This is a genomic window from Robertkochia solimangrovi, assembly GCF_007279655.1.
Taxonomy (GTDB): Bacteria; Bacteroidota; Bacteroidia; order Flavobacteriales; family Flavobacteriaceae; genus Robertkochia; species Robertkochia solimangrovi.
Window position 1 is genome coordinate 1 of sequence record NZ_QKWN01000007.1, and the last position, 230,686, is coordinate 230,686.

Here is a 230,686-nt window from a genome sequence, read left to right on the forward strand (position 1 = left end):
AACCTCTTCAGAACTTCGCCGCCGCCGTAACTTTCGTTTCAGTAGCGGGGTGCAAAACTACAACCATTTTTTGATCTCGCAAGAACTTTTTGAAAAAAATTTTCAATCCCTTCTCAACCTCTCTGCACCACTCTGTAAATGAACGTCTTTCCTCGTAAATACCGCTCTTGACAAGCGACCTTCAACCCGAAAGCGGGTGCAAATATAGAACTATTTTTTCCATACTTCCAACCCTTTTATCCATCTTTTTTTAAAATAATTCCTAAGCCCTTTATTCCATGCGATTTACCTTTTGAGAAAAATTCAAAACAGGAAACGGAATACAGAAAACAGTGAACGGAAAACGGAAAATGGAATACAGAAAACGGAAAACGGAATACAGTTTACTATATATATTACTGTGATACTGTATTACCGTGTTACTACTATCACTAAACACCTCTTCCTCGTTTTACCCCGACCCTAAAGGGAGACGAGGAATAGCAGAGTGATTACTCAATAGATAGTAGCACCCCATACATTATAGCTCAATTTTCAATTCTCAATTCTCAATGAGATCAACGCCAGAAGTTAGAATACAGTGAACGGAATACAGTTTACTGCATTACTGTGTTACTACTATCACTAAAACCCCTTCCTCGTTTTACCCCGACCCTAAAGGGAGACGAGGAATAGCAGTATGATTACTTAATATATAGTAGAAACCCATACATTATAGCTCAATTTTCAATTCTCAATTCTCAATTCTCAATTAGATCAATGCCAGAAGTTAGAATACAGTGAACGGAATACAGTTTACTGCATTACTGCATTACTGCTTTACTATATTACCGCGTTACTACTATCACTAAACACCCCTTCCTCGTTTTACCCCGACCCTAAAGGGAGACGAGGATTAGCAGAGTGATTACTTAATATATAGCAGCACCCCATACATTAAAACTCAATTCTCAATTCTCAATTCTCAATTCTCAATTAGATCAACGCCAGAAGTTAGAATACAGTGAACAGAATACAGTTTACTGCATTACTGCATTACTGCTTTACTATATTACCGCGTTACTACTATCACTAAACACCCCTTCCTCGTATTACCCTGACCCTAAAGGGAGACGAGGAATAGCAGTATGATTACTCAATATATAGTAGCACCCCATACATTAAAACTCAATTTTCAATTCTCAATTCTCAATTAGATCAACGCCAGAAGTTAGAATACAGAAAACGGAAAACGGAAAACAGAAAATGGAAAACAGTTTACTATATTACTGTGATACTGTATTACCGTGTTACTACTATCACTAAACACCTCTTCCTCGTTTTACCCCGACCCTAAAGGGAGACGAGGGATAGCAGTATGATTACTCAATAGATAGTAGTACCCCATACATTATAGCTCAATTTTCAATTCTCAATTCTCAATGAGATCAACGCCAGAAGTTAGAATACAGAAAACGGAAAACGGAATACAGAAAACGGAAAACAGTTTACTATATTACTGTGTTACCGTGTTACTACTATCACTAAACACCCCTTCCTCGTTTTACCCCGACCCTAAAGGGAGACGAGGAATAGCAGTATGATTACTCAATATATAGTAGCACCCCATACATTAAAACTCAATTTTCAATTCTCAATTCTCAATTCTCAATTAGATCAACGCCAGAAGTTAGAAAACGGAAAACAGAAAATGGAAAACAGTTTACTATATATATTACTGTGATACTGTATTACCGTGTTACTACTATCACTAAACACCTCTTCCTCGTTTTACCCCGACCCTAAAGGGAGACGAGGAATAGCAGTGTGATTACTCAATATATAGTAGAAACCCATACATTATAGCTCAATTTTCAATTCTCAATTCTCAATGAGATCAACGCCAGAAGTTAGAATACAGTGAACGGAAACAGAAAACGGAATACAGTTTACTGCGTTACTGTTATCCCTTTCTTATGAAAAGAAATTCCATACCACTCCGAACCTAATGATAAAATCACGATAGGGATATTCAGGAGCCGAATAAAAATTATAACCGGTGAAGGAAGAATTAAAATGTTCCGCTTTGAAGAAGATCCTGGTACGGCGAACCTTGGCATTAATAAAGAAATCCATCAAAGGAAAACCACCGATCTTCTCATAGTCCTGTACAAAGAATTCACTCATCACAGGATTATAACCATTCGCATAATACTCTGTAAAATACTTAAAAGTAATTCCTGTCTGAATGAACAATGCTTTTTTAAATAAATGATCTGTAAAATAGAGTGTATTTCTGGTGACAAACTGAGGAACATTCAATATGTTTTCAGACTGTCCGACCTCCTGATACATCAGGGTATTATGTAAAGCAAACTTCCCAAAACGAAATTCATTTTCAAATTTCACCTTTAAATAGTTGATGGAACCCGAATATTGAAACGGCTGAATGATCTGGTCTTCCGGTGCAGTAGTAACTTCGGCATCACCATCCTCACTTGTAGTATCTGCATATCCGAAATACGCCTTTTTATCCATTAGGCTATAGCTCGCCTCAAGTTGACCCCATTTCTTACTACTAAGCACTCCTCCAACTGTATTGACAGTCTCCTTATCAAATACATCGGAATTCTGCCAATTGTAGCTTTCATAATCACTTTGATAAAGCAAATAATTAAAGTTTGGCATTCTCGAAGACAGGTAATACCTTCCTTCGAGACTTATATCCTTCGTGAGGTTGATTCCGGCGGAACCATCGAATAGAGTCCCTCCCATATCGCCGACCAGATTCTGAACGAATCGGGCATTGATAAAGAATCTCCCCACCTTCTTTTTCCAACTTCCTCCTAAAGACACCTCCGTATCTTTAAGCTGATTTTGTACAATACCATCTTCAGTCACTACAACACTATTGAAATAATAATTGTAATTATAAAGATTGGCCTCCCCGGCTATCTCCCCTAAAAGATCACTTTCATATTTCAGATTGAATTGGTTCTTCAAGGTTCTGAACTTTGCTTTATCATTGATATTACTTAACTGAAATGCATCTCCAAAATAATCGGTCGATGAACTCTGTCTGTATTCATAGGTTTTCGCTTCGTAATCCAGCGCATGACCAATAGATATACGATAGTTTCTAAGCGAGTCATTTGCCTTGAACAACGCATAACTATGATCAAAATATAGTCGGTTCCCCAACAAAAAGGTTTCTGCATTTTCAAACTTCACGTCGATCCTGGAACGATCCACAAATTCAACTTCACCGGATTCGAACTGTTCCCGAACGGCTATCCCTCCATTTTCTTCATTCAGAAGATCCTGTGATGTGAAATGTCCGCGAAGCCGGTAACGATCATTCTTGGTCTTATAATCGAAGCCCATTCTGAAATTTCCGTTGCTAACCAGGATATGCTGATATTTTCCAAGGGAGCGCATCCCTCTGTATCCAACAAAAAGATTCATTCTTTCCGAAGTATTCAAGGTGAGCACAGCATCCAGGATCTGTCCCTGTTCCATCACCGAACGGAATAAAACATCAGTTGTTGGCGTAGGTACACGGTAATAACTGATATCCTCTGTTTTAAGATAATTATAATGCTTTGCTTCGGCACCGAGCTCCGGATAGAAAGAAGACTGCTTAACAGGCACCGCTAAACGATTGTAGGTTTGCCCTGCATTGGAGAAAGGTAATAGCTCGAACTCATCCTTTCTCATATAATTGAACTTATACTCCTTCCTGATCGTCTGGGTAGTATCGAAATGGGTAGTATCCCTGTCGTAAGAAATGATCTTGTAATCCTCTATGGCAAATGTGATCTCCTTCTTCGGTTTCTGAGCCATTCTTTCCCTTAATGAAAGGGTAGTATCCTGAACCACTCTTCCCTCTGGAATTTCCTGAGAATATCCGGACATATAAATCGCAAAGAACACGATGAACAGGTAATGAATTCGCTTCATTCAGTTAAAAATTTGAGAGCAAAGGTATATTATTTGCTGCAAAGATATTTGTTAATTCCGGAAACAAAAGGGATTTATCCACACTAACACAATTCAGCAATACCTGCTTACAAATTCATTTGAACATCCATTATTTCCGATTGCAATTTAAATAAAAAAGCCACCTGATAGAATCAGATGGCTTTTTATTATAGTTGGAAAGTTAATTCTTAGTTTCCGTACCCTGGGTTTTGCTCCATATTAGAATTTACATCCATTTCAGTACGTGGAATCGGATAAGCAAGTCTGCTATCTCCGTAAGGAATGGTTTGAAGAATGTTCTGCTGTAATGAAGTCTTAACAAGATCCTGACCGGTTCTCATCAAATCATCAAAACGGAATCCTTCGAACATTAACTCTTTTCTACGCTCGTTAAGAATGTTATCCTTGTTAGCAACGGTATAAGCGGTTGCACCACGGTTGCTGGTAATAAGGTTTAACTGAGTAAGTGCTCCTGAAGCATCTCCGGTTTCAAGTAAAGCCTCTGCATAGTTAAGTACTACTTCTTCGTAACGAATGATCGGCACGTTATCATACCCTTGGTTGTTTGGATATTTTCCGATATTTCTAAGCATATCATCTTCATATCCTAAGATATCCTTTCTTACATCTGTATCCTCATAAAGATCGATAACTTCATCAAGTACCTGTACATCTCCGTAGCTACCGTTTGGTCCTAATCTGTAGATGTAAGCAAGTCCGTTGATCCCCTGGTTGTCAGTTGCACTGAACGCTAATTCAAAGATAGAGTTCTGAGCAGACTCACCAACCCATGAACTTACGAAATTAGAAGCTGCTACAATTGAGAAATCACCAGAATCAATAACCGCTTTAGCAGCAGTTGCAGCAACACTCCATTGTCCGAAATAGATAGCTACTCTTGATTTGATAGCCATCGCAGTGAACTTAGAGATAAACTGTTTTGAACCATCATCATAAGAATCATCCATTAAAGAGAATCCCATATCAAGGTCAGCCATGATAGAAGTTACGTTATCACTTACAGATTCTCTGGCAGGGAAAAGGTCTTCACCTTTGAATTCAGTTACATAAGGAACACCAAGAGTTCCACCTACGTGCTGCTGCCCGTAAGTTCTAAGCAGATCGTAATGCGCTAAAGCTCTCATTACGTAAGCTTGCCCCTGATAGTGCTCAGCCTCACCCATATCTCCGGTTAATGTCGTAGCATCAGTTCCGATAATTACGTTAGCGGAAGCGATAACATCATAACAGTTATCCCAGATATAAGTAGAGTTCGGGTTATAGCTCAAAGACGCCTCAGTTGTAAAACGCCCGGAGTTACCGTTAGAAAAACAGTTGTCTGTTCCTCTTACCTCCCCGTTGATAATGATATCTCTACCATAATATCCACTGGAAGTCATCATTGAGTATGCACCTTTAAGAACTCCGTAAAGGTTACTTACCGAAATAATCCCACCTTCGATTGGTTTATTCTGCTCTGTTGATGGCTCCAGATCTTCTGTTGTACATGCACTTGAACCAGCAAGTAACGTCATGCACAATGCAATTTTATATATTAAATTACTTCTCTTCATGATTTTTTAAAATTTAAGGTTAACACCGAAAACTACAGATTTTACAGGAGGAGTTGCCAATTTAAGGTAACCTGTTGCATCTGTTTCTGGGTCATACTTCATTCTGTCATCCTTCACCCAAGTGAACATGTTAGTTCCTCTTACGAATACTCTGGCTGCACTGAATCCGATAGTATCAAGGAAATCCTGATTGAAATCATAACCAAAAGTTACGTTTCTTAGACGGAAAAAGTCACCATCATAAAGGAACTTGTTATCTCGTTGCCATGGGAAAGTGGTAAATTCCATTTTACCAAAACGAGTTCCGGTATCCCCTGGTTGTTGCCATCTGTCTAAGATAGCATCTACACCATTATAATACAAGAGGGTAAACAGGTCACGACCGTTTGTATAACGTGCCCAATCCTCATAAACTTTGTGTCCTCCAGCGTAGTAACCTTGAGCATCAAGGAAGAATCCTTTAACATCGATATGGAAGTTCATACCCGCAGTAAATGTTGGAAGTGCACTTGATCCCTGATAAACTGAATTAGCCTGAGAGAAAGTTGTAGTAGTTTCACTTCCTTCTCCATCGGTATACCAAAGGTCAACTCCAGTATCAGGATCTACACCTGCATAAGAAGGCATATACCACTCATATACTGTATGTCCTGTTTCAACACGCTTGATTCCGTTGGTGATATTGATTTCTTCACCGAATGCATCTTTAGCAAGTTCAAGAACTTCGTTGTTGTTTGAAGCAAAGTTACCACCGATAGACAAGTTAAAGTCATTTGAACGGATGATCTCAAAGTTAGCTTCAACCTCGATACCTTTGTTCTCCATTCTACCGATGTTTCTTGTCTGACTGGTAAATCCAGTAGTTAAAGAAAGTGGCACATCCAGTAACAGGTCTTTAGATTCACGGTTGTAGTAACCTACGTTAGCAGTGATTCTGTTTCTGAAGAATCCCATTTCGATACCGATATCATAGGTATGAGAAGTTTCCCAGCTAAGGTCATTGTTACCAAAAGTACCAGGATAAGAAGCTCCTTCTCCAGCATAATCTGAATCATAGTTAAGAAGCGCCTGATATTGGTTAAGATCGATGTTCGCATTACCGGTCACACCATAAGAAGCTCTAAGTTTCAAGTTACTGAAAAGATTACTTCCTTCAAGGAAAGATTCTCTGTGGATGTTCCACGCACCTCCGACAGACCAGAAGTTACCCCATCTGTTATCGCTGGCAAATCTTGAGTTCCCTTCACGTCTGTAAGTAGCATCGAATACATAACGTCCGTTGAACGCGCTGTAGTGCATAAGTCCCATATAAGATGCAACTGCCCAGTCAGTGTACCAAGAGTTTGCAGTAGTTGGGTTACCTGCAGAGTTAAGGTTAGTCAGACCGTCATCACCGAATGAATCTCCGTCCGCTTCCAGATAGTATAATCTGTTCTTTTGGTATTCCTGAAGAACTTTGAAATCAAATGAATGATCGTCAGATACATTCCAGGTATAATCAACAGAGTTCTGGAATACGTAGTTAGCACGGTTTCTGTTTGCCTGCCAACCATATCCGTTGGTAGATGAACCGTCACCATCGATACGGTTTCTGTATCGCTTATAGTTATATACCTGATAGTCGATGTTTACACGAGTTGTAAATGAAAGATTTTCAACTGGAGTATCCCAGGTAAGCGAGTTGTTGGTAATGATCCTTGTGAATTTAGAATCATCGATATCTTCTTGCGCGATCCAAAGCGGGTTTGGAAGCGTAGTATTAAGGTTGATCGAACCATCTTCATTATATGGCATCTCGATCGGCGGCTGGAAAAACTTGATAGTACGTGGTGAAGAGAAATACGCACTAGTTTCCAATAAACCATCCTGATAAGAATGAGAAGCCGAGTTAGTAGTTGAAAAACGGAACGCAGGAGATAATTGCTTGCTGAAATTCAGCTGCCCTGTAATTCTGTCGAAATCTGAACCGATAACGGTAGCTTCCTGCTTGTAGTAACCAAGAGAAGCAAAGAAGTTTGATGTTTCATCTCCACCACTGGCAGAAAGGTTATACTCCTGAATTGGAGCATCACGATTGGTAACCACATCAGCCCAGTGAGCTTCAGGTCTACCAGCAGCATTCCAAACTACATAATCATTTCCAAAAGATCCGGTGTTCGCTTCGTAGAAAGCCTGAGCTCCGTCGATATCAAAATCGTAAGCTGCACCGTAAGTATTGTAAAGCGCTTCATAAAAAAGCATCTCTCTCTGAGCTCCGGTAAGTACTGTAGGACCATCGGTAGCATCGTTAGAGAAACCATAAGAAGTACTAAGGTTAAATACAGTTTTACCTGATTTACCTGTTTTCGTAGTAATAACGATTACCCCGTTAGCTCCACGAGCACCATAAGCAGCGGTAGCAGACGCATCCTTAAGAACGGTCATACTCTCGATGTTGTTTGGGTTGATACTCGCAAGTGGAGAAAGCGAAGAACCTGAAGAAGTTGCAGAAACGTTATTGTTAACAACAGGAACCCCGTCGATTACATATAACGGCTCATTACCAGCGGTGATCGAAGAAATACCACGAATTCTGATATCCGTAGTAGAACCAGGAGTACCAGAAGAGTTAGTAATTACAAGACCAGCAACTTTACCCTGAAGAACCTGATCAACAGAAGCTACAGGAGCTTGTTCGATCGCCTCAGCGTTCAATTGCACAGTAGAACCGGTTAATTCCGCCTTGTTGGTGGTAGCATAACCTAAAACAACCACCTCTTCAAGTGCTTGTGAATCTGCCATCAATTGAACATTGATTGTTGATGAAGTACCAACAGTGCGTTCTTCTGATTTTTGTCCGATATAACTAAACGTTAACACCTCTCCTACACTGGCAGATAATGAATAGTTACCATCAAAGTCTGTCTGAGTACCTCTTGCGGTACCCTTCACAGACACGTTTGCACCAGGCAACGGCAGACCATCCTGGTCAGTAACCGTACCCGAAATCGTCTTCTCCTGAGCAAAGGAGAACTGTAATCCGAACGCTAGGAATAGCGTCAAAATCCAAGTAAACTTTGATTTCATATTTTTAATTAATTTGATTTAGCGTGCGACAAACATCTTAATAATTTCTTAATAAACCAAATATTTGCCAACAGGCATTATGTTAATTTTAAGAAATCGCAAGAGTTTGCTAAGAAATAATGATAATTATATTTTTTTTCCCGATTTTTACGAATTTCTCAAACCTAACCCCATGAAAAACAGGTATAGTACTTACAAACTGGAAGCTGGAACCGATGAAGCGGGGCGTGGATGCCTTGCAGGGCCGGTTACAGCTGCTGCAGTAATTTTACCGGACAGATTTAGGAACGATTTAATCAGGGATTCAAAAAAACTGACGGAGAGAAAAAGAATGATCCTTCGCCCACAGATCGAGGAAAAAGCACTTTGTTATGCCGTGACTCATATTCATCCCGTGGAGATCGACAAGATCAATATTCTAAATGCATCTATTCTTGGAATGCACCGATCGCTGGAGAAATTACATCAGATTCCGGAATACATTGCGGTTGACGGAAACAGATTTAAACCTTTTCTCGAAATTCCACATTCCTGTATTATTAAAGGGGACGATAAATTTCTCAATATAGCAGCAGCATCCATATTGGCAAAAACCTACAGAGATGAATACATGGAACGTATTCATGAAGAATACCCGATGTACAACTGGAAACAAAATAAAGGCTACCCCACCACAGAACATCGTGAGGCTATTAAGGAATACGGTCCAAGCCCATATCACCGTAAATCCTTTCGATTATTGCCTGAACAGTTGACCTTTGAGTTTTAAATTTTATTTTTGTGCCAAAGCGCCAACCCGATGAATAGACTTTTAGTAGTGGCACTAGCAGCTGCCCTTGCCCTGATCTCCTGCAAAAATGACCAACCGGCTATAGACAATATCATCCATCTTGCTCCCGGAAATGCTGCAGTGATCGTTAAGATCAATGATCTTGATCGCTTTAAAAGTGAATTGATCAATAATGAATTCCTCCAGGTATTCAAAGACAATGATAATTTCAAAAAATCGGAATCCCTTCTCAATTCCTTACAATATATAAGTCCGAAAGGCGAATCGCTGCTTTGCTTAAACGAGATTGGAAAATCGAATTTTGAATACACTTTCATCACCAGAAATCATAATGACCTGTTCGCAATTGATTCTACTATCGCAAGAAATATTCAGGAGATCGATTACGAAAGCAGATCCATTAAACAGCTGACGATCGGTGACGACGAGATCTTCAGTATTACCCTGGGCGAGTATTTCATTGGATCCTCCTCCAGATTACTGATCGAAAACACAATCAGAAATATTGAAAAACCTTTTTCAAATCCGGAACTCAATAAATTATTCCTGGTTGCACAAAAAAATCATGCTTCAACCCTGTTCATCGATAACAAAAGAGTCCCCCAGCTACTCGAAGGCATTTTCAACACCGAATTCAGTGACAGTTTTCAAAAAATCAGCGACTGGACCTCTCTCGATCTTGAAATTTCCGCGGATGCAATTCTCGGAAATGGTATCGCCCTCGCTTCCGATTCGATACACAACCTGCTCAATGATTTAAAACATAAAGACGGTGATGTCACCGGTGTCCAGCAGATCATTCCTGCCACGATGGAATACTACATCGACCTGGGAAACAGCGAACACCTTTTAGCTACCCCTGTCAAAGAAAACGACAGCCTATTCAAATATGTTACAGAAGCCACCTTCATTCAATTGAACGATGGCACTGCCTATGCTTTCAATTCAGAAGAGCCTTTGCAATTTGAAGAACGACTAAAACCCTACATAACGAATACCGATTCCTATCGTAATGAGACTATCTGGCAATTGTCCGAAAATGACCTGATCGCTACGCATTTCAAAAAATTCTTTCCTAAGGCCAGTGTCGGATTTGCAAGCTACATTAATGAATATTTCATTTTTACGGAGAATGAGGAAACCTTAAAAAGCATCATATCCAATATTCAAAATCATTCGGTTCTCGCCAGACTTACTGCTTATGATGACCTTAAAAAAGGGATGGCCGGGGTTTCGAATATAGAGATCGTAGGGAATCTTGAAAGCATGAAGGAGAACCATCATATATTTTCTGATGAGTTCAGTGATTATATCCGAAAAAAAGACCTGAGTTCACAGAATTTTATCGGTATCCAATACACCACAGAAGACGATTTTTCTCATTTAAATCTATACACCCGTAAAAATAATACATCGCGAAGCAGTTCCGGACTTATCACTCAGGTTTTTAATACGACACTGGATGCTGAAATTACCGGACGACCACAATTCGTGATCAATCACCGCACCAAACAAAAAGAAGTGGTGGTACAGGATATTAAAAATGACCTTTACCTCATTTCCACCCACGGAAAGGTACTCTGGAAAAAACGACTGGATGGCCAGATCAATGGAAAGATCGAACAAGTCGATCTCTACAGAAATGGAAGACTCCAACTCGCATTTGTCACCACTGGAAAACTATACATCATCGACAGAAACGGTAATGATGTAAGTCCGTTCCCCATTAATTTTGAAAAACCGATCACACAACCGCTTGCCTTATTTGATTATGACAAGAATAAAGATTATCGATTCTTAATTGTGAGCGGAGCTGATGTCACCATGCTGGACAGGGATGGCAAAAAGGTCAGTGGTTTCAACTTTACCAAGGCCGGAAGTAAAATCATCAACACCCCACAGCATATTCGGGTAGGCTCCAAAGACTATATCGTTATGCAGGAAGAAAATGGCAAACTGGATATTTTGCACCGAACCGGTGACAGCCGGATCACGGTAAAGGACAATATCGATTTTTCGGGTAATCAGGTCTATTGGTATCAGGATAAATTCGCGACCACCAATAATAACGGAGATCTGGTAATGGTCGATGAGGCGGGCCGTGTTACCCCCTTACCCATGAACTTAAAACCCGAACATCAGATCGATGCTACCGTAAACACCCTGGCATCGATCTCAGAAAACACGCTTTCAATCAAAGACAATACGGTTGAAATGGATTTCGGAATCTATACCAAACCCAGAATATTCTACTATTATGATAAAATATATGTCGGATTGACGGATCTGCAAGCGAAACAAACCTATTTGTTCGATTCATCAGGAAATTCAATTCAGAACTTTCCGGTTTTTGGAAACGGAGACATCGATCTCGACGATATCGATAACGACCGTAAAATGGAATTGGTCACCAAAGGAGAATCCAACAATATCCTGGTTTATAAAATTAATTGAGAACAGCTAAAAAGTCATAGATAAACAGGAAGGCTGTGAGATTTTAAGCTGTAGGCTGTAGGCTGTAGGCTGTAGGCAAAAGAAATTATCACATATGAATTCTCAATTTTCAATTTGATTTAGTTACGCTGTTACATGTTACCTTGTGAAGCAGTGAAGCAGTAAACTTTTTCCAAATTCTTAATTCAATTCTCAATTTTCAATTAAATCTAACTCATAACTCTACACTCTTAATTCTTAACTCATGATAATCAATCCCCCTGAGAGATCATGACTGCCTCGAATTTTTTCGCGAAGTTTTTTAGCAACTTTTGTTTCACCTCAGCCTCGTCTACTTTGGCAACACCTAGCTCTACATTGAGGGAGGTTACCGCTTTATCTCGAATTCCACAGGGAATTATGTTGTCAAAATACCCAAGGTCAGCATTGACGTTAAAGGCAAAACCGTGCATGGTTATCCACCGGGAAGCACGAACACCCATCGCACAGATCTTTCGGGCGAAGGGAGTTCCCACATCCAGCCAAACGCCGGTTTCCCCATCAGAGCGCATGCCTTTCAGTCCGTATTCATCCATAGTCATAATAATCGTCTCTTCGAGAAAACGAAGATACTTATGAATATCGGTAAAGAAATTTTCAAGATCAAGAATAGGATACCCCACTACTTGTCCGGGTCCGTGATAGGTAATATCTCCTCCCCGATTTATCTTATAGAAGGTGGCTCCTTTCGATGCAAGCTGAGATTCATTTAGAAGTAGATTAGACACATCTCCGCTTTTACCCAGGGTGTACACATGGGGATGTTCCACATAAAGAAAATAATTAGGAGTTTTATCCTCTCTGTTCTGACGTCGGTTCGACACTTTAATATCAAAAACACTTTTAAAAAGTTCTTCCTGATAATCCCAGGTAACCTTATAATCCTTTAGTCCGAGATCCTTGTAAAATACTTCCTTATTCATACTGCAAAGATACGGTTTGTTAGTGACACTATGGAAATAAGTGACACTGGAGACACTGGCGACACTAGGGACACTAGGGACACTAGGGACAATGGTGACAATGGTGACAATGGTGACACTAGTGACAATGGTGACACTAGTGATTTGGGTGACACTGGTAGCATTATATCAGTTACCTATCCTGTTATCGTTTCGGATTATTGACAATGATAAGGGCGGCGATAACGCCGGGAACCCAGCCACAGAGCCATAATATGAACACAATAATTATGGAACCACACCCTTTGTCCAGTACCGCGAGAGGCGGACAGATTATTGAAAGAAAAACTCTCCAGATACTCATTTGATCGATTTGATTTTTTGATTGATGAACTACTTGTATGACGCAAATCAACACCAAATGTTACAATTTCCGAATACAAATCTGCTTGTGACGACCCAATACAACTTTTTGAATTATCCGGGATTATTCAATTAAGAATCTTATAAGATTGATTGATTGTTAAATACTCCCTATCTTTGCACGCTTTAAATAAGAAGAAACTATGCAAATTTCAGAACAGGAACTGATCCGCAGAGAAAAGCTCAGTAAGTTAAGAGCATTAGGCGTAAACCCATATCCGGCAGATTTATATCCGGTAGACCACACCTCATCAAAGGTCAAACAGGAATTCGAAGATGGCAAGAAGGTGGTTCTGGCAGGAAGATTAATGTCTCGTCGTATCCAGGGAAAAGCCTCTTTTGCGGAATTACAGGATAGTGAAGGTCGCATTCAGATATACTTTAACCGTGACGAGATCTGTCCCGGTGATGATAAGGAAAAATACAATGAGGTTTATAAAAAACTTCTCGATATCGGTGATATTATCGGGATTGAAGGAGAACTTTTCAAGACCAATGTTGGAGAAATGACTGTAATGGTTAAGGACTTTACATTGCTCAACAAATCCTTACGTCCATTACCACTGCCTAAGGTTGATAGTGAAGGTAAAGTCTTTGATGAATTCAATGACCCAGAGCAGCGCTATCGTATGCGTTATGTAGACTTGATTGTTAATCCTCATGTTAAGGACACTTTCATCAAAAGAACGAAAATCACCAGCAGTATGCGTGATTTCTTCAACCAAAGAGGATATCTTGAAGTGGAGACTCCCATCCTGCAATCAATACCCGGCGGTGCAACAGCCAGACCTTTTGTAACCCATCATAATGCACTAAATATCCCGCTATACCTAAGAATCGCTAATGAACTTTACCTAAAAAGACTGATCGTAGGCGGATTCGACGGAGTATATGAGTTTGCCAAGGACTTCAGAAATGAAGGAATGGATCGAACCCACAATCCGGAATTTACAGTTATGGAACTTTATGTAGCATATAAAGACTACAACTGGATGATGGACATGACAGAAAAGCTATTGGAAAAAGTAGCTACCGATGCTACCGGCGGTACTGAAGTGGAGGTTGGAGAAAACAAGATCAGTTTTAAAGCTCCCTTCCCAAGAGTCCCTATCCTCCAGGCCATCAAAGACCATACAGGATACGATGTGGCAGGTATGTCTGAAGAGGAGTTACGCAAGGTCTGTCATGAACTGGAAATTCCAGTTGATGAAACCATGGGTATCGGCAAACTCATCGACGAGATCTTCGGAGAAAAATGCGAGCATAATTATGTGCAACCGACCTTCATCATCGATTATCCAAAAGAGATGAGTCCGCTGACCAAAGAACACAGAACCGATAAGGCACTAACCGAACGTTTTGAACTTATGGTGAATGGTAAAGAACTTGCGAATGCTTATTCCGAGTTGAATGACCCTATCGATCAGCGCGAACGCTTTGAAGAGCAGCTCCGACTTTCAGAGAAAGGAGATGATGAAGCGATGTTCATCGATCAGGATTTCCTCAGAGCCTTGGAATATGGTATGCCTCCAACATCTGGAATCGGTATCGGAATAGACCGACTTGTTATGTTACTTACCAACAATGCTTCTATTCAGGAAGTATTGTTCTTCCCTCAAATGCGTCCTGAAAAAAAGGCTCCGACCCTCAGTGAAGACGCTGCTGCAGTATTCAACACCCTGAAATCTGCAAATCCGATCCTTTTGAACGATCTGAAAGAAGCCTCGCAATTGAGTAATAAAAAATGGGATAAAGCGATCAAAGAACTCACCAAGAACGGGGTCGCTAAAGTTGAAAAAGAAGGTGAAGATGGTGGTCTTTGGGTAAAACTTCAGGCGTAATCGCACTTCATAAACAGGTTTTAGTTATCACGTTATAAGATTCTGTTGAACAGGATTTTTATGGATTAAGAGTTAGAATTAAAAGTTAAGAGTTCTCAATTCTCAATTCCTCATTCGTCTGTGACATGTTACAAGGTCACAAGTAACAACGTAACAGGTAACATCTTTATTCAACTACACTTAAAATAAAAAAAGGAGTTTGCTATCAACAAACTCCTTTTTCAACTGAAACTGAAAACCTTAGTTCATTTTAGAATAAACCGTATAATATCGTAATTGCTAATGCTAAACTGGCTAGGGTAAATCCGGTACCAAGTACAATGGCCGGAATAGGATTAAAGTAGCTATCCTTTTTCTTCATGGTTTTTAGGTTTTGATTGGGACTTTAAAAGTAGGAAATTTATTATACCGTTTGCAAGACTTCGACTAAACGACACTTTTTCACGATAAAAAGCACAAAGAAGCGGTAAAAAAACAAATGATTTCAAACATAGTTCCACTTCATATTTGTTTTCTTACCGCTTGCTATTAACTAACAGAATTACAACATTCCCTGCTGGGAAAAGATTACCGAAACTCAATGCACGTAGGCTAGTTCCAGTAAAGATTGTTCTTCGAGATCGATATACATGATGCTGTTCAGGTCACCAACATGCGGATCGAAATTCTCTGGCAAATATTGTTCAAGATCCGTATCGAATTCAACTTCGATCTCATCGAGATCTATATATTCAATATCATTAAGGTTTCCGATATACGGATCAAAGCCTTCTGGCAAATATTGCGCTGTATCGAAACCTAGTTCTACGGGTTGTTCTTCTTCGATGTAAACCATATTATCCAAAACAACATGCATGGCATCATTATTTACTGTTGAAGTTATTTCCGGCTGATTAGTTCCGTTAAACCGGTTTGCTTCACCGGGATGGGTCTGGTCGATTGTCTGGGTAGTAACGCTCATTGAGAAAAGTAGACTACCTGCTAAAATTAAACTGTTCATTTTTTGATGATTTATATTACTGTTCGTTGTTTGATTTATAATTAAGACTGCCTAAAACTCAAAATGTTACGCCTATTATGAAATCTTTAACATCTCTTAAAGGTTCATACCTGATTTTTAACTTTTCACCCTAAACATTTGTTAACATTCAGGTCTGTTTTAAACCTTTTATTCCCTGAAATGTCAAAGCATCACAATCGTAAAACAAACAGTATCATGAAAAAAGTATTTTTAGCAACGCTGTTACTCGTATTTGTAACAGGTTTATCGGCTCAGAATCATCCACAAAAAAGAAGAGGTGATCGCGGAATGAAAAATGATTTCACTGCTGAACAAATGGCTATTCTTAAAACCAAGAAACTGACCCTTGCCCTTGACCTTACAGACAAGCAGCAGCAACAAATGCTTGACTTTGAAAAAGCAAAGATCAGTGATCGCAAAGCGATGATGGCAAATTTCAAAAACAGAGATTCAGTGAAGACACTCTCTTCTGACGAAAAATTCAAGATGATGAATGCGCGATTAGACAAGCAGATCGCAGAACAAAAACAATTAAAAGGTATACTTGACGAAGAACAATTCAAAAAGTATGTGAATATGGAAAAGAAAGTACGCACCCATGTGGTAAAACGACATATGGAGCGTCGGGGAAGATAACTATGTAAGTTACTCGTTACATTGAGAAGGCTGTCACCGGGGAAACCCAATAGTGACAGCCTTTATTTTTACTTCATCTTAGCCAACGTTGTTTTCGCTGCTTTAATGGTATTGTCGAGATCCTCATAGCTTAACGCATCATTGAGAAACCAACTTTCAAATGCACTAGGAGGAAGATAGATTCCTTCAGCGAGCATCCCATGGAAAAAATCTTTGAACTTATCGTTATTCCCTTTAGCAGCTGTAGCAAAATCAAATACTTCATTTGTGAAATGCACAGAGATCATCGAACCTTTCTGATTGATACAATATTCAAAACCTGAAGCCGCAAAGACCTTTTCGAGACCGTCTCTCAGGTATTCCGTTTTCTTTTGAAGACTATCATAGATCTCCGGCTTGTCTGCTAATTCCTGAAGCATCGTTAATCCGGCTGCCATCGCAAGCGGATTACCGCTAAGCGTTCCTGCCTGATATACGGGTCCTTCCGGAGCAAGGTGATTCATGATCTCATTACGGGCCGCAAAAGCACCTACCGGCAGTCCGCCACCGATCACCTTTCCAAAAGTGACAATATCTGCTTTTACACCCAACGTCTCCTGGGCTCCTCCTTTCGAAAGGCGGAATCCTGTCATTACCTCATCGAAGATCAGCAAGATCCCTTCTTGATCACAAACCTCACGGAGACCTTCCACAAACCCTTCTATCGGCAAAATGCAACCCATATTACCCGCTACAGGTTCCAAAATAATAGCTGCTACTTCACCTTTATTCGCTTCAATCAGTTCCTTTACCTGGGCCAGATCGTTATAGGCAGCAAGCAGGGTATCTTTGGCTGTTCCCTGAGTAACACCTGGGCTATTCGGACTACCGAAGGTAACCGCACCACTCCCCGCCTGAATCAGGAAGGAGTCGGAATGCCCATGGTAACAGCCTGCAAATTTTATGATTTTATCTTTGCCTGTGTATCCACGAGCCAGACGTACTGCACTCATACAAGCTTCAGTTCCACTGTTCACAAAACGAACTTTATCGATATTTGGCACCATCGCCACCACTTGTTCCGCAATCTCCGTTTCCAGCGCAGTTGGCATTCCAAAGGAAGTACCTTTTTCTGCTCTTTCCTTAACCGCATTAACTACGGGTTCATGGGCATGACCCAAAATCATTGGCCCCCAGGAAGCGATATAGTCGATCAGTTTATTTCCATCTTCATCATAGAGGTAAGCCCCCTTCGCATGAGTTACGAATATCGGGTCTCCACCTACCGCCTTAAAAGCTCTTACCGGAGAATTAACGCCGCCCGGAATGACCTTAGCGGCCTCTCTGAAAAGCTCACTGCTTCTTTTATACAGCATAGTATTTATTTAATTGAAATAGAGCTCTTGCCCTATCGCGATGTTATTATCTTTTAATTTATTAATCCGCTTGATCTCATCCACCGAAACATTATAGCGTTTCGAAAGCGAATACAGCGTATCGCCTTTTTGCACTATATGATAGAGTCCGTCACGACTCTCGGTCACTTCCACAAATCGATCCCCCAGAACTTCAGCGTCAAATCGGTAGAGTTTATACTTTTCGATGATACTGATCAGCTTTTGAGGATATTTAGGATCGGTTGCATATCCGGCAGCTCTAAGCCCTTTGGCCCAACCTTTATAATCGTTCTTTTTAAGTTCGAAAAGTGACGCATACCGTTTCCGACCGGTTAAGAATAAGGAGTGGTCCATATAGGATTGCTCCGGATGTTCATACTTCCTGAAACATTCATCATCCTCATCATCATCATGATAAACTTTTTCACCTTCCCATCCCTGATGGCATTTTATTCCAAAATGATTATTTGCCCTTTTTACGAGATTACCACGGCCAGCTCCACTTTCCAAAATACCCTGAGCAAGTATGATACTGGAAGGAATTCCATAATCACGCATATTCCTCATTGCGATATCATCGAAGTCCGCAATATACTGTTCAACCACATCCGTATATACGGTTGTTTTAGAGGTAGATTCGAAAGTATCGGTATTTTTATCTTGAGTATCCTGCTTTACAGTTTCCTTTTTCACCGGTGGTCTTCGGTAGGTTCGGGATTTTTTAGATTTCCTGTGTGAGCCACATCCCACCAAAGTGAGCAGTACCACGATCAGTATTAGTCGGTTCAGTTTCATTGTATAAGAGGTAATTGCTTTCGTTTCAAAATCTGGTTCATTCCGGGTATCCCTTGTAAGCCTCCGGTATGTATTGCCAGAATAGACGAACCCCGGGAAAAATAGCCCTTTTCGGCAAGGTCGAGTATTCCGTAGATCATCTTCCCGGTATAAACGGGATCCAATGGTATTGCGGTCTGTTCTTTAAAGACATTGATAAAATTCACCAGTGATGCCGATATTTTAGCATACCCTCCAAAATGATAATCTTCGATCAGCTCCCAATTCTTGCCGGAAACAAAATTACATATTTCATTTTTTAAAAAAGAACCTTTAAGTGCCGGGAAGCCTAAAACCTTTTGATGCACTGTAGAAGCATTGATCAGCCCTGATATCGTTCCACCCGTGCCCACCGCACAACAGATATAATCGAATGCGGAATCCTTTTCAACGAGGATTTCCTCACATCCTTTTACAGCCAGGGCATTGGTTCCACCTTCCGGGAGCAGATAAAAGTCTCCGAACCTTCTATATAATGATTCGAGGAACATCGGCTGAGTCTTAGTACGGTATATTTCTCTGGAAACGAAATGCAACTCCATTCCCTGCTTACGCGCAAAATTCAGGGTAGGATTCTCTCCCGCTTTGGCCTTTAGTTCTTCACCCCGGATCACGCCAATCGCTTTGACTCCTTGTTCCTTCGCTGCATAGGCGGTGGCAGCGATATGATTGGAATAAGCGCCTCCAAAGGTGAGTAACTTAGCGTAACCTTTTTCCTGTAATTCGACCAGGTTGTATTTTAATTTTCGGTATTTATTCCCGGAGACGAACGGATGAATCAGATCTTCCCGTTTAATCACAAGTCTGATGCCATAGCGCTCTAGCTTTTCCAAATGTATTTCCTGATGCTGCAAATGCAGGGATTTTAGATTCATGACCTGTAATACTTCAGAAAGGTCCAAAAATTTCGTTTTTCGAGGTATTCCAGATCATACTCATTGGCATAGGCCTCCTTTTCAAAACTGATATTGCGATATGCGAGTATACTGCTACGGTATTTCAGAAGACCAAAGATGTATTCCATAAAATAGATCAGATAAAAGGGTATAATGAGCAATTCAACTTGCTGACGTAAATGAATACGCTCGTGATTGATCAACACTTTGTCATCCCTTAATGAGGCCTCCCTGAGAATGATCAATGGCCAGATGGTGAGTCCGACATAGTGATAAGGGAAAATATATCTGAAAATCAAAATCATGTACTGTGATAGTGCCTGAGATAACAATTCTTATATATTTGCAAAAATATCGATTCCAAATTTTACGGAACGACACAAATAATGGGATTTTTCAATAAAGTATTGAAATTACCTCAAAGTTTAAATGTACTAAAAGTTCATGAAGAAAATAGTACCTCCTGAAGCGGGGGATTATTACCTGAGTCCGGAAGGATACCGTGTCTTTACTGCCCAGTACCACCTAAAACGTGGATATTGCTGTGAGAGTGGATGTCGTCATTGTCCGTACGGATTCAACAAAAAAACCAATTAAAACATTCTAATGGATATCGCAACGATGAAATACAAGAAAAGTATTGCTCTGACACATCACAGAGCCGATATCCGTTATCCCTAGACTTTTTTATTTGCCATTGAACCTGATTTCCCGGAGCTGACCTCTTTAAAATGGTCATGTTCCTGGCATGTATTTATCCAATTCGTTTAAATAAACAACAATGACTTTTAAAGAAGAAATTTTACTGGGAATTCCTAAAGAACTTCCGCAACCTAAACCTTTCGATAACACGATAAACCACGCACCAAAGCGTAAAGACATACTTACCAAAGAAGAGAAGAAACTGGCATTGAAGAATGCGCTTCGCTATTTTGAAAAAGAGCATCATGCTACACTGCTTCCGGAATTCACAAAAGAACTGGAAACCTATGGAAGGATCTACATGTATCGCTTCAGACCGGAATACCGAATGTATGCAAGACCTGTAGCGGAATATCCGGGCAATTCACATCAGGCGAGATGTATTCAACTGATGATCCAGAACAATCTGGATTACGCAGTTGCTCAGCATCCGCATGAACTCATCACCTATGGAGGAAATGGAGCGGTTTTCCAAAATTGGGCTCAGTACTTACTGGTCATGAAATATCTGGCCGAAATGACCGACGAACAAACCCTGGTCATGTACAGCGGGCATCCGCTGGGACTCTTCCCATCCCATAAGAAAGCTCCCCGGGTTGTCGTTACGAATGGTATGATGATTCCTAATTATTCCAAACCTGATGATTGGGAACGATTCAATGCACTCGGTGTAACCCAGTACGGGCAGATGACAGCAGGAAGTTATATGTACATCGGACCTCAGGGAATCGTTCATGGTACAACCATAACCGTGCTCAACGGCTTTAGAAAGATCGGAAAAGAGCCTAAAGGAAACATTTTTGTAACCTCTGGACTCGGTGGAATGAGCGGAGCCCAGCCTAAAGCCGGTAACATTGCCGGATGTATCACCGTGTGTGCTGAGGTTAATCCTAAAGCTGCGGAAACCAGACATTCTCAGGGATGGGTAGATGAAAAAACCGATGACCTGGAGCAACTTGTTTCCAGAGTAAAGGAAGCCCAAAACAATAAGGAAACGGTTTCGATCGCATATTTAGGTAATGTAGTCGATGTATGGGAAAAATTCCTGGATGCAAATATCCATATCGATTTGGGATCCGACCAGACCTCTCTCCATAACCCATGGGCCGGAGGGTATTATCCAGCAGGAATTAGTTTCGAAGACGCAAATAAGATGATGGCCGAAGATCCGGAACAATTCAAATTACATGTTCAGGAATCGTTACGCAGACAGGTCAAAGCGATCAATAGCCATTCGGAAAGAGGAACGTACTTCTTTGATTACGGAAATGCATTTCTATTGGAATCATCACGGGCAGGAGCCGATATTTTCGCCAAAGATGACCAGACAAGATTCAGATACCCTAGCTATGTACAGGATATTATGGGACCAATGTGCTTTGACTACGGTTTTGGTCCATTCCGATGGGTCTGCGCAAGTGGTAACCCGGAGGATCTCAGAAAAACTGATGAGATCGCCTGCAACATACTCGAAGAAATGAAAAAGGAGGCTCCAGCAGAGATCCAGCAGCAAATGGCGGATAACATCCAATGGATCAAGGGAGCCCAGGAGAATAAACTGGTAGTCGGATCTCAGGCAAGAATCCTGTATGCCGATGCTGAAGGAAGAATGAAAATTGCCGAAGCTTTTAATAAAGCAATTGCGAAAAATGAAATCGGTTTTGTAATTTTAGGTCGGGATCACCACGATGTAAGTGGAACAGATTCACCTTTCAGGGAAACTTCGAATATTTACGACGGCTCGAGCTTTACGGCAGATATGGCTGTTCAGAACGTGATCGGAGACAGTTTTAGAGGAGCTACCTGGGTAAGTATTCACAACGGCGGCGGAGTCGGTTGGGGTGAGGTTATGAACGGTGGATTTGGCATGGTACTTGATGGTACTATAGAAGCCGATGCTAACCTTAAATCCATGCTTTTCTGGGATGTAAATAACGGAATCGCAAGACGTAGCTGGGCCAGAAATGATGAAGCAATTTTCGCCATCAAACGCGCGATGGATATCGAACCAAGATTAAAGGTCACGCTACCAAATATGGTAGATGAAGCGTTGCTGGAGAAACTGTAGACCCGGAATAGTACGAACAGATCAAATAAGAGACTATTCCGCAATAACAACATAAAAATCAACAATTATGAAAAGTACACGGATTATTCTCTCTTTGGTGGTATTAGCCGCCCTGGTTGTTTCCTGTTCCTCCGTGAGAGTTGCAGCAGACTACGACCGTACTGCCGATTTCACCCAGTATAAGACCTTTGCCTTTTACAAACCGGGCATCGACAAGGCTGAAATCTCTGATCTTGATAAAAAACGCATACTCAGATCCATTCAAAACGAATTGGTATCTAAAGGTTATCAGAAATCGGAAAACCCCGATCTTCTGGTCAGTATCTTCACCAGTGAAAAGGAACGCATCAGCGTGTACAATAACTATGGTTGGGGATGGGGACCTTATTGGGGACCTTACTGGGGTGGAGGTTACAATAACGTATCTTCATCTACTGAGGGATCGCTTTACATCGATCTGATCGATGCAAAGAAGAAAGAACTCGTATGGCAAGGTAAGGGTACCGGTAATTTGATCACCAATGGAGACCTGACTAAAAAGGAGTCCCGAATCCATGAATTCGTACAGGAAATTCTGTCCAAATTCCCACCGGAAAACGGTGTCATGGCAACAACGGTCACTTCTACAAATTAAGGCGTTACAGCCACTTCGCGGTTGTTAAAGGAGTCAGCTTATTGCAGGTAAAATAATCAGACCTGGAGAACTTACCTGTTGTTTAAAAATCTGAGGATTATTCCTTCTTTAACAACCGCTTTTTGTAGCTCAAAATTCCGCTGAATTATTCCGGTAAATTCGCAAGAATATCTTTTACGGAAGCCCTGTTTCTGTAATCAGGATCGAATTGACGATAAACCACTACCCCATTCTTATCAATGATAAAAGTTGCCGGAACCGGTAATACAGCCTCCTCAAAAGCGCTGGTTTCTGCAATCGAAGTATTCAACCCTTTCAATATCTTTTGCTGATAATCCTCGGTCACCTTGAAGTCTACATCAAATGCTTTCATAATACTACCATCCTTATCCGAGACAATCGTAAACCCAACACCGGTTTTTTCAGCGGTCATCGCTGCATTCTCATAAGTTTGGGGTGTTACGGCCACGATTTTGGCACCTTTTGCTTCGATCTTTTCTGCATCCTTTGCGAAGTCGGCAAGATATCTGTTACAAACAGGACACCAGTATCCGCGATAGAATAATACCACAACCGGCTGCTTTTTATATAATTCCGCAAGCGAAACATCAGTTCCGTCATCCAAAGTCATCATTATTTCCGGAGCCTTATCGCCTTTTTGTAGTCCAACCGGAACATCAGCGGCTTCCATCCCGTATTTACTGTAATCCAGCGATTGGGCCTGAGAGCAGGCAACTACAAATAACAGCATTACAAGTACTACCGGACTCAAATTCGATTTCTTCATTTTTAAATTTTTATGGTTACCTGACTTCAGTCGGTGATAACAATACGAACATTACAAATATCAAGGCAGATATCTTAGAATTTAGTAACTTACCACCTATGGAAACAGCATATAAAAGCAACCCTTTACTGGATAAACTGCCAAAGCACCTGAAACAGTTCATCAAACCTCAGGATTACGACGAATATACGCCCGTAAACCAGGCCGTATGGCGTTACGTGATGCGCAAAAATGTGGATTATTTAAGTAAGGTTGCCCATGAATCCTATCTGGAAGGACTAAAAAAAACCGGTATCAGTATCGATGAAATACCCAGCATGTATGGCATGAACCGTATCCTAAAAGATATAGGATGGGCGGCAGTAGCAGTTGATGGTTTCATACCGCCAAATGCATTTATGGAATTCCAGGCCTATAATGTGCTGGTGATCGCCAGTGACATCCGGCAACTGGAAAACATCGAATACACACCCGCTCCGGATATCATACATGAAGGTGCCGGTCATGCTCCTATTATCGCCAATCCGGAGTATGCCGAATATCTCCGAAGATTCGGAGAAATAGGCTGTAAAGCTATTTCCAGTGCCAGAGATCATGAGATTTATGAAGCAGTGAGGCACCTTTCCATTATTAAGGAAGCGGAAGGCACTCCAGCCTCTGAAATAGAAGCTGCTGAAAAAAGGGTTGCTGAACTCCAGCAACAGGAAGGAGATAACAGCGAAATGGCACTGATTCGAAATCTTCACTGGTGGACGGTGGAATACGGCCTTATTGGTACTCCGGAAAATCCGAGGATATACGGTGCCGGATTGTTGTCATCGATCGGGGAAAGCACCTGGTGTATGACCGATAAGGTCAGGAAACTTCCTTATACCCTGGAAGCGGCCTATCAGGAATTCGATATCACCAAGCCACAACCCCAGCTTTTCGTTACTCCCGATTTTGCACACCTGAGTCAGGTACTCGAAGAATTCGCCAATACGATGGCACTCCGAAAGGGCGGACTGAACGGAATAGAGAAACTCATCCATTCAAAAGCACTGGGAACCGTCGAGCTCTCTACCGGAATTCAGATCTCAGGAATCTTCAATAAAGTGATCGCCCATGAGGGCCAGCCGGTCTATATACAAACACAGGGCGAAACCGCTCTCGCTTATCGCGATAAGGAATTAGTCGGTCATGGTATCGAAAAACACCGAGATGGCTTTGGCACCCCTGTGGGTAAATTGAAAGGCATCAACCTCGCGATTGAAGATATGAGTCCGAGAGACCTGAAAGCTTATAATATCTATGAAGGAGAACAGGTAGCGCTTGAATTTGAAGGCGCCATTTCGGTTTCAGGAACCATTGTGACCGGAACCAGGAACCTTCAGGGCAAGATCATCATGATATCACTCCGCAACTGTAAGGTTGCTCATGAAGATATCACGATCTTTGAATCCAAAGAAGAGATCTACAATCTTGCGGTTGGTAAATCAGTTGCCTCTGCATATAGTGGACCAGCAGATGTCAACAGCTTCGATCTGATCACGCACGTGCCTTCTGAAAAAACCATAAAATCTAAAATTTCCCCACAAAGGCGACATCTGGAAGACCTTTATCGTCAGGTTCGGGAATTCCGTTCCGGTAAAAATCGCACCATTTCACGACATAAGGTCTTCGAGGAAATAAAATTTCATCATCCGGAAGACTGGCTTTTATCTGTCGAGCTATACGAATTAGCCCGCCTGAACGGAGACAGCGATTTTGCCGGAGAAATCCTGCAGCATCTCCATGAAGTAAAGCTAGAACGCCCCAAGGTGGGCCACCTTATCGACGATGGTATCGAACTAGTTGACAATGCCCTGATCCACCACTAGAATCCCCTAACCCCAGCTTGAATAACAACATCGATGAATAACAGATATTCCGTTATCGCTATCATACTTTTCGTCTTCACTATCTTTTCCTGTAAAGACGACCAAAAAAAAACTGAAGAAGAGCTCGCCCGCAAGCGAGACAGCCTGCAAAATACTCAGATAACCAAGAAGATTCTTTCTGACCCGGAACTCGTTCAACAAACCATTCGTAACGCGAACAAAAAATTAAAGTCCGGAGATTCCATCTATTTTCAGGGAAGCATTATTCGTTCTTCTGATTCGCTGATGCTCGCGGTCAACCTTGAAGGTAAAGCAGCACTTCAAGGCAAAGTATCAACCTTTGACAAAACCCTTTTCCGGTATGATGATCATTCTCTGGGAGCACTGATCGACGGAAAGGCCTTTAGGATAGATGAAAAAAGCGGGAAAAATTATTTCGCCTATACCATCGATGAAAAAACCCATAACATCAATTCTTATGTCATCGATGCAGCGGAAAATCCGGTCTCAATTTCACCAACCGACAAAGCCGGAAATTACTTTTACGATCTTCTTACCGAAAGAAAGTTCTACGATAATATCACCGATAAGGATCGCTTCTTCAAAATCCGAAAAAGTCGGCGTATACTGAATGACAGCACACTTATCATAACAAATCCGGGAGCCAATATCTATACGGCAGACAAACCATTTTTGACAATGGATACCAATCTATCAGCGACGCCGTATTACTTCGTCACCGACAGCACCTGGTACAAAAAGCTGATCATAAAAGGAAAAGACAGTTTGTTTGGACAAATGATCCTATCGGGCAGAAAGAAATTACCCAAAGGTTTCACTTCTTATTCAAGTGAATTCAAAAACGATAGTATCTTCGTTCAACATGTACTTACAGAAAAACTTACTACAGATAACAAGCACCTTGTTGAATATACCGTTGATTCGGTCGTGAACACCTTTCTATATGACCGTCAGTTCCAATTCATCAGTAAATCATCGGTACCGCATCGATTCAAACGATCTTACCCTCAATATTACAGGGAGCTAAAAGACACCGTATTTCAAATGAAAACGGACAGTTTTGCTGTTAATGGCAGAAAAGCCTACTGGAAATTCGATGTCCAGTATTCGAGAACTTCACGCCCTTCAGATTTTGAAGTCAATGTACTGGTACGGCAGAAATTACTGATGGACGCCTCTAATGACCGGGTGATCTTCCGTGTTCCAAGGTCAGGGCAAAGTCAGTCACCGGTACCTATCAGCACGATCAGCGACAGTATCGCTAATGAGAGTTTTGCTGACCTGAATTTTGACGGTTTACAGGATCTTTCCTTCAAAAGTGGAACCGACAATAATGGCAATTCACGATTTACACCTTATTTGTATAATCCGGCAAATGGTCTTTTTACACGTAACGCGGGACTTGAAGGCACCTCCCTTTTTAAAAACCTCATCCCAATAGAAAAGGCCAGAGCGATTCTGTACAGCAGCAAAACAGGAGATCAGAGTTTCAGCGCTATCGTTCTAAATCTCAATACCACCGGAGAGATCGCTTCAAAACAGATCTTCTGGACCTCGGGCAAAGAAGAGAATATTCAGATACATTACCAACGGATGAAAGATAATATGGTATTGGTCAAAAAGGATGATCTACTACCTGAAAAGGAATGGTATATTCCGAATTTCAAAAATGATTTCTACGAATGGGTGATTCAATATATTACAGAAACCACCCCTAATTCTTAAAAACCGGCAACGATTTTAGTGTCGTATCACTCAGAACGCGATCCTGATATTCTAAAGTCCAGCCTAAGGAATTAGTAAGTACATAGATACCTGATAACTCGCTCAACAGACGATTCTCTGCATTACTGACAAGATTTGACCGTTCTATCTTTTTTCTAAGCGATGCATTGACCTTATTTTTGATCGCATTGTAATCATCGGCATCGAAAGGATTCAGGTAATCACCCTGAACATCGTAATATTCAAGATCCGGACTAATTCTGATCTCAGGGTCAGGGAGTGTGGTAATTCGCAATACTTTATTCAGACTATCGAGCTGAAAACCAAGCTGACTCAGATCATAACTAACCGCAACTTCGGCATTCACAACCACCAGCGCCTTCTTTTCTGTGGTGATTAGATTTCCAAAAAGGTTTTCCGATTCCCGATAATTGAATACTTCAGCAAAATGCCCTTCTGTAACGACCAGCTTACTTACATTCTCGATCTCATTTCTGATCAACATAGAACTTTCTGAAAGTATTCTTTTGCCATCTAACTGATCTTCACAGCTACGGATCATAAACACGACCATCAATGTAATAACTACTCCGATCAAAATCTTACGCATAGACACTGAAATTTAATTTCACCTCTCTAAAATACACAAAATGTGCCAACTGCGATCAGGATACTACATCGTCTTCCCAATTCTCAAAGAATTAAATTACCTTGTATACATCTGTAAAGAAAACTTATGTTCAAAAATGTGTTACTCGTATTACTGATCGCCACCTGTTTTAGTGGTCTGCGATCACAAAGATCAGGCAAACCCAATATCATTATCATCCTTACCGATGATCAGGGATATCAGGATCTGGGATGCTATGGCTCTCCCGACATTCTAACCCCTAATATCGACACCATGGCAGCAGAGGGTGTGCGATTAACCGATTACTATGTGGCTCAACCGGTTTGTTCAGCGTCCCGAGCCGCGATTCTCACTGGTTGCTACCCAAACCGGATAGGCATCCATAATGCACTAATGCCAAATGCTCCGATCGGGCTTAATCCGGAAGAGACCACCCTTGCTGAAATGCTGAAAAACGAGGGATATCGCACCGCTATCTTTGGAAAATGGCATCTGGGAGATGCAGCTCAATTTATGCCCAACCAACAGGGATTCGATGAATATTTCGGAATTCCTTACTCCAACGACATGTGGCCAAACCATCCACAACAAGGAACTGTATTTAATTTCGGGCCACTTCCATTGTATAGAAATGAAAAAATAATCGACACCCTGGAAGACCAAAGTGAGCTCACCCGTCAGATCACCGAAATGGCTACCGATTTTATCAGGAGAAACAAAGAGGACCCCTTTTTTCTTTATGTTCCACATCCCCAACCTCATGTGCCCTTATTTGCATCAAAAGCCTTCAGAGGTAAATCTAAACGCGGTCTCTATGGTGATGTGATGATGGAGATCGATTGGTCTGTAGGTGAAATTATAAAAGCATTAAACGAGCATGGCCTAAGCGATAATACCCTGGTGATCTATACTTCCGATAACGGACCCTGGCTTGCCTATGGAGATCATGCCGGAAGCGCGTTTCCTTTTCGGGAAGGCAAAGGAACCACCTGGGAAGGGGGGCAACGGGTACCCTTTATCGCGAAGTTCCCGGGATATCTACCGCAGGGTAAAACAATAACAACCCCGGTAATGGGTATCGATATTCTGCCAACGATCGCATCGATCACCGGTGCTTCGTTACCGGAAAAGAAAATTGACGGTCATGATATTACGCCTATACTGAAAGGAATTAGCCACACCCCTTCTCATGAAGCATACTTTAATTATTACCGTACAAATGAGCTTCAAAGCGTTCGGTATGGGAAATGGAAACTTGTATTTCCTCATGCCTTTAATTCGATGAAGGGACAATCACCCGGAAAGGATGGGAATCCCGGTAAATACAAAGTAATACATGTACAAAAGGTTGAACTTTATGACCTGGAAACTGATAAGGAAGAGACGATAGACGTAGCGGCTAACTATCCGGAAATCGTAACCAAAATCAAAGAGATTGCAGCTGCACAACGCGCTTTATTAGGTGATAGCCTCATGGGTGTAAAAGGAATTGAAAATCGGGATCCCGGAAAAACTACCCAATAAGCGTTCAGTCTTCGGAAACATAAGAAAAATCCATAAACGGATATTTCAGGGTCAGTGCTGAAATCTTTTGCGCCAATCGTTCTCTGAATAATATTGCCGATTCAGAATCCGGATCGAAATGACGATGCGCAAGTCCCTTTCGGATCGCATCCACCTCCTTCATAACGGAAAGAGAATCGTTGGAAATCCATGTATCTCTGAATCGTTCCCAGATATACTGAACAGCGATCGTGTTCGGATGCACCATATCTTCCGCATAGAAACGATAATCCCGTAATTCATCCATCATGATCTCATAGGAAGGAAAATAATTCCACTGTTTTTTTCTGGCCAACGAAATAATGCAGTGCGGTGATCAGGTGTGATTTGCTTTGCTGATTCTCGACAAACCCATCCTTGAGATGACGCACTGGAGATATCGTAGCGATTACCCTCATCGAAGGATTTAACCTTCTGATAACCGCTTCAATTCTTTCCAGTGCATAGATGATCTTTTTAGTGCTCAAAAGCTCTTTCTCAAAAGCCGTCTGTGCGATCTTGTGACAGTTAGCCACATAATTTCCGGATTCCAGATACGTATACACCCAGGCTGTCCCCAAGGTCAGTATCAATGTATCAGCATTAACCAGCCATTCTTTGAAGCTTTTCATCGCCATTTCCACCTTTATCTCGAGAGATTCCTGTGAAGCAGCACTTAGTCTGGAATGAGCCTGAAGGCAATGCCATCTGCCTTGTTCGGGCACATAATCAAAGGAATTCCGATCAATAAGCGATTCAAAGAGCACCGCCAGCGACTCTGGATTGAAGATGATTCCGAAGGGATTGACCTCGGTCTGAAAATTATGGTACTGGAGTAACGTTCCGATATTCTCTACAAAACAGGATCCCATTAATAAGACCCTGTTCTTATAGGTGATCGGAAGTTCAGCTTCCTTGATTTTTATAATGGTCTGAAGTTTCATCTAAACATTCGAATAGACCTGAGATCCCATGAGCAATGCTTATTGAACAAGCTCTTTCGCTTTTTCAATAGCAGCAGGAATCCCTGCCGGATTCTTTCCGCCAGCCGTAGCAAAGAATGGTTGTCCTCCACCACCTCCCTGGATCAGTTTCCCAAGTTCACGAACAACCTGTCCCGCATTTAGTGCTTTCTGCTGAGCGAGATCTTTGGAAATATAACAGGTCAGCATCGCTTTCCCATCCTGTTCCGTTGCGAATAAAAGGAACAAATCATCAAGTTCATTCCCCATCTCAAAGGCGAGATCTTTGATGGCCCCCTGGTCAAGATCGATCGCACGTGCCAGGAAATTAACTCCATTGATATGCTCGACAGCAGCTTTAAGATCAGATTTCAGGTTTTTGGCTTTGTCCTTAAGCAACGATTCTATTTGCTTCTTCAACGCAGCATTCTCTTCCTGAAGCCCCTGAACTGACTTAGCCGGATCCTTTGGGTTCTTCAATAATGCCTTCACTTCATTCAAAGCCTCGGTCTGTTGCGTGAAGTACCCTACAGCCGCATCGCCGGTGATCGCTTCTATTCTGCGTATTCCTGCAGCCACTGCGCTTTCGGAAGTGATGATAAAATGCCAGATAGCCCCGGTATTGGATACATGCGTACCTCCACAAAGCTCCATACTTTCTCCAAAACGGATGGTTCTTACCGCATCGCCGTATTTTTCACCGAACAATGCAATTGCCCCCTCTTCGATCGCCTGCTGATAAGGTATTGCACGGTTTTCCTGTAAGGGTAATTGCTCACGGATACGCGCATTTACGAAATCTTCAACCTGACTGATCTCCTCGTCAGACAAGCGGCTGAAATGTGAAAAGTCAAAGCGCAGGTTCTTACTATGCACCATACTTCCTTTTTGCTCCACATGTTCTCCAAGCACACTGCGCAATGCCTGATGAAGGAGGTGTGTTGCAGTATGATTCGATGCGGTACGAAGACGTTGACTGGCATCAACTACCGCTTTATAAGAAGCCTCCACTTCCTGCGGTAGTGTTTTGGCAAAGTGAATTATCTGGTTATTTTCTCTTTTGGTATCCAGTATGTAGGTAACATCTCCATTGTCTGCCTCAAGATATCCCTTATCACCTACTTGTCCTCCACCTTCCGGGTAGAAAGGAGTCAGATTGAACACCAATTGGTACATCTCCCCGTCTTTCTTGGTTTCAACTTTTCGATATTTAGTGATCTTAACACGAGCTTCAAGGGTATCATACCCGACGAATTCTTCTGTCATATCGGCATAGACTTCCACCCAGTCTCCGGTTTCGATCTTGGTCGCAGCTCTGGAACGTTCTTTTTGTTTCTGAAGTTCTTTTTCGAACCCTTTTATATCAAGGTCAAACCCTCTTTCACTTAGAATCAGTGCAGTCAGGTCGATCGGGAACCCATAAGTATCATAGAGTTCAAAAGCACTGCTTCCGCTTACGGTTTTACCTGTGGTATTTCCGATGATATTCTCTAAAAGCACCAATCCCTGCTCAAGGGTTTTCAGAAAGCTGTGTTCTTCTTCCTTCACCACATTGACCACGAGATTCTTCTGTGTTCCGATTTCCGGAAAATTCGCCTTCAGCTGTTCGCTTAGCGTATCAACCAGTTTATAAATAAAAGGCTCGTTCTGATTTAAGAAAGTAAATCCGTAGCGAATCGCTCTTCTGAGAATTCTTCGGATCACATAACCGGCTCCGGTATTCGAAGGCAATTGTCCGTCTGCAATTGCGAAGGCAACGGCACGAATGTGATCTGCTATAACCCGGATCGCAATGTCGCTTTCCTCTTTGATCCCGTATTTTGAATTGGTGATCGTTTCGATCTCCCGGATCAATGGTGTAAAGACGTCGGTATCATAGTTGCTCTTTACATTTTGTAACACCATACAAAGTCGTTCAAAGCCCATTCCGGTATCTACGTGTTGCTGCGGAAGTTTTTCAAGAGAACCGTCAGCCTTACGGTTGAATTCCATAAATACCAGATTCCATATCTCGACCACCAGGGGATGATCCATATTCACCAGTGCAGCACCAGGTACAACAGCTTTCTCTTCTTCAGACCGAAGATCGACATGGATCTCAGAGCAAGGTCCGCATGGCCCCTGATCTCCCATCTCCCAGAAATTATCTTTCTTATTTCCCATTAAAATACGGGATTCAGGAACGATTCCTTTCCAAAGATCGTAAGCTTCCTGATCGAGCTCCAGTCCGTCAGACTCGGCACCTTCAAATACAGTTACGTAAAGTATATCCTTATCGATCTTATAAACTTCCGTCAAAAGTTCCCATGCCCAGGAGATCGCTTCTTTTTTAAAGTAATCCCCGAAACTCCAGTTCCCCAGCATTTCAAACATGGTATGGTGATATGTATCCTTACCCACCTCTTCGAGATCGTTATGTTTTCCGCTAACCCTCAAACACTTCTGAGTATCACAAACCCTGGTATTTGCTGCCGTTTTATTCCCCAGAAAATACTCCTTGAACTGGTTCATTCCCGCATTGGTAAACATAAGTGTGGGGTCGTCTTTTATCACCATCGGGGCAGAGGGTACGATGGTATGTCCCTTGCCTTCAAAAAACTTCAAAAACTGCTCCCTGATCTCTTTTGACTTCATCATAAAATCTTAACTTTTTCAAAAAATTGCCACGTCTGTAAAACAATTTTTATATTTGTTTGTTAGCCTATATTCCTATAGGCGCTACCAATGGCAAAAATAGAACATTTAAACTAATGGCGAAGGTAAAATATTATTACGATTCCGATACGCTTTCCTACCGTAGGATCGAACCCAAGAAAGGCAAAAAGATCTTTAATATCGCCCTTTTTCTGTTAGCAGCATTCCTATTCGGAACCCTGGGACTTATACTCTTACTGAATACTAGTTTATTAAACACTCCTAAAGAACTTTCACAAGCGAGAGAGCTGCGAAATAACGAATTGCAGATCGATCTTTTCAAGAAACAGATTTTACAGATGGAAGGAGTGCTTGCCAATATCGAGGATCGTGACAACAATATTTACAGACTCTATTTCGAAGCAGACCCGATACCTTACGAACAGCGAAATGCAGGATTCGGAGGGATCAACCGATATAAGAACCTGGAAGGCTTCAATAATTCAGATATCATCATCGATGTGACCAAACGTTTGGAAAAACTTGAAAAGCGTATGGTTATTCAGTCCAAATCTTTGGATGAGATCGCAGAACTCGCTAAAGAAAAAGAAAAATTACTGGCTTCCATCCCTGCTATTCAGCCCGTGAGCAATCAGGACCTGACTCGAATGGCTTCCGGTTACGGCTGGCGTTCGGATCCTTTTACCAAGGTTCGTAAAATGCACTATGGAATGGATTTTACGTCACCAAGAGGAACCCCTGTTTATGCGACCGGAGACGGAACCGTACTCAGAGCAGATAACAGAGCTTCCGGTTTCGGGGAACACATCAGAATCGATCATGGATTTGGATATATCACCATCTACGCACACCTCAGCAAGTATAAGGTACGCAAGGGACAAAAGGTTAAACGCGGCGACATCATAGGATATGTCGGTAGTACCGGAAGGTCTCAGGGGCCTCACCTTCACTATGAGGTGTGGAAAGACAAAGACAGGATCAACCCGCTTAATTTCTACTACGGAAGTTTGTCAGCAGAAGAATTTTCAGCATTGTTGAAAGCAGCTAATCAGGAAAATCAATCACTTGATTAATATGCAAGTAAACCTGCCTGATAAACGCTATTACAGCATCGGTGAAGTGGCAAAGGCATTTAATGTCAACACCTCACTAATTCGCTTTTGGGACAAGGAGTTCGAAGAGATCCAACCCAAAAAGAACGCGAAAGGAGATCGTCGTTTCAGTCAGGAAGATGTAAAGAACCTTGAATTCATCTACCACCTTGTAAAAGAACGGGGTTTTACGCTTGAGGGTGCTAAAACACATTTACGGGAAGCACGCCATAAATCCCTTTCCAATTACGAGATTATTCGTAAATTGGAGCATATAAAAGCAGAGCTTTTAAAAATCAAGGAACAACTTTAGAATATCAATCAACTTAAAATCAATCGCAATGAAAAAGTGGCTAATTCCGGTGATCATCATCGTAATAATTGTATTTGCCCTGTATCGTTGGGCCGTAGGTATCAATAATACTGCCGTTAACCTTCAGGAAGATGCAAAGACATCATGGTCTAATGTAGAGAGCGCCTACCAAAGAAGAAATGATCTGATCGGCAACCTGGTGAAAACCGTTCAGGGAGCAGCAGATTTTGAAAGAGGAACATTAACCGACGTGATCGAAGCGCGCGCAAAGGCTACTCAGGTAACGGTTGACCCAACGAACATCACTCCGGAACAGTTAGCACAGTTCCAGCAGGCTCAAGGAGAAGTATCTTCTGCCCTGTCGAGATTACTGGTTTCCGTTGAACGTTATCCGGAACTCAAGGCCAACCAAAATTTTCTGGAGTTGCAATCACAACTGGAGGGAACGGAAAACAGGATCAATGTTGCCAGAGACCGGTATAATGAAAGTGTCAATGTTTACAATAAGCATATCAAAATATTCCCGAACAGTCTATTGGCCGGCATCTTCGGTTTTGATGAAATGACTCGCTATGAAGCAGATCCGGGATCCGAGAAAGCTCCGGATGTGAACTTTGATTTTAAATAATCATGTCCAACGTTGAAGATTTCCTTACTGCAGAAGATGAGGAAGCTATCATCGCTGCGATCCGAAAGGCAGAACTGACCACCTCAGGAGAAATCCGGGTACATATTGAACGGACCACGACCGAGGATCCCTACACACATGCACTTGAGATCTTTCACTTTCTGAAGATGGATAATACCATCGACCGTAACGGTGTACTGATCTATATTGCAGTTGATCTTAAGAAATTTGTGATCTGCGGAGACAAAGGGATCGATGCGGTCGTACCTGACAATTTCTGGGATGTGACCCGAGACAAGATGCAGGAACAATTCAGGCATGGAAAATTCCGCGATGGCATCATCGCAGGAATTCTGAGTGCCGGAGATCAGCTCCAGCACTATTTCCCATGGGATAAAAACGATATCAATGAACTCCCCGATGACATTTCAAAAGGATGAGTAAACAACTTTCGAATACCATAACAAAACTGCCATTATTACTGCTGTTCTTCCTGACCGGAATTTTCACCCTTCAGGCCCAATTCGATATTCCGGCAAAACCGGAATTTCAAACCAGTGTCTATGATTATATCAACCTGCTTAGCGCTTCGCAGAAAAGCAGCCTGGAACAAAAACTGATACGGTATTCAGACACCACATCCACACAGATCGTCGTAGCCATCATCAGCTCTACCAACGGTGACAACATCAATTATGTGGGTGCACAATGGGGAGAAGAATGGGGTATCGGACAGGCCGACAAAGACAATGGAATCCTCATCCTACTCGCGAAGGATGATCGCAAGATCGCTATTAATACCGGCTACGGAACCGAACACCTGCTTACCGATGCCATGTCCAAACGGATCATTGAGAACGGGATCATTCCCTATTTCAGAAATGATGATTATTACGGCGGACTCAACCGCGGGGCCGACCTTATTTTTCAAGTAATGCAGGGTGAATATGAAGGCACAAGACCCCCTGATAATTCCAATTCCCCGGGAGGTAGCTTTATCGTCATGATCATCATCTTCATCATCATCATGATCATTCTCAGCAGAAGTCGCAGAGGTGGCGGCGGAAACCGAGGCAATCGAAGCGGCGGACTCGATCTCTGGGATATCATCGTACTGAGTAACCTCGGCCGTGGTGGATACCGCGGTGGCGGTGGCGGTTTCGGTGGCGGCGGAGGCTTTGGCGGCGGCTTTGGCGGCGGTGGTTTTGGTGGCGGCTTTGGCGGAGGAGGCTTTGGCGGCGGAGGAGCATCCGGAGGCTGGTAACAACAGATAGCTGCTATGACCCATTCCGATGTATCACTGCAACAGCATTATGACGAAATGTATGCTAATGCCCTAAAGCATTTTCAGGGCCAGGGAGTTCAAACCGACCCACTCATCGATGACCCATCTGACAGGCGTACCGGACTGACCTTATTGATACGTCCTCCTGAAGCGGTTTGTCATAAGATTTCCGGGATCATCGAAGATTTCAGAGCACTGCTTCCCGATCAGTATTTCTACCCGGAATCAGATATGCATATCACCATAATGAGCATCATCTCCTGTTACCCGGAATTCAATACTCAGGATTTTCAGGCTGACCCCTATATTGAACTTACGAAGGAATGCCTTGAAGGAATACCACCCATAAAAATCAATCTTAAAGGGATTACTGCATCTCCCGCCGGACTGGTTATCCAGGGATTTCCGATGGATCGCCATTTAAACAAGCTCAGAGATGTGCTTAGACAACGTTTCAGAGCTAGTGAACTGGAAGAGTCGATTGATAGAAGATATACGATCAGAACTGCCCATTTAACTTTTATGAGGTTCCGAAAGCCCCTAAGAGAAACGGATACGTTCATCCAACTTCTGAACAATCACCGAAATACTTCCATAGGTGAGTTCACGGTGGACAATATGCAGCTAACGATCAACGACTGGTATCAAAAGGAAGCAAAAACCACCCTAATACACCGATTTAAACAAGGTCGCTAAAGTACAAGTGACAATAGCGGTAAGAGTGACACAAATACCACCAGTGTCACCAGTGTCACTAAAAAAAAGCCCTCCGGTCAGGAAGGGCAATTTTTTTTAAAATCTTCTCATACGGAAGCCTCGTCGCATTCCTCCCTGGGGGGCGCCTTTACCTCCGAACTGATCGAACTTATAGGTAAGAGTCACCATGAAGTATTGTTGCAGTACCGTACCCTGAGTATCCTGAATATAATCAACTCCGGTTGAACGAGTAGTATTAATATTCTGATCGAGCAGGTCATAGGCGATCACCTTAAGACTTACCTTCTGCTTAAAGAGCTCCGCTCCGAGACTCATATTCCAGAATAACGCATCTTTATCAAATCCTTCTCCGACATTACCGTTGTAGGTATAATTGATATCATTACCCCAGATTATGTTTTTCGGCCAATAGGTCGTCGTCTTTAATCCGGCAGTGTGCGATATGAAACTTACATTATCAAAGGCTTCAAGATTATACTTCGTCTCATTGAAACTGATATTATACTGAGGCTCCACTTCCACCATCTCTCTGAAATTCAAGGTTGTTGATAAACGCACTCCCGGCGCAAAAGTCTTAGCTTCCAGTAGGGAGGCATTATTATAACTCAGAGATTTCGAATAGGTAAGATTCGGATCCAAACGCACACTCATGTTTAATGTACTGTCCTGTTTGATTTGCTTGGAATATCCAACACCCACATTATAACTGTAACTACCGTCAATATTGGTATACTCTGTAGTTCGCAGGAAGTCCTCATCAGTAGTGGTAACCGCCACCACCTGGTCTTGCTGATAACTGTAGTTTACATACATGAACAACCCTGTACCTTTTCTCCAATCAAAGTTATTGATGTTCATACTCAGATTATGGTTCACTGTCGGATTCAGATCCGGATTACCGACCACGATATTCAATGGATTACTGACATCTGGCACCGGCTGTAATTGTGAGATCGACGGCACATCTACGGAAGCGTTATATCGTGTAAACAAGTTGAAGTTCTTTCCGAACTGGAAACGCCCTCTCAGTCTGAAAAGCATATTTTCATAATCCTTTGAAAAGGAAGTTTGCTGAAGGAAGTCCTCATTACGAATATCGTTCATCTGGTAGATCCCCGACAAGCTGAACCAAACCTTTTCAGACCGGTAGTTCAATCCGAGACTTGGACTCTGGCGGATATTTCGGAAGTCGAAATCTGAACTCAAGGTCTGATTAAAACTATCATAATCTCCGGTAGCCACATTAAAATCGTAAACGGAACGCTCATTTTTTTGTTCAGAATAATCGTATTCGTATTGCGCTTCGATATTCAATTTACTGGTAATAGGATGCTCATAGGAGATTCCAAAAGTATAGGAATCCGAATTATTCTTAACCTCTGTCAATTGATCCAGAGATTCAGAAGTAGCATTATCCCCGTAAATATTTCTTTCGGTTAAAAGGTTTGAAGTATTCAGGGATTCACTATTATCATTGGCAAAGGAAACACGGATCACCTTACCTATTGTATCCAGTCTTTTAAAGATCTCCACCTGGTTACTGAAGTTTCGCACTTCCCCATCACTGATCGTACTGGTTTCATTCGAGTTGATCAGACTTCCGTCTGCATCCCTTGAAATGGTGCTGTTCGTACTGGTTGTATTGGTATTACTCACACTCATGTTCGGGTTGACATTGATGCGCAAGGTCTTATCGATATCGAATTCCAGATTGGCACCCCCCCGGTGTGAATTTGAAAGTCCTTCAGAACGTCCTTCAGAATCGGTGAAGTAACTACCATCCGGGAGTATATTTTCACGGGAAGTCCTTTGTTCATTGAAAGAATCCCCATTCGAATAGAAATAATTGGTGCTTATTTCATATTTATCTTTTTCGGAAACTGCAAAATCACCTCCTAAACTTGAGGAAGTCGTTATACCTTGTCCGCCACCGAACGAAATTCCATTGATTGAGAAACCACTTCCGCCTCTTACAATATTCACTCCACCACGGCCGCGACCACCACCAACAGCCCCAAAGACTTCATCCATAGAGAATCCCGGTGAATTAATATTATTCGAACTTCCCAAAATACTGATACGTTTGGTATCCTTAAAATAGTTGAGGAGTCCGTTTGCCTGATAACGGTCATCAGTACCGTATCCGGCCATAAAGCGTCCGAACATTCCTTTATTCTTATCCTTACGGATGGTCAGGTTGATCGTCTTGGTTTCCCCGTCTCCTTGCTGACCTTTGAATTCCTGTTCTTTAGTCTTAGTATCGGTGATCTGTATTTTTTCGATGATATCCTTCGGAAGATTCTTTGTCGCAACTTTAGGATCACTGTCAAAGAAAACCTGTCCGTTCACCAGTACCCGGTTCACTTCTTTTCCATTCACTTTGATATTACCATCAAGATCCACTTCCACCCCCGGAAGTTTCTTCAAAACATCCTCGACGTTGGCATCCGGCCTGGTCTTAAAGGAATTCGCATTGAACTCAAGCGTATCTTTTTTGATCACGATAGGTACGCGTTCGGCTACCACATCGACACCTTCCAGTTGTTCAGCCTGAATCGAAAGCGGAATATCACCCATATCGAACTTTTGTTGATCGAGGGTGATTGTTTTTTTTACAGATTCATACCCGTTGTAGGTAACGAATAGGTTTATGCTTTTTAATCTTGTTCGGAATTCCAGCTCGAAGATCCCTTCTTTTCCCGTAATGGTATAAGAGACCATAACGGAGTCTTGTATACTTTCCACATAAACAGTGGAGGCTTCAAGAGCTTCTTTGGTATCCGCATCGGAAACCCGGCCGGTTATCATATAATCCTGTGCATAGGAGACACCGGATAGAAAAACGGCAAGTAGTAGTAAGTAAAGTTTTTTCATTGATGAACATTTAATTGTGGTTGGACGGATTCATTTTGCAAAGGTTTAACGGACAAACGTTAAGATAATCTTAAATAGAAATGTTAAATCCTATGCAAAAAACACAAACCCTTTCTTTTTCGATATCAATTCGATAACGACAAAAAAAGGGCTATCCCGCAAACTAAAATGTTAACTTTGTGAGAAACTTTCTTATTTTTTTCTAAAATACACCTGAACAGGGACACCTGTAAAGTCGAAATTCTGCCGAAGCTTATTTTCTACATACCTGCGATACGGATCTCTCACATATTGAGGCAGGTTGGCAAAGAATGCGAATTGAGGAGTTGGAGTCGGTAATTGTGTACAGAATTTTATCTTTACATACTTACCCTTGTGCGCCGGTGGCGGATTCTTTTCAATAAGCGGAAGCATCACCTCATTTAACTTCGAAGTACTGATACGCTTGGTTTTATTTTTATAAACCTCAACCGCGGTCTCGATCGCCTTATAGATACGCTGTTTGGTAAGTGCAGAAATAAACACGATCGGCACATCGGTAAATGGCTCGATCTGTTTTCTGATATAGGTTTCAAACTTTTTGACAGAATCCGTATCCTTTTCAACCAGATCCCACTTATTAACAAGGATCACAATTCCTTTCTTATTTCTTTCTGCCAACCAGAAGATATTGAGATCCTGCCCTTCAAAACCGCGATTGGCATCGATCACAAGAAGACAAACATCACAATATTCGATAGCGCGTACAGAACGCATAACCGTATAGAACTCCAGATCTTCCTTCACCTTTCTCTTCCTGCGAATTCCTGCTGTATCCACAAGATTGAATTCGAATCCGAAACGATTATAACGCGTATCCACACTATCACGAGTGGTTCCGGCGATATCGGTTACGATATAGCGATCTTCTCCAAGTAATGCATTTATAAAAGAAGATTTTCCTGCATTAGGACGTCCTACCACTGCAAATCTCGGTAGTTCCTCTTCCTCTTCTTCAACGTTCTCCGGTAATACATCAACGATGGCGTCGAGTAGTTCACCCGTTCCACTACCATTGATCCCAGATATATTGTAATATTCACCTAAACCAAGCGAATAGAATTCAACGGCATCAGCCTGACGTACGGCACTATCAACTTTATTGACTGCGAGGAATACAGGTTTATTGACCTGGCGAAGTAATTGAGCTACTTCCACATCCATACCGGTTACCCCGGTAGACACATCAACCACAAAAACAATCACATCGGCTTCTTCGATCGCAAGTTCCACCTGCTTATCGATTTCCTGCTCGAAGATATCATCGCTTCCCACGACATATCCTCCGGTATCGATCAGGGAAAACTCCTTTCCGTTCCAGTCAGATTTACCGTAATGACGATCCCGTGTAACACCACTGATCTCATCTACAATGGCTTCTCTTCTCTTGATCAACCGGTTAAAAAGGGTTGATTTACCTACATTAGGCCTCCCGACAATGGCTACAATACCGCTCATGATAAAAATTTATGGCGCAAAGGTAATGTTTACTGGCTTAATTTTAAATGTTTAATTTCGAATGTTTTCTATGTTGCAAAAACAAGCATCTTCAGTTGCAATTCCATGTCATTACTGTTTGAAGAAAAACTCAAAACACTAAATTCCATTCATAAACATTTGTATTAATATCCCTTCATTTTTATTTGGACTAAAAGCCCCTTCCACTATCTCATAAATCCTGAGCCCGCTCCCGATTTCTCGGGACACTTCCTCCACAGGTCACTTTAGCATTAATACTAACGGCCCTAAATAGCGACGACCCGCAACGCCGCCACTCGTCACTTTCCAGTGCAACAGCAGACAAAAAGATTTTAACCACCCTATCTTAACAAGAGCGTAAATAACTTAATATTAACACATTAAGAGAATTAATTTATCGAACTTTATCAGGTATAACAAACTTAAAATTTCATTATTATGAACAAGTTCAAATTCCTGGGATCGATGTTAGTCGTGCTTTTTCTGTGTCTCCCGTTATATGCGCAGAGTGATAAGGACAAAGAAATCATGAATGACGCAAAAAGCGCCAAGGAAGCCCTGATCAAAGATGATCCGGGACTGAAGAAATTCTTTGAAAAGGCTGCAGGGTATGTAATTTTCCCTAATGTCGGAAAAGGCGCCTTCATCGTAGGTGGTGCGTCGGGTAATGGTGTACTTTACGAAAAGGGTACCGCTACGGGTATGGCTTCACTTACCAAGGTAAGTGTTGGATTGCAAGCGGGCGGTGAGGCACTTATCGAAGTGATTTTTTTTGAAACCCAGAATGAAGTAGATGAATTTAAAAAGAACAAGTTCAAATTTGACGCAGGAGCCACCGCCACTGCGGTTAAATCAGGCGAATCGGTGAATGCCAAATATTCAGAAGGAGTTGCAGTGTTTACTCATACCAAAGGAGGATTGATGGCAGAAGCTTCCGTCGGAGGTCAGAAATTCAAATATAAAGCCTTTAAATAAAGGGATTTGTTAGGCTTCAGGCTATATGCTTTAGGCTTTATGATTAAACATAGCGTCTAAAGCATATGGCAGTTAGCTGATCTCTATTTTTGATTATAGCCGAATCTTTTCAATTGCTTTTCATTGGAACGCCAGTTCTTATTGACCTTTACATAGAGTTCCAGGTGTACTTGCTTTCCAAAAAATTTCTCAAGATCCTCACGGGATTGAATTCCCACTCTCTTAAGTGCATTCCCTTTGTGACCGATAATGATTCCTTTTTGTGTATCTCTTTCCACCATGATAACAGAGCGGATTCGGATGATATTATCACTTTCTACGAATTCTTCGGTTTCTACTTCCACAGCATATGGAATTTCCTTTTTGTAATTAAAAAGAATCTTCTCACGAATCGTCTCATTTACAAAGAAACGTTCCGGCTTATCGGTAAGCTGATCTTTCGGATAAAAAGGTTCCGATTCTGGAAGCAATTCCAGAATTCGGTTAAAAACCACATCAACATTGAAGTTCTCGAGTGCGGAAATCGGATAGATTTCGGCATTCGGCACCAATTCTTTCCAGTAATCTACCTGCGATTCCAACATCTCCTGATCAGAGGTATCGATCTTATTGAGCAGTAAAAGCACAGGTACTTTAGTCCCGGTAATCTTTTTAAAGAAATCCTCATCCTTCAGCGCCTTCTCACCGATCTCAACCATGTAAACCAACACATCCGCATCTTCAAAAGCTGATTTCACGAAATCCATCATGGATTTCTGAAGTTCATAGGCAGGCTTTATAATCCCAGGCGTATCCGACAGGATCACCTGAAAATCATCCCCGTTCACGATTCCGAAGATACGATGACGGGTGGTCTGTGCCTTTGAAGTAATGATGGAGAGCTTCTCTCCTACTAAGGCATTCATCAATGTGGATTTTCCAACATTGGGATTACCGATAATATTTACGAAACCTGCTTTATGCTTTTCCATGATTTATTTTTGAGAAATAGGCCTTCATATTGGCATTGATCTGGGGTGACAGGTAAAGTATGGCGATCATATTCGGAATACACATTACCGCGAAGGACAGGTCGATCAAATTGATCACCAGATCCAGTTCAGATATCGCTGCAAAAATAATACTTATAATGTAAATATAGTTATAGAAACGTCCAGTCTTTTGATTGGTTAGGAATCCAAGGCACTTCGTTCCATAGTAGGAATAGGTAAAAAGTGTTGATATGGCAAAGATGATTACGAGTAGCATCAGGAATTCTGCTCCAAATCCAAACAGGGAACGTTCAAAGGCTAAAAGGGTTAGCTGGATTCCATTGTTCTCTGATTCCAGATATACACCACTAACGATAATAATCAATGCAGTAATGGTACAAACGATGATCGTATCGATAAAGGGTCCGAGCATCGCCACAAGTCCTTCCTGAGTCGGCTCACTGGTTCTCGACTGGCCATGAAACATCGGTGCATTTCCCACACCTGATTCATTTGAGAAGATCGCTCTTCTCACCCCTAATAATACCAATCCCCAAAAACCGCCCTGTACCGCGGTATTAAAATTGAACGCTTCTGTAAATATCAGTTTGAAAGATGGCAGGATTTGATCATAGTTCAGCACAAAGATCACAACTGCCGCAAGCATATAGAGTGCTACCATCCAGGGCACAAGCGAAGCAGAAGCCTTCGCGATGTTTTTAAGTCCGCCAAAGATCACCAGAGAAGTCACTACGACCAGTATGATTCCGATGATCGCTCTCCAGGTGAATTCACCAAGTTGAAAAAGGCTTTCATCCGGTTTTACGACGGCGATGAGCGTTTCAGTAAGCTGATTGGTTGTAAAGATCGGAAGCACTCCGATAAGGCCGGCAATACTAAAGAGAATCGCCATGGGTTTTCCAAAGGTACGGATACCGTTTACCATATAATACATGGGACCTCCGAGCAATTCACCCGCTGCATCTTTCGATCGGAACATCACGGCCAGGGAGCAAGAATAGAATTTGATACACATGCCGATAACAGCGGTCAGCCACATCCAGAAAACCACACCGGGCCCTCCGTTATGGATAGCAATAGCCACACCTGAAATATTCCCAAGACCAACGGTAGCGGCAACGGCAGATGCCAGTGCCTGATAATGGCTCACATCACCGGAATCACCTTCCTTATCGAATTTCCCCATGGTGACCTGAATAGCATGCTTAAAATGCAGATATGGTTTGAACTTTGAATAAAAAACAAGAAAGAGTCCGCCACCGATAACGAAGAAAAGCATAAACCACTCAGCAACACCGATCATTTTAGAGGTTAGTTCGATAAGAAAATCCATAGGGTAATTGATTTTAATATTTGATTAGTTAGTTCGGAAAGGGTAAATATAATGTTTAATGGTAAATGACCAATTTTAGTTGTGAGTTGAGAGTTAAGAGTTGTAAGTTATAGACATTGTAACTTTGTAACAACGTGACATGTCAACCTCGGAAAACAGAGTAGCGTACTATTTCACCCCTTCACAAGGTAACATGTAACAGCGTATCTAAATCGAATTGAGAATTGAGAATTGAAAAATCAGGGGTCTGTTTTAAAAAAGAATTAACCATCCATAATCCTTAATTCATAAGTCACATTTAAATCAACACCAGAAGTTAGAAAACGGAAAACAGTGGTTTCCTGCTTCACTGCTTTCTGCATTACTGCTTCACCTTGTAGTAAGCAACTGAAGTTAAATTAAGAATTATGAATTAAGAATTATGAGTTAAGAGTTATGAGTGATAGGCTCTACTGTAAAAATGTAACAGGTCACCCAACAGGAAACAGAAAACAGGTAACAGCATACAGCCTAAAGCTCTTCTGCTTCACCTTTTAGTAAGCAACTGAAGTTAAATTATGAATTATGAGTTAAGAATTATGAGTAATAGGCTCTGTAACTGTAACGATATAACAATGTAACGATGTAACAGAGGTCACCAAACAGGGAATAGAAGACAGACAACAGCTTACAGCCTACTGCTTCACTACATTACTGTTTACTGTGTACTGCATTACTACAAACTATCACCAAATTTAAAATCTAACATTTATAATTTACAATCTTCACCTCCTCAGCAGCTGTCAATGAACCCATTGCGTAAAACATGGATGATTATAATAATATTTTTGCCCAATAACATTTGGATAACATAAAAATGGTTGTATATTTGCACTCGCAAGATCGCGGGATAGAGCAGCAGGTAGCTCGTCGGGCTCATAACCCGAAGGTCACTGGTTCGAGTCCAGTTCCCGCTACTAGAAAAAAGGCTTTCGATTTCTCGAAAGCCTTTTTTAATACCTTGAATTCTACTCCCGCTCTACATTTTTTCGAAACCATCTCAAAAGTTATCAAAAGAATTACCTAAGCACTGTCATTTGTCTGGAAATCAGTATTCAAAACAAATTGAACAAAAAGAGATATAGACCTTTGTCCATTATGAATTACATTAGTATGTTTTTCAAAGTCAAAAAATTCTAACATTTACGCACTTCATCGTTGATCGATATATGTTTTACCCCACTGTTCCAAGGCTATAAAAATTCCTTCGAGTGAGTTCCCCAATGTAGTTAACCCATACTCCACTTTAGGCGGGATTACCGGATAAACCTCTCTTGTCAACAAATTATCTTCTTCCATTTCGCGAAGTTGAGCGGTTAAACTTTTATCTGAAATAGGCTCTAATAAGGTTTTTATTTCAGTAAATCTTAATGGCTTTCCGGATCTTAATGCTTTATATATTTTTAATTTCCATTTTCCTCCCAGTATGGACAATGAAGCTTCAATGGCACAGTCCGATTCCGGGTTGTTTTCGCAATTGATGGTGGTTCTTCTACTATAACTCATTTTTTTTAATTTTTTTTCCTTGGCAAGTGTTTGTTTTTCAGTAAATCAAACCTTAATCTCAGCAACTTACCATAAGGTAAGTTATTGTTATTCAGTAAAATAGATTTTAGATTTGCTTAAAATTTATAATACATGAAACATAAAATTCTTATTACCGGAGGATCATCCGGAATCGGCTTTGGAATAGCACAATACTTTTATAAAAAAGGGTGGGATGTCCTAATTACCGGCAGGAACAAAGATAAGTTAAATGCAGCAAAAAATGCAATGCCGAACATTAATGCTCTGGAATACAGCAGCTTAAATGAAGAACATCTTGACAGGGTCATTGATTTTATAGGAGAGATTTGGAATGGCAGACTGGATATTCTAGTCAATAGTGCCGGACATGTTGAACTTGGGAGCCTTAAAGACATTACAGGTTCTTCCATGTCAGAGATGTACCAAGTTCATTTGATAGGCCCTTCACTATTGGCTTCAAAGTGTCTGGACTTTTTGGCTGTTACCAAAGGACATATTCTAAACATTACAAGTAGTCATGGTATTAAGGCATATCCAGGTATTAGTGCATACGGTTCGGCAAAGGCTGGCCTTAATATGTTAACTAAAGTCTGGGCTCTGGAACTTGCTCCCATGGGAATTAACGTTAATGCAATAGCACCCGGCCCTACGAATACCGACATACTAAAATCTGCCGGTTTTGATGATGAAACTATTTCCGCCATTAAGGAAAGTGAAAAAAAACAAATACCACTCCAAAAAAGAGGGAGTGTAGCTGATATCGTTTCAGCCGCTGTCTTTTTATTAGACTCAGGGTCAGAATGGACTACCGGAGTTGTCCTTCCCGTGGACGGGGGCATATCAATATCTTAAAAAACCTGCATCCATTTAAGTTAGTGATTCAATAATGAGGATCAAATAGGACTGTATATTATATTACAGCGCTAGAAGTGGCCTGTCCCTATAATGTGATACCTGTAAAACGTTAAAAAATATTTAACTAACAACTTATTGTTGTAGCTCCTAAATAGATCCTTTAGGTTTGAAAGGGAAATAAACACATTACATTTATTCGATCACTAATAGCTATTACTATAAGTAAATGAAAAATTTTTTTATCCTAACCAGCATAAGCCTTTTGATATCCCTCCAATTAGCTGCTCAAAATAGGACGACCAATAACATTGTTGGAACGAACCATTTTATCCATTCAAAAATTTTGGGGGAACAGCGGCAAATACAAATCTATCTTCCCTCCGGCTATACCGAAACAGAAGAAAAGTACCCGGTCCTGTATGTGTTGGACGGGCAACTTTTCTTTAACCATGCCATAAGCCTGAGCAATAAGTTCAGGCAATCCAAACTCGCCCCAGAATTTATTATAGTGGGTATCAACACCGGTTATCCCCAGCGCTTCGTTCATTTCAGTGATGGAAAGGAGAAATTCATCGAATTTATGAAGGCAGAACTGATCCCGTACCTTGAGGGCAACTTCCGCACCGATGATGAGAAGCTCCTTTTTGGCTGGGAATATGCAGGGAGCCTTGGGTTTCATATCATGGTTAACAACAGAATAGCATTTGATGGCTACCTATTAGCGAGCCCATTTCCCATATGGGATCAAATAGATGCTTTAGACAATATATCGACCATTAATACCATGCTTTATTTTACATCCATTGGACCTGATGAATATTCAGTATACCATGGTACGGATAAACTTGACTCCTGGCTTTCCGGTAAAAAAATCGACGGGTTAGACTGGTTGTACACAGAACTGTTAAACGAGGAACATCACTCTACCGGATTTGCCACGCTCTATCATGGCCTAAGGAACTATTTTAAATACTATCCGGAGTTTCAATAAGATGTGCTTAAAAAATTCATCAAGGCCGGTGGCCTGGATCATGCATATGCATATGCCAAAGAGCGATCCCGCCAATATGGATTTCCCCCCTTATTATCATCATGGTCCAAGTATACTATCATCCGCAGTGCAATCAGGGCCAATGACTATGGGCATTTTGAAATTTTTGTCAATGAGTTCATAACGGATGAATTTATAAGTGATTTAAAATACAGGGCTTTTGATATTGCGGGCTTCTACAAGAAAAACGAAAATTATAAAAAGGCCATAGAAATCTACAAAATGTTGCTCGTATCACTTCCTGAATCAGGAGATTTATTAAATGAAATCGGAAATGCCTATATGTCCCTGGACAATAGAACTGAGGCGGAAAAATACTTTCAACGGGCAACAGAAGTTTCAACAAAATAATAATATCAGCGTTGAAAGCCGTATGGATCGATAGGCCTATCCTATCCTGGACAGCATATGCCTTTTCAATCCAATATGAACTGAGTTAACAAACATGGACCTATGAAAATTATGTAACAAACGATTTTCCCATTCGTCTTCCTTTTAAACAAACAGATAAGTGTGGAAAATTGATGCTGGTCTTAATACCGGGTACAAACACAACGATCAAAGCACATAACTGAAGTGTTGGATAACAGGACTTAAACTTCAATATTAAATCAGATACCCGTGCTGAGAAAATAAAAACAAACACCCATGAACGAACAAAAACTTAAAAGAAGGATAAATTTTTTAACCTATTATTTGGTGGTGAGCAGTGTTGCATTCATCACCGCAATTGTATGGATCTATAAAAATTCGGAACCACAGGAAAACTTTGACGTATTAAACGTTAAGCGTTTAAACATTGTCGATGAAACTGGAACGAATTTACGAATGGTCATCAGTAATGAATCCAGACAGCATTCCGGAATAATTAATGGAGATAAATTGCCTGAGAGGGAAAGACCTTCAGGGATTATATTTTTCAATTCTTTTGGAGATGAATGTGGAGGACTGGTATACGATGGCAATGAAAAGGATGCCGGAATGGTCCTTTCTGTGGATAAATTCAGGGACGACCAAATTATGCAACTCCAGTATATGGAAAACACTAAAAATCACAACAGGAAATACGGGTTGCAACTGTGGGATTATCCTAAAGAAAATACTTTTGAGGAACGAAATAATCGCTTTAATGGTATGGAAAATCTAGAAACCGATCTAGAAAAAAAACAGGCCTATCAAAAGATGAAAACAGATAGTTTGCTAATGGAAGATAGATTATTTATCGGAAAAGGTTTCAATAAAGATGTAGGTCTATTTATAAACGATAAGGAAGGTAACCCGAGAATAAAAATATATGTAGATAGTGAAGACAATCCAAGAATAGAAATTTTGGACAAAGAAGGGGAAATTATCCGATGAAAACCAGGTGCCCAGACACAATCTAAAGGCAATTTTTAAATTATTTAAAGGTGTAGCCTGAATAGACACCAAATACTTTTTTGAAAAAACCAGAGCTAAAGAACTGGATGAGCTATTTGATGCCAGTTGGGTCTACACAAGGAAACGACATCCGGACTATAAATTTTGTCCGGAAAACTACTTACAAAAACTAGAGTTAAAAAAATATGCAAACAATACTGTTAAAACCTATGTTTCCTGTTTCGAATATTTTATAAACTATTATAACGAGTAAAATATTAATCACTTTGATGAAAATGACATTAGAAATTATTTAGAATTTCTAGTCAAAACCAATCGGTCCGACAGCTACATAAATCTAGCTGTTAACAGTATTAAATTTTATTACGAAACTGTCTTAGGCTTTCCAAACAGATTTTATAGTATAGAACGTCCCAGAAAATCAACAAAACTACCTACAGTATTTTCAAAAGATGACGTTTTTTCGATCATTTCTTGTGCCAATAACCTAAAACATAAATGCATCTTAGCCCTACTCTATTCTGCCGGACTAAGACGTTCTGAACTCCTCAACTTAAAACTTACCGATATTGAAAGTAACCGATTGCTAATTAAAGTCAGAGATGCTAAAGGCAATAAGGACAGGTATACCATCTTATCTGAAAAAATGTTAAAGGACTTAAGAGAATATTACAGACAATATAGACCTAAAAATAATTTATTTGAAGGCCAAACCAAAGAGCAATACAGCGCAAATAGCATAGGTAAAGTTGTAACAAATACTGCCAAAAAAGCAGGTATAAAAATTCCAGTTTCATCACACACGCTTCGACATAGTTTTGCAACTCATCTTTTAGAAGCTGGTTCTGATATTAGATATATACAACTTTTACTTGGACATAACTCCACTAAAACCACAGAGCTATATACTCATGTAGCCAAAAACAGTTTCAGCACGATAAAAAACCCGATAGACATGTAGGTATTTGCTTATATTTGAGTGGATATATAATAGAAATAAACACACTGGTGTGTTTATACACATGTTGGCATTAATTTGAAAAATGAACTTAACGAAAGAAATCACAAGTCGAAAATTGAATTTCGAACCGCAAGTTGAAATTTCAAATGAATCGATCAAAATAAAAGATATCGGAATTTCGATTGACCTAATCGAAAACTTTGTACTTGCCGACAAAGACACTTTCAATAAATTTAAAGCTGAATATCAATTTCCTAAAAATTCGGAACTGAATAAAAAAGACAGAGAAAGTTTTGCGGACGCAATTTTCGAACCGGTTTTTATTTTGGAAAATAGCGAAAAAAAAAGACCGATTATCGCTTGTTACCTTTTCGATGTTCGAGCATTAAAAGGAAAAAACAATCTGAATATTAGAAGTATAAATAAGTTTGAATTAATGTGGACTTCTTATTTAGCCGAACCCAAAAATGACCGAAGACTTAATGCAAAACGAATTGTAACGAACGAACTGAATGGAGCAATTTCGGAAACTTATCGATTTGAATACAAAACAAAAAATGATTCGAAAAACAAACTTTCGAATTTAAAAATATTGACTATTGAAATTAAAGATTACGTTCTGACTTTTTACATTGTGGACGATGAAAAAAATTCATTGAATCAAGCGGAATTAGAAAAATTTATAAACGGAATAAAAAACTAATGCCAACACCGGCTATAGTTCATTGCTGCGGTAATCCTCACCCTTTATTTGAGCAACTTTACTATATTTAGGTCTTGCGGAAAAGTCCTGCGGACGTTTTCCGCAACGAAACCATAGCCAAGACCGTTGTAAGCCATTTGAGAAAAAACAGAATGAGAAACTTTTTAGCAATAATATTTTTAATACTTCTATCTGATTTTGGATTAAAAGCACAGACAGTTCATAATAATTTTGTTATAACTGATAAATATATATGCAGTCTAAATGATAATGGAAAACTTAATTTTTTTGACTTAGAAAATGGAAGTTCGATTGAAAAAGAAATAAATAGCAATCAAGACATTTCAATTTTGACAACTGACGTTGAAAAAAACATAGTTGTATTAGATAAACAGAATCAGATTAAGAGATATAATTATTTAAAGAACACTTGGACTATTTTATCCAAAAGCAAAAACGTTGTTACCGGAATTGTTTTTAATAGTAAAAACAAATGCTACCTTATAACCAATAAAGGAATTGAAGATGCAGAAAATCAAAAGATTTGCTTTTCGAAAAAGTCCCTTAATCATCAAATAAATTATCAAACTGAATGGGGAAAACCTTATTGCTATTACATTGACAAAGACGACAGAATTTGGTTGGGTTTTGGCTATGGAGAATGGGGTGGTAATTTATTTATATTTAATACGATAAGTAAGAATTTTGAAGTTCCAGATTTAGGAAATTTTAGGATTGAGCTTTGGCCGATTAAATCATTTTTTGAAGATGAATCGTCAGTATATTTATCTTCAGGTCTACAACATATGATGAATAGTGGAATTATTATTCGATTTGATAACTTAAAGGCTTATTCTGTACTTGAAAGTGATTCTCATTGGAGTAAACCTACCGAAAAAGACCGTACAAAAACTTGGGTAAGTGCTGAATATATTGGACCTGCAACTTACAGCAAACATAATAACTCAATATATTTTTATTCGCAAAATGGAATATTTAAAGGCGATAAAAGTACAGACTTATCAAAAATTGAGAATTGGAAAATAATCCTGCAACCAAAATTAAATTGGAAATATGGACAACCAGATGCCGTTGGCTCGCCAATGAATGTATTAAAATTAGAAGTCTTGAATGAAAACAAAATTATTTTTCTATCTCAAAATGATGGTATTGGATTTTATGACAATAAAGAATTAAAAATGATTAAATAAAAACGGCTTACAACAATGGCTATAAGTAATTGCTTGTTCTCGCCTACTTCTGAAAATCCTCACGGATTTTCAGTTTGGTGTGTACTTGCAAAGTTAAGTGCTAAACCACGCAACTACTCATAGCCGAGACCGTTGTGCGTCATTTAAGAAAAACCCGTGAAATACATTAAACTGATTTTAATTTTACTTTTTTTCAGTTCGTGCTCAACGAATAAATCCGTAATTGGTTTATATGGAAAATGCGGAAAAAGTTACCTTACTTGCACTCAAATTGAACTGAAATCGGACAAAACATTTGAGTATTTTATTTTTATGGATGTTGGTGGCGGAACTGTAGTCAAAGGAAATTGGGAACAAATATCTACTGACAGTATAAAACTGAACACATTTGAACAACCAAAAAATCCAAGTACGACTTATAGCGGAAAAATAAATCCTGACCGAATTGATAATATCAAAATTACAATCCGAGATTTGGAATTACCTCTTGCAGCTGCGTTCATTATAGTAAATGACCAAAACGCTGGAAAAGCAGCAGACGTGAATGGAATTGCGGAATTGGAGACTCAAGAATTAAAAACAATTACATATCATTATTTAGGACAAAAAGAAACTATAAAAATCGACAATCCGAATTTTAACGAAATAGAAATTATTGTAAAGGATTTGGACTTAAATGCTGTTCCAAGATTTTTGACTGATAAAATAATGATTTTAGATAATGGAAAATTGTTTTTTAACGATGGATATTCATTAAAGAAAACCAACTTGAAAAACAGACAATGGAAATAAAAAACGAACGCACAACAATGGCTATAAGTAATTGCTTGTTCTCGCCTACTTTTTCCCGCACGTGCGGGACTCGCGGATTTTCAGTTTGGTGTGTACTTGCTAAGTTAAGTGCTAAACCACGCAACTACTCATAGCCGAGCCGTTACCTGCAATTAGAATGAAAAGAATAATAACCATATTGACCTTGATATTTATATCTACGATTGGATTTGCACAGACCGATTCAATTCGTGGAAATCAATTTGAACTAAAAGGAAAAATAATCAATGAGATTTCATTAACTCCTCATTGCGGTACAATTGCGTGGGGAACAGTTATTGAATTTGAAATAATTGAATTTTCGGATTCAAATTACAAACTTGACTCGATAGGTGTGATTTTTACTTGTCCAGAATTCTATGAAGATGGATTCTTTGAAGTTGGAAAGACTTATACCATCACTGTTGCTGATGAAAACCAAGCGGATTTCGGTTGGACTATTCCAAATGAATCTATCCTAACCAAATACAAATTGGACAAAAAACTGTGGGTAATTAAAACAGATAAAAAAGAATAAAAAAAACAGGTAACAAGGTGTATAGTGCATACCCTCTGGGATACGCACCATACACAAAACGTTACCTGCAAGCTGAAAAATGAAAACTGAAAGAAAAATAAAGATAGCTGAAGCATTCTCAAATAAATATGCCGAGACTGAATTGGATATTGACTTATCTCAAAAAGAGTTTGAGCTTTTAAACAGAGGAATTTTTGCAGGAAGTATGGATGAAAAATGGAATATCTTCATTCATAAAGATTCATTATTCTTTGCTAGAAGTTGGACTGACAACTGTATTTATAAAGCTGATTTAGAAACCAAAAGAAGTCGAATAAAACTCTGTAACTTAAAAGTTACGAGAAATACAGATGAATACAAGGGTACGGATTTGAAATCGGATACTGAACTATTTAAAGAATTGCTTCAAATGTATTTAGACAGGGAAGATTTATATATTGACAACAGAGTTAATCTTCCTTTAATTAAAGCAACAATAGAAAAATATAGCAACAAGAATAAATTAAGGAAAATTATTGGTTCACAAAGTATTGAATTGAACCTACTGATTTACAACTCTTTAATAGAATCAAGTTCTGACTATATAATTGTAAACGGACTTGAGGAATTGACAAATAACACAAAAAAATATGACTTGAAATACGAACTGTTAAGTTTGCATATTTCGAATAAGGAAAACCCAAAGGATTCAACAACTTTCTTTTTCAACCAAGATGGAACTGAATTACTTGGACAGATAACAATATATAAAAAAGCCAGCAGGTAACAATGACTATAAGTAATTGCTTCTACTCGCCTACTTCTGAAAATCCTCATGGCTTTTCAGTTTGGTGCGTACTTGCAATTAATCGCTAAACCACGCAACTACTCATAGCCGAGCCGTTGTAGGGCATTAGTAAAAGCCAGTAAATCAAATTGAGCACATTCTTTTTCATAGCTATATTAATAATTGTATTCATTGGAATACCAATTGGCACTGGTTGGTTTATTCATTGGGCAATAAAATCAAGTGGACATCCCAAAGCAGCAAAATCCATAACGCTCATTTATGGCCTAATAGTTATAATATCAGGAGTTTTTATCTATTTTGAGGATGAGTTTTTCACCAAGGAAGATGCTAGATTTTTTGTAGAAGAACAAGGGATAGAATTAATGGATGAATTTAAAGTTGTGCATAATGAATCTAGTTCAGCCATAGGAGACTACTATCATACTTTCACGATAGAAATATCAGGGAGTGACAAAAGGAAAGCTATAAACGAAATCAAAAAATCAGATGATTTTCAATCAGAAAAAAGTTCGGTTGACACTTTACTTTATTTATCAGACAACAGATATTTTGGCCCAAAGGTGACTCAAAACTATGAAACTGAAAATGCTTTTATTCGAGAGTTTTTCGAACCTAGCGGACAAAAAGGATATGCCCCTACATTCAGAAGAATTGAAATAAGTAAATCAAGAAATGAACTGACATTTGAAGAAATTGACGAGTAATATAACGCCCTACAACATTGGCTATATCTCATGGCTAGTTTCTTACTTCAAAAAAATATAAATTCATGAACTCAACCAGGCCTACCATCGCTGTCGGAACCAGCATTAAAACCGCCCGCCACGAGCCATAGCCTGACCGTTGTAGGTAATTTGGAAAGTTAATATGACAAAGGAAATAACACTTAGAGTGATTAGAATTGTGCTGGCAACCATTTTTGCCCTAATCTTATTTCCATATTTGAAAAATTATTTCAAAGAATACTCTGACCAAATCACATTGTTTTTTTTATTCTCTTCCTTTATTGTTGGGATTTTTTCAATTATAATATCTCTCCTCATAGAAAAAGTAAAAAATATTCTTTTAAAAAATGAGCAAGACAGTAAAAACCTTTTATTAGAAAACGTTCATTACACCTTAAGACTAATATTATTTACGGCATTTGCCATTTCTGGACTGACAATTATGAGTATTTATTGGGTTATTATACTTTTAACGTTAGCAGAAATTTTCGGTATATTTTTTAATGAAGAATTTGAAAGAAACAAAAAAATGGATTAAAAAAGATAAAACTACCTACAACAACGGCTCCTATGAAAAGCATTAGTCGCTTTCTCCAAAGTTAATATTTTAATTTTCAACTACTTCATTATTTTGTTTTTAAGCGTGTTGATCTATGGATGAAGCTCTGATTCATCTTTAAATCAATACTATATAACTTGCTCAGCATTCTATATGTGATTCCATTAGGTAAACCGCTCTTTGCCTTTGCGATGAATATCTGCCGGATTTACCACCAGGGAATTCCATCCGAATGAGATAAAACTTCGGTGTACTGAATAACCACAACATCCGGCTTCATAGGCGGTACTCACTTCATGATCAGGAAAATGTTTTTTGACAAAAGTTCGTAATTTCAACGGATCCGGAGACATGCTAAAAGATTTACCGGCAAACAGATCTGTACTGCAATGAACTTTCCAACTTCGTTTGTGTATGTCAATTCCAATGAATAACTTGGCACTAGCAGTTTGTTGTGTTTCCATCTCTATAAGTTTTAGTGAACTTTAAAGATACTCGACAAGCTGTTTTTACATAGATGCTATAGCTCATTGCGGCTAAATTCCTAAATTGGAATTCATTGCAATTTGCTATCTTTCGGTTACGGCGGAAAAATCTTGTCGACTTTCCCGCAACGAGCCATACACAAACCCGTTGGCGTGCATTTAAAGAAACCGAATGAAAAGTATTTATATAATAATCATAGTTTGTTTGCTAGGCTCTTGTAATTCACAGACGAACACAAAGACAAAAAACACTGAAAGTACTGACCTGACACAAAAAGTTGATTCGACTGAAAAACTAACCGAAAAATCGACTCAGACAGATTATCAACTAGAAAAAATTGATATTCCTGTAATTGGGACATTTGAACTATCCGAAATGAAAATGGACAGTTTGAATGAGTATGGTGCAGGTGACTGTTGGGGAACCATAAGAAGATATTCATTACCAAATTTCGGACTTGCAATTGATTCAATAACTTGTGGAGAGTATGGATTCACATACACCTATTATCTTTTGAGTGACAAGGACTTTATTCAAGTTGTTTACACGAAAAAGTCTGAGTCAATTCTAGACCCTGAAACAAACTCATTCTTCTATGTTCAAGAAGAACAAGTAATTGACTTCAACTCAGACCCAGCAACTTCAATGAACAAAATTGATACTCTTACCGATTACAAACTAAGAGAGAAACCAATTGACAAGGAATTTTCAACAGAAATATTGAAAGACAAACAAACATCCTATGACCACCTTGAAATGAATTACCAAGGAACATGGGAAATGGAAATTGACCATTAAGAAAGAAAAAAACGACACGCCAACAATGGGTATGATTCAGCGTGGTGTTGGTGTGTGAACCAAAGTAAAAGCATATATTTAATTTGATTTCTTACGCGGATAAATCCTGGCGGATCCATCCACGCCGAAATCATACCCGAACCGTTGTAACCCATTATGACCAAACAACAACATATCATTATTTTTTTAGTCCTTTTTCTAAATCTTACAGGATATTCACAATCTAAAATAGGTGTCATAAGAGATGAAGATGGATATACTAACATCAGATCTGATAAAAGCAATAAAAGTGAAATAATTGGAAAAATATTTGACAAAGAATATTTTACATTTTTCGAAAATGACGATTCTAATTGGTGGCTTATAGAAACCAAAAAGGGACAGATTGGGTATCTACATAAAAGTCGAGTTTCATTTATCCAGAATGGATATGTTCAAAATGGCAAATTGACAAATAAAACTGTAAGCCTGACTGTCAAAGAAGAACACATCAAAGAATTAAATATTAAAATAGTTCAGTTAAGCCCTTCTGAAAATAATTACGACTTTTACTGTAAAGGATTAATCCGAACGATTAAGGGTAATAAGTTAATTGACGAAATTAACTATGGAAACATAGACCCTGTGGGTAGTAGTTTTGGTCTAACCTACTCCCTAAACCAGAATAAAAATCACCCATTTATAGTTTCAAAATTTGGAGATTACAGTGGGGAAATAATAATTATTCAGGAAAATGGAAAAATTCAAAGATTTGCAGGAGGCCAATATTTTTTGACCGAAAATGGAAAATATCTTGTATCTGATTGGTCATCTGACATAAGCGGTCTAACAATTTATGATTTAGAGAAAAAGGAAGTTCGTTTGAACAAAGAATTAAATTTCTATCTTGGGAAATGGTGTATATCTAATGGAGTTTATTTTGCCCCTATATTGGATGGTGGAAAAAAAAGTGATCAAACCTATGAAATAGACTTTAATGATTTTCAACTTAAGAAAAGTAAATTGAAAACTAAAGAAGCTAGTGAAATCGAAATGATTAATAAAGACTGTTATTGTAAATAACGGGTTACAACATTAGCTATAGCTCATGTCTAGTTTCTTACTGCAAAAAATAATAATTTCATGTACCTAACCAGGCTTTCCATCGCTGTCGGAAAAAGCATTAAAACCGCCCGCCACGAGCTATAGCCAAACCGTTGGCAAACATTTGAACCTACTTAATGGCAATACAAGATAAAATCACACAAATTTGGGTAAAAACAACTGGAAAAAGAATAAAACCAGATGAATTTGAGTGGTTAATCGGACCTATTGGAAATACTGACATAATTAAAGACAAGTTCATTCTTGAATTAGCGGAAAAAGAGAATTTGGAAATTCAAAAAAACTTACCGAATTCTGGACTTCTAGAAAAAATGGAACAGATTGGAATCTCCGACCAAAACCAATATCGTCTGAATAAAAAAGTTGCAGACTTCTACGAAAATACTTCTGACTATGATTTTGAAGTTTGGAGTGAATGGAAAGGTGTTTTCAAACTATTTGGTAAACTTCTTTATTTAATTTTCAGCAAACGACTTCAACAACTGAATTTACCGCTGAATTCAATAGACACAGCAAAAGGACTAAAAAGTGAAATAATCAAATTAAAAAGTAAGGAGACAATGGAAACCAAATGGACAATTTGGTATCGGATAATTAAGAGCACAAAAGATGTAATATATTCCGGAATTTACACAACGTGTAAAAATCCAAATTATGAAAAACCATTGCTTAAAGTTGTTTTTCCATTACCAAATGGAAACGCATCTGTTGTTATGAGTAAAATAGTTGGGAAAGATGGCTCACTTCTACTCTGTTCTGATGGGAAAAAATTTGGAGATAATGGATTTTACTTTACGCTGACAAATGGCAAGGGCAAATATTGGGCAAGATTTGTAAAATCAATGCACGAATGGATTAGAGTTTACGAAGACGAAGAAAATGTATTAAGAGCCGACCATATTCTGAATTTTTATGGAATGAGATTCTTGAATTTACATTATAAAATGAATAAAAAAACATTTGCCAACAGCGTATCCAATGAAAAATAGCGGCTGATGATTAGACGAATTGATTCTCCTGCAAATTAATTATATTACAAATCGGAATAATACGAAGTAGCAAAACCGCTACTTTTCATATACGCTAACCGTTGCAATAATTATGACCAAATGAGACACATTCTGATATTATTAATGCTTCTTACTTTCAACAAACTGATTTCACAAGAAAAGATCGGAATGAAGGAAACCTACAATGACAATAATTTGGTTTATAAAGTTTCAAATGACCAACTCTTTACAGGAATTGCTCAAAGTCATCGAAACAATGGACATTTAGTTTACGAAGAAGAATATAAAAATGGAATCATTCTCTCAAGTAACTTATATTATAACGGAAAAGAAATAAGAGTTTCTAACAAAACGATTTACAATCCGAATAACCCATTTATTGTCTCAAAAGAAATAAAATATCATCTGGATGGTGAAATTTTTGAAACCACAACTTATAACGAAGATGGAATAAAAATCCTCGTAGAGCAATTCAAAAATGGAAAACTGATCTACAGTTGTCAATATTCGGGAAAAAAGAAACACGGACTTGAATTGGGTTACGCAGAAGACGGAAAAAAATTGAAATACCGTTGTGAATTTATAAATGGAAAGAAAAATGGAACAGAATATTGTCTCAAAGACGATGGAACTGAAACAAAAAAAGAATATCAAAACGGAAAAAAAATTAAATAACTATTGCCAACAGCGGCTATAGTTCATTGCGGCGGTAATCCACACAGTTTATTTGGGCAACTTTACTATCTTTAGGTTTGGCGGAAAAGTCCTGCAGACATTTTCCGCAACGAAACCATAGCCAAGATCTTTGGCTGTAACCCTACCAAAGCGACCGCCACAACAAAACGAAACAAAGAAATGGGAATTTTTAAAAATCTTTTTTCAGAATGGACAAAATTTGAAAACCTTTTCCAGCGACAAGAAATTCCTGCTAAAACTATTTTATTAAACGAAGACGAAAAATCTAAAAAAGCATTTTTTATAGAAAAAGGTTGCTTACGACTTTGCTTCAATAACAACGGAAAAGACATTACCTTTCAATTCTTTTTTGAAGACGAATTTGTTTCTTCTATCGAGAGTTTTATCGGGAATCAACCGAGTATGTTTACCATCGAAAGTATAGAACCTTCAATTATTCATTCCATTACTCAAAAAGATTTTCAGTTCATTTTAGAAAATTCCGAAACTATAAAATCGCAAGTAGAAGAATTTACTTTTCAAAGAATGCTTTTGTACCAAAAATTGTTTTTATCCCGCATCAAAGACAATCCCGAAAAGCGTTACGCTGAACTGATGAAAACCAATCCCGAAATAATTTTAAGAATTCCACAACATTATATTGCTTCATTTTTGGGAATAACTTCTGTTTCGCTCAGCCGAATAAGAAACCGATACTAAAAAGTATTTATTTACAATTGTTATCGTCTGCCGATTTTCAACTGCCCAATTTTGTACCATAATTTTAAGTGATACAAAATGAAAGTAGCAATCGTTTTTAACCATCCTTATCAAGGAAGTTTTTGCAACGCAATCCTTAATTCCGTAATCAACGGACTGAAAAGAGCAAATCACGAAATTGATTTAATTCACTTGGACAACGACAATTTTAATCCTGTAATGACGGCAGGAGATTTAAAAGGTTTTCGGGACAAAAAACCAATCGACCCGAAAGTCTTAGAATACAGCGAACGAATTAAAAATGCTGACCATTTGGTTTTCATTTTCCCGATTTGGTGGGAATTGATGCCTGCATTAACCAAAGGTTTTGTGGACAAAGTCATTTTTCCGGGAGTTGCTTACGATTACACAAATGCAGAAAATACGAGAATGAAACCGCTTTGGAAAAACCTCAAAGGCGAAACAATGATTACTACCATGAACACACCCAATTATTTGTATTGGTTGTTTTTCGGAAACGCTATCAAGAAAACAATGATAATGGGAACTTTTTGGAAAATCGGTTTCAAAAACAGAAAATGGATAAGTTTCAACCAAGTGAAACAGGTTACGAAAGAAAAGCGTGAAAAATGGCTTGTTAGACTAGAACAGAAATTTGAACAACTGAAATAAAAAAGCTACAGCTAACAAAGTGTATAATTAATGGCTAGTTCGAGCTTGCTTACGAAAATCCTAACGGATTTTCTATTCGGTTTTCATTTGCTAAATTAGTGGCTTAAAGACGCCACTAATCATACATAAACCGTTGTTGTACTTCATTATGACCAACCAATAACCAATGATAAAATTCTTTAGAAAAATTAGACAAAACCTGTTAATGGAAAACAAAACTGGAAAGTATTTAAAATATGCTATTGGAGAAATTGTACTTGTTGTGATTGGAATCCTTATCGCCTTATATATAAACAACTTGAACCAAGCAAACCAATTAAAAACTAAAGAACAAACTCTTTTGCTGGAAATAGAAAATGATTTGATCAACACACAAATTGAACTAGAGAGTGACATTTCCGATTTAAATTCATTATTAAAAGTATCTGATTCAATTATTCAATATTTAGACACAATAAATTACAGTCAGTATAATAAGTCATTGTTTGGTATAAAAATGGGATGGGCTTTTAAAACTGTAAAATTGTATCCAAGAACAATTGCCTATGAGAATCTAAAATCTATCGGTGCTGAGTTAATATCTAATGATTCAATAAGGTTTTATCTAGTTGATATTTTTGACCGCAAACTACCCAGGGTAGCTCTCTGGGAAGATCTAGCAACCAAAGTATCAAAAGATTCTTATGATGAGCTAGCGCCAATTTTTAAATCTATTCGGGCTAAAGAACAACATTCTTACTATGTTTTAGTCCCAGAAGAATTTGATGATGATAGCCAGAAATTATATATTAACAGACTAGCTCTGTTGCAAAATGACCGATTACTTTTAAACTCCTTGTACAAAACTCTTTTGGACCAAATTGAAAAATTGTTAGTGCTAATAGAAAATGAAAAATAGTTAAACCGCTATGATAAAAATAACGAAAGCACAACAATGGCCACATGTAATTGCTTGTTCTCGACTACTTCTTCCCGCACGTGCGGGACTCGCGGATTTTCAGTTTGGTGTGTACCTGTCTGCCGACAAGCAGGCTTGCAAAGTTAACCGCTAAATCACGCAACTACTCATAGTAGAGACTGTTATCAACAATTTAAGCCAACTATCAACTTATGAAATATTTCATAACATTAATATTACTAATTATCATCTTGACTTACGGACAAGTAATGGAAACTGAATTTCCTCTTGCTCTGATTATTGCGTTGGTAGTTTCAATTTTAATGACAACTATTTTATGGGAATATTCTGTTCTGAATAGAAACTATGAATCTGACTTTAAAATGCGAAGTCAGCGAAATGTATTCGGAATATTTGAGTTTATTAATGCTATTGCTTGGACTTTTTTGTTATGGTTTGGAAATGATCATTATAGAAATATTTTTTTTCTAATTTTTATATTTTGGACATTTCCGATAACCGATTTAATTATGTGGTTTATTTATAAAAAGAAAAAACCATTTACGCTTTTTATAAAAGACAATGACTTGATTTTAAACAAACGTTGGACCCAAAAAAGAAATCTGACTGAACTCACTCAAATCCGATTTGACCGATTTAGTAAAAATTTAAAACTTGATTTCAAATCAAAATCTGAAATCTCAATAAAAACAACGGAATATAAAACTGACGAAATCCAAACTTTATTAGGAATTCTAATTGAGAAATCGGAAAATAAAGTTTTTATCCCGAATAATTATGAACCGAAAATAAAAAACAGCTGCTAACACCGTGTAAAAATAATTGCTTGGTTCTAGCCTACTCGGAAAATCCTGCGGATTTTCCTCTGGTTAGTCCATTTTTAGTAAGTTAGGTGCTTGCATACGCAACTGTCCTTACACAAACCGTTGTGGTGCATACGAGAAAATGAAAAGTCTATTTAAAATATCATTTTTAATCTTAATGTTTTTGACTCTTTTAAATTGTCAAAATGCAGAAAAAAAATCTATCCGAATAGTTGAAAAAGATTTTGGACTTTTAGGACAAGAAAATGACAGTATTGCAATAGAATTAAACCTATTGAAATTCAATGATTGGAAAAAAATACTCGAACGGACTGAACAAATTGTTTGTAATGACAGCCTTCCAAAAGTTACCTTAAAAAACGACAGCGTTATTAAAAGAATTTATTTGAGAAATCCTTGTTGGGAAGGTTTAGCTTGCATATTGGTTAAGCAAAAGAATGTTATTGAAATTCATAACGACACCATTAACAAAGCAGACCAGAAATTTTATCCTTTAGACAGTTTGCCACAAATTTTAAAAAGAGATTTGGAAAATAATGGTAAAAACCCAAAGTTGAGTGATAATCCTGAAAAGCTATTGATTTACATATCATACGACAAAAACGGAATTGAAAAATTACCGAACACGTTAAACAAATTAACAACTTCATTTGAGCAAGTAACAAATAGAAAAGATTTGAAAATATGGCTAAATGAAAAAATTGATAATCCGCCACCACCTCCACCACCAAAGGAATCAGTGGAAATTGAATTAATTGAAGATGAAAAATAAGCACGACACCACAACAATGTATAACCGCAATTACGTCGTCCCGAAGCTTCGGGAGACTTCGTCCGAATCCACTCGGAATTGCTAACGTTAGTGCCAAACCAAAAATAAACGCATATTAACCCGTAACTGACGGTTATACGAGACCGTTGTACTGTATTAAAAAGAATACCCAATAAATGAATCGAGCATACTACAAAAATTCGATTACAAACTTTATTACGGAGGACAAAAACTCGATTCTCGGAAAACTGAGCATTAATCACACAAATAGACAACTTGAAGACCTTCAAAAGAATGCTTGGCTTAAACAAATTGATATTTTAAAAGATCAATTGCAAGGGTTACCCGGACAAATCTATTTTGAATTTGCAATTCCTAGAATGGGTAAAAGAGTTGATAATGTTGTAATTCTAGAAGACAAAATTTTCCTTTTAGAATTTAAGGTAGGAGATAAAAATTATGGCCTTCATGACCAGGAGCAAGTACTCGATTATACTCTCGATTTGAAAAACTTTCATGAAGGAAGCCATAATGAAATTTTGATTCCAGTATTAATTTCTACTAATGCAGAAAAGGTTGATAATCCAAAGAACGACATACTTGATCACAACCAAGTGGCTAAAACAAACAAGGAAAATTTGCGAGAAACTCTCTTGGGTTTTTTAGATCAAAAAGTAAATTCATTTGAATATTATTGTTGGGAAAACTCTATTTACAAACCTACTCCAACCATTGTTGAAGCAGCAAAAGCTCTATATAAAGGGCACAATGTAGAAGAAATTTCCAGATCAGATTCCGGAGCAATAAACCTATCCAAAACGGCAAATTGCTTAAACTCAATAATTGAAAATGCTAAAATCAACAGGAGAAAAGCAATCTGTTTCGTTACAGGTGTTCCTGGAGCAGGGAAAACTCTTGCAGGACTAAATATTGCAAATGAAAGAATGAAAGCGGATGAAGACGAACATGCCGTTTTTCTTTCCGGTAATGGCCCTTTAGTCGATGTACTAAGAGAAGCGCTTGCAAGAGACTTGGTATTAACTTCAAAGGAAGATGGAAACACAATCTCAAAAAAGTCAGCTCAAAGAAAAACCAATGCTTTCATTCAAAATATTCACCACTTCAGGGACGAGTATTTGAAACATAAAATTAAACCAACCGAAAAAGTAGTTGTCTTCGATGAAGCACAGAGAGCTTGGAATGAAAGTCAAGTAAGCTCATTCATGAAGCGTAAAAAAGGAATAGAAAACTTCAACATGTCAGAACCAGAGTTTTTGATAGATGTAATGGACAGACATGATGATTGGTGTACAATTGTTTGTTTAATTGGCGGTGGTCAGGAAATAAACACAGGTGAAGCAGGTCTCGAAGAATGGATTAGCTCGCTCAAGAAAAGTTATTCAAATTGGGACATTCATTTTTCTAGCTTAATTACCAGCAATAACAATTATGTAAAAAGTCATGAAACTCAAAATTGGTTAAATCATAATGCAAACTCTGAAACAGAATTACACCTTTCCGTTTCTGTTAGGTCATTTAGATCTGAAAAGCTTGCTGAGTTTATTCATAACCTTCTTGAATTGAATATCGAACAAGCCTTCGAGCTATTCCACCAAATAAATTCAGTTTACCCAATAGTTTTAACCAGAAATCTTGAATCAGCCAAACAATGGCTGAATTCAAAAGCAAAAGGGAGTGAAAGAACAGGAATTATTGCTTCATCGGGTGCAAGACGATTAAGGGCTTTAGGAATTGATGTTAAAAACGAAATTTCAGCGCCCAATTGGTTTTTAAATGATAAAAATGACATAAGATCATCATATTTCCTAGAAGAAATTGCCACAGAGTTTGATATTCAAGGTCTTGAAATTGATTGGACATGTTTAGCTTGGGGTGCCAATTTCTATTTGAAAAATAACGAATGGAATTATCAAAATTTCAAAGGGACTAAATGGCAAAACATAAATCAAGAAGTTTCTAAGGAATATTTAAAGAACACTTATCGAGTTTTACTTACAAGAGCAAGACAAGGCATGGTGATTTATCTTCCCGAAGGATCAAAAAAAGATTTAACCAGAAAGCCAAAGTTTTATGATGAAACATATGCTTTTTTAAAAAGGATTGGATTAAAAGAAATAAAATAACGCAGTACAACAACAACTATACGCAATGCCCTGCGGGACACTGCGCTTAGCCAAACCGCTGGCAACAAGTTAAAAAATGAGATTACCAATAACATTATTCGTTCTGATTTTATGCTTTTCGTCCTGCAAGGAAAAAGTAGAAAAGAAATCTAAACCCAAAACAGAAGAAACGGAATCACAAGTTCAACCGACCGAAAAAGTGGATTTAACAAAAGTTCCTGATTCTTTGGAATTAATAGCCGACAAAAATCTGATTGGAGACTTTAACGGAGACAATAAAGCGGATTTCACTTCTCTTGTTAAAAACAAAAACAATGACAAAATCGGAGTTTTGATTCTCAACAACTCTCCAAACCAAGAAAGTTTCATTTTTGGAGCTGGAAATGAAGTTGACCAAATGACCGACTTAAATTGGATTGAGGTATTCAAAACTCTACCGAAAGGAGAAATTGTTTCACCGACTTTGGTTGACGAAAAAACTGGAGACATAATCGGACAAGATGAGAGTAAAAATTTCAAACTAATTGGAAACGGAATTTATATGAGCGTAGAGGAATCTCACGGTGGCGGAATTATTTTCTGGAACGGAAAAGAATATAAATGGTATCACATAGAATAAAAAGCCAGTTGCCAACAATGTATGACCGCAATTACGGCGTCCCGAAGCTTCGGGAGACTACGTCCGAATCCACGCGGAATTGCTAACGCCAGTGCTAAACCGAAAAACAAAGTAAACCAAACCGATAACTGACGGTTATACCAACCGTTGTGGGCTATGTAAAATGACAGACGAACATCACATATTAAGACTTATTCAAAGCCATAAGGAATTTGATCATTTCGACTATTCTAAAGCGGTTGACTGGGCTATTGACTTAATCCGACAAGGAAATGAGACTGACAATGTGTTAATGCTTGCTTCATTTTCTAAACCGATTGACAGATTTGAAATTAGTCCTTATGTAACAAACGTTCTTAACGATTTAGGACTTGAAGAACTAGACTATAAAAGTGCTGTGATTGCACAAACGCATTACCACTTGAACGAAATTCTAAACGAACGTGAGATAAGAAAGAATTTGAAATCACTCTACCAACTATGCGAGGAAAACGACTTTGAATCGGGTCTTATGACCTTCTATATGATTTATCACGGATGGGACGAACTAGAAGAATTAGGAGTGAACTATTACTTTGAAGGTGCGGACTTGAACAACATTGAAGAAGAACTAAAAAAGGAAGCGAGAAAGTGGATTGACAAATATGTTCACGGAAATGAAGACGAGTCTGGCGAACAACAACGAACGGAAGAAAAAGAAAAAACACTACCCACAACAACGGCTATAAGCAAGCGGGCGGACAGTGCTAAACGAAACAATAATACTTTTAAAAAACTATGGTTACGGCTGATAGGAAAGTAGGTTTTAAAGCCCGCCTACTCATAGCAAAACCGTTGTACCCCATAATATGAAAAACCTAGTTATAATTCTTACGATTTTTATCAGCATTAATTCCTTTGGACAAATCAAAGATGTTAAAACCATTTTTAATGAAGGAAACGATGCATTCCAGAAAAACAACTTCAAAAAAGCAAAAGAAAAGTATTTAGAAGTAATATCCTTCGATAAGAAACATAAGGACGCTCACTTCAATTTAGCATTAACGGAACTTAAACTAAACAATAAAGAAACGGCCTGCGAATACTTAAATAAGTCTTATCGATTAGGAGTTACTGAGTCTTATGATTTGATTACTCAATTATGTGGTAGACTGGAATATTCAGAAAGAATGTGGCGGTACGATGTAGATGAGTTGCCTAAGTTCAAAAGAAATGCTAAATTTCTCCTTTTATTTTTGGAAACAAAATTCACAAATAACCGAATGACCAGTATTAGAATTAATCCTGAGTTCATCCAATTTCTCCTCCCTACAATAAAGAAAAACAAAGAATTAAAAAGTATAAAAGGGCAGGTTAATATAGTTTTTCATTTTGATATAAATGGTCAATTTAAAATCTATGCTATCAATGGAAATATAAAAGAATCACAAAAATCTCAATTAGCATTTGTACTGAAAAACACAACGGAATTGATTCCTGCTAAATATGACAATAAAAATGTGGCATTATATGCAAGGATGAATTTGCCTTTAAAATTTTAATACGGGGTACAACATTTGACCAAACAATGGAAATCCGAGTTTTAACGATATTATTTTTAGTTTTTTTAGGTTGCAAAAATGCGACTGAAAAGAAAACTGAACAAGTCCAAATTGTTGTCGATTCAACTGAATTAAAAATAGAAAGAGCTGAAAAGCCGACTGAAAATCCAAAACTGATTTCTTTTCTAGAAAATCCTATTGATTTACAAACTTTCAAAAACTTAAAAAACCCAAATTACGTCACAACAAGCGTAACAAATGGAACTGACTACTATTTTAATCCAAAAATTAAGGATTCTATTTTCTATGATTATTATTACCCAAGAGAGGATTTTACTGACCCAAGAAAAATTGATCGTATAGTGGTTTTTAAATTCGGAAAGAACAAACACAGATATGAAGATGAAACTGAAATTCTGATTGAATTCAGGGTTTTTAATGAAGATTCGGATTTAGGAAAAGCTAATCTCATCGGACTTTCAAAAACGGAATTGGAATCAAAATTCGGGAATGATTTCCTGACTTTCGATAATAGAATTGCTTACTCGAATAAAAATAAAGTATTGATTTTGGAACTTGATAGCTCTAAAGTCAAATCCTATCGATATATAAAATTAAACACCGAGAAAATCAACTCTGATTTAATCGGACAAATAATAAAATAAAAAAACGTTGTACAACAAGATGTATGTGCCATTGCCGGTTCCTCTCCCCTATTTAAATATTTTCTTACATTAGGCCGTGAATACAAATCGAGCCAAAAGTTAGTACAGTTCACGATCTGCTATGGCAACGGCTCATAAACCGGAGCGTTGTAACACATTTAAAACCAATCATAATTGAACAAAAATCATATATTGGAAACTCTGACAACCGAAAAAATAAAGCGGAATTTTATGCTGATAGATTCATCATATTTTCAGAGATTATTTATGATGAAAATCGCAGATTTTTTGACTTGTATTTAAATGTTGGAACAAATGGAGTTTTAGAAAATCAAACAAAAACGTATAATGAACTAATTGATAACCTGAATGAATATTTGACTAAAATTAGTGAATATATAAAATCGACTTACTCAAACTCTGAAAAGAAAAAAACGGCTGAACTGGATAATAAGAAACTAAATATTGAAGTCGTTCAGATTACTCAAAATAATAAAAACTTTGACGCTGTTATTGTTTGCGGAAAGGAATACAAAAATTTCGGAGTTTTTAAAAAAAATATTGGAATTAGAACTGAAATTAAAGATGGTCGAATAATAACAATGGAAAGGAAAACGAATACTTTAAAAGAAAATCTGAAATAAAAACGTGTTACAACACCGTATAGTGCATCCCCTTCGGGATACACACCATACAAACAAAGTTAACGCCAAGTTTAAAAAAAGAGAACATGAAAGCATTTTTAATCATAATTTTTGGTTTAATCTCGCTTATTGGAAATTGTCAAATACCAGAGATGAATAACCCGAAGGAATTTCCATATCAAGTCAATGAATGGTTAGTTGATTCAATTAATAATAAGCCAATCAACTTTTACTTAAATAATCCTGCCATTGACAAGTACTCAAAACTATTTTATCAAGGAAAATTTGCAGTGTCGGACGATGAATTAACATTTGCATTTCTTGACAGTGTTTTAACAACAAATCAGGAAACTAAAGATTTCTATTTGTATGTTTTTAACTGCGTTCTAAGAATCACGGACGGAGCATTATCTGAATACATTGGACAAGATTGTAAAGCGTATCTGGAAAAATATCCATGCGATTTTATAAAACTTAAAAATAACAAGTTGTACTCTGACAATTATGAGAAATGGATTGACTTTGCAGCATACGAATTTTACTTTGACGAAAATCCGATTGAAAAGACAAACGAAAAATTTAAGATGATTAATCACATTGTGAAAAAGAATTGTGTACAACAAAGTTCTGAACTTGAAAATATACGATTGAAAATAATAGTGTTTATAAAAGAAAATGAATAAAAACCAGGCGTTAACACGGTACATATTGCAGGGCGGGGTTTAGTGGTACGCCAACTGCGGATTTTCGCATTGCAGTTCCGTGTCCTTTGGACAGGAACGCTCTCCGAGATCCGCCCCGATAACATGTACCAAACCATTGTGTAGCATTTGAAAAATGAAGAATATAGGTATAATATTTTTAACATTTCTTATTTTGAGCTGTAATAGCCATACAGATAAAAAACCAACCGAAAAAGTGGACATTGAATACATCAGCTCAAACTATAAAAACGAAACGGATGATAAAATTGAATTTAGTCGAATTGTAAAAGACAGCTCTACTCTGAATCTGATAGAAGGAGAAATTCGTTTTGATGATAATTACAACACTCTTCAGACAATAAAAAATAAAAGAACAATATCGAGATCTGAAATTGATTCAATAAATTCTAATCTTAAGGAAAAAGGCTACAGAGACAATTTTGATAATATTGGAAAAATCATTTTTGTTCAAATGCAACCCAAAAACGAAAACGACTTTCAAGTTTTGGACTTAAGACATAAAATGGAGGAAAAGATTCACGAAAAACTGAAAAGTAACGGACTAGGCGAATGGGTTGCAGGAGACTTAGGACCAGGTGGAGCAAATATGTTATTTGAAGTTACCGAATGGAAAAAGTCAATCTCAATGATTATGAACATTCTGAATCAAGAGGGAATTTTAAAGAATAGTTTAATAATGAAAAGGTTAAATACTGCAAAAGATGATTGGAATTATGAAATCATATATCCTATAGATTATGATGGAGTATTTAATCAAATGTAAAAACGCTATACAACAATGGCCACAAGTAATTGCTTGTTCTCGACTACTGCTTCCCGCACGTGCGGGACTCGCGGATTTTCAGTTTGGTGTGTACCTGTCTGCCGACAAGCAGGCTTGCAAAGTTAACCGCTAAATCACGCAACTACTCATATCCAATACCGATGAGCGTCATTTTGGAGTTCGCATAAAAATCAAAATTTAAAGTTTTAATGAAAAAATGGATTTTAATAATTATTGGAATTATTCTGATTGGAATAATAAGAATTGCAATTAAAATCAACTCTGATTTTGACGACCTCACAGAAACTTATAATTCTGAACATTCTCTTGATGAACCGAATTTGAATATTCTTTCTGAATCTAAATCACCAAACGAAAAATATAAATATTACGAATATCAATTTGACAAAGGTGCACTTGGATATTCAAGAGTATTTTGGTCAGTAATAGAAAATAATGAAAGTAGAAATGAGCTTAAATCTGGATTGATTCCAAGTGGATACAAAATCATTGGGTGGAATGACGATAGCGAATTGGCATTACAAAAATGGAAACCATATTACGAATCTAATACTAGGTATGAACTCGACAATAAAATGGAATTCAATGGAATAAAAATACATATATCGAATACGGAACTAAATTCAAAAATTGAAAAGAAAGAAAGGGAAAACACAAGTATAGTTTCTGATACAATTACAAATTGGCAACTATATATAGATTCTGAGTTACTATTTGCAAGTAATGTGGCTGATTCAAATCGATTTACTGCCGAAATTAAAAAATCAGACAAATATGAAAATCTGTACTTGAAATTCTTTTATGACTTCAACAATGAAATTATGAAACGTGAAATAAAGTTGGTTTCCGAAAATAAAACTTTAGCAACATTTGAGAACGAAAACAGAAGTCATTCACCTTTTCCGATAGAAAAATACATTTTGGATAGAATAAGAATGGCAAATCCAAATAGGGAAATGAAAATAGTCTATTCTGACCCAATTATGAAAAACGGAATTATAATTGGACTGTTAAAATTAACGAACGAATAAAAAAACGAACGCACAACACCGTATAACAACAATTGTGGCTTTATGTCCTGCGGACACAACCGCGCAAGCATAAAAGTTGGTAATTTTAGCTATCTTAGTTTCAAATCAATCCGCAACTGATTGTTATACAATACCGTTACCAGCAAGCTGAACCCAACAAAACGTAAATGAAAAAACAATTATTTACTTTAATATTTCTATTAGTCTCAATCTTAACTTTCGCACAGGAAAAACTTGAACCAACAATTCTAATACTTTCCCCAAATGAAACAAAATTTGAGAAATCATTCAAGAAAGAAATAACAGAATATAATAACAGTATTGTAAAAAACAATAATACTTCAGAAACAGAACTCTATCTTAAATCTGAAGATTTTTTATCACAACCCGAAAACATTCGAGAGATGTTAAAAAGTGAATTAGAATTTGCTAAAAACATAGATTTCTTCAAAAATGCAAGTTCCATTTCAGAGCAATTTTTAGCATATCGTTTTTTTGAAAAGTTCCCAAAGCTATTAATTATTCTAAAAGACAAAAAAAGCGATGGTTCATTAACTAATTTAAAAAGCATATCCGAAAATGAGAAATTTCAATATGTTCTTAATTTCTCCAAAATTGAGTTGTACGAAAAGAATGATGTTGGTTATGCCGAAATACAAATCCAATTATTTGACAACATATCAAACTCAATAATATTAGATAAATCTTATATTGGAGACTGGAATAATCCAGGATTTGAGTTTGCGTGTGTTAATGAATCAATTAATTGTACAATTAACAATGCTTTGTCGAAAGCATTGAACGATATTATTTATACAATTGCAATTAACAGTCCAACATTAAAAAAAGAAAAACAATTAAGTCAAGAAAGATTAAATATTCTTTCAAATGTATATTTAAGAAAAGATTTTGATGAGCAATTTTTAAAAACCATTTTATCCAATAATAATGATAAACCTTTTCAATTATTACTAAATGCTGACAAAACAAAATTTGTAGCTTTTTTTATTGAACAAGTTTCTTCTCAAGATTTTAAAGAATTAACTAAAAATAAGAAAGATAAAAACGCAAAAATCATTTCACCAAATGACATTAAAGACAAGGAGTTTCTTGAAGAAATTCCAAGAACATATGCTTACATTATTAAAGCTGTACAATACAATGATAAATGGTATTATGAAAAATCAAACGTTACTTATTTTGAAGCAAACTCAATAAATGAAGGACAGGAACAATATTTTAACAATCTTCAACATTGGAATTTTTTCAAAGAAAATTCAACAGAATTAAATTCTGACTTTTGGGAAACAAATTTATTTGAAAAAGTCCCTGATTTAAAAAAAGACCCAGATTGGGATAAATATGGTGAAGATATGTGGAAGTCAGATGAAATCAATAATAGAAACTATATTGGATTATACGAAATTGTAGCAGACTCTTTGAGAAAAGTAAAACAATCAAAAAACACTTCTTTTGAGGAAAAATTAAACAAAGACATTTTTGAACCAGCTTATGAAATTTTAAAGAAAAACAACCCTGACAGATATTCAAAATTATCTGTTCACTCTTTAATATATTCAGAAAATAAGGATTTAGCGATTAATCCTGTCCTTGTAACCGATAAGAATGGCATAAAAAAACTTCACTATTTTGTGGCATTTAATGATTGCCAAAAATTATATGAGTGGAGCTATTTTGAGCCTGTAGACATTAAAGGCAATTTATTTGGAAGCAAAGTTGTTGACCAAATTGGTTCTATTACCGAATGGAATTTTTCCGTTGATAATCTAAATGATGAAAAATTTTGGAATCAATATGTTTTACTAAAACAAGGAAATGATTATAAATATTTAAAGAAAATAAAAGAATAAAGCCAGCTGGTAAAAACCTATATAAGCCATTGCTTGGTCAGAACTACTTTGGAAAATCCTTGCAGATTTTCCATCTGAGTTTTGTATTTGGATTGGTTCGCGCTAAACCATGCTACGGCTCATACACAAACCGTCAGACTGCGCAAAAACCTATTTTGAATACTAGAATATTTGGAGGGGTATCTGAGAAAAAAATCAAATACGGGAATCTCAGAGAATTAAATTTAGTTATTGCGCAGACTCCCGTTGTACCACATATTATGAAATCGAGATACGTATTAATATTATTTCTAATTATTCCAATTTTCAGCATCTCACAAAACTTTGAGCTGAAAAGACCAAATGTTGTGGAACTAACTGAGGAATTGAAAAAAACCAATTATTCGCAAGACGTTACATACCTATACCTAAATCGGAACTACAAAGTGGAATCTGAAAAATTAGAAGTTAAAAAGTATGCCTATCCTGATTATAGCATTTGTGCTTTTAAACAAAAATTTGAAAACGGAATTGTATACTCTGAAGAGCAATGTAGAGAAGCCGGCGGAATAACAACAAAACTTACTTTACCGAAAACCGACAAAAAAAGCTTAATTCAATGGGTTGAATTAATTTTTAAAAGTTCGACAATGGAAATAGAACACGGATGGAATTCGGATAAAACCAAATTTGGACCGACTGACGATGGAGCTGGTTGCTATTTTGAAATTAAAGAAACTGAAAACAATACGGAAATTGATATGTATTGCGGCTGTTAAATTGGATTTATCGTATTTAATAAAGAAACAAAGGACAACGAACTTTACGTGTATATGAATGGAAAGCTGATTTTCAAAAGATGGTTAAAAACTGGTCAATCAAAAGTTTTTGACTTAATGGCTTATGACAAATACACGGAATATTCAATAAATGAAAATAAAAAATAACTGTTTACAACATAGGTGTATAAAAGCCATTTCTTAAACCCTACTAGATTTAGAATATTTTCTTAGATTAGACTCTAGAACTAAATCAATTAACCTGAACCAACGGCTCATACACTTACTTAAAACAGATTGAGAATTTGCCTTGGGTTTCAGCAATATTAAAAGAAGAAAAAATAGAAATACAGTTTAACTATTAAAAATAATTACACACAACAATGGCTATAAGCCATGGCTTGGCTCCTACAAGTTTCGACTATTTTCTTATATTTAAATCCACAATAAAAATGAGCCTGGCAACACGGTGGCTCGAGCCCGGCCAGAGGTGAAGGCCAACGCTTGGATCGAGCCACTCACCCACCCCGGCTCATAGCCCAACCGTTACCTGTCATATAACTACAAATGAAAATTATAGCTTTAACGATATACTTTTTCCTTTTAACCAACTTCTCTTTCTCTCAAATAAAGAAAAGAGATTTGAATGGTAATTGGAAAACGAATACCGAACTGTTTTCAAAAGTGGACACAATTAAATTCTATCCAAATATTAAAGATTGCGACCAAACTCAATGGACAATCATAAGGAGAAACTTTAAGACCAACGAATTAAATATATGCACACAACCACCAAGAATTAGCGGAATTGTTGGTGAGGAGAAAATTAAATTGAAAAAAAAAGATTTCGGACAAATAATTGAATATTATCAAAACGGAATTATTGCTGACAAATTCAGAGTTGTTGAGTTAATAAAACAAAATCCACAAGAACTAAAATTAATGAGGTTTGACAAACTATCCGAACAGAAATTATATAAATATGTCGACTCACTAATTTTTAAAGTTCTGAACTATAATTCAGAAAAAACTGAAAATAATTACGGAGTAAAAATTTCGGAATCTAATCCTAATGTAAAAATAAGAGACGGCGGAATTGGAAATCCTGAACCACTTGTTGTCGTAAATGGTAGACCGTTACAGAACAGAGAACTTTTAAAAGAACTATTGCTTGTGGAAACCTACGCCATAAAATATTTGACTAAAGAACAATCTGCAAGTATTTACGGTTCGAGAGCGATAAATGGAGCTATAGTATTACTGACATCTGAAAAAAGATTTAAGAAAATATGGAAAAAAATACGGCAGGTAACAATGTATAACCGCAATTACAGCGTCCCGAAGCTTTGGGAGACTACGTCCGAATCCACTCGGAATTGCTAACGTCAGTTCCAAACCGAAAAATTAACGATATTAACCCGTAACTGACGGTTATACCAACTGTTACCATTAATTTAAGAATGACAGAACTTTTAAAGAAATATTTAGTTATCAAATGGTGGATTCCGCTTCTCTTTTTCGGAATTTCTTTCATCTTTTTTATTACTGGAATTATATTGCCAAATACTGATTTTGGGTTTAATCTATTTGCTTTTTCTTTTCTGATACTATTAATCTCATCTATTTGGCAGATTATAAAAGGTAAAAAAAAGACTGGTTTTGCATTATTATCAATCGCTATAACACCAATTTTAGCTCTCGGATCTATGGTTTACCTATTTGCTGGAACGATGAATAAGCCTGACGGAGAATTAGCATTAGATAGAATTGAACCTTTAATTAAAGAAAAAACGGACTTAATTATTCCAAAGGGTTTTGAGGTTCTGAAAAACCTTATTGAACATACAGAAGGAGCTTTTGACTCTGATTATTCTATCGGACTGATAATTGAATATAAAGAATCTGATGAGCAAAATATTGTAGAGCAAATTCTCAAAAGTGCGGAAATGGAATCGGATAAAGGCTCGTGGAAAAAATATGAAAGCGGATTTGATTTTGAATATAATTACAACGAAATAAATAGAGCTGAATTGTTTTATTTTAAAGTAGATACTTTAAACAATAAAATGGAATTGAATTTAAGTCACTTATGATTAAAAAACTACTTGTAACAACGGCTATATCATTGCTTCTGACTTTCCTCGCAAATTTGCTATCTTCGGTTTACATGGGAAAATCCTAGTGGATTTTCACGCAACGAAACTATAGCCCGACCGTTACACCATTTGAAAAAAGCCATCTTCATAGCATTAATATTTGGAATTTTGGTTTCTTGTAAAGAGAAAACTAAATCAGAAAAGGAGGAAAATAAACCGACTGAAATTGCTGCTTGGAAAGTTGACTTGGACACGATTTTGGAAAAGAACAATCCGAAAAATCTCGACCTTTCCAAACATCAGTTATTTATCGACACAACTCGAAATTCAGAAAATTTTGAAAAACTGGTTAATTGGAAACCAAACCGATTGGATAATGACGCAATTGTTTATCACGAAAAGGAAATTTCAAAAAAACATAAACCAATAATGATTGACTTAAAGCAATTCCCAAAACATTGGATAAGTTTAAAGAAATTAAACAATGAATTTGTGATTTACGAACCTTGTGATGGAAATACAACCGCTTTTGAAATAAATAAGAGTTCGGTTCTCTTCTTTTATCAATTAGAACCTGATGCTGACTTAATAGCTGGATTAAAAAAAATTACTGAAAACGAAATCTCATTGGAATTAAGAACTATTCCTCAAAAGACGGAAACTGAAAAAACTGAACTGACTATTAAGCCGACTGAAATTGAAAATGTCTATTTGCTAACTTACAGTTTTGGCAAATGGTATGTAACACCAAAAGAAAAAGTGTCGGAATTTGATATAGTAGTTAACCATTGTCCGACAATGAAAAGAATGGAATTTAATGGCTTTGACAAAGAATAAAAAACGGTGTACAACAATGTATCCTATGAAAAGCATTAGTCGCTTTCTCCAAAGTTGATATTTTAATTTTCAACTACTTCATTATTTTATTTTTAAGCGTGTTGATTTATGGATGAAGCTCTGATTCATCTTTAATTCAATACTATATAACTTGCTCAGCATCCTATGTGATCAATTCAATTTGATTGTCACCAACACCTGCTGAATTACTTAGGAATAAGAATTACTTGCGACTTTGAAAAATGGTAGCCTCGGATTAGAAGTAACGTTCAATTTGGTGTGAAAAGGCTTTTAGCTGTTATCCCTCATCAAATCAATAGTATATAGAAGCTAAACTACCAGCAGTCTTCATTATATTTCCATTTGCCTATAAACTGACCTCCTTAAACCGGGATCAACTTCCTCCCTATCTTACGTATATGGTAATGGAAATGAGGTATTAACGCTATGGTTAGCATCACTAGCCCTATGAATATACTCATATAGATAAAATAGTCACGGACGAACATCAGGTTAGATTGTTTGGCGACTTCCCTGCCGAAGACAGCACTCACGGCATTTTCAGATCCTACGACCTTTCCCTCCTGTTGCAGGGCTGACGTATATGCGGAAATATGCTGCATCGCAATGGGATTATCTCCCGAAACCGTTTCGGCAAATGAAGCCTGATGAACCTTTTGCTGCTGCAGACTCATAAAAGAAACTAAAGCCATGCTTGCTGTGAACGAAAAGAATCGAAATGCTACTCCCGTTACGGAAGACGAAAAGCCGATCTGTGGTGGAACTGCCGTAACATAAAAGATCACGATCGAAAGTATCAGAGATCCGTTCCCGAATCCTTGCAGAAACAATGGCAACAATAGGTCGGTAATCTCCGCCTGATCACTGATCGATCTCAAACTTAACAGGTGATACCCCAATAAAGCCCCGAATCCTGCGATCCAGATTAGCCGGATATTTACCCTCCCTAGTATGAACCGCGCCGTTAAGGCGGCACCTGCAATAATACCGACGGCATTGATCAACATGATATACCCCTGATGATAACTATCGAGATTCACACTATTGCCGAAAAAACCGTAAAGTGCACTCGTATCTCCTTTTGCAAAATAAAAGGCGATAAGTAGCAGCATCCCGATTCTGAAGTTTCTTGCCTTAAAAACGGCCAGATCGATAAAGGGATCCTTTAATTTTAATTGCCGAATCACAAAAACCATCAACATAAATACAAATCCGATCATACATAGGGTGATACGCGCACTGCTTAACCATTGATAATATTGACCATATAATAAAACATAGGCGATCAGCAATAAGGTTGCAGCTAGCAGAACAAAACTTTTCCAATCAACATTTCTAAAGGGGATTCTTCCTTCCGGACGCAGATCTACAGCTGGTTTCAGCAGCAACAGAAATAGTAACAACCCCGGTAACAAAGCGTATATCTTTACCAGAAAGATACTGTTGAAATCAAAATCAGTGAAGACATAAGCATCCGCTATTTGTGCCAGTGGAGCGGTTGCAAACAATGAAGCATATAAGGTTGCATAACCTAATACCCTGCTTCGCTGCGCATGGAACTGTCGGAAGATCAAACTAAAACTGATTCCGATAAAACTGACCGAGAGTATCCCTCCGAAAAATCTTAAGATCAAAAGCACCGAAAAACTATCGGAATTATACAGGATCAGATTTATACTAACGTAAATTATACTGCACCATATCAGATAAGGCCTGGAAGAAAAACGGTTAAAAAAATGTCTTTCCAACGGAAACCCGCAAACAATAGCCAAATAAAAGATCACCACTGAATACCGTATATCAATAGCATCGACACCATAATAACTGGCCGCACTATTGATCCCTGCCATGTAGATCCCTAACACCGATGCGATCGGGATCAGGAAAAGGAAAATTGCAAACAAGATCAACCAATCCGGGACCCAGCTTCTAAATACGTCCTTATTCTTTTCGCTCGGCATATTTTAAGATTTAGGTACACAGACCTCTGCATTCATTCCGGCTCTGAGCTTCTGAAGTTTTGTCACATCATCCGTGAAAAGAATCCGTACAGGAAAGCGCTGGGTTATCTTCACAAAATTCCCGGTAGCATTATTGGTGGGGAGTAAGGAGAATTCGGAACCGGTTGCCGGAGAAAGCGATTCTATTCTTCCATGAAAAGTCTCATCAGGATAGGCGTCAATGGTTATGCTGGCTTCCAGTCCTTCCTTCATTTCGGCGATCTGCGTTTCTTCAAAATTGGCCACAATCCATTTTCCCTGATTCTGATCGACGATGAATCCTATGGTTTGTCCCTTTTGCACATACTGACCCTGTTGCAGATTCTTCTTCCCCATATATCCATCAGAAGGCGCTGTGATCACTGTATATTTCATATCCAGTTTCACTCTTTCAAGGGTAGATCGACGTTGCTGAATGGTCGCTTCCGCAACAGCGATTTGTGCACTCACATCCCGTGTCCTGCCTTTTGAGGCATGATACGCATTCTTCATGGCTTCAAAATTAGAACGAGCCACTTCCAGTCTGGTCTTTACATTTTCAAATTGCTGTTGGGTTACAGCCTCCCCTTCCAACAACTTCTTATACCGATCAAATTCCTGTTGCTGCTGCCAGAGTTCAGCTCTTGCAGCACTGATCTTGGCTTCACTGACACTCGCATTGCTGCTGGCCGTACCCACATTGCTTTCCAGTACTTTCAATTGTGCCTCAGCCGAAGCTAAGGCAGCTTTTGCTTCCAGCAAACTCACATTTGCCTCATCTTTATCCAGAATCACCAGCGTATCCCCTTTCGACACTTCCTGATGATCGCTATAGCGTATTTCCTGAACATAACCAGCAGATCTTGTCAATATTGGATTGATATATTCTTTAACCTGAGCATCATTGGTCTCCTCAAATCTCCAAAAACTGACCATGGCAAAAATTGCCCAGACCACAAGGAAAAGTAAAACGATCAATGCCACGATATAAGTGGTTTTAACTGCTAACCGGTCTATATTCTCGTATTTCTTAATTTTATCGTTCATTATAGTTCGCCTGTGATTTTTAATAATTGATAATAGTGTAAACGGGCTGATATCCGATTATTCACCAATTCGAATCTCGCTTGTAATAATTGCATATCAGCATCCAGAAGATCAGTAAGCAGAGAAAGCTGATTAAAATAGGTCTGATTTACGATTCGGTAACTCTCTTGCGCCTGATCAATATTCAATTTTGCGATCGCTATCTTTTCAAGATCTTCCTGTAAATGCATATAGGCTGCTTTCACCCCTTTTCGCATTTGATCATCGGTATGTTCCTTTTCAAGTTTCTGGCGATCCACCGCTATCTTAGCTGCTTCCTCTTTATGTTTATCATGATAAATAGCAGATATATCCAAAGACAGACGAATTCCTGCCACTCCCAGCAAATAAGGGGAAGTTTCATAGGGATATAATTTAATCTGCGGATACGAATACGTATAATCTCCGAACAATCCGATTCGGGGAAGTTTATCTGCCTTCAGCTCCTTTTCCTGAATTTCCAGCATCTCTATCTTCTTCTCAGCAATTCTTGATAACGGCGAAATCGTAAGGGCATCATGCATAAAATCGTGGTAGGTTTGTTCGGCCTTTAACAGGTTAACCCGAATACTGTCGGTTGGCTTTATCAATTGTTCATCTTCATACCCTACCAGAATATTTAAACCTTGCGTTGCCAGTTCCACGTTATTTTTCATTTCCAGTAAATTGGTTTCCTGCCGGGAAAGCTGCAGTTTGGCCCGAAGAAGATCACTTTTTAATACCACCCCGTTTTCATATAAAATTTTGATCTGAGCAAGACGCTTATCATTTCGTTCGATGTTCTGAAGAATCAATTGCTCAAACTCCATAGCACGCTGCATTTCCAGATAGGCTTCTGCCACCTTATAATGAATTTCCGAAGTGGTCTTTTCCTCTAAAAAAGTGAGGAGTTCCTGCCTTTTACCGGCTCTGGAAATTTCAAGGTTGGTCTTATTTCCGTTGTATAAATTGAAATATGCCTGTATCCCGGCATCATATACGCTGTGATCCTCTAAGGGTATGTAATCCGCCTTTTCCAAAATACCATCATTAAAAACCGGAATATTACTTAGCTTTCCATAACTCCCTTCAAATTCTATATGTGGTAATCGCTGGCTTTTAACATTAGCGAGATTCTCACTGCCGATTTCGCTGTCATAACCTCTCAATCGAATCTCTTTACTATAAATATCTGATCTTAGCCATGCTTCCTCAAGACTTAACGGTATGCTGTCAGCGATGATTTGCGCAGACAATAATCGGCTCATAACGAACGTGAAAAGACACAATATTAACCTGATGTTCGATTTTTTAAAATTCATTTTGCAAATTTCCCGAATATCTTCAAGTCGTATTTTCAAAAATTAGACAATTATTTTATAATTTCAGCCAATACTTTTGAGGAAGAAATTGACATGCATCCATTTTTAGATAAAGTAAGGCGAGATCCGGACAGCTTTTTTATTCACCATACCAAAGTGGAAGAAACCCTACCGATGCACAGCCATAACAAACACCAGATGAGCTATGTGGAAGGCGGGGTGGCTTTTCTGAACACAAGTAATAAATCGTACTTTTTCCCGGCCAGGCATTTTATCTGGATTCCTGCAGGACGGGAACATAATGTGATCTCCCGTACTTCCGTTAAGATGGTCTACAATATTTACTTTCCGAAATGGGTAATTCCTGAAGATCACAAACTACAGCAACGTGGCGGAATCTTTCCGGTGACCGATCTTCTGAAGGAGATGATCTATTACACTGAAAAATGGCGCGGAGACGTTTCCCAAGAAAACAAAATACAATTGGAATTTTTAATGGCTCTCAAGAACATTGTACTTGATGCAGCTGAAAATCCTTTACCCATCGTATTGCCGACCACAGCGAATGAAATATTACGACCTGTTTTAAGATATATCCAGAACCATATTGATCAACCTTTATATCTGGATCAGATAGCCCGGGAATTCGGGCATAGCTCCCGAACACTTTCACGATTGTTTCAAAATAATATGGAAACCTCTTTTCTGCAATATCTAAAACTCTCACGGATCATAAAGAGCATGGAGATGCTATTGCAAACCGAACTTTCGATCACCGAAATCGCCTATAGCTGTGGCTATAACAGTCTTTCGGCTTTCAGTTATGCGTTTAACCAAGTGGTACATCGCTCCCCAAATGACTTCAGAAAGCAGAATGTCAGTTAAATCAGACCGTTATAAAGTCCTCTTAAAGTCGGTACTGCTAAACTACCTCTCCTGTAATTCTTCATAACTTTGCCTTTCAAAATGCAAATGACGAATGGAAATTGCCAGTTACACCCTCAAGGATTATTACGAACAGAAGAAATCTCCGTGTCTTTCTTTTAATGTACATGGATTAGAGGATATCGAGATTCAAAAAGAGGAAGTTTTACATCGGAGCGATTATTTTCAGGTGGTCATCATTGGCGAAGGAAGTGCTGAACAACAGATCGAGCACCAGCCTTTTGAACTTTCCAGAAATGAAATATCTGTGGTGTTTCCGCATCAGATCAATGCATTGAAGTTCGAAGATAAAACGAAAGGAATCATCATTCAATTCGATGAGGTTTTGTTTTGTTCCGACCTCCTAAAGAACGAACTGATCTCCTATAACAATGACCTCATCAACAAATTGAATCGCGTTATACTGGATGATAATGCGCGCTCAAAAATTCATAATTACGGAGAACAAATATTTGAGCTGTTCCAAACGTTAACACCAATCAAAAAAGAGCAGATTCGATTCCAGATCAAGATCATGTTACTGGAGATCATCGAAGCCGCTCACCAGACTCAAACAGGTTTTCAGGCACCCGACCAATCCGATTACTTCGCCAGATTCAAAGCGCTGATCGAAGATAATTTCAAATCTGAAAGATCGGTCACCTTTTACAAAGATCAACTCCAGATCACAGCAAAGAAACTCAATGAGATCTGTAAGAGTAAAACTGGAACAACTGCGCTCAATATCATTCACGAGCGGATTCTAACCGAAATTAAAAGAGCATTGATCTTTTCCGGTAAAAACCATAAAGAGATCGCTTACGACCTGGGATTTGATTCACCTTCCGCACTGAATAAATTCGTTAACGCGAAACTGAAAGAAACTCCAACCGAATTAAAAGAATCCCTTTCCCGAATTTATAAGTTTTAAGAATGATTTTATAATCGATTAGGTCTTGCCTAACGATAATTTTGCCTCATCAAAAAAAGTAAAAGATGAGTAAATTATTTATTGCAAGCGAAGTCTTTCACGGAACGGGAAGTCTTGAAGAACTTAAAAACATATCCGGACAAAAGGCGATACTGGTTACCGGTGGAAGTTCGATGAGAAAGAGTGGAACAATTGACCGGGCGATCACCTATTTAAAAGCGGCAGGAATCGAATCTGAAGTTTTTGAAGGAGTTGAAGAGGATCCTTCATCAGCAACTTGTTTTAAAGGAGCACAAGCGATGAGAAATTTCGAACCTGACTGGATTATCGGACTTGGAGGATGTTCTGCAATCGATGCAGCTAAAATGATGTGGGTTTTCTATGAACACCCGGATGCTGATTTCGATGCCATGACGAAGCCCTTTTCTGTTCCAGGACTTAGGAATAAAGCTAAATTCATCGCCATACCATCAACCAGTGGTACCGGAACTGAAACTACCGGTTTAGCTGTGATCACCGATCGTGAGAAAGGTGTAAAGTATCCTATTGTATCCTATGAACTGACTCCTGATATCGCTATTGTTGACGGAGAGATCTGTGCCACCATGCCTGCACACGTCACCTCAAATACAGGACTTGATGCACTGACACATTGCGTGGAAGCCTATGTTTCGAATATCGAAGATAACTATGCCGACGCTCTTGCTAAAGGCGGATTAGGAATCGTTTTTGAAAACCTGAAAGAAGCGGTGAATAATCCGGAAAACCTTAAAGCGCGCCAAAATATGCATGACGCCTCCTTTATGGGTGGCCTGGCATTCAACAATGCGTGGCTCGGTATCGTCCATTCACTATCTCATCAGGTTGGTGCATTATATGGAATTCCTCATGGAGCTTCGAATGCTATTTTCTTACCCAATGTCATTCGATACAACGCCAAAGTATCCGATCGTTTTCCTGACCTTGCCAAGGTAATCGGAAAAGAAACTGCTGAAGATCTTGCGGTTGCGGTGGAAACTTTGCGTTCCGAAGTAAACAATCCTGCTGCGATTAAAGAATTCGGAATTTCTCAGGAGGACTGGAACAAGAATCTGGATTATATCACCAATAATGCATTTCTCGATCCTTGTACCAGCTTCAATCCAAGAAAACCCACTCTAGAAGAACTCAAAGATATTTATAACGCTTGTTATAATGGTGAGGTTGTAAACTTCTAAGGAAGTTGCATGCACGTTTTAGTTAGCTGTATTTAAACCGGTTTCTCAGGAAGCCGGTTTTTTTATATTGTCTCAAAATTAAAACAATCACTTTAAAATACTGATTATTAATTCATTAACTTTACAATCCTTCCTAAGAACACACTACTTCCATATCGAAAAATCATTTTTAAAATTAGAATCATGAAGAAATCAAATCCATCGGGGGTGTTCCATGACATTCACGATATACGAATAGATGAACTTCCATCACCTGAACTCAGTGATAACAGTGTTATCATTCAGGTAGAAATGACAGGAATCTGCGGAACTGATCTGCATATCTATCATGAAGGACTCGTTCCTAAGGGTTCGGTGTTAGGACATGAGTTCTGTGGTGAGATTATTGAAGTAGGGAGTTCCGTTAAAGGACTCACCACCGGTGACCGTGTAGTATTGAACCCGATGAAGAACGGGATTGGCCTGGGGGTGAATCCGGGTGGATTTGCAAAATACGTAAAGTTGAGCGACCCCGTACTCAACACAAACATCTTTAAAATCCCGGACTCCATCAGTTCGGAAAAAGGAGCCCTTATCGAACCCCTTACCGTTGGACTTGGTGCTATCAATAAAACCGATTGGAAAAAAACAGACAATGTCCTGGTCACCGGATGTGGCACTATCGGGCTGGTCACTATTGCCGGTTTGGTAAGCAAAGGTATTACCAACATCATCGCAACTGACATTAGTTCGAAACGCCTTGCACTCGCCAAAAAATTAGGAGCAAAACATATTTTCAATCCCACCAGCGATGGCGACCTGAAGGACTTGATCTGTAAAGAATATGGAATGGTGGACTCCCTGAGATATGCAGGACAGTTACCGAATCTTACCCTCGCATTTGAATGTAGTGGTGTTCCTCCCATTCTGCGTCAATCGATGGAACTTCTCGCTCCGGATGGAAAACTTACCATTCTGGCTGTATACAGTAAAGAATTGACCACAGACCCGAACCTGATCGTTTATAAACGACTTAATATTCAGGGATCATTATTCTATACTCCGGAAGATTTTCTGGAGGCCATCGATCTTATGGCAAGCGGAAAGGTAGACCTATCCCCTATAGTCAGTCATCATTTTCCCTTAAACGAGCTATCAGAGGCCTTTGCAGTACAAGCAGACAGCAGTAAATCTGTAAAAGTCATCGTTGACGCAGAGTAAACTTTCATAATTTCTCAATATTCCTGTTGATGCGTTCAGAAGTAGATCCATAGTCACCTCCATTCTCTTTGAGATTTCGATCGCTTCCTTAGCTACTTTCAATACCTGGGTATATGTATCGATCTTGAATAATAACGTAGCATAGGTATCCGAGGGAGTTTAAATTCCCTCGGACACCAATCACATATACGCTACCGAAAATCACGAAACTTCCTCCCGCGTAATTAATTGTTACAACCGTCGGGAATTTCGAAGGCACCTGAGGAAGATTCGAATACGCTGCTCATTCTGGCATTACCGCTAAGCGTGAAAAGGACGTTATTCTCATTGACATCATTTATCAAGCCATCAAACCAATTGTTTTCCAGTTGATTAACTATTTCCTCACCCGATAATTCCCTGTCATCCTCGACATACGTACCTTTAATCCTGTATTTTAAAACAAAAGGAATAACTACATCATCCACCGATTTGACCGCATCATAAATATCAACCACGGTAAATGGAGGGAGTTCGATAGTTCTTATCCGTGAAACTTCCATCGTCTCTGTTTCTTCTTCCTTGATTTCTCGCTGGAGATTTAGCGTTTGTGAAGAGGTTAGCTCAACCCCAATTTTAGCACCCACAGTTCCACTTTGTGTCACAGAACCTCCCGTAGCCTCCCCGCCTACTTTCGCTTCGTACCCTAGTTCTATACTTACTTCAGTTGAAATCTGCTGACTTGTAAAAAGTGAAATGCCTTCAGTAAGTGTAAATGTGTTGGTCCGTGACTTGGTTTCTGTCCTTCCTACCTGTTCGGTTAATTTAGCGGAGGAACAATTTGTCAGTATCGAACGAAAGGCAAAATCAAGCTTTACAGGACCTACGATAGGCGCCAAATATTCGACCCCTAAAGCTTCGACTTCCCATTTTATATCAGACAGTACTCTAAAGCGAATTTCCCGATAATCTTCATCACCTGTATAAGAGATTATCAGACTTGCCCTTTGATGGTCAAAACCCACATAAGGAAGCCATTCGGCATCACTCGGATTCGGTGTAGGGGGATCGAGCAACCTTAATCTTTTCCATCCGTCTTCATCGGTTTCAATTTCAAATATTGAGGCTTCCTGTTCAGGAACACTGGTGATATAATATTCTCCATCATCATTGGTGTCACTTTGATGAATTCCCCACCAACCACTGTTAAAATCCTCTGGGTATGACTCTAGAACGGCTTCACCATATCTTATTTTATAGCGATTTCCTTCCACATGCAGGAAATAAAATTTACTATAATTCTGTACCGGCATTTCAGGATTATAAATCTGCACATAATTGACATTATACCAGTTATAATCCGGATCATCCAATGAATACCCCTCCCCTCTTCGCAACAATCCATCAATTCCGTCGATTGTAATCAGATAGGATGTATTTTCTCGTAATGTAACTTCCGGCATTTCAGCTTTATTTTCGATCTCCATTGGAATCGTATTAATGTGTTCATCGATAATCAAACGATCTTCAAATTGTACGAGTTCCTCATCCCCTCTGGTAATTACGACCTTCATGGAAACCCCATCAGCAAAGGCTTCTTTTTCAACATCTGAAATGGAATCCACCATTACCGCAAACGATGCCAGTGAAGTCCATTTATCAATAGGTTGAATAGTATCAAACTGTGGATAGTCTGGAAAAGTGATCTTTGCCATGTCAGGAATATATCCCTTCTGATAGATCTTACGTACATCTATCATAAAGCCGATCGCCCCTTTATCCAAATGGAATTCTTTTTTCAAAGAATCTTCCGCTACTGAAGTTAGTGATAAGGTCTCATCAGGAACAATAACATCTACATCTGTGCATGTACACAATGTTATGAGGAGTAAAATACTCACAGGGAATAACTTTAGTGATTTCATAATGAAAGTTTATTAGTTGATAAATCCGATTGTTTTCAATAGTTGTTGCAAACAGGATCTGAGGGAAAATACTTGGTATTCCCATAGTATATTCACTAATACTTCATTCATTTATGATAAATCAGGGACAGAGTTTCTCTTTAAAGGAAAAACGTAAACACTAAAAAATTGCAGTTCGAAAAGAAATTGAGGAATATAATTTTTCAGGAGGAATACAAAGTTAATCATTAAAACCTACATAACGACTTTAATTATCTGAATTTCAGGTTTTTAATACATAGAAGTGCTTTCTTACATAAAAAGAAACGTCTCTGGAGATAATAAAATTAACGGAAAAAAGCATCCTTATTAGAAACACTGGATACCAAAATCCTCTTTTAGTTGTGAAGATAAACTTAGCTGGTTGATGAAAACCAGCTAAGTGATTTAAAATAAGCGGGAATTCCTATAATCAATAGACAAAAATTCGCCCCTTATCAAAACTTTCATGAATAATTAAAAACGATCAGAAAGATAGCACTATAATTTCTCAATAATCCTGTTGATCAATTCAGAAGTAGATTCATAATCATTTTCATTCTCTTTAGCGATATCGATCGCTTCCTTTGCTATTTTCAACGCCTGGGTATATTCACCGGTCTTGAAAAGCAAGGCTGCATAGGTGTCGGTATTGTGATAATTCTTGTCCAGCTCAATTGATCTTTTTGCCCATGACAAAGCTTTGTTTAGTTGTTCGGAATCAGTTTCATTCTGGTAGTAATTCCAGGCCAGTGAATTCAGATCACTCCAGCTATTAGCGATGAAGTTTATATCGTTTACGATACTCAATTGAACTAACGTATAAGGATAAATCGAATAACTCACCGTAGCATCGAGCATTTTACCATCAAGGAAATAGAGAATCAGCGGCGCTGAAGAAACATTAAACACATTATCGAAGCCATTGGTTTCACCACCGATGTTCGCATGGAAATTCTTTGTATTCTTCCAATTCTTATGATGTCCCTTGGCCAGGACACTGCTTCGGTCATCTTCGTCATCAACATTCACGGTAATGATATTTACCAGTGATGTATCACAGACATTATAACGCTCGATGAGTTCGATACACGGATAACACCATACACCGCTCCAGGTGATGATCATGGTAGGTAATTCTTTATTCAGTCCGTATTTATCATAGATCTCACTGAAGGGTACAGTCTCCTGTGTATCAAGATCGACCAGGTTCACATCGATCTGTCCGAAAACTGTTGTCATTGAAAAAATAGAAATAATCAGGAATGACAGGAAAGTAATTCTGTTCATGGGTAGGTTGTTTAGTTAAAATAATGGTTAGGTTTTTGATCCTAAAAAGATCCCTGACAAGATATATACTCCGGCGAAATCAAGAGGTCAATTTCCGTCGTTACGACTATTATTTTCGATAACAATACACAAACCTTTAAAGTACACATATGTGCACATACATGGAAATAAGAAGAGGCAAACAGAATTTTACATGATATCCCGAAGTTTTTTGATCTCACTTTCGAGGAAAGAAAGCTTACTCTTCAGATCGATTTCCGATTCGGGAACACGATTATAAAATACATATTTGATCTTCCATACTTCCCTGATCTCCTTTTTGTCCAGGATGATATCCTCGAAGTTCGGATTTTTAGCCTTGAGGGTAATCTGCCGGTCATAATACAGTTTCCTCAGTATGAGTTTATCTTCGGTAAGAACAACAACGAGATCATCACCTCCAAAGGAAGACGGGTCAAGATGATCGATCAATTCTCCGATCACAATATCATTAGGAAAAAGTCCGGTATTCTTTTGTGTCATCTCCAGATTGGAAACCACGTAGGCCCGTAGATCCGGGGTTGGAGGTACCGGTAACTTTAATTGTGGCAAATCCTCCACGAAATGAGAATTCTCATGATTGCTTATATAATCAAACGTTATTTGTGGGAAGACACAAGGGATATGTGCCAGTTGTTGATTATAAAAAGACCCTGCAAGCGCAAGATCATCTTTAAATTTCAACAATTTATTGATGGTGAGTTCTTTTGTTAGCAGATCATCCACCGTTATGCTAAAATAATTAGCAATTCTTATAATTGTTTCAATACGTGGTTCACTGCGCTCTTCTTCATATGCACCCAGTGTAGCACGCTTCAGATCAAAAAGTTCAGCGAAAGCCTGCTGGCTAAGCTTCTTTACATTTCTAATCTTTCTAATATTTTTACCAAAATATGACATATTTGCTAATTTTATTTGCAGATATTAAAATTTTGATTAACTTTATCTAACATTATTAGCTAATATACGATTTGAAATCTAATTTTTTTGGCTTAAACCTTAAAAATGTAAAAAAAATTTGTAATCAACCCTTAAAACAATTTAAAATGGCATTACTCATAACCGCCCTCGCTTGTATGTTAATATGTCCGTAAGTTCTGTAGGAATTTTGTATTATTAACCGATGAAAATAACACAACCAAAAAAACCATTTCAATGCAAGATTATTTTCAAACCGTCAAGAACTTCCTTCTGGAGTTAGATATTGACGTTACTTTTGAAAATCCTGATGAGGGAATCCTGGTAATTCAAAAAGAAAGTTACGGATTTAAGAACCTGATCATAGGCGTTATGCCTCCGATCCTGATTATGGAACAGTTCATTTTTCGAATCAACAACAATTCAGAACTGATCTATAAAAGCCTTTTACAAAAAAACCGCGATATTATCCATGGTGCCTTCGTGCTCGATGACAGTGGTGAAAAAGTGATATTCAGAGACACCCTTCAGATCGAAAATATAGATCTGAACGAACTGGAAGGTTCGTTGAATTCACTGAGTTTGTTAATGAGTGAATACTCAAGTAAGATTATAGAATTCTCAAAGTACTAAATACCAACGTTATGAACATTTTTAAACGACTATTCAAAATAGGCGAAGCGGAAGCCAACTCGGCTATTGACCGTATGGAAGACCCTATTAAACTGACCGAACAAGGCATCAGAGATCTCAGAGCTGATCTGGACAAGAACCTCGAAGCCCTGGCACAGGTAAAGGCACTGGCCATACGCTCAAAGAATGAACAGGAAGAATATCTGAACAAAAAGGACGATTATCACAATAAAGCCATTCTTATTCTTAAGAAAGGGCAACAAGGTGAAATGGATAAAAATGAATCAGACCGTCTTGCCAGAGAAGCACTGGTAAAAAAAGAAGAAGCTCAAAAGCATGTAGAGCGTGCCGCTGAAGAAACTCAGAAATTCAGCGACAATGTCAGTCAGCTGGAAAGAAATATTCAGACCATAAAAGCAAACATAAGCAACTGGGAGAACGAGCTGAAAACGCTTAAAGCCCGCGTAAAAGTGAGCAATGCTACCAAAAGCCTGAATAAACAAATGGCTGAGATCGATAGCGGCAGCACCGTTGCTATGTTGGAAAGAATGAAGGAGAAGGTTGCACAGGAAGAGGCACTAGCCGAAGCCTACGGTGATATCGCCAATGCATCGAAGTCTATTGACGATGAACTGGAAAAAGCTGCGAGTAGTACCGAGGCAAAAGCTGAAGACGACCTCAGCAAACTGAAGGAACAATTAGGTTTTAGTGACGATAAAAAATAATCACCTTGACTAGTTTAACCGACATCTTATTTTCTCAGGTAAACCTGACACTCACTATCCTGCTCATACTGCTGATCGTATACTGGTTATTAACCATGATCAGTGGGATTGAATTCGAATATGACATGGATATCGATGTAGACGTGGATGCAGATCTCGATATCGACCTCTCTCAGGGGGGTGCAGAAACCGATTTTCACGACATTTCAAATTCTGAGATCAATAAAGAAGATGTGATCGGCAAACGTATTCAGCCCCTGAAGTGGTGGCAGATCCTGCTGATCTATTTCAACTTTATCGGCCTGCCTTTCATGTTCACCTTTACCTGCCTGATTTTCCTCTGGTGGTTTTCCACGGTGCTCGCCACTACGCTGACCGGCACCTATGACAATATCTTCGGATTTGCCATCGTGATCATCGGGTTCCCCATCGCGCTCTTTCTTACCAAGATCTTCACCACCCCATTCAAGAACTTTTTCAGAAATCTGAACAAGGATGGAGATCAAAAGAAAGATTACATCGGGAGAACCGGTATCCTGCTTTCCTCTCTTTCCGGAGATAAAATGGGAAATGCCGAAATACATATCGACGGAGATACGCTCTCCATCTATGTAAAATCACTTGACGGAGCACCGATACGCTATCAGGAAAAGATCCTGATCATCGAGGAATCAGCCGACAAGAACTATTTCTTTGTACAACCCTATAACGATTAATACAAATAATTAAAAAATGAATCATATTTTACAACTATCAGCAATGGGATTAGGAATTGCAATCTTCCTGATCGTGGTATACTTCGCTATCATTGCAATGTTCTATAAAAAAGTTCCCCAGGGACGTGCGATCGTGCGTACCGGTTTTGGAGGAACGAAAGTAGCTACCGATAAAGGACTTTACGTAGTGCCGGTTTTCCACAAAGTGGAAATCATGGACATCTCCGTAAAGAAGATACAAATCGAAAGACTGGCTCATGAAGGACTCATCTGTAAAGACAATATGCGAGCAGATATCAAAGTGGCATTCTTCGTACGGGTGAACAATGATGTGGCCTTTATCAAAAGAGTTGCACAAACCATCGGTGTAGATCGCGCTTCACGCATAGAGACCCTGGAAGATCTTTTCGAAGCTAAATTCTCGGAAGCATTAAAGACCGTAGGTAAGAAATTCGATTTTATAGAACTCTATGAAGCACGACGTGAATTCAGAGATGAGATCGTAAATATCATCGGTACTGACCTCAACGGATATACCCTGGAAGACTGTGCAATCGACTTTCTGGAACAGACTCCAATCACCCACCTGAAGACCGACAACATTCTGGATGCAGAAGGGATCAAGAAGATCACTGAGCTTACTGCCATTCAGAATATGAAGTCGAATCTCATAAAGAGAGATGAAGAGAAGACCATCCGCAAACAAGATGTTGAAGCCCGAGAAGCTATTCTGGAACTCGACAAACAATTGGCTGAAAAAGAAGAACAACAAAGACGTGAAATCTCTAACATCAAAGCAAGAGAAGAAGCAGAAATCCAAAAAGTTGCGGAAGAAGAGCGACTGAAATCAGAAACAGCAAGGATCGCTACTGAAGAAAAGGTTAAAGTGGCTGAAGAGAATATGCAGCGTCAGATCATCGTTGCTGCCAAGAATAAAGAACGCACCAACGCCATCGAAACCGAAAGAGTTGAGAAAGACCGAATGCTGGAGGCAACCGAACGCGAAAGAATCGTTACACTCGCTCAGATCGATAAAGAAAAAGTGGTTGAAGTTGAGAAGAAGAACATTCAGGATGTCATTAAAGATCGTGTAATGCTTGAGAAAGGCGTGGTTGAAGAACAGGAAAGTATGAAAGACATTCAAGCCTTCAAAACAGCCGATCGAGATAAGCAGGTAAAGATTACAATAGCCGAAGCCAATGCTCAGGAGGCATTGATCAAAACCATAAAAGCAGCTGAAGCTCAGAAAGAAGCTGCCAAACAAAGAGCTGAAGAGATCAACATCGAAGCTCAGGCGCAAAAAGAAGCCAGTGAAAAAGAAGCGGAAGCACGTAAGACTATCGCAGAAGCTAAAGCTAAAGAAGAAGCTACCATCGGTATGTCTGAAGCTCAGGTAATGCATGCGAAAGCCGATGCCAACGAGCGTCAGGGACTGGTAGATGCACTGATCATCGAGAAGAAAGCCAAAGCAGAAGCAGCCGGTATAGAAGCCAAAGCAGAAGCTACCCTGAAAGAAGGTAAAGCTGCTGCAGAGGTTATCAAGGAAAAAGCACTGGCCGATGCCGCAGGTATTGAAGAAAAAGCTGATGCAATGAAAAAACTAGACGGTGTAGGAAAAGAACACGAAGAGTTCAAATTACGCCTTGATAAAGAACTACAGGTGGATCTTGCCAATATCAATATTCAGAAAGAGATCGCAGATGCTCAGGCTCAGGTTATCAGTGATGCATTGAAAGCTGCCAAGATAGACATCGTGGGTGGTGAGACCATGTTCTTCGACCAGATCATCGGACAGATCACTCGCGGTAAAGGATTTGACCGCCTGGTACAGAACAGTTCAAACATCCAGGATATTAAAGATTCAATCCTCGGAAGTGATGATATCCGTGGCAACCTGCTTACCAAGGTAAGAGAGTTCTCTGAAAAATACGGCATCTCTTCAGAAGATATCAAGAACCTCACGATCGCAGGACTTCTGATGGAACTTAAGAATCGTTCCAACGACCAAAGCGAACAAACCATGTTAGGCAATCTTTTCAACCTTGCTCAAGGCTTAGGATTGTCAGACAAGCAATTGAACGGACTTAAAGTCTGATCCCATATAACCATTCAGACAGGTGTGCGTGCACACCTGTCTTTTAATGAACTTCTGAAACACATGAATCGAAGGAAGTTCAGGTATGCAATTACCTCACCTATATAATAAATGCTTACTGTAACGGGAAACGAATTCCCCGGTAAATGCAAATTATCTCATGAATAAAGAGGAAGTAAAAAACACCAAGAATGACACCCTTGATGGTGGCACCTATGAGATCATACAGAAGCGGCTCTCCGAACATAAATCGGAACTACAAAACCGACTCAACCGTTTAAATGAATCACGTAAGTCTGTTTTCGGTTCTCTTGAAACTCAGCTGATCGCCAACAACCGGATCAGCACCGAAAACAACTGTGTAGCCCGGGATATGATCTCCCTGGGAAATACCTGTATATTCGGATATAATGTACATTTCGGCCTCAGAACCGAGATTAAACTTTCCGATGTATTCAGCATCTATGAATTCAAAGAGAACAGATTCGAATCGATCCCGTTGACGCTCATCAATGATGAGACCTTTACAACCGATTTTTCGAACCTGTACAAATATTACAGAAACACGATTTTCACGAAGTTTGCCAAAATTGGAAATTACCTTCATATGGTATTCCAGCTGAGTGAGAGTGTGACCGATATCAAGACCTTCAAATGGCTTATCAGAGATAACAGCCTGCAGTATATCGATAACCGAAGTGAACACGAATATAAGTTTCCGAAACAACATCAATTCAACTGGCAGGAAGCCACCAGAGATATGCAACGTTATGGAGACCATCCTCATGTGGCTATTCTGGACAAGGTCTTTGTGGAGACCGTAGGCGGAGATCTGACTATCAAGATCGAAGATAATACCGATGATGGTAAAGGGATCTATGCAGAACCGGTGGATTATCGTGATCAGACCCTGGATGACGGACAGATCCGGTTTGCGGATCTTGGTAACCTAATCGTTCTGGAGATAAAACCCTTTCAGGAAAGTCCGAGATATTTCGTGTACAACCATAAGATGCAGGAAGTAAAAAAGATCGAATCGGTTAAATCATCCGTTGTATTACTCCCGGATAATCAGGGTATTATTTTCCCGAACGGTTATTACCTTCAAACCGGTGAATTCCACCTTTTTGACAATGAAATAGAAGGCCTTAAATTTCAGGGAACGACACAATCTCCCAATGGCGAGGATTTCCTTTATACCTTTTTCTCTCCGGCCCAGGGAAATTATATCCTTATGGATTATAATATTATCGAACAGGAGATCAAAACCCCGATCACCTGTGGAGGATTTACCCTCCTGGAACACGGAGAACTCTGTTATTTCAAGACCGAAGCTGAACAGACCAAACACCATATGATCCAGATCTGGCAGACCCCCTACATTCAGGGCGACATTATGCCATCGGAACATCAGGACTCTATGTTGTACAAGATAGGCAACAAGGACATCGTAAAAGCTATGGCTGAGTCTCAGGAACTCATCACCCTATTGAACAAACAGGATAATTATGACGGACTCTATGAAGATATTGCCCGGCAATCTAAAAATATTCTGGATGCCTATTACTGGCTGAATGAACAGGAAACTGCAGTGTTGAGTGAACCACTTAGGGAGATCAATATGGCGGCGAATGCCGCGGTCGATGAATTCCAGAAAGTTACGCAGTTACGTAATAATGCGGTTAAACTTACCCGTGAGATCCAGAAGAAGGGTGAGGATCTTTTTGGCAAGATCAAGAGTACCTCTTTTAAAAGTATCGATGAATTCGTGATGCTGTTGACCGGACTAAGAGCTTTAAGAGGAGAGGCGATAGGGCTTTATGAAATTCGTTATATCGATGAAGCGCTGATCAAAAAGCTGGAAGCTGATATTTCCGAACAGACTTCGACCATTTCCAGAAGGTGCGTTGAATTCCTGTTACAGGATAAAGCGCTGCAACCCTACCATAAGAAGGTGGAAGAAAAACAGCAACGGCTAAAGAAGATCAAAAAGGTGATGGAAGCCAAAGAGCTGGAGGAAGAAGTCAGTTCTATAGCATCGGAGCTCGAAATGCTGATCGATATCGTCTCTAACCTCGATATCGAAGATACAGCACATTCCACCCAGATCATCGACAACATTTCACTCATCTTTTCGACCATCAACCAACTAAAGGCCGCGATCAGAAATGCAAGAAAGAGTCTTGGAAGCAAGGAAGCGACTGCTGATTTCGCTGCACAGCTGAAATTGATCGACCAGAGTATCATCAACTATCTGGACATGGCAGTGACTCCAGAAAAGTGTGATGAATTCCAGACAAAGGTCAGTATACAGCTGGAAGAGCTCGAAGGCAAATTTTCAGATTTCGAAGAATTCATATCCAGGATCATCGAAAAGCGGGAAGAGGTTTATTCAGCGTTTGAAAGCAAAAAGAGTACGATCAACGAAAAACGCAATAAAAAGGCAATCGCCTTACAAACCGCAGCGGAGCGTATCCTTAAAAGTATTTCAAAGAAGGCCGAAAGTCTGAAATCGGCTTCGGAGATCAATGGATACTATGCCTCAGACCTCATGGTAAACAAACTTCGTGATATAGTAGATCAGCTCAGAGAACTCGACGACAGTGGAAATGCTGAGGAGATCGAAACAGCTATCAAAACCAGTCGTGAAGATGCGCATAGAAAACTTAAAGACAAGCAGGATCTCTATGAAGACGGCGAGAATATTATCCGTCTGGGGAATCATAAATTCGGGGTAAACCGACAGGAACCCGACCTAAGTATCGTTTACAAAGAAAATAGATTATTCTATCATATCACAGGAACGGATTTTTACCAACCGTTGGATAACGCCATTTTGAACGACAGTAAGGCTTATTGGAATCAGGAATTCGTTTCGGAGAATGAAAATGTATATCGCGCTTCATTTCTCGCCTATAAATTATACACTACACAAGACACGGAATCCTTATCCGCCCTGAGTCCGGAGCAGTTATTGAGCTTTGTTCAGGAAGAATCCGGAAAGAATTATACGGAGGGTTATGTCAAAGGTGTTCATGATTTTGATACTGTAAAGATCCTAACGGTATTATTGGAAAAACACCGCCAGTTAGGCATCCTGAAATACAGTCCGTCGATCCGTGCATGTGCCAGATATTTCTGGGAACAACTCGATGAGGAAAAACGAGCGTATTACAATAATGCTATCAAAGCATCCGGTCATGTACTGCGCTATTTCCCCAAAAACAGGGAATACGATTTTCTGGTTGCCGAACTGGAAAAAGCCATAGGGAACTGTAATGAAAATACCGGTTTATTTCCGGCAGATAGGATCCCACAGGCAGCCTTATATCTGTTCGAGGAACTTCAGAGTGACGACAGTTTTACGGTAAGTATCATTGCGAAAAATACAGCCAAAATCTTTCTCGATCATCTCAAAAAGGAAAAGGCCACATCTGAATTTGAAACCAGTGTAAAAAGCCTTCAAAACATACCTGCCAAGGTACGACTGATCCGACAATGGTTGCAAGCTTACATCCGATCTGCGGGGACTGAAAAGTTATTGAGCTACACCGATGAAATAGCCTGTTGTATTTTGTTTCCCGAGAAGGAAGGAGCCACGATCGATTCAGATCCAAATGCGATGATCAACGAACTTAAAGGTGAACATTCCGGACTGGCGGAAGGAAAAATGAATTTCAATTATCATGAATTCTCAGATCGCCTTCAACACTATTTCAGAGTAAAAGTTCCGGCATTTCAGGAATTCAGAAAGACAAGACATGAAGTTACACTGGAACTGAAACACCGGTTAAAACTCGAAGAATTCAAACCCAGGGTACTGACTTCCTTCGTTAGAAATAAACTAATCGACCAGGTCTACTTCCCATTGTTCGGCGAAAATCTTTCCAAACAGCTAGGAAGCCTTGGAGATAACAGAAGGACAGACCGAATGGGAATGTTGTTACTGATCTCTCCTCCGGGATACGGTAAGACCACACTGATGGAATATATCGCTAACCGACTCGGACTCGTTTTCATGAAAATCAATGGTCCGGCTATCGGGCATGAAGTAACGTCTGTAGATCCAGAATCCGCCGGAAATTCAGCAGCAAGAGAGGAATTGAAAAAATTGAACCTCGCCTTTGAAATGGGAAATAATGTGATGTTATATCTCGATGATATTCAGCATTGCAATCCGGAATTTTTACAGAAGTTTATCTCTCTGGCAGACGGAACCCGAAAAATCGAAGGGGTCTTTAACGGGAATCCAAAGACCTATGATCTGAGAGGAAAGAAGTTCTGTGTGATCATGGCAGGTAACCCGTATACGGAAAGCGGTGAAAAGTTCAGGATTCCTGATATGCTGGCCAACCGTGCAGACATCTATAATCTTGGCGATATCATCGGAGATACTGCCGACCTGTTTAAACTTAGTTTGATCGAGAACTCGCTCACTTCAAATCCGGTGCTCCATCAATTGAGCAGTAGAAATTTTGAAGACGTCTACAAACTTATCGAGGGAGTGGAACAGAGAACCGAGCTCATCGAACTGTCAGGAAATCATACACAACAAGAGATCGCCGACTACAAATCGGTTCTAAACAAAGTACTCACAATCAGAAATACGGTCCTTAAGGTAAATGAGACCTATATCCGATCAGCGGGAATGGAAGATGAATATCGCACGGAACCTGCCTTTAAGCTCCAGGGATCTTACAGGGATATGAACAAACTCGTTTCTAAGATCGTACCGATCATGAATGACAAAGAGCTCGACAATGTACTGCTCTCCCATTACGAAAACGAGTCACAAACGCTTACTGCGGCCGCAGAAGCCAACCTTTTGAAGTTCAAAGAGCTTCATGGCGTCATTCAATCGAAAGATCAGGAACGCTGGAATACAATAAAAGAAACCTTTGTGAAAAACAATAAGCTCAAAGGAATTGGAGAGAACAATGAAATGGCGCAGTTACTGATGCAACTTATGAATTTTGGTGAAAATCTTGAAGGCATCAAGAAAGTATTAAGTCAGGGGTTCAGTAAAAACGGCAACTGATAACGCTTCCATAATTCACTGTATACGGTGGTATTCAATAGTAAGAATACCACCGTTTTTTTTCAGAAAATTCAAACATTTGCTAATAGAAACACCCCTGTCACCTGCCATATTACCACAGATCAATTGTGAATTTTTTGTTAAAACTTGCTTTGCATATAACTTTAACATACGATCGCTTATACTTCGAAACCCGATCTAATCCCCTTTAAATAGTTGGCTCAGAGCTTTTAGCACTTCGTGCTTTTTGTAATCGACGACTTCCTGAAGAATACATCTTTCGATCGGGATATATACTTTGCCAAAAATTTCCTATTTTAAGTCTTTATTTGAATTAATTTTTATCAAACACCATTTACATAGAAATATATTCAATAAAAAGAACGTTAATTTGATTTTTATTGAATTTTTATCAAAATAAACACTATAATTCTCGGAAGAATAAATAATAAGAGGAGTTCTTTTGAGAAACTATTAAAACCAGCATTAACTCAACCAAGTAAACTATTCTTATGAAAAGACGAGATTTTGTTCAACTGGCAGGATTGGGTGCAGGCGGACTGATGTTACCGGTTTCCATGTTTGGGAATTCGATCACCGCTGAAGCTTTACTCGAGCCGGGCATGGACGTTGCCGTTAAAAAACGAATGGCCGATGTAGCATTGAACACCGCAAAGTCGATGGGTGCCAGCTATGCCGATGCCCGTATCGGACGATACCTTAACCAGTATGTCTTCACCCGTGAAAAACAAGTACAAAATGTAGTAAATACCGAATCTTTCGGTATCGGTATCCGTGTGATTGCGAACGGAACGTGGGGCTTTGCTTCTACGAATAACGTTACCGAAGACGGAATCAAAAAAGCTACCGCTCAGGCCGTATCCATAGCCAAGGCGAATTCAAAAATCCAGAAGGAACCGGTAGTTCTGGCACCTACTCCATCTCAGGGAGAGGTTTCCTGGAAAACCCCGATAAAAAAGGATTTTAAAGAAGTTCCGGTTTCAGATAAGGTAGCTATTCTCTTAGCTGCCAATGCAGGCGCCATGGATAACGGTGCCAGTTTTGTGAACTCATCCTTATTCATGGTGAACGAACAAAAGTATTTCGCCTCCACAGACGGATCCTATATCGATCAGGATATCCACAGGATCTGGCCAACGTTCGGAGTCACCGCGATCGATCGAGCAGCAGGAAAGTTTAAATCGAGAGATGCGATGAGTGCTCCTATGGGAATGGGATTCGAATATATGGACGGATTAGCTTCAGAAAAGCTCAAAGGTCCGAACGGACTAACACTCTACCGCAATAGTTATGATATGGTAGAAGATGCTATCAGTGCTGCAAAACAAGCCAATGAAATGCTTTCCGCAAAATCTGTAGATCCGGGCAAATATGACCTTGTACTTGAGCCGAACCACCTTGGCCTGACCATCCATGAATCGGTAGGTCACCCTACCGAGCTCGACAGAGTATTGGGCTATGAAGCCAATTATGCAGGAACGAGTTTCGCTACCATGGACAAGTGGAAATCAGGAGATTTTAAATACGGCAGTGATCTCGTAAACATCTTCGCCGATAAAATCCAGCCGGGCTCCTTAGGCGCTGTTGGCTATGATGATGAAGGTGTAAAAACCAAAAAGTGGGATATTATCAAGGATGGTGTTCTGGTAAATTACCAGGCGATCAGAGATCAGGTAAGCATGCTGGGACAAAAGGAATCTCACGGATGTTGTTACGCACAAAGCTGGAATGACGTTCAATTCCAGCGAATGCCTAATATTTCCCTGGCACCTGGAAAAGAGAAATACTCCATCGATGATATGATCAAGGATGTGGAGAAAGGAATATATATTGCCGGAAGAGGGTCCTATTCAATAGATCAGCAACGTTATAATTTCCAATTCGGCGGAACCGTTTTCTATGAGATTAAAGACGGTAAGATCGTCGGAATGCTAAACGATGTGGCCTATCAGTCGAATACCCAGGAATTCTGGAATTCATGCGTTAAAATATGTGATGAGAGTGACTACCGAATGTTCGGTTCTTTCTTTGACGGAAAAGGTCAGCCATCACAGGTGAGTGCCGTTTCACACGGAAGTTCAACCTCGAGGTTTAACGATATCAATGTGATAAACACCGGCAGAACTATTTAATGTTTCTCTCACTCTAACCTTAAAATCATGGCAATATTTACAAAAGAAGAAGCTAAAAAAATAATGGAAAAAGCGTTGAGCTTTTCCACCGCAGACACCTGCACGATCAATATGAGCGGTAGTGAAAGTGGTAATATCCGATATGCAAGAAATACGGTATCTACCTCCGGACACCGATCCAATCAATCCCTTCAGGTCGAATCCAGTTATGGGAAAAGAACCGGTACGGCTACCATCGACGAATTCGATGATGCCTCCCTTGAAAAAGTGGTTAAGCGTTCAGAGGAACTGGCAAAATTATCTCCGGAAAATCCGGAATTTATGGAACCACTTGGGCCGCAATCCTATGACGAATCTATCAATTTCGTACAATCAACAGCAGACATTTCTCCCGAATACAGAGCAGAAGTAGCAGCGACCAGTATAGAACCGGCAACAACCAGTGATGTTACCGCAGCCGGGTTCTTAAATGACCGTTCCGGATTCTCAGCCCTTTTAAATTCCAAAGGTCTATTCGCCTATAACCAATCGACCGATGTTGATTTTACCGTAACCATGCGTAGCAATGATGGTACCGGTTCCGGATGGGCATCCGCCGATTTCAACGATGTGAATAAGTTCGATGCAAAAGCCACTTCTGACATAGCGATCAAGAAAGCGGTAATGTCTAAGAATGCCCGCGCTATTGAACCCGGAAAATATACAGTAATACTGGAACCGGCTGCGGCATCAGACCTGTTGAGAAATATGTTCCGTGCCTTTAATGCCAGAACCGCAGACGAAGGACGTAGTTTTATGTCAAAAGAAGGAGGAGGTACAAAATTAGGAATGCAGATCGTAGACGAAAGAGTCAATATCTGGTCTGACCCTCTCCATCCTGAAATTCCGGGAAGAACCTGGGATGGAGAAGGATTACCCGTTAAAAAAATGAAATGGATTGAGAACGGGGTGGTTAAGAACCTTAGATATGATCGCTATTGGGCCAGTCAAAAAGGGGTTGAACCTACTCCAGGCGCTTTTAACTTTATTATGGAGGGTGGTGATTCATCACTGGAAGACCTGATCAAAGAGACCAGGAAAGGCATTTTGGTTACGCGACTTTGGTATATCCGAAGTGTTGACCCGCAAACCTTACTTTATACCGGACTAACCCGTGACGGCACATTTTATATCGAAAACGGAAGGATCAAACATCCGGTTAAAAACTTCAGATTTAACGAGAGTCCGATCATCATGTTGAACAATCTTGAAAAATTAGGAGAACAAGTACGAACCAATGGTAGTCTTGTGCCTTATATGAAGATACGTGACTTCACATTCACCAGTTTATCTGATGCAGTTTAAAAACAGTCAGTAACTAACTACTATTAAACTGGTTGTCCGCACAGAGCAGGACAACCAGTTTTTAATTGATAAAATTACCGGGAATAAAAGAACCCCAAAATACAGCAGGTCAAGGTGATTAATGAATTTTTCTTCACGAGATTACAATACGAATCCGGTGATTGGGATGTAGACCAGCGAATGCCGTCCAATCTTTTGAATTCACTGGTGGAATACACCACACTGAAAGTCGATAAACAGGAAAATATCGTTCCCCTGAGTAGTGATGAGATCTTCAATTGCCCCTTCTGTTATCTGTCCGGGCACAAATTGGTGGAATTCACCAAAAAGGAACAAGAAAATTTCATAAAATACGTGAACAATGGCGGTTTTGTCTTTGTCGATGACTGTAATCATGATATCGACGGTTTATTCGCCAAATCATTTGAACGACAAATGGAAGTTCTGTTCGGTGCCGGTAAACTTGAAAAGATACCAAACGATCATGAACTCTATACTGTCTTTTTCAGTTTTGAAGATGGTCCGCCGACCACTTCCCAGGAACTGAATGGCTGGGGAGATGATCTTGTTCATGATTACCTGAAAGCCATCATAGTCAATGACAGAATAGGCGTCTTATACAGCAACAAAGACTATGGCTGTGAATGGGATTATGATTTCCGAAATAAGCGATGGTATAAGATCGATAACACCCGTTTCGGGGTTAATATTGTTATGTATGCACTCACATCCTAAACAGGATCAACTATGAATAATGAATTAGTAAAAGCATCTGAAGAAATTACAGCACTGACCTCAAAGATCAAAGATCTGAAAAAAGAGATCGGGAAGGTCATCGTCGGACAAGAAGAAACGGTAGAACAACTGCTGATCACTTTTCTGGCAGGCGGACATGCTCTTCTGGAAGGCGTTCCGGGACTTGCAAAAACACTCATGATCAGAACGCTGGCACAAGCGATCGATTTGAAATTTAAAAGAATTCAGTTCACCCCTGATCTTATGCCATCTGATATTATCGGAACGGAAATACTGGAAGAGGATCAGACGACCGGAAAAAAATTCTTCAAATTCAGTAAAGGTCCCATATTCGCCAACATCATCCTGGCTGATGAGATCAACCGAACTCCGCCAAAAACGCAATCAGCACTTCTCGAGGCGATGCAGGAATTTGAAGTCACCTATTCCGGAAAGACCTATCCTCTGGAAAAACCTTTCTTTTTGCTTGCCACGCAAAATCCGATCGAACAGTCCGGTACCTTTCCTTTACCAGAAGCACAGCAGGATCGATTTCTTTTCTATATAAAGATCGGATATCCCACTGAAACCGAAGAGACGAATATTCTGAAAAGTACTACTGGTGGAAAGAAGGCCGTTGTGAATTCTGTAATCTCCGGTGAAGATATATTCCGGTTACAGCAACTGGTCCGGGAAGTTTTTATAAGTGATGAGCTGATCACCTATGTTAGCCGCCTCATTCGCACTACCAGACCGGAAACTACAAATAACACCTATGTCAAAGAATGGGTTGGCTGGGGAGCTGGCCCCCGGGCAGGACAAGCATTGATCCTGACCGCAAAAGCAAGAGCACTTCAGGAAGGCAGATTTTCGGTAACTCCGGAAGACCTCGAAAAGATCGCGCTGCCTGTGCTGCGACACCGAGTGATTGTAAATTTCAAAGCTGAAGCTGAAGGAATCACCTCAGACGATGTAACCCGAGAACTTTTAAAAAGTATCCGACCTTAAAGATCTATGAAACAGGATTACCATCAACTTCTTAAACCCGATGTTATCAATTCCGTATCCGGACTGGCTTTGATCGCCAGGGTGATCGTCGATGGGTATCTTGCCGGAATGAACAGTAGTCGCCGGATCGGTTATGGTATGGAATTCAATCAGTACAAGCATTATGAACCCGGTGATGATCTCCGGCTACTTGACTGGAAAATGCTTGCGCGATCGGGGAAGCATTATATAAAGAAATCAGAGATCGAAACGAACGTTTCCGTCAAATTCGTCATCGATTCAAGTAAATCGATGCAACATGAAGAGGGAGCGATCCGTAAGATCGACTTTGTTAAAGTTATGGTTGCAGCCCTGGCTTATCTCTCCAATTCACAAGGAGATGAAATTGGATTATTCTCGATGAACAACCTGAACATTGAATCTTTATATCCCGGAGGGTCCAAACAACACTTCAATTATTTCCTGCATAAACTAATCGCGATCGAAGCTGAAGGAACTCAGGCAGATCATCGTCTGGCCCTACAGCATTTACATACCAGAAAGCAAAAAGAACTTATCATCTTCATCTCCGACATGTATGAAACGAATCGGGAACTGAGCACGGTTCTTAAAGGATTGAAAACTCCGAAGAATGAGGTGATCGTTTTTCATGTTATGGGTAAAAATGAACTTGATTTCAACTATAAAGGCTCGTTAACTTTTGAAGACCTTGAAACCGGAGAAAGTATAAAGATCGATGCAGGAGAAGCCAGGTCTTCATATATGGAAGCCCTGGCTTCCATGGAAGAAAGCTTACGAGCTGAATTACTCGCCAATGATATCACCTATCAGCTCATCAATCTGAACACCCCGGCAGGAACAGTATTACAATCCTTCCTGAAGAAACGAAATAACATGTCATGACCTTTACCGATCCAACATATCTGTGGGCATTGTCCGGTTTACTGCTCCCGCTGGCCATTCATTTACTGAGTAAGAAGGAAGGCAAAGTAGTGCGCGTAGGAAGCATTCAACTGCTGAAAACATCCAATCCCAGACAATCGAAACATATACGGATCAACGAAATTCTATTGTTGATACTCCGCATGTCGATCATTACCATCGCTGTAATGATCATGGCCGGAATCTCAATACCCGCTTCTGCAAAAAAAAATAAAATCATCTACCTTATCGAACCGGAATTGTATAACAGTAACCTGTTTTCCTACGATACACTACCACAAGATGCAGTACGCATTCTCTATCCCGGATTACCGGATCCGGAAACCTTTCAAAATACGGCAGACGAACAACGTTCTCCTGATTACTGGAGTCTCGCTAAAGAAGCCCAGTCACTACCTGCCGATAGTCTGATCGCTTATATCAGTGGGAAAGTAAACTCAATACAAGGTAAACGCCCTACCTTTTCAAAACCTGTACATTGGATTAAAATAAATCGCTGTGACCCGCAAACCATTCCGCTAAAAGCTATCGCAAAAGACGACGGAATAATGCTTTATAGCCTTAGAACCGATTGTAATGCTTCGGTGATCGAAAAGCAGATCATTCCCGGAGGTAACATTTCCGTTGTATTTAATGAATCCCGGGACAGCATTCGTTTAAATTCCTCCCAGAACAAGGAATGGATTCCCTATACTCCTTCCGCAGTGCAAAAGATAATGTTTGACACGGCACCGAAGTTCAAAAAGGATAGTGTGTATCTTGATGCTTTGCTATCCGCTGCTTACGAATTCCTGGAAATCAAAATGGAAAAGTATCGTTTTAATACTGATGCTGTGACGGAGACCGATCTTTTGGTTTGGCTAAATGAGGAGCCCCTGCCTTCAACGAAATCCATGGTCATAAGAATTGGAACAGACTCTTTAGCCAATTCAATGATAGTACAGGGGGCTTCCGTAAACCGATGGAGGCTGACTACCCGGTTAAATGAAGAGAATATCTTCGATGCGAAACTATCAAACGCTTTGATAAAAATACTTACTGAGGATCCGAATTTGTCGGAATCTATTCAAGAAAAAGACCAACGCACGATTTCATCCTCTGAATTAAAGATGAGATCGGCAACAAATGATGTAGCCGGAAAAAGACAAACTGCAGCATTTAAAATGAATCGATGGCTTTGGCTATTTTTATTCCTAATGCTCGTAGCCGAAAGGATCATCGCCTACTTAAGAAAACAATGAGCAGTCATAAAGCCATACAACAATTCAGAAACCGACGACAATCATTATTGTATCTGGAGGGTTCGCTTTACGCTATAGGTTCCGCCATACTGGTCTATTTCCTTACCAATCAGGCATTCATCGGAGTTTCCATATTTATTTTGGTGATCCTGATCTTTCTGTGGCGTCGTAAACCCTGGAAGATCACGATGGAACGTACGGTTGCCTTTATCGATACACAAGTGCCAAAGGCTGAATACAGTGCAGCACTTTTATTACAACCCAAGGACAATCTTACCCTCCTGGGGCAATTACAACGTGAAAAACTGATTGAGGAATTACCGGAAGCGATCCAAAAGATCAGAATTAGCAGACCTTTCTATAAATCTTTGGCGATCTGTACGTTTCTTATCTTTATCGGATTTCTATGTAACAGATACGACTTGATTCTGAGACCCGGAAATTCCATAAAAGACAACGTCCCTCCATCCCTTAACTTCACTCCGGGCGGAACACCCGATGATTCGGTTCGAATACCGGAGATACAAAATTTGCAAATACGGATCACTCCACCTGCTTATACCGGATTATCAGCAGTGAACAACACTGAAATGAATCTAAGATTTCCGGCAGGATCCAAAATCACGTGGCAAATGGAGTTTTCCGGGGACATTGCGGATGTATGGATGGAAGCGAACAAAGACAGTTTACCTTTTTCTATAAACTCCGAAAAATACAACCTGTCCTTTATACCCAAAGGCTCCCAATTATATAATCTTGCCTTCACCGACACCAAAGGTACCATCTACATTTCAGAGATTCACTCGCTCGAACTGATCAATGATAATATACCGGATATCACCATCGATGGTATCGATCAATTTACTAATTACGAATATAGCGATGATATCACTTTTCGATTTATGACAGATATTCGCGACGACTATGGTCTGGGTGACATCGCTATAGTTGCTACCGTCGGTAAAGGAAGTGGTGAATCCATAAAATTCAGAGAAGAGCGCCTTGAGTTTTCCGATTACCGCCCTTCCGGACTTAAGAATGTTTCCCTTTCCAAATCGATTGATCTTTTAAAAATGGGCATGGAGCCTGGCGATGAACTCTATTTCTATGTCGAAGCAAGTGACCTGAAAACACCGACCCCTCAAATTGCACGTAGCGATACGTATTTTGCTAAATTAAAGGATACGGCAACCTTTGAATTTGCAGTCGAGGGAAATCTCGGAGTAGACCTCATGCCCGATTATTTCCGGAGCCAGCGCCAGCTAATTATCGATACGGAGAGACTGATTAAAGAGAAGAACAAACTCCCCGTAAAAGACTTTAACAGCAGAAGTAATGAATTAGGTTTCGATCAAAAAGCATTACGCTTAAAGTATGGGCAGTTCATGGGTGACGAAGCCGAAGATGCCATACAACCCGTAGGCGCTTTGGAAGAATCACATGGCGATGATGAAAATAAAGATCCCTTGAAGGGTTATAAACATGATCATGATTCTGAAAATGAACAGCATCTCGTTCCGGAAAAGGAAAATAAAGACGGGGAAGATCATGAAGATCCGCTTGAAGAGTATCTGCATAATCATGACGACCCGGAGGAATCTACACTATTCACCCAATCATTAAAGACCAAATTACGAGCAGCGATGAACGAAATGTGGGATTCTGAATTGCAATTGCGTTTATTCAAACCGGAGCTTTCCTTACCCTACCAATACAGCGCTTTAAAACTTTTACAGGAGATCAAGAACAGTGCTCGTATCTATGTACACAGGATCGGATTTGATCCTCCTCCGATAAAGGAGGAAAAAAGATTGAGTGGCGAATTGAAAGAGATCAGTAGCTATGACAAGAAAGACAGCCACGCAAAAGACGATCATGAAATCTATACCCGGGAACTGATCAAAAGACTGGAGTATTTAAAAAAGAATCCTGAATCGATCACTGATGAGGATAAAAAACTCTTCCGTGAAGCAGGAGGTGAACTTGCCGGAAAGGCCATCGAAGCTCCAGGCAATTATTTGGAAAGTCTACAGCAATTGAAACTCCTTTCAGAAGGTGGATCAGGAACGGTGGAACTATTTTCAACCCTGCAACGAGACATCCTTAAATCACTAAGTAATTCTGAACCTGTTCCAGGCATATCCGTAACAAATAGCAAAAACAGCCTACAGGAATTATTGTTAAAAGCATTGTACACAGACGATGAATAAGATCCATTTCCTTGAGCAAAATTGGTTTTGGCCGGTATTAATTGCGGCCTTGCTTATCTGGTTGGTTTTTCTATGGAAAGAATTGAAAATCCCAAATAATAAAAAGCGGATATTAAATGGAGCCATCGCATTTATAGGCATCACTGCATTAGTGTTAATGATCCTTCAACCCGTTATCAGGAAAAGATCCGACAGTGGTTATGCCGTACTGCTAACCGAGGCATACTCAAAAAATCAGCTTGATAGTCTGAATAAGACGATCAAAGGGATCAAAAAAGTAAAGTATATACACAACATGCCATTGCAGGAACTCGAAGCCTTTGAAAAACTAATAATACTGGGAAATGGAATTCCAACTTATGAAATAAACAGATTTAAAAAATTCAATGTGCAGTATCTCCGAAACAATTTCCCGGAGGGTATCCATCGTTTACATTATAATGCAAGGGCGGAGATCGGTTCAATATTAAAAGTGGAAGGACTCTATGAAGGGACCTCTCCCGGCCATTGGCTTACCTTGCTCGATCCTGGAGGTTCACCGGTTGACTCTGTAAAACTTCCCGATATATCCACCGCTACGTTTACACTGCGCACACCTTTGAAGACCCTGGGAAATTACAGTTATGCTATCTCTGAAAAGGATAGCCTTGGTAAAATTTTAAAGACCGATCCTATTCCGGTAACCATTTCAGAAAAGATCTTACCTCGCATACTTATCATAAACGCCTATCCTTCCTTTGAGACGAAATACCTAAAAAATTATTTAGCAGACCGTTCCTGTGAGGTGCTGGTAAAAACCAGAGTTTCAAAAGATAAGTATAAAACGGAAGCATTTAATTCCGGCGGCAGTATCGCTGGCAAAAGCATTGCCAAACTATTAGAAGACACAGATCTGCTGATCATCGACTTGGCATCTCTAAAGGATTGGTCGTCTACAATGACTCAAACACTCAAAAACCAAATCTTAAACAAAGGGCTGGGAATAATCATTCAGGCAGATGATGATCTTTGCGGTTCAAGAGACGATTGGTTCTGCTTTTCCGCTAATAATGATGGCAAGGAAACAATCGTGCCGGACCAATACCCGGAAACTGCCATCCAGAAATATCCAGTTTCGATCCGATCGGAAAACGGGATCTTCCCGGTGCTTACTTCCGGCAATTCCATTGTGGCAGCTTATAGAAAAAAAGGTCTGGGAAGAGTTGGCATTACAACGATACGTGATAGCTACGAACTGATCTTAAAAGGCAATGAAAATTCCTATCAGCAGTTTTGGAGTACTTTCCTGGAATCTGTCTCCAAAAGAAAAGACATAAATACACAATGGGACAGCGATGCTATATCCTATCAGGATGAACCCTTCACATTTACGGTTTCGACCTCGATCGAAAATCCGGTAATCCTACTAGATTCCGTCGTTAGGATCCCAATATTATATGATCATACCGGCACAGGAATCACCTATCCGGAAACCCCGGGATGGCATGATTTACAAGTACAGCAGGATTCTTCCTCAGTTTACAATTTTTACACTTACAGGGAGGAGAATTGGAAAACCATGAAAACCTATGAACAAATCAAAAGGAATCAGGCACAATTCAATTCAAATTCAAACAGCGTAAATCAGGTATATTATTCCCAGCCCTGGACTCCGATATGGTTCTTCTTAGTGTTTTTGTTTTGTATGGGATATTTATGGCTGCAACCCAAACTTTTGAATTCGTAACGCAATTTCTAGCACTTAAAATTAATCATTTGAATTTCAGTAAAATACATTAAATTTATTCGGGATATCACGTTATGTTTTCATAGATATCAATTCGAAAGGAATTTTAAGAATTGGTATTACCTGAGGCTTTACCTGCATGAATGTATTTATAAAAAACATTGTAATTGCTATATGTCTGATGATTACCGGATCGCTTTGCGCTCAGGAAGAATTATTCGGTGAATTTGAGCTGAAAAAGAATTTCCATCAAAGTGAAAAATGGACGCATACAGGAGTCTTAAATTACAAGCATATTTATAATTCCATCGGCTGGAGACGTTTTGCCATCTATGCTTTTACCCACCGAAAATTAAATGAAATGTGGATCCTGACCGGTGGATTATCGGTGTATTACAGATTTGACAGGGAGATCGAAAATTTCATTGAAGTAAAACCCTGGATCGGAATTCGCATGCATGTGCCTATTACGGAAGACCTGGTTCTATTGGAACATCTCAGACTCGAATGGCGTAACTTTCTCCTCGGTGAGCATCAAAACTATTTTCGAACGCGCTTTCTTGTTCACCTTAAATATACCTTTAATCGGAAACCCGAGGAAAACACGTTCTGGAACTTACAGGGCGGATTAGAGTGGTATCTTTTAAAAGATCCCATCTTGCGTGAACGCTATGCGAACTCTCGTAAATACACCCTGCGCCTTTCGAAACATTTCACCAATGGCTCTGCTGTTATCGTGGGATATGACTACGAGAAATTCTATAATATTGAGATCACCAACAAAGTAAACGGGCATACGATTTTCCTGGGATATCAGTTCAACTGATATAAAGGATCATCATTTCCAGGTCATACGTTGTAATCGTACCGCATTGAGAATTGCCAACAGGGCCACACCTACATCGGCAAAAACCGCTTCCCACATGGTCGCCAACCCTCCGGCACCCAAAGCGAGTACGATGAGTTTTACACCAAACGCCAGTAAAATATTTTGCCAGACGATACTACGGGTAGATTTACCGATCCTGACGGCGGTGACTACTTTTGATGGTTCATCGGTCTGGATGATCACATCGGCAGTTTCTATGGCCACATCACTACCCAGAGCACCCATGGCTATCCCCACATCGCTTGCTGCCAGTACAGGAGCATCGTTGATACCGTCACCCATAAACCCGGTCAATCCTTCCTTAGTACCCGCTTTGATCCTCTCAACCTTTTCCAGCTTTTCTTCGGGCAGTAGATCACCCTGTGCTTCTTTTATACCCAATTGACCTGCGATCCTTTTCGTGATTTCATCTTTATCACCCGATAAGATCACAAGATTGTGAATTCCCACATCCCGAAGCGCAGCTGGTATTGATGTGGCATCCTCTTTAAGTTCATCGGCAATGATGACATAGCCTCCAAATTTGTTATCAATACTTACCAATACGATAGTTTCGACAATTTCTCCAACTTCTTCAGGTATAGAAATTCCAAATTCCTGCATCAGTGCTCCATTACCGGCAAGTATATGTTTTCCATTTACCGTACCCGAAAGTCCTTTACCGGCGATCTCTCTTACATCGGCAGCATGATAGGCGGATTCCCCGTCATACTCCCTGATCGCCCGTGCAATCGGATGATTTGATTGTTCTTCAAGCGATATCAGGTAACGCAGCAATTCAGATTCATCCATACCTATTGCCTTCACTTCAGAAACCCGGAATATACCTTTGGTTACGGTTCCTGTTTTATCCATGACCAGGGTTTTCATTTTAGTAATCGCGTCGAGAAAGGAAGCACCTTTAAACAAGATACCGTTTCGCGATGCTGCCCCTAACCCGCCGAAATAGCCAAGTGGAATAGAAATAACCAGGGCGCAGGGACAAGAGATTACCAGAAAGATCAAGCCTCTGTATAACCAGTCTCTGAAAATATACGCATCGGTAAAAAAGTAAGGCAGGAAAACTACCAGCAGTGCAAGTATGACGACTGCCGGCGTATAGATTCTGGCAAATTTACGGATGAATAGTTCGGTCTTTGATTTTCTGGCGGTAGCATGCTGGACCAAGTCGAGTATTTTACCGATGGAACTGTCATTGAACTTCCGGGTCACCTCCATCATAACCACTCCATCCAGATTTATCCCTCCGGCATATACCGGTTCTCCTTTCAAGACGGTCGCAGGTTTACTTTCTCCGGTTAATGCTGCCATGTTGAGGGAAGCCTTATCCGAGATAAGGACCCCGTCAAGCGGAACCTTTTCTCCGGTTCTTACCTGAAGTTTTGCTCCGATCTCAACTTCTTCCGGATCGGTGGGCTTTATACCTTCATCGGTAATGATATTGGCAACTTTAGGTCGCACTTCCAATAACGCCCTGATACTTCCCCTTGCCCTGCTTACTGCTTGGTGTTGAAACAACTCGCCTACTGAATAGAAAAGCATCACCGCCACTCCTTCCGGATATTCACCGATCGCGAAAGCTCCTAAAGTTGCTAAGGACATCAGGAAAAATTCTGTGAAGACATCTCCTTTGGACATGGATTTAAGACCTTGCTTAAGCACCGGCAATCCTACTGGCATATAAGCGATCAAATACCAAATAAGGCGCGTATAACCTTTAAAAAAACTGAGTTCCAACTGATCGGCAATGATTCCGATGATCAGGAAAATCAAACTTACAAGGGAAGGAACATATTCACGGATTCCTCCATGATCATGAGACTCAGAACCACTGTGATCATGGTCATGAGAATGACCTGTTGATTGCCCGGGTTTAAGATCCCTTAGGTTTACCTTTTTCTTCATTTTCAGTATTTTATTCAAAGTACCGAAAATCAGCAATGCAACAGAAGTGCATTAATTCAGATTACACTTATCACACACACCTTTGATGACCAGATTGGCGTTTTCTGCTACGAATCCATCAGGCACTTCGATCGGAGGGATCTTATGATCGGTCAGGCATTTGGTTTCATTACATTCATTGCAGTGAAAATGTAAATGCAGGTCACTTTTTATATTACAATTACATCCGGGTTCGCACAAGGCATATTTAAGAACCCCTGTGCCGTCATCGATCTGATGTACGATCCTGTTCTCCTCAAAGGTCTTTATGGTACGGTACAAAGTCGATCTGTCAGCCCTACCAAATGCATTCTCAATTTCACTCAGCGCCACAACAGACCTCCTCTCATAAAGATAACGATAAACAAGCAACCTCGAAGCGGTTACCCTTATTTTGTTCCGTTCCAGTATTTCTTCTATTTCCTTCATAATTCTTGTAGTATTGTACTTTCTGACCCTCTCAAACCTCCCTTCTGCAAAAGAATTTTTTCAAGACGCTTTTCACTGATATTCAGCTATAAAAATATAAAAGGTTTATGCCTTTTTAAAACTGCGAGTAATCAAACTGCATTAATTTCATAAAATTCAAAAAACTGAGCCCGCTATCGGGTGTTACTCGACTGCATCGTAGCAAAGGAGATCGTCGCATGCCCGTGTGCCGGCAGATGAAAAGATTTTAACCTCACCACCGCTCTCATACCTTTAATGGTTACCCCCTTCTAACTTTCACCGAAGTGGAATTATCTGTCTTAAATTCAGATAAAAGACATTTTTTCTTACATTAGATAAAAATGCGATCATTCCCTCAGAAAGCTATTATAAGACCTTATGAAATATCTGCTTGCTGTTTTGTTTGCATGTACGTGCTTTTTTACACATGCTCAGGAAAAGAATCAGAACACCTGGTACCTGACCACCGGATTTGAATTTATGAACGGTTTTGGTGGAAGTGTGGACATGAACTATGTTTTTCAGGATAAATATTCGCTTCGGCTGGGTGCATCTTTCGTATACATGGACCCTCAGTTTGACAATATTCCTCCCGAAGAAATTTTTCTTGGAATCGTGACTTTCGGATTGAGCACTCCCAGAGATCTGGTCAGTACCTATCAGCTGACAGGTGGCAGAATAATATATCCCGGTCGTAATAAAAAATCACGATTTAACCTGAATGCAGGAGTCGGTTATACGGTTCACAGAACAAATTATTATGTTGAAAATACATCTGAAAATGGGTATCATAAGTTCCACTCTTACGACAATTATATCAGTTTTGTTTTTAATCCAAAATGGGAGGTTGTAAGTTTACGTTCGGTCGGACTTTATATCAGTGGTTCTTTGGTCATGAACAAACATGACACCTATGCAGGTGTTGGTATCGGTCTGATGTTAGGAAAGATTCGTAGCCGTCAGGTCGAAACTAAGGATGAAATACCATCCATCCCGTCAAAATAGTTGTTCGGGGTTTGTAAAAACACTCTCGGCTAATTTTCTAAGCATTAATGGAATTCTATTGTAAATTACTTACAAATAGACAACAACAAAACCACTCCAATGCATAAGTCCAGTCGAATTCTTTCCATCGATATCATGAGAGGACTCACTCTCTTTTTAATGTTATTTGTCAATGATCTTTTTGTTCCCGGGGTTCCAAAATGGATGGTGCATACAAAAGCTACAGAAGACGGAATGGGGTTGGCTGATTGGGTATTTCCCGGATTTCTTTTCATGGTTGGGTTGTCGATCCCCTTTGCCTTTATGGCACGAAGAAAGAAAGGTGATAGCGATACCGAACTTGTCAAACATATAATCATACGTACAATAAGTCTGCTGGTGATCGGCGTGATAACGGTAAATATTCCGGAACTGAATGCGGAACTTACCGGAATGGGCAAATACCTTTGGGCTTGTCTTGCTTACTTCTGTATACTCCTGATTTGGAATACCTATCCGGTGGAAAAGGTCGGAAAGCTCACGGTAAATATGCTGAAAGGAATTGGCTGGCTCGGACTCTTCGGACTTGCCATAATATACCGTTCAGGAACTCCGGATGATCCTTCGTTTATTTCAACCCGTTGGTGGGGTATTCTCGGATTGATCGGATGGGGCTATTTTGCAGCAGCGACCACTTATCTTCTTACGAAAGGCAAACTATGGGGTGTAGTGGGAACCTGGATTTTCTTTATCGGACTCAATATGTTATCACAAATGGGACTCACCGATTTCACCGCACCGGTTGCACCAATACTCGGTGTATTACTCGATGGAAACACTCCTTCGATTGTTCTTTGTGGTCTGGTAATCGGTATTATTCTAAAAGAACATCGTCAGGAACCGGAGAAATTATTGAAGTTTCTGCTTCCCATTGGTATACTTGTACTTCTTTCAGGCTTTGTTCTTCGACAATGGTTCATCATCTCTAAAATAATGGGAACTCCCAGCTGGGCTATGGTCTGTAATGGAATCAGCATCCTGCTTTTTGCCCTGATGTTCTATTTGATCGACCGAAAAGGTATTCGGACGTGGGCTCAACCTTTTGTTCCCGCCGGACAGAATTCGTTAACGACCTATCTGGCTCCGGATATATTATATTTCATTATTTGGGGTTTTGGATTCCCGATACTGTTCTACAAGCAAACGGAGTATCCCTGGCTCGCTGTATTCGGTTCTCTCGTATGGGCTTTCGCTATGATCGGCTTTGCTGCATTTCTTTCCAGAATCCATATCAGACTGAAACTCTGAATTATATCAGTTCAATTTTTTGAGTCTTTTTCCATCGTATTAGTGGTAATGTTCCGGAATTAACTGTTAGAATTTTCTTAACAAGGATATTTTGAAGATTCGTATATCATAAAAATATTCGGGATTTATGTTAAAAGAAATCCATGACTATGGTATAGGAGGATCATCCTTAGTTACTTGTGCCCGGATTACAACTTATGACACACTAACGATCAGATCCGTCATGCAATTCCACTTATCCAAAAGTAGAATTAAGCCAACGATTCAGATCACAAAAACTCAAAATCATGAACAGAAAACATTTTCTTAGAAAAGGACTGGTTGGAATGGGAGCGATCGTTGCCATACCGACCGTGATCACTGCATGTTCCAAGGATGAGGATAGCGAACTAACCGAGGGGTCGGATTCTTCCGACAGTGGCGTGATCGGAGATTGTGAACTTTCCCCGAGCGAAACTGCAGGTCCATTCCCTATTAAAACTCCAGCAGAATTGGCGCGTGAAAATATTATAGCAGACAGAACCGGTGTGGCGCTGCTGATCAACCTGACTATTCAGGATCAGAGTGACGATTGCAATCCTTTGGCTGGAGTATTGGTGGATGTTTGGCATTGTGATGCTGATGGAAACTATTCTCAATATGGCGGAACTCAGATGCAACGTACGGACTATTCCGATAAAGATTTTTTAAGAGGGCGACAAACCACCGATTCCAACGGTCAGGTTTCTTTCATAAGTATCTTCCCGGGTTGGTATCAGGGTCGTGCTCCTCATATTCATCTGGAAATACTGGATTCATCGGAAAAATCTATCAGGGTTACACAGATCGCTTTTCCTAAAGAGGTATGCGATACGGTATATGCTTCCGACGGATATAACGGAGAAGCAGATACCCAAAATGAAACAGATAATGTATTCTCAGATAGTTTGAATGGAAATATGCTGGATGATATCACCGGTAATACTACCGATGGCTATACCCTGACAAAAACGATAGTGGTATAATCAAATTCTTAAGTGTTGCGGAAACTAATGTTCGGCCATTCCTGAAACTCGTTCTCATTTAGCTATAGGGAATGGTCGCCATTAGTTATATCTTTAAATTTCCTTTCGATGTTCATTCTTTACTTTTACGTTTAAAATATTTTTTTACTTTAGCGGTAAGACAATATTTACGCCCCCATATCAAAATTAACTATTGGTAATGACCTTTGATCGTCACCAGTTTAAAGACTTACTTATATGGACATCCCAGAGAATCTTTCACGGGGGCGACTTATCATTGAAATTCCAACCACAAAAGCACCTGTCTTCATTCGCGGTATTTATATCATACTCATCCTGGTTATGAGTAGCATCCCGTTTTTGATCATGAATGCTGTAGCGATGGATATAATTGACCCACATTTTTCTTTATTGCTCATTTTTGCATTTTTCTGGTTTTATTCCTTTCAGATATTTCGTCATCTTGTATGGAATACTTATGGAAAAGAGATCATTACGCTTACCAGCGAAGAAATAAGTTATCTGCCTGATTATAAATTCTTCCGGGGTTCGGAGCAAAAGATAAGTTCCTCTCCCCTGGAGATTGCACTGATCACAGAACCAGAAGAGATTCATCGAAGCACCTTAACAATCTCATCTGCAGAAGATACTATCAGTACAGTAATAAGGAGTGAAACCGAAAGAATAACCGCTATTGTAAAAACGATCCAAGAGTTCTACCGGATACCAGAAAAGAAAAAATAACCTAAATCGCACCAACTATGAACGATATAACCACGACAGAAGACCCCCTGTATTCCGGGAAGGTTCTTTATAGTAATCACAAAAGATCAGTTATCCTTATCAGAATTTTTCAGGTTCTCCTTGTATTAACCGTGATCGCTATACTTTCCAACATTATGGAATTACAATTGTTATATAAAATGCAAGTGGAAGAAGTAAACCTTACGATACTTGAAAACAATGATCTAAGACAGTCGATAATAGGATTTCTTCAACTCGGACTCACCATCGCCTCTATTGTAGTTTTCCTGAACTGGTTTCGCCGATCCTATGGAAATCTGCATCGTTTGGGAGTCCATCCTAACCAATCTGAATCCGCCACTATTTGGACATGGTTCGTACCCATCTTAAATTTATTCAGGCCTTTTCAGATCATGAAAGAAATCTGGTATGAAACCCAATTTACCATCCGCAAATCTGACGTTACCTTTCAAATTAAGGAAGGAGATCTATTGCTGGGTACCTGGTGGATTTTATTTATCGCTACCGGGATATTGGGTCGTATCATATTTCAAAATGCAATGAGCTCGGAAACTGTGGAAGAGTACATTACCGGCTCTACATTAACACTGTTCTCAGATATACTAGACTTCGCCGGTGCAATTACTGTAATTGTGATCGTAAAGAACGTTAGCAAATGGGAAGCACGAATTGTGGAGGAAATTACCGCAAACGGAGGCACGGTAAAAATGATATAAACCCTATAAATAACGCATACAATATCCTAAACAACCTTAAAACTATGAAACTGATTCAATCAAAACTACTATTCCTATTCCTGAGTATAACAGGACTTATCAATGCACAAGAACCTGATTATATCGATAAGATTGCTAATGATGCATGCGATTGCGTCTCTGAACTATATGAGAGTGAGGAAGAGATCACAACAACCGCACTTGGAATTTGTCTTTTGAAGAGTGCTATGCCTTACAAAAAGCAATTACTGGCCGATTACAATTATGACCTCAATGAGATCGATGGTCCAGATGGTGAACGTATCGGAGTACTGATAGGGACGCGTATGGCAGTAACCTGTCCGGACTTCCTGACGATGCTATCAGATGAAGAAGAAGTGGAAACCACTGAATACCAAAGTACCTCAGGAAAGATTAAATCGGTAAACAATGACAATTTTATCGTACTTGAGGTTACCAATACTGAAGGAAAGACTGAAAAATTCTACTGGCTCACCTTCGTAGCTTCCAATGTGGAAGATCTGCAGTCGGAATATGAAAAACTGAAGAATAAGATGGTAGTAATCGAGTATATCCGACAGGAACTATTCGATCCGAGATTAAAGGAATATCGCTTTTTAAATGTGATGACAGGACTTACTATTTCGACGGATTAAACATATCAGCCTTTCGGTAATTGATAATTACTTAAATTTACCCAAACTCATAATCGATCCATAAACCATGAAGAGAATCCTGCCAGCACTGTGTATAATTTCACTTCTGATCTTAGCATGTAAGAAGGAAACCAAAACAGAAACAGAACCGGATACAGCGAAGCAAACCTCGATTATTGAGGATACCCCGGATAAACTGGTAAATTTTGACATCGCCTTTAAATTGAAAGTGCGCAATGACGGAAAAGTTCTGGTTGATCAGTTTAATGTGAGCCCCGATCAGTTCAAAAAAAGAATTCGCAAATATCTGATCACCTACAAGCAGGAATCAGCATTTGTGATCGAAGCCGGTGAGGACACCGATACCAAAATGATCGATGAGGTTAAACATACCATCTCTAATGAGATCCTTTCGATGAGAGAACAGCTTTCTGAAAAGAAATATTACCGCACCTATTCAGATTTGAATGAACGGGAGCAGAATACCGTCAATGAAGCATATCCAAATATTGTTTTTGTTAATCCCGGATCTTAACGTTGAAAAATAATCCGAGATCGTTTAATGGTATAAAAATTGTAATGACTGAAATATGAAAAGAACGATCATAACACTGATACTATTCTTAGTAGCGCTGACCGGCTATACACAAGACTGGGAGTATAAAGCCCCCGACTATAAGCAGATCGGAGAAAAAGTAAAAGAAGAAAGTTCCGAACTATACTATCCGAAACTAATGAAACGATATCAGGATGCCGACACTACTATGACACTCGAAGAACGGCGGCATCTCTATTATGGGTATATATTTGAACCCGATTATTCGCCCTATGGCAGATCTGATTATACCGATAGCCTGAAAGTATTGTTGAACAAACCGGACATGATCAGCAATGATCTGGATATACTTTTATCCTTTTCAGATTCCGTGCTTGCTCAGGACCCTTTCGATCTCAGAGTAATGAACTACCAGGTCTATGCATACGAACAAAAAAACGACAGCACCAGTGCTGCAAAACAATTGGCGAGAATGAACATGGTCATAGATGCCTTGGTCAGTTCCGGTACCGGCCTGGAAAAAGCTACCGCTTTCTATGTTATCAAGGTAGGCCATGAGTATGATCTTTTAAACATCCTGGGAATGTCATTTGGAGGAACACAAAGACTTATCGAACATTTCGATTACCTTTCCGTTAAGGAGAATGAGACAGGTATCGAAGGATTATATTTTGATATTAGTCCGAGTCTTGAACATCTTTCGAAGATGTTCAAATAGAACACTTATTTTGATTATCAACTACATTTGGGGTGGCCGTTTTACTGAGATTCTGTCATTTCAGCGGATGGAATTAATGAGCGTGAATTATGAAAACGACAAATATACTCTGCTTCCTGTTTTTGGTGACATTTTCGGTAAATGCGCAAAGAATTAAGCAAGGAACTTTTGAAGACCCGATGAAAGAATTCCTTAAAAAAACCTATAACTGGCAGGATCAGGACTTGCTGATCATCAATTTCAGGTATCCGCAAAATTCCTGTCATTACGATCAATATAGAGATCTTCCGCGTTCCGTAAACTTCTTTAACGACCTTTATCGCAAAATAGATACTCAAGCGGCAAGAAACATCTATGTTTATGCTGAAGAAAGTCGGGCAAAGAGAATTATTGACGGCGTGGATCACTTTCCGGATATCGATAAACGACTTCGAAAAACAGTGTTTAAACCCTACGGTTATTGTTACGGCTTGCTCGTCTTAAACCAAAATGGAGCCTACCGGGTAGTTCTGGGTGAGTATTCTGAAAATGACATTACTAAATGTATTGAACAACTATCCCTCTAATCAGACATACACAAGTTAAAAACCCTCTTTATAAAGGGAGGATGCTATGATTACGCATATTTTCATACATTTAAGAACGATTAACCTATCAACTTTAAGTTCATGAAAATTAAGATCTTATTGTTCCTTTTAACGGGAGCATTCATCAGTAATTCCTGTAAGAGCGACGACACCGATACTTGCTGTGTCAATCTGGAAATGGATATGGACATTCGGTTCATAAACGGATCGGGCGACAACATTACAAACCAGGAAGATGGAATCGAACTTCGTGATATCGCAGTTTATAACAAAGAAGGTGAAGACTGGGTGGTTTCCTCTAATCAGCCAATACTGGTCGACCGGGAAAATGAAGATTACATTCGTATCTTCGCCAGTGATTATACCTTTACCGATCAGATCTCTGAAACCAGAATCGATTTTGAGGATGGTACTACCGATTACATCAAAACTCAATTATACAAGAATGGAAAGAATTCCATTATCCTGAAGGTTTGGTATAATGATGTCCTGGAATGGGATGCAAAAGAATCCGATGATGATCGTTATTTCGATATCGAAAAATAAGTACCTGCAAAAATTACACTATGTTCGTTTATATAGCTTTATTGAGAGGAATTAATGTCAGTGGTCATAACATCATAAAAATGGCAGATCTGCGAAACATGTTTGAGGGTTTGGGTTTTTCCGATATAACAACCTACGTTCAGAGTGGTAATGTAGTGTTTAGTGCTGCCCAGGAAAATTCCCGTGAGATCGAAAACAGCATTGAAAGTAAAATTAATGACGTTTATGGATATGAAGTTCCGGTTATGATATTAACCAAGGATCATTTAAATGAATCTATAACGGACAATCCTTTTCTGGAGGATGCTCAAATGGAAGAAAAATTCTTTCATATCACCTTTCTTTCCGGCACTGCCAGTACGGAGAATCTTCCGGAGATACTCGAAAAATGTCAGCCTGGAGAAGCGCTGGAGCTAAAAGATGACAAGATCTATCTTTATTGCCCCAACGGATATGGAAGAACAAAACTTAACAATAACTTCCTGGAGAAAAAATTAGGCTGTAAGGCGACCACCAGAAACTGGAAAACCGTAAACAAATTATCGGAATTAGCTGCATCCTAGTTAAAACAACTATTGAGTAATGACAAATTCATTACAAAATGAATACAGTAAACGTCTAAATCGGGTTTTCACCTATATAGAGGCAAACCTGAATGGAGACCTATCGCTTATTACCCTTTCGGAGATCGCACATTTCTCTCCCTATCATTTTCATAGGATCTTCAAAACGATTACGGGTGAAACCCTTAATACTTATGTGGTACGAAAACGTTTGGAAAAAGCTGCTGCCAAACTCATCAGACCTGAAAATACTTCGATTTCTGATATCGCCTTGAATTGTGGATTCAATGATCACGCAGTATTTGGAAGGGCTTTTAAGAAAAGGTTTGGGATGAGTCCTACCCAATTCAGCAAACGGTATCAGGGCACCTATAGCAAGATTGATCAAACAGAGCACAAGATAGATCAAAACAAGGAGGAGATCGACAGCTACCTTTGCAAAATGGAAACACTAAAAAATTGGTTTACTATGAATGCAAAGATCATGATCAGACAAATCCCGAATATGGAAGTCGCCTATATCACCTGTATGGGCCCTAAGAATCTCGGCAATGTCTATACGGAACTTTTAAAATGGGCGAACGCCAAAAGAATATTCGATCCGGAAAACACACTTGTAATCACAAAATACCACGACAGTTTTAAATTTACTGAACCGGAAAAAGTTAGAATGAGTGCCTGTATCACCATTGATCCCAAAACAGAAGTTGAAGGGCATATCGGAAAGAGTTCGATTAAAAAAAGTGAATACCTCAGTGGAACTTTTGAGATCGAACCGAAAGATTTCGACAAAGCCTGGATCAGTATGTATAGATACCTAAATGAGCAGGGCTACCAAAAAGATGATTCGGAGCCATTAGAGATCCTTTATAATGATTTCCGTAAGCATCCGGAAAACAAATGTCATGTTGAAATGCTTATCCCTATCAGGTAAAATCATTACGATCTTTAAGGCTTAATACTTAAATACATAGCAGAAAATTCCTATATTTCCTTCGTTACAAGATGATTGAGATTATGGCATGTGCGCTGTTCACATGCAATTCTCATCATAATTTGTGATATTCTATGCACCCAATGAATATTTAAAAAGTACGAATTCCAGAAGGAACTATGAACAAATTAGCAATAACACCATCCCCCTCCTTCCAACAGCAAACCAAAAAAGCGATAGGCTCCATAATACTCTTTGTAGCCTCCTACGTTTTAATTTTCCTCTTAAGCATCGCCATAACGATCGTATGCGTTTATGGCAGCTATATTATAATTACACAATATTTCACCCTAATTACCGTAGCCTTCGGACTCGGATTAGCCAGTCTCGGATTTCTGATCCTGATATTTCTTATCAAATTCATCTTCACCTCTAAAAAGACCGACCTATCGGGTTATATCGAAGTTAAAGTCCATGAAGAGCCTGAGCTATTTGCCATGATTGAAGAGATTGTGACCCAGGTAGGTACCGAATTCCCAAAAAAAGTTTATCTGTCATCTGAGGTAAATGCTTCGGTATTCTACAATTCAAACTTTTGGAGCATGTTCTTCCCGGTCAGAAAGAATCTTCATATTGGGATGGGATTGATCAACAGCATCACCACCTCAGAACTCAAGGCAATACTCTCACATGAGTTTGGTCATTTTTCGCAGGAATCGATGAAGGTCAGCAGTTATGTATACAACGTAAACCAGGTCATCTATAACATGCTGTTTGAGAATGATTCCTATTTCAGAATGGTGCACAACTGGGCCAAACTAAGTGGCATCATCTCTATATTCGTAATTGTGGCAGTTAAGATAAATCAAGGCATCCAATATTTGCTGCAACAACTATATGCCATCGTAAACAAGTCCTATTTAAGTCTTTCGCGTGAAATGGAGTTCCATGCTGATGAGATCGCAGCCCATATAACGGGTTATGAACCTTTACAGGATTCACTACTCAGAATGAATATGGCTGAATTTGCACTTAATAATGTTTTTCAATTCTATGAGACCAAAGTTGAAATGAATGAGAAAAGCGAAAACATCTTTTCAGAACAAACGCATATTATGTTTTGTGAAGCCAGTGAGAGTGCTCTTGAAATGAAACATGGCTTCCCGGTGGTTTCTCTGGAAGAATTGAACCGTTATAACAAATCAAAACTTGTCATTAATAATCAATGGTCATCTCATCCGGAACTATCAGACAGGATCGAAAATCTAAAAAAGAAAGGCAAAACAAGATCAATATTTGATAACCGACCTGCCAACAGCTTGTTCAAAGATGTTGAAAAAATTCAAAAGAAGCTTACCGAACTAATCTTCAAGAACGTTACTTATACAGAAAATCCTAAGGCTACCGGGTTTGATCAATTCAAGCAGGAATATGCGGAATATCGTTCAAAAACCACCTTCTCCAGAATTTATAATGGCTACTATGATTATAAGAATCCCGTAATATTTAATTACTTGGAGATGGAAGGGTTAACATGTGAAAAATCCGTAAATGAGCTATTCTCCGACGAAACCGTTGACATCGTTTATAATTCCATCGCAATAAAGAATGATATCGAAACTCTTAAAATGATCGCCGATAGAACTATCCGCCTTAAGACCTTTGATTATGATGGGGTCAGGTATACCCGAAAGGATATTAATGCGTTGATAGAAAGACTTCAGACAGAACAAAAAGAAATAGAAGCGTTTATTGAATTTAATGACAGAGCGATCTTTAGTTGTTTCAGGGATCTGGCCAAAACAGCCGGAGACCCTCATAAATTGATCAATCTTTATCAGGATTATTTTAAGTATGATAGTGCATTTGATGAAAAGATTAAAGTCATTACAGAGCTTAGAAATAAACTTCAGTTCATCTCTGAGAATACAGAAATGAACACCATAAAACTAAACTTTCTAAAAGTGGCATCCGGAGAGAAAGAGTTGAGAACAGGCATAGAAAATATGCTTAAAGACAATTTATTCACCGAAGAGATCAGTATGGAAATGAAATCCAATTTCGAAACATATATCTCTAGGGAAAGGGTATACTTTGCAAAGCAAACCTATATTGAGAAGAATCTGGAAATACTCTTCAAAGCGATCAATGATTATGAGATCATGCTAAATAAAGGGTACTTCCTGTTAAAAAAGAAAATGCTGGCCTATCAGATCTCACTAACAGACACCCACAGCACGGATATATAACACTTTAAATCCAGGTCAATTAAGGAGTATTCATTTCAATCTTCAGAAATATGCTTTCTGAAGTTTTCAAACCCAACGAATTGTTGGCCGTCCCACTTGAAAAAACGTGTGGTGATACTCGTTCTTTCCCAAAGTTCTTCATCATTTTCAACGGTAATCAATTTTTGAGTATAAAGCACTCCCTCCTTTATATTTGGATTATCCTCCATAAACTCGAAACTCTCCGAAAAATAAAATATCCCGGCATCTGATAATTCAGACAAATCAGCCATTTTTTGCAATCCCTTAACAGACCAGGACAGATAGGTAACCCCACCTTCCACCATACAAGCATCTGCCTCATAGTTAACAGCTACTATTTTATCCACACCTTTTAGTCCTTTATTCGACAAGAACTGAATTGAATATTGATCGCCGATAAGTTCAAATTCATAAGAAATATAGGGTTCACCCTCAATAATCTCTCTTACCTTTAATACGGGATTCCGACCACCATTTTTCTTTAATTGAAATAAAAGCAACGCGCTTCCAAATTTTAAATGGCCAAAGGAAACCAAGCCCCCTAAAACAAATCCAACTTTACCTTTGTAATCAACTTTATACCATGGTGAAACAATACCATCAAAATTCAAAGATGCATCGGAAACTTTAAGAATTTTGATCGCAGCTCCTATCGGAATTAATTCCAATACCTCAGACTCCAATCCAGGTTCACTTCTTAGCTTAACATTGTCAGCAAACATGATTTCAGTATCTCCCGGAACAAATTTGAAATATTCCGAATAGATGTGCTCCTGTTCCTGCGCATGAAGTATCAATGTAAAAAGGAAAAAAACTATCGATATTCTGTTCATAACGGGATTAGGTTATGAACTAAAAGTAAGAAAAACCTTAGTATTTAAGCGATGTTTTACAAGTAAAATAAGCATCATTTTATAAAATCTTCCCTAATCGGAGAAAATACATCTACCAGCATTCCAGCTTTTTTACAAATCACCCCATGCATGGTATCCGGGGTAGCATAAAAGGAATCTCCTGCTACCAAAGTTTTGGTTTCATCGCCTATAGTCACTTCAAACTCTCCGTCTTCCACATAGGAAACCTGAGCATGGGGGTGTTTATGAGCATAACCGATGGCTCCTTCTTCAAAGGCAACTTTAACCAGCATGATCGAATCATCATATCCCATGATCTGACGTTTCACTCCATCATCAACTTTTTCCCATTCCTGTTTTTTACTAAAGAAGGCTTCTGATCGCTTTTCCATGGCTTTGATTTTTGAAATTATAAAGTTAACCAATGTTTTCAGGATGACTCGATTCTATCACGAAATTTAAAACTGAACTATGAGTAATTTTCTGTAATTTAATAGGATAAACAATCCATCCTATGAAAGTCAATACCGTAATTTTTCTTTTCTTCCTATTTTCTACCCCCCTGTATTCCCAATCACCCATCGGTGGATGGGAAGGAAAGATCACACTCCCTTCGGGTGAACCTGCAAGAATTTTTGTAATTATAACCGACCACTACCAATCAGCGACCTGGTTCAAGGCTGAGACCGGAGAATTTCTAATGACCAATGGGGGTACCTGGTCGATTGATGGAAATACGATGACTGAAACAGTGGAATACGATTCTGCAAATCCGGATCGTGTGGGCTCCTCCGTGACTTTTGAGATCGAGCTTACGGAGAAAACCTTCAGGATTACGGGAAGTGAAATGAAGCTGGAACGAATCGATTCGGGAACAGAATCACCCCTTGCCGGTGCATGGTTGATTTCCGGGCGTAAACAGGGAGAAGAAATCGCTTACCGCGATACCGACAGACCAAGGAAAACGATGAAGATATTATCAGGCAAACTTTTTCAATGGACCGCCTACAATACGGAAACTCATGAATTCATGGGAACGGGAGGGGGCATGTATAGCGCAGAAAACGGAATTTATACCGAAGAAATTCTATATTTCTCCAGAAACAATGCTCGAGTTGGTGCCAAACTGGAGTTCAATTTTGAACTCATCGATGGTAATTGGCATCATTCCGGCAAAAGCAGTAAAGGCGATCCAATCTATGAGGTTTGGATCAAAAGGCCTCAATAGATCACAGCATCTTCGTAGTTATGATCTTTACAGGACAAGCCTTTTGCGCTTCCATACAGGTATCATAGATCGTATTATCATGGGACTTAAGGGTATGGAAACCCTTTTTATCCTCGGAATGCAGCAATACACTCTTGCCGTCCTTCTTTGACATTCGAAATTGATCAGGGGCAAGTTCCATACAATAATTACAACCGATGCACTTTGCGCGTTGAAGTGTAACTACAACCATTAATTTGCGACAATTTTATACAGTTTATCTGAAAGTCGAACCCTAAAATCTGTTTTGATCGTACAAGAATCCCCCTTTGAGGCCTGATCGAGTTTTTCATCATTCACCATCATTTCGGTCAGCTCGAATTCCTGAACTCCTGTAGTAGGTCCGGTAATCAATAATTTATCACCTATCTTGATATCATAAGCTTCGATCTTGAACTCTGCGATACTGGATTTAGGAAAATAATGCATCCCCTTGCCGACGTAAACCTTTTTCTGAGTCGCCTGAGACCCCGGGCCGTCACTCCATTCTCCAAGTTTTTGTCCGAGATAGTATCCGTTCCAGAATCCACGGTTATATACCTTTTTAAGTTCCTCCATCCAGGTAGCAACCTTTTCCTCATCATAGGTTCCGTCTGCATACGCATCGATCGCTTCCCTGTAGGTTCTGATAACTTTTGCCACATATTCCGGAGCTCTCCCTCTTCCTTCAATCTTCAATACTTTCGTACCTGCATCGATCACCTGATCCAAAATATCTAGTGTACAAAGGTCTTTCGGAGACATCATATACTCATTATCGAGTTCGATCTCGAATCCACTTTCCTGATCGATAACAGTATATTTCTTCCTGCAGTTCTGTTTACAGGCTCCGCGATTTGCAGAAGAATTATGGGAATGTAAACTGAGGTAACATTTACCGGATACCGCCATACACAAAGCTCCGTGTCCGAAGATCTCTATTTCTACAAGGTTACCGGAGGGACCACGAACATCATCCTTAACGATCTGGTCACAGATCTGTTTCACCTGACGTAAGCTTAATTCACGACTTAATACCATCGTATCGGCAAACATCGCATAGAATTTAACCGTTTCGATGTTGGTAATATTGATCTGAGTAGAAATATGGATCTCCATACCGATCTGACGTGCATAAGCGATTACAGCCTGATCCATAGCGATCACTGCGGTCAGCTCAGCCTCTTTTGCCTTATCCAACAGGGTCTTGATCAAACTGAGATCATGATCATAAATGATGGTATTCAGGGTCAGATAGGTACGAACATTCTTCTCCTTACATCTTCTGGCTATTTCCGGAAGATCATCAAGGGTAAAATTAATCGTGGCTCTTGCACGCATATTGAGTTGTTCAACTCCAAAGTACACGGAATCAGCTCCATTGTCAAGGGCTGCCTGCAACGATTCAAAATTCCCTGCCGGAGCCATCAGTTCGATCTTTCCTGACTGCGTCATAATAAGGCTGTTTTTTTAAGCGGTGCAAAAATACAATGTTTTCCTTTAAAATCACAAATCACTGGAATACAATAGGTTGATTTTAGTATGGGAACAAAGAGCGGGAAAACAGTTTTTTAATGATTTGGGCTTAATCGAAAACAGGAAACAATTTACTGCGTTACTGCTTTATTGTGTGACGATGTGACGATGTTACCAGAAAACAGAGAACGGAAAACAGCATTCTGATTACTGATTACTGCTTACTGCTTCACTACTTCACTTTGTAACAGGTAAATCCTTTCCCATGGCCTAATTAATTTTAATTACTTTCGCAGATTAGTAAGATATGGCCTTGGAAGATTCTTTATCACATAGTAACGACGTGGTTTCCATGCTTTTTATTCGCTTCAAAAATGGAGACGAAAAGGCTTTTAAACATTTTTATGACCTCTTGTATAGTTCTATTCTTGGATTCTGTATGCAATTTATCGATGACGAAGAACAATCAAATCATATCGTACAGGAGGCGTTTATCAATCTTTGGTTACATCGCACTTCGATCGAAAAACCCGGAGGTATCCGATCTTTCCTGTATACCGCAGCTAAATCCAGGTGCCTTAATCATCTGAAACATGAAAAGGTTAAACGTCGCTACAGAGACAATCACTTGGCTGAAAAAGAAAATCAGTTGAATATAAGCATTCTTGACTCCATGACTTTCGATGAACTGGTGATCAGAGAGATGGAAGAGATCATTTCACAATTTATAGAAGCGTTACCGGAGCAAACCCGCGCAATATTTAAATTAAAACGATTTGAAGGAAAAAAGAATTCAGAGATCGCGGAGGAACTGAATATTTCCATAAAAACGGTTGAAGCCCACTTTACAAAGGCTTTACGAACACTCCGTAAACAATTGAAAGATTATTTCCCGGAATTACTTATCGCCATTTTTCTTCAAAATCTTTAAATAATTAAAATTTAACATAGGGTTAACCGCAATTGAGTTGTACTTAATAGGTAAAGCAAATGAGTACGATGAATTCAGAACTATTATTTCGCTACCTGAACGGAGAGGCAAATGAGAATGAAGTTGAGGAGATCTTTGAATGGATCGAAATGAGCGAGGTTAATCGTGCTGAATTCATACGTTTAAAAAAAGCATGGGCGATCGGTCATCGATCCGATTCAGCAAAAAAAGCATCAGCCGGAAAGATCATTCAGATCGCCAAAAAACGTACAGCGCGGAAACTTGAAAAACGCTTCCTGAAATATGCCTCCGTAGCAGTCATCGCAGGAGCACTATTTGTGTGGAATCTGACTGAAAAAGATTCAAACATCCCTGTAGAAAAAGTAAACAATGTGGTTCTCGAGCTTCCTGACGGAAACACCAGGGAACTGATCTCCAACGACACCCTCTTTTTGAACGGTCAGGCTGTAGCTACTTTCAGCAAAGATTCTATTATCTATCAGGACAATCAGGATCAAATTGAATTCAATATCAAAGTCCCGTTTGAAAAAACCTATGCCGCTGTTCTGCCAGATGGCACCAAAGTGATGCTGAATGCCGGTAGTGAACTAAGATATTTTCAAAGCTCGGGGGATAGCCTTAGAAGAACCTCGCTTATCGGTGAGGCATTCTTCGATGTTGCCCGGAATGAAGCAGTTCCCTTCGTTGTTCATACAGAGGACATCGATGTCAGAGTGCTCGGAACACATTTCAATGTTATGGCCTATACTGAAATGGTAAGCGCTGAAATCACACTTACCGAAGGTTCTGTAAAGGTTTCTGCAAATTCGGAAACTAAAGATCCGGTATACCTTGAACCCGGCGAAATTGCACAGTTCGACAAGACAACAGGCCTGTTATCCAAAAGAAAAGTAAGTGACCTAGACCATCTTTCATGGCGATATGGCACACTTACCATGCACCAAATGGAAAGTAAAATTCTCTTTGAATTTCTGGAAAGATACTTCGGAGTAGATATAAAAATTGAAAATAGCGCTATTTCACAATCGAGATTCAGCGGGGAACTGAACCTTAAAGATCAGTCACTCCCGGAGATCCTCGAAATTCTTAAACTCGACACTCCCTTCGACTACCAGGTCAATGGCAGTGTAATCAATTTAACAAAGCCAAATTAATAACTAACCATGAGAAAGCGAAAGTCGCATTTTTTACGGTGGGGATTATTATTTCTATTTCTCCATTGTAGTACATTTATTTACTCCCAGACCAAAACGTACAATTTGGATCTTCAGGATGCCCCCTTATCCAAACTTATTGAAGAAATTCGCCAAAATTCTGATTACAAGATCATTTATAATTCTGAAAAGATTGATGTTACCACAAGAATTTCGGTAAGCGTTCAAAATGCCTCTATCCGTGAAGTCTTCAGCAAAGCCTTGTCGGATACTAACCTGAGCTATAAAATAAGTGGCAACCAGATCATTCTTTTGGTAAAACCCGCCACAACAATTCAGGAGCGTGAAATTAATGGAACTGTCCTCGATGATCTGTACGGCCAGCCACTTGCCGGTGTGGCAATAATGATCAACGGCACGGCTAAGGGATCGATCACCAATTTTGATGGAAACTTCAAATATCTGGTCAGATCGTCTGATCTGGAAAACGTTGAATTAAAGATTTCTTATATCGGGATGGAAACCATGATTATTCCTATGGGTGATAAGAGTGTTTTCAATATCCGAATGAAAGAATCGGTTAACGAACTGGATCAGGTAGTAGTGACCTCCTCCTATGGAACCACTAAATTAAAAGAAGAAGTCGTAGGTAGTATAGCAAGTATCAATTCCAGAGATATCGCCACCGAACAAGCAACCGAGAGTGTTGATAAGGCACTGGAAGGCCAGTTAGCCGGTGTGCTTATCGAAAATACCAGTGGTGTGGGTGGTCCCGTAAAGATCAACATCCGTGGCCAGGGTAGCCTGAGTCCGATCGGTAACCAGAATCTGGGTACTTCGACCCAACCGCTTATAATCATTGACGGGGTGACCATCACGGAGGAAATGGCCATTGACAACAGTTTTTTCGATGCCAGCGGATCCTTTGCTGAAAATCTCAACAACCCATTAGCACAGATCGCAGCCGATGATATCGAAAGTATCAGTGTACTAAAAGATGCCGCTGCAGCGAGTATCTACGGTGCAGATGGAGCTAATGGAGTTATCATTATTACCACAAAAAAAGGAAAGACTTCAAAGCCAAAATTCAATCTTTCAGCACAGACCGGTATTTCAGAAGCCATCAATCAAATAAAATATCTGAATGGGGCTCAATATACTGAATTGCGTAATGCTTACCTCATTAATACCGGTCAGAATCCAATATCCTATAACGGAGTGGATACCGATTGGTTCGACCTTATGAACAATACAGGCGTATACCAGAAATACAATTTCAGTGTTTCCGGAGCCCAAAAGAAATTTAACTATCGTAGTAGTTTAACCTATACAAATCTGGACGAACCTCAGGTGGGTAACGGATCGGAACAGCTGAACATGAACATAAGTCTTGGCTATACCTCCGGCGCTTTCAGTACCAGTTTGAAACTTAATCCCAGTTATATTCAACGAAACAATCCGAATATCTACTATAACTATGCCTTTCTTCCAACCATAGCTCCTTATGACGAAGATGGAAATTACAGCGATATCGGCGTAAGCGGACTTGCAAATCCATTGGCTGCTGCAGAACAAAACCTGAACAGAACGGAAACCTACGGAATCCTTGGAAGCTTTCAGGCTGCTTTTAAGATCAATGAAGATCTGGAGATCTCAAGTTTATTCGGGATCGATCATAAGGACAAGGAACAGGACCGTTATTTTTCTGCTCAGAACGAAAGTGGGCGATATAACGGAAATTTTGTTTTAAATGGTGTGGAATACCCATCCTGGGGAAGAAGGATCATCAACCAGCGAAATTCCACGCGATGGAACTGGCAGTCACAGGTCAGATATAATAAAAAATTTGGGCAGCATAAGTTTGACCTTCTTGCCGGATTTGAAATGAGCGAGGAAAAAACGGATTTTAATTATGCATCCGGACGTGGATTCACAAACCCATACGTTGTTAACAACGTAATCGATGCCATTCAGGACAATGATCCGGATACCGAAGCTGATGAAACGAATACGAATCAAACTTACGACAGCGATATCAATTATAATTCCAGGGTTTCCTTATATTCTCAACTGAACTACGATCTGAAAGGTAAATATTTTGCTTTGGTGAATTTCCGCCGTGATGAAAGTTCCGTTTTCGGAGATGACACCAATGTGGCCTATAATGGAGGTGCGGGTTTAAGCTGGATTCTGAGCAAGGAAGCATTTTTAGAAAATAGCTCATGGATTGATTTCCTGAAGCTCAAAGTGAGCTACGGTACTACAGGCAACTCCAGAATAGGTTCCTACCGATCCAAAGGACTCTACCAAACAGCTGTTTCCGGATACAACGGACTGGATGAAGCCACCCCCTATGCAGCTCCTAACCCAAGACTTACCTGGGAGCGCAACACCAAATTCAATACAGGAGTCGATATCAATCTTTTTGACCGGCTAAGTCTTAACCTGGAATATTATTATGATAATATCGAAGACCTTATCACTTCCAGAGACATTCCCACAGAAACAGGCTACAGCTCTTTACAGCTAAATGCAGCAAGCATGTATAACAAGGGGTTTGAAGCAACGGTCAATATGAAACTTATCAGAAAAGAAAACTTCAACTGGACCGCTTCCTTTAACCTGGCTACTCTGACCAGTGAAGTGACCAGCCTGACCGGACTCGGGAGTGATTATTCTACGGCCACGGCAGCACTGGCACAAAAAATTGGATACAGCACCTCCACTATTTGGGGTGTGAAATGGGCAGGTATTGATCCTGCAACCGGAAGAGACCTTATCGATGTTAACGGACAAATCTATGATGCGGCTACGTATAATCAACTACATACCGAGGAAGACTGGCAACCATTAGGTGACAGCCAGCCTGATGTGTATGGAGGGTTCAATACACGATTTCAAATCTTTAAAAATCTCCTGATTGCAGTGAGAGGTTCGTACCAGTTCGGAAGTGAGTATTTGGTTTCAAATAGTCTGATTTCGCAATACAACGTCACTTATAACCGAAATCTATCGGTTAACGCCTTCGATTATTGGAGAAATTCCGGAGATAATGTGCTGCAACCGATACCCGCCAACAACCCTGTGATCTCTAACCTGAGTAAGTTTGTCTATGATGATTCCTATATCAGGATCAGCAATATAAATCTGTCGTATCAGATTCCCCTTCCGGAAAACAGCTTCCTGGATACCTTTTCCATATTTACCGATATTTCAAATGTAGCCTATTGGTATATGGATGAAGCTCCAAAAGGATTGAATGGCATAAGAGAATTCAGGTTCAGCTATCCTCAGGCAAGAACCATTTCATGTGGAATTAAAACCAGCTTTTAACGATGAAAAAATCACCAAAATATAATTCGGTCATAACCTCAGCACTGTTACTCATACTACTGGTTTCCTGTAGTAATTTTTTGGAACAGGAACCTGGTAAACAAATATCCATCAACGAACAAATGGCTACCAAAAACGGAGTGCTTATGGCACTGACCGGCACTTACAGCTCTCTCGAAGAGCTAATGCGGATAGAGGCATTTGCGACCTATGGAGACCTTCAGGGCGGAAATTTAAGCTTCACACCAGTTGCAACCGGAAGCCTGAAGGGTCAGGTAAGCGTACCCTATTTAGTAGAGAATGTTTATAATTTTCAGGACGATCCCCGTAGCAGTAATTTCGAAAGTTTCTATGATGCCGCGTATGATGTCATTAACCAGGCGAACCTGATCCTTACCTATGTAGCTGATCTGAATGATGCCAGTGAATCTGAAATATCTGAAATCAGCGCCGAGGCCTATGCAATTCGTGGTTTTACCCATTTCCTGCTTTCACAGATATATGCCAAGGATTATAGTGCTGGCGGTGATAATCCGGGAATCGTTTATATGGATTCAAGCCTGGACAATAATCTTAGCTACCCGTCCCGAAGTTCACTGTCGGAAACGATGACATTGATCATCGAAGATATGAACATGGCTTTATCTTCCTTTGAATCAGCACAGGCTTTGGATGGCCCTGAGTATTCTTATTTCAACACCGCAAACGTTCAGGCACTACTCGCACGTATCTATCTGGCTGCAGGGCAATATGATAACGCCATTGAAACCGCAGAATCTGTGATTACCAATTCAGGATACAGCCTGACTTCCGGTGAAAACTACATTGCACAGTGGGAATCCTATAGTACGCCACTATCTGAGACCCTGTTCGAACTTACACCACCACGTGATCAGAATGGAAGTATCGGGGGCTCGCTGCAATCTTTTTTCGGTTATACAAGCAGTACCACCTTTGGTGATTATATCGCCTCTGCTGACCTTTTAGATATTTTCGAAGAAAATGACATACGAGGAAATGGAATGTTCTTTTCCACAGAATTGGACACAGATATCAATGGAACACTTACCCCTGTTTCCTATGCTTTTACGAAGAAGTTTCAGGGAGAGCCCGGCATTCCTGTAATACGACTAAGCGAAATGTATCTCATTATGGCAGAAGCATTACAGCAATCTGGAGAAGATCAGGAAGCGTTGAATTACGTGAACGTTATCAGGGAGCGTGCAAATATCGAAGCGATCACATCAACCGAAGATCTTGAAAATACAATTTTGCTGGAAAGAAGAAGAGAGTTCTGTTTCGAAGGTGCCCTATTCTTTGATCTGAAAAGATTACAAAAGGATATTGTGCGCAATGATTGTATTGCAACCACCTGTGATCTCGTGTACTACTCCAATTACTATGTTCTTCCCATACCACAGAAAAATATCAACCTAAATGAAAACCTGGAACAAAATGAAGGCTATTAAATATATAATCCTGCTCGGTATAGTGCATCTTTTTAACTCTTGCAGTAACGATGACCATAATTACCAGGATCAACAAAACATACAACCTTTTATAAGATTCAACTTTATAACGAACAGCAACAACGTTCCTTTGGAATACCCTCAGGTAAGTACAACCACAATTCCCAGGAACTCTTTTACGAACAATGCGGTAAAACCTCTCAAAATACCTGTTGCTCTGACTTATGCGGGACTTAAAAGTGAGGTTACTGCGACCTACACTATGCAGACCGAACTGGATGGGACTGCTTTTGCGGTAAGCCCGGAAACCCTGAGTTTCAGTCCTCAAAAACTGACCGATACTATCATTGTCAATTTCACCGAACGCTGGGATTCCGATGCTAAAATTGATTTTACCCTAAACAGCGTATCGGATCAGGAGGTCCATATTGGGAATTTAAACGATAACGCTAAAAACGATACTTTTGAAATAACCCTGGGCGATCTAAGTACTTCTATGAGTTTTGAGAATAACAGACTTGAGATCTCCGGAACCACTGAGGAAGCCTCTTACTTTCAGGTGAATTTTCCCAATGGTTATTTTGATACAGAAATCGACGATAATGAGATCTTTAGCTTTCTAAATGATTTCAGCTATGATATATCAAGAGCATCTGTTACAAGCACTTCGATCTTATATAAGATCACACTCAATGAACCTATCGATAATGATGATCTCACATACCAGTCGGTGATCAGTCTGGTTGAAAATGAGCAATATAGTTTAGGCGCTATCAGCAGATTACAGATCATCAAACCGATCAAAACTGACCGTGACCCTTCCATAAACCCGGCTGCAAAATTCTATGACCCTACGAATCCCTATTTCAGAACCTATGGTGAAAACTGGATCGATCATGATAATGACGGTGAATGTACCTGGAGAAATTACTTTGCCTTCACACAGCCGATAGAAGTTTCTGCAGATCATCCAAATGCAGTGTTGTATTCAGATAATGGCACTCCCGATACTTCAGATGATATTTACTATGACGCGTTTCGAATCAGTTTCAAATCTACTTTGGCAGGAAGAACTACGAATCCTTTCAATCTACAAAGATGGTTTTCCAATGAGGCAACCGATGCGGATAGGTCTCCGGGATTCAACATCGACCCGGCGTTGGAATTCTATCCGGAAAACGGAAATGATCCCGATAAAGGTAGCGTGTTGGTTGTTTCGCAATTCATCACTATTTCAAATAAAGATGGAAAGAGCTTTGAATTCGCAATCTCGGGTTCAGGAACGTATTTCAGGAATGATCAGGATATCGTGGAGATCGACTTAACTTTGAATGTTACTAATCAGGAAGTATACGGAGGAACGGTCAGTTCCCGGTACAGAATTTATAATTCCAACGGGTATACCGATCCAGAACCCTTAACCGATGAAGCTTGTATCAATGAGGTTACACTCGAATAACATGTGCATGAAACAATTAATTCCCCTCATAATTTTCAGCATGCTGGTAGCGTGTAAGAACGAAACCAGCATGTCTGAAGACTACCTGCCGGTAACCGAACTTCGTAAGATGTATGGGTCAGGAGACGCATCCAAATGGCCCGAAGCAGTACTGGATTCAAGTATAGACCGTTCAGAATTTAAGGATATCGGAGTACTTCCAGAGGTAACCCATCCGGAGACGAATCCCTTTAATGAAGATAAGGCCTATCTGGGTAAAATGCTTTTCCATGATCCCCGCCTTTCACAGAGCGGACAGATCGCTTGTGCCTCTTGTCATAATCCGGAACTAGCCTGGACCGACAATATAACCAGATCCTTCGGGCATGATCGCCAAAATGGCAAGAGAAATGCCATGACCATAATGAACTCGGCGTTCGCAAAGGAGCTTTTTTGGGATGGTCGGGCAGAAAGCTTAGAAGACCAGGCCCGCTTTCCCATTGCTGATAAAGTTGAAATGAATGAAGAATTAACCCTGGCAGTAGAGAAAATTCAAAATACCGAAGGATATAAACCCTATTTTCAAAAAGCTTTCGGCAATGACAGTATCGATCTTGACCGCATTAAGAAAGCGATCGCCACTTTTGAGAGAACGATCATAAGTTACCAAAGTAAATTTGACCGTTTTATAAGTGGAGACTCCGCACTCTTCACCGATCAGGAAATTCAAGGACTTCATATTTACAGAACGAAAGCCAATTGCATCAGTTGTCATAATACGCCCTATTTCAGCGATAACAAGTTTCATAATGATGGTCAAACACTATTTGGAACAAAAAATGAAGATTTCGGACGTTATCATGTAACCGGCAACCAGGAAGATATCGGTAAATTCCGCACTCCTACCTTACGGGAGGTAGGAAGAACAGGACCCTGGATGCATAACGGACATTTCCCGAGTCTTATCGACGTCATCGAGTTTTACAATTTGGGAAACCCGTCACCAATTCAAAAGAAATATCTGGGGACACCAAGAGACTCTCTGATTCCGGACACTTCTCCAATTCTTCGAAAACTGGACCTGAACCGTGATGAAATTAATGCACTCGAAGCTTTCCTGAAAACCTTGAGTACGCCGGTAAGGCGAATCATAATTCCCGAACTTCCGGAGTGATCACTTTACAAACTTCAATCAACCCCTTGCCTATGGTAAGGGTTTTTTTATTTATCCTGCCAGAATGTATTACTCTTAATTTTTTAACGAATTGATCGAATAAAACACAAATATTCAGTGATAAAAGAAAAATATTTAAGTTTATTCCCACAAATAATTATCTTTCGTTTACAGATTTCCTCCCCCTGGATTTGAACAAACCATAAGGCATACCTTCTGATAACCTCAGGAGGTCCAAATATCATTTTAATCCTGTTTACCTTTTATGAAAAATGGCTTAAATTACCTGAAATTGATCTTGCTATGTATGATTTCCTTTCCGGCTTTTGCTCAAAGTGGAATTGAAACGGATATCTTAGAAAAAGGCTATTTCCTATATGAACTGGAAAAAGCCTCGTGGTATAGTACCGATCTTCTCTTTGAAGAACACAAGGAACTTGTTGATTCGATCGGCTCCTATCTCTCCTATAAACCGGACGATGATAAAGTGATCACAGTATTCTTTTTAAAAGAGAATCCTGATATGATCAGGTTGACTATTCAATTTGACGGCCTTCCGGATGCAACACCAGATAAGGTAACCGCAACACTTCGAAATGCTTCAGCTCATGAAAAAGATCTTTTTGAATTGGTTGACGATGCAAAAAGGAGGGTGACAGAAAATGAAGACGACCTGTTTACCTTATATGAAAATACCGGTTTCAATTTCATACCCGTAATACAGGATGGTAAAAGAAGTGTTTACATTCTTTCCGGATCAAAGCAGAACGGAACCCTGTACATAGGAAATGACTACCTGTTGACGTATAACAATCGCAATAAATTTAAACAAGCTGAAAAAATCCATAATTCCCTGATCCCCTTTCAATTCGTCGGAAATTCAGAAGCTAAAAAGATCCAGGAGACATCCCATTCCCATGTAAACTCAGAATATATCGACCCAACCGATATTTGTACCTTATTGCTGTACAAAGATTTTATCGAATGGGATCAGCATTACGTGATCAGTGATAAACATGTCTCCATATTTGATATAAAGAATGAACACCTATTGATCATTACAAGAAAAGCCTGGGAAAGAATAGGAAAAAAATAAAGCGTCAAACGGAAATTGAATTACAAATATCCATGAATAAAATTAGAGTATAATTCCTCTTAGCCTCTTTATCCCGGACCTTGTGCATAGCACAAAATACCAGTCATCCTAACAATTCGAATGTATACAACTCTTAGTGTTACAATCCGGAAAACGAGAGAATGCCAACAGACCAGGCAATCATATTGAAACCGCCAGTACACTTTTTTGATCCATGTACGATCCGCCACTATAAGAAATAAGCACACAGATTACTTATGAATTTTAATAAATCCAATGGAGAGCAACTAAAATCCAATAAATTTCTAACTATCTTTAAATGCTATCTGACCCTATTTCAACACATTGGCGAAAGCGTTTAAAATATCAACCAACACTCGTATTCTTGGAGTCTTTGTGGCGCTGAAGTTCATTCTGCAATACTCGTTGATCCACCCGGTTTATGATCTGCAACGGGATGAATATCTCTATCTCGATCAGGCGAATCATTTAGCCTGGGGATATATGTCGGTCCCGCCCCTGACTTCCTGGGTTGCCCTATTCATAAAGTTTCTGGGAAATTCAGTGTTCGTTGTCAAGTTCTTTCCTGCACTATTCGGAGTATTGACCCTTATTGTAGTCTGGAAGACCATAAAACATTTGGGAGGTGGCCGATATGCCCTTATTTTGGGTGGGACCTGCGTACTGCTGTCTTCACTATTGCGTCTCAACACCCTTTTTCAGCCTAATTCTTTTGACGTATTGAGCTGGACTACTCTGTATTATTGTTTCATTCGATATCTGGACGCCTATAAGCCCAAATGGATCTACCATGCTGCGATAGTTTTCGCATTAGGTTTCCTGAATAAATACAATATAGTCTTTTTGGTTTTGGGAATGATCCCGGCTATCCTGCTTACCCGACACAGGATCATTTTAAAAGAACGATCAGTGTATCTGGCTATCTTACTCGCTCTGTTGCTGATCCTTCCTAATTTGATATGGCAGTTCAATTATGATCTGCCTGTGTATAAACATATGCTGGAATTAAGGGAAAGGCAGTTGGTACATGTCGCCAGGAAGGATTTCCTGATGAGCCAGCTTTTATTCTTTACGGGGGCTCTTCCAGTATTGGTAAGCGCATTTTACGCTTTGATATTCTATAAACCCTACCGAAAATATCTGTGCTTTTTATGGGCCTTCATTTTTACGATCGTGGTTTTCTTGTATTTCAGGGCAAAAGATTATTACGCTATTGGTCTGTATCCGGTCTATATCGCTTATGGAACTGTATTCCTTTCAAATAGTATCGGTAAGCAGGCCGGTAAACTTTTAAAGCCCGCTTTATTACTATTCCCTGTAGCATTCTTCGCGTTGATGTCCCGGGTAGCTTTTCCGAATCATGATCCGGAATATATCATAGCACACCAGGACAAGTATGAAAGAATAGGAATGTTGCGTTGGGAAGATGGAAAGAATCATGAGATCCCTCAGGATTTTGCCGACATGCTCGGCTGGAAGGAACTGGCTATCAAAGTGGATAGCGCCAGTAAGAGCTTCAACAATAAAAAGCCTACCCTCATACTGTGTGATAATTACGGGCAAGCTGGAGCGATTAACTATTATTCTGAACTAAATCTGCAGGCTGTTTCGTTTAATGCAGATTATATTTATTGGTTCGATCTGCAACCGGAATATGCCAATCTTATTCGGGTCAAATATGCCAGTGAAGTACTGGAAGAATTTGAGAAGACATCACCATACTTTGAAAAAGCAAATATATTCGACTCCGTTACGCACCCTTATGCCAGGGAAAGAGGCACTACCATTTTTACCTTTCAAAACGCCAGTATCAGCATCAATGATCGGATCAAATCAGAGATCGCAGAAGAGTTAGGTACAGAGTAAGTAGGAGGCCATAAATTTCATAGATCTTAAAATTTTATTTTGAGAATGTAAGAGAAACCTTTAAATTGCCTTTTACATAAACAACCTGACTAACTAAACCAGCTTATTAATTATGATCTCAACCGCATTTGGATTGTGGCAGTTGACCCTATTCATCATTGCCATAATTACCATCGTTTTCGTGGTAGCCGCCCTCATCGATATCCTTAAAAGTGAATTTCCCGGAAATAATAAGACCGTATGGATATTGGTTGTAGTATTCTTCGGAATATTCGGTGCCATACTCTATTTCGGAGTCGGAACAAGCCAGAAGACAACCCATCGATGACAGTGGAAAAAGCAATAGGGAAGGTAGCGAGATATAAATTCTATTTACAGGTATCGATCCATGGATCTGCTTTCCATTTCCTTTGAAAACTCAACATTTTGTTTAATTTTATAGGACAAACACCGCTTATGAAATTAGCCCTACCTCTTATTCTTTTACTTTGTTTTTCGATCATTCAAGCTCAGGACGGTTATCCGATTCCGGAAAGTACCCCAACAAGACTTTTCTATATTCAACATAGTCACAACCATAATACGTATGTATATGATGCCAATATGGAAGGAAAAAGTATTGACCGGGAAAACCCTGTTGAAGAATACCGAATCCTTTACACCAAAGGAGGCATAAAAAAACCGCTGACTAAACTGCAAAAGGAACTCGCTTATGGTCTGGATATAGATTTTTTGCGGCATAATTTCTTTGAAATGCATTTAGCGGCTTCCAAGAAACTAAAGTTCTACCTGACACTTGATGAACATGGTAAGCCACGCGTATATGTAACAGTAAATGATAAAAAGATTTTTCTGAAACGCATGTTCATACAACTCAAGGATAGTGCGACAGGTATTCATGCGAAAGTGGATTATGTACTGCTCGAAGGACTTGATTCTCAAATGGCCGTTTCGGTTTCTGAAAAAGTAAGTCTCTGATTGTTCAGATCAAGTTCGAAGAGCGGGAAGTTGGGTAGATTGTAAATGTTAATTTATAATTCTTAATTTTCAATGCTAAACGTCTATCCATCAACCCGCACAAGACAATAAAGGATATTGATAACTAAAAAATAGGCTTATCTTTAAATCACCAACCAATAACTGCCTTTTTCATGAAAATCAATATAATTCTTTCTGTCCTAATATCAGCGCTATTATTTTCCTGCAATTCTCAACCTAAGGAAGCATTTGACTTGTTGATCATCCATGCAAATGTCGTAGACGTTGCCAATGGTGAAGTCTATGCCGACCAATTTATAGGTATTAGTCAGGATACGATCAGGATCGTTTCAACAAATGCAGCATTATCCGAATATAAAGCGGCCGACACACTGGACGCAGCTGGAGCTTATCTCATGCCCGGACTATGGGACAATCATGTACATTTCAGAGGTGGCGATAGTCTGATCGCTGAAAACAAGACCCTGCTCCCTTTGTTTCTTGCGAATGGAATTACCACCGTAAGGGAAGCTGGAGGTGATATCACACCTACGGTGCTTGATTGGAAGGCACAGATCAGAAAAGGTGAATTATCCGGTCCTGATATTTTTACATCAGGTCCCAAACTTGATGGTGACGGCTGGTCCTGGGAGGGTTCTATTCCGGTGACCAATAAAGAGGAAGTAAGTAAGGCTCTTGATTCACTGCAAAAACTCAAGGTCGACTTCGTTAAAATTTATGATGGCAGTATAACGCCGGAAATGTATTATGAGATTATAAGTCAGGCGTCGAAAAGAGGATTTAAAGTGACCGGTCATATGCCGATGGATGCTGATCTGAATAAGGCGGTTGCTCTTGGCCTGGATGGAATTGAACATTTATACTACCTCATGCCACAGGGTTCTGCAGTCGCAGATAGTATCCGTGATCTAAAGATAGGCTTTCAGGGACTTCCTCTTTTAACCGAGACTTATGACAACGATCTGGCTGAAAAGAATTTCAGAAGCCTGGCCGAAAAGAATATATATGTGACCGCGACACTCTATATAAGCAATGTGCTATTTAATATTCCCACCATGGATCTCGATTCAAAAACTTATCTGAAGTATATGGGACCCGGAATTCAAAAGACCTATGAAAGAAGAATAAAAACTGCCATGAACATGAGTGAAAAAAGCAAGGCGTATAACAGGAAAAGAATCGAAAAATTCAATGAGATGATTCCACCGATTTATGATTCTGGAATTCATATTCTTGCCGGTTCTGATTGTGGTGCTTTCAACTCCTTTGTGTATCCCGGCGTTTCATTGATCGAAGAACTAAGAGAACTCGTTAAACAAGGCCTGACTCCACAACAGGCACTCTCCGCATCTATGATCAACGGACCAGGATTTTTTGATCTATCTGAGTATTACGGCGATATAGCTCCCGGGAAAGTCGGAAATCTGATCGTACTCGAAAAGAATCCCCTCGAGGATATCGAAGCGATCAAAACGCTTGAAGCTGTGATCAAGAACGGAAAGACTTTCAGTAAGGACATGCTCGAAAAGATGCTTTCTGAAGTGGTATATGACTAGATCCCTGAAGGCTTATATCAATCCATTCCGGTATTATTTCATCAGGTTATCAGGTTTTTATACTTTTGCCGGAAATTTTTTTAAATGAATTGTACCGTAGAGAGAAAAGAAATTGAAGAGATCAGACCGACTAACATTTTGCCTCAAACCTCCTTCTGGGGGCGGCTTAAAAACGAGCAAGGCTTTGAACCTTGCGGATTTGAACTAACGATTTCCAAAGACGCTCTCTATAACACCAACAATTCATTGGAAAACACATATGATGACCTGTTGGTACTGATTCGATATATCGATCCGGAGCATTGTTTTGCATACATCCCTTACGGCCCGAAACTGGAGCCTAATTTTGAGAATCAGGGTGTATTTCTTGAGCAACTTTCAGAAACTATCAGACCTCACCTTCCACAGAATTGTATTTTCATCCGTTATGATCTGATCTGGCAAAACCAATGGTCGGTTGAAGATGAATATTTTGATAATAATGGAGACTGGATGGGGCCGCCTCAACATAAGGTTCAGGAATTCAGAGTGAACTACAAAACCCACAACTGGAACCTTAAAAAAAGTCCGGGAGACATTCTCCCAAAGAACACCTTCTTTCTGGATCTGGAGAACGAGGAAGATGACCTGCTCTACAATATGCGATACAATACCCGTTATAATATTCGTCGGGCTAAAAAGAAAGGGATCACCACAAGAGAATATGGAATTGAGAATATCAGTGATTGGTATAAGTTATATCATGAAACTGCAATAAGACACAATATGCCCCTTCAGGATGAAGCCTACTTCGCTTCCATTATGAAAAATCAGGATGATTCCAAAAACGGCGTTAAGGTAAAAATGCTCATGGCTGATTGTGAAGGGGAATTTCTGGCATCCATGTTCCTGGTGCTATCCAATAAAAGAGGTATCTATCTGTATGGAGCTTCTTCTACGGGTAATAAAGACCGGATGGCTAGTTATGCCCTGCAATGGGAAGCGATCAAAACCGCTAAAAAAAATGGATGTACCGAATATGACATGTTCGGCTCCGCTCCGAACCTCAACGATTCTCATCCACTTCACGGAGTGCACATCTATAAAAAAGGGTTTGGAGGAGACCTCTTTCACAGAATGGGTTGCTGGGACTATCCTTACGATCAGAAAGCTTATGATCTTTACAGGATCATGGAAGTGAAGAATTAAACGAATTAATTATCCGATCCTATTTTTACAGCCTACGAAGATTCCCTAAACTTATACTGAAGCAGATTTGTGTCGGTAAACAAAAGGGTTAATTCACGTTGCAGGTTCATCGGAGTTAATTATCTTTCCTTTATGTTCAGAAAAAAGAAAAGATATATACTAACCGTACCATTGATAGGGATTTTAATATTGGTATTACTATCTGATCATATAATTACGGATTATTCCAATGGAAAAACTTTTGACACCCTTTCCGAACTGCCTAAACATAAGGTAGGACTGGTGCTTGGCACCTCGAAATTGCTGAAAGATGGGAACCTCAATCTCTTCTTCAAATATCGGATCGATGCCACCGTCTCACTTTATAATAGCGGAAAGATAGCCTTTGTACTGGTAAGTGGTGATAACGGTCAGATTGCTTATAATGAACCTTCTGATTTTAAAGACGCCCTGGTGGAGCGAGGCATTCCTGCTCAAAAAATATTCCTTGATTACGCCGGTTTCAGTACACTTGATTCGATGATCAGGGCAAAAAAGATCTTTGGTCTGGATAGCGTGATTGTAATTTCTCAAAAATTTCATAACGAAAGGGAGGTATATCTGGCCGGCATGAATGATCTTGTAGCTACGGGATATAATGCTATCGATGTTTCGGGTAAACATGGCATCAAAACGCATTTAAGAGAATACCTGGCCCGCACCAAGGCCGTGTTCGATGTCTTGTTCCATAAACAACCGAAATTTCTGGGGCCGAAAGTTTCGATCCCTTAATTAACAATAATATGAAGATGACAGCATTTGACAGAAAATCGCATTGGGAACATATCTATCAACATAAAAAACCAAAGGAAGTAAGCTGGTACCAGCCAATACCTCATCTGGCCCTTGATTTTATCAGGGAAATAAATTTGCCTGAAACCGCTCGGTTCATCGACGTAGGTGGTGGTGACAGTTACCTCGCCGATCATCTTCTGGACCTTGGTTATCATGATATTACGGTACTCGATATTTCTGAACATTCCATCAAAAAAGCTCAGGAAAGACTAGGCAAAAAAGCCCAAAAGGTGAAATGGATCGTATCTGACATCGTCGATTTCAAACCCTTCGAAAAATATGATTTCTGGAATGACCGTGCTGCATTTCATTTCTTAACGGAGGAATCTGAGATCATGAACTATATAAGGATCACAGAGGAAGCGTTGTCTGATTCAGGTTATTTACTTATCAGTACATTTTCAGAATCAGGCCCCCTAAAATGCAGTGGAATTCCGATCCATCAATATGCAGCGAAGACATTACAGAAAAAGTTCGCGTCATTTAAAAGTCTCGGGTGTAAGGAAGTTGACCATAACACTCCTTTTGGAACACAACAGAATTTTACCAGCTGCAGGTTCCAAAAAATATAACAGGATACGTGATTTTTTGCCGAGGACGTTTCAGTTTCGTTCCACGGACCGTTTGAACTGCTGCGGGGTCATCAATTCAAGTTTCTTGAATTGTCGATTGAAGTAACTTGTATTATTAAATCCGGACTTATATGCGACTTCTGATATACTTTGAATTCCAGATTCTTTGATCAGCTTCTTAGCGATTCTGATCTTTTCTGAATTTATATAATCGATCGGGGAAATTCCGAGGGTGTTCTTGAACTTTTTATGAAAATGAGAAATGCTCATACAAGCCTTTTCGGCGAGAAGGTCTACGGTAATGTCAACATTAGTGAGATTCTCCTTTATAAATTTGATAACCATTCCAATTCGGGTATCATTAAAAAGTTCCTCCGTATCGTTCAAGATATAAGCTTTAGCCTTTGTTTGTAACAGTCTTACGATCAATTCCTGAATCATGAGATCAAGCAGTACATCTTTGGTTCTGCTATTTGTCGTAAAGGTGGTTACCAAACGTCCTACCAATTGATTCACTTCATTGTTATGAATGAGATGAGAAGCAGTATCATCGATATTCCAGATGTGATTCTCCTTTTCTACACGAACATAATGATTGAACTTTTCAACAACTTCATCGATTTTGGAGCTCTCAATACCCAGTGCCAGACATTGCGTAGGATCCTTTTGTGTTGCGATCGGAAAGTCTATTACCATCTCTTTATTGGCCGGCATTACTACCGATTCACCCGGAAAGAAATCAAATGAAGGAATTCCTTCGATATGCATTACTTTTTTACCGGTCAGCATACTGGCGATCACCGGAAAATCAAAGGTCAGGGAAACACCTTCTGCCGCCACATGGGTCTCATAGATATTGAGTTCGGCAAAATCTGCATTATACATGGTTCTGTTCTCGACCAGCGTTGTGAGTTTACGACTGTTCTTATGATGCTCCAATAGATGTTCCATGACTCTGTAGTTGAAATAAGTAACGAGATAAAAATCAAAAAATAGAAATGTTCAACAATATAACACATTTGTGCAAGAAAATAAGGATTTGATAAATTATCTTTACTAAAATCGATTATTACGCATTTTTAAACACTACAAACTACGAATAAGCCAACACGAAGGCTTTTTCTCAACCAATCCAATAATCGAATCTTTATCAAAAATTACTTAAAATCTGACACTATGAGTTACACTAAACCCAAATTCAAAACGCAATACGGAAATTTCATCAACGGTAAGTTCATCGATCCCGTAGGCGGTGCGTATTTTGAGAACCGGTCTCCGGTAGATAATAGTCTGATTGCGAAATATCCGCGATCGCAAAAAGAAGATGTTGAACTGGCGCTTGACGCTGCAAATGCCGCCAAAGAAGCATGGGGAAACACCTCAGCAGCCGAAAGAGCTGCACTACTCAATAAAGTAGCAGATATCATTGAAGCCAATTTAGAAGAATTCGCAGTTGTTGAGACCTGTGACAATGGTAAACCGATACGAGAAACCCTCAATGCAGATGTTCCGCTTGCAGTAGATCACTGGAGATATTTTGCGTCTTGTATCAGAGCCGAAGAAGGAACCGCGACGGAGCTGGATGCGAATACCTTATCGATGAACATCAGAGAACCGCTGGGCGTGGTCGGACAGATCATTCCTTGGAATTTCCCACTACTGATGTTGTCCTGGAAATTACCTCCAGCGTTGGCTACAGGAAATTGTGTGATATTGAAACCTGCAGAACAAACCCCCTCTTCCGCAACATTGCTTATGGAAAAGATCGCTGAAGTCTTCCCTCCCGGAGTAGTGAACGTGGTACATGGCTTCGGTCCTGAAGCAGGAAAACCTTTAGCATCGAGTCCGAGAGTAGACAAGGTTGCATTCACCGGTGAAACCACTACCGGACAGTTGATCATGCAATATGCTTCGAAGAACCTGAATCCGGTAACCATGGAACTCGGGGGTAAATCACCGAACATCTTTTTTAACAGTGTCATGGATGCAGATGATGCATTTTTAGATAAGGCTATCGAAGGAGCAGTCCTGTTTGCATTCAATCAGGGTGAGGTATGTACCTGCCCTTCCCGAATTCTTGTCCAGGAAGATATATACGACAAGTTCATGGCGAGAGTCATCGAAAGGACAAAAGCGATCGTTCAGGATAATCCTTATGATGTAAATACTATGGTAGGCGCTCAGGCATCCAATGACCAATATGAAAAGATCAAATCGTATATCAATATCGGAAAGGAAGAAGGCGCAAAAGTTCTTTGCGGAGGCGATGTACGCAAACTCGATGGAGATTTCGCTAACGGATTTTATATTCAGCCAACCATACTGGAAGGCCATAATAAAATGCGGGTATTTCAGGAGGAGATCTTTGGACCTGTAGTTTGTGTTACTAAATTCAAGGATGAGGCAGAAGCACTCGAAATAGCCAATGACACATTGTATGGACTCGGTGCAGGAGTATGGACACGAGATGCGCATCAACTTTATCAAATACCCCGTGCGATCAAGGCTGGTAGAGTTTGGGTGAACTGTTATCATGCATACCCGGCTCACGCACCCTTTGGAGGTTATAAAAAATCTGGATTCGGTCGGGAAACCCATTTGATGATGATGGATCATTATCGCCAAACCAAGAATATGCTGATATCTTACGATAAGAATAAACTGGGATTCTTTTAAAAATCCGTAACTTAAAAGGGCTGATAGATCTCAGCCCTTTATTTCTTTTAAAATGGAGAGAATAGCCATTACTGACAAGGCTGCAACAGTAGTTCGCAAACTAAAAGAACAACACGGTGATCTCATCTTTCATCAAAGTGGTGGATGCTGTGACGGCTCCTGCCCGATGATCTTTGAGAAAGAAGATATGTATCTCGATGAAAGTGATGTACTACTGGGACAACTCGAAGGGGTCAACTTCTATATGAACCGCGATCAATTTGAGTATTGGAAGCATACTTTCCTCACTATCGATATTACCGAAGGCCGCGGGTCCAGTTTCTCCTTAGAGATCCCAATGGGAATACGATTCATCGTGCACTCCAGAATGTTAACCGAGGAGGAAAACAAGGTATTAAACCCTTAATCTACTTTAAACATATAGAAAACTTAATACTGCTTTATATAGTGACACGTTACAAGGTTACAGGTAACAACGGAACAGAGAATGAAGAATTGAATATAACCCCATAATTCATAACCCTTAATTCATAATCCATAATTCACAACCCTTTTAGAGTTAAAATGTTACTGATTGAACACATAAAGCAGAACCACATAAGAGTATCACTCCCTTCTCAATTATCAATTTTCAATTAAATCGACGCCAGAAGTCAGAAAACAGAAAACAGCTAACTGCTTCAGCACTTACTACCTCCAGATAACAACGTTACAAGTAACATCGTAACACAAATGAATGGAAACGACTCATAATTTTTTTTAGTAATTTCACAGTACTGTCCCTGACCGACGGATAGCCGTCATTTTTCACTAGAATTCAAAAGTATAATGTTCGATATCTCCTTTTCACATACCGATCTTTATCAGATCTCAATGGCACAGTCTTTTTTTTTGAAAGGACGCGCTGAAACCCAATGTGTCTTCGATTACTTTTTCAGGAAGTTACCCTACGAAGGGGGTTATGCCATTTTTTGCGGACTTTCGGAATTATTGCAACTCCTTGAAAAGATTCGGTTTACGGAAAGAGACCTTGACTTTTTAAAAGAAAAAGGGTTTGACAGTGACTTTCTGGCCTATTTGAAGGACTTCCGTTTCCGGGGTACGATCTTCGCTTGTCAGGAAGGTGATGTTATATTTCCTAACCGTCCGATCCTACAGGTTGAAGCTGGAATTGCGGAAGCCCAATTAACGGAAACCCTTTTACTGAACTATTTGAACTTTCAAAGTCTTATCGCGACCAAAGCACGTAGAATCTATCAGGTAGCGAACGGAAAGACGCTTCTGGAACTCGGTTTAAGAAGAGCTCAGGGACTTGGCGGTTATCATGCCTCCAAGGCATCTTGTATCGGCGGATTCAACGGAACCAGCAATGTATTGGCTTCCATGGATTTTGACCTTCCCGTTTCAGGTTCCATGGCACATTCCTATATTCAATCCTATGAGGATGAACTTATGGCATTCCGGGATTTTGCTGAAACGAACCCGAATAACTGTGTATTACTTTTAGATACCTATGACACTCTCAACAGTGGACTTATCAATGCAATTACGGTAGCAAAGGAAATGGAAAATCGGGATAAAAGGTTGTTGGGGGTTCGGTTAGACAGTGGAGATCTCAGCTATTTATCAAAAGTCTGCAGACAAAGACTAAATGAAGCCGGACTCGATTATGTAAAGATCATCGTATCAAATCAGATCGACGAATATATCGTTAAAAGTCTGGAAGAACAAAAGGCTCCCATAGATATCTATGGTGTCGGCACCTCCTTGGCCACCGCTAAACCTGACGCGGCACTTGATGGGGTTTATAAGTTGAGTGTATTTGATGGAAGTCCCCGAATGAAGATTTCGGAAACAGTCATTAAAACTACCTTACCCGATCAAAAACAGGTTTACAGAGCAATAGAAAATAATGGTGATTTTGCAGGAGCGGAGGTTATCACCTTAAGGAATGAAATGCCTCCCTCCAGAATGTTTCATGCTCATGAAGCGAGAAGACAATTATCTCTAAAGGAGTATCAATTACAACCGCTTTTGCATACTGTGATGAAAAATGGTATAATCGATCAGCAGGTAGCCTTAAAAACAGCAGACATCGCCCGGGAAAGTCTCCGTATCTTCGAAAAACTACCGGAAGATTACAAGCGTTTCGAATATCCTCATGATTATAAGATCGGCATCAGCGAAAATTTGATGGACAAAAGAAACACTTTGATGCATCGACTGAAGCATTAAAATGACTGCTTATAAAGGTCAAATAATCCTTAAAAAATATTATTTTAAATATAGATGATATCTAACTATTTTTTTAGATTTGCACCGCTGTTGAAATCAGCACCATTTGCACACGTGGTGAAATTGGTAGACACGCTGTCTTCAGGTGGCAGTGCCGTAAGGTGTGGAGGTTCGAGTCCTCTCGTGTGCACAAAAAACCGTCCGGAATCCCAGACGGTTTTTTTATGTCTTTAAGATCCTGAGTCAGCGAAGCCCCGAAGTCAGGCCTGCCTGCTGTAGTCAGGATCGTCACTTCCCAGTGCGTAAGCAGAAGAAAAGACTTTAACCAAACAGAACCTTCACCACTTCACTGTAGCTCCACCATCTCCTCCTCTGCGACCTTCTCATAAGGATTATTCAACAGGCTATTCAATTCCAGTCCGGTTATTATATTTTCCGTATTTCTTAAGAACCGTATCGGCGCATAGAGTCCCTCACCATAGAAATAATCATCTGCGATCGGTATCAATTCTGTGGTTCCCCCAAAAACGCTGGCAATAAACTTACCATCCTGTTTTTGGATCAGAATTTCATCCTGATTTAAAAGGCTTTTATACCTGCCCGATAAGTCTTCTGCGATCCTATCAGATACTGGGACAATTACTTCAGTTGCGTTTGAACTCCCCATGCCATGCTCCATATTACACAGTTGACAATAACTCGGCTCGAATCCTTTCAGCACGACGTGATCTACCGGATTTGTGGATTTTAATGCAAGAAAGATTGCCGAAAGATCTTCATCGGTCATATCCTTATAGAATCTCCAGGGCATTACCGGACTGAGCGTTCCTCCCTTTCCGGTTCTGATCACAGCTATAAAATCTTTTTCCGTCCATGTCCCAATTCCGGAACTATCGGAAGAAATATTGGATCCATATATGATCTTATCAAAATCTTCAAATGTAGACCCTCCGGCATACAGTTTAGGCTTACCTCCTTCAAAAGGTGTATGACATCCGGCACATACAGCAAGTCCAGCCAGATATTTACCTCTTTGAAGCGGATCGTTCATATCAGGTTCATCGATTGGATTATCTGTAATGCTGTTAAAGGGGTCAAATTTCAGGGCCATCTCCATTTCTTCCGGAAGTTTTCTTTTAGGAATTTCTTTAACAATAGGTTTTAAAGTGCGAATATAGACCACCAGAGATACAAGGTCTTCATCGGTTAATTGAGAAAAGCCGATGGTAGGCATATCGGCAAGTACACGACCATCCCTCCCAACACCTTTTCGTATGGCATTTGCGATCTCCGCATCGGTATATCCTCCAATCCCCGTCAGTGTATCAGCGGTGATATTCATAGAAAAAAGGCGGGTTGAATCTGTTTCAAACATCCTTCTGCCTACACCCTTTCTAGCCTCGAACAGGGAATCACCTGGCTTGGATTTCCATGCATCCGAATGACATCGAAAGCATTTCAACACATGGTTCGCAAGGTAATCGCCTCGACTTATCCTGGTCTCTGTAACTTGAAATTTTGCATCTTCCAGCGGAATATTGGTTCCTGGATTGAAAAAAACTGAAGCTTCTATCTGTGCTACCGTCTTTTCTTTTTCACCTGAACAGGAGTTAGAATAGAACAGCACCCCCAAGACCAGCCAGAGCAACGAAAAAATACGGATCAATCTCTTCATCTTATCGTGAGTTAGTTGGTTAACAGAATTAAACTCAAAAGCTGTAGTGGGAGAAAACAATAACAGGTTATAGGCAGACAGGGCAAGAATACCCTAAATTTAAGCAATAAATAACCTAAAAACTATCACATTTAACCCATAATTTGATAGAATCGGGTCATCTGTTCTATAGCAATAGAGCTCGATGAAATCCCTAATCCCTAATGAACCTGCGAAAAGGATCCTGAGCCAGTGAAGTCACTTCCAGTGCGCAAGCAGACACAAAGACTTTAACCTATTCTTACAATTACAAAGCTCAGTAACTTCGATTACATTCAGGTTAACCAATATGACATACCTTTGTATCCGTTATGCATAATAGCAACATAACTTTCATTAAAACAATTAGATACATAAATAAAAACTACTATGGCAAACAAAGGAGATCACATGAGTCTCACCGATATTCTGGCACTTGACCGTACAAGGCTTGCCAACGAAAGAACATTTCTCGCCTATTTTCGAACCTTTATCGTTTTTCTGAGTTCAGGACTTGCCATTATAAAACTCGAAATGCTGGAGCAGATCCAGTATATAGGATACGGCCTGGTGATTATTGCTCCGATACTCTTAGCTATCGGATTTGGAAGGTTCGTATATGTAAAGAGACATCTTGCTAAATTCTATAAGTACGAATAGCTCCAGGATATGGTTCTGATTTTAAAGATTGAATGCCTTGAAATTTACCAATAAATAGTCTAACTAGAACTGGAAGTAGATAAAAGGTTGGAAATCGGTGGAGAATGCCTGATAACACAAAACGCCAACCACAGCCACAACGGCTACTTTGACCGGTAACGGACTCACTCCATACCAGTGTTCGATCCTTTCTTTGGTGACCTGTGGTAACCAGTGTGTAATATATCCTACGAGCATTACAAAGAATACGGATTTGTACGCGACCAGTACATTCCAGGCATTTGCCCAATCCATATTATTGGTCACCTGCTTATAGAACTTGGAAATATGAGTCATACTCTCACCCCGGAAATAGATACGGGTAAAGGTTATAAAGAGGAAGGTGATCAAAATTTTCCATGCGTGTACCATTATTCCGGTCTTGTTTTCCCACGGACTTACCTTTCGCCAGAATTTATAAGTTACGATCCCAAGACCGTTTAAACCGCCCCAAATAACGAATTTCCAGCTAGCACCGTGCCATAATCCTCCGATAAGCATCGTCAGCATCACATTGATATTCGTATTGATATGATTCTTTACCTTTTCTGAACGGTTCGCTCCAATGATAGCGGCCATGACCAAAAAAGGAATAACAAAGAACATTACAGGACTCTTAAAAGCAAGTATGACTCCAGTTAGTATAATTCCCAGAATAATATAGGTAGCGGTACTACCTTTTCTGTTACCTCCCAGGGGTATATACAGGTAATCACGTAACCAGGTCGAAAGTGAAATATGCCATCTACGCCAGAAATCTCCGGCATTTATAGCTTTATATGGTGAATTAAAGTTAACGGGGAGTTCAAATCCCATCAACAATGCCAATCCGATTGCTATGTCTGTATACCCTGAAAAATCTCCATAGATCTGAAGTGAATATCCGATCATAGCCATTATATTGGCGAATCCAGAGAACATATCAGGCGTATCAAAAACACGATCCAAAAAATGCATGGCGATAAAATCAGCAAAGATCATTTTCTTGACCAGTCCCTTCAGGATCATAAATGTCCCTTTATTAAAATCATCCTTAGTGATAACTGTCGGAGCTGATATCTGGGGTACAAAGCTTTCGGCTCTCACGATAGGTCCGGCCACGAGTTGTGGAAAGAAACTCACATAGAAACCGAAATCGAGTATTGAATCGAGCGGTTTCACCTTATTTCGGTAAATATCCACACTGTAACTGATGGTCTGAAATGTAAAGAAAGAGATCCCTACAGGCAGAATGATCTTTTCAACTGTAAAGTAATTAACCGTAGTGAACCCATTACTCCACTGCGCAAGCCAGTTCACAACTTCGTAATTCGTATGAAATATATAATTGAAGGAATCTGTAAAAAAATAAGCGTATTTAAAATAACACAGCGTAGTGAGATTTATGATAACACTGAGTGTTACCAGAACTTTTCTCCAGGCTTGAACCTTGCTTCTGTAGATATTCTTACCTATAAAATAATCGACCAACGTTGAGAATATCAACAGAAGTACAAACATACCACTGGTCTTGTAATAAAAGAACAAGGATACTGCAAACAGATAGATGTTACGAATCCGTTTTTTATCGTATACCAGAGAGAATACGAAATAAACAACTGCAAAAAAGATCCAGAAGTTAGCCTGGGTAAAGATTAGGGGGAAATCTTCCGTAAAAGTAAAAATATCTTTAAGCCTATTCACCTACTGATTTAAAATACGTTAGCAAACTGTTTTCCGGTCGGGCTGTAAAGCGTTCCCATTGTTCAACCATAGCCTTTAACAGAAGGTCAGCTTTAATACTATATCCCAACTTTGTGAAATGTATACGGTCGTTCGGCATAAGTCCGTTCTCATACCATTGCTGAGAAGCACCGATCCCTCCCATAATCTGGTAGAAATCCCAAACGGCCATATCATATTTCTGAGCGAGTTCATAAATGATCTCCTGTTGTATTGCGGTATTCTTGTTAGGATATCGTTTTTTAAAGAAGGAGTCGTTTGGAACGGTCAGCAATATAGCACACTTCGGGTTCACCCGAAGTATCATTTCGATGAATTTTTCATAGTGATCCCGAAATTCCTGAGGTTCGAAATTTCTTGTATAAGCGTCGTTGGTCCCGATGGAAACAATGAACATATCTGGTTTATATAGCTTTAACTGATTCTCAAAATAATTACAACGCTCATAAGATTTGAATTTAGCACCATTGGCACCGATACTGGTATATTCCACACCAGGTTCATCATTCATCAGTTCAAGACCCATCAGTAAAAAATCGACAGCTGGAGACGAGGCCTTTCGCCTTACGATAAGCTTTATTTCCTCGGTTTCCTGGTCCAGTCTGAATTCTCTGTAATTCGCATCAGGATTCAAAGTGTCACTGACCACAGTAACGAGACTATCCGAAACGATGAGCTCATAATTATCCTGCCAGGTATTATAGAATACTCTGAGCTTATTGAAGCAATAGGGTTGTCGGGTGTAATTCTTGTAATTGGATTTGATCCTGATGGTATCTACCACATCATTAAAGGATGCTGTTACCCCTGATAACCCCCAATCTGTATCATGATAACTTACTGAACAACGATACCCCTTCCATTTTGATTTATCGGCTTCCACACGATAGTTAAGCGGGTTATTGGTATGCGCCAGGTGATACGGAAAAATGAAGCCTCGCTGGCTCATGCTCACCCCATTCATATTTTGAAAGTATGTTCTGAGTTTGTTGGAGTAAATATCCGCCTGAATATGAGACCCTCCGATATGGAAAATATGGAGTTTCTCTTTCTTGCCTTCATAAAGGCTGTCAAGCTGGTCAAAGAAATTCCTGAAATTCGGAGAATCATCTGCAAATTTCAGGGAATTTGCCTGCATATCGATCAGGCCTCCCATTTCATTGGTCACGCTATCCAGCACATAATGCTGTGCATGAACGTGATAATAAACAATACATAGGGTAGTAAGTAGTAATCGCTTCATAAAATCTATTTCATTAAATCAAGATAAAGTGCTGTAAAAAACAATTCAGATATAACCTTCGTACCACTTGGTGAGAAATGTGTGTAATCACTTCCTGCCAATTTCTGATCAACCCAATGCTGCATGGAATTAGCTCCACCCATCGCATCAAACATACTCCAGTAAGCAACGTTGTTCTGCAGACAAACCTCCTTTAGCTTCTCGTTTAGGTAAGGAAGATGGCGGTAGGTTATGTACCGGCCATTTTCTAAAGTAGACATATCCGACGGTCCGATGAAAATAAAACTCGCATTCTGAGCTTTCTTACGAACCCATCGCAGATTGGAATATATATATTTTGAATAATTATCGATGGACGTTGAATCCTTCAAATACGGAACAGAATTCCCTCCATACTGAAAGATAAAGATATCCGGCTTAAGTTCACCGGTCATCTGCTGAAAATTTTTGCTGTCAAGTTTCGTAAATACCGTACCGGAAGCTCCACGCATGGCTACATTATCCATGGAAAGACCTTTCTTTCCATCAAGGGTGAGTCCGTAAAAATCAGGACTGACCTGAGCCTCCAGTTCGATTCTTAACGCGGTAGGCGGGGTTTCCAGATCGATCTTATAATTGTGGTAATTACCATCAGCGATCAAATTACCCTCTTTGACCAGTACATCATCATTATACACTTTGATAGACACCGGAGTGATTGCATTCCCATAGTGAAGTCCAACTCTGGTGAATTTACGAAGTCTGGAATAGGATTTCTTTGAGACCCCGATCGTAATATCGGCAACGGTTACCGGTATGGTATCAAGGTTCAGACTATCCGGACTGATGTAATAATGAGGAGTAAATCTTGAGACTGAGGTATACACCCCATATTTTTTATGTTCGAAACGTTCCTGAGTTGGATCGAACGCAGCATATCGTAACCAGTTCTCACTGTGACTCACTTCTGCTTTAACCTGATCATAAGCCTGTTTAATAGGTACAAAACCTGGCCCTTCACCACCATAAAGCCCCTGCAATCTGTTCCTGACATAGGCTGTGATCCGGTCTCCTTCCAGCTGAGAGTCTCCGTAATGAATGATGCGGCATCCGGAACTTTGGAGTTTTTCCTTAAGTTCGTCACGAAAATCAGGATTATCGGTGGGCCAGCTTATCTTTTGAACTCTCGCCGTATCGATCCTGCTGTAATCCGGAACGACCACTGCCGGAGTCTGATCAGAATTCTCAGAATCTTCCAGAACGACTTGTTCTATATTCCCGACAATGCTATCGATATGAACGATCTGAGCATCAGATATACCTTCACTCATAAAGAAAGTCTGGGTGGTAGGGTATTTAATAAGACTATTGAAAACCAAAAATCCATCACTTTTTTTACCCTGGACAATATTGGTTCGGCTCAGAAAAGTAATTCCGAACAATACAGTCAAAGACACCACTATAAACAGACTTATTCTCTTAGGATTCATGGGGTTAGCATAGTTATGCTGCCAAATTTAAAAAATAAAAACCATAGGTGTCTGTTAAAGAATTAGAATAAACAAAAAAGAATTTATCCACTTTAACAACCATACCACATTCAAAAAATGAGAATAAAGGGGTATAGAACTAAATTTCCTGACATGTAAACTACTGGAAATCTTAAAAATAACAGTCGGTATAATCTATATCTCAAACACCATGAATAAAGAACTGTAGTGCTTCCGGTTTATTATATTCCTCAGTGTTAAATCTTCAAAATTTAGAAAAAAGACAGCAAAGTAACACTAATAACTCATTCCGCAATTTATGATGAATACGGAATGAGTCTGATTGATGAATGATGGCTGATTTATCAGGCTTCAGGCCTGATCATTCCTGGTATACCATTGGTGGTCTTAGCCTCAGGAATATTTACAGGAAGTAAATGTTCTTCCTTTTGATTGATACTACGGAAAACGGGCGCACTGATCTGAAGACATTTCTCCGTGTCATAATAGATTCCGTAGGATCGTTTCTCATCATAGATAACCCAGCGCTGTTCGTCAAAGGTCTTAACAAAATGCTCGCTCAATACTGGTAGAATATTATAATCCGGAGACACGGTTGCCCAGTAAACTCCATCTCTTCCTAACTGAAAGCTTATAAATTCTTTCATGCGTTGTATCTGCCGATTCACAATATTAGCAGCCTGATGAATACGGTTAGCATAGATATTCGTCTGGTCATTTTTATCGAAATGCTCAGAGGCATACACATGTACGATAAAGCCAAGCATGATATCTTCCGCTCCTTTGAACTCGCTTAAATGCGTCAGGTACATTTCCTTCACACGCTCCTTTCCAGCCTTCAGCTTCAATGATTCCCAAACCCGTCTCGCTTTTTCCGAATCGGTAACAACCTCCTGGATATCATTGAAAATTTCAGGCGTGAGATGTTTTTGCCGAAGAATAGAGACCGATTTAATATTACGCTCGAATACTTCATATACCGCGGTCAGAAAACCCTGCAAACTACCATCATAAACTAATATCGTTTTCATAAGCTTGTGTTTTACTGATGTCTGAACACTTCAACCGAACTCTTTATAACCCGTTCATAAAATCTGGCTCGGGCTTCATTTGCTTTATCGATTAGAAATGTATCTTTACATTCGTTAATTGCTTGATTCAAATATAGGAATATTTCCAATCTTTTGGATATTTTCCATATTTTTATTTATATTTACCTTATGAAGTCTGAACTGCCGATAGAAGCCCTTCGATTTAAAACACTCAGGGAAGAGTTGAATTTAACGCAACAAGCCTTTGCCATTGCGCTTTCCATCAACAATTCAACCGCTGACATCGAAAGAGGTAAAACAAAAATCTCCGGAGCCGTGGTCGCGGAACTCATGGAACAATTCCGAATCAATCCACTTTGGCTGTTCGGAAAATCAAATAGAAAACTAATCGACCTTACCATCAACACCACCCCGAAAGTAGTTACGGTAAATTCCGAAGACCGGGACAATATAGTTATGGTAAATGTTAAGGCAGCTGCGGGTTACCCGCATAATATTCAGGACGTCGATTGGTATGAAGAACTACCAGCCTTCAGTTTGCCGCTTCCGGAATTCAGAAATGCCACCTACCGCGGTTTTCAGATTGAAGGCGACAGTATGCTTCCCGCTCTTGAACCCGGTGAATGGGTGCTTGCCAAAGCGGTTGAAAGCCTGGACATGCTCTCCAACCACACGCTTGCAGTCGTAGTCATGAACGACAGTGTTCTGGTAAAAAAAGTAAGCAAACACCAGAATAACGAAAAGCTCTCTTTAATCTCCCTGAATGCAGATTATCCACCGATTACTATCACAACGGATATCATCCAGGAACTCTGGGAAGTCAAAAGTAAAATAAGTGGAAATATAGACACCGATCCCGGCAACCAAAACCTGTCTGACATACGGCAGTCTATCAAAGAGATTCAAAAAGAGATCGCTTCACTTAAAAAATAATCATTGACCCAAGGTGTCAGCCTGGAATTCAATAAGAGTCCCTTCACTGAATTCAGCTTTGACTACAATTGGATTACAGCACACTTCACAATCTTCGACATAGCTCTGACTTTCTGAAGGGTCGAGCAGCATCGAAATATGCTCCCAGCAATACGGACATTGAAAAAAATGTTCGATCATGATATGTCTTTTTTACATGGATCAAAACGAAAGCATCTCCGCAGGCCCGGATAAATTATTCACCGAGAGCCTCAGTTACCTCATACCAGGATTCGGTTAACCGCTCAAGCTCCTTTTTCTTCTCCTTATACTTATCAAAGAAACCTGGCTTTGCGATCAATTCATCATAGCTTACCGCTAATTGAGCGTCGATCTCAGCGATCTCCTTTTCAAGTCGCGCTATTCCTGATTCCACCTTACTCAATTTATTTTTAAGCGATTTCTGCCTTTTCTGATCTTCATAAGAAATCTTCACCGATTCCTTATCCTCTTTAACAGTCGCCTTCGGGGTTGAAGATTTCTCGATCTCTCTGAAGTCAGCTGCCTGTCGCTCATCAAGATAATAATTGATATCACCTAAAAATTCACGGATTCTTCCCTCTTTAAATTCATATACCTTATCGGTAAGCCCTTGAAGAAAGTCCCTGTCGTGAGAAACCAAAAGCAAGGTTCCCTCAAAACTCTTTAACGCCTCCTTCAAAACATTCTTAGACTTGATATCAAGGTGGTTGGTAGGCTCATCCATCACTAAAACATTAAATGGCTCCAGTAGCATCTTACAAAGTGCCAGACGATTTCTTTCGCCTCCTGACAACACCTTCACTTTCTTATCTACTTCATCCCCCCTGAAAAGGAAAGAACCAAGCATATCCCTTACTTTAGTTCTGTTGGTATCATTGGCTGAATCCAGCATAGTATCCAGCACAGTTTTTTCTCCATCCAGATACTCCGCCTGGTTCTGGGCAAAATATCCCAGCTGAACGTTGTGCCCAAGCTTTACATTACCGGTGTGACTGATCTCCCCGATAATAATCTTGGCTAGCGTTGTTTTTCCCTGACCGTTCTGACCTACAAAAGCAACCTTACTGTTTCGCTCTACCAAAAGATCAATACCTCCCAGCACTTTTTTCTCACCATAGTTCTTCCCGATCGTTTCACCTTCGATCACCACTTTCCCGGGCTGTACAGATACAGGAAAACGGACATTCATCACCGCATTATCCTCTTCATCCACTTCGATCCGTTCGATCTTATCAAGCTTCTTAATCAGCGATTGAGCCATAGAAGCTTTACTAGCCTTAGCCCTGAACTTCTCGATTAGTTTTTCGGTTTGCTCGATTTGCTTCTCCTGATTCTTAAAGGCATTCATCTGCAATTCCCGCATCTCCTTTCGAAGAACAAGGTAGTCGGAATAAGCCTTAGGATAATCATATATCTTACCCAGAGAGATCTCAATAGTTCTGTTCGTCACATTATCCAGGAACATCTTATCGTGAGAAACGATTGCTACCGCACCGGAATATGACTTCAGAAATTGTTCCAGCCAAATGATAGATTCTATATCAAGGTGGTTGGTAGGCTCATCCAGCAACAGCACATCATTATTCTGTAAAAGAAGTTTAGCCAGTTCGATTCGCATTCTCCATCCTCCGGAGAAGGTATCGGTCATTTTCTCAAAATCCTCTCTTTTGAAACCTAGTCCGAGTAACACCTTTTCTGTATCCCCCTGGTAATTATAACCACCGAGGATCTCATAATGATGACTCACATCATTAAGATCGATCATCAGCTGATGATAGCCTTCACTTTCATAGTCGGTTCTTTCTGCCAGTTGATGATTGATCTCATCGAGCTGACGCTCCAATCGCTTGATTTCCTCAAAAGCCTGATAAGCTTCCTCAAGAACCGTATTACCTTGCACAAAGTCAATATCCTGTTTCAGGAATCCGATTCTCACCTCCTTATCAGTAGCGATCACTCCGGAATCTGCTTCCATTTCTTTTGAAAGCAATTTCAACATGGTAGATTTACCTGCCCCATTCTTACCGATAAGCCCAACACGGTCTCCCGGGTTCAGTCGGAATGAAACTTCTTCAAACAAATATTCTCCTCCAAAGGATACAGATAAATTGTGTACGTTCAGCATTTTTTGTGACTATTGTTACAGTTTAGCAGAGGGGAAAACATTAATTTTACCCTAAAATTTTTGCAAATGTTAAAAAAAGGAAGCAAACTCTACAGCATTTTAACAGGAACTTGTCCTAAGTGCCAGATGGAAAGTATGTATATGTACAAAAATCCGTACATGCCAACCCATACACTTAAGATGAATGAACGCTGTTCTCATTGCCATACGAAATACAAAATCGAGCCTTCCTTCTTCTACGGAGCCATGTATGTCAGCTATGCGGTAGGTACCGCTTTCGCTGTGGCTGCCTTTGTGATTAGTTATCTTTTTATCGGAACCAGTCTGAAAACCTCCTTTTTTGCCATCGTTGGCACTCTCGTTGTTTTCATGCCTGTGATCATGCGCCTGTCCCGAAATATCTGGATAAATTTCTTCATGAAATACGACCCTGAAGCAAATCAGGAAATGGCCTGATATTTCTTTTTATAGCGCACTATATCCATCTCCGGATCCATGGGTATCTCATTTTCTATATAGGCAAATAATTGCGGTGCTGCATAGGGTCCAATCATAACCCCCCGACTTCCGAGACCATTCAAAACGTAGTAACGATCATAAACAGGATGGCGGCCCACCAATGGCCTCCTGTCTGCCACCGTAGGACGAATACCCGCAAACTGATCGATAACCTCGTAGCTCCCTTTAAAAAAGCTCCTGAGCTTATCTTCCAGCTCCTCTTTACTTTCCACGGTTGGCTCCTGCGTCTTATCCTTCCATTTATAGGTTGCTCCTACCTTGTACAGGTCATTTCCCAATGGAAGCAGGAACACAGAGGATTTCAGCACAAAATCAAGATCAAAACCTTTCGCTCTGATCAGTAAAAGCTCCCCTTTTGTTCCATTCAGTGGCAGGTAATTGAAATAAGGATTAGATTTGAGTCCAAATCCTTCGCAGAAAACGATATTCCCGGCTTTGTGTTCCTTATAACTAACATGATCCTCCAAACAGTGTAAAGCAGTATAATCGAAAGTCTCTTCCACCAATCTGCCTGCAGCTTTAAGGTACGTTTTATATTCCTTAAGCAGCAGGGCAGTATCAATCCGACCGCTACGAAGTACCTGACCAAATCCAAAGGGTGCATCGACATGATTAACCGACTTCCGGATCACCTTAGGCTCCATAAACGCATTCAACCCGGGTTTGTCTGCTGCCTCGAACCAATTGTTCTGTTCTTCCACTGAAGCAAAACGTCGTAAAACAGGAATTTTGTGATCGACCTTTACTCCGAGTTTCGCTTCAAGACGAGGGTAGAACTCTTCCAGATGCGCCATTTGTTCTTCCGATCTCCATACACGGGTAAAGCGTTTAAGAATTACGGGATTATACATTCCTCCCGCAACTACTGAGGATAGCTGTGAAGCATCATCGATCATTAAAAAAGACCGCTTATGTTTTTCCAGTTCTTCGCAAAAAGCAAGTCCTGCCAGACCGCTCCCTACAATAAGATAATCAACCATAGCAGCAAAGTTACACGGAAAGTTTTAAGAATTGAATTTGGATTGTCACTATCCTGAAATTTCACCGATGCTATAAATCCACTCCATAAAAAAAGCCCGCTAAGTGCGGGCTTTTAAATGTTATATGTTTTGAATTGGAAATCGTGAGATTAATAACTCCACATATCCTGTTCCTTGTTTCGGATCTCTTCTTTGATCCTTTGCGCTTCGAGAAGCTGGAACAGTGCATTATCGGAAATATACTCTTTGATCTCCCGGTCTTGCTGAACGTTTTCCTCCTTGTAGATATAAGCGTTGAATCTTCTTGCATTCAAAAGCTGATCAAAGGAGATCGGACGAGATGAGTTCTGGTTATTAAATGCCTTCGCTTCATGAAGAATTTCACGAACTGAAGGGAACCAAACCCAGAAGAGTGGCACGAGGTCAGATTGTTCTGAATCTATAAAGTTCACATCGGGTGCTACAGGAGCGATCCCAAGCAATCTGTACTTTATCTCTCCCTGACGTTTGTCAAAATACCACACCCCTTTGATTCTCCACTCCTGAATATCAGCAGCGGTGATCTTTCTACGGTTGATGTATTCCAACGAAACAGGTTCTCCGGCATTTAATTGCTCATAACCAAGGTCAGTGGTATCCACTTTAACCAGGGTAGCAGCCAGATCTTCAAGACTACGTTTATCCGTGAAATAAGAATCTGAATAGATCGCATCGATCTTTCCGTTTTCAATATTTCTCATCAAAACATCATAAAGCGATCTTCTGTCGCTACCGATACCCACAGTATCGATAGGATAGTACAATGGAAAGTTAATCCTTTCATCGAGATCGATCTTTTCCCATACGGTTTTTGACCATAGTATGTCACGATCATCAACATATCCGTAGGCTAACGGTTCGTCGTTATCAGCTTCAATCTGTTCGCGGGTTTTTACTCCCACCTCCTCAGGCGTCTTTGCATTCAGAATGTTGGCCTGAGCAAGGGCAGAACCCGAGATCAATACGGCTGAAACAGTTAATACAATACCTTTCCAATTCATAACATTTGGGTTTTATTAATTTGTTAGCTCAACAACAACAGGAGATACTTTTTTAAGTTTATAAGATCTGTTGTTGGTAATATAAGCTTCAATATCAAAAATTTGTACAGACTCACCGCGTCCGGCACGTTTAAGCGCCTGCTTAGCACGGTCATTCAGTTTATTTCCATTCACCTCTACGGTTGGTTGACCAGGAACTTTGAATTTAAATCCGCTGATCGCAAGGTTTAGGTCGAAATCGAAATCTTCAAGCATCGCTCCTACAGTAGCGATCTCAAGGTTCGTACGTGGCATTTTGATCTCCCCGAACTCACCTCTTACAGTTCCGGATGGTCTTGGGATATCCTTGATACGGAATTCTGATTTAGAGCTGATTCCTTTACCATCAGGAAGCGTACCGCTTGCTGTAATGGTAACTGAACGTCCAGTTCCAGGCATCATCGCAAATTTACTACCGGATACTCTTGAAAGTCCAGGAGCACTTGCATTTACCTTATTATCAGGTATACCAGGAATAGAGATCGTCAGTGGGTTAGAAACTCCACGATATACAACGTTCATCTTATCTGCAGAGATCACCGCAGCATTAGGCATACTGATTGTTGCGAAGGTCTGCTCTACAGGTACTACCACTTCTTCACCGTCTTCTTTAAAGATAAGCTCCCCTTTGATATTGTGATCTCCAGGTGCTCCGGCACTTACTTTAAGTACCACTCTACCCCCCTGAAGTTCGAAATCTCTTCCTTCTTCAAGATCACGTCCGTCAAGTTTAAGACGAACCTCAGATGGCTTGGTAGCCTCATCAGTTCTACCCAGTACGATGGCTCCGTCAAACTTCTCACCAGAATAGTAAGCAGATTTAGGCTGCTGTAATAAAGTTGAGTAGTTATTCATGGATACTTCAGAAGTCAGCTGACCCTGAACCATAGCAGACAGAATATCGTCTTCGGTTGTCTTGATATCCGACTGGATGTCGGTAAGTTTCGTAAGCGACGCCACTAACGGGAATCCTTCATAGTGGTAGTTCAACCACTCGATTCTCTTTCCGTCACTGTTTCTCGGAACCTTACCATCTTCGTCACCGGTAGCAAATCTCTCTGAAATAGAAGCGATAAGCGTTTCTTTCTGCGTTGCGTTCAACAAAGAATCCGGAATACTGGTAATGGTAGCAACGGTTTGTTCTCTATAGTTGTTGATATAGTCAACGAACTTCTTTCCATCCTTAGAGTAGTTATCTCCCTGGAAGAAAAGCTGATCAAGTTCGTCAGGCTTATCCATAACTTCGTAGTTCTTACTATCCAGATCTTCTGCAGGTACTTTAGCAAGGATCTTTGTTTTGATCTCTCCTACGTAATTGTAGAATTCCTGTGATAGGGTATTGATACCGTTATAATCTTTAAGCAAAGTTTCATATTTCAACGGCTGATCTACTGCTTTCTGCTGTAAACCCGCATATGCCATTTGATTATTTACGGTAGCTTTCTCATTGGAAGCTTCAAGCTTTTCGTTCAAAAGACCGAAAGCCGAGAGTACTTCCTTACTCATGTTTAACGCCAGCATGGCGATGAAAACCAGATACATCAGGTTGATCATCTTCTGACGTGGTGATAAATTTCCTCCTGCCATCTCTTAAGTTTTAATGGTTATTTAGTTTCTTATCCGACGAAGGATTAATTTCTGTTCATTGCGGTTAACATACCACCATAAACACCATTCAGAGATGAAAGATTGGTTGCAAGAGAAGCCATTTGCTCTTTAAGCTTACCAGCGTTTTCAGCAACTTCCTCATTGATAGAAGCCTGTCTGTTCGCGCTTTCAAGCTGAACTTTATAAAGGCTGTTCAGTGATTCCATCTGAGCGGCAGCAAGAGAAAGTTCCTCACTGTACTTCTTAGTAGAAGAAAGCGCTTCAGCGGTAGGAGAAATGTTCTTAGCAGCACCTTCGAAGTTCTTGATGCTTTCTCCAAGGCTGCTCATCAACTGAGAGTCGATCTTAGCCTCTTTCAACATTTCATCCAGCTTTTTAGAAAGTAGTCCGTCAGCTTCTTTAGCTTCAGCTACCTCATTTTTTCTGCTGGCTTTGGTCTCACCTCCTGCAAGTTCAGGATAAACAAGTGACCAATCCAGTTCGTCTTCTACCGGCTCGAATGCAGAGATCGCGAAGATCACCGCTTCAGAGATCAGACCGATCGCAAGGAGAAGTCCTCCGTTAATTGGCCCGATTTCCCAGTGAAGGATCTTGAATAACGCCCCGATAATTACAACCGAAGCACCCAGCCCGTAGGCCATGTTAAACAGTTTCTTAGATGATTTTGACTGTGCCATAGTAAAAAATTTTTAGTTAAGTTAAGTTATTAATTTGGATATTTAGTTCTGGGTCACTTCAGTACCCATATAGTCCTGAACTGTCCTGAAGCCGATATAGCTTCTGGCCGAGTCCTGATACTCATAATCTCTGGTACTCACTTGTAAGAAGTAAGCGACATCCTTCCATGATCCTCCTCTAATAACCTTACGTTTGTTTTCGTCATCATAGGTGTTAGGATTCATGGTAGAAACATATTCATAAGAATTGGGGTTGTATGATGAATTTGTCCATTCAGAAACATTTCCGGCCATATTATACAGGTTGTAATCATTCGGATCGTAGGAATCCGCCTCCACTGTATAAAGTGCCTGATCTGCCGCATAATCTCCACGGAGTGGTTTAAAGTTTGCCATAAAACATCCTCTGTCATTCATGATGTATGGCCCTCCCCATGGATAAGTACCTGATTCGATACCTCCTCTGGCAGCGTATTCCCATTCCGCTTCAGTAGGCAGACGGAACTGGTTTACGAATTGCATATTGTTATTCTTCTGGAAATCGTTTTTATACTTTGTTCTCCATGCACAGAAAGCTTTCGCCTGCTTCCAGGAAACACCTACAACAGGATAGTCGCTGTAAGCTTCACTCCAGAAATAGTCATTGTGCATAGGCTCGTTATATGAATAACTGAAATCCTTGATCCATACCGTGGTATCAGGATATACCAGTACTTCTTCATGACGGATGAAATCTTTACGTTTTCCACCACCCTTAGCACGGGCAGCCGCTTGAATATCCATCCAGTTATACTGATATTTCAATTTGTTTACATCAACTGTTCTGTGCCCGTTATATGACTCAACCTCAGGAATATACATAGAGTCCATCACTTCAGAATAATACTGATCCGGATATCTCGAAGTTCTCCAAACGAGATCGATATCTTTATTCAGTCTTCTTCCTCGGTAACTCTCCTCATCCATATTATCATAATTGAAAAGCATATACTTTTCATATTCCGACAGGTTAGAGGTATCTGCATCCCTGAATGCGAACTCACCGATTCCTCCGTCTCCGGGAACTTCCCCGAGCTCTTCGGCATAAATGGCTAGTCGCGTACGGATGATAGAATCTTTCACCCACTCAACAAACTGTCGATATTCGCTGTTCGTGATCTCTGTCTCGTCCATATAAAAAGAACGCACAGTAACGGTTTTGGTTGGCGCATTGAGAACATTGGCCTGGTCTTCATCTGAACGACCCATAATAAAGGCTCCGCCAGGAACAAGCGACATACCGTAGGGCTTTTCGGGATGCCATTTTTTTCCGCGGATACCAACCAGTTCTCCTCTGTCATTAGAACCACAGCTGGTCAGCAATAATGTAACAGATGCTAATAGAAATAGCTTTTTCATATACATAATCGAGGTTAAATTACATTCTTAGATTTAAGATGGTAAACCTATTTAATAAATTCCAAAAAAACAATAAACACATAATTTTTGTTGTCAAACACCCATAAAACAAAGTGTACTACAAACTACCTGTTATAACGGGTGGGTTAAACTAACATCTTCTTGTATGCCTTCCACCATCTTTCCGGCACAACACCCTCACAAGCACTAAGATAATCCTCGTGGGTGCAAGGTAATAACGTTTGTCTTTTCAATTTATTATCTAAATTTTCAATTTGTGGTACTTCGATCCACCAACGTCCTGAAATATCACTCTTATAGAAATGAATCTCAAGATCTTCCATAGGCACGATATACTTATTGAAACTATCGGACGAAGCAAAAGGATAGTCATTTTTACGAATATTCACTCCCTCAATAAAATACCAGATCACCTGAGCTGCAAGCTGATCGAATTGTGAATTCGTCTCACACTCGAACACCCCGAAGGAAGTCACCTTATCGCTGATACCTGCATATCTGGCAATCGCACAGATCTCCCGGCCGTCGAAACCATTTGGATGACTGTTTCTCGCATTACCCAGATCAGCCGAACGTACCGCAGTCATATCCAGACTCACAAGATCTGCATCCCTGAACACCGGTTCCACCACGGTAATATCTCCGGTAACCTCTCCTAAACGATACGCCTCGAAGAAAAGTCTTTCCATAAGATCGATCTCTTCCTGGGCATTGAAATAGGTCTGGTATCCAAGGTTGGAAAAATTAAACAGATTGTTTGGCAGATTCACCACTATCTTACTCATATAAGAACGGGAAGATATCAATTCATCCGCACTTCCAAAATCGAATCTGCTATCAACAGAAACAAGATTGACCATTTGCTCCATCGTATCATAAGCGCGATACATCGCATAGGTAAGATCCTGACTTCCGCCGAACACCACCGGCAATATCCCTTGTTTAAGGAGACCGGTCATAATATTAGCGACTGCAAAATAGGTATCCTCAATCGACTCTCCCCCCGGAAGATTACCAAGGTCTGCAATCGGAGCACTCCAGTTACCCATGAACAATTTATAAAGTTCAAGTCGGATATTTTTCAAACTAAGTTTACCATCCGGCTTTACCGATGCGTTTCGAATTTCATCAACTCCGATGAGCGCGATCTTAACTCCTTCCAGTTCAGGAAAACCGTTTTTTTCGGAATGAATTCGGATCGAACGCCCGAAAGACTGCCTAGGAAGTAATTCATTGTGTGCAAGAACCACATTCTCGACAGGGATCAGAAAGTCGGTATTCATATTTATTTCTTGGCTTTAGCTTTAGATCTTGTCTTTTTCTTTGGCGCCTGCTTTTCCAGGATCTCCTTCACCTGCTCAAGATTAAGCTTACTGGCATCAACATCTTTGGAAAGCTCGATCTTGGTCTTTCCTTTTATAATATTAGATCTTCCCCAACGGGCTTTTTCCACACGAATACCCTCTTCCTCCCAGTTATGGATGATCTTCTCACGTTCCTTTTTAAGTTTATCTTCGATCAGTTCAGCGATATCATCATTGCTCAGATCATCGAAGTCATATTTCTTATTCACATTGATAAACATACCGTTCCATTTGATAAACGGACCGAAACGACCTTTTCCTTTGGTCACCTCTTCTCCTTTATAGGTAGCGATAGGAGCTTCAGCTTTTGCTTTAGCCTTGATAAGTTCAACGGCTCTGTCCATGTTTACATCAAAGATATCCTCGCCCTTGGCCAGGCTTACAAAACTTTTACCAAACCTTACATAGGGCCCGAACCTACCCACATTTACTTCAACATCTTCCCCTTCATAGGTCCCGAGCTTTCTCGGTAATTTGAAAAGATCAAGAGCCTCTTCAAAAGTTATGGTATCGATAGACTGATCAGGAAGCAAACTAGCAAATCGAGGCTTCTCTTCATCATCAGCAGTACCGATCTGGGCCATAGGACCAAATCGCCCGAGACGAACACTCAATTGCTTTCCGGATTCAGGATCTGTTCCGAGAACCCGCTCTCCGCTTTCCCGCTCTGCATTTTCTTCCACATCAAGCACATTCGGATGAAAGTCTTTATAGAAATCCTTCATCATCTTCGTCCAGTCCTCTTCTCCGGACGCGATATTATCGAAATCCTCTTCAACCTTCGCGGTAAAATTATAATCGAGGATTCCTGCAAAATGGTTCACCAGAAAATCATTAACAATGGTCCCTATATCCGTAGGCACCAATTTCCCTTTATCAGAACCGACCATCTCGGACAGCACCTCCTCTTTCACAACATTACCTGCGAGCGTAAGTTGCACATATTTACGCTCCTCTCCTTCTATAGTTCCCCGCTCCACATATCCGCGATTTTGAATCGTCGAGATCGTTGGCGCATAGGTAGAAGGTCTTCCGATTCCGAGCTCCTCCAGCTTTTTAACCAGTGAAGCTTCCGTATATCGATAAGGCGGACGCGTGAAACGCTGGGTTGCACTAATATAATTTGAGAATACCTCCTCATTCACCCGAAGTTCCGGAAGCATTCCACTTTGCTCTTCATCTTCATCATCGGTTCCTTCAAGATAAACTTTCAGGAAACCATCGAATTTCAACACCTCCCCATTTGCCAGGAAATGCTCACTATGATTATTACAAGCTATCTTCACCGAAGTACGCTCCAACTGTGCATCGCTCATCTGAGAGGCCAGCGTTCTTTTCCAGATCAGATCATAAAGACGAGCCTGATCTCTATCTATTGAAACACTATGCGCACTCATATCGGTAGGACGTATGGCTTCGTGCGCCTCCTGAGCACCTTTTGATTTCGACTGGAAATTACGGGTCTGACTATATTCCTTACCGTAATAACTTTCGATCTCCTTCTTTGCAGCCCCGATAGCCTCTGGCGAAAGATTCACACTATCAGTTCTCATATAGGTGATAAGTCCTGCTTCGTAGAGTCGTTGTGCCAGCGTCATGGTTTTAGAAACAGAGAAATATAGCTTCCTCGATGCCTCCTGCTGCAAGGTAGAAGTAGTAAATGGTGGCGCCGGAGATTTCTTTGCCGGTTTGGTATCCAGATCGGCTATATGAAATTCTCCTCCGGTATTCTTATTGAGAAAGGCCATCGCCTCCTCTTTGGTATCAAATGAATTTGATAATCGGGCCTTAAAGGTCTTTCCGTCATCATTTCTAAACTCCGCCGTAATTTTGAACGAAGCAACCGGCTCGAATGACTTAATCTCGCGCTCACGTTCCACAATAAGTCGCACAGATACCGACTGAACACGACCCGCTGAAAGTCCGGTCTTGATCTTCTTCCAAAGCACTGGAGAGAGTTCATACCCTACCAAACGATCGAGCACTCTTCTGGCCTGTTGTGCATTAACGAGATTATAATCGATATTTCTCGGATTATCAATAGCTTTCTGAATGGCGTTTTTCGTAATCGAGTTAAAAACGATTCTTTTGGTTTTATCCTTGTCGAGTTTAAGCTCTTCCGCCAGGTGCCAGGCAATAGCCTCCCCCTCTCGGTCCTCATCACTTGCGAGCCAAACCGTTTCGGCTTTTTTCGCAAGATCCTTCAGCTTTTTCACCACAGCCTTCTTATCGCTGGAGACCACATATTTCGGTTTGAAGTCGGCATCTACATTTACCCCTAGTTCCCTGGAAGGAAGATCGGCGATATGCCCGAAACTCGACTCCACCTTAAAATCCTTACCTAAGAATTTTTCGATGGTCTTTGCTTTAGCAGGTGACTCAACTATTACCAGATTCTTTGCCATAGATTCACTATTAATGTGTGTACAAAAGTATACAGAATTTTTAACTTGCAAATCCCCATAAGCCGGGATCATAAAAAAAGCCCTTTAATAAGGGCCGCTCTACAAAGCTATTTTCAGAACTCTATTCAACCACCTTTTCCTGTACAGTGAACAGATCTTCCTCAAAACCTACTGCGTCCTTATATATATAGTATACTATATTATATACGAACGAAGCAGTGAAAAAAGTTCCTATTCCGCAAAGAATCAGACCCACTAACTGAGACGCTAAAGCCGCTACGAAAACGAGCCCGAAGACAATAAACCATTTTTTGGTTCCCAGTTTAAAGGCAGCCTTAAGGACTTCGATCGGGGTTAATTCCGGATTGAAAGCGAATATCACGGTTATGAGATACAAGGGCACACTCACATAGATCATCGGCAATATAAATAACATGGCAGCCACAAGAGAGATCAACAGCACCAGTAGTGAAAGCACAAGAGTCTTCTTGATATAGACCCATTTCAGGAAAACGAAAATCTCCCCGATGGTAACATCCTTACCCATATCCAGATTTTGAAGCACCCGATAGTAGCCGGCATTCAGTGCCATGACAATACTATTCGCCAATAACATCACCACAAAGAACAGGAGCATGAACGGTAGCATCGTCAGAAAAGGAAGATCAGAAATTTGTTCCATATGTTGCTGACTGTAATTATTGGCAGCCATCATACCGATCATCGGTATATATATAATAAGGAGTGCCGGAAGGACCAGCACAAAGCTGAGCAACACATAAAGGAATCCCTGTAACCAGCTTTTTTTAAATAATTCGATGGCTTTTGAAAAAATTGCACCGAAATCCAGAGAAGGAGCCGCATCGATCCTACTCTCTAAAGTATCATATAACATATTAGAAGTCAATTAATTGAGCCCTAAGGTAAATCAAAAGAAAAATGGGTGTGGAATTTTTTCGTTAATCACCTCATAAGTGCGGCTTAATTACCACTATGTCAGATTATTCCATCACCCCTTGTATTACTCGTCGTCCATCAGAATCTTACGTTAAAAATGCGCTGACAATTTGTCACATATTTCTTTTTAATTCTATCTTTGCACTCAAATTGAACTATCAGCGATAATGGAGAAGATCATCGAGGAAAACAAGCAAGGAGAAAGTATAGTGCTCGAACAGTCAAATGACGGCACACGCAAGTTATATATAGAAAGTTACGGTTGTCAGATGAATTTTTCTGACAGCGAGATCGTAGCTTCCATCCTGGCTAAGGAAGGTTTCAATACCACACAACAATTGGAAGAAGCCGACCTTGTACTCATCAACACCTGTTCCATCAGGGAAAAGGCAGAACAAACCGTTCGCAAGCGACTGGAAAAATTCAATGCGGTTAAACGCATCAATCCGGCTATGAAAGTTGGTGTTCTCGGTTGTATGGCAGAGCGTCTGAAAAGCAAATTCCTGGAAGAAGAAAAGATCGTTGACATGGTGGTGGGTCCGGATGCCTATAAAGATCTCCCCAATCTGGTCCAGGAGATCGATGAAGGCCGCAATGCCGTTAACGTGATCCTGTCAAAAGAAGAAACTTATGGAGATATCGCCCCGGTAAGACTGAACAGCAATGGGGTTTCTGCCTTTGTTTCCATCACCCGAGGATGTGATAATATGTGTACTTTCTGTGTAGTTCCCTTCACCCGAGGACGTGAACGTAGTCGGGACCCCCATTCGATCCTGGAAGAAGTAGGGCAACTTTGGGAGCGCGGATTTAAGGAGATCACCTTGCTCGGACAAAATGTTGACAGCTACCTTTGGTATGGGGGCGGACTCAAAAAGGACTTTGAGAAAGCCACTCCAATGCAACAGGCTACTGCCGTAAATTTTGCGACCCTGCTATCTATGACTGCGGAAGCCTACCCTAAATTAAGGATCCGCTTCTCTACTTCGAATCCACAAGACATGACACTGGATGTGATCGAGACCATGGCGAAGTATAAGAATATATGCAAATACATTCACCTGCCGGTTCAAAGCGGTAGCAACAGAATACTCAAGGAAATGAACCGACTGCATACGCGGGAGGAATATTTTGAACTCATCGATAACATTAAACGCATCCTTCCCGAGTGCGCGATATCTCAGGATATGATCGCCGGATTTCCAACAGAAACCGAAGAAGATCATCAGGACACCCTATCCCTTATGGAATATGTGCAATACGACTTCGGATTCATGTTCGCCTATTCCGAAAGACCAGGTACCATGGCCGCCAGAAAAATGGAAGATGATGTCCCTGAAGAAGTTAAAAAGCGCAGACTCACGGAGATTATCAATCTGCAACAAAAGCACGGTCTCTTAAGAACCCGGGAACATCTGGGAAAAGTTGAGGAGGTACTCATCGAAGGATCATCCAAAAAGTCGGATGTACACTGGATGGGAAGAAATACCCAAAATACCGTAGTTGTATTTCCAAAGGAAAACTATAAGGTCGGTGATTTCGTAAATGTCCGCATCGACGATTGTACCGCTGCCACCCTTATCGGAGAGGCTGTAGGCTACAGTGATAATAACTAAGGACAACTAACAACCAGAAACCGAATTCAATATGGAATCCGTACAGGCGATCAAACAACGTTTCGGAATAATAGGAAACAACCTGAAATTGAACAGGGCGATTGAAAAAGCCATTCAGGTGGCCCCTACCGATATCTCAGTTCTTGTAACCGGAGAAAGCGGTGTGGGTAAAGAAGCTATACCTAAGATCATCCATTCACTATCTCACAGAAAACACGGTAAATTCATCGCTGTGAACTGTGGCGCTATCCCGGAAGGCACGATCGATTCGGAATTATTCGGACATGAAAAAGGAGCGTTTACCGGTGCCACGCAAACACGTAGCGGATATTTTGAAGAAGCTGATGGCGGTACCATATTCCTGGACGAGGTTGGCGAGCTGCCGTTAACCACCCAGGTTCGCCTCCTGAGAGTATTGGAAAACGGTGAGTTCCTGAAGGTAGGTTCCTCCAAAGTACAGAAAACCGATGTGCGCATCGTGGCAGCTACCAACATCGACATGTTCGACGCCATCGACAAAGGTAAATTCAGAGAGGACCTGTATTACAGACTGAGTACAGTGGAGATCCATTTACCTCCCCTACGCGAAAGAAAGGAAGACATTCACCTGTTATTCAGAAAGTTTGCTTCCGATTTTGCACAGAAATACAAAATGCCCACCATCAAACTGGATGAACAGGCAGTAGCACTACTAAATAAATATCGCTGGAGCGGAAATATCAGACAACTCCGTAATATCGCCGAGCAGATCTCTGTTTTGGAACAGGAACGTCAGATATCCCTGGAGACACTCAGAGGCTATCTTCCAGATGCCGGAACCAATCTTCCTGCCGTGATCAAAACCTCGAAATCAGAAAGCGACTTCAGCAGTGAACGCGAAATTCTTTACAAGATCCTTTTCGACATGAAAGGCGATCTCCATGATTTGAAAAAACTCACCATGGAACTGATGAAAGAAGGCAATGCAGAAAAGGTACAGAAGGAAAACCAAACCCTGATCAAAAAAATCTACGGAGAAGAGGACACTATCGAATACGATCCTGAAGTAGAAGAAGAAGACATCCCTTTGGAGATCCTTCAACTGGAACAGCATAAAGAGATCCCGGAGAGCCTGCTTCCAATACAGGAAGACAAGTACCATTTTGCCGAAGAGATTGAAGAGGAAGAAACCCTTTCGCTACAGGACAAGGAACTCGAACTCATCAAGAAAGCACTGCAACGCAATAAAGGCAAACGCAAGGCAGCAGCCAATGAGCTCGGTATCTCTGAACGCACCCTTTACCGCAAGATCAAACAATACGATTTATAATTTTTTTTGTTCTTTTGGGGCTTGACAAACCAAAAGACCCGTTTTAAGGAAAATAAGACACTTTCGTGACGACGGCTAAACGATCAGACTTAGGATGAAACGATTTTTTTACTTACTTTTAGTGATGAGCCTGTTCTCAGGTTGCGGCCCTTATTCCTTTACCGGAGTAAACACCACAGCGGAAACTTTTCAGGTGAACTTTTTTCAGAACAACGCCCCTATAGTGGAACCGGGACTGGATCTGCAATTCACCAATGCATTGCAGGACCTTATATTAAACCAGACCAATCTACAACTGGTGACTTCTAACGGGGACTTGTTATATGAAGGAGAAATCACTGAATATCGGGTATCCCCTATGTCGGCAACCGCTGAACAAACAGCAGCCCAGAACAGACTGACGATTACGGTCAGAGTACGGTTTTATAACAGGGATAATGAAAAGGAAGACTTCGAAAGAAACTTCTCCTTTTTCTATGACTTTCCTGCAACGACCCAGCTTGTAACTGTTCGATCCGCTGCTGTTGAAGAGATCTATGAACGAATCACTCAAGACATCTTCAACGCATCGCTCGCCAATTGGTAATTTTATGAATGTAACAAACTTCTCAAACCTGCTGCAGGATCCTGGAAAGATAGATGCTGGTCATCTCGAGACACTACGCCGTATCATCGAGGAATACCCTTATTTCCAACCCGCAAGAGCCATTTATCTAAAGGCACTGAAGGAGCAGGGAAGTTTTAAATATAATGCCACCCTGAAAGCCACGGCAGCCTATACGGCAGACAGGACCATGCTTTTCGAATTCATCACCTCAGAAGTATTCATTCAGAATCAGGTAGCTGAAAAGATCATCGAACTCACCACCAATCACGAGGTAAGAGAAATGATAGTGGAAATGGAAGAAGTGATCGTCAGGGATAATAAAACTGCCTTCGACTTCAATAAGGTAGATTCGGATGCGGTGATGGACCCCGAGCTCTTTACACCAAAACATCCGGAACAAGCTCCTCCAAAAGATCTTCAATCAAATGAAGAAACTCCGGAGAAAACCGAAACCCCGGAAGCGATATTGCAGATCGGCAAACCTTTGAATTTCGGAAGAAGTGAAACGCACTCCTTTTCTGAGTGGTTAAGACTATCTGGAAAATTCAAGCCTATAGACAGAAGCGGTACCTCATCAGAAATGGAAAACGGACCGGAGCCGGAATTTATCCCGGAACCGCATGAAGAGCCGCAATCGGACAATTTCACAAAACGTCCGACACTGGAAGATAAAATGAACCTGATCGATAAATTCATCGAAAATAGCCCTAAGATTTCACCGGTTTCCGACCAGGGAACCAAGGGCAATCTCGCTAAGGTCATCGAAGTAGAAAAATCAGAATTGATGACGGAAACCCTGGCGAGAGTTTATCTCGAACAGAAGAAATATAAAAAGGCAATTCAGGCCTATAAAATTTTAAGTTTGAAATATCCGGAAAAAAGTGGTTTCTTTGCAGACCAAATTAGGGCAATAACGAAATTAAAAGATAGTAATTAATATAAACATGAGTACGTTTTCAATATTTTTAGTGCTGATCATAATTGTAGCATTTCTATTGGTTTTAGTGATTATGGTGCAGAACCCTAAAGGAGGTGGACTTTCATCTTCTTTCGGTGGCGGAGGAAATCAAGTTGTAGGTGGGGTAAAGAAAACAGGAGACTTTCTGGATAAAAGTACCTGGACACTTGCTACCATACTGATCGCATTGATCCTTCTTTCAAACATCTCCCTGATGTCAGATAACGGAAGTAACGCAGACTCTAAATTATTGGAGAGTCGTAGTATCGAAAATACAGTACCGGAAACTGTTCCGACTGAAACTCCTGCTCCTGTCAATACAGGATCAGATTCTACCGATTCGCAATAAGATTAACGATTTTATACCCTTTAAAATGCCAGCTTGTCATCCAGCTGGCATTTTTTTTTGCATTTTGTCAGTATATGACCTATGGCACAATTTCTGCCTGATTGAAGACTGGTAATTTAAATCTTAAATTAATTAACTAAAATTAATAATATGTCTAAGTTAAACATTCAACCATTAGCAGACCGGGTTCTGATCGAACCTCTGGCAGCAGAAACTAAAACAGCTTCAGGGATCATCATTCCTGATACCGCCAAAGAAAAACCACAAAAAGGTACTGTGGTAGCTGTTGGACCGGGAACTAAAGATGAAAAAATGACTGTGAAAGTTGGAGATACTGTTCTTTATGGAAAATATTCCGGAACAGAGTTGAAATTAGAAGGTACCGATTATCTGATGATGCGCGAAAGTGACATCCTGGCGATTGTATAATCTGCCCACACACAAAAACTGACAAGGTAAATCCAAAAAATAAAATCAAAAAATAACTTAAAATGGCAAAAGATATAAAATTTGACATTGAAGCTCGTGACGGTCTGAAACGCGGTGTTGATGCATTGGCAAATGCGGTTAAAGTGACATTAGGACCAAAAGGAAGAAATGTTATTATAAATAAATCATTTGGCGCACCTACCGTAACCAAAGACGGTGTTTCTGTAGCCAAAGAAATCGAACTTGAAGACGCACTTGAAAACATGGGCGCTCAGATGGTTAAGGAAGTTGCTTCTAAAACCAACGACCTTGCCGGTGACGGTACCACTACCGCAACCGTACTCGCACAGGCGATCGTTAAGGAAGGACTTAAGAACGTTGCTGCTGGTGCAAACCCAATGGACCTTAAAAGAGGAATCGACAAGGCAGTAGAAGCGATCATCGCTGAACTTACAAAACACGCAAAAGCTGTTGGAGATGCTTCAGAAAAGATCAAGCAGGTTGCCGCCATCTCTGCCAACAATGATGAAACTATCGGTGAGCTTATCGCCCAGGCATTTGAAAAAGTTGGAAAAGAAGGTGTGATCACTGTAGAAGAAGCGAAAGGTACTGACACTTATGTTGATGTTGTCGAAGGTATGCAGTTCGACCGCGGATATCTTTCTCCATACTTTGTTACTGATACTGACAAAATGATCGCAGAGTTGGATAATCCATATATCTTACTCTTCGACAAGAAAATCTCAAACCTTCAGGAAATTCTTCCGGTACTTGAACCGGTTGCTCAATCAGGAAAACCACTCCTTATCATCGCTGAAGATGTTGACGGACAAGCTTTAGCTACTCTTGTAGTTAATAAATTAAGAGGTGGACTTAAAATTGCAGCAGTGAAGGCTCCAGGATTTGGAGACCGTAGAAAAGCTATGCTTGAGGATATCGCGATCCTGACCGGAGGAACGGTGATCTCTGAAGAAAGAGGATTCTCACTTGAGAATGCTTCAATCGATATGCTGGGTACTGCCGAAACCGTAACCATCGATAAAGATAATACTACCATCGTTAATGGATTCGGAGACACTGAAAACATCAAGGCTCGTGTTAATCAGATCAAAGCTCAGATCGAAACAACCACCTCTGATTATGACAAGGAAAAACTTCAGGAACGTCTTGCTAAACTGGCAGGGGGTGTAGCCGTACTTTATGTAGGTGCCGCTTCAGAAGTTGAAATGAAAGAGAAAAAAGACCGTGTTGATGATGCACTTCACGCGACAAGAGCAGCTGTTGAAGAAGGTATCGTTGCCGGAGGTGGGGTAGCGCTATTAAGAGCAAAAGGAGTACTGGACAAAGTACAGGCTGAAAATGATGACGAAGTAACCGGTATTCAGATTGTAAACCGCGCTGTTGAAGCTCCTTTGAGAACTATCGTTGAAAACGCTGGTAAAGAAGGTTCTGTAGTAGTTGCGAAAGTTCATGAAGGATCAGGTGACTTCGGATACAATGCTAAAAGTGACGAATACGTAGACATGCTTAAAGCGGGTATCATCGACCCTACTAAAGTAACCAGAATCGCACTTGAGAATGCAGCTTCGGTAGCAGGTATGATCCTGACAACAGAATGTTCACTGGTAGATATCAAGGAAGATGCTCCGGCTATGCCACCGATGGGTGGAGGTATGCCAGGAATGATGTAATCACATCTTATACTTTATAATTGTAAGCGGCTGTCAGATTTTGACAGCCGCTTTTTTATTCCTCCTGAATACTTAACTTTACGAGACGTAAAATCAAGTCGCATGTCTAACAAAGGATTGATCATCGAAGAACGCGCCAGAGATATAGGAGATTTTCTCGTAGGCCGCCTATTACCATTCAGAAAGAAAAGAACTGTAGGCCCCTTTATATTTATCGACCACATGGGCCCGTCAACGATCGGTCCGGGTAGTTATATGGATATCGGCCAACACCCCCATATCGGACTCTCAACACTTACCTATTTATTTGAAGGCTCAGTAAGGCATCGGGACAGTATAGGCAGCGACCAGATCATCGAGCCGGGCGCTGTAAACTGGATGACCGCAGGGAAAGGCGCAGCTCATACCGAAAGAACACCAGAACCATTACGAGATGGCCGGACCACAAATCTTCACGGTTTTCAGATCTGGGTTGCCCTGCCGAAAGAACTGGAATTTATCGAACCTGTATTTCACCATTTTGAAAAAGCAACCCTGCCGGAATGGAATTCCAATGGTATGACTTTTACACTGATCGCCGGCGAAGCCTACGGAAGGAGATCTCCGGTACCGGTTCACTCCCCTTTATTTATGATACAGATAAAGGCTACGGAAAATGCATCTTTACAAATTAAAGGAGAAGTTACAGGAGAGATTGGAATCTGTGTGGTAAGCGGCCATGTAATGGCATGCGATCAACGAATCGATGCCGGCAGCATGATCGTTTCCAAAACAGAAGATGCCTGTAAGGTAGTTGTATCTGAAGATGCTCATTTACTGCTGTTCGGCGGTCAACCGCTCCCGGAAGAACGTCATATCTTCTGGAATTTTGTCGCATCCGATCGAACCACGATCGAGAAAGCCAGTCAACTATGGAAAGAAAAAGGATTCCCTGAGGTTGAAGGAGACGACAGCTATATTCCCCTGCCAGAATAACGTTGTTTTTTTATACAATTTCGTTTTACGGAAATTAACTTGTGAACTACCTTTGCCAAAAGGTTATTCTATGACATTTGACGTACTTAAAAACGAGGTGACCGGGATCATTTCTCAAAACGACACCCCTATTGATGATAAACTCACAGCTATCTGCGAATTACTTCGCAATAATATCAACTATTACGACTGGGTAGGATTCTATTTCAGGAATGAAGACAAGGAAGAGCTTAAACTACGAAGTTTTGCCGGAGAACCTACCGATCATACCATTATTCCATTCGGAAAAGGCATTTGCGGACAAGTAGCCGTTTCGAACAAGAATTTTGTAGTTCCCGATGTTAAAGCTCAGGATAATTATATCGCTTGCAGCATCTACGTAAAAGCAGAGATTGTGATCCCATTATTCAAGAATGGAGAGAATATCGGACAGATCGATATCGATTCCAACACACCGAACCCCTTCTCTGATGAAGATGAAAGGTTTCTGGAATTCGTAAATGAGCAGGTAGCATCCATACTTTAAACTGTTACCCCCTCATTTTCAACCGTAAATAATTCAAATAATTTTAGCGGGAACGCTAAAAATTCTGATGCAAAAAAAGTACTTTTGCATTTTTAATCAAAGCAGTAAAAATGAGCAATTTAAAAAGGGCTAAATCAGCTTTAATCTCAGTATTCAGTAAAGACGGACTTGAACCAATTGTAAAAAAGCTTGATGAACTTGGTGTGACCCTGTATTCTACAGGAGGAACTGAAAAATTCATCCGCGACCTCGGTGTTGAAGTGGTTCCTGTGGAAGATGTAACCAGTTATCCTTCTATTCTTGGTGGTCGAGTAAAAACGCTTCACCCTAAGGTATTTGGAGGTATTCTGAACAGACAGGATGAACCGAGCGATCTGGAAGAAGTACGCAAGTATGAGATCCCTCAACTGGATATAGTTATCGTTGACCTCTACCCTTTTGAAAAGACCGTTGCCAGTGGAGCTGCTGAGCAGGATATCATCGAAAAGATCGATATCGGAGGTATTTCCCTCATTCGTGCAGCTGCGAAAAACTTCAAGGATGTTCTTTGTGTTTCTTCCATGGAACAATACGGAGAATTCCTCGATATTATTACTGAAGGAGCGGGAGAAACTTCGCTTGCAGACCGAAAGCGTTTCGCAGGAAAAGCCTTTAATGTTTCCTCTCATTACGACACAGCCATTTTCAACTACTTTAATCAGGAAGGCGAAGAAAACGTATTCAAGATCAGCGAAAACCAGGGCCAGGTACTGCGATATGGTGAAAATCCACATCAGCAGGGATATTTCTTTGGAGACCTTGAAGCGATCTTCGACAAACTACATGGAAAGGAACTTTCTTATAACAACCTTCTGGATGTGGATGCAGCCGTAAATCTTATGGAAGAATTTAAAGGTGACGCGCCTACATTCGCTATTTTGAAACATAATAATGCCTGTGGCGTTGCGACAAGACCGTCTTTAAAGGAAGCATATCTCGATGCTCTTGCCGGAGATCCGGTTTCAGCATTTGGCGGAATTCTTATTGCTAATACCACTATAGATGAGGCAACTGCAAATGAGATCAACTCACTATTCTGTGAGGTTGTGATCGCTCCTGCCTATGAAAATGCTGCCCTCGACATCCTAAAGGGCAAAAAGAATCGTATAATATTAGTACAAAAGGAAATCGAATTGCCTCAACGTTCAGTCAGAACCTGCCTGAACGGTATCCTTGTACAGGATAAAGATCTTAAAACTGATGAACTGAACGATCTTGATTATGTGACCACCGGCAAACCTTCCGAAGGAGAACTGGAAGACCTGATGTTCGCATCCAAGATTTGCAAACACACAAAATCGAATACGATTGTTCTTGCTAAGAACAAGCAGCTTTGTGCAAGTGGCACCGGCCAAACCAGTCGTGTTGACGCCCTTCGCCAGGCTATTGAAAAAGCAGGATCATTTGAATTCGACCTCGATGGAGCGGTAATGGCAAGTGACGCATTCTTCCCATTCCCTGATTGCGTTGAGATCGCTGATAACGCCGGAATCAGTTCTGTTATTCAGCCCGGAGGATCGATCAAGGATCAATTGAGCATCGATTATTGTAATGAAAATAATGTTTCTATGGTATTCACCGGAACCCGCCATTTTAAACATTAATTTATTACATTTGGAAGATTGAGACAAACCAAATTAATACCGGAACAATTACATGGGATTTTTTGACTTCTTAACTGAAGAAATTGCTATAGACCTGGGTACCGCCAACACCCTGATCATCCATAACGACAAAGTAGTCGTTGACAGCCCGTCAATCGTTGCTCGTGATCGTATTTCAGGAAAGATCATCGCTGTCGGCAAGGAGGCCAACATGATGCAGGGTAAAACACACGAGAACATCAAAACCATTCGTCCTTTGAAGGATGGTGTGATCGCCGATTTCGATGCCTCGGAAAAGATGATCAATATGTTCATCAAAGGTATTCCCGCATTGAAGAAAAAATTCTTTCAGCCTACCCTGAGAATGGTAATTTGTATTCCATCCGGTATTACTGAAGTAGAAATGCGCGCGGTTAAGGAATCGGCGGAAAGGGTAAACGGAAAAGAAGTTTACCTGATCCATGAACCGATGGCTGCCGCGATCGGTATAGGATTAGACATTATGCAACCCAAGGGTAATATGATCGTCGATATCGGTGGAGGTACCACAGAGATCGCCGTCATTGCCCTGGGGGGTATTGTCTGTGATAAATCGGTAAAGATCGCGGGTGACGTATTCACCAATGATATCATTTACTACATGAGGACACAACACAACCTCTATGTTGGTGAAACCACCGCAGAAAATATAAAAATCGCCATAGGAGCAGCTACCGAAGATCTGGAAGTTCCGCCAGATGAGATGAGCGTTCAGGGTCGTGACCTGCTTACCGGGAAACCGAAACAAGTACAGATTTCTTATCGGGAGATCGCTAAGGCCCTTGACAAATCTATCCTTAGAATTGAAGATGCCGTAATGGAAACCCTGTCGCAGACCCCACCCGAGCTTGCCGCTGACATCTATAACACCGGTATCTATCTTGCCGGAGGTGGATCGATGCTTCGCGGACTCGACAAGAGAATCTCGCAAAAGACAGACCTTCCCGTTTATATCGCGGAAGATCCGTTACGTGCTGTGGTTCGGGGTACAGGTATCGCCCTTAAAAACCTGGAAAAATATAAGCCAATACTTATCAAATAAATAGGTTCGTGAATGCAACAGATCATCAATTTTTTAATAAGGAATAAAACCTTTATTATCTTTTTGGTGCTGTTTAGTATTGCACTCGGAATAACATTTCAGTCTCACAATTACCACAATACCAAACTTATTAATTCAGCAAACTGGGTTTCTGGAGGGGTGTATTCAACCACTGATAATGTTTCCGATTATTTCCATCTTAAGGAATATAACGAACAGCTTTTAGAAGAGAACAAACAACTCCGGAAACTGTTGTTTAACCGGGAAATAGAAAACACCGACAGTCTGACGATCGCAGACAGTGTATTCAACCAATACCGGATCTACACAGGACGTGTCATCAAGAACAGTTATACCACAGAAAGAAACTATCTGCTGATCGATAAAGGCACCTCCGACAGTATCCGCCAGGATATGGGAGTGATCACCTCACAAGGAATTGTCGGTATCATAGAAAATACTTCAAGTGGTTACGCAACTGTACAGTCGGTTTTAAACACCTTATCGGAGATCAATGCAGCCGTAAAGAACACTAACAACTTCGGATCTCTGCAATGGGATGGTAAGAACATCGATGTGGTTCAACTTGTGGATATCCTTAGAGCAGCCCCGATCAAGGCCGGAGATACGATCATCACCGGAGGTATGTCCAGTATTTTCCCAAAAGGTATTCCTATCGGAACCATAAAGGATTTCAATCTCGACATTTCCGAGAACTACTATAAGATCAATGTACAACTGTTCAACGACATGAGTACACTGGATCAGGTTTATATCATTGAGAACACTGACAAACAAGAGATCGAAGAACTGGAAGAATCCCTGAATGAATAATACGATCGTTTCAAATATCACCCGATTCATCATCCTGGTATTACTGCAGGTTACCCTATTCAATCACATTGATTTTTTGGGCTATCTGAACCCGTATATCTATATCCTGTTCATCGTATATTTCCCGTTCGATAAGGAAACCAGAATTCCTTTTCTTTTCTTTTCCTTTCTCATTGGTTTATCCATCGATATATTCAGTGACAGCGGTGGTGTCCATAGTGCTGCTTCGGTTGCCATCGCCTATTTACGCCCGGTAATTATGCGATGGGCATTCGGATTGAGTTATGACTATCAAACTTTAAAGATCAGTAAAACGACTTTTGGTCAACGATTTAATTTTCTTTCACTCCTTATTTTAACACATCATTTGATCCTGTTCACACTTGAGATCTTTAGCTTTGCACAAGTGGTGAACATCCTGAAAAAAACAATATTCTCTGCAATATTCACCCTGATCCTGTGTTTAATCTTTATCTCGTTATTCAGTAGAAAAAGATCATGAGAAAGTTTTTACTATCATCTATCATCATCATTCTTGCGATAATCTATATCGGAAGACTTTCCTATCTCCAACTCGTAGACAGTTCGAGCCAGAACCCCCTGGACGATACAGCCATCAAAGCGGTCTATGACTATCCGGAAAGAGGCCATATCTATGATCGCAATAAAAATCTACTGGTAGCCAACCAGGCATTCTATGATGTCATGGTAATCCCCAGAGAGGTTAAACCTCTCGATACACTAGAATTTTGCCAGTTACTGAACATTACCAAAGAAGATTTTGATTCAAAATATAAGAAGGCATACACCTATTCCCCAAGACTTCCATCGGTATTCCTCCCCCAGCTATCCAAGAAAGAATACGCTACGTTTCAGGAGAAGATGCGAAAGTATGAAGGGTTTTATATTCAGAAACGATCGCTACGTCATTACATGACCGATGCCGGCTCCAATTTCCTGGGATATATCAGTGAGGTTAATGAGCGGGATCTGAAAAATAAACCCTATTACCAATCCGGTGAACTTATCGGACGTCAGGGTGTGGAACAGGAATATGAAGAGATACTCCGGGGAAGAAAAGGCGTTAAATTTATTCAGAAAGACCGCTTTAACCGAGTTATAGGTCCGTATAAAAATGGAATGTACGATACGTTGCCGGATCAGGGTAAAGACATTCGCCTCACTATTGATAACGCTCTACAGAAGTACGGAGAAGAACTAATGGTCAACAAAAGGGGTGGTATCGTTGCGATCGAACCCTCCTCAGGAGAGATTCTGGCATTGGTGACAGCTCCGAGTTACGACCCGGAACTACTGGTAGGAAGGAAGCGTTCGAAGAATTACACCGAACTTTACTATGACTCGATCGCCAAACCGACATATGATCGTGGCCTTTTAGCGCAATATCCTCCGGGATCACCTTTCAAAACCCTCAATGCCCTGATCGGTTTACAGGAAGGAGTGATTGACGAGAACACCACCTTCACCTGTTACCACGGCTATAAATACGGAAGGAGATTCATGGGATGTCACTGCCCTTCAGGTTCGAGAAACAACCTCGACAGGGGTATTTATGAATCCTGTAACGCCTATTTCGCCAATACGTATCGCCGAATCATTGAAAAGTACCCGACGGCTGCAGAAGGAATGGGTGTATGGGAAAAACATATCCGAAGTTTCGGACTTGGGGACTACCTCGGGTATGACCTGCCGATCGGAAAATCCGGAAAGGTACCTTCACCCGAATATTATAACCGCGCCTATGGTGAAAACCGTTGGTACTCCACCTTTACCCTATCTAATGCCATTGGACAGGGCGAGGTACTCACTACTCCAATACAATTGGCGAACATGACAGCGACCATCGCAAATCGCGGGTATTATTATACGCCACATATCATCAAGAGCATCGAAAACGATACGATCGATATTCATAAGTTTAAAACAAAACACCAAACCACTATTGACCCGGAACACTTCGAACCTGTGATCAAAGGCATGAACGACGTGTTTATTAAGGGTACGGCGAAATGGATACAGATTCCCGACATCAGTATTGCCGGGAAAACCGGAACCGCTGAAAATTTCGTAAAAGTAGACGGTCAGCGCATGCAGCTAACAGACCATTCTATTTTCATCGCTTTCGCTCCGGTGGAAGACCCGAAGATTGCCATAGCGGTGTTCGTGGAGAACGGATATTGGGGAAGCCGATGGGCAGGAAGGATCGCCGGCCTGATGATCGAAAAATATATCAAGGGTGAGATTACCAGAAAGGACATGGAGAAATTTGTTCTGGAAGGCAGCCTCCAGGAGGAATATGAGAAACCCTACAGTAAAAAACCATTTAGCATAAACGATGGTAAGAAGATGATCATCCCTGAATCTTCTACCGAGAATAAAGTGAGCGCTGCCCAATGATCAAAAAATTCGACTGGTTAACCATACTTATCTATTTTCTCCTCGTAGCTATCGGATGGATCAATATCTATTCCGCTACCTATAAAGGACCGGATGAGAGCATCTTCAATCTGAACGAACTGTATGGTAAACAAATGATGTTCATCATTGCCAGTGTAGTGATGATCGTCATCGTACTCTCCATAGAAGCAAAATTCTATGAACGCTTCAGCAGTGTGATCTATCTGGCCTCACTGTTACTGTTACTCGGACTTTTTGTCTTTGGAAAAAACATTAATGGGGCAACTTCATGGTACGCTATCGGCGGAATGACCCTGCAGCCATCAGAGTTTGCAAAGGCGGCAACAGCATTGGCACTCTCCAAATATCTGAGCGACATTCAAACAAACATACTTGAGTTCAAAGGCCTCATGAGAGCTGTTATAATAATAGCGCTACCGGCTCTTATCATCATACCGCAACCAGACCCCGGAAGCGCCCTGGTCTATGCTTCCTTCTTTTTTGTTTTACACCGGGAAGGCCTGTCACCTTGGTACCTGATGATCGGCTTTGTCGCCGTACTTCTGTTCGCATTAACACTCATGTTTGGAACAATATGGGTAAGTTTAGGCACGGCACTATTGCTCACGTTGATATATTTTGTTTCTAAAAAGAGTAAAAAAAGGCTATCTATCCTTCAATTGACTGGAATCTTACTTGTCTCTATCGTATTCTCGTATTCGGTAAACTTTATCTTTGAAAATGTTTTTGAACAAAGACACCGTGACAGATTTAGCCTTTGGCTGCGATTAGAAGACGATCCCGCCAAACTGGAAACCATTCGAAGAACTATCGGTTATAATACCTACCAGTCTGAATCTGCCATTGGTTCAGGCGGACTCATGGGAAAGGGATTTCTGGAAGGAACCAGAACCAAAGGGGATTTCGTACCCGAACAGCACACTGATTACATCTTCAGTACAGTAGGTGAAGAATGGGGCTTTATTGGAACCGCAACGGTGGTCTTATTGTTCACGATCCTAATATTACGTTTACAATATCTCGCTGAACGGCAGAAATCGGCCTTTAGCCGCATGTACGGGTATTCAGTAGCCGCTATCATCTTTTTCCATTTCGCGATCAATATCGGGATGGTAATCGGCCTTCTGCCAACGATCGGAATCCCGCTACCGTTCTTCAGTTACGGAGGTTCCGGGTTGATGGGATTCACTATTCTACTCTTTATCTTTATCAAACTGGACGCCAACCGCATTAACGAGTGGTAGCACCCTGCTACTGTCTGTTTACAGTATTATTCATAAGAAGCTGAGCCCGCGAATTCCCAAAAAAACGTAGCCTGCTCCCGATTTCTCGGGACACTGCCACCACAAGACGCTCAAGCATCATCGTGTGCCAGCACTATGATCGCGGCGATATTCGACGCAGCTAAAGGCAGGAGCCTGCCTGCAGTAGGCAGGATCGTCACGCCTGCTTCGCCAAAGGCAAAAGCCAGGATCATCACTGCACAAAGCGCCAGCAGACGAAAAGACTTTAACCAAGCTACATTACACTTTTAAAACAAAAAAACCCGGAAGTTCATTCCGGGTTTTTTTGTTTATTTCGTTTTCTTATCCTTTGATATCGGCAAGTTTACCTTTTCTGATATTGTTCATCTGCAGGTCTTGCAATACATTCAGCGCTTCCTCGATATATACATCACCAGAAAGATTGGTATGCCAGCGTTCTCTTTTCTGCTTCAGAATGGAATCCTTTTTCATCATTTCCAATTCATAAGGAAGGGAAGTAAAAGAAAGATCATTTTCATAATCAGCGATCGCTCTGAACTTCTTGGCTACCTGCTCATCGTTATCAAGCTCATTCTGGTATTGTTCAAGATTCAGTGTGATCTCTTTTTTATCCTGTTGCTCCTTCACCCATTTCGCGTTCTCATCGATCAGTTTCAATTGTGAGCTCTGAGTCATACGCTCTTTACTCTTTTCAATAGTTTCTTCATAATCGATATATCCGTTCCAGTCTTCAAAATTAACCGCCTCGATCTTATCCCATGGAAGTGGATTGTTTTGATCCTTTTCTCCGATATGACGGTAACTGTATCGATCCGGCACCACTACATCACTCTTCACACCTTCCAATTGGGTAGAACCACCGTTAATACGATAGAATTTCTGTGTAGTAAGCTTTAAGGCCCCGACATCACCGAATTCATTATTTCCTCTGAGGAATTGATTCAGGTCGATCACGTTCTGCACGGTTCCTTTTCCATAGGTTTGTTCACTTCCAAGAATGATCGCTCTTTTATAATCCTGCATTGCAGCAGCCAGGATCTCAGATGCGGAAGCAGAAAGTTCATTCACCAGGATCACAAGGGGACCATCCCACTGCAATCTGTCATCTGTATCTGCAAGCACCTCTTTACCTCTTCCTGCAGACTTTACTTGCACAACCGGCCCTTCTTTGATGAAAAGTCCTGCCATATCCACAACGGTCTTCAGGGAACCACCTCCATTATCTCTCAGGTCAAGTACAAGCCCTTCCATTCCTGATTCTTTAAGGCGCTCTATCTCCATCGCTACATCAGTAGCAGCATTTCTATCCTTATAATCTGTAAAATCTACATAGAATTTCGGCAAGTTGATAACACCATAGGTCTTATCTCCTTTTTTCACCAAAGCAGATTTTGCGTAAGTCTCTTCAAGCTCTACCACGTCTCGAATCACCGACACCACTTCAATAGTACCATCCAAACGCTTCACGGTTAGTTTAACTTCAGACCCTTTAGGGCCTTTGATCAGTTTCACCGCATCATCGAGACGCATCCCTACCACACTTACCGGAGTTTCATCACCCTGAGCAACTTTAACGATCTCATCCCCTACTTCAAGGTCATCGTCTCTCCAGGCAGGACCACCACTGATGATCTCCACGATCTTGATATTATCGCTTTTCTTTTGAAGTCTGGCTCCGATACCTTCGAATTTCCCTGACATACTTACATCGAAACGATCTTTTTCTTCAGGAGCGAAATAGAATGTATGGGGATCGAATTCCTCTACGATAGAATTCAGATAAATCACGAACCAGTCTTTGCGTTCCAGATCCTCCATGAATTCAAAATATTCATCCATCGTCTTTCTGGTAGATTCACGAGTGTCCTTTTCTCGTTCGGTATCAGATTTATATTCCTTTCCAGCGTTAGCGTCATCATTCTCATCGAATTCTTCACCTTCAGCCCCGGCTACCTCTTTATCATTTGATTTGGACATCACATAACGCTCCAAAGAATTCAGCTTCAACTGCTTTCTCCAGCGATCCCATAGCTCATCCTTATCTTTGGCATAACCGATATTTTCATAATCAACTGAGATCGACTCATTCTCATTGAAATCGAACGGCTGTTCCAATACTTTCTTGTAGATCACAGATGATTCATCCATACGTTGCATCAGCCGATCATAGGTCAGGCTAAAAAAGGAAATATCAGAGGTTTTGATCTGATCATCGATAGCATCCCTGTACTTGCTGAACTCGTCGATGTCGCTCTGCAGAAAGTATCTTTTTAGCGGATCCAGCGCCTCGATATAACTATCGAACACCTTATTTGAAAATTCATCATCGATATCCTTCGGTTGGAAATGTCCTTTTTCCAATACATACGTGATCAGATCGATGAGTAATTTATCTTTATCCGGATTGTCAAATGTCTTATTAGTAAAACTACATGAGGCCGCGGACACCAATAATGCGGCCAGCAAATAAACAAACTTCCTTTTCATATATCTTTAATTTGAACATACCTGAAGGAACACAGGCAATCATTAGTATTCTGTTTTACAGGAAAGTGAACCACACCAACCTACTGTTACATTAAATTAAAAAAACATATCAGACAATTATTCAGTGTATGATATGTCAATCGAACCTTTAAGTTAAACTAAAATAGTGAAAAAATTATGCCACAGCGTGTGAATTCGGCTAATTTTTTGTTAAAGCCGTCTTTCAAAAGATATGAAGGCTAAAATCATTATTTTAGCACAACAAATTCTACGAATAATGAAGAAACCATTGATCCTGGTTACCAACGATGATGGAATAACTGCTCCGGGAATCAGAGCACTCATAGAAGTGATGAATACGATCGGAGATGTTGTGGTGGTGGCCCCGGATAAACCTCAAAGTGGAATGGGACATGCGATCACGGTAAATTCAACATTGTTCTGCAATCCCATCCGATTAGATCCCGAACATCCCCAAAAGGAATATAGTTGTACAGGGACCCCTGCCGATTGTGTTAAACTTGCTGTCAGGGAGATCCTGCATCGCACCCCTGACATCTGTGTCAGTGGCATCAATCATGGTTCCAATTCCTCGATTAACGTGATCTATTCCGGAACGATGAGTGCAGCTGTTGAAGCCGGAATCGAAGGTATTCCTGCCATTGGATTTTCTTTATGCGATTATTCCTGGGATGCTGATTTTGAACCGATAAAAAAGCACGTAAAATCCATTACCGAACAAGCGCTGGTGCACGGCATGCCAAAAGGCGTAGTACTAAACGTTAATTTCCCGAAATTACCGGCAGAGGCGATAAAAGGCGTAAAAGTTTGCCGACAGGCCAAAGCAAACTGGGTAGAGGAATTTGACAAACGCACGAATCCGATGGGTAAGGATTATTACTGGCTTTCCGGTAAATTTGTAAATCTGGACAAAGGAGAAGACACCGATGAATGGGCATTGGCAAACGGCTATGCTTCGTTGGTTCCCGTTCAATTCGACCTGACCGCTCATCATTGTATACAAGACCTAAACACTTGGGATTTTAATGACTAAGAAAGAAATATTTATTGGATTTGCAGTAGGAATTATTGCTAACATTCTAGGCACGCTTGCCTATATTCTTATATTCTCTGAATACAAGATCGACGAAACCCTGAAGATCGCCAGAGAAGAAGGACATCTCGGAAGTCTGCTTGCTTTAGGAGCATTGTTAAATCTTATAGCATTTTTCGGGTTTCTAAAGATCAAAAGAGATAACCGGGCTAAAGGTGTGCTTATCGCTACAATGCTGTGTGCCATCTTCATCCTGATTCTGAAAATTTTCTGATGCATCGATTATGAAGTACTATATTATCGCCGGTGAAGCTTCCGGAGACCTGCATGGCTCCAACCTGATTAAAGGACTGAAAAAAGCAGACCCGGATGCAGCGATTCGATGCTGGGGTGGAGATTTGATGGAAGCCGCAGGGGGAACTTTGGTTAAACATTACAAAGAACAATCGTTCATGGGCTTCTTCGAAGTAATCATGAACCTCAATAAAATCTTCAGCAATATAAAATTATGCAAGAAGGACATCGCCGCCTATAAACCGGATGTGATCATATTCATCGATTATTCAGGTTTTAATCTGAGAATCGCAAAATGGGCAAAACCGCTGGGATATCGTACCTTCTATTATATCTCACCTCAGGTTTGGGCTTCGAGAGAAAGTCGGATGAAAGCGATCAAAAGAGATATTGATGAAATTTTTGTCATACTTCCCTTTGAAAAAGACTTCTATGAAAAGAAACATAATTTCCCGGTTAATTTTGTAGGCCATCCACTTTTAGATGCTATTTCGGAAAAACCGGCAGTAGATCCTGAATTTTTTAGAAAGGAATTCAAACTGGATGACCGGCCTGTGATCGCACTTTTACCGGGAAGCCGTAAACAAGAGATCACCAATATGCTGGAGGTGATGATAAACATTACTCCCGAATTCACAAAGGAATACCAGTTCGTTATCGCCGGAGCACCCAGTCAGGATTTTGCGTTCTATGAGCAATTCCTGAAAGACACTCCAATTGCCTTTGTAAACAACCGAACCTATGACCTGCTGAACATTTCAACAGCAGCTCTGGTTACCAGTGGTACCGCCACTTTGGAAACAGCGCTTTTAAAAGTACCCGAGGTCGTTTGTTATAAAGGCAACTGGATCAGCTATCAAATCGCTAAAAGGATCATCACTCTTAAATTTATTTCCCTGGTAAATCTTATCATGGACCGGGAGGTGGTAAAGGAACTGATTCAGGACGAATTCAATGAAAAAAATCTTAAGAACGAACTCAGAAAGATTCTGGACCCTAAAGTGCGGGAGCGAATATTTGCAGACTACTACGAATTGGAACAAAGACTCGGTGGAAAAGGGGCAAGTGAGGCTGCTGCCAAGCTCATTTTCGAAAAAATTTCTTAATTTGGGGAAACCCTAAATTTTAGATGAAGCGAATAATTTACATTTCAATGGCCGCTGCCTTTATGATCTCCTGTAAATCATCAAAGCATGCAGCGTCCGACAGTAATAATCCCGGCTCGGTAACAGTTAAACACGGGAATGAACTCTCTACGGCTCTTCCTCCGGGAAATCTCCCTGAAGTCAAATCCCCTTCTGATCAACTTGCCGACAAGATTGTTCGCACAGCGCTCGGCTTCAGTGGGACCCGTTACCGGTATGGAGGAACTACGAAAAAGGGAATGGATTGTTCCGGACTTGTCTATGTATCTTTTGGTGACAACGAGATCAGCATGGAACGTAGCTCTTCTCAAATGGCAACGCAGGGTGACGAAATTCCACTTCGAAAAGTAAAAAAAGGGGATCTTCTATTCTTCACCACCGGAAATAATAAAAGACGTATCAATCATGTCGGGCTGGTAGTATCCGTCGATGGTGATGATATACAATTCATTCACTCTACTACTTCCCGTGGCGTTTTGGTTTCTTCCTTGAGTGAAGGATATTGGAATTACGCATTTAATCAGGCCAGAAGAATTTTGTAGAATATTTTCTATATTTAGTAGTTTCTATGTGGAGACTACTGAACATAGCACTTTTAAAATGCACCTGCTTTCTTGCGATCGGGATTATATTCGGGTACTACCTGAATAATACCTCATACTCGCTTATCTTAGCACTGATCGCCACCCTGTCACTGATACTTTATCGCCTGTATTCAAGATCTGAACGGTGTTTCAGGATTTGCAGTGAATTTTTGATCGCCTGTATATTCATACTTTTTGGCTTCCTCAACATTCAGTTCCGTCATCACGATCGCAATCTGGCCTGGCAGTATTATGAGAACCCCGAATCAAAAGATTTAACGATACGGGTTACTAAAATCCTTAGGGAAACAAACTTTTCTTTCCGATATACCGGGGTGATCCTTGCCGTTGATTGCCAAAAGGAATATATCCCGGTACTCATCCGAATTCCAAAAGACAGTATCTTCTCAAAGAGTCTGGAGCCTGGCGATGAACTAGTCACCTCCATTCCGATAAAATCGATCCCACCACCCTTAAATCCCTACGCATTCAATTATCGAAAATACATGGCGTCGGAGCATATATTCTTTCAGGTAAGCATAGACCCGGCATTACTCAAGGTCAGAACACCATCTGACAAATCTCCCGCTATTCTGGCCTACAAATTTCGTAAAAACATACAAAGTCAATTTGAAAGAAATAATCTGAAGGAAAAGAATATCGCCTTACTTTGCGCTATACTACTCGGACAACGACAATACCTGGATCATACTACCTACAAACAATTCACCGATTCCGGTGCCGCACACTTTCTTGCCGTTTCCGGGCTGCATATCGGAATACTCCTTAGCGTTTTCAGCTTCCTTTTAAAGCCTTTAAACTATATCCAAAAAGGGAGAACGCTACGCTTTCTCCTATTGATAACTTTCCTGTTGCTTTATGCCTTTATTACCGGGCTGTCCCCCTCCGTATTAAGAGCGATACTCATGTATGGTTTACTTACCTATGCACTACTCCTACAACGCAAAAACCCACCGATAAACACGCTCATTCTGTCTGCTTTTATCTTGCTTCTAGCTGAGCCAATAGAACTTTTCAGTGTGGGTTTCCAGTTAAGTTATCTCGCTGTTGGTGGAATCCTATTATTCTTCCCGCTATTGAATAAACTATGGACTGGACAACACTTTATATTTAAATATTTCTGGCAGCTTTGTATGATTTCTATCGCAGCACAAATCATGGTTACCCCTCTTATTCTATATTATTTCCACCAATTCCCCTTCCATTTTTTACTCACCAGTATGATCGTTACGCCCCTACTGGCATTGATACTCACTTATACAGTTATCCTTCTGGCCACATCTTGCCTTTTGGAATTACCACGGTTTCTATACGCATTCCTGGATAATCTACTAAGTGTGATCGATCTCATCACTCGCATCGGCGCTTCGTCTGAATCCCTGATCATAAAAAATATACAGCTGTCACTCCCGTCACTACTGATCCTGTACTTCATCATTTCAACAACGCTGTATTGGATCACCCAAAGGAGAACAAGTCTGATGCTACTTCCCGTTTCCGGTCTCCTGCTATTGATGGTACAATTTCTCTTTCATCCCTTTGCTCCTAAAACCAAAGATCATCTTCTGGTACTTCACAAAACAGCACAAAGCATGATTATCGGGATCAACAAGAGCCATTTAATCCTTGAACATGACGATGAAAGAAACGAAACCATTATTATGGATCTTTATAACGGATTGCAACTGGATTCAATCGTAGTCTCAAAAGATAATATAAAAAGTATGCAGCAAAGATCCGGGTTGGTCATCATCGACAGCACTTTTCAAACCATAAGTTATCGTAAAGACAGTGTTTCCATCCTTTTGAGAAATTCAACCGGAGTTCATCTGGAACGTTTACTGGATTCAACACCTGTTCGAAAGGTGATCGCAGATGGCAGCAACTACCTTTCATACATCCGACGATGGCGTGTAACCTGTTTCAAACGAAAGATCCCTTTTCACTACACTGGTGAAAAGGGATCATTTCGAATATATTTTGAATAATTCACTGATTAGCGAACACCATGCATCAATTTTTTGATCACCGGCTGGAAGATTATCGATAAAAGACCAATTACCACGGACACTATGGTAAGCATCCAAAAGAAGTAACTGATTCCTTCGGTATTGGCGATCTTATCGATGTTTTCACCAAATTTACCGGCTCCTTTCATTCCTATTGCAACTGCAAGATACCAGATTCCAAACATGAATGCGATCATTCTTGCAGGCACCAGTTTACTGACATAGGACAGCCCTACCGGAGAGATACAAAGCTCTCCCATGGTATGGAACAGATATACTAAAATAAGCCATATCATACTTACGGATGCAGACTTTGCTCCGGGTTCAATTCCCGAAGCTCCGAAGGCAACACAGGCCATTCCCAGCCCTAACAACATCATCCCGATTCCATATTTCATGTTGGCGGAAGGATTATATTTACTTTCCCACCACTTTGAGAACATAGGGGCCAGCGTAATAATAAACAAGGAATTCAATGTAGAGAACCAGGATGCAGGAACCTCAAGTGAAGTCGTTTGTAACTGATCATAGATCTTCCAGATTCCGATACACCACAGAATAACAAAACTCGAGGCAAGAATCAGATTGGAAAGGGTATATTTCTTAAAGGTCTGTCCAAACAATTTGAGCAGCACCCAGGTAATAACGGCAAGCGGTATCAGAGTCATGAGCGCATCGATGATCATAAAGATTGTACCTGCACTACCCTCCAGAACGCGATTCGTATAATCTCTTGCAAAGATGGTCAGGGTTCCCGGTGATTGTTCAAAGATTGCCCAAAAGAAGATCGTCAGAAATGCAAAGAATGATACCGCGATCATCTTCTCGCGTGTAATCCTTGAATATTGTGTAAGTCGGTATATCAACAGAATAATAAACAATCCCAAAGCTGACAGGATTGCAATGTTATTTCCTTCAGGCCCTAAGAAGGCAAAAATATTAAAACTCCCTTCTGTGATGATCGTTGCGGGATCATTAATGATCCATAGAAGTCCGAGTAAGGCAGAAACGAAGATCAAAACCAACTGCCATGATGTAAAAGGCACTCTTTTATCTTCGCTTTCCTCTGTAGCGGAAATCGCTATTTTGTCCTTTTCCTTATCCTCTTTTTTAGGCTTCAAACCAATCTCTCCAAATATATTCTGTGCGAACCAAAATTGAAGCATTCCAAAAAGCATGAAGATACCGGCGAGTCCGAAGCCATAGCTCCAACCGATCTTTTCTCCCAAATAACCGCATAGCAGGATTCCGAAAAATGCTCCGGCATTCACCCCCATATAAAAGATGGTATAAGCGCCATCCTTCTTTTCAGGGCGATCTTTATACATCTCTGATATGATCGAGGTCATATTAGGCTTAAAAAAGCCATTACCAAATACAAGTAATCCGAGACCTAAATAAATAAAGAACGGAGACTCCAAGGCCATTGAACCATGACCAAGTGTCATCAGCAAAGCACCTACAACCACCGCCCAGCGGAAACCTATCACCTTATCTGCAAAATACCCTCCTAACATAGTTGAAAGGTAAACCAGACCTACATAAGACCCGAATATTGCCATGGCGTGTTCCCGTGGCCATCCCCAACCTCCATCGATCAGAGAAGCAGTAAAGAACATAACGAGCAGGGCCCGCATACCATAAAATGAAAATCGCTCCCACATCTCCGTAAAGAAGAGCACAAATAATCCTGAAGGATGCCCCAGGACCTTACTTTGAAAAAACTGATCCGTTGAATTCTGATTCATCGTAAAAATTTAAAAGTTAGTATCTGTGGTGTGGTGGTTATGTTAATTATTTCTACGCTGCGGTATCCTTATCCACGTTATGCATCATGCGCTTAACGACCGGAGAGATAACCAGCAGTATAACACCGAATATCAACCCGGTATAGAACATATTTTCAAAAAGGCTCATATAGCTGTTCTTTGCAGTAACAAAATCAGCTACTTCACCTCCTGATGTATCGATACTTGCAAGGTTAGCGAGCAATGAGGCTATATACTCGGAACCTGCAGTCGCCAGGAACCAGACTCCCATCATAAACCCTACGATCTTATGTGGAGATAGTTTGGTGGTATAAGACAACCCAACCGGAGACAAACAAAGTTCGCCCCAGGTATGTAACATATACATTACGATCAGGAAGATCATCGGAACTTTCCCGTCTCCAGACATTTTCCCTCCAAGAACAAGTACTCCGAATCCTAGACCGACAAGCATCAATGCGATCGCAAATTTGATCGCCGCGTTCGGATTCAGGTTCCGCTTATCCAGTTTTACCCACAACCAGGCAAATACAGGTGCAAAAAGAATGATAAAGATTGCATTAAAACTTAGAAAAACTCCAGCCTTGATCTCTCCGAACCATTCGGTCGTTCTATCTAACGCACGGTCAGCGAACAGGTTTAAGGAAGTATAAGCCTGCTCGAATAAGGCCCAGAATATAACAGAGAATACTATTAATACGGTCATTGCAAGTAAACGCTCACGTTGTACTTTATCCGACTTGAGTTTCACCAAAGCATACCACAGAATATAAACCAGTGATAAAAATCCACAGATCATCAGTAAACCTTCTACCACACTGTGGCGTTGAACCATTTGCCACACCACAAAAGTAGCGAGAAATCCAAGTACATAAATGGTCAGCTCATTACTCATCCCTAACGGAGATTTCTTTTTAAGCAATACAGGATCACTTGGCTCTGCTTTACCATGGAAATACTTTCTTCCACCTACAAAGATTAAAAGTCCGAACAGCATTCCAACACCTGCCGCACCGAAGCCATAACTCCAGCCATAGGTTTCACCCAGATAACTACAAACTATAGTTGCCAATGCCGACCCCAGGTTAATCCCCATATAAAAAATTGTAAATCCGGAATCTCTTCTGGCATCCCCTTTATGGTAGAGTTCGCCAACAATAGATGAAATATTCGCTTTCAGAAAGCCAACTCCCATAATGATAAGAGACAAAGAAAAGTAGAACACCTGTAGTGCGGTTTCATCCCGCTGTATCAATCCATCGGCCATTTCCGTCGCCGCATTTCCTTCATAGGCCATCCCGAGATGCCCTAATACCAGTAAGATCCCTCCAAAAGTTACCGCTTTCCGGAAACCGAGGTATTTATCCGCAAGGAATCCACCAATCACTGGCATGGCATACACCAGAGCTGCATAGCTTCCAACCAAAAGGTTACCAGAAGTATCAGTAAACAAATGATATTTAACCAGATAAAAAATAAGCAGGGCTTTCATTCCATAGAATGAAAAGCGCTCCCACATCTCAGTTAGAAAAAGAATATATAATCCTATCGGGTGTCCGAATAATTCTCTTTCGTGTTTTTCTTTGACAAGTGTCTCCATATGCAAGGTTGTTGTTATTTAGTTTAAGATACCGGTTATCCAGGAATTAATTCATCATCTGCTCTTTCTCAAAGTTTATTTTATCTCCGAGGTACTCATCGATGAAATTAGTCATTTTTGTGTAAAGTTGTAATCGGGTATTTCCACCATAGATACCGTGATTCTTATCCGGGTAAATAGCCCAGTCGAATTGCTTATTGGCCTGAATAAGGGCCTCAGCCATTCTCATGGTGTTCTGAACATGTACATTGTCATCTCCGGAACCATGTATCAGCAGATAGTGTCCTTTTAAATTATCAACATAATTGATCGGAGAGTTGTTATCGTACCCTCCTGCATTTTCCTGAGGTGTCTGCATATAACGTTCTGTATAGATCGAATCGTAAAATCTCCAGCTCGTTACCGGAGCAACTGCGATCGCCATATTGAACACCTCATTGCCTTTCAGTATACAGTTACTACTCATAAATCCACCAAAACTCCACCCCCAGATACCGATACGTTCTGCGTCTATGTAAGCCCTTTTACCAAGAATCTTTGCGGCTTCAATCTGATCTTCAACCTCATACTTCCCTAATTCTTTGTAGGTAACCTTTTTGAATGCTGCTCCTTTGAAACCGGTTCCTCGTCCGTCTACACACACCACGATATAACCCTTCTGAGCAAGCATCTGATACCAGTAGTCATTATAGGCATTCCAGCGATTTGCAACACTTTGCGACCCCGGACCGGAATACTGGAACATGAACAACGGGTATTCTTTACTCGGATCAAAATCGGCCGGTTTGATCATCCACATGTTCAAATCATTGCCGTTGACATTTATTGTTGAAAATTCCTTTGGAGACAAGGTATATTGCTTTAACTCATTCGTCAATTCGTCATTGTTAACGATCTCCTTGATTACCTTACCACTTTTGGAATCATTGAGGGTATAGCGGTAGGGCTCCTGAGCACTTGAAAAGGTATTTATGAAATAACTGAAATCCGCACTGAAGGTTGCATCGTTTGTGCCTTCTTTTGAAGAAAGTCGCTTTTTATTTTTCCCGTTGATACGGATCGCATATACATCACGGTTTACGGAACCATTCTCTACCGACTGATAGAAAACCGTTTTATTATTTTCGTCATAACCATAATAATTGGTCACTTCCCAATCGCCTTCAGTTACCTGATCGATGAGTTTACCATTTTCCGCATAATGATAGATATGATTATAACCACTCTGCTCGCTGGTCCATATAAAACTGTTATCCGGGAGGAAAGTCAGGTTATCGGTTATATCCACATACGCATCATCAGTTTCATGTAAAACGATTTCAGCCTTGTTCTTTGCTGCATTATAGAATTCCAACTTAAGGTCATTCTGATGTCTGTTCAACACCTGAACACTCAAAATATCTTTATCATTGGTCCACTTTATTCTTGGAATATAATAAGCCTCGCCAAGGCTAACTTCATTCTTTTGACCACTTTTAAGATCATAACTAAACAATGTAACCACAGAATTGTTCTCACCAGCTTTCGGGTACTTAAACACCTGTTGTTGCGGATATAAAGATTGACCGTAAATATCCATAGAAAACTCAGGAACATCAGACTCATCAAATCGAAGGTAGGCTATTCTTGAACCATCGGCATTCCAGTCAAAAGCACGTACAAAAGAAAATTCTTCCTCATACACCCAGTCGGTAACCCCGTTGATTATAGCATTTCTCTTTCCGTCATCCGTCAGCTGTGCAACAGTACCCTCTTTCAGGTCTTTAACGTACAAATTGTTTTCATAAACATAGGCCACTTTGGAGGCATCTGGAGAGAAAGTCGGCTCCTGAATCTTTACTTCCGAAATCTTAACCAATGACTTGTCTGCAATATTGTAGACATAGAAAACGCCGAGGGTGGAACGGCGATACACCGATTCAACTTCAGTAGCCAGAATCATTTTGGTTTCATCCTTGCTAAATTCATAGGAAGTAAAGAAATCGATCCCATCGAGATCAAGGGAAGAAACGATAGTCTCTAACTTTGATAGCGTTTCATAATCGTATTTATCAACGGAGGTTGAACGGGTATTTCGATTGAAATTCAAGACCGTATACTGCTTGCCGTTCTCCATGGAGTGAAGGACATCCATGCCTTCGGTGCTGAAAGCACCTCCCCATATTTTTTCTAATGTTATTTGTTGATTTTGGGCGGTAAGAAAAGAACTTAAACCTAAGAACAAAAGGGAAAGAACCTTAATTTTTTTCATTAAATAAGGGAATTTATTTTAAAGCTGTCAAGTTTACTAATTATTTTACAGAAAAAGGACTTTTTTTTGTTAAACCTTAACCTTGAGTTTACACTGAAATCAACATTCACGGGCATTTGAACCGTTCGCCAAGGTTAATTATTATCTTTGCCCAATAACTCCATAAAGTCGAAAATGAGCAAACCCGTAAAAGGATTTTCCAAGCTTACCAAAGAAGAAAAGATCAATTGGCTGGCTGACCATTATTTTTCTGATAAAAAAAATGGTATAGCACTTTTGATGCAATACTGGAACGAGGACGCCAAGCTTCAGCAACTACACGATGAGTTCATCGAAAACACGATCACCAATTTCTACCTCCCGCTGGGAGTTGCACCAAATTTCCTGATCAACGGGAAAATGCACACCATCCCAATGGCCATCGAAGAAAGTTCAGTGGTCGCCGCTGCAAGCAGGGCAGCTAAGTTCTGGCTAAAAAGAGGTGGATTTAAAACCTTTGTCAAAGGGACGGAAAAAATCGGACAGGTACATTTTCTTTACGAAGGAGATAAGACCAAACTGAACACCTTTTTCGAGACTATCAAACCGTTGCTATTTTCGAAAACCACCGACATCACCCGCAATATGGCCAAACGTGGCGGAGGGATCACGAATATTGAATTGCGTGACAAAACCGAAGCACTGGACAACTATTTTCAGCTTCATTGTACCTTCAACACCCTTGATGCAATGGGAGCAAACTTTATCAATTCCTGCCTCGAGCAATTCGCCCGTTGCCTGAAAGATGAAGCCTCCCAATATGATCTCTTTACCGACGGTGAAAAAGACATACAGATCGTCATGAGCATTCTTTCAAATTACGTTCCCGACTGCACCGCTGTAGCTGAAGTACGCTGTAAGATCGATGACCTTGACGAAGACAAGGAACTGGCACCGCATGCATTTGCAGAGAAATTTGTGAGAGCCGTTGCCATCGCGAAAGCCGAACCATTTCGTGCCGTTACCCATAACAAAGGAATCATGAACGGAGTCGATGCCGTGGTATTGGCCACTGGAAATGATTTCAGAGCTGTGGAAGCCGGCGTTCATGCCTTTGCATCCAGAAAAGGAAGTTACAGCAGTTTATCGGACGCATGGATAGAAGGCGATGAATTCGTATTCAATATTGAACTTCCCCTGGCATTAGGAACAGTTGGCGGACTTACGAAACTGCATCCTCTGGTTAAACTTTCACTGGAAATATTAGACAACCCTTCAGCTGAAGAACTCATGCAGATCGTAGCCGTTGCGGGTCTGGCTCAGAACTTTGCCGCTGTGCGTTCATTGATCACCACAGGAATCCAAAAAGGGCATATGAAAATGCACCTGATGAATATCCTGAATCAACTGGATGCGACACCGGAAGAAAAGGCTCATTTTACCGCCTTCTTTAAAGATCGCACGGTTACCCATAGCGATGTAATCCGTGAGTTCTATGCTTACCGTGAGAATATGATCAAATAAAATCCGGGCATGAAAGAATTTTACAGTCATGGTAAATTACTTTTAAGCGCAGAATACCTGGTGCTTGACGGAGCGCTGGCACTAGCTATACCCACTTGTTATGGTCAAAGCATGAGCGTTAGCACTATTCCCGGTTCAGCACTTGAAATATTCAGTTATGACAAGGATGGAGCACTATGGTTCGAAGGCCAGTTCAATAGTGAAAAAATGATCGCGCTTTCCGAGAACTTACCAGATGTTTTCGCAATAAAAAAAGTGGATCTGAGCAGTATTATTATTTCAACAAATGCTTCAGAACCTGCACAGGCTTTAGCCAAAATTCTGATCACTGCTCTGTTTCTAAATCCTGGTCTTTCTCATGAAATCAAAGGTAAACGGGTCGCCAATCATCTGGAATTCCCTACAAACTGGGGACTGGGTTCCTCGTCAACGCTGGTCAGCAATATTGCGCTTTGGACTCATACAGATCCCTATTTATTACTTCAGCATAGTTTTGGAGGCAGTGGTTATGACCTTGCCTGCGCTCGTAGTGAATCTCCTCTTACCTATCGTATTACCACCGGCAAACCGGAAGTGAAGCCCGTGGAATTCAATCCGCCCTTCAAAGATCAATTATTCTTTGTGCATCTGAATCAAAAACAGAATAGCAGGTCAGGAATTAAAGCCTATCATCAAAACAAAAAGAATACCGCTGCTGCCATAAAAGAGATCGAACAGATCACCAACGAGCTCATAATAACACAGGACCTGGCCAGGTTCCGGCAATTGATGGACACCCACGAAGAGATAATCGCCGAAGTGACCGGGCAGGAAACCGTCAAGAATCACCTTTTTAAAGATTATCAGGGCAGTATTAAAAGTCTTGGGGCCTGGGGTGGGGATTTTATCCTAGCAACCGGCACAGACGATGGAATGTCCTATTTCAGAGATAAAGGTTACAAAACAATACTGTCTTATTCAGAAATGACCCTTTAAAGCCATTTACCTATTTATAGGCACAAAAAAAACCTCCCGCTTGGGAGGTTTTTTTATTATATAGAATTATGACTTTTCTAGTACATGAAGGCACGATCATCAACAACGTCAGCCTCATCTCTCAATGCCTGATATGCCGTTGAAAGCACTCGATTTCTGTTAAGTGTTTTCTGTGCATTTGCATAAGTGCTGTAATTATCAAGTGAAGGAGCAAGATTCTTGCTGGTTACCTCTACCATAAATACACCATTTTCACCTTCGATCAATGAGGAAGTAGATCCTTGATCGGTTGCGAAAGCGATACCTACTACCATAGGCTCTCTACCCGCTCCTGCGATGGTTGGGTTCTTTAGAGTCAGTCCGCTTGCTGAAGCAACGTTCACATTGTTATTCTTAGCAACATCTGCCATTGACTTACCTTCGTTTGCAGCGATAATCTGCGCTGCCTTCTTACGATTTCTCAGGATAGGACGTACCTGAGGAGCCGCATCTCTTGCCGTTGCAAGACCAGCTTTATGTCTTGCAGTGAGCTGAGCCACTACATAACCGTCAGGAGTTGAAAAACGTTTTACATCACCTACACTGGTTTCTTCATTGAATGTCCATTGAACAAGGCTACGCTGACTTCTAAGTCCGGGAAGATTCTCGTCCATGGCTTTGATTCCATTAACCGGTCTTACCGCAAAATCTGAAGTATTAGCAAGTTCTGCAAAATCTCCACCTTCCACTACGGCCATTTCAAATTTGGTAGTTTCAGTAAATACATTGCTGATCGTCTCTTCTGAAGCTTCGATCTTTCTAACGATAGTCGCCAGTTTCACAGCTGGATACGTATCGTCAACACGGATGACATGATATCCGAAATCAGTTTCTACAAGTCCTACAGAACCTTTCGCATTGCCAAAGATATAATCATTGAATGCAGGAACCATGGTGCCTTGTGTAATGTTATCATACGTACCACCGCGGGTAGCAGATCCCGGATCATCGGAATATTCTGCAGCCAACTGTGTTAGTTCAGATGGATTAGCTTTCACTTTTGCCAATAGTTCATTGGCAAGTTTTTCAGCTTCCTCTTTTGTTCTTGATTCTTTTGGCGAAGCACTTGAACCGTCGAATGAGATCAGGATATGGCTAGCTTTCACTGCACCACCATCCTTTTTATCCAGCATTCTTGTCAGCTTATAGGCCTGACCATCCAAATAGGGTCCATAAACCTCACCTGCATTCAGGTTGAAAAGGGTATCAGCTAACGCAGCCGGAAGTGCACTTTTCACAACATACGTTGAATCAAACTTAACATCAGAATACGCATTTACGAAATCTTCCACATCAGTGGTTTCTGCAAATCCAGGAATCGTTTTATCTCCTTTGGTAGTTTCATCAAATTCAACTTTAGCGGTCATCAATGCTTCCAAAGATTCCTTTGCAGCTTGTTTGTCAGCTTCAGAAGCTGCCTCAGAAAAGAAAACATAACGAATATCTCTTGAAGCTTCCTGTTCGAATTCTTTCTTATGCTCTTTCACATACGCCTCGATTTCACTGTCGCTGATCGTAATGGTACTGTCAGGAACAGACGTATAAGGAACCTTAACGTATTTGATATCTACTTTATCATTCTCGATATGATAAGCAAGCTCTCCTTCTTTCAAGGTAGTTCCAACTCCTGCTTTAACAAGGTTGAAATATGACTGCTCTTTTGAAGCACCGATCAACATGTCTTCCTGTTGTTGCCATTGTGCATATGCAGCCGGATTGTTCGTTTTAAGTTGATAGATAAAATCGATAAACTTATTTTCATCAAATACTCCAGCCTCATTTAAAAAGTTAGGATCCTGTGCAAATGCAGGATTAGCTTTAACCACTTCAAGAATCTGATCTTTCTCAATATTGATCCCAAGGTTTTCGAACTGTTGATCAAGAATACGCTGACGTACTTCCTGATTCCACACCATGTTTACCACCTGAACCGTAGAAGCACTCCCCATCATTCTTGAAGATGATTCTACTTTCTGAGCAAACTCGTCTCTCGAGATACTTTCTCCGTTCACTTCACCTACTGAAGACTTCACTCCTGTGTTACCTTTTGAGAACACTCCTGAAATCACAAATGCAAACAAAGACAGACCAATAACCAGAATAAGGATTAAAGACCTATTTCTTATTTTCTCTAGAATTGCCATTTATCAATCTATTAGTTAAAAATTTAATGTGGGCGAAAATACCATTTTTTTGGAATAATTAAAACCTGCACAAATAATAATTCAGGCTTTTTTTAGTCTTCCTCAAGTACTTTCAGGTGTAGAAGATTTATTTTGGTGTTACTCACATCCAGCACGGTAAAGAGATATTTATCAATCTTCACCTGCTCATCCTTGCCGGGAATCTCACCGATCCGGTTCACAATGAGTCCGCCAAGTGTCTCATAATTCTCACCTTCCGGAAGGTCGAGTTTATATTCTTCATTGATATAATCGACTTCGAGACGCGCAGAGAATCTAAATTCAGATTCGCTCAATTGTTCTTCATCAAGCACAATACTATCATGCTCATCTTCAATTTCTCCAAACAATTCCTCCACGATATCCTCTACAGTGATCATACCGCTGGTTCCTCCATATTCATCGAGGACTATGGCAATGCTTTTTCGCTTTTTGATCAGTACTTCCAGTATATCGCTGATCAGCATGGTTTCCGGAACAAATTCAACCGGCATCATAATATTTTTGATCCCCTTAGGCTTCTTAAAAAGCTCAAAAGAATGTACATATCCTACGATATCATCGATAGTATCTTTATAAACGAGAATCTTGGAATACCCGGTATCGGTAAATATGGAAGCGATGCCTTTAGGAGATTCATGCAACTCCACTGCGGTGATCTCAGTACGGGGAATCATAACTTCACGCGCCTTGATCTCAGCGAATTCCAGTGCATTTTGAAATATTTGAATCTCTGTATCGAGTTCATCTTCCTCATCAGCAGCCTCAACCTGCTCAGAGATATAATCGCCAAGCTCTACTTTTGAGAAAGCAAGTTGAAGATCATCACCACTGGTCTTAAAGAACACTTTCAAAATGATATCCGAGATCCATATAACGAACCCGGATATAATCGAAAACAGCACATAGAACAGATAGGCAGGAACAGCGAAAAACTTCAACAAATTATTGGCATAAATCTGAAAGAACACCTTGGGAAGAAATTCCGCCGTAAACAGGATGATCAGGGTCGAGATCACCGTTTGAACCAGTATCACATCAAAAGGCAGGGTGTCCTGCCCCACATAATCCGGGTATATATCTGCAATAATCAGCTGCCCCATGAAGAAACCATAGACCACCAGTGCAATATTATTACCCACCAGCATGGTTGCAATGAACTTAGACGGTTTTCGTGTCAGACGGGTAAGCACTTTTGCCAGTAATCCTTTTTGCTTCTTCTCGATCTCAATATGGATCTTGTTAGAGGATACATAAGCGATCTCCATTCCGGAAAAGAAGGCCGAAAGAAGCAAGGATACTATGATTATGACAATAGACAACGACACTAGTTCTGCTTATCTCTGTTTTGAAATTTCCTTCTGTAGAATCTTCTGAAAAAGAACATAAACAGTGAAAAAACCAGAAAGAAAAGAAACATATAAGCCCGCGTACGGTCAACGTTCCATTCCTGATATACTTCGTAGGCAGATACTACCGCAATTACCAGATAGGCAATCTCAAATACTTTAAAATACTTCATTTGTCTGAGGTCAATTAAACTCCTGCCCCAAAAATAAGCAAAAGATAATTATCCCTCTAAGGTAATTAAAGATCCTAACGCTATAGATTCGGAACTTTTATAGAGCCACCGATCCAGCATTTAACAGGGATCACTTTTCCAGCCATACCGGAATTGAAGATTTCCGATTTTGTTGGTGCCCGGCCTTCATAACCGGCAGCAGCCTGTGAGGCTCTCGATTTCAGGGAAGGATCGACCTGTGCCGCCTTCCGCGCCATTTCAGCAGCCTTCCAGTTCACTGCCTTCTTATCAAACACGGTTTCACCACATTCATTTGCACTCTTATGATAAAGATCTGCAATTAAAAGATAAGCCTGCCCCTGCGCGGGATTTGCATCCAGAGCCTGGCGCGCATATTTATAAGCAGTCATCGTCTGACCCCGTTTATTTGCTTTAACCGCGATACCTAACAGTTTGTTCGATTTCTTGTATTTATCGGTTTCCAGATCTATCGATTGCATGAAATACTCCATAGCCTTTGAATCCTCACCTCGCTGTTCATAGAGTGAACCCAGATAATACTTTGAGGATGCGGAGGGCTCAAGAGCATCCAGTGCCTCTACCATCTTAACGAAAAGCGGATCACTGGTACATCCTTTAGCTTCCATACGGGCAGCTGCAGCATTAAGCCATTTAGCATCCGATTTCTTTGTATCAAAGTTCTTATTATACAATGGAATAAGATTCTCACAATCCGCTAACTTACCCAATTTACTATCGATTCCCTGACTTATCTTTTCATACGAAGCTCCATTGGTCTGTGCCGCTTCATACATCTGTTTATCTTTTTTAGTGAGCGGCTTCCCTGCTTCTTCCTTCTGAACGTAATCCAGCATAATCACAGAAAGCTCCTGATTCTCCTCTTCGATCTTTGCAGTGACCACATCATAGGTATCGAAAACCTCCTGCAGATCCTTTTTTCCGGCTTCATGCAGGTTCACGAGCGTGGAGAAATACAGATAGAGTGCCTTGGGATTCTCAAAATTATCAGGATCATTTTTAAAAGCATTATCCAAGAGATTATAGATATCTTCATCGGAGGCTCCCTGATCATTCATCAGTAAGGCGATATCTATGTCATTCTTGGTTTTATTGAGTTTATCAGGAAAGAGTTCAGGCCCCTTTTTATAGACCTGCATAAGCTGATCTTCATATTTTTTCTTATTTGCAGGATCTTCTTTAATCCTGTTCTTCAATAGCAGCTCACCATAAGCAAAGGTTGCATAATGGTATTCCGGGCATTCGCTAAACACCTTTGTCCAGGGCTCATAGGCATTTGCATAATTACCAGCTTTCGCATCTTCAACAAAAAGACCGAAATTCAAAAGACAATCCTGACTTTGGGAGAATCCATAGTTGCAGGAGAATAGCATCAGTAGTACTACCAGCAGGAATTTATTTTTCATATTCAAGAATTTTAAGAGTAAATAGTGAATAAGTGGTCGAAACAATAACAACCCTTCTTTATAAATTTACATAAAATTCTGATAATCTGATAGTAAGAATATTTTTTGACACTATTCAGTCTCCAACAGGTCCTGAATCTATCTGAAAGAGCATTGTAGAAGTTACTCCTCAATCACCGCACTACCCTTTCTTCCGTGGAAGCGCAGTTGGGTATATTCTTTATTGAAATCAATCCCGGTACCTTCCATATCATAATCCGGGCTGGTAAACTGAAATTCACCTTCGGTAAAGATCCAGTCATTTAACTGATCGTAGTATAATTGCGGTGCCTTCAACACTTTCCCATCAAAGGAAGTCACCACTACATTACCCTGTAGATCGATCAGCTTTGTTTCTGAGTAGATGATTCCATAATCGGCTTCCACCGTACTCTTTTGATTTTTGTCGTCGAAATATTCGACATGAACACCTTCTGGAAATTCCTGATAAGGGAACTTCTGATTACTAAAATCGCTATAGACCTTTCCGCTAACGATCGATCTCAGCTTCATTGAATCAACATAACGCAATTCAAAGTTTGTTGCCACACCAACGGGTACCAGTGCAGTCTCATCAATTTTGCGGACTTCATCATAATTACCCTGGCATGAAAAAAACATTGTCACAGTAAAAACTGTGACAATGTTCCATAAAATATATTTGGTATGCTGATTCATATTACAGGTTAGGAACTTTTACACTTCCTCCTATCCAACAATTGATTTTAACAACTTTACCTGCCATACCTGAGTTAAAGATCTCAGATTTGGTTGGAGCTCTTCCTTCATAGCTACTTGCAGCCTGAGAAGCTCTTGTTTTAAGAGAAGGGTCAACCTGAGCAGCCTTTCTTGCCATTTCAGCAGCTTTCCAGTTTACAGCCTTTTTCTCGAAAACGGTAGAACCACAACTGTTAGCACTCTTATGATAAAGATCAGCGATCAACAGGTATGCACTACCCAAACCTGGGTTAGACTGCAAAGCCTCATTGGCATACTTATAAGCTGTAGTGGTCTGACCTTTCTTATTTGCTTTGATAGCGATACCAAGAAGCTTATTCGCTTTCTTGTACTTATCGGTTTCAAGATCGATAGATTGCTTAAAGAATTCAAGTGCTTTTGCATTATCACCTTTTTCTTCATAAAGCGATCCAAGATAATATTTAGAAGAAGCAGAAGGCTCAAGAGCATCCAGTGCCTCCACTAGTTTTACGAACATAGGATCTCCGGTACAGTCCTTAGCATCCATACGTCCTGCTGCTTTTTTAAGCCAGTCAGCATTACTCTTATTCGCTTCGAAATTCTTTTGGTAAAGGGGAATAAGGTTTTCACAATCTGCCAAAGAACCTAATTTACTATCGATACTTCCGCTGATTTTTTCATAAGAATCACCATTGATACGCGCATTCTTAAGAATCCTTGCTTCATTAGAGGTCAATGTACCTGCATCCTCTTTTTCCACATACTTAAGGATTGTTTCAGAAAGCTCCTGGTTTTCTTCCTCGATCTTACCGGTTACGGCATCATACGTATCGAAAACATCCTGTAACTCTTTTTTACCTGCTTTGTGAAGGTCTACCAAAGTAGAGAAATACAGATAAAGAGCTTTTGGGTTCTTAAAGTGGTCACGATCTTCCTTAAAAGCTTCATCGAGCATGTCGTAAATCTCCTCATCCGTACCGGTTTTGGTATCGTATTTAAGAAGCGCGACATCGATCATACTTTCCGCTTTGGAAAATTTGTTCGGGAAGTACTCAGGACCTTTTTCGTACACCTGCATTAAAGACTGAATGTAAGCATCTTTGTTTGCAGGATCTTTTTCCATCTTATCCTTCAGGATCTTTTCACCATAGGCATAGGTTGCATAATGTAGCTGCGGACAATTCTCAAACACCATTTTCCACGGTTCATAGGCAGCATCATAGTTCTTAACCTTTGCGTGCTCGGCGAAAATGGATAGGTTTTGCATACATTCCGGGTTCTGAGCCTGTCCGAAAACGAAACCTACAGCTCCCAAAAGACCTAACACAATTGAAAGTTTCTTTTTCATTTTTCTAATTTTAATTAATTATTATTTAATCAACGTTTTTACAAACCATCTATCGTTCAGTGATAAACTGATACTGATGCTAAAGTAATTTTCCTGAACTCTGCCAAAATTGGTAGTACCGCGTTTTCCGATCTCAAATCCAATATTAGCATTGGAAAAAGCTTCAACAGGTAATCCAAGACCAAAGGTCATGCCAAAATCATAAAGGGGTACATTATTGACCAGCAGGCCAGTCTTCTCATTCTTTATTCCAAGACGATAAGTAACTCGTTTCCAGTAAGAAGTGAATGAATTATAATCCGGGATCCAAAATCCTCCGGCTGAGAATTTTTCTGCATCCTCATACTGCCCGAGCACCGAATTCATAAATTCGATGTTATATTCACTCATTTTTTTATACTGGTATTCTCCACCGACAAACCAGTTAAGCGGTTTTCCAACTCCCAATCCTACCGTATAGGCTTCCGGCTTATGCACATAAGTGGAATGCATACCATCGGTTACCAGATCAACATCTTCTGTCTCCACAACAGCCTGAGAGCCACTGGAACTAACAAATATAGTAGATATTTCTCTAACATTGGAAGAACTGATCTTAGTCTTAGGCACATATTGTAAAGTGGACTGTAATTGCAGACTTTTGAAAACCTTCGTTTTATAGTTCAATGCGAAATTAAAATCCCAACCACTATAGTCAGATGTGCTCACTTCGCGCGTTCCATATTGTATCTGATCTAATAACCTGAAGCTTGTTCTTTCGATACTACCGAAATTAAAATTACCGGTTGCCCCGACACTCAGATTTGGAGTTATGTTCCATCCTGCAGCGATGAACACCTTATTGATATTACCGTTTCCAGTGTATTGGTTGAGCTGGATGGGTTCTACATCTTCATTCAATGACTGAAGACTATAATCTACCGAAGAATCCGCTAAAAGACCAAAACTCACACCCACGTTTCTCGCAACTGGCATTCCGAGTATGAGATAATCGAAACTTACATTTTTAGCACTTTCGGAAGCCGCATCCGTTTTCAGCGTCAACATATTGCTGGATCCGGAAACACCAAAAGTGGTTAAGCGCAGTCCTCCGAGAGAGGCCGGGTTAGAATAATTAAGGTGAATACTATCGGTAAAGACTGTGATACCTCCCATCGCACGGTTCTCGACCATTCCCTTAAAACGCTTATCACCTGTTCCGAAAAAAGAATATGGGGATAGACTTCCTTCCTGGGCATAATTGAATCCGAAAACCAACAATGCCACCACAACAAATATCTTTTTAATCATTAGCGTTTATTAAGTTCCAAAATATAGTTTAGTCCTTCCAGGAGGAAATTAGAATGGGCAAATATGGTACTTTTTAATCTTTTTGACAAAAAATGACTGTCGCCGCCTGTTAAAATAACTGTTAAATCTTTGTAGATTACTTTATAATCTGCAATAAATCCTTCAATTTCTTTAACAGTTCCATGTACAACCCCCGAAATCATTGAAGATTTTGTCGAATCCCCAATAATATTGTTAAAGTTATGATCTTCAATCATCGGCAACTTATGGGTGAATTCATGCATAGCCTTAAACCGCATTCTAACTCCCGGCGAGATGGCTCCTCCGAGATATTCGGTTTCTTTATTGATAAAATCGTATGTGATACAGGTACCTGCATCGATCACAAGGCAGTTCTGCAACTTATAATTATAATAGGCTGCTGTAATGAGCGCCACCCGGTCCATCCCTAGTGTTTCCGGAGTGCCGTAACGATTGATGAAAGGCACTTTTGATTTTGGTGTCAATTCCTGAAACGGACAAAAAACCGCAATGGCTTTTAGCTCTGCTCCACTTAATTTTCCTACAGAAGACACCAGTGCATCCCTGATCTCAGGAAATTTTTCAAAAATATTTTTGAGTGCTTTCAGCAATTCTTCCCGGTCAACACGCATAACCTCCACCAACCTTTTCCCTTCAAAGACAGCTAGTTTGATAAAGGTATTTCCGACATCGATAACAAGATTCATAATTAGGTTTTAAAGTTGTAAATTTACAAAATGGATTTTTTTAGAAATTCTTTTTGCAAATATTAAATTTGAACCTATATTTGCACCCGCAATCGCAGTAATACTGCAAGCAACTGGTGCCTTAGCTCAGTTGGTAGAGCAAAGGACTGAAAATCCTTGTGTCCCTGGTTCGATTCCTGGAGGCACCACCATCAAAAGCCCGAACAGCAATGTTCGGGCTTTTTGGTTTTATAATATTTGTATCCATGGTTCCCCCGATGCTTCGGGGCTGGAGGCGTCGATTTGAAATTCATTTCAACTACAACCAAAATTAAAGAATAAATATGTTTCAGATAAAATACGCTTAAAAGCCCCCAAATTTTTATTCTAAGGGTCATTTAAACAGGAAAAATCCTAAGCAATCCAAAAATCCTTCTAGTATAACTTTTGACATCTATCTTATGTAACAATAAAAATCTAAGTTATAAGACATGTATCTATATATTATTTACAGTAATAAAGTTGACAAATTCTATGTTGGAATCACTAAGAATCTTGAAACAAGATTAGCTAAACATAATTTAGCAATTTACAAAGGCAGCTTTACCAAAATTGCAAATGACTGGAAATATGTTCTGCAGTATAAGTGTAAAACAAAGAAGCATGCAAATGATATAGAAAAATTTATAAAGAGAATGAAAAGCAGAAAATTCATATCTAAAATTATAAATGACCCAAGTATTCTCAAAACACTTCATTAATAAATATACTCCTACCAGTCAATTCCATGATTTATTATTCAATACTCTAACCTAGAAGATTTTGCAAAAATTCAGAATATTTTCCAATTCGGACTCAATAAAGCTCATAGATATTTGCATCCCTGGTTCCCCCGATGCTTCGGGGCTGGAGGCACCACCATCAAAAGCCCGAACAGCAATGTTCGGGCTTTTTGGTTTTATAATATTTGGAAAACGGAAAACAGAAAACGGAAAACGGAAAACAGCCTTCAGCTTTCTGCATACTGCCTATTGCATACTGATTCACTACATACTACTTCACTACATACTGCCTCACAACTTCACAAGTAACTGGTAACTGGTAACAAAAAAAAACCTGCCGTTGCCGACAGGTTCCCGATTTAAAAAACGAATTGAAAAGTAATATCCCTGGTAACTAAACTTCCGGATATTATCTTTCTTCTTTTCTTACAAATACAAAAAACTAAGGGGAGTTTATCATGGATCTCCTGGCCATTTTACCGAGAACAGCTCTATTCCCCTTCTCAAATGTATAACAACTTCCACATTGAGTTCAAGCCTCTTTCATTCCTTAACGTTTATTTATCGTTGGCTTTCATTTCTCATTACATTGCTTTAACATGACCCTGTTTCAGTCTACAATTTGGTAATATTACCCAGACAGCGATAATGGTGATAATAGTGACAATGGTGATAATAGTGATATTGGTAGGACTGGTCGTATTCAGGTCACAGAATTTGTGATAAAAGGATAGTAGCAAAATATTTAAAAACAGAAAGTCCGAAGCATATGCTCCGGACTTTCCGCCATCTAATTATTACACAAATGACTTTGCTGCCTTCGTTGTATTGCACTTTACATTACAATACCAGCAGCGGCACTTTGGAATGATAACTCAATCCTTTAAGTGTAGATTTTTGTAGCATTTTCTCAAAAAAGCTATGTTGTCTGTTCACCAGTGCGATCATATCCACTCCGGTATCCTTTACAAACTTCTGAATAGCCTCTTCAGCATCATCATCTTCATCCGCTAATGTATATACCGCGATCTTTACATATTTGATAGCATCCAATATCTCTTCTTTAATCGATTGTTGTTTTTCCGTGAGCTCATCACCATCGGTTACATGCAACAATGAAATATCACTGTTACATTGTACTGCTATCTTATTGAGTAGCTCCATATGTCCGACGGGTACTTTCTCCTTATAGGTCACGGCAAGAGCGATCTCGCCGGGGTACTTAATTTCGCTGTGCTCAGGAATGATCAGCATCGGCACCCCACCAACCTGGTCGAGCACATGAACCGTATTACTTCCTACCCAAACTTCACGACTTCCTGAAGATCCTTTGGTTCCCATAACCACCAGATCATAGTTACCGCTCTTCAACTGTGATTCGATCTCATCGGACAGATAATTATATTTACTCACCGTTTTAAATTGATGATGATGATTCTTGTTCGAAGCGATCAGATCCTGTCTTAGTGTTTTCAATTCGATCTCTGAATCTTTGGAAGCTTTTTCAACTTCAGCATCGCCTACCTGCCAGACAAGGGTCTGTGGCGACTTCATCCCATCAGCACCAAAGGTGTGAAGCAATGTTAATTCACAGGATTCGTCATCGAACAATTTCAAAGCGAAATCAATCGCATGCCGTGCATTCTGCGAGAAATCAGTCGGTATTAATATTCTTTTCATATTTGTATTGTATTGACTTTCTTTTAGCCTGATAAAACTCCAGCAAAGGCCGGTCTTTAAGCCACCTTTAGCAAAACAAGTTTCATCTTTCTGCAAATTCAGGTCATTCAACTTCTGGCATTACCAGAAAAGGTACTTCTACATGAAAGGCCACCTGTTTTACTACAGGCTCCCGGAAGAGTCCATCCATAAAACTATGGTGATTATTGATCATACAAAGCATGCCCAACTTTTCATTTTCCAGATATTCCTGAATTGTTTCTGCTACTGAAAAATCCTTTTTTAGAACGATCTCAGATACTTTCACTCCTTCCAAAAGCCGGAATAGTTCAGTTTTATTCTTTAACTGGATTTCAGATAGTTCTTCACTTCCTTCCAGATAAAGAATCACAACCTCAGCACCTATTAGTTTGGCTATATTTTTTAACGGCCCAACCTCTTCCGGTTCGAAGTTTCTTTTGAAATCATTAGCAAAAAGAATCTTTTCAGGATTCTTGAATTTATAATTATCCGGTACTGCAAGCACCGGTGTATATTTTAAAGCCTTGATAACATCCACCGTATTACTCCCCAAAAATATCTCTGCCGCTCCGGTAGCCCCTTTCGTACCCATAACCACATAATCTGCTTTCATTTCTTTTGCAGCTTTATACATAGAAGATGAGATCGTCTCGTCGGTAGTGAAACCGCGAATTTTATGTTCCTCACCGATATGCTCTTCCCTGAGTTTTACCAGCAATGATTTCATCTCTTCTTTAGCCTTCTCCTCTGCAAGATGGTACACACGGGTATTTTTTTCCTTCTTTCGGGTACTGCTTAACGAAGAGGTACTTACATTGAAAGAATGGATAATGTCAAATTCACAGGATTCCCCTTCAAACATCTTAATGGCATAATGCAATGCATTCAATGAATTTTCAGAAAAATCCGTGGGCAACAAAACTTTGTTCATCTGTATAATCTATTTTAATTTCTCTCTTAAAACCAGAAACGGAATCTTGATCTCAAATCCTACACTATCAACATTCTGCCGTAACAGTAATCGCTCCATGAACGAATGTTTCCTGTTCATCATCACCAGCAAATCAAAATCTTCCTTCTCTGTATATGCCTTAATCGCATCAGGCGGATATTCATTGTCCAACAAAGCGAAGGAGTAAGGAACTCCCTGAAACGCATCTTCAAGAAACTTCTTATTAGACTCCTGCTCTTCTGAAAGGATATGTCCCTCATCGACATGAACTACCTGCACTTCAGCACCGTGAAGTCGGCAAAGATCCAGAAGTTCCCCGAGTTCTTCCTTTTCATAATGCTTCAGGTAATCTGTCGGAAACAAAACCCTGTCAAGGGATTTAAAAGTGTAACCTTCAGGGATAGCCAAAACAGGGATTCTGGCGGTACGCATAACAAAAACCGTATTGCTTCCCAACAACACCTGCATTACCCCACTGGCACCTTTGGTTCCCATAATGATCATATCGATGGACTGCTCAGAAGCGTACTCCCTGATCTCATCCGTCAATTGATTAAAGGCATAATGTGTATGAAATTTATGCTTAGGGTTATTAAATTTCTCATGTATTCTTTCTAATGTATGTTCCAGCCCAGAAATAGTAGCCTGAATCATCGCATCATCGATACCTGAATAGGCAGGACCTCCCAAGGCATAATCAACGCGATAAAAAGCCGGCACATAAGTATGCAGGATATAGAACTCGCAGGGGACATCGCTGAACATATCTATGGCATAAGAGATCGCATTCCAAGCGTTCTCTGAAAAGTCGGTGGGTAAAAGAACTTTTTTCATCATCTGATTTTTAAATGAACCCTTTTCCCGACACTCCCCCACTTGTGTAAGGTGATTCTACTCAAATATAGCAAATCCTTAGCAACTTATTTGCCAATCATCTGTTAATCATAATTGAGTTGACTAATGCCGGACTCTTTCGTAAATTTACCGGTATATAAAGCCGTCATGAAAAGTAATTTTAACAATATCATCGCCTCTAAAACCCCGGTTCTCGTTGATTTTCACGCAGACTGGTGTGGTCCTTGTAAAATGCTTGCTCCAATTCTTAAGGAGGTCAAGGCAGAGCTGGGAGATTCTATCAAGATCGTTAAGATCGATGTTGACCGAAATCAGGAACTCTCGGGTAAGTTTCAGGTTCGTGGGGTTCCCACACTGATCCTTTTCAAAGAGGGTGTCCCGGTATGGCGACAGTCCGGAGTAGTTTCCAAACCGGATCTTATCAACATCCTTCGAAATTACAACTGATCAATCCTGAATCTTAAATGTTATCACCGGAAGGGTGGCATGATTTGCCACGTCTTCTCCTATACTTCCCATAAAGAAATGAGATATACCTTTGCGACCATGGGTCGGTAATGAAATTATATCTGCATCAACCTTCTTACAAAATTCATAGATACCATTCTCGATGGTATAATCACAATAGTAATGAACCAGTTCTTTGTTATCCAAAGAACCATTATCAGCCTCCATCAGGAAATTATCAACCCGTTCTTCCATTTCAAAAGAACTCAGGAAATTCTGATTTGGAACATTGATATATACCAGATATACCTGGCTTCTCAACATACTGAAGAACTTCATCGCTTTGCGGTAAACCCCTATATTCTCAAATTTAAAATCACAAGCCAGTACCACAGAATCTGTTTTAAATTCCTGGTGTTCCTTTTTGATCACCAAAACCGGAATATCTGAATTCCTGACCACCTTTTCCGTATTGGAACCCACAAAGAAATCGTTGATGAACCCGGTTCCATGTGAACCCATTACGATGAGATCTATTCCCTTTTCCTTTGCCACTTCATTCACCTCAGAAAAGATCTTATAGTTCTGCACGATCTCCTCTACTTCGATTCCCTGCATTTTTTCACTATTGATCATCTCCTGAAATTTCGCTTTCACTCCCTGAAGATAATAGATGGATTCTGCACCTGAATTATGATCTCCCTTGCCGATCACAGCCTGAGAGATTCCCATCATATGCAATAAATAAATTTTAGCTCCGTGAGTTCTGGCCAACTGAATTGCAACATCCAGTGCATGACCGGCAAACTCAGAAAAGTCAGTGGGTACCAGTATCTTTTTCATGACTGTTGTTTTACCTGTTTATCTACCTCTAAGTTACGGCTTTTTAAGCAGACAGAAACTGATATTTGTTAGGTCATCAGACTGCTTGAAGAAGTTCAAAAACAAACCGCATCAATCTTCATAAATTCTTAAACGTGTACGTACTCGCAACAATTCCTGTTGCAAACCTTCCATACGCTCAAGCAGATAGTGTATAGTTTCCAGACCGGCAGGATTGATTCCCAGATCACGATGGAGGCGCACCATACGTTCGAGTAAAGGAATTTGATCGGTTGCGATAAATTTCTCAGATCCTGTATCCCTGAACTCCACAAGCTCCATTTCACAAATGGTGATCACAAAGGATTCTTCTACTTGAAAAGCTTCACAAATATCTGTTATTGTTATACTGAAATCTGTTTCCATAACATTTCTATATTTAGAGTCCTGTCTTCTCCAGTTCCCGGAATAAACGCTCTTGTTCCGGTGTTAGTTTCCCGGGTAAACTCACCTCATAGGTCACAAAGAGATCCCCGAAGGACCCTTCCTTCTTATACACCGGAAATCCCTTTCCTTTAAGTTTGACCTTTGTGCCGTTCTTCGTACCGGGACTCAGCTTTAACTTCACCATACCATCAAAAGTATCAATAGTAATCTCACCTCCTAAAACCGCTTTAATAAGTGGTATTTGTTGCGTTTTATATAGGTTAGCTCCTTCTCTTTTAAAGTCGGAATCATTAAGAATCTGAAAGGTTAGATAGAGATCTCCCTTTGGCCCGCCATTCACACCCGGACCACCATGACCTTTTATTTTAATGGTCTGGCCATCCTCGATACCAGCCGGCACCGTAATCCTGATATTGCTATTATTGACGGTAAAGGTGCGTTTATGAGATGTATAAGCCTCTTTTAAAGGAATGGATACCGAAGCGTTATAATCCTGCCCCCGGAATTTTGCCGATTGTGATCGGGATCGGAAACCTCCGCCGAATCCACCACCACCGAACATCGATTCGAAAAAATCTGAAAAATCTTCTTCTGATGTACCACCGGAATAGGTGAACGGTCCGCTACCAGATTGGCTGTACTGTTGTGAAGCCTTTGCCTTTTCAAATTCCTCGGCATGCATCCAATCTTTTCCGTACTGGTCATATTTCTTCCGTTTTTCAGGATCGCTAAGCACCTCGTTGGCCTCATTCAGCTGTTTAAACCTGAGTTCAGCATCCTTATCATTCGGATTGACATCCGGATGATATTTACGGGCGAGTTTGCGATAGGCTTTTTTAATATCGGCTGCGCTGGCACTTTTATCTATACCCAGCACTTTGTAGTAATCAATGAATTCCATAGATTCAACCTGAAGTTATGGTGAAACCTGCGATTTACAACTACTGTCCTTCAAACAAACAGCACCTTAAATTTACGGAATTCGCTTTACTTTTCGTAACTACAGCGTTGTGAATTTCCCTATTCGTCCAATTTTCCGGAAGGAGGATACCCGAAAACTTCCGTATGCAGTTTTACATAAGCCTCGGGAGTATCCGTATCGGCGAGGTATGCATCTGCGTTCAGCATATAGGTTTCCCTGATATTTCTCTTTAGAATACTTTTACCTCCGCTATCCGCATCGAGTACCATCAGCTCATCGAAATAACAGGAATCGTAATAAGCGGGCACTCCCGGAACATTTCCATAGGAGCTTGCCACGATACTTTTGGTCACCATGGAAGCTACCCGAAGCAGTTCTTCAAGATATTCAGCGGTCACTAATGGCTGATCTCCCAGAATTATCAATATGCCATCAAGGTCTTTATATTTTTCAAGCAAAGCTTTGGTTCCAAGGGCGATACTATTCCCTATGCCTTTTTCCCAATTCAGATTCACGAATACTTCAATACCTTCAGTCTTAATCGACTTCTTCACAGCAGCCGCTCCCGAACCGGTGACAACCGCAACGATTGGAGCAGAAGTCAACTCAGCTTGTTCGATCACATGACCTAATAAAGTAGTGTTTTTCCAGGGTAACAATTGTTTTGGAGTGCCCATTCTGGACGATCCTCCCGCTGCCAGTACAAGTATGGCTGTTTTCTTTGGGGTCATTTTTAGGTTCTTTAACGTGTCGGCACAAAGATTAACACATCTCCGCTATTTATTTTTTTACCGGGATCTAACTTCACAAACCCATCACAATCTTTAAGACTGACCAGGTCCCCGGAACCGTTATCTATAACAAACCGGGCCTTTATCACCCCGGAATCAATTCTCGTTCTCACCCCTTTGAAAAGGGTCAGGGGAAGTGTATTCTCAAAATCTTCCGCAATAAAAACACTGGCAATATCCGGAGTCAACCCATAAGAATTATTGAACCAGGGTGTAAAATACAGATGATAGTTCACAAAAGTAGAGACCGGGTTTCCGGGAAAAGAAAATACGACCGTATTGTATTCCTTGTGAATACCAAACCAAAATGGTTTCCCGGGACGCTGCATTACACGGTGAAATAATCGTTTCACCCCGAGAACATCCATCGCTTCCGGAATAAAATCAAACTTCCCTTTCGAAACACCTCCACTTAAAATAAGTACGTCTTTATCTTTTATTTCTGATTCCAATCGTGCCGTGATCTCCTCCCGGGTATCATTGATGTGTATCTGATCTGCCTGTATCCCTTTATTTCCAAGTAAGGATGCAAGACTATAGGTATTCGACCTCCTCACCTGATGCGGAAGGGGTGTTTTATTCACAGGTACGAGTTCGTTTCCCGTTGCGATCACGGAGACCTTTGGCAACGTTTGTACAGGTACTTCATCCATCCCTACCGAGGCTAGAATTCCGATCTCTGCCGGTCCTATTCTGGTGCCCGCAGTGATGATCACCGCACCTTTACTGATATCCGAGCCTTTTCGATGAATATTAGCCCCTGGCTTCACCTGCCCTTCTATCTGTAAAATCCCATTTTCAATGGAAACATCTTCATACATCACAACAGTATCCGCATTTGATGGAACCACTGCACCCGTCATTATCTCATAGAAACCAAAATCTGAATCCAACGACACAGCTGGCGAACCTGCAGGTATAACCCCCAAACTCTTTAAGGGTTGACTTCCTGAGGACCAGGCCTCATAATTTATGGCTACGCCATCTTTGGTAGAACGATTGAACGGGGGGAAATCCCGATCAGCTACCACGTCTACGCTCAGTGTTCTGCCATTAGACTTAAGGAGATCCACTTTCTCCTCACCCGGTGTAAACCGGGTCGAGAGCACCTCCTCTAATGCTTTATCAAAATCTATCATTTCAAATTGTGATTAGATGTAATCCATCATTTAACAGAACTTTTATTCCGATTAAAAACATAAGAATTGCAGTCGTTAACTTTATACGCTTTCCTGTCAGTTTACCGATACTCATTCTGCTACCGATCTGACCTCCCAACAATACCGCAGCCATCAGCAACAGAATTGACCGCCATGATACCACAAACATATCATGAACCAACAAACCGGCTATCCCTGAAATGGAATTTACCAGTATAAAAAAAGTTGCAAGTGCTGCGATCTTTATGGAATAATCCCAACGCATCTGGTTAAGGATGGGAACGAGAAAGATCCCTCCACCGATTCCGACCAATCCGGCAAGAAATCCGATCCCGGCTCCGAGCAAACAGATCACCCAGATCGGGTACTTCCTGGCCGTTAGCCTGATCGACCTATCGCGTAAAATTTGGGACCCAAATAAGGTCGAAGATATGATGAGTGTCAAGCCTAGCAGGGCAAAGAACATTCCTTCCTCCAAACGAAAAGAAGTTCCGATAAAAGCCATAGGAATACTAGTCACTACAAAAGGCATAAATTTTTTCAGATCAAAGTGACCATTCTTATAATAAAGAAAATTACCTCCCGTGACCACGGTCAGATTACAGACCAGAGCAATCGTGCGTATTGCAAAAAAACTAACAGAAAAAAGTGACAGCACAGCCAGATAACCCGAACCTCCTGCAAAGCCTACGGAAGCATACAGTAAGGCTATGACAAAAAAACATATAGAAAGTAAGATCAGGTTCTCATCGGTTATCGGCATAGTATAAATAATTGTTTATTCCTCCTTTAAGTTCGTAGATAGGTATTTTCAATTCGGACAATATCGACACGGCTTTACGGCTTCTGATACCAGACTGACAAACCACCAGAACCGCCTCGGTTTCGGGGATCTGCCCTAATTCGGCATTAAGTCTGCTCAGCGGCACATTCAGAGAGCCTTCTAAATGAAATTTATTATATTCTCTGTTCTCCCGAACATCGATAATCATCAGATCTCTGTGTGATAACATCAGCTTATTAATCTCTTCCGGCGAGATCGTAATACCGGATTCCACAGACACTTCTTCATAATGACCGGCGAGCTCAGTGATATTAAAATGCGACGCTACTCTTTTGATTCCAACTTTAGTGATCCTTTGATTCCATCCGTCGTAGATCATTAATTTTCCCGAACTCAGTTCTCCGATCCCTGTGATCAGCTTAACAGCTTCCAGTGCCTGAAAATTCCCTATAATTGCGGGTAATACCCCGAGCACTCCGTTTATGTTGCAATCAGGAACCTCATCTGGTCCTGGCATTTCTGGAAATAAACAGCGTAAACTCGGACCATTTTCATAATTAAAAATGCTCACCTGACCTTCATAACCGTATAGTCCGCCATAAACGAAAGGTTTCCCGTTCAGCACGCAAACATCATTGATCAGATATCGGGTTGCAAAATTATCGGTCGCATCGATTACCAGATCAAAATCTGAAATCAATGCTTCCGCATTCTTTAATTTGAACTCCATTCTGTAAACCTGGATTTCCGTATCTGAATTCTGAGCAGACAACTTTTTCCCGGCAACATCGGCTTTATATTTCCCGATATCGCCTTCATCATAAAGTACCTGCCGATGAAGATTACTAAGCTCGATACGATCATGATCGACGATACCCAACGTTCCAATACCCATAGCATTCAGATACTGTAGAACCGGAACACCAAGTCCGCCTGCCCCAACCACCAGAACCTTAGCGGCCGATAGTTTCTCCTGTGCTTCCGGTCCAAAATTTTTCAAGGCCGTTTGCCTTATGTATTTGGGATTGCTCAATCAATTGATATTTTCAAGTGCTGCATTGTAATCTTCCAATGAATTTGCATTCATCAATACACGGTCATCCTTCGGATGGATCAGTTTGATCTCATTTTTGATCAAAAACTTTCTCGGACAGGAACCATTACCCTCATTTAGATAGTCTCCTGCCGCCTGAAGTCCGCCTACTTCCCACAAGGTACACATCGGTTCCGGCAGATCACTTCCAGACACCGCAAATGAGGTTGCAAACTTTTCTTTTGCTCTGGATTCTATCAGTTGCCGGATAGCCTCCTCATCGACCAGGGGTAGGTCGCAGGCTAAAACAAGCCACGCGACATCCGGGTAAATTTCATGTGCACTTAGAATCCCGTTAAAGGGCCCTCTAAAAATATCTTGATCAGTGATCGTTTCAAACGCTGAGGAAATTGTAGCCACCTGATCCTCACGAATACTGAGAAAAGTACGGTCACAGAATTTATCGAGAAGTTCATACAGGTATTCGCGGTGTGGTTTACCATGATACTCCAATTTCCCTTTATCTTTTCCCATTCGGGTACTCTTACCTCCCGAAAGTATCAATCCGTATATCTTATCTGCTGAACTCATGCTTACCTCCGGTTTTCATTTCCAGTTTTATATCGGTAATAAGGATGTCATGTGAAAGTGCCTTACACATATCATAGATCGTGAGGGCACTCACTGATACCCCTGTCAAAGCCTCCATTTCAACGCCTGTCTTTCCGGTACATTTCACCATACATTTGATATGTAAAGCGTCTTCAAACGGCTGAATATCGATATCCACTTTAGACAACATCAGCTGATGGCAAAGGGGAATCAAATCACTCGTGCGTTTAACCGCCTGTATTCCAGCGATAATTGCAGTTTGAATGATACCTCCTTTTTTATGGACGAAACCTTGTTCACTCAATTGAGAATACACTGACTCAGGAAAGAGAACTTTGCCCGAAGCTACGGCTGTTCTTTCCGAAACAGATTTCATTCCAACGTCCACCATCACCGTGTTCCCTTCTTTATCTATATGTGATAAATCTGTACTCATACTTATCTATCCTCCTATGGAGGTCATTGAATTTTTAAATACGTTCTTGTATTTTTCCTGTTCTTCGAATCCTGTTTTCGACCTGTTTCCGATCGCCGCTCTGAATGTCTGCTTGACTGCATCATCCTCAGGTTCCAGACGCATAAGATCCCTGACATTAGCTCTTGGCTTTCCGTAGAGACAAGTAATAATATCTCCCGTGGCAGATACTCGAAGACGATTACAGCTTCCACAAAACGTCCTTGAAAACGAAGGGATTAAACCAAACGTCCCCTCATGGCCAGGTATACTGTAATTGATGGAGGTAGAGGTAGGTTCAGACTCCAATTTTTGGATCGAAGGATATTTCACCTGTATATGTTTTAATATCCTTCTGAAATCCCATTGAATCTTATTAAATGTTCTGCTACCGCCATTGAATGGCATTTCTTCCAAAAACCTTACAGAAACAGGATAATGACGCGTAAGTTCCAGGAGCTCATAGATCTCCTCAATATTCTGACCATCGAGAACGATACAATTCACCCTTACATTGAAACCTTCGGTGATCAGTCTGATCAGATTCTCATAAACCAGATCGAATTGATCTCTTCGGGTTATATTCTTGAATCGCTCTCTGGTGATAGCATCGAGACTCAGGTTTATATTCCTAATACCAAGTAGTTTCAACTCTTCAATATAGGGGCCTATCAGTGTTGCATTGGTTGTAATGGAGATATCCTTCAATGTTTCCAGTCCCGCAAGGAATCGCAACAAAGACATCAGGTCTTTCCGCGCAAATGGTTCCCCTCCGGTAATACGAATTTTATCGATACCTTCCTCCACAAGTAATTTGGATAATCGTTTTAACTCCGCCATGGATAGCAAGTGATCTCGCGCAGCGAAATCTATACCTTCTGCGGGCATGCAATAATTACACCGGAGATTACAACGGTCGGTCACCGCTAATCTCAGGTAATTGATCACTCTGTTATGATTATCAATCAACATTCTTAAATTCTTTTCTTTTTCAAAATCAGGATTAAAGATACAAAACGGTTAACAATCAACCTCCGCTTACCGGTGGGATTAAAGCCAATTCGTCCGTATCTGAAACCGGATGATCTTCAGATGTAAGTTCACTATTCACCGCAATTGCCAACGAAGAAAGGGACTGAAATTCCGGATATCGCTCGATCAGCATTTTCCTTAACTGTCCCACACTTTCAGGTTTTGCCCCCTGCCACACCAAAGTATGATCTCCGACAATATCACGTGTGATACCAAAAAGCAGAATTTCCATATAACCGATACTTTAATCATAGTCTGTGATCTGACCCTTCATGAATCCGGTCAAAATACACAGAAATTAAAGATTCAAGTTAATTAAAAAAACAGGAAAAAGACTTCACTTAAAGATAATTTAACAAGAAGCGTTCAATCGATTATATTTTATTGGAACTTCAAATATTCTCCATCTGTTTACCGGAAATTTCTTCTGAAAGTTTTTCCAAAGTTTCTCCTTTAGTTTCCGGCATCATAAAATGCACAAATATCAATTGTAACACCATCATAAAGGCAAAGAATGCAAATACAAGAGCCGGGCCTACCGAGCCAAAAAGTCCAGGTAAAGAAGCGGGAATCAAAGCCGCAAGAATCCAGTGTACCGAACTCCCAAATGACTGACCTGCTCCTCTGAGATGATTTGGAAAGATCTCAGCAATAAAGACCCAGATCACCGCACCTTGTCCGAAGGCATGCGCCGCTATAAATAGAAAAATGAAAGCTGGCACTGTACTCGGACCCCAATCGAAATAAAATGCTGCAGCTACCATGGATAAGGAACAAATATAGCCGATACTCCCCCAATACATCAGTGGTTTTCTACCTAACATATCTATCAAACTGAGTCCGACTACCGTAAATACCAGATTGATCTGCCCAACTCCTATGGTACTTAGATACGCATAGTCATCCGCAAGTCCTGCCGCTTTAAAAATACGGGGAGCAAAATATAAGACCGCATTGATTCCAGACATCTGATTGAAAAAAGCGATCAGAAAGGTATATATCAAAGGCTTGCGAAACTTTTTATTAAAAATATTTTCACCTTTAGGTGCGTTCAGATTCTCTTCTCTATTGATCCTTTCCAGGATATCCTCAAAATTGCCTTCGGGATACAATCGATTCAATACGCTCATTGCTTCCTCGTATCTTCCAGTCATCAACAACCACCTCGGACTGAAGGGAACCCCTAAGACCAACAACAGAAATAAAAATGCCGGTATCACCTGAATACCCAGCATATAACGCCAGGCATTAGGCCCTGAATCCATCAACAGATAATTAGAGATATATGCTACCAGTATGCCAAGAACTATATTAATCTGATATAGCGCTACAAGACGCCCACGACTTTCCGGCGGAGCGATCTCTGCCACATAAGCGGGAGCCGCGATGGTAGACATTCCGATGGCGAGTCCTCCTGCAAATCTGAATAGGGCAAAAATATAGGGTGAATTGCAGAGTGAAGCACCCAGGGCAGCGATGATAAATACGATTCCTATAAGGATCAGGGTATGTTTTCTACCGATCCTGTTCACAGGAATACTACCGAACATGGCTCCAAAAACCATTCCCCAAAGCGCCGGGGAAATAACGACCAAGCCATGAAAAATATCAGAAGTATTCCAAACCCGTTGCAAGGTCTGCTCCATTCCAGAAACCACCACAGTGTCAAAACCGAGTAAAAAACCCGACAATGCCACAGTAATCGACCAAAATGTAATATTCTTTATCATATACCTGCACTTTCATAATACACAAAGCAATAAGAATAATTAAGGCAGATGAACCGGAAGAATTAAAGGGCTCCTGGTTATAAAATACAAAAACCGACGCTAATTCCGTATCCTTCAAACAGTCCAGGAAAAAGCGTCGGTTAAATTTAAGATATACCGTTGAAATTTGTGAAATTTTATATCACAATTAACAGTAAATCAATATGTTAGTTTATAATTCAAGTGCTTTTTTCACATCGAGATGTGCCACTGAATCAATGATCATTTCAGGCTTGAAAGCATAATCCTTCAGATCTTCGGGTTTTGAAACTCCAGACAGGGTTAGAATCGTTGAATACCCTAACTGCACTCCACCGAGAATATCGGTATCCATAGTATCTCCGATAATAATGGTCTCACGTGCTTCCAGTCCGAGATATTTGCGAGCAGATCTCATCATGACCGGACTTGGCTTTCCAACAGAAAACGCCTTTTTGCCCGTGGCTTCTTCGATCATGGCAACCACGGCTTTGATACCGAGGTTGGACCATCCTTTTTTCTTAGGTGAAGGGTCAAGATTGGTAGCGATAAACTTTGATCCTGAAAGGATCATATCAACCGCAGTGTTCACCATTTCCAGCGTAAAGTTCCTTCCTTCTCCTACTACTACAAAATCAGGGCTGTGATTCACCATAGTGTATCCATGCTGATGCAAACTGGTAATTAGTCCGCCTTCTCCCAGTACATAGGCGGTACCATTCGGATTCATAAAGGATAGAAACCAGGCTGTCGCCATAGCACTTGTATAAACATTCTCCTCTTTGATCTTGATACCCATCTTCGCCACCTTATTCACGGCATCAAGTGGTGTGCGTTGACTGTTATTGGTCATGAACAAAAAGGGAATCTTTTCCTTTTGAAGGGTATGGATGAATTTATCAGCACCCGGGATCATATCATCTCCCGAATAGATCACTCCGTCCATATCTATTAAAAATCCTTTTTTCATTAAAATCCTTTTTTCTGTTAACTTTATACAATTTTGCGGCTAAGTTACGATATAATATGTACAGCCGTTGTAAAGTTCAGACACTAAAAACGTCGAAATAACAAACATTTAATT

At 40.2% G+C, this 230,686-nt stretch carries 205 protein-coding genes and 3 tRNA genes; 131 read left to right on the forward strand and 77 right to left on the reverse strand.

Annotation, left to right across the window (positions count from 1 at the left end):
• Nucleotides 1–1,953: 1,953 nt before the first annotated feature.
• The 3 genes from DMZ48_RS10255 to DMZ48_RS10265 form a co-directional block, all read right to left on the reverse strand.
• Nucleotides 1,954–3,939 carry a putative porin gene (locus tag DMZ48_RS10255; RefSeq protein ID WP_143955057.1) on the reverse strand — a complete coding sequence of 662 codons (1,986 nt, stop codon included), beginning with the start codon at nt 3,937–3,939 and terminating at the stop codon, nt 1,954–1,956.
• 209 nt (nt 3,940–4,148) lie between these two features.
• Nucleotides 4,149–5,495, reverse strand: a complete 1,347-nt coding sequence (locus DMZ48_RS10260) for a RagB/SusD family nutrient uptake outer membrane protein (RefSeq protein ID WP_242009177.1) — start codon at nt 5,493–5,495, stop codon at nt 4,149–4,151.
• Between the two features lie 45 nt (nt 5,496–5,540).
• A complete protein-coding gene (locus tag DMZ48_RS10265) occupies nt 5,541–8,600 on the reverse strand; it encodes a SusC/RagA family TonB-linked outer membrane protein (RefSeq protein WP_143955059.1) in 3,060 nt (1,019 codons plus the stop codon).
• A 172-nt stretch (nt 8,601–8,772) separates the two neighbouring features.
• Here DMZ48_RS10265 and DMZ48_RS10270 point away from each other — a divergent pair, with 172 nt between their 5' ends.
• Together DMZ48_RS10270 and DMZ48_RS10275 are read left to right on the forward strand one after the other, a co-directional pair.
• A complete protein-coding gene (locus DMZ48_RS10270; RefSeq protein ID WP_143955060.1) occupies nt 8,773–9,369 on the forward strand; it encodes a ribonuclease HII in 597 nt (198 codons plus the stop codon).
• Between the two features lie 30 nt (nt 9,370–9,399).
• On the forward strand, nt 9,400–11,844 hold the full coding sequence (locus DMZ48_RS10275; protein WP_143955061.1) for a ribonuclease HII: 2,445 nt from the start codon (nt 9,400–9,402) through the stop codon (nt 11,842–11,844).
• Nucleotides 11,845–12,095: 251 nt separating this feature from the next.
• Here the strand turns inward: DMZ48_RS10275 and lipB are convergent, their stop codons facing one another.
• A complete protein-coding gene (lipB, locus tag DMZ48_RS10280; protein ID WP_143955062.1) occupies nt 12,096–12,806 on the reverse strand; it encodes a lipoyl(octanoyl) transferase LipB in 711 nt (236 codons plus the stop codon).
• 184 nt (nt 12,807–12,990) lie between these two features.
• The gene (locus DMZ48_RS10290) at nt 12,991–13,149 is read right to left on the reverse strand and encodes a YqaE/Pmp3 family membrane protein (RefSeq protein ID WP_143955064.1); all 159 of its coding nucleotides are present in this window, start codon (nt 13,147–13,149) and stop codon (nt 12,991–12,993) included.
• A 202-nt stretch (nt 13,150–13,351) separates the two neighbouring features.
• Here DMZ48_RS10290 and lysS point away from each other — a divergent pair, with 202 nt between their 5' ends.
• Nucleotides 13,352–15,049 carry a lysine--tRNA ligase gene (gene lysS / locus DMZ48_RS10295; protein WP_143955065.1) on the forward strand — a complete coding sequence of 566 codons (1,698 nt, stop codon included), beginning with the start codon at nt 13,352–13,354 and terminating at the stop codon, nt 15,047–15,049.
• A gap of 577 nt (nt 15,050–15,626) precedes the next feature.
• Here the strand turns inward: lysS and DMZ48_RS10300 are convergent.
• A complete protein-coding gene (locus DMZ48_RS10300) occupies nt 15,627–16,049 on the reverse strand; it encodes a hypothetical protein (protein ID WP_143955066.1) in 423 nt (140 codons plus the stop codon).
• 216 nt (nt 16,050–16,265) lie between these two features.
• Between DMZ48_RS10300 and DMZ48_RS10305 the strand changes: the two genes are divergently transcribed.
• Nucleotides 16,266–16,706 (forward strand): hypothetical protein, encoded by a 441-nt coding sequence (locus DMZ48_RS10305; protein ID WP_143955067.1) that lies wholly within the window; start codon nt 16,266–16,268, stop codon nt 16,704–16,706.
• Nucleotides 16,707–16,774: 68 nt separating this feature from the next.
• Here DMZ48_RS10305 and hemL read toward each other — a convergent pair whose 3' ends face one another.
• From hemL to DMZ48_RS10325, 4 genes are read right to left on the reverse strand one after another with little or no spacing between them, the layout of a single operon-like run.
• Nucleotides 16,775–18,061 carry a glutamate-1-semialdehyde 2,1-aminomutase gene (gene hemL, locus DMZ48_RS10310; RefSeq protein ID WP_143955068.1) on the reverse strand — a complete coding sequence of 429 codons (1,287 nt, stop codon included), beginning with the start codon at nt 18,059–18,061 and terminating at the stop codon, nt 16,775–16,777.
• A 9-nt stretch (nt 18,062–18,070) separates the two neighbouring features.
• Nucleotides 18,071–18,877: a glucosaminidase domain-containing protein gene (locus tag DMZ48_RS10315; protein WP_143955069.1), complete on the reverse strand. Its 807-nt coding sequence runs from the start codon at nt 18,875–18,877 to the stop codon at nt 18,071–18,073.
• A complete protein-coding gene (locus tag DMZ48_RS10320; RefSeq protein WP_143955070.1) occupies nt 18,874–19,791 on the reverse strand; it encodes a 1-aminocyclopropane-1-carboxylate deaminase/D-cysteine desulfhydrase in 918 nt (305 codons plus the stop codon). Before DMZ48_RS10320 ends, DMZ48_RS10315 begins: the two co-directional genes overlap by 4 nt.
• Nucleotides 19,788–20,117, reverse strand: coding sequence for a hypothetical protein (locus tag DMZ48_RS10325; protein ID WP_143955071.1), 330 nt, complete (start codon nt 20,115–20,117; stop codon nt 19,788–19,790). The genes DMZ48_RS10320 and DMZ48_RS10325 overlap by 4 nt, the downstream gene beginning before the upstream one ends.
• 139 nt (nt 20,118–20,256) lie before the next feature.
• Here DMZ48_RS10325 and DMZ48_RS18620 point away from each other — a divergent pair, with 139 nt between their 5' ends.
• From DMZ48_RS18620 to DMZ48_RS10335, 3 genes are all read left to right on the forward strand, one after another.
• Entirely contained in the window at nt 20,257–20,409 is a 153-nt protein-coding gene (locus DMZ48_RS18620; protein ID WP_162558703.1) for a C1orf53 family protein, read from the forward strand.
• Between the two features lie 184 nt (nt 20,410–20,593).
• The gene (locus tag DMZ48_RS10330) at nt 20,594–22,582 is read left to right on the forward strand and encodes a urocanate hydratase (protein ID WP_143955072.1); all 1,989 of its coding nucleotides are present in this window, start codon (nt 20,594–20,596) and stop codon (nt 22,580–22,582) included.
• Between the two features lie 67 nt (nt 22,583–22,649).
• Nucleotides 22,650–23,216, forward strand: coding sequence for a DUF4136 domain-containing protein (locus DMZ48_RS10335; protein WP_143955073.1), 567 nt, complete (start codon nt 22,650–22,652; stop codon nt 23,214–23,216).
• Between the two features lie 145 nt (nt 23,217–23,361).
• Here the strand turns inward: DMZ48_RS10335 and DMZ48_RS10340 are convergent, their stop codons facing one another.
• Nucleotides 23,362–24,003 (reverse strand): peroxiredoxin-like family protein, encoded by a 642-nt coding sequence (locus tag DMZ48_RS10340; protein WP_143955074.1) that lies wholly within the window; start codon nt 24,001–24,003, stop codon nt 23,362–23,364.
• A gap of 98 nt (nt 24,004–24,101) precedes the next feature.
• Here DMZ48_RS10340 and DMZ48_RS10345 point away from each other — a divergent pair, with 98 nt between their 5' ends.
• Nucleotides 24,102–25,862, forward strand: coding sequence for an aromatic amino acid hydroxylase (locus tag DMZ48_RS10345; RefSeq protein WP_143955075.1), 1,761 nt, complete (start codon nt 24,102–24,104; stop codon nt 25,860–25,862).
• A 33-nt stretch (nt 25,863–25,895) separates the two neighbouring features.
• The gene (locus DMZ48_RS10350) at nt 25,896–27,608 is read left to right on the forward strand and encodes an XAC2610-related protein (protein WP_143955076.1); all 1,713 of its coding nucleotides are present in this window, start codon (nt 25,896–25,898) and stop codon (nt 27,606–27,608) included.
• On the opposite strand, the gene DMZ48_RS10355 is transcribed toward DMZ48_RS10350, so the two are convergent.
• Complete coding sequence (locus DMZ48_RS10355; RefSeq protein WP_143955077.1) at nt 27,598–28,218, reverse strand: DUF4230 domain-containing protein; 621 nt, start codon at nt 28,216–28,218, stop codon at nt 27,598–27,600. The two genes, DMZ48_RS10350 and DMZ48_RS10355, sit on opposite strands and share 11 nt — an antisense overlap.
• A gap of 126 nt (nt 28,219–28,344) precedes the next feature.
• Here DMZ48_RS10355 and DMZ48_RS10360 point away from each other — a divergent pair, with 126 nt between their 5' ends.
• Nucleotides 28,345–29,763 carry a sulfatase family protein gene (locus DMZ48_RS10360; protein ID WP_143955078.1) on the forward strand — a complete coding sequence of 473 codons (1,419 nt, stop codon included), beginning with the start codon at nt 28,345–28,347 and terminating at the stop codon, nt 29,761–29,763.
• A 4-nt stretch (nt 29,764–29,767) separates the two neighbouring features.
• Here the strand turns inward: DMZ48_RS10360 and DMZ48_RS10365 are convergent, their stop codons facing one another.
• The 3 genes from DMZ48_RS10365 to alaS are packed head-to-tail and all read right to left on the reverse strand — an operon-like array spanning nt 29,768 to nt 33,377.
• The gene (locus tag DMZ48_RS10365; RefSeq protein WP_143955079.1) at nt 29,768–30,097 is read right to left on the reverse strand and encodes a GSCFA domain-containing protein; all 330 of its coding nucleotides are present in this window, start codon (nt 30,095–30,097) and stop codon (nt 29,768–29,770) included.
• Nucleotides 30,057–30,725: a GSCFA domain-containing protein gene (locus DMZ48_RS10370; RefSeq protein WP_143955080.1), complete on the reverse strand. Its 669-nt coding sequence runs from the start codon at nt 30,723–30,725 to the stop codon at nt 30,057–30,059. Before DMZ48_RS10370 ends, DMZ48_RS10365 begins: the two co-directional genes overlap by 41 nt.
• A gap of 39 nt (nt 30,726–30,764) precedes the next feature.
• Nucleotides 30,765–33,377: an alanine--tRNA ligase gene (alaS, locus tag DMZ48_RS10375; protein WP_143955304.1), complete on the reverse strand. Its 2,613-nt coding sequence runs from the start codon at nt 33,375–33,377 to the stop codon at nt 30,765–30,767.
• A gap of 116 nt (nt 33,378–33,493) precedes the next feature.
• Here alaS and DMZ48_RS10380 point away from each other — a divergent pair, with 116 nt between their 5' ends.
• From DMZ48_RS10380 to DMZ48_RS10405, 6 genes are read left to right on the forward strand one after another with little or no spacing between them, the layout of a single operon-like run.
• Entirely contained in the window at nt 33,494–34,471 is a 978-nt protein-coding gene (locus DMZ48_RS10380) for a M23 family metallopeptidase (RefSeq protein WP_143955081.1), read from the forward strand.
• A 1-nt stretch (nt 34,472) separates the two neighbouring features.
• Nucleotides 34,473–34,802: a MerR family transcriptional regulator gene (locus DMZ48_RS10385; RefSeq protein ID WP_143955082.1), complete on the forward strand. Its 330-nt coding sequence runs from the start codon at nt 34,473–34,475 to the stop codon at nt 34,800–34,802.
• 28 nt (nt 34,803–34,830) lie between these two features.
• A complete protein-coding gene (locus DMZ48_RS10390; RefSeq protein ID WP_143955083.1) occupies nt 34,831–35,430 on the forward strand; it encodes a LemA family protein in 600 nt (199 codons plus the stop codon).
• Nucleotides 35,431–35,432: 2 nt separating this feature from the next.
• On the forward strand, nt 35,433–35,870 hold the full coding sequence (locus tag DMZ48_RS10395) for a TPM domain-containing protein (protein WP_143955084.1): 438 nt from the start codon (nt 35,433–35,435) through the stop codon (nt 35,868–35,870).
• The gene (locus tag DMZ48_RS10400; protein ID WP_143955085.1) at nt 35,867–36,694 is read left to right on the forward strand and encodes a TPM domain-containing protein; all 828 of its coding nucleotides are present in this window, start codon (nt 35,867–35,869) and stop codon (nt 36,692–36,694) included. The genes DMZ48_RS10395 and DMZ48_RS10400 overlap by 4 nt, the downstream gene beginning before the upstream one ends.
• A 15-nt stretch (nt 36,695–36,709) precedes the next feature.
• Nucleotides 36,710–37,411 carry a 2'-5' RNA ligase family protein gene (locus DMZ48_RS10405; RefSeq protein ID WP_143955086.1) on the forward strand — a complete coding sequence of 234 codons (702 nt, stop codon included), beginning with the start codon at nt 36,710–36,712 and terminating at the stop codon, nt 37,409–37,411.
• Nucleotides 37,412–37,507: 96 nt separating this feature from the next.
• Here the strand turns inward: DMZ48_RS10405 and DMZ48_RS10410 are convergent, their stop codons facing one another.
• Together DMZ48_RS10410 and der are read right to left on the reverse strand one after the other, a co-directional pair.
• On the reverse strand, nt 37,508–40,306 hold the full coding sequence (locus DMZ48_RS10410) for an outer membrane beta-barrel protein (RefSeq protein WP_143955087.1): 2,799 nt from the start codon (nt 40,304–40,306) through the stop codon (nt 37,508–37,510).
• 192 nt (nt 40,307–40,498) lie between these two features.
• The gene (gene der, locus DMZ48_RS10415; protein ID WP_143955088.1) at nt 40,499–41,803 is read right to left on the reverse strand and encodes a ribosome biogenesis GTPase Der; all 1,305 of its coding nucleotides are present in this window, start codon (nt 41,801–41,803) and stop codon (nt 40,499–40,501) included.
• A 459-nt stretch (nt 41,804–42,262) separates the two neighbouring features.
• Between der and DMZ48_RS10420 the strand changes: the two genes are divergently transcribed.
• Complete coding sequence (locus DMZ48_RS10420) at nt 42,263–42,799, forward strand: lipid-binding SYLF domain-containing protein (protein ID WP_143955089.1); 537 nt, start codon at nt 42,263–42,265, stop codon at nt 42,797–42,799.
• Between the two features lie 83 nt (nt 42,800–42,882).
• Here the strand turns inward: DMZ48_RS10420 and era are convergent, their stop codons facing one another.
• Together era and DMZ48_RS10430 are read right to left on the reverse strand one after the other, a co-directional pair.
• Nucleotides 42,883–43,770: a GTPase Era gene (gene era, locus DMZ48_RS10425; protein ID WP_143955090.1), complete on the reverse strand. Its 888-nt coding sequence runs from the start codon at nt 43,768–43,770 to the stop codon at nt 42,883–42,885.
• Complete coding sequence (locus DMZ48_RS10430; protein ID WP_143955091.1) at nt 43,757–45,124, reverse strand: alanine/glycine:cation symporter family protein; 1,368 nt, start codon at nt 45,122–45,124, stop codon at nt 43,757–43,759. Before DMZ48_RS10430 ends, era begins: the two co-directional genes overlap by 14 nt.
• A gap of 883 nt (nt 45,125–46,007) precedes the next feature.
• Between DMZ48_RS10430 and DMZ48_RS10435 the strand changes: the two genes are divergently transcribed.
• Nucleotides 46,008–46,080 (forward strand) — tRNA-Met (locus DMZ48_RS10435).
• Between the two features lie 235 nt (nt 46,081–46,315).
• On the opposite strand, the gene DMZ48_RS10440 is transcribed toward DMZ48_RS10435, so the two are convergent.
• The gene (locus tag DMZ48_RS10440; protein WP_143955092.1) at nt 46,316–46,669 is read right to left on the reverse strand and encodes a winged helix-turn-helix transcriptional regulator; all 354 of its coding nucleotides are present in this window, start codon (nt 46,667–46,669) and stop codon (nt 46,316–46,318) included.
• Nucleotides 46,670–46,801: 132 nt separating this feature from the next.
• On the opposite strand from DMZ48_RS10440, the gene DMZ48_RS10445 reads away from it, so the two are divergent.
• The 12 genes from DMZ48_RS10445 to DMZ48_RS10505 all read left to right on the forward strand — a co-directional run bounded on the left by DMZ48_RS10445 (nt 46,802) and on the right by DMZ48_RS10505 (nt 56,252).
• The gene (locus DMZ48_RS10445; RefSeq protein ID WP_143955093.1) at nt 46,802–47,542 is read left to right on the forward strand and encodes an SDR family NAD(P)-dependent oxidoreductase; all 741 of its coding nucleotides are present in this window, start codon (nt 46,802–46,804) and stop codon (nt 47,540–47,542) included.
• A gap of 346 nt (nt 47,543–47,888) precedes the next feature.
• Nucleotides 47,889–48,536: an alpha/beta hydrolase gene (locus tag DMZ48_RS10450; RefSeq protein ID WP_162558704.1), complete on the forward strand. Its 648-nt coding sequence runs from the start codon at nt 47,889–47,891 to the stop codon at nt 48,534–48,536.
• A gap of 3 nt (nt 48,537–48,539) precedes the next feature.
• The gene (locus DMZ48_RS10455) at nt 48,540–48,947 is read left to right on the forward strand and encodes a tetratricopeptide repeat protein (RefSeq protein WP_143955095.1); all 408 of its coding nucleotides are present in this window, start codon (nt 48,540–48,542) and stop codon (nt 48,945–48,947) included.
• A 297-nt stretch (nt 48,948–49,244) separates the two neighbouring features.
• Nucleotides 49,245–49,955: a hypothetical protein gene (locus tag DMZ48_RS10460; RefSeq protein WP_143955096.1), complete on the forward strand. Its 711-nt coding sequence runs from the start codon at nt 49,245–49,247 to the stop codon at nt 49,953–49,955.
• 424 nt (nt 49,956–50,379) lie between these two features.
• A complete protein-coding gene (locus tag DMZ48_RS10465) occupies nt 50,380–50,937 on the forward strand; it encodes a tyrosine-type recombinase/integrase (protein WP_277872833.1) in 558 nt (185 codons plus the stop codon).
• Between the two features lie 82 nt (nt 50,938–51,019).
• Nucleotides 51,020–51,640, forward strand: coding sequence for a hypothetical protein (locus tag DMZ48_RS10470; RefSeq protein ID WP_143955097.1), 621 nt, complete (start codon nt 51,020–51,022; stop codon nt 51,638–51,640).
• A 152-nt stretch (nt 51,641–51,792) separates the two neighbouring features.
• Nucleotides 51,793–52,851, forward strand: coding sequence for a hypothetical protein (locus DMZ48_RS10475; protein ID WP_143955098.1), 1,059 nt, complete (start codon nt 51,793–51,795; stop codon nt 52,849–52,851).
• A 156-nt stretch (nt 52,852–53,007) separates the two neighbouring features.
• Nucleotides 53,008–53,643, forward strand: a complete 636-nt coding sequence (locus DMZ48_RS10480) for a hypothetical protein (protein WP_143955099.1) — start codon at nt 53,008–53,010, stop codon at nt 53,641–53,643.
• A 157-nt stretch (nt 53,644–53,800) separates the two neighbouring features.
• On the forward strand, nt 53,801–54,199 hold the full coding sequence (locus DMZ48_RS10490) for a hypothetical protein (protein ID WP_143955101.1): 399 nt from the start codon (nt 53,801–53,803) through the stop codon (nt 54,197–54,199).
• Nucleotides 54,200–54,278: 79 nt separating this feature from the next.
• The gene (locus DMZ48_RS10495; RefSeq protein ID WP_143955102.1) at nt 54,279–54,965 is read left to right on the forward strand and encodes a hypothetical protein; all 687 of its coding nucleotides are present in this window, start codon (nt 54,279–54,281) and stop codon (nt 54,963–54,965) included.
• A gap of 149 nt (nt 54,966–55,114) precedes the next feature.
• Nucleotides 55,115–55,693 (forward strand): hypothetical protein, encoded by a 579-nt coding sequence (locus DMZ48_RS10500; RefSeq protein WP_143955103.1) that lies wholly within the window; start codon nt 55,115–55,117, stop codon nt 55,691–55,693.
• Nucleotides 55,694–55,856: 163 nt separating this feature from the next.
• Nucleotides 55,857–56,252, forward strand: a complete 396-nt coding sequence (locus DMZ48_RS10505) for a hypothetical protein (RefSeq protein WP_143955104.1) — start codon at nt 55,857–55,859, stop codon at nt 56,250–56,252.
• 185 nt (nt 56,253–56,437) lie between these two features.
• On the opposite strand, the gene DMZ48_RS10510 is transcribed toward DMZ48_RS10505, so the two are convergent.
• On the reverse strand, nt 56,438–56,737 hold the full coding sequence (locus DMZ48_RS10510) for a hypothetical protein (RefSeq protein WP_199287967.1): 300 nt from the start codon (nt 56,735–56,737) through the stop codon (nt 56,438–56,440).
• 193 nt (nt 56,738–56,930) lie between these two features.
• Between DMZ48_RS10510 and DMZ48_RS10515 the strand changes: the two genes are divergently transcribed.
• From DMZ48_RS10515 to DMZ48_RS10625, 23 genes are all read left to right on the forward strand, one after another.
• Nucleotides 56,931–57,557 (forward strand): hypothetical protein, encoded by a 627-nt coding sequence (locus DMZ48_RS10515; protein WP_143955105.1) that lies wholly within the window; start codon nt 56,931–56,933, stop codon nt 57,555–57,557.
• Between the two features lie 156 nt (nt 57,558–57,713).
• Complete coding sequence (locus DMZ48_RS10520) at nt 57,714–58,619, forward strand: SH3 domain-containing protein (protein ID WP_143955106.1); 906 nt, start codon at nt 57,714–57,716, stop codon at nt 58,617–58,619.
• A 158-nt stretch (nt 58,620–58,777) separates the two neighbouring features.
• Nucleotides 58,778–59,650, forward strand: a complete 873-nt coding sequence (locus tag DMZ48_RS10525; RefSeq protein ID WP_143955107.1) for a hypothetical protein — start codon at nt 58,778–58,780, stop codon at nt 59,648–59,650.
• A gap of 120 nt (nt 59,651–59,770) precedes the next feature.
• Complete coding sequence (locus tag DMZ48_RS10530) at nt 59,771–60,346, forward strand: toxin-antitoxin system YwqK family antitoxin (protein ID WP_162558705.1); 576 nt, start codon at nt 59,771–59,773, stop codon at nt 60,344–60,346.
• 180 nt (nt 60,347–60,526) lie between these two features.
• A complete protein-coding gene (locus tag DMZ48_RS10535) occupies nt 60,527–61,066 on the forward strand; it encodes a Crp/Fnr family transcriptional regulator (RefSeq protein WP_143955109.1) in 540 nt (179 codons plus the stop codon).
• A gap of 78 nt (nt 61,067–61,144) precedes the next feature.
• Nucleotides 61,145–61,738, forward strand: a complete 594-nt coding sequence (locus tag DMZ48_RS10540) for an NAD(P)H-dependent oxidoreductase (RefSeq protein WP_143955110.1) — start codon at nt 61,145–61,147, stop codon at nt 61,736–61,738.
• A 205-nt stretch (nt 61,739–61,943) separates the two neighbouring features.
• Nucleotides 61,944–62,636 carry a DUF6090 family protein gene (locus DMZ48_RS10545; protein ID WP_143955111.1) on the forward strand — a complete coding sequence of 231 codons (693 nt, stop codon included), beginning with the start codon at nt 61,944–61,946 and terminating at the stop codon, nt 62,634–62,636.
• A gap of 212 nt (nt 62,637–62,848) precedes the next feature.
• Nucleotides 62,849–63,463, forward strand: a complete 615-nt coding sequence (locus DMZ48_RS10550) for a hypothetical protein (protein ID WP_143955112.1) — start codon at nt 62,849–62,851, stop codon at nt 63,461–63,463.
• Between the two features lie 139 nt (nt 63,464–63,602).
• Nucleotides 63,603–64,253 (forward strand): hypothetical protein, encoded by a 651-nt coding sequence (locus DMZ48_RS10555; RefSeq protein WP_143955113.1) that lies wholly within the window; start codon nt 63,603–63,605, stop codon nt 64,251–64,253.
• A gap of 176 nt (nt 64,254–64,429) precedes the next feature.
• Nucleotides 64,430–66,397, forward strand: coding sequence for a DUF2075 domain-containing protein (locus DMZ48_RS10560; protein WP_143955114.1), 1,968 nt, complete (start codon nt 64,430–64,432; stop codon nt 66,395–66,397).
• A 76-nt stretch (nt 66,398–66,473) separates the two neighbouring features.
• Entirely contained in the window at nt 66,474–67,016 is a 543-nt protein-coding gene (locus DMZ48_RS10565) for a hypothetical protein (protein ID WP_143955115.1), read from the forward strand.
• Between the two features lie 163 nt (nt 67,017–67,179).
• Nucleotides 67,180–67,818, forward strand: a complete 639-nt coding sequence (locus DMZ48_RS10570; RefSeq protein WP_143955116.1) for a hypothetical protein — start codon at nt 67,180–67,182, stop codon at nt 67,816–67,818.
• Between the two features lie 46 nt (nt 67,819–67,864).
• Entirely contained in the window at nt 67,865–68,557 is a 693-nt protein-coding gene (locus tag DMZ48_RS10575) for a tetratricopeptide repeat protein (protein WP_143955117.1), read from the forward strand.
• Between the two features lie 26 nt (nt 68,558–68,583).
• Entirely contained in the window at nt 68,584–69,222 is a 639-nt protein-coding gene (locus DMZ48_RS10580) for a hypothetical protein (RefSeq protein WP_143955118.1), read from the forward strand.
• 293 nt (nt 69,223–69,515) lie between these two features.
• Entirely contained in the window at nt 69,516–69,866 is a 351-nt protein-coding gene (locus DMZ48_RS10585) for a hypothetical protein (RefSeq protein ID WP_143955119.1), read from the forward strand.
• 86 nt (nt 69,867–69,952) lie between these two features.
• Nucleotides 69,953–70,549, forward strand: coding sequence for a hypothetical protein (locus DMZ48_RS10590; RefSeq protein ID WP_143955120.1), 597 nt, complete (start codon nt 69,953–69,955; stop codon nt 70,547–70,549).
• Between the two features lie 154 nt (nt 70,550–70,703).
• On the forward strand, nt 70,704–71,354 hold the full coding sequence (locus DMZ48_RS10595) for a hypothetical protein (protein ID WP_143955121.1): 651 nt from the start codon (nt 70,704–70,706) through the stop codon (nt 71,352–71,354).
• 209 nt (nt 71,355–71,563) lie between these two features.
• Nucleotides 71,564–72,406, forward strand: a complete 843-nt coding sequence (locus tag DMZ48_RS10600) for a hypothetical protein (RefSeq protein WP_143955122.1) — start codon at nt 71,564–71,566, stop codon at nt 72,404–72,406.
• A 167-nt stretch (nt 72,407–72,573) separates the two neighbouring features.
• On the forward strand, nt 72,574–74,277 hold the full coding sequence (locus DMZ48_RS10605; protein ID WP_143955123.1) for a hypothetical protein: 1,704 nt from the start codon (nt 72,574–72,576) through the stop codon (nt 74,275–74,277).
• Between the two features lie 155 nt (nt 74,278–74,432).
• Nucleotides 74,433–75,035 (forward strand): hypothetical protein, encoded by a 603-nt coding sequence (locus DMZ48_RS10610; protein ID WP_143955124.1) that lies wholly within the window; start codon nt 74,433–74,435, stop codon nt 75,033–75,035.
• Nucleotides 75,036–75,602: 567 nt separating this feature from the next.
• Nucleotides 75,603–76,418 (forward strand): Plug domain-containing protein, encoded by an 816-nt coding sequence (locus DMZ48_RS10615; RefSeq protein ID WP_143955125.1) that lies wholly within the window; start codon nt 75,603–75,605, stop codon nt 76,416–76,418.
• Nucleotides 76,419–76,495: 77 nt separating this feature from the next.
• Complete coding sequence (locus DMZ48_RS10620) at nt 76,496–77,128, forward strand: hypothetical protein (RefSeq protein ID WP_143955126.1); 633 nt, start codon at nt 76,496–76,498, stop codon at nt 77,126–77,128.
• 132 nt (nt 77,129–77,260) lie between these two features.
• Nucleotides 77,261–77,968 carry a hypothetical protein gene (locus DMZ48_RS10625; RefSeq protein WP_199287968.1) on the forward strand — a complete coding sequence of 236 codons (708 nt, stop codon included), beginning with the start codon at nt 77,261–77,263 and terminating at the stop codon, nt 77,966–77,968.
• A 383-nt stretch (nt 77,969–78,351) separates the two neighbouring features.
• Here the strand turns inward: DMZ48_RS10625 and DMZ48_RS10630 are convergent, their stop codons facing one another.
• Genes DMZ48_RS10630 through DMZ48_RS10640 form a run of 3 tightly spaced genes read right to left on the reverse strand, consistent with a single transcriptional unit; the run spans nt 78,352 to nt 82,301 of the window.
• Nucleotides 78,352–79,950 carry an efflux MFS transporter permease gene (locus tag DMZ48_RS10630; protein ID WP_143955127.1) on the reverse strand — a complete coding sequence of 533 codons (1,599 nt, stop codon included), beginning with the start codon at nt 79,948–79,950 and terminating at the stop codon, nt 78,352–78,354.
• A gap of 3 nt (nt 79,951–79,953) precedes the next feature.
• Nucleotides 79,954–81,015, reverse strand: a complete 1,062-nt coding sequence (locus DMZ48_RS10635) for an HlyD family secretion protein (protein WP_143955128.1) — start codon at nt 81,013–81,015, stop codon at nt 79,954–79,956.
• Nucleotides 81,015–82,301, reverse strand: a complete 1,287-nt coding sequence (locus DMZ48_RS10640) for a TolC family protein (protein WP_143955129.1) — start codon at nt 82,299–82,301, stop codon at nt 81,015–81,017. The genes DMZ48_RS10635 and DMZ48_RS10640 overlap by 1 nt, the downstream gene beginning before the upstream one ends.
• Nucleotides 82,302–82,448: 147 nt before the next feature.
• On the opposite strand from DMZ48_RS10640, the gene DMZ48_RS10645 reads away from it, so the two are divergent.
• The 4 genes from DMZ48_RS10645 to DMZ48_RS10660 all read left to right on the forward strand — a co-directional run bounded on the left by DMZ48_RS10645 (nt 82,449) and on the right by DMZ48_RS10660 (nt 86,627).
• A complete protein-coding gene (locus DMZ48_RS10645) occupies nt 82,449–83,240 on the forward strand; it encodes a helix-turn-helix domain-containing protein (protein ID WP_143955130.1) in 792 nt (263 codons plus the stop codon).
• Between the two features lie 94 nt (nt 83,241–83,334).
• Complete coding sequence (locus tag DMZ48_RS10650) at nt 83,335–84,210, forward strand: AraC family transcriptional regulator (RefSeq protein ID WP_143955131.1); 876 nt, start codon at nt 83,335–83,337, stop codon at nt 84,208–84,210.
• Between the two features lie 65 nt (nt 84,211–84,275).
• Nucleotides 84,276–85,427: an iron-containing alcohol dehydrogenase gene (locus DMZ48_RS10655; protein ID WP_143955132.1), complete on the forward strand. Its 1,152-nt coding sequence runs from the start codon at nt 84,276–84,278 to the stop codon at nt 85,425–85,427.
• Nucleotides 85,428–85,610: 183 nt separating this feature from the next.
• Entirely contained in the window at nt 85,611–86,627 is a 1,017-nt protein-coding gene (locus tag DMZ48_RS10660) for a zinc-dependent alcohol dehydrogenase (RefSeq protein ID WP_143955133.1), read from the forward strand.
• Between the two features lie 224 nt (nt 86,628–86,851).
• Here DMZ48_RS10660 and DMZ48_RS10665 read toward each other — a convergent pair whose 3' ends face one another.
• From DMZ48_RS10665 to DMZ48_RS10675, 3 genes are all read right to left on the reverse strand, one after another.
• The gene (locus DMZ48_RS10665; protein WP_143955134.1) at nt 86,852–88,531 is read right to left on the reverse strand and encodes a hypothetical protein; all 1,680 of its coding nucleotides are present in this window, start codon (nt 88,529–88,531) and stop codon (nt 86,852–86,854) included.
• Between the two features lie 519 nt (nt 88,532–89,050).
• Nucleotides 89,051–89,839, reverse strand: coding sequence for a hypothetical protein (locus tag DMZ48_RS10670; protein WP_143955135.1), 789 nt, complete (start codon nt 89,837–89,839; stop codon nt 89,051–89,053).
• 189 nt (nt 89,840–90,028) lie between these two features.
• Entirely contained in the window at nt 90,029–90,778 is a 750-nt protein-coding gene (locus DMZ48_RS10675; RefSeq protein ID WP_143955136.1) for a helix-turn-helix domain-containing protein, read from the reverse strand.
• Nucleotides 90,779–91,033: 255 nt separating this feature from the next.
• Between DMZ48_RS10675 and DMZ48_RS10680 the strand changes: the two genes are divergently transcribed.
• The 14 genes from DMZ48_RS10680 to DMZ48_RS10745 all read left to right on the forward strand — a co-directional run bounded on the left by DMZ48_RS10680 (nt 91,034) and on the right by DMZ48_RS10745 (nt 112,188).
• Nucleotides 91,034–91,429: a YbjN domain-containing protein gene (locus DMZ48_RS10680; RefSeq protein ID WP_143955137.1), complete on the forward strand. Its 396-nt coding sequence runs from the start codon at nt 91,034–91,036 to the stop codon at nt 91,427–91,429.
• 11 nt (nt 91,430–91,440) lie between these two features.
• A complete protein-coding gene (locus tag DMZ48_RS10685) occupies nt 91,441–92,154 on the forward strand; it encodes a PspA/IM30 family protein (RefSeq protein WP_143955138.1) in 714 nt (237 codons plus the stop codon).
• Between the two features lie 5 nt (nt 92,155–92,159).
• Complete coding sequence (locus tag DMZ48_RS10690; protein ID WP_143955139.1) at nt 92,160–92,870, forward strand: hypothetical protein; 711 nt, start codon at nt 92,160–92,162, stop codon at nt 92,868–92,870.
• Nucleotides 92,871–92,886: 16 nt separating this feature from the next.
• Nucleotides 92,887–94,965 (forward strand): SPFH domain-containing protein, encoded by a 2,079-nt coding sequence (locus DMZ48_RS10695; RefSeq protein WP_143955140.1) that lies wholly within the window; start codon nt 92,887–92,889, stop codon nt 94,963–94,965.
• Between the two features lie 160 nt (nt 94,966–95,125).
• Entirely contained in the window at nt 95,126–100,003 is a 4,878-nt protein-coding gene (locus tag DMZ48_RS10700; RefSeq protein WP_143955141.1) for a DNA repair ATPase, read from the forward strand.
• A 512-nt stretch (nt 100,004–100,515) separates the two neighbouring features.
• Nucleotides 100,516–102,156, forward strand: coding sequence for a TldD/PmbA family protein (locus DMZ48_RS10705; RefSeq protein WP_143955142.1), 1,641 nt, complete (start codon nt 100,516–100,518; stop codon nt 102,154–102,156).
• Between the two features lie 27 nt (nt 102,157–102,183).
• On the forward strand, nt 102,184–103,500 hold the full coding sequence (locus DMZ48_RS10710; RefSeq protein ID WP_143955143.1) for a TldD/PmbA family protein: 1,317 nt from the start codon (nt 102,184–102,186) through the stop codon (nt 103,498–103,500).
• 114 nt (nt 103,501–103,614) lie between these two features.
• Entirely contained in the window at nt 103,615–104,235 is a 621-nt protein-coding gene (locus tag DMZ48_RS10715; RefSeq protein ID WP_143955144.1) for a DUF4159 domain-containing protein, read from the forward strand.
• A 12-nt stretch (nt 104,236–104,247) separates the two neighbouring features.
• A complete protein-coding gene (locus DMZ48_RS10720) occupies nt 104,248–105,243 on the forward strand; it encodes an AAA family ATPase (RefSeq protein ID WP_143955145.1) in 996 nt (331 codons plus the stop codon).
• 6 nt (nt 105,244–105,249) lie between these two features.
• Nucleotides 105,250–106,146 carry a DUF58 domain-containing protein gene (locus DMZ48_RS10725; protein ID WP_143955146.1) on the forward strand — a complete coding sequence of 299 codons (897 nt, stop codon included), beginning with the start codon at nt 105,250–105,252 and terminating at the stop codon, nt 106,144–106,146.
• Nucleotides 106,143–107,426, forward strand: a complete 1,284-nt coding sequence (locus tag DMZ48_RS10730) for a BatA domain-containing protein (RefSeq protein ID WP_143955147.1) — start codon at nt 106,143–106,145, stop codon at nt 107,424–107,426. Before DMZ48_RS10725 ends, DMZ48_RS10730 begins: the two co-directional genes overlap by 4 nt.
• Nucleotides 107,423–109,636 carry a tryptophan-rich sensory protein gene (locus DMZ48_RS10735; protein WP_143955148.1) on the forward strand — a complete coding sequence of 738 codons (2,214 nt, stop codon included), beginning with the start codon at nt 107,423–107,425 and terminating at the stop codon, nt 109,634–109,636. Before DMZ48_RS10730 ends, DMZ48_RS10735 begins: the two co-directional genes overlap by 4 nt.
• Nucleotides 109,629–111,362, forward strand: coding sequence for a hypothetical protein (locus DMZ48_RS10740; protein ID WP_143955149.1), 1,734 nt, complete (start codon nt 109,629–109,631; stop codon nt 111,360–111,362). The genes DMZ48_RS10735 and DMZ48_RS10740 overlap by 8 nt, the downstream gene beginning before the upstream one ends.
• 181 nt (nt 111,363–111,543) lie before the next feature.
• Nucleotides 111,544–112,188, forward strand: coding sequence for a hypothetical protein (locus DMZ48_RS10745; protein ID WP_143955150.1), 645 nt, complete (start codon nt 111,544–111,546; stop codon nt 112,186–112,188).
• Between the two features lie 12 nt (nt 112,189–112,200).
• Here the strand turns inward: DMZ48_RS10745 and DMZ48_RS10750 are convergent, their stop codons facing one another.
• Together DMZ48_RS10750 and DMZ48_RS10755 are read right to left on the reverse strand one after the other, a co-directional pair.
• The gene (locus DMZ48_RS10750; protein ID WP_143955151.1) at nt 112,201–114,156 is read right to left on the reverse strand and encodes a heavy metal translocating P-type ATPase; all 1,956 of its coding nucleotides are present in this window, start codon (nt 114,154–114,156) and stop codon (nt 112,201–112,203) included.
• A gap of 51 nt (nt 114,157–114,207) precedes the next feature.
• Nucleotides 114,208–114,624 carry a Fur family transcriptional regulator gene (locus tag DMZ48_RS10755; protein ID WP_143955152.1) on the reverse strand — a complete coding sequence of 139 codons (417 nt, stop codon included), beginning with the start codon at nt 114,622–114,624 and terminating at the stop codon, nt 114,208–114,210.
• A gap of 399 nt (nt 114,625–115,023) precedes the next feature.
• Between DMZ48_RS10755 and DMZ48_RS10760 the strand changes: the two genes are divergently transcribed.
• The 13 genes from DMZ48_RS10760 (at nt 115,024) to DMZ48_RS10820 (ending at nt 126,231) form a co-directional block, all read left to right on the forward strand.
• Nucleotides 115,024–115,650, forward strand: coding sequence for a hypothetical protein (locus DMZ48_RS10760; RefSeq protein WP_143955153.1), 627 nt, complete (start codon nt 115,024–115,026; stop codon nt 115,648–115,650).
• 99 nt (nt 115,651–115,749) lie between these two features.
• On the forward strand, nt 115,750–116,937 hold the full coding sequence (locus tag DMZ48_RS10765; protein WP_143955154.1) for a DUF418 domain-containing protein: 1,188 nt from the start codon (nt 115,750–115,752) through the stop codon (nt 116,935–116,937).
• Between the two features lie 287 nt (nt 116,938–117,224).
• Nucleotides 117,225–117,941: a dioxygenase family protein gene (locus DMZ48_RS10770; RefSeq protein WP_143955155.1), complete on the forward strand. Its 717-nt coding sequence runs from the start codon at nt 117,225–117,227 to the stop codon at nt 117,939–117,941.
• A gap of 237 nt (nt 117,942–118,178) precedes the next feature.
• Nucleotides 118,179–118,685, forward strand: a complete 507-nt coding sequence (locus DMZ48_RS10775; protein ID WP_143955156.1) for a hypothetical protein — start codon at nt 118,179–118,181, stop codon at nt 118,683–118,685.
• A gap of 17 nt (nt 118,686–118,702) precedes the next feature.
• Entirely contained in the window at nt 118,703–119,422 is a 720-nt protein-coding gene (locus tag DMZ48_RS10780) for a DUF4328 domain-containing protein (RefSeq protein WP_143955157.1), read from the forward strand.
• Nucleotides 119,423–119,466: 44 nt separating this feature from the next.
• Nucleotides 119,467–120,078, forward strand: a complete 612-nt coding sequence (locus tag DMZ48_RS10785; RefSeq protein WP_143955158.1) for a hypothetical protein — start codon at nt 119,467–119,469, stop codon at nt 120,076–120,078.
• A gap of 67 nt (nt 120,079–120,145) precedes the next feature.
• Entirely contained in the window at nt 120,146–120,613 is a 468-nt protein-coding gene (locus DMZ48_RS10790; protein ID WP_143955159.1) for a hypothetical protein, read from the forward strand.
• A gap of 55 nt (nt 120,614–120,668) precedes the next feature.
• On the forward strand, nt 120,669–121,352 hold the full coding sequence (locus DMZ48_RS10795; protein ID WP_143955160.1) for a DUF4919 domain-containing protein: 684 nt from the start codon (nt 120,669–120,671) through the stop codon (nt 121,350–121,352).
• A gap of 89 nt (nt 121,353–121,441) precedes the next feature.
• Entirely contained in the window at nt 121,442–121,918 is a 477-nt protein-coding gene (locus DMZ48_RS10800) for a hypothetical protein (protein ID WP_143955161.1), read from the forward strand.
• Nucleotides 121,919–122,020: 102 nt separating this feature from the next.
• Nucleotides 122,021–122,485 (forward strand): hypothetical protein, encoded by a 465-nt coding sequence (locus tag DMZ48_RS10805; RefSeq protein WP_143955162.1) that lies wholly within the window; start codon nt 122,021–122,023, stop codon nt 122,483–122,485.
• A 20-nt stretch (nt 122,486–122,505) separates the two neighbouring features.
• Nucleotides 122,506–123,048, forward strand: a complete 543-nt coding sequence (locus DMZ48_RS10810; protein ID WP_143955163.1) for a DUF1697 domain-containing protein — start codon at nt 122,506–122,508, stop codon at nt 123,046–123,048.
• A 19-nt stretch (nt 123,049–123,067) separates the two neighbouring features.
• Nucleotides 123,068–123,982, forward strand: a complete 915-nt coding sequence (locus tag DMZ48_RS10815) for an AraC family transcriptional regulator (RefSeq protein WP_143955164.1) — start codon at nt 123,068–123,070, stop codon at nt 123,980–123,982.
• 179 nt (nt 123,983–124,161) lie between these two features.
• Nucleotides 124,162–126,231: a M48 family metalloprotease gene (locus DMZ48_RS10820; protein WP_143955165.1), complete on the forward strand. Its 2,070-nt coding sequence runs from the start codon at nt 124,162–124,164 to the stop codon at nt 126,229–126,231.
• A gap of 35 nt (nt 126,232–126,266) precedes the next feature.
• Here DMZ48_RS10820 and DMZ48_RS10825 read toward each other — a convergent pair whose 3' ends face one another.
• Complete coding sequence (locus tag DMZ48_RS10825) at nt 126,267–127,085, reverse strand: SH3 domain-containing protein (protein ID WP_143955166.1); 819 nt, start codon at nt 127,083–127,085, stop codon at nt 126,267–126,269.
• A 74-nt stretch (nt 127,086–127,159) separates the two neighbouring features.
• Complete coding sequence (locus DMZ48_RS10830) at nt 127,160–127,498, reverse strand: cupin domain-containing protein (RefSeq protein ID WP_143955167.1); 339 nt, start codon at nt 127,496–127,498, stop codon at nt 127,160–127,162.
• A 122-nt stretch (nt 127,499–127,620) separates the two neighbouring features.
• On the opposite strand from DMZ48_RS10830, the gene DMZ48_RS10835 reads away from it, so the two are divergent.
• On the forward strand, nt 127,621–128,334 hold the full coding sequence (locus DMZ48_RS10835) for a membrane or secreted protein (RefSeq protein WP_143955168.1): 714 nt from the start codon (nt 127,621–127,623) through the stop codon (nt 128,332–128,334).
• A 1-nt stretch (nt 128,335) separates the two neighbouring features.
• On the opposite strand, the gene DMZ48_RS10840 is transcribed toward DMZ48_RS10835, so the two are convergent.
• Both DMZ48_RS10840 and DMZ48_RS10845 read right to left on the reverse strand, forming a co-directional pair.
• Nucleotides 128,336–128,566 carry a ferredoxin gene (locus tag DMZ48_RS10840; RefSeq protein WP_143955169.1) on the reverse strand — a complete coding sequence of 77 codons (231 nt, stop codon included), beginning with the start codon at nt 128,564–128,566 and terminating at the stop codon, nt 128,336–128,338.
• The gene (locus DMZ48_RS10845; RefSeq protein ID WP_143955170.1) at nt 128,566–129,807 is read right to left on the reverse strand and encodes a peptidase U32 family protein; all 1,242 of its coding nucleotides are present in this window, start codon (nt 129,805–129,807) and stop codon (nt 128,566–128,568) included. The genes DMZ48_RS10840 and DMZ48_RS10845 overlap by 1 nt, the downstream gene beginning before the upstream one ends.
• Before the next feature lie 328 nt (nt 129,808–130,135).
• Here DMZ48_RS10845 and DMZ48_RS10850 point away from each other — a divergent pair, with 328 nt between their 5' ends.
• The 14 genes from DMZ48_RS10850 (at nt 130,136) to DMZ48_RS10915 (ending at nt 147,480) form a co-directional block, all read left to right on the forward strand.
• Nucleotides 130,136–130,759, forward strand: coding sequence for an RNA polymerase sigma-70 factor (locus DMZ48_RS10850; RefSeq protein WP_242009178.1), 624 nt, complete (start codon nt 130,136–130,138; stop codon nt 130,757–130,759).
• Nucleotides 130,760–130,818: 59 nt separating this feature from the next.
• Nucleotides 130,819–131,934, forward strand: coding sequence for a FecR family protein (locus DMZ48_RS10855; RefSeq protein WP_143955171.1), 1,116 nt, complete (start codon nt 130,819–130,821; stop codon nt 131,932–131,934).
• Between the two features lie 9 nt (nt 131,935–131,943).
• Nucleotides 131,944–135,267: a SusC/RagA family TonB-linked outer membrane protein gene (locus DMZ48_RS10860; RefSeq protein WP_143955172.1), complete on the forward strand. Its 3,324-nt coding sequence runs from the start codon at nt 131,944–131,946 to the stop codon at nt 135,265–135,267.
• 2 nt (nt 135,268–135,269) lie between these two features.
• Nucleotides 135,270–136,736 (forward strand): RagB/SusD family nutrient uptake outer membrane protein, encoded by a 1,467-nt coding sequence (locus DMZ48_RS10865; protein ID WP_143955173.1) that lies wholly within the window; start codon nt 135,270–135,272, stop codon nt 136,734–136,736.
• Nucleotides 136,705–138,195, forward strand: a complete 1,491-nt coding sequence (locus DMZ48_RS10870) for a hypothetical protein (protein WP_143955174.1) — start codon at nt 136,705–136,707, stop codon at nt 138,193–138,195. The genes DMZ48_RS10865 and DMZ48_RS10870 overlap by 32 nt, the downstream gene beginning before the upstream one ends.
• 7 nt (nt 138,196–138,202) lie before the next feature.
• Complete coding sequence (locus DMZ48_RS10875; RefSeq protein WP_143955175.1) at nt 138,203–139,348, forward strand: cytochrome-c peroxidase; 1,146 nt, start codon at nt 138,203–138,205, stop codon at nt 139,346–139,348.
• A 265-nt stretch (nt 139,349–139,613) separates the two neighbouring features.
• Complete coding sequence (locus tag DMZ48_RS10880; protein WP_143955176.1) at nt 139,614–140,444, forward strand: hypothetical protein; 831 nt, start codon at nt 139,614–139,616, stop codon at nt 140,442–140,444.
• A gap of 345 nt (nt 140,445–140,789) precedes the next feature.
• The gene (locus tag DMZ48_RS10885; RefSeq protein ID WP_242009179.1) at nt 140,790–142,331 is read left to right on the forward strand and encodes a glycosyltransferase family 39 protein; all 1,542 of its coding nucleotides are present in this window, start codon (nt 140,790–140,792) and stop codon (nt 142,329–142,331) included.
• 112 nt (nt 142,332–142,443) lie between these two features.
• Nucleotides 142,444–142,659 carry a PLDc N-terminal domain-containing protein gene (locus tag DMZ48_RS10890; RefSeq protein ID WP_143955177.1) on the forward strand — a complete coding sequence of 72 codons (216 nt, stop codon included), beginning with the start codon at nt 142,444–142,446 and terminating at the stop codon, nt 142,657–142,659.
• A gap of 128 nt (nt 142,660–142,787) precedes the next feature.
• The gene (locus tag DMZ48_RS10895) at nt 142,788–143,309 is read left to right on the forward strand and encodes a DUF4833 domain-containing protein (RefSeq protein ID WP_143955178.1); all 522 of its coding nucleotides are present in this window, start codon (nt 142,788–142,790) and stop codon (nt 143,307–143,309) included.
• A 173-nt stretch (nt 143,310–143,482) separates the two neighbouring features.
• Nucleotides 143,483–144,886, forward strand: a complete 1,404-nt coding sequence (locus DMZ48_RS10900) for an amidohydrolase family protein (RefSeq protein ID WP_143955179.1) — start codon at nt 143,483–143,485, stop codon at nt 144,884–144,886.
• Between the two features lie 84 nt (nt 144,887–144,970).
• The gene (locus DMZ48_RS10905) at nt 144,971–146,074 is read left to right on the forward strand and encodes a lipid II:glycine glycyltransferase FemX (protein ID WP_143955180.1); all 1,104 of its coding nucleotides are present in this window, start codon (nt 144,971–144,973) and stop codon (nt 146,072–146,074) included.
• 132 nt (nt 146,075–146,206) lie between these two features.
• Entirely contained in the window at nt 146,207–146,845 is a 639-nt protein-coding gene (locus tag DMZ48_RS10910) for a SanA/YdcF family protein (protein WP_143955181.1), read from the forward strand.
• 11 nt (nt 146,846–146,856) lie between these two features.
• Entirely contained in the window at nt 146,857–147,480 is a 624-nt protein-coding gene (locus DMZ48_RS10915; RefSeq protein WP_338420306.1) for a class I SAM-dependent methyltransferase, read from the forward strand.
• A 30-nt stretch (nt 147,481–147,510) separates the two neighbouring features.
• On the opposite strand, the gene DMZ48_RS10920 is transcribed toward DMZ48_RS10915, so the two are convergent.
• Complete coding sequence (locus DMZ48_RS10920) at nt 147,511–148,431, reverse strand: AraC family transcriptional regulator (protein WP_143955182.1); 921 nt, start codon at nt 148,429–148,431, stop codon at nt 147,511–147,513.
• Nucleotides 148,432–148,656: 225 nt separating this feature from the next.
• Here DMZ48_RS10920 and DMZ48_RS10925 point away from each other — a divergent pair, with 225 nt between their 5' ends.
• The 4 genes from DMZ48_RS10925 (at nt 148,657) to DMZ48_RS10940 (ending at nt 152,581) form a co-directional block, all read left to right on the forward strand.
• Entirely contained in the window at nt 148,657–150,156 is a 1,500-nt protein-coding gene (locus tag DMZ48_RS10925; RefSeq protein WP_143955183.1) for an aldehyde dehydrogenase family protein, read from the forward strand.
• Between the two features lie 52 nt (nt 150,157–150,208).
• Nucleotides 150,209–150,562 (forward strand): DUF779 domain-containing protein, encoded by a 354-nt coding sequence (locus DMZ48_RS10930; protein WP_143955184.1) that lies wholly within the window; start codon nt 150,209–150,211, stop codon nt 150,560–150,562.
• A gap of 422 nt (nt 150,563–150,984) precedes the next feature.
• Complete coding sequence (locus DMZ48_RS10935; RefSeq protein ID WP_143955185.1) at nt 150,985–152,391, forward strand: nicotinate phosphoribosyltransferase; 1,407 nt, start codon at nt 150,985–150,987, stop codon at nt 152,389–152,391.
• Between the two features lie 108 nt (nt 152,392–152,499).
• Nucleotides 152,500–152,581: transfer RNA gene (locus tag DMZ48_RS10940), tRNA-Leu, on the forward strand.
• A 156-nt stretch (nt 152,582–152,737) separates the two neighbouring features.
• Here the strand turns inward: DMZ48_RS10940 and DMZ48_RS10945 are convergent.
• A complete protein-coding gene (locus tag DMZ48_RS10945) occupies nt 152,738–154,066 on the reverse strand; it encodes a c-type cytochrome (protein ID WP_143955186.1) in 1,329 nt (442 codons plus the stop codon).
• Between the two features lie 408 nt (nt 154,067–154,474).
• On the opposite strand from DMZ48_RS10945, the gene DMZ48_RS10950 reads away from it, so the two are divergent.
• A complete protein-coding gene (locus DMZ48_RS10950) occupies nt 154,475–154,744 on the forward strand; it encodes a DUF202 domain-containing protein (protein ID WP_143955187.1) in 270 nt (89 codons plus the stop codon).
• A 63-nt stretch (nt 154,745–154,807) separates the two neighbouring features.
• Here DMZ48_RS10950 and DMZ48_RS10955 read toward each other — a convergent pair whose 3' ends face one another.
• The 4 genes from DMZ48_RS10955 to DMZ48_RS10970 all read right to left on the reverse strand — a co-directional run bounded on the left by DMZ48_RS10955 (nt 154,808) and on the right by DMZ48_RS10970 (nt 160,269).
• Nucleotides 154,808–156,466 carry an MBOAT family O-acyltransferase gene (locus DMZ48_RS10955; RefSeq protein WP_143955188.1) on the reverse strand — a complete coding sequence of 553 codons (1,659 nt, stop codon included), beginning with the start codon at nt 156,464–156,466 and terminating at the stop codon, nt 154,808–154,810.
• Nucleotides 156,459–157,748 (reverse strand): GDSL-type esterase/lipase family protein, encoded by a 1,290-nt coding sequence (locus DMZ48_RS10960; RefSeq protein WP_143955189.1) that lies wholly within the window; start codon nt 157,746–157,748, stop codon nt 156,459–156,461. Before DMZ48_RS10960 ends, DMZ48_RS10955 begins: the two co-directional genes overlap by 8 nt.
• 5 nt (nt 157,749–157,753) lie before the next feature.
• The gene (locus DMZ48_RS10965) at nt 157,754–159,217 is read right to left on the reverse strand and encodes an SGNH/GDSL hydrolase family protein (protein WP_143955190.1); all 1,464 of its coding nucleotides are present in this window, start codon (nt 159,215–159,217) and stop codon (nt 157,754–157,756) included.
• A 365-nt stretch (nt 159,218–159,582) separates the two neighbouring features.
• The gene (locus DMZ48_RS10970) at nt 159,583–160,269 is read right to left on the reverse strand and encodes a TIGR03915 family putative DNA repair protein (RefSeq protein WP_143955191.1); all 687 of its coding nucleotides are present in this window, start codon (nt 160,267–160,269) and stop codon (nt 159,583–159,585) included.
• Nucleotides 160,270–160,458: 189 nt separating this feature from the next.
• Here DMZ48_RS10970 and DMZ48_RS10975 point away from each other — a divergent pair, with 189 nt between their 5' ends.
• Nucleotides 160,459–161,223, forward strand: coding sequence for an XRE family transcriptional regulator (locus DMZ48_RS10975; protein WP_143955192.1), 765 nt, complete (start codon nt 160,459–160,461; stop codon nt 161,221–161,223).
• On the opposite strand, the gene DMZ48_RS10980 is transcribed toward DMZ48_RS10975, so the two are convergent.
• Both DMZ48_RS10980 and abc-f read right to left on the reverse strand, forming a co-directional pair.
• On the reverse strand, nt 161,224–161,403 hold the full coding sequence (locus tag DMZ48_RS10980) for a CPXCG motif-containing cysteine-rich protein (RefSeq protein ID WP_143955193.1): 180 nt from the start codon (nt 161,401–161,403) through the stop codon (nt 161,224–161,226). It lies immediately after the preceding gene.
• Nucleotides 161,404–161,458: 55 nt separating this feature from the next.
• Nucleotides 161,459–163,369, reverse strand: a complete 1,911-nt coding sequence (abc-f, locus tag DMZ48_RS10985; RefSeq protein ID WP_143955194.1) for a ribosomal protection-like ABC-F family protein — start codon at nt 163,367–163,369, stop codon at nt 161,459–161,461.
• 66 nt (nt 163,370–163,435) lie between these two features.
• Between abc-f and DMZ48_RS10990 the strand changes: the two genes are divergently transcribed.
• A complete protein-coding gene (locus DMZ48_RS10990; RefSeq protein WP_143955195.1) occupies nt 163,436–163,825 on the forward strand; it encodes a DUF983 domain-containing protein in 390 nt (129 codons plus the stop codon).
• On the opposite strand, the gene DMZ48_RS10995 is transcribed toward DMZ48_RS10990, so the two are convergent.
• From DMZ48_RS10995 to DMZ48_RS11030, 8 genes are all read right to left on the reverse strand, one after another.
• Nucleotides 163,810–164,868 (reverse strand): NAD(P)/FAD-dependent oxidoreductase, encoded by a 1,059-nt coding sequence (locus DMZ48_RS10995; RefSeq protein WP_143955196.1) that lies wholly within the window; start codon nt 164,866–164,868, stop codon nt 163,810–163,812. The genes DMZ48_RS10990 and DMZ48_RS10995 overlap by 16 nt on opposite strands.
• A gap of 149 nt (nt 164,869–165,017) precedes the next feature.
• A complete protein-coding gene (porN, locus tag DMZ48_RS11000; RefSeq protein ID WP_143955197.1) occupies nt 165,018–165,908 on the reverse strand; it encodes a type IX secretion system ring subunit PorN/GldN in 891 nt (296 codons plus the stop codon).
• A 15-nt stretch (nt 165,909–165,923) separates the two neighbouring features.
• A complete protein-coding gene (gene porM / locus DMZ48_RS11005; RefSeq protein ID WP_143955198.1) occupies nt 165,924–167,534 on the reverse strand; it encodes a type IX secretion system motor protein PorM/GldM in 1,611 nt (536 codons plus the stop codon).
• A 44-nt stretch (nt 167,535–167,578) separates the two neighbouring features.
• Nucleotides 167,579–168,232, reverse strand: coding sequence for a type IX secretion system motor protein PorL/GldL (porL, locus tag DMZ48_RS11010; RefSeq protein ID WP_143955199.1), 654 nt, complete (start codon nt 168,230–168,232; stop codon nt 167,579–167,581).
• A gap of 42 nt (nt 168,233–168,274) precedes the next feature.
• Nucleotides 168,275–169,630: a T9SS ring complex lipoprotein PorK/GldK gene (gene porK / locus DMZ48_RS11015; protein ID WP_143955200.1), complete on the reverse strand. Its 1,356-nt coding sequence runs from the start codon at nt 169,628–169,630 to the stop codon at nt 168,275–168,277.
• A 146-nt stretch (nt 169,631–169,776) separates the two neighbouring features.
• Nucleotides 169,777–170,934: a formimidoylglutamase gene (locus DMZ48_RS11020; RefSeq protein WP_143955201.1), complete on the reverse strand. Its 1,158-nt coding sequence runs from the start codon at nt 170,932–170,934 to the stop codon at nt 169,777–169,779.
• 2 nt (nt 170,935–170,936) lie between these two features.
• Nucleotides 170,937–173,420: a type I DNA topoisomerase gene (gene topA / locus DMZ48_RS11025; protein ID WP_143955202.1), complete on the reverse strand. Its 2,484-nt coding sequence runs from the start codon at nt 173,418–173,420 to the stop codon at nt 170,937–170,939.
• 121 nt (nt 173,421–173,541) lie between these two features.
• Nucleotides 173,542–174,315, reverse strand: a complete 774-nt coding sequence (locus tag DMZ48_RS11030; RefSeq protein WP_143955203.1) for a hypothetical protein — start codon at nt 174,313–174,315, stop codon at nt 173,542–173,544.
• A gap of 229 nt (nt 174,316–174,544) precedes the next feature.
• On the opposite strand from DMZ48_RS11030, the gene miaB reads away from it, so the two are divergent.
• The 15 genes from miaB (at nt 174,545) to rodA (ending at nt 190,075) form a co-directional block, all read left to right on the forward strand.
• The gene (gene miaB / locus DMZ48_RS11035; protein WP_143955204.1) at nt 174,545–175,990 is read left to right on the forward strand and encodes a tRNA (N6-isopentenyl adenosine(37)-C2)-methylthiotransferase MiaB; all 1,446 of its coding nucleotides are present in this window, start codon (nt 174,545–174,547) and stop codon (nt 175,988–175,990) included.
• Between the two features lie 31 nt (nt 175,991–176,021).
• Nucleotides 176,022–177,299, forward strand: a complete 1,278-nt coding sequence (locus DMZ48_RS11040; RefSeq protein ID WP_143955205.1) for a sigma-54 interaction domain-containing protein — start codon at nt 176,022–176,024, stop codon at nt 177,297–177,299.
• A 94-nt stretch (nt 177,300–177,393) separates the two neighbouring features.
• On the forward strand, nt 177,394–177,885 hold the full coding sequence (locus DMZ48_RS11045; RefSeq protein WP_143955206.1) for an LptE family protein: 492 nt from the start codon (nt 177,394–177,396) through the stop codon (nt 177,883–177,885).
• A gap of 4 nt (nt 177,886–177,889) precedes the next feature.
• Nucleotides 177,890–178,843, forward strand: a complete 954-nt coding sequence (locus DMZ48_RS11050; protein ID WP_143955207.1) for a hypothetical protein — start codon at nt 177,890–177,892, stop codon at nt 178,841–178,843.
• A gap of 7 nt (nt 178,844–178,850) precedes the next feature.
• Entirely contained in the window at nt 178,851–179,213 is a 363-nt protein-coding gene (secG, locus tag DMZ48_RS11055; protein ID WP_143955208.1) for a preprotein translocase subunit SecG, read from the forward strand.
• Nucleotides 179,214–179,363: 150 nt separating this feature from the next.
• Nucleotides 179,364–179,642 carry a co-chaperone GroES gene (locus DMZ48_RS11060; RefSeq protein WP_143955209.1) on the forward strand — a complete coding sequence of 93 codons (279 nt, stop codon included), beginning with the start codon at nt 179,364–179,366 and terminating at the stop codon, nt 179,640–179,642.
• A gap of 62 nt (nt 179,643–179,704) precedes the next feature.
• Nucleotides 179,705–181,333 (forward strand): chaperonin GroEL, encoded by a 1,629-nt coding sequence (groL, locus tag DMZ48_RS11065; RefSeq protein WP_143955210.1) that lies wholly within the window; start codon nt 179,705–179,707, stop codon nt 181,331–181,333.
• Between the two features lie 102 nt (nt 181,334–181,435).
• Nucleotides 181,436–182,308 (forward strand): pirin family protein, encoded by an 873-nt coding sequence (locus tag DMZ48_RS11070; protein ID WP_143955211.1) that lies wholly within the window; start codon nt 181,436–181,438, stop codon nt 182,306–182,308.
• 70 nt (nt 182,309–182,378) lie between these two features.
• Nucleotides 182,379–182,834, forward strand: coding sequence for a GAF domain-containing protein (locus DMZ48_RS11075; RefSeq protein WP_143955212.1), 456 nt, complete (start codon nt 182,379–182,381; stop codon nt 182,832–182,834).
• A 110-nt stretch (nt 182,835–182,944) separates the two neighbouring features.
• Nucleotides 182,945–184,477 (forward strand): bifunctional phosphoribosylaminoimidazolecarboxamide formyltransferase/IMP cyclohydrolase, encoded by a 1,533-nt coding sequence (gene purH / locus DMZ48_RS11080; RefSeq protein ID WP_143955213.1) that lies wholly within the window; start codon nt 182,945–182,947, stop codon nt 184,475–184,477.
• 52 nt (nt 184,478–184,529) lie between these two features.
• Entirely contained in the window at nt 184,530–185,558 is a 1,029-nt protein-coding gene (locus tag DMZ48_RS11085; RefSeq protein WP_143955214.1) for a rod shape-determining protein, read from the forward strand.
• A 12-nt stretch (nt 185,559–185,570) separates the two neighbouring features.
• Nucleotides 185,571–186,392, forward strand: coding sequence for a rod shape-determining protein MreC (gene mreC / locus DMZ48_RS11090; protein WP_143955215.1), 822 nt, complete (start codon nt 185,571–185,573; stop codon nt 186,390–186,392).
• Nucleotides 186,385–186,894 carry a rod shape-determining protein MreD gene (locus tag DMZ48_RS11095; protein ID WP_143955216.1) on the forward strand — a complete coding sequence of 170 codons (510 nt, stop codon included), beginning with the start codon at nt 186,385–186,387 and terminating at the stop codon, nt 186,892–186,894. Before mreC ends, DMZ48_RS11095 begins: the two co-directional genes overlap by 8 nt.
• Nucleotides 186,891–188,810 (forward strand): penicillin-binding protein 2, encoded by a 1,920-nt coding sequence (gene mrdA, locus DMZ48_RS11100; RefSeq protein WP_143955217.1) that lies wholly within the window; start codon nt 186,891–186,893, stop codon nt 188,808–188,810. The genes DMZ48_RS11095 and mrdA overlap by 4 nt, the downstream gene beginning before the upstream one ends.
• Nucleotides 188,807–190,075, forward strand: coding sequence for a rod shape-determining protein RodA (gene rodA / locus DMZ48_RS11105; protein WP_143955218.1), 1,269 nt, complete (start codon nt 188,807–188,809; stop codon nt 190,073–190,075). The genes mrdA and rodA overlap by 4 nt, the downstream gene beginning before the upstream one ends.
• A 342-nt stretch (nt 190,076–190,417) precedes the next feature.
• Here the strand turns inward: rodA and DMZ48_RS11110 are convergent, their stop codons facing one another.
• Entirely contained in the window at nt 190,418–192,583 is a 2,166-nt protein-coding gene (locus tag DMZ48_RS11110) for a carboxy terminal-processing peptidase (protein WP_143955219.1), read from the reverse strand.
• 274 nt (nt 192,584–192,857) lie between these two features.
• Between DMZ48_RS11110 and surE the strand changes: the two genes are divergently transcribed.
• Genes surE through DMZ48_RS11135 form a run of 5 tightly spaced genes read left to right on the forward strand, consistent with a single transcriptional unit; the run spans nt 192,858 to nt 197,669 of the window.
• Complete coding sequence (gene surE, locus DMZ48_RS11115; RefSeq protein ID WP_143955309.1) at nt 192,858–193,637, forward strand: 5'/3'-nucleotidase SurE; 780 nt, start codon at nt 192,858–192,860, stop codon at nt 193,635–193,637.
• Nucleotides 193,630–193,911, forward strand: coding sequence for a hypothetical protein (locus DMZ48_RS11120; protein WP_143955220.1), 282 nt, complete (start codon nt 193,630–193,632; stop codon nt 193,909–193,911). The genes surE and DMZ48_RS11120 overlap by 8 nt, the downstream gene beginning before the upstream one ends.
• Before the next feature lie 10 nt (nt 193,912–193,921).
• Nucleotides 193,922–195,037, forward strand: coding sequence for a lipid-A-disaccharide synthase (gene lpxB / locus DMZ48_RS11125; RefSeq protein ID WP_143955221.1), 1,116 nt, complete (start codon nt 193,922–193,924; stop codon nt 195,035–195,037).
• A gap of 23 nt (nt 195,038–195,060) precedes the next feature.
• On the forward strand, nt 195,061–195,618 hold the full coding sequence (locus DMZ48_RS11130; RefSeq protein ID WP_242009180.1) for a C40 family peptidase: 558 nt from the start codon (nt 195,061–195,063) through the stop codon (nt 195,616–195,618).
• Between the two features lie 26 nt (nt 195,619–195,644).
• A complete protein-coding gene (locus DMZ48_RS11135) occupies nt 195,645–197,669 on the forward strand; it encodes a ComEC/Rec2 family competence protein (RefSeq protein ID WP_143955222.1) in 2,025 nt (674 codons plus the stop codon).
• Nucleotides 197,670–197,677: 8 nt separating this feature from the next.
• On the opposite strand, the gene DMZ48_RS11140 is transcribed toward DMZ48_RS11135, so the two are convergent.
• Genes DMZ48_RS11140 through DMZ48_RS11150 form a run of 3 tightly spaced genes read right to left on the reverse strand, consistent with a single transcriptional unit; the run spans nt 197,678 to nt 203,310 of the window.
• Entirely contained in the window at nt 197,678–199,438 is a 1,761-nt protein-coding gene (locus tag DMZ48_RS11140; protein ID WP_143955223.1) for a peptide MFS transporter, read from the reverse strand.
• Nucleotides 199,439–199,490: 52 nt separating this feature from the next.
• The gene (locus tag DMZ48_RS11145; protein ID WP_143955224.1) at nt 199,491–201,059 is read right to left on the reverse strand and encodes a peptide MFS transporter; all 1,569 of its coding nucleotides are present in this window, start codon (nt 201,057–201,059) and stop codon (nt 199,491–199,493) included.
• 46 nt (nt 201,060–201,105) lie between these two features.
• Nucleotides 201,106–203,310 carry a S9 family peptidase gene (locus DMZ48_RS11150; protein ID WP_143955225.1) on the reverse strand — a complete coding sequence of 735 codons (2,205 nt, stop codon included), beginning with the start codon at nt 203,308–203,310 and terminating at the stop codon, nt 201,106–201,108.
• A 174-nt stretch (nt 203,311–203,484) separates the two neighbouring features.
• Here DMZ48_RS11150 and DMZ48_RS11155 point away from each other — a divergent pair, with 174 nt between their 5' ends.
• Both DMZ48_RS11155 and DMZ48_RS11160 read left to right on the forward strand, forming a co-directional pair.
• Nucleotides 203,485–204,813 (forward strand): hydroxymethylglutaryl-CoA reductase, degradative, encoded by a 1,329-nt coding sequence (locus DMZ48_RS11155; protein ID WP_143955226.1) that lies wholly within the window; start codon nt 203,485–203,487, stop codon nt 204,811–204,813.
• Nucleotides 204,814–204,822: 9 nt separating this feature from the next.
• Nucleotides 204,823–205,788 (forward strand): GYDIA family GHMP kinase, encoded by a 966-nt coding sequence (locus DMZ48_RS11160; RefSeq protein ID WP_143955227.1) that lies wholly within the window; start codon nt 204,823–204,825, stop codon nt 205,786–205,788.
• Nucleotides 205,789–205,865: 77 nt separating this feature from the next.
• On the opposite strand, the gene DMZ48_RS11165 is transcribed toward DMZ48_RS11160, so the two are convergent.
• The 8 genes from DMZ48_RS11165 to DMZ48_RS11200 form a co-directional block, all read right to left on the reverse strand.
• Entirely contained in the window at nt 205,866–207,971 is a 2,106-nt protein-coding gene (locus DMZ48_RS11165) for a peptidylprolyl isomerase (protein ID WP_143955228.1), read from the reverse strand.
• A gap of 92 nt (nt 207,972–208,063) precedes the next feature.
• The gene (locus tag DMZ48_RS11170; protein WP_143955229.1) at nt 208,064–209,338 is read right to left on the reverse strand and encodes a hemolysin family protein; all 1,275 of its coding nucleotides are present in this window, start codon (nt 209,336–209,338) and stop codon (nt 208,064–208,066) included.
• Nucleotides 209,338–209,532 carry a hypothetical protein gene (locus DMZ48_RS11175; protein WP_143955230.1) on the reverse strand — a complete coding sequence of 65 codons (195 nt, stop codon included), beginning with the start codon at nt 209,530–209,532 and terminating at the stop codon, nt 209,338–209,340. The genes DMZ48_RS11170 and DMZ48_RS11175 overlap by 1 nt, the downstream gene beginning before the upstream one ends.
• Nucleotides 209,533–209,612: 80 nt before the next feature.
• Complete coding sequence (locus tag DMZ48_RS11180) at nt 209,613–210,977, reverse strand: hypothetical protein (RefSeq protein WP_143955231.1); 1,365 nt, start codon at nt 210,975–210,977, stop codon at nt 209,613–209,615.
• A gap of 162 nt (nt 210,978–211,139) precedes the next feature.
• A complete protein-coding gene (gene lptC / locus DMZ48_RS11185) occupies nt 211,140–211,694 on the reverse strand; it encodes an LPS export ABC transporter periplasmic protein LptC (RefSeq protein WP_143955232.1) in 555 nt (184 codons plus the stop codon).
• Nucleotide 211,695: 1 nt separating this feature from the next.
• Nucleotides 211,696–213,063 carry a tetratricopeptide repeat protein gene (locus DMZ48_RS11190; RefSeq protein ID WP_143955233.1) on the reverse strand — a complete coding sequence of 456 codons (1,368 nt, stop codon included), beginning with the start codon at nt 213,061–213,063 and terminating at the stop codon, nt 211,696–211,698.
• Nucleotides 213,064–213,084: 21 nt separating this feature from the next.
• On the reverse strand, nt 213,085–214,353 hold the full coding sequence (gene bamG, locus DMZ48_RS11195) for a BamG family beta-barrel-assembly machinery protein (protein ID WP_143955234.1): 1,269 nt from the start codon (nt 214,351–214,353) through the stop codon (nt 213,085–213,087).
• Nucleotides 214,353–215,081, reverse strand: a complete 729-nt coding sequence (locus tag DMZ48_RS11200) for a type III pantothenate kinase (RefSeq protein ID WP_143955235.1) — start codon at nt 215,079–215,081, stop codon at nt 214,353–214,355. Before DMZ48_RS11200 ends, bamG begins: the two co-directional genes overlap by 1 nt.
• 115 nt (nt 215,082–215,196) lie before the next feature.
• On the opposite strand from DMZ48_RS11200, the gene DMZ48_RS11205 reads away from it, so the two are divergent.
• Together DMZ48_RS11205 and DMZ48_RS11210 are read left to right on the forward strand one after the other, a co-directional pair.
• Nucleotides 215,197–215,272: transfer RNA gene (locus DMZ48_RS11205), tRNA-Phe, on the forward strand.
• A gap of 279 nt (nt 215,273–215,551) precedes the next feature.
• Nucleotides 215,552–215,821: a GIY-YIG nuclease family protein gene (locus DMZ48_RS11210; protein ID WP_143955236.1), complete on the forward strand. Its 270-nt coding sequence runs from the start codon at nt 215,552–215,554 to the stop codon at nt 215,819–215,821.
• 861 nt (nt 215,822–216,682) lie between these two features.
• Here DMZ48_RS11210 and DMZ48_RS11215 read toward each other — a convergent pair.
• From DMZ48_RS11215 to DMZ48_RS11225, 3 genes are all read right to left on the reverse strand, one after another.
• Nucleotides 216,683–217,522, reverse strand: a complete 840-nt coding sequence (locus DMZ48_RS11215; protein ID WP_143955237.1) for a universal stress protein — start codon at nt 217,520–217,522, stop codon at nt 216,683–216,685.
• 103 nt (nt 217,523–217,625) lie between these two features.
• Nucleotides 217,626–218,474, reverse strand: coding sequence for a universal stress protein (locus tag DMZ48_RS11220; protein WP_143955238.1), 849 nt, complete (start codon nt 218,472–218,474; stop codon nt 217,626–217,628).
• Between the two features lie 9 nt (nt 218,475–218,483).
• A complete protein-coding gene (locus DMZ48_RS11225; protein WP_162558706.1) occupies nt 218,484–219,329 on the reverse strand; it encodes a universal stress protein in 846 nt (281 codons plus the stop codon).
• A gap of 168 nt (nt 219,330–219,497) precedes the next feature.
• On the opposite strand from DMZ48_RS11225, the gene trxA reads away from it, so the two are divergent.
• Nucleotides 219,498–219,797, forward strand: a complete 300-nt coding sequence (gene trxA, locus DMZ48_RS11230) for a thioredoxin (protein WP_143955240.1) — start codon at nt 219,498–219,500, stop codon at nt 219,795–219,797.
• Here trxA and DMZ48_RS11235 read toward each other — a convergent pair whose 3' ends face one another.
• From DMZ48_RS11235 to DMZ48_RS11295, 13 genes are all read right to left on the reverse strand, one after another.
• Nucleotides 219,798–220,640, reverse strand: a complete 843-nt coding sequence (locus DMZ48_RS11235) for a universal stress protein (RefSeq protein ID WP_143955241.1) — start codon at nt 220,638–220,640, stop codon at nt 219,798–219,800.
• Between the two features lie 111 nt (nt 220,641–220,751).
• A complete protein-coding gene (locus tag DMZ48_RS11240) occupies nt 220,752–221,045 on the reverse strand; it encodes a chaperone modulator CbpM (protein ID WP_143955242.1) in 294 nt (97 codons plus the stop codon).
• Nucleotides 221,046–221,058: 13 nt separating this feature from the next.
• A complete protein-coding gene (locus tag DMZ48_RS11245) occupies nt 221,059–221,967 on the reverse strand; it encodes a DnaJ C-terminal domain-containing protein (protein WP_143955243.1) in 909 nt (302 codons plus the stop codon).
• Between the two features lie 119 nt (nt 221,968–222,086).
• Entirely contained in the window at nt 222,087–222,719 is a 633-nt protein-coding gene (locus DMZ48_RS11250) for a nucleotidyltransferase family protein (RefSeq protein ID WP_143955244.1), read from the reverse strand.
• A gap of 11 nt (nt 222,720–222,730) precedes the next feature.
• Complete coding sequence (locus DMZ48_RS11255; RefSeq protein ID WP_143955245.1) at nt 222,731–223,918, reverse strand: molybdopterin molybdotransferase MoeA; 1,188 nt, start codon at nt 223,916–223,918, stop codon at nt 222,731–222,733.
• A 1-nt stretch (nt 223,919) separates the two neighbouring features.
• Nucleotides 223,920–224,702 (reverse strand): sulfite exporter TauE/SafE family protein, encoded by a 783-nt coding sequence (locus tag DMZ48_RS11260; RefSeq protein WP_143955246.1) that lies wholly within the window; start codon nt 224,700–224,702, stop codon nt 223,920–223,922.
• Nucleotides 224,686–225,756 (reverse strand): HesA/MoeB/ThiF family protein, encoded by a 1,071-nt coding sequence (locus tag DMZ48_RS11265; RefSeq protein WP_143955247.1) that lies wholly within the window; start codon nt 225,754–225,756, stop codon nt 224,686–224,688. The genes DMZ48_RS11260 and DMZ48_RS11265 overlap by 17 nt, the downstream gene beginning before the upstream one ends.
• On the reverse strand, nt 225,757–226,347 hold the full coding sequence (gene mobA / locus DMZ48_RS11270) for a molybdenum cofactor guanylyltransferase (protein ID WP_143955248.1): 591 nt from the start codon (nt 226,345–226,347) through the stop codon (nt 225,757–225,759). It abuts the gene before it with no gap.
• Nucleotides 226,331–226,804: a cyclic pyranopterin monophosphate synthase MoaC gene (gene moaC, locus DMZ48_RS11275; protein WP_143955249.1), complete on the reverse strand. Its 474-nt coding sequence runs from the start codon at nt 226,802–226,804 to the stop codon at nt 226,331–226,333. The genes mobA and moaC overlap by 17 nt, the downstream gene beginning before the upstream one ends.
• 6 nt (nt 226,805–226,810) lie before the next feature.
• Nucleotides 226,811–227,794, reverse strand: coding sequence for a GTP 3',8-cyclase MoaA (gene moaA / locus DMZ48_RS11280; RefSeq protein WP_143955250.1), 984 nt, complete (start codon nt 227,792–227,794; stop codon nt 226,811–226,813).
• A gap of 55 nt (nt 227,795–227,849) precedes the next feature.
• Entirely contained in the window at nt 227,850–228,086 is a 237-nt protein-coding gene (locus DMZ48_RS11285; RefSeq protein WP_143955251.1) for a MoaD/ThiS family protein, read from the reverse strand.
• Nucleotides 228,087–228,246: 160 nt separating this feature from the next.
• On the reverse strand, nt 228,247–229,581 hold the full coding sequence (locus DMZ48_RS11290) for a sugar porter family MFS transporter (RefSeq protein WP_479685356.1): 1,335 nt from the start codon (nt 229,579–229,581) through the stop codon (nt 228,247–228,249).
• 214 nt (nt 229,582–229,795) lie between these two features.
• Complete coding sequence (locus DMZ48_RS11295; protein ID WP_143955253.1) at nt 229,796–230,572, reverse strand: HAD-IIA family hydrolase; 777 nt, start codon at nt 230,570–230,572, stop codon at nt 229,796–229,798.
• Between the last annotated feature and the right edge of the window lie 114 nt (nt 230,573–230,686).

What these genes read in the sequence shown, in the direction of transcription:
- DMZ48_RS10750 (WP_143955151.1), bottom strand. Translation starts at nt 114,156, where the DNA reads ATGAAGAAAAAGGTAAACCTAAGGGATCTTAAACCCGGGCAATCAACA.
- DMZ48_RS10965 (WP_143955190.1), bottom strand. Translation starts at nt 159,217, where the DNA reads ATGAATCCTAAGAGAATAAGTCTGTTTATAGTGGTGTCTTTGACTGTA.
- DMZ48_RS10785 (WP_143955158.1), top strand. Translation starts at nt 119,467, where the DNA reads ATGAAACTGATTCAATCAAAACTACTATTCCTATTCCTGAGTATAACA.
- alaS (WP_143955304.1), bottom strand. Translation starts at nt 33,377, where the DNA reads ATGAAGTCAAAAGAGATCAGGGAGCAGTTTTTGAAGTTTTTTGAAGGC.
- DMZ48_RS10440 (WP_143955092.1), bottom strand. Translation starts at nt 46,669, where the DNA reads ATGAGTTATAGTAGAAGAACCACCATCAATTGCGAAAACAACCCGGAA.
- DMZ48_RS10860 (WP_143955172.1), top strand. Translation starts at nt 131,944, where the DNA reads ATGAGAAAGCGAAAGTCGCATTTTTTACGGTGGGGATTATTATTTCTA.
- DMZ48_RS11070 (WP_143955211.1), top strand. Translation starts at nt 181,436, where the DNA reads ATGTCTAACAAAGGATTGATCATCGAAGAACGCGCCAGAGATATAGGA.
- DMZ48_RS10255 (WP_143955057.1), bottom strand. Translation starts at nt 3,939, where the DNA reads ATGAAGCGAATTCATTACCTGTTCATCGTGTTCTTTGCGATTTATATG.
- moaC (WP_143955249.1), bottom strand. Translation starts at nt 226,804, where the DNA reads ATGAGTACAGATTTATCACATATAGATAAAGAAGGGAACACGGTGATG.
- DMZ48_RS18620 (WP_162558703.1), top strand. Translation starts at nt 20,257, where the DNA reads ATGAAGAAAATAGTACCTCCTGAAGCGGGGGATTATTACCTGAGTCCG.
- DMZ48_RS10335 (WP_143955073.1), top strand. Translation starts at nt 22,650, where the DNA reads ATGAAAAGTACACGGATTATTCTCTCTTTGGTGGTATTAGCCGCCCTG.
- DMZ48_RS10270 (WP_143955060.1), top strand. Translation starts at nt 8,773, where the DNA reads ATGAAAAACAGGTATAGTACTTACAAACTGGAAGCTGGAACCGATGAA.
- DMZ48_RS10695 (WP_143955140.1), top strand. Translation starts at nt 92,887, where the DNA reads ATGAATCATATTTTACAACTATCAGCAATGGGATTAGGAATTGCAATC.
- DMZ48_RS10595 (WP_143955121.1), top strand. Translation starts at nt 70,704, where the DNA reads ATGAAGAATATAGGTATAATATTTTTAACATTTCTTATTTTGAGCTGT.
- DMZ48_RS10565 (WP_143955115.1), top strand. Translation starts at nt 66,474, where the DNA reads ATGAGATTACCAATAACATTATTCGTTCTGATTTTATGCTTTTCGTCC.
- DMZ48_RS10790 (WP_143955159.1), top strand. Translation starts at nt 120,146, where the DNA reads ATGAAGAGAATCCTGCCAGCACTGTGTATAATTTCACTTCTGATCTTA.
- DMZ48_RS10570 (WP_143955116.1), top strand. Translation starts at nt 67,180, where the DNA reads ATGACAGACGAACATCACATATTAAGACTTATTCAAAGCCATAAGGAA.
- DMZ48_RS11285 (WP_143955251.1), bottom strand. Translation starts at nt 228,086, where the DNA reads ATGGAAATTCTGCTTTTTGGTATCACACGTGATATTGTCGGAGATCAT.
- DMZ48_RS10710 (WP_143955143.1), top strand. Translation starts at nt 102,184, where the DNA reads ATGGCAATATTTACAAAAGAAGAAGCTAAAAAAATAATGGAAAAAGCG.
- DMZ48_RS10855 (WP_143955171.1), top strand. Translation starts at nt 130,819, where the DNA reads ATGAGTACGATGAATTCAGAACTATTATTTCGCTACCTGAACGGAGAG.
- DMZ48_RS10820 (WP_143955165.1), top strand. Translation starts at nt 124,162, where the DNA reads ATGAACAAATTAGCAATAACACCATCCCCCTCCTTCCAACAGCAAACC.
- DMZ48_RS10685 (WP_143955138.1), top strand. Translation starts at nt 91,441, where the DNA reads ATGAACATTTTTAAACGACTATTCAAAATAGGCGAAGCGGAAGCCAAC.
- DMZ48_RS10915 (WP_338420306.1), top strand. Translation starts at nt 146,857, where the DNA reads ATGAAGATGACAGCATTTGACAGAAAATCGCATTGGGAACATATCTAT.
- DMZ48_RS10835 (WP_143955168.1), top strand. Translation starts at nt 127,621, where the DNA reads ATGAAAGTCAATACCGTAATTTTTCTTTTCTTCCTATTTTCTACCCCC.
- DMZ48_RS10935 (WP_143955185.1), top strand. Translation starts at nt 150,985, where the DNA reads ATGTTCGATATCTCCTTTTCACATACCGATCTTTATCAGATCTCAATG.
- DMZ48_RS11085 (WP_143955214.1), top strand. Translation starts at nt 184,530, where the DNA reads ATGGGATTTTTTGACTTCTTAACTGAAGAAATTGCTATAGACCTGGGT.
- DMZ48_RS10825 (WP_143955166.1), bottom strand. Translation starts at nt 127,085, where the DNA reads ATGAACAGAATATCGATAGTTTTTTTCCTTTTTACATTGATACTTCAT.
- DMZ48_RS10655 (WP_143955132.1), top strand. Translation starts at nt 84,276, where the DNA reads ATGAGTAAATTATTTATTGCAAGCGAAGTCTTTCACGGAACGGGAAGT.
- DMZ48_RS10665 (WP_143955134.1), bottom strand. Translation starts at nt 88,531, where the DNA reads ATGAAATCACTAAAGTTATTCCCTGTGAGTATTTTACTCCTCATAACA.
- DMZ48_RS11130 (WP_242009180.1), top strand. Translation starts at nt 195,061, where the DNA reads ATGAAGCGAATAATTTACATTTCAATGGCCGCTGCCTTTATGATCTCC.
- DMZ48_RS10260 (WP_242009177.1), bottom strand. Translation starts at nt 5,495, where the DNA reads ATGACGTTACTTGCTGGTTCAAGTGCATGTACAACAGAAGATCTGGAG.
- DMZ48_RS10580 (WP_143955118.1), top strand. Translation starts at nt 68,584, where the DNA reads ATGGAAATCCGAGTTTTAACGATATTATTTTTAGTTTTTTTAGGTTGC.
- DMZ48_RS10555 (WP_143955113.1), top strand. Translation starts at nt 63,603, where the DNA reads ATGAAAAGTCTATTTAAAATATCATTTTTAATCTTAATGTTTTTGACT.
- secG (WP_143955208.1), top strand. Translation starts at nt 178,851, where the DNA reads ATGAGTACGTTTTCAATATTTTTAGTGCTGATCATAATTGTAGCATTT.
- DMZ48_RS10800 (WP_143955161.1), top strand. Translation starts at nt 121,442, where the DNA reads ATGAAAACGACAAATATACTCTGCTTCCTGTTTTTGGTGACATTTTCG.
- rodA (WP_143955218.1), top strand. Translation starts at nt 188,807, where the DNA reads ATGATCAAAAAATTCGACTGGTTAACCATACTTATCTATTTTCTCCTC.
- DMZ48_RS10990 (WP_143955195.1), top strand. Translation starts at nt 163,436, where the DNA reads ATGTTAAAAAAAGGAAGCAAACTCTACAGCATTTTAACAGGAACTTGT.
- DMZ48_RS10545 (WP_143955111.1), top strand. Translation starts at nt 61,944, where the DNA reads ATGGAAAACAAAACTGGAAAGTATTTAAAATATGCTATTGGAGAAATT.
- mrdA (WP_143955217.1), top strand. Translation starts at nt 186,891, where the DNA reads ATGAGAAAGTTTTTACTATCATCTATCATCATCATTCTTGCGATAATC.
- DMZ48_RS10315 (WP_143955069.1), bottom strand. Translation starts at nt 18,877, where the DNA reads ATGAAACTGAACCGACTAATACTGATCGTGGTACTGCTCACTTTGGTG.
- DMZ48_RS10770 (WP_143955155.1), top strand. Translation starts at nt 117,225, where the DNA reads ATGAACAGAAAACATTTTCTTAGAAAAGGACTGGTTGGAATGGGAGCG.
- DMZ48_RS10345 (WP_143955075.1), top strand. Translation starts at nt 24,102, where the DNA reads ATGGAAACAGCATATAAAAGCAACCCTTTACTGGATAAACTGCCAAAG.
- DMZ48_RS11215 (WP_143955237.1), bottom strand. Translation starts at nt 217,522, where the DNA reads ATGAAAAGAATATTAATACCGACTGATTTCTCGCAGAATGCACGGCAT.
- DMZ48_RS11220 (WP_143955238.1), bottom strand. Translation starts at nt 218,474, where the DNA reads ATGAACAAAGTTTTGTTGCCCACGGATTTTTCTGAAAATTCATTGAAT.
- DMZ48_RS10505 (WP_143955104.1), top strand. Translation starts at nt 55,857, where the DNA reads ATGACAAAGGAAATAACACTTAGAGTGATTAGAATTGTGCTGGCAACC.
- DMZ48_RS10605 (WP_143955123.1), top strand. Translation starts at nt 72,574, where the DNA reads ATGAAAAAACAATTATTTACTTTAATATTTCTATTAGTCTCAATCTTA.
- DMZ48_RS10615 (WP_143955125.1), top strand. Translation starts at nt 75,603, where the DNA reads ATGAAAATTATAGCTTTAACGATATACTTTTTCCTTTTAACCAACTTC.
- DMZ48_RS11180 (WP_143955231.1), bottom strand. Translation starts at nt 210,977, where the DNA reads ATGAAAAATAAATTCCTGCTGGTAGTACTACTGATGCTATTCTCCTGC.
- DMZ48_RS10905 (WP_143955180.1), top strand. Translation starts at nt 144,971, where the DNA reads ATGAATTGTACCGTAGAGAGAAAAGAAATTGAAGAGATCAGACCGACT.
- moaA (WP_143955250.1), bottom strand. Translation starts at nt 227,794, where the DNA reads ATGTTGATTGATAATCATAACAGAGTGATCAATTACCTGAGATTAGCG.
- DMZ48_RS10275 (WP_143955061.1), top strand. Translation starts at nt 9,400, where the DNA reads ATGAATAGACTTTTAGTAGTGGCACTAGCAGCTGCCCTTGCCCTGATC.
- era (WP_143955090.1), bottom strand. Translation starts at nt 43,770, where the DNA reads ATGGAAAAGCATAAAGCAGGTTTCGTAAATATTATCGGTAATCCCAAT.
- DMZ48_RS10970 (WP_143955191.1), bottom strand. Translation starts at nt 160,269, where the DNA reads ATGAAAACGATATTAGTTTATGATGGTAGTTTGCAGGGTTTTCTGACC.
- DMZ48_RS10535 (WP_143955109.1), top strand. Translation starts at nt 60,527, where the DNA reads ATGGGAATTTTTAAAAATCTTTTTTCAGAATGGACAAAATTTGAAAAC.
- DMZ48_RS11060 (WP_143955209.1), top strand. Translation starts at nt 179,364, where the DNA reads ATGTCTAAGTTAAACATTCAACCATTAGCAGACCGGGTTCTGATCGAA.
- DMZ48_RS10650 (WP_143955131.1), top strand. Translation starts at nt 83,335, where the DNA reads ATGGAAATTGCCAGTTACACCCTCAAGGATTATTACGAACAGAAGAAA.
- DMZ48_RS11095 (WP_143955216.1), top strand. Translation starts at nt 186,385, where the DNA reads ATGAATAATACGATCGTTTCAAATATCACCCGATTCATCATCCTGGTA.
- DMZ48_RS10725 (WP_143955146.1), top strand. Translation starts at nt 105,250, where the DNA reads ATGAAACAGGATTACCATCAACTTCTTAAACCCGATGTTATCAATTCC.
- DMZ48_RS10645 (WP_143955130.1), top strand. Translation starts at nt 82,449, where the DNA reads ATGCATCCATTTTTAGATAAAGTAAGGCGAGATCCGGACAGCTTTTTT.
- DMZ48_RS10910 (WP_143955181.1), top strand. Translation starts at nt 146,207, where the DNA reads ATGTTCAGAAAAAAGAAAAGATATATACTAACCGTACCATTGATAGGG.
- DMZ48_RS10265 (WP_143955059.1), bottom strand. Translation starts at nt 8,600, where the DNA reads ATGAAATCAAAGTTTACTTGGATTTTGACGCTATTCCTAGCGTTCGGA.
- purH (WP_143955213.1), top strand. Translation starts at nt 182,945, where the DNA reads ATGAGCAATTTAAAAAGGGCTAAATCAGCTTTAATCTCAGTATTCAGT.
- lysS (WP_143955065.1), top strand. Translation starts at nt 13,352, where the DNA reads ATGCAAATTTCAGAACAGGAACTGATCCGCAGAGAAAAGCTCAGTAAG.
- DMZ48_RS10320 (WP_143955070.1), bottom strand. Translation starts at nt 19,791, where the DNA reads ATGAATCTAAAATCCCTGCATTTGCAGCATCAGGAAATACATTTGGAA.
- DMZ48_RS10360 (WP_143955078.1), top strand. Translation starts at nt 28,345, where the DNA reads ATGTTCAAAAATGTGTTACTCGTATTACTGATCGCCACCTGTTTTAGT.
- DMZ48_RS10385 (WP_143955082.1), top strand. Translation starts at nt 34,473, where the DNA reads ATGCAAGTAAACCTGCCTGATAAACGCTATTACAGCATCGGTGAAGTG.
- DMZ48_RS10405 (WP_143955086.1), top strand. Translation starts at nt 36,710, where the DNA reads ATGACCCATTCCGATGTATCACTGCAACAGCATTATGACGAAATGTAT.
- DMZ48_RS11030 (WP_143955203.1), bottom strand. Translation starts at nt 174,315, where the DNA reads ATGTTATATGATACTTTAGAGAGTAGGATCGATGCGGCTCCTTCTCTG.
- DMZ48_RS10590 (WP_143955120.1), top strand. Translation starts at nt 69,953, where the DNA reads ATGAAAGCATTTTTAATCATAATTTTTGGTTTAATCTCGCTTATTGGA.
- abc-f (WP_143955194.1), bottom strand. Translation starts at nt 163,369, where the DNA reads ATGCTGAACGTACACAATTTATCTGTATCCTTTGGAGGAGAATATTTG.
- DMZ48_RS10410 (WP_143955087.1), bottom strand. Translation starts at nt 40,306, where the DNA reads ATGAAAAAACTTTACTTACTACTACTTGCCGTTTTTCTATCCGGTGTC.
- DMZ48_RS11240 (WP_143955242.1), bottom strand. Translation starts at nt 221,045, where the DNA reads ATGGAAACAGATTTCAGTATAACAATAACAGATATTTGTGAAGCTTTT.
- DMZ48_RS11145 (WP_143955224.1), bottom strand. Translation starts at nt 201,059, where the DNA reads ATGGAGACACTTGTCAAAGAAAAACACGAAAGAGAATTATTCGGACAC.
- DMZ48_RS10475 (WP_143955098.1), top strand. Translation starts at nt 51,793, where the DNA reads ATGAGAAACTTTTTAGCAATAATATTTTTAATACTTCTATCTGATTTT.
- DMZ48_RS10975 (WP_143955192.1), top strand. Translation starts at nt 160,459, where the DNA reads ATGAAGTCTGAACTGCCGATAGAAGCCCTTCGATTTAAAACACTCAGG.
- DMZ48_RS10490 (WP_143955101.1), top strand. Translation starts at nt 53,801, where the DNA reads ATGAAAAGAATAATAACCATATTGACCTTGATATTTATATCTACGATT.
- DMZ48_RS11120 (WP_143955220.1), top strand. Translation starts at nt 193,630, where the DNA reads ATGACTAAGAAAGAAATATTTATTGGATTTGCAGTAGGAATTATTGCT.
- DMZ48_RS11165 (WP_143955228.1), bottom strand. Translation starts at nt 207,971, where the DNA reads ATGGCAATTCTAGAGAAAATAAGAAATAGGTCTTTAATCCTTATTCTG.
- DMZ48_RS10745 (WP_143955150.1), top strand. Translation starts at nt 111,544, where the DNA reads ATGATTACCGGATCGCTTTGCGCTCAGGAAGAATTATTCGGTGAATTT.
- DMZ48_RS10740 (WP_143955149.1), top strand. Translation starts at nt 109,629, where the DNA reads ATGAATAAGATCCATTTCCTTGAGCAAAATTGGTTTTGGCCGGTATTA.
- DMZ48_RS11245 (WP_143955243.1), bottom strand. Translation starts at nt 221,967, where the DNA reads ATGGAATTCATTGATTACTACAAAGTGCTGGGTATAGATAAAAGTGCC.
- DMZ48_RS10755 (WP_143955152.1), bottom strand. Translation starts at nt 114,624, where the DNA reads ATGAAGGAAATAGAAGAAATACTGGAACGGAACAAAATAAGGGTAACC.
- DMZ48_RS11045 (WP_143955206.1), top strand. Translation starts at nt 177,394, where the DNA reads ATGAAACGATTTTTTTACTTACTTTTAGTGATGAGCCTGTTCTCAGGT.
- DMZ48_RS11110 (WP_143955219.1), bottom strand. Translation starts at nt 192,583, where the DNA reads ATGAAAAGGAAGTTTGTTTATTTGCTGGCCGCATTATTGGTGTCCGCG.
- DMZ48_RS11200 (WP_143955235.1), bottom strand. Translation starts at nt 215,081, where the DNA reads ATGAATCTTGTTATCGATGTCGGAAATACCTTTATCAAACTAGCTGTC.
- DMZ48_RS10520 (WP_143955106.1), top strand. Translation starts at nt 57,714, where the DNA reads ATGACCAAACAACAACATATCATTATTTTTTTAGTCCTTTTTCTAAAT.
- porN (WP_143955197.1), bottom strand. Translation starts at nt 165,908, where the DNA reads ATGAATTGGAAAGGTATTGTATTAACTGTTTCAGCCGTATTGATCTCG.
- DMZ48_RS10325 (WP_143955071.1), bottom strand. Translation starts at nt 20,117, where the DNA reads ATGATTTTGATTTTCAGATATATTTTCCCTTATCACTATGTCGGACTC.
- DMZ48_RS10445 (WP_143955093.1), top strand. Translation starts at nt 46,802, where the DNA reads ATGAAACATAAAATTCTTATTACCGGAGGATCATCCGGAATCGGCTTT.
- DMZ48_RS10640 (WP_143955129.1), bottom strand. Translation starts at nt 82,301, where the DNA reads ATGAGCCGATTATTGTCTGCGCAAATCATCGCTGACAGCATACCGTTA.
- DMZ48_RS10540 (WP_143955110.1), top strand. Translation starts at nt 61,145, where the DNA reads ATGAAAGTAGCAATCGTTTTTAACCATCCTTATCAAGGAAGTTTTTGC.
- DMZ48_RS10720 (WP_143955145.1), top strand. Translation starts at nt 104,248, where the DNA reads ATGAATAATGAATTAGTAAAAGCATCTGAAGAAATTACAGCACTGACC.
- DMZ48_RS11255 (WP_143955245.1), bottom strand. Translation starts at nt 223,918, where the DNA reads ATGATAGATTTTGATAAAGCATTAGAGGAGGTGCTCTCGACCCGGTTT.
- mreC (WP_143955215.1), top strand. Translation starts at nt 185,571, where the DNA reads ATGCAACAGATCATCAATTTTTTAATAAGGAATAAAACCTTTATTATC.
- DMZ48_RS10495 (WP_143955102.1), top strand. Translation starts at nt 54,279, where the DNA reads ATGAAAACTGAAAGAAAAATAAAGATAGCTGAAGCATTCTCAAATAAA.
- DMZ48_RS10460 (WP_143955096.1), top strand. Translation starts at nt 49,245, where the DNA reads ATGAACGAACAAAAACTTAAAAGAAGGATAAATTTTTTAACCTATTAT.
- DMZ48_RS10945 (WP_143955186.1), bottom strand. Translation starts at nt 154,066, where the DNA reads ATGAAGAGATTGATCCGTATTTTTTCGTTGCTCTGGCTGGTCTTGGGG.
- DMZ48_RS10925 (WP_143955183.1), top strand. Translation starts at nt 148,657, where the DNA reads ATGAGTTACACTAAACCCAAATTCAAAACGCAATACGGAAATTTCATC.
- DMZ48_RS10920 (WP_143955182.1), bottom strand. Translation starts at nt 148,431, where the DNA reads ATGGAACATCTATTGGAGCATCATAAGAACAGTCGTAAACTCACAACG.
- DMZ48_RS10960 (WP_143955189.1), bottom strand. Translation starts at nt 157,748, where the DNA reads ATGAAGCGATTACTACTTACTACCCTATGTATTGTTTATTATCACGTT.
- DMZ48_RS10730 (WP_143955147.1), top strand. Translation starts at nt 106,143, where the DNA reads ATGACCTTTACCGATCCAACATATCTGTGGGCATTGTCCGGTTTACTG.
- DMZ48_RS10660 (WP_143955133.1), top strand. Translation starts at nt 85,611, where the DNA reads ATGAAGAAATCAAATCCATCGGGGGTGTTCCATGACATTCACGATATA.
- DMZ48_RS10875 (WP_143955175.1), top strand. Translation starts at nt 138,203, where the DNA reads ATGAAACAATTAATTCCCCTCATAATTTTCAGCATGCTGGTAGCGTGT.
- DMZ48_RS10575 (WP_143955117.1), top strand. Translation starts at nt 67,865, where the DNA reads ATGAAAAACCTAGTTATAATTCTTACGATTTTTATCAGCATTAATTCC.
- DMZ48_RS11260 (WP_143955246.1), bottom strand. Translation starts at nt 224,702, where the DNA reads ATGCCGATAACCGATGAGAACCTGATCTTACTTTCTATATGTTTTTTT.
- DMZ48_RS11150 (WP_143955225.1), bottom strand. Translation starts at nt 203,310, where the DNA reads ATGAAAAAAATTAAGGTTCTTTCCCTTTTGTTCTTAGGTTTAAGTTCT.
- DMZ48_RS10560 (WP_143955114.1), top strand. Translation starts at nt 64,430, where the DNA reads ATGAATCGAGCATACTACAAAAATTCGATTACAAACTTTATTACGGAG.
- DMZ48_RS10865 (WP_143955173.1), top strand. Translation starts at nt 135,270, where the DNA reads ATGAAAAAATCACCAAAATATAATTCGGTCATAACCTCAGCACTGTTA.
- DMZ48_RS10470 (WP_143955097.1), top strand. Translation starts at nt 51,020, where the DNA reads ATGAACTTAACGAAAGAAATCACAAGTCGAAAATTGAATTTCGAACCG.
- DMZ48_RS10680 (WP_143955137.1), top strand. Translation starts at nt 91,034, where the DNA reads ATGCAAGATTATTTTCAAACCGTCAAGAACTTCCTTCTGGAGTTAGAT.
- DMZ48_RS10950 (WP_143955187.1), top strand. Translation starts at nt 154,475, where the DNA reads ATGGCAAACAAAGGAGATCACATGAGTCTCACCGATATTCTGGCACTT.
- DMZ48_RS10760 (WP_143955153.1), top strand. Translation starts at nt 115,024, where the DNA reads ATGAAATATCTGCTTGCTGTTTTGTTTGCATGTACGTGCTTTTTTACA.
- DMZ48_RS11140 (WP_143955223.1), bottom strand. Translation starts at nt 199,438, where the DNA reads ATGAATCAGAATTCAACGGATCAGTTTTTTCAAAGTAAGGTCCTGGGG.
- DMZ48_RS10810 (WP_143955163.1), top strand. Translation starts at nt 122,506, where the DNA reads ATGTTCGTTTATATAGCTTTATTGAGAGGAATTAATGTCAGTGGTCAT.
- DMZ48_RS11155 (WP_143955226.1), top strand. Translation starts at nt 203,485, where the DNA reads ATGAGCAAACCCGTAAAAGGATTTTCCAAGCTTACCAAAGAAGAAAAG.
- DMZ48_RS10290 (WP_143955064.1), bottom strand. Translation starts at nt 13,149, where the DNA reads ATGAGTATCTGGAGAGTTTTTCTTTCAATAATCTGTCCGCCTCTCGCG.
- lipB (WP_143955062.1), bottom strand. Translation starts at nt 12,806, where the DNA reads ATGAATAAGGAAGTATTTTACAAGGATCTCGGACTAAAGGATTATAAG.
- DMZ48_RS10300 (WP_143955066.1), bottom strand. Translation starts at nt 16,049, where the DNA reads ATGAACAGTTTAATTTTAGCAGGTAGTCTACTTTTCTCAATGAGCGTT.
- porM (WP_143955198.1), bottom strand. Translation starts at nt 167,534, where the DNA reads ATGGCAGGAGGAAATTTATCACCACGTCAGAAGATGATCAACCTGATG.
- lptC (WP_143955232.1), bottom strand. Translation starts at nt 211,694, where the DNA reads ATGAATCAGCATACCAAATATATTTTATGGAACATTGTCACAGTTTTT.
- trxA (WP_143955240.1), top strand. Translation starts at nt 219,498, where the DNA reads ATGAAAAGTAATTTTAACAATATCATCGCCTCTAAAACCCCGGTTCTC.
- DMZ48_RS11135 (WP_143955222.1), top strand. Translation starts at nt 195,645, where the DNA reads ATGTGGAGACTACTGAACATAGCACTTTTAAAATGCACCTGCTTTCTT.
- DMZ48_RS10670 (WP_143955135.1), bottom strand. Translation starts at nt 89,839, where the DNA reads ATGAACAGAATTACTTTCCTGTCATTCCTGATTATTTCTATTTTTTCA.
- bamG (WP_143955234.1), bottom strand. Translation starts at nt 214,353, where the DNA reads ATGATTAAAAAGATATTTGTTGTGGTGGCATTGTTGGTTTTCGGATTC.
- DMZ48_RS11295 (WP_143955253.1), bottom strand. Translation starts at nt 230,572, where the DNA reads ATGAAAAAAGGATTTTTAATAGATATGGACGGAGTGATCTATTCGGGA.
- porL (WP_143955199.1), bottom strand. Translation starts at nt 168,232, where the DNA reads ATGGCACAGTCAAAATCATCTAAGAAACTGTTTAACATGGCCTACGGG.
- DMZ48_RS10420 (WP_143955089.1), top strand. Translation starts at nt 42,263, where the DNA reads ATGAACAAGTTCAAATTCCTGGGATCGATGTTAGTCGTGCTTTTTCTG.
- miaB (WP_143955204.1), top strand. Translation starts at nt 174,545, where the DNA reads ATGGAGAAGATCATCGAGGAAAACAAGCAAGGAGAAAGTATAGTGCTC.
- DMZ48_RS10340 (WP_143955074.1), bottom strand. Translation starts at nt 24,003, where the DNA reads ATGAAGAAATCGAATTTGAGTCCGGTAGTACTTGTAATGCTGTTATTT.
- DMZ48_RS10930 (WP_143955184.1), top strand. Translation starts at nt 150,209, where the DNA reads ATGGAGAGAATAGCCATTACTGACAAGGCTGCAACAGTAGTTCGCAAA.
- DMZ48_RS11190 (WP_143955233.1), bottom strand. Translation starts at nt 213,063, where the DNA reads ATGAAAAAGAAACTTTCAATTGTGTTAGGTCTTTTGGGAGCTGTAGGT.
- DMZ48_RS10430 (WP_143955091.1), bottom strand. Translation starts at nt 45,124, where the DNA reads ATGGATTTTCTTATCGAACTAACCTCTAAAATGATCGGTGTTGCTGAG.
- DMZ48_RS10980 (WP_143955193.1), bottom strand. Translation starts at nt 161,403, where the DNA reads ATGATCGAACATTTTTTTCAATGTCCGTATTGCTGGGAGCATATTTCG.
- topA (WP_143955202.1), bottom strand. Translation starts at nt 173,420, where the DNA reads ATGGCAAAGAATCTGGTAATAGTTGAGTCACCTGCTAAAGCAAAGACC.
- DMZ48_RS11210 (WP_143955236.1), top strand. Translation starts at nt 215,552, where the DNA reads ATGTATCTATATATTATTTACAGTAATAAAGTTGACAAATTCTATGTT.
- DMZ48_RS10880 (WP_143955176.1), top strand. Translation starts at nt 139,614, where the DNA reads ATGAAAAATGGCTTAAATTACCTGAAATTGATCTTGCTATGTATGATT.
- DMZ48_RS10370 (WP_143955080.1), bottom strand. Translation starts at nt 30,725, where the DNA reads ATGAAACTTCAGACCATTATAAAAATCAAGGAAGCTGAACTTCCGATC.
- DMZ48_RS11250 (WP_143955244.1), bottom strand. Translation starts at nt 222,719, where the DNA reads ATGACCCCAAAGAAAACAGCCATACTTGTACTGGCAGCGGGAGGATCG.
- DMZ48_RS10515 (WP_143955105.1), top strand. Translation starts at nt 56,931, where the DNA reads ATGAAAAGTATTTATATAATAATCATAGTTTGTTTGCTAGGCTCTTGT.
- DMZ48_RS10700 (WP_143955141.1), top strand. Translation starts at nt 95,126, where the DNA reads ATGAATAAAGAGGAAGTAAAAAACACCAAGAATGACACCCTTGATGGT.
- DMZ48_RS10305 (WP_143955067.1), top strand. Translation starts at nt 16,266, where the DNA reads ATGAAAAAAGTATTTTTAGCAACGCTGTTACTCGTATTTGTAACAGGT.
- porK (WP_143955200.1), bottom strand. Translation starts at nt 169,630, where the DNA reads ATGAAAAAGCTATTTCTATTAGCATCTGTTACATTATTGCTGACCAGC.
- DMZ48_RS10845 (WP_143955170.1), bottom strand. Translation starts at nt 129,807, where the DNA reads ATGACGCAGTCAGGAAAGATCGAACTGATGGCTCCGGCAGGGAATTTT.
- groL (WP_143955210.1), top strand. Translation starts at nt 179,705, where the DNA reads ATGGCAAAAGATATAAAATTTGACATTGAAGCTCGTGACGGTCTGAAA.
- DMZ48_RS11235 (WP_143955241.1), bottom strand. Translation starts at nt 220,640, where the DNA reads ATGAAAAAGATACTGGTACCCACTGACTTTTCTGAGTTTGCCGGTCAT.
- DMZ48_RS11075 (WP_143955212.1), top strand. Translation starts at nt 182,379, where the DNA reads ATGACATTTGACGTACTTAAAAACGAGGTGACCGGGATCATTTCTCAA.
- DMZ48_RS10840 (WP_143955169.1), bottom strand. Translation starts at nt 128,566, where the DNA reads ATGGTTGTAGTTACACTTCAACGCGCAAAGTGCATCGGTTGTAATTAT.
- DMZ48_RS10395 (WP_143955084.1), top strand. Translation starts at nt 35,433, where the DNA reads ATGTCCAACGTTGAAGATTTCCTTACTGCAGAAGATGAGGAAGCTATC.
- mobA (WP_143955248.1), bottom strand. Translation starts at nt 226,347, where the DNA reads ATGAGTTCAGCAGATAAGATATACGGATTGATACTTTCGGGAGGTAAG.
- DMZ48_RS10380 (WP_143955081.1), top strand. Translation starts at nt 33,494, where the DNA reads ATGGCGAAGGTAAAATATTATTACGATTCCGATACGCTTTCCTACCGT.
- DMZ48_RS10815 (WP_143955164.1), top strand. Translation starts at nt 123,068, where the DNA reads ATGACAAATTCATTACAAAATGAATACAGTAAACGTCTAAATCGGGTT.
- DMZ48_RS11160 (WP_143955227.1), top strand. Translation starts at nt 204,823, where the DNA reads ATGAAAGAATTTTACAGTCATGGTAAATTACTTTTAAGCGCAGAATAC.
- DMZ48_RS10765 (WP_143955154.1), top strand. Translation starts at nt 115,750, where the DNA reads ATGCATAAGTCCAGTCGAATTCTTTCCATCGATATCATGAGAGGACTC.
- DMZ48_RS10705 (WP_143955142.1), top strand. Translation starts at nt 100,516, where the DNA reads ATGAAAAGACGAGATTTTGTTCAACTGGCAGGATTGGGTGCAGGCGGA.
- DMZ48_RS10635 (WP_143955128.1), bottom strand. Translation starts at nt 81,015, where the DNA reads ATGAACGATAAAATTAAGAAATACGAGAATATAGACCGGTTAGCAGTT.
- DMZ48_RS10355 (WP_143955077.1), bottom strand. Translation starts at nt 28,218, where the DNA reads ATGCGTAAGATTTTGATCGGAGTAGTTATTACATTGATGGTCGTGTTT.
- DMZ48_RS10735 (WP_143955148.1), top strand. Translation starts at nt 107,423, where the DNA reads ATGAGCAGTCATAAAGCCATACAACAATTCAGAAACCGACGACAATCA.
- DMZ48_RS10530 (WP_162558705.1), top strand. Translation starts at nt 59,771, where the DNA reads ATGAGACACATTCTGATATTATTAATGCTTCTTACTTTCAACAAACTG.
- DMZ48_RS11040 (WP_143955205.1), top strand. Translation starts at nt 176,022, where the DNA reads ATGGAATCCGTACAGGCGATCAAACAACGTTTCGGAATAATAGGAAAC.
- DMZ48_RS10620 (WP_143955126.1), top strand. Translation starts at nt 76,496, where the DNA reads ATGACAGAACTTTTAAAGAAATATTTAGTTATCAAATGGTGGATTCCG.
- DMZ48_RS10870 (WP_143955174.1), top strand. Translation starts at nt 136,705, where the DNA reads ATGAAAACCTGGAACAAAATGAAGGCTATTAAATATATAATCCTGCTC.
- DMZ48_RS11050 (WP_143955207.1), top strand. Translation starts at nt 177,890, where the DNA reads ATGAATGTAACAAACTTCTCAAACCTGCTGCAGGATCCTGGAAAGATA.
- DMZ48_RS10600 (WP_143955122.1), top strand. Translation starts at nt 71,564, where the DNA reads ATGAAAAAATGGATTTTAATAATTATTGGAATTATTCTGATTGGAATA.
- DMZ48_RS10995 (WP_143955196.1), bottom strand. Translation starts at nt 164,868, where the DNA reads ATGGTTGATTATCTTATTGTAGGGAGCGGTCTGGCAGGACTTGCTTTT.
- DMZ48_RS10630 (WP_143955127.1), bottom strand. Translation starts at nt 79,950, where the DNA reads ATGCCGAGCGAAAAGAATAAGGACGTATTTAGAAGCTGGGTCCCGGAT.
- DMZ48_RS10510 (WP_199287967.1), bottom strand. Translation starts at nt 56,737, where the DNA reads ATGGAAACACAACAAACTGCTAGTGCCAAGTTATTCATTGGAATTGAC.
- DMZ48_RS10550 (WP_143955112.1), top strand. Translation starts at nt 62,849, where the DNA reads ATGAAATATTTCATAACATTAATATTACTAATTATCATCTTGACTTAC.
- DMZ48_RS10890 (WP_143955177.1), top strand. Translation starts at nt 142,444, where the DNA reads ATGATCTCAACCGCATTTGGATTGTGGCAGTTGACCCTATTCATCATT.
- lpxB (WP_143955221.1), top strand. Translation starts at nt 193,922, where the DNA reads ATGAAGTACTATATTATCGCCGGTGAAGCTTCCGGAGACCTGCATGGC.
- DMZ48_RS10900 (WP_143955179.1), top strand. Translation starts at nt 143,483, where the DNA reads ATGAAAATCAATATAATTCTTTCTGTCCTAATATCAGCGCTATTATTT.
- DMZ48_RS10675 (WP_143955136.1), bottom strand. Translation starts at nt 90,778, where the DNA reads ATGTCATATTTTGGTAAAAATATTAGAAAGATTAGAAATGTAAAGAAG.
- DMZ48_RS10350 (WP_143955076.1), top strand. Translation starts at nt 25,896, where the DNA reads ATGAATAACAGATATTCCGTTATCGCTATCATACTTTTCGTCTTCACT.
- DMZ48_RS10795 (WP_143955160.1), top strand. Translation starts at nt 120,669, where the DNA reads ATGAAAAGAACGATCATAACACTGATACTATTCTTAGTAGCGCTGACC.
- DMZ48_RS10895 (WP_143955178.1), top strand. Translation starts at nt 142,788, where the DNA reads ATGAAATTAGCCCTACCTCTTATTCTTTTACTTTGTTTTTCGATCATT.
- DMZ48_RS11020 (WP_143955201.1), bottom strand. Translation starts at nt 170,934, where the DNA reads ATGAATACCGACTTTCTGATCCCTGTCGAGAATGTGGTTCTTGCACAC.
- der (WP_143955088.1), bottom strand. Translation starts at nt 41,803, where the DNA reads ATGAGCGGTATTGTAGCCATTGTCGGGAGGCCTAATGTAGGTAAATCA.
- DMZ48_RS10780 (WP_143955157.1), top strand. Translation starts at nt 118,703, where the DNA reads ATGAACGATATAACCACGACAGAAGACCCCCTGTATTCCGGGAAGGTT.
- DMZ48_RS10400 (WP_143955085.1), top strand. Translation starts at nt 35,867, where the DNA reads ATGAGTAAACAACTTTCGAATACCATAACAAAACTGCCATTATTACTG.
- DMZ48_RS10850 (WP_242009178.1), top strand. Translation starts at nt 130,136, where the DNA reads ATGGCCTTGGAAGATTCTTTATCACATAGTAACGACGTGGTTTCCATG.
- hemL (WP_143955068.1), bottom strand. Translation starts at nt 18,061, where the DNA reads ATGCTGTATAAAAGAAGCAGTGAGCTTTTCAGAGAGGCCGCTAAGGTC.
- DMZ48_RS10830 (WP_143955167.1), bottom strand. Translation starts at nt 127,498, where the DNA reads ATGGAAAAGCGATCAGAAGCCTTCTTTAGTAAAAAACAGGAATGGGAA.
- DMZ48_RS10390 (WP_143955083.1), top strand. Translation starts at nt 34,831, where the DNA reads ATGAAAAAGTGGCTAATTCCGGTGATCATCATCGTAATAATTGTATTT.
- DMZ48_RS11225 (WP_162558706.1), bottom strand. Translation starts at nt 219,329, where the DNA reads ATGAAAAAAGTTCTTTTACCCACCGACTTTTCAGAGAACGCTTGGAAT.
- DMZ48_RS10330 (WP_143955072.1), top strand. Translation starts at nt 20,594, where the DNA reads ATGACTTTTAAAGAAGAAATTTTACTGGGAATTCCTAAAGAACTTCCG.
- DMZ48_RS10525 (WP_143955107.1), top strand. Translation starts at nt 58,778, where the DNA reads ATGGCAATACAAGATAAAATCACACAAATTTGGGTAAAAACAACTGGA.
- DMZ48_RS11175 (WP_143955230.1), bottom strand. Translation starts at nt 209,532, where the DNA reads ATGAAGTATTTTAAAGTATTTGAGATTGCCTATCTGGTAATTGCGGTA.
- DMZ48_RS10805 (WP_143955162.1), top strand. Translation starts at nt 122,021, where the DNA reads ATGAAAATTAAGATCTTATTGTTCCTTTTAACGGGAGCATTCATCAGT.
- DMZ48_RS10775 (WP_143955156.1), top strand. Translation starts at nt 118,179, where the DNA reads ATGGACATCCCAGAGAATCTTTCACGGGGGCGACTTATCATTGAAATT.